General features: G+C 58.4%; 146 protein-coding genes, 51 pseudogenes and 2 riboswitches (1 of these 199 running past the window's edge). Of the genes and pseudogenes, 74 read left to right on the top strand and 123 right to left on the bottom strand.

Annotation, left to right across the window (positions count from 1 at the left end):
• Positions 1 to 190: 190 nt before the first annotated feature.
• From ACVIIV_RS16100 to ACVIIV_RS16085, 4 genes and pseudogenes are all read right to left on the bottom strand, one after another.
• On the bottom strand, positions 191 to 397 hold the full coding sequence (locus ACVIIV_RS16100; protein WP_456745026.1) for a cold-shock protein: 207 nt from the start codon (positions 395 to 397) through the stop codon (positions 191 to 193).
• A gap of 217 nt (positions 398 to 614) precedes the next feature.
• Positions 615 to 791 carry a hypothetical protein gene (locus ACVIIV_RS16095; RefSeq protein WP_456745025.1) on the bottom strand — a complete coding sequence of 59 codons (177 nt, stop codon included), beginning with the start codon at positions 789 to 791 and terminating at the stop codon, positions 615 to 617.
• 2138 nt (positions 792 to 2929) lie between these two features.
• Positions 2930 to 3169: pseudogene (locus ACVIIV_RS16090) on the bottom strand (PLP-dependent transferase); the annotation flags it as partial.
• Between the two features lie 97 nt (positions 3170 to 3266).
• Positions 3267 to 4142, bottom strand: a complete 876-nt coding sequence (locus ACVIIV_RS16085) for a LysR family transcriptional regulator (protein ID WP_456745024.1) — start codon at positions 4140 to 4142, stop codon at positions 3267 to 3269.
• A 1146-nt stretch (positions 4143 to 5288) separates the two neighbouring features.
• Here ACVIIV_RS16085 and ACVIIV_RS16080 point away from each other — a divergent pair.
• The 9 genes and pseudogenes from ACVIIV_RS16080 to ACVIIV_RS16040 form a co-directional block, all read left to right on the top strand.
• Positions 5289 to 6461: a cobalamin-independent methionine synthase II family protein gene (locus ACVIIV_RS16080; protein ID WP_456745023.1), complete on the top strand. Its 1173-nt coding sequence runs from the start codon at positions 5289 to 5291 to the stop codon at positions 6459 to 6461.
• Between the two features lie 28 nt (positions 6462 to 6489).
• The gene (locus tag ACVIIV_RS16075; protein ID WP_456745022.1) at positions 6490 to 7326 is read left to right on the top strand and encodes a phosphodiesterase; all 837 of its coding nucleotides are present in this window, start codon (positions 6490 to 6492) and stop codon (positions 7324 to 7326) included.
• Between the two features lie 126 nt (positions 7327 to 7452).
• Complete coding sequence (locus ACVIIV_RS16070; RefSeq protein WP_456745021.1) at positions 7453 to 8682, top strand: urea ABC transporter substrate-binding protein; 1230 nt, start codon at positions 7453 to 7455, stop codon at positions 8680 to 8682.
• 155 nt (positions 8683 to 8837) lie between these two features.
• A complete protein-coding gene (locus tag ACVIIV_RS16065; RefSeq protein ID WP_456745020.1) occupies positions 8838 to 10073 on the top strand; it encodes an ABC transporter substrate-binding protein in 1236 nt (411 codons plus the stop codon).
• Positions 10074 to 10156: 83 nt separating this feature from the next.
• Positions 10157 to 11020 (top strand): branched-chain amino acid ABC transporter permease, encoded by an 864-nt coding sequence (locus tag ACVIIV_RS16060; RefSeq protein WP_456745019.1) that lies wholly within the window; start codon positions 10157 to 10159, stop codon positions 11018 to 11020.
• Between the two features lie 4 nt (positions 11021 to 11024).
• Positions 11025 to 12041: a branched-chain amino acid ABC transporter permease gene (locus tag ACVIIV_RS16055; RefSeq protein WP_456745018.1), complete on the top strand. Its 1017-nt coding sequence runs from the start codon at positions 11025 to 11027 to the stop codon at positions 12039 to 12041.
• A complete protein-coding gene (locus ACVIIV_RS16050) occupies positions 12038 to 12784 on the top strand; it encodes an ATP-binding cassette domain-containing protein (protein ID WP_456745017.1) in 747 nt (248 codons plus the stop codon). The genes ACVIIV_RS16055 and ACVIIV_RS16050 overlap by 4 nt, the downstream gene beginning before the upstream one ends.
• Positions 12771 to 13457 carry an ABC transporter ATP-binding protein gene (locus ACVIIV_RS16045; RefSeq protein WP_456745016.1) on the top strand — a complete coding sequence of 229 codons (687 nt, stop codon included), beginning with the start codon at positions 12771 to 12773 and terminating at the stop codon, positions 13455 to 13457. Before ACVIIV_RS16050 ends, ACVIIV_RS16045 begins: the two co-directional genes overlap by 14 nt.
• 89 nt (positions 13458 to 13546) lie before the next feature.
• Positions 13547 to 13684: pseudogene (locus ACVIIV_RS16040) on the top strand (hypothetical protein); the annotation flags it as partial.
• Between the two features lie 216 nt (positions 13685 to 13900).
• Here ACVIIV_RS16040 and ACVIIV_RS16035 read toward each other — a convergent pair.
• From ACVIIV_RS16035 to ACVIIV_RS16015, 5 genes are all read right to left on the bottom strand, one after another.
• Positions 13901 to 15172 carry an MFS transporter gene (locus ACVIIV_RS16035; protein ID WP_456745015.1) on the bottom strand — a complete coding sequence of 424 codons (1272 nt, stop codon included), beginning with the start codon at positions 15170 to 15172 and terminating at the stop codon, positions 13901 to 13903.
• 31 nt (positions 15173 to 15203) lie between these two features.
• Positions 15204 to 15527: a 3-keto-5-aminohexanoate cleavage protein gene (locus ACVIIV_RS16030; RefSeq protein ID WP_456745014.1), complete on the bottom strand. Its 324-nt coding sequence runs from the start codon at positions 15525 to 15527 to the stop codon at positions 15204 to 15206.
• A gap of 80 nt (positions 15528 to 15607) precedes the next feature.
• Positions 15608 to 16528 carry a 3-hydroxyacyl-CoA dehydrogenase gene (locus tag ACVIIV_RS16025; protein ID WP_456745013.1) on the bottom strand — a complete coding sequence of 307 codons (921 nt, stop codon included), beginning with the start codon at positions 16526 to 16528 and terminating at the stop codon, positions 15608 to 15610.
• Between the two features lie 493 nt (positions 16529 to 17021).
• Positions 17022 to 18521, bottom strand: a complete 1500-nt coding sequence (locus ACVIIV_RS16020; protein WP_456745012.1) for an alkaline phosphatase family protein — start codon at positions 18519 to 18521, stop codon at positions 17022 to 17024.
• 253 nt (positions 18522 to 18774) lie between these two features.
• On the bottom strand, positions 18775 to 21177 hold the full coding sequence (locus ACVIIV_RS16015) for a CoA transferase (RefSeq protein WP_456745011.1): 2403 nt from the start codon (positions 21175 to 21177) through the stop codon (positions 18775 to 18777).
• Between the two features lie 954 nt (positions 21178 to 22131).
• On the opposite strand from ACVIIV_RS16015, the gene ACVIIV_RS16010 reads away from it, so the two are divergent.
• The 5 genes and pseudogenes from ACVIIV_RS16010 to ACVIIV_RS15990 all read left to right on the top strand — a co-directional run.
• Positions 22132 to 23220, top strand: coding sequence for a methyltransferase (locus tag ACVIIV_RS16010; protein ID WP_456745010.1), 1089 nt, complete (start codon positions 22132 to 22134; stop codon positions 23218 to 23220).
• A gap of 65 nt (positions 23221 to 23285) precedes the next feature.
• Positions 23286 to 24428, top strand: a complete 1143-nt coding sequence (gene aepY, locus ACVIIV_RS16005; RefSeq protein WP_456745009.1) for a phosphonopyruvate decarboxylase — start codon at positions 23286 to 23288, stop codon at positions 24426 to 24428.
• Between the two features lie 199 nt (positions 24429 to 24627).
• On the top strand, positions 24628 to 26070 hold the full coding sequence (phnY, locus tag ACVIIV_RS16000; RefSeq protein WP_456745008.1) for a phosphonoacetaldehyde dehydrogenase: 1443 nt from the start codon (positions 24628 to 24630) through the stop codon (positions 26068 to 26070).
• A 429-nt stretch (positions 26071 to 26499) separates the two neighbouring features.
• A complete protein-coding gene (locus ACVIIV_RS15995; RefSeq protein WP_456745007.1) occupies positions 26500 to 26820 on the top strand; it encodes a hypothetical protein in 321 nt (106 codons plus the stop codon).
• A pseudogene (locus ACVIIV_RS15990) lies at positions 26724 to 27107 on the top strand (RNA polymerase factor sigma-54); the annotation flags it as partial. The gene ACVIIV_RS15995 and the pseudogene ACVIIV_RS15990, both read left to right, overlap by 97 nt.
• Before the next feature lie 1191 nt (positions 27108 to 28298).
• On the opposite strand, the pseudogene ACVIIV_RS15985 reads toward ACVIIV_RS15990, so the two are convergent.
• Positions 28299 to 28497 (bottom strand): annotated as a pseudogene (locus ACVIIV_RS15985) (cold-shock protein).
• Between the two features lie 728 nt (positions 28498 to 29225).
• Positions 29226 to 29519 carry a helix-turn-helix domain-containing protein gene (locus ACVIIV_RS15980; RefSeq protein WP_456745006.1) on the bottom strand — a complete coding sequence of 98 codons (294 nt, stop codon included), beginning with the start codon at positions 29517 to 29519 and terminating at the stop codon, positions 29226 to 29228.
• A 449-nt stretch (positions 29520 to 29968) separates the two neighbouring features.
• Between ACVIIV_RS15980 and aepX the strand changes: the two genes are divergently transcribed.
• Both aepX and ACVIIV_RS15970 read left to right on the top strand, forming a co-directional pair.
• Positions 29969 to 30895, top strand: coding sequence for a phosphoenolpyruvate mutase (gene aepX / locus ACVIIV_RS15975; protein WP_456745005.1), 927 nt, complete (start codon positions 29969 to 29971; stop codon positions 30893 to 30895).
• Positions 30896 to 31191: 296 nt separating this feature from the next.
• Entirely contained in the window at positions 31192 to 31542 is a 351-nt protein-coding gene (locus tag ACVIIV_RS15970; RefSeq protein ID WP_456745004.1) for a hypothetical protein, read from the top strand.
• 829 nt (positions 31543 to 32371) lie between these two features.
• On the opposite strand, the gene ACVIIV_RS15965 is transcribed toward ACVIIV_RS15970, so the two are convergent.
• The 3 genes from ACVIIV_RS15965 to ACVIIV_RS15955 all read right to left on the bottom strand — a co-directional run bounded on the left by ACVIIV_RS15965 (position 32372) and on the right by ACVIIV_RS15955 (position 36593).
• A complete protein-coding gene (locus tag ACVIIV_RS15965) occupies positions 32372 to 33127 on the bottom strand; it encodes a hypothetical protein (RefSeq protein ID WP_456745003.1) in 756 nt (251 codons plus the stop codon).
• A 616-nt stretch (positions 33128 to 33743) separates the two neighbouring features.
• The gene (locus tag ACVIIV_RS15960; RefSeq protein ID WP_456745002.1) at positions 33744 to 35042 is read right to left on the bottom strand and encodes an aminotransferase class III-fold pyridoxal phosphate-dependent enzyme; all 1299 of its coding nucleotides are present in this window, start codon (positions 35040 to 35042) and stop codon (positions 33744 to 33746) included.
• 264 nt (positions 35043 to 35306) lie between these two features.
• Positions 35307 to 36593, bottom strand: coding sequence for a KamA family radical SAM protein (locus ACVIIV_RS15955; protein ID WP_456745001.1), 1287 nt, complete (start codon positions 36591 to 36593; stop codon positions 35307 to 35309).
• A gap of 1123 nt (positions 36594 to 37716) precedes the next feature.
• Between ACVIIV_RS15955 and ACVIIV_RS15950 the strand changes: the two genes are divergently transcribed.
• The 10 genes and pseudogenes from ACVIIV_RS15950 to ACVIIV_RS15905 all read left to right on the top strand — a co-directional run bounded on the left by ACVIIV_RS15950 (position 37717) and on the right by ACVIIV_RS15905 (position 47403).
• On the top strand, positions 37717 to 38748 hold the full coding sequence (locus ACVIIV_RS15950) for a GHMP family kinase ATP-binding protein (protein WP_456745000.1): 1032 nt from the start codon (positions 37717 to 37719) through the stop codon (positions 38746 to 38748).
• 9 nt (positions 38749 to 38757) lie between these two features.
• On the top strand, positions 38758 to 39810 hold the full coding sequence (locus tag ACVIIV_RS15945; RefSeq protein ID WP_456744999.1) for a pyridoxal-phosphate dependent enzyme: 1053 nt from the start codon (positions 38758 to 38760) through the stop codon (positions 39808 to 39810).
• A complete protein-coding gene (locus tag ACVIIV_RS15940; protein ID WP_456744998.1) occupies positions 39807 to 41018 on the top strand; it encodes an ATP-grasp domain-containing protein in 1212 nt (403 codons plus the stop codon). Before ACVIIV_RS15945 ends, ACVIIV_RS15940 begins: the two co-directional genes overlap by 4 nt.
• Before the next feature lie 10 nt (positions 41019 to 41028).
• Entirely contained in the window at positions 41029 to 42498 is a 1470-nt protein-coding gene (locus ACVIIV_RS15935; RefSeq protein ID WP_456744997.1) for a lyase family protein, read from the top strand.
• Between the two features lie 190 nt (positions 42499 to 42688).
• Positions 42689 to 43670 (top strand): annotated as a pseudogene (locus ACVIIV_RS15930) (IS3 family transposase).
• A 984-nt stretch (positions 43671 to 44654) separates the two neighbouring features.
• Positions 44655 to 45397, top strand: a pseudogene (locus ACVIIV_RS15925) (IS256 family transposase); the annotation flags it as partial.
• Between the two features lie 71 nt (positions 45398 to 45468).
• Positions 45469 to 46842: pseudogene (locus ACVIIV_RS15920) on the top strand (transposase).
• A gap of 44 nt (positions 46843 to 46886) precedes the next feature.
• Positions 46887 to 47006: pseudogene (locus ACVIIV_RS15915) on the top strand (IS256 family transposase); the annotation flags it as partial.
• Between the two features lie 8 nt (positions 47007 to 47014).
• Positions 47015 to 47275 (top strand): M24 family metallopeptidase, encoded by a 261-nt coding sequence (locus ACVIIV_RS15910; RefSeq protein WP_456744996.1) that lies wholly within the window; start codon positions 47015 to 47017, stop codon positions 47273 to 47275.
• Positions 47206 to 47403, top strand: a complete 198-nt coding sequence (locus ACVIIV_RS15905) for a hypothetical protein (protein WP_456748931.1) — start codon at positions 47206 to 47208, stop codon at positions 47401 to 47403. The genes ACVIIV_RS15910 and ACVIIV_RS15905 overlap by 70 nt, the downstream gene beginning before the upstream one ends.
• A 1115-nt stretch (positions 47404 to 48518) precedes the next feature.
• On the opposite strand, the pseudogene ACVIIV_RS15900 reads toward ACVIIV_RS15905, so the two are convergent.
• The 7 genes and pseudogenes from ACVIIV_RS15900 to ACVIIV_RS15870 all read right to left on the bottom strand — a co-directional run.
• Positions 48519 to 49178, bottom strand: a pseudogene (locus ACVIIV_RS15900) (enoyl-CoA hydratase-related protein); the annotation flags it as partial.
• A pseudogene (locus ACVIIV_RS15895) lies at positions 49171 to 51250 on the bottom strand (acetate--CoA ligase family protein). The pseudogenes ACVIIV_RS15895 and ACVIIV_RS15900, both read right to left, overlap by 8 nt.
• A complete protein-coding gene (locus ACVIIV_RS15890) occupies positions 51243 to 51899 on the bottom strand; it encodes a hypothetical protein (RefSeq protein ID WP_456744995.1) in 657 nt (218 codons plus the stop codon). Before ACVIIV_RS15890 ends, ACVIIV_RS15895 begins: the two are co-directional and overlap by 8 nt.
• A 259-nt stretch (positions 51900 to 52158) precedes the next feature.
• A pseudogene (locus ACVIIV_RS15885) lies at positions 52159 to 52245 on the bottom strand (hypothetical protein); the annotation flags it as partial.
• A 2060-nt stretch (positions 52246 to 54305) separates the two neighbouring features.
• A complete protein-coding gene (locus ACVIIV_RS15880) occupies positions 54306 to 54926 on the bottom strand; it encodes a hypothetical protein (protein WP_456744994.1) in 621 nt (206 codons plus the stop codon).
• 441 nt (positions 54927 to 55367) lie between these two features.
• Positions 55368 to 55760, bottom strand: coding sequence for a hypothetical protein (locus ACVIIV_RS15875; RefSeq protein WP_456744993.1), 393 nt, complete (start codon positions 55758 to 55760; stop codon positions 55368 to 55370).
• A 115-nt stretch (positions 55761 to 55875) separates the two neighbouring features.
• Positions 55876 to 56184, bottom strand: coding sequence for a hypothetical protein (locus ACVIIV_RS15870; RefSeq protein ID WP_456744992.1), 309 nt, complete (start codon positions 56182 to 56184; stop codon positions 55876 to 55878).
• Between the two features lie 370 nt (positions 56185 to 56554).
• On the opposite strand from ACVIIV_RS15870, the pseudogene ACVIIV_RS15865 reads away from it, so the two are divergent.
• Positions 56555 to 56944 (top strand): annotated as a pseudogene (locus tag ACVIIV_RS15865) (IS5/IS1182 family transposase); the annotation flags it as partial.
• A 48-nt stretch (positions 56945 to 56992) separates the two neighbouring features.
• On the opposite strand, the pseudogene ACVIIV_RS15860 reads toward ACVIIV_RS15865, so the two are convergent.
• Both ACVIIV_RS15860 and ACVIIV_RS15855 read right to left on the bottom strand, forming a co-directional pair.
• Positions 56993 to 57396 (bottom strand): annotated as a pseudogene (locus tag ACVIIV_RS15860) (DDE-type integrase/transposase/recombinase); the annotation flags it as partial.
• A gap of 272 nt (positions 57397 to 57668) precedes the next feature.
• The gene (locus tag ACVIIV_RS15855; protein WP_456744991.1) at positions 57669 to 59384 is read right to left on the bottom strand and encodes an AMP-binding protein; all 1716 of its coding nucleotides are present in this window, start codon (positions 59382 to 59384) and stop codon (positions 57669 to 57671) included.
• Positions 59385 to 61095: 1711 nt separating this feature from the next.
• Here ACVIIV_RS15855 and ACVIIV_RS15850 point away from each other — a divergent pair.
• The 5 genes and pseudogenes from ACVIIV_RS15850 to ACVIIV_RS15830 form a co-directional block, all read left to right on the top strand.
• On the top strand, positions 61096 to 61359 hold the full coding sequence (locus ACVIIV_RS15850) for a transposase (protein WP_456748740.1): 264 nt from the start codon (positions 61096 to 61098) through the stop codon (positions 61357 to 61359).
• Between the two features lie 22 nt (positions 61360 to 61381).
• Positions 61382 to 61492, top strand: a pseudogene (tnpB, locus tag ACVIIV_RS15845) (IS66 family insertion sequence element accessory protein TnpB); the annotation flags it as partial.
• Complete coding sequence (gene tnpB / locus ACVIIV_RS15840) at positions 61452 to 61736, top strand: IS66 family insertion sequence element accessory protein TnpB (protein ID WP_456748739.1); 285 nt, start codon at positions 61452 to 61454, stop codon at positions 61734 to 61736. The pseudogene tnpB (ACVIIV_RS15845) and the gene tnpB (ACVIIV_RS15840), both read left to right, overlap by 41 nt.
• Before the next feature lie 69 nt (positions 61737 to 61805).
• A pseudogene (tnpC, locus tag ACVIIV_RS15835) lies at positions 61806 to 63357 on the top strand (IS66 family transposase); the annotation flags it as partial.
• 848 nt (positions 63358 to 64205) lie between these two features.
• A pseudogene (locus tag ACVIIV_RS15830) lies at positions 64206 to 64747 on the top strand (transposase); the annotation flags it as partial.
• Between the two features lie 30 nt (positions 64748 to 64777).
• Here ACVIIV_RS15830 and ACVIIV_RS15825 read toward each other — a convergent pair.
• Positions 64778 to 65911: pseudogene (locus ACVIIV_RS15825) on the bottom strand (IS256 family transposase).
• 116 nt (positions 65912 to 66027) lie between these two features.
• On the opposite strand from ACVIIV_RS15825, the pseudogene ACVIIV_RS15820 reads away from it, so the two are divergent.
• From ACVIIV_RS15820 to ACVIIV_RS15810, 3 genes and pseudogenes are all read left to right on the top strand, one after another.
• Positions 66028 to 66527: pseudogene (locus ACVIIV_RS15820) on the top strand (transposase); the annotation flags it as partial.
• Positions 66528 to 66610: 83 nt separating this feature from the next.
• Complete coding sequence (locus ACVIIV_RS15815; protein WP_456744990.1) at positions 66611 to 66874, top strand: hypothetical protein; 264 nt, start codon at positions 66611 to 66613, stop codon at positions 66872 to 66874.
• 98 nt (positions 66875 to 66972) lie between these two features.
• Positions 66973 to 68019 carry an ATP-grasp domain-containing protein gene (locus tag ACVIIV_RS15810; protein ID WP_456744989.1) on the top strand — a complete coding sequence of 349 codons (1047 nt, stop codon included), beginning with the start codon at positions 66973 to 66975 and terminating at the stop codon, positions 68017 to 68019.
• A 462-nt stretch (positions 68020 to 68481) separates the two neighbouring features.
• Here the strand turns inward: ACVIIV_RS15810 and ACVIIV_RS15805 are convergent, their stop codons facing one another.
• Both ACVIIV_RS15805 and ACVIIV_RS15800 read right to left on the bottom strand, forming a co-directional pair.
• Positions 68482 to 69384, bottom strand: coding sequence for a TauD/TfdA dioxygenase family protein (locus ACVIIV_RS15805; protein WP_456744988.1), 903 nt, complete (start codon positions 69382 to 69384; stop codon positions 68482 to 68484).
• Positions 69385 to 69917: 533 nt separating this feature from the next.
• Positions 69918 to 71483, bottom strand: a complete 1566-nt coding sequence (locus ACVIIV_RS15800; protein WP_456744987.1) for a class I adenylate-forming enzyme family protein — start codon at positions 71481 to 71483, stop codon at positions 69918 to 69920.
• 845 nt (positions 71484 to 72328) lie between these two features.
• Between ACVIIV_RS15800 and ACVIIV_RS15795 the strand changes: the two are divergent.
• A pseudogene (locus ACVIIV_RS15795) lies at positions 72329 to 72520 on the top strand (IS630 family transposase); the annotation flags it as partial.
• A 126-nt stretch (positions 72521 to 72646) separates the two neighbouring features.
• Positions 72647 to 73326 (top strand): annotated as a pseudogene (locus ACVIIV_RS15790) (IS110 family transposase); the annotation flags it as partial.
• A gap of 706 nt (positions 73327 to 74032) precedes the next feature.
• Here the strand turns inward: ACVIIV_RS15790 and ACVIIV_RS15785 are convergent.
• Positions 74033 to 74641 (bottom strand): CoA transferase, encoded by a 609-nt coding sequence (locus ACVIIV_RS15785; RefSeq protein ID WP_456744986.1) that lies wholly within the window; start codon positions 74639 to 74641, stop codon positions 74033 to 74035.
• 716 nt (positions 74642 to 75357) lie between these two features.
• Between ACVIIV_RS15785 and ACVIIV_RS15780 the strand changes: the two genes are divergently transcribed.
• Complete coding sequence (locus tag ACVIIV_RS15780; protein ID WP_456744985.1) at positions 75358 to 76149, top strand: SDR family NAD(P)-dependent oxidoreductase; 792 nt, start codon at positions 75358 to 75360, stop codon at positions 76147 to 76149.
• Positions 76150 to 76506: 357 nt separating this feature from the next.
• On the opposite strand, the gene ACVIIV_RS15775 is transcribed toward ACVIIV_RS15780, so the two are convergent.
• From ACVIIV_RS15775 to ACVIIV_RS15765, 3 genes and pseudogenes are all read right to left on the bottom strand, one after another.
• Entirely contained in the window at positions 76507 to 76854 is a 348-nt protein-coding gene (locus ACVIIV_RS15775; RefSeq protein WP_456744984.1) for a transposase, read from the bottom strand.
• Between the two features lie 29 nt (positions 76855 to 76883).
• Positions 76884 to 77965, bottom strand: a pseudogene (locus tag ACVIIV_RS15770) (IS630 family transposase).
• Between the two features lie 871 nt (positions 77966 to 78836).
• Positions 78837 to 79349, bottom strand: a complete 513-nt coding sequence (locus tag ACVIIV_RS15765; RefSeq protein WP_456744983.1) for an SET domain-containing protein-lysine N-methyltransferase — start codon at positions 79347 to 79349, stop codon at positions 78837 to 78839.
• 526 nt (positions 79350 to 79875) lie between these two features.
• On the opposite strand from ACVIIV_RS15765, the pseudogene ACVIIV_RS15760 reads away from it, so the two are divergent.
• Both ACVIIV_RS15760 and ACVIIV_RS15755 read left to right on the top strand, forming a co-directional pair.
• Positions 79876 to 80310: pseudogene (locus ACVIIV_RS15760) on the top strand (IS110 family transposase); the annotation flags it as partial.
• A gap of 92 nt (positions 80311 to 80402) precedes the next feature.
• Positions 80403 to 80726 (top strand): annotated as a pseudogene (locus ACVIIV_RS15755) (IS110 family transposase); the annotation flags it as partial.
• Positions 80727 to 80941: 215 nt separating this feature from the next.
• Here the strand turns inward: ACVIIV_RS15755 and ACVIIV_RS15750 are convergent.
• Positions 80942 to 81599, bottom strand: a pseudogene (locus ACVIIV_RS15750) (ATP-binding protein); the annotation flags it as partial.
• 572 nt (positions 81600 to 82171) lie between these two features.
• Here ACVIIV_RS15750 and ACVIIV_RS15745 point away from each other — a divergent pair.
• Positions 82172 to 82294 carry a hypothetical protein gene (locus ACVIIV_RS15745; RefSeq protein WP_456744982.1) on the top strand — a complete coding sequence of 41 codons (123 nt, stop codon included), beginning with the start codon at positions 82172 to 82174 and terminating at the stop codon, positions 82292 to 82294.
• Between the two features lie 300 nt (positions 82295 to 82594).
• Here ACVIIV_RS15745 and ACVIIV_RS15740 read toward each other — a convergent pair whose 3' ends face one another.
• Positions 82595 to 82825, bottom strand: a complete 231-nt coding sequence (locus ACVIIV_RS15740) for a helix-turn-helix domain-containing protein (protein ID WP_456744981.1) — start codon at positions 82823 to 82825, stop codon at positions 82595 to 82597.
• Positions 82826 to 82983: 158 nt separating this feature from the next.
• Between ACVIIV_RS15740 and ACVIIV_RS15735 the strand changes: the two are divergent.
• Positions 82984 to 83091, top strand: a pseudogene (locus ACVIIV_RS15735) (IS110 family transposase); the annotation flags it as partial.
• 70 nt (positions 83092 to 83161) lie between these two features.
• Here ACVIIV_RS15735 and ACVIIV_RS15730 read toward each other — a convergent pair.
• A pseudogene (locus ACVIIV_RS15730) lies at positions 83162 to 83281 on the bottom strand (transposase); the annotation flags it as partial.
• 795 nt (positions 83282 to 84076) lie between these two features.
• Here ACVIIV_RS15730 and ACVIIV_RS15725 point away from each other — a divergent pair.
• Positions 84077 to 85218, top strand: a pseudogene (locus tag ACVIIV_RS15725) (IS256 family transposase).
• Between the two features lie 480 nt (positions 85219 to 85698).
• Here the strand turns inward: ACVIIV_RS15725 and ACVIIV_RS15720 are convergent.
• From ACVIIV_RS15720 to ACVIIV_RS15700, 5 genes and pseudogenes are all read right to left on the bottom strand, one after another.
• Complete coding sequence (locus ACVIIV_RS15720) at positions 85699 to 85905, bottom strand: hypothetical protein (RefSeq protein ID WP_456744980.1); 207 nt, start codon at positions 85903 to 85905, stop codon at positions 85699 to 85701.
• Positions 85906 to 86439: 534 nt separating this feature from the next.
• Entirely contained in the window at positions 86440 to 87105 is a 666-nt protein-coding gene (locus tag ACVIIV_RS15715; protein ID WP_456744979.1) for a 3-oxoacid CoA-transferase subunit B, read from the bottom strand.
• A gap of 68 nt (positions 87106 to 87173) precedes the next feature.
• Positions 87174 to 87881, bottom strand: coding sequence for a CoA transferase subunit A (locus tag ACVIIV_RS15710; RefSeq protein ID WP_456744978.1), 708 nt, complete (start codon positions 87879 to 87881; stop codon positions 87174 to 87176).
• A 25-nt stretch (positions 87882 to 87906) separates the two neighbouring features.
• A complete protein-coding gene (locus ACVIIV_RS15705) occupies positions 87907 to 88212 on the bottom strand; it encodes a hypothetical protein (protein ID WP_456744977.1) in 306 nt (101 codons plus the stop codon).
• Positions 88213 to 88658: 446 nt separating this feature from the next.
• Positions 88659 to 88827 (bottom strand): annotated as a pseudogene (locus ACVIIV_RS15700) (TauD/TfdA family dioxygenase); the annotation flags it as partial.
• Between the two features lie 541 nt (positions 88828 to 89368).
• Between ACVIIV_RS15700 and ACVIIV_RS15695 the strand changes: the two are divergent.
• Together ACVIIV_RS15695 and ACVIIV_RS15690 are read left to right on the top strand one after the other, a co-directional pair.
• Positions 89369 to 89665, top strand: a complete 297-nt coding sequence (locus ACVIIV_RS15695; protein WP_456744976.1) for a hypothetical protein — start codon at positions 89369 to 89371, stop codon at positions 89663 to 89665.
• Positions 89666 to 89684: 19 nt separating this feature from the next.
• A pseudogene (locus ACVIIV_RS15690) lies at positions 89685 to 90629 on the top strand (IS3 family transposase); the annotation flags it as partial.
• 230 nt (positions 90630 to 90859) lie between these two features.
• On the opposite strand, the gene ACVIIV_RS15685 reads toward ACVIIV_RS15690, so the two are convergent.
• Both ACVIIV_RS15685 and ACVIIV_RS15680 read right to left on the bottom strand, forming a co-directional pair.
• On the bottom strand, positions 90860 to 91939 hold the full coding sequence (locus tag ACVIIV_RS15685) for a zinc ribbon domain-containing protein (protein WP_456744975.1): 1080 nt from the start codon (positions 91937 to 91939) through the stop codon (positions 90860 to 90862).
• The gene (locus ACVIIV_RS15680; protein ID WP_456744974.1) at positions 91936 to 92499 is read right to left on the bottom strand and encodes a reverse transcriptase domain-containing protein; all 564 of its coding nucleotides are present in this window, start codon (positions 92497 to 92499) and stop codon (positions 91936 to 91938) included. Before ACVIIV_RS15680 ends, ACVIIV_RS15685 begins: the two co-directional genes overlap by 4 nt.
• A gap of 558 nt (positions 92500 to 93057) precedes the next feature.
• Here ACVIIV_RS15680 and ACVIIV_RS15675 point away from each other — a divergent pair.
• A pseudogene (locus ACVIIV_RS15675) lies at positions 93058 to 93315 on the top strand (IS5/IS1182 family transposase); the annotation flags it as partial.
• A gap of 20 nt (positions 93316 to 93335) precedes the next feature.
• On the opposite strand, the pseudogene tnpC (ACVIIV_RS15670) reads toward ACVIIV_RS15675, so the two are convergent.
• The 3 genes and pseudogenes from tnpC (ACVIIV_RS15670) to ACVIIV_RS15660 all read right to left on the bottom strand — a co-directional run bounded on the left by tnpC (ACVIIV_RS15670) (position 93336) and on the right by ACVIIV_RS15660 (position 95773).
• Positions 93336 to 94926, bottom strand: a pseudogene (gene tnpC, locus ACVIIV_RS15670) (IS66 family transposase).
• Positions 94927 to 94994: 68 nt separating this feature from the next.
• Positions 94995 to 95348, bottom strand: a complete 354-nt coding sequence (gene tnpB / locus ACVIIV_RS15665) for an IS66 family insertion sequence element accessory protein TnpB (RefSeq protein WP_128930932.1) — start codon at positions 95346 to 95348, stop codon at positions 94995 to 94997.
• Positions 95345 to 95773: a transposase gene (locus ACVIIV_RS15660; protein ID WP_128930931.1), complete on the bottom strand. Its 429-nt coding sequence runs from the start codon at positions 95771 to 95773 to the stop codon at positions 95345 to 95347. Before ACVIIV_RS15660 ends, tnpB (ACVIIV_RS15665) begins: the two co-directional genes overlap by 4 nt.
• 75 nt (positions 95774 to 95848) lie before the next feature.
• Between ACVIIV_RS15660 and ACVIIV_RS15655 the strand changes: the two are divergent.
• Positions 95849 to 96468, top strand: a pseudogene (locus tag ACVIIV_RS15655) (IS5/IS1182 family transposase); the annotation flags it as partial.
• A gap of 178 nt (positions 96469 to 96646) precedes the next feature.
• On the opposite strand, the gene ACVIIV_RS15650 reads toward ACVIIV_RS15655, so the two are convergent.
• From ACVIIV_RS15650 to ACVIIV_RS15620, 7 genes are all read right to left on the bottom strand, one after another.
• Positions 96647 to 96994, bottom strand: a complete 348-nt coding sequence (locus ACVIIV_RS15650) for a CocE/NonD family hydrolase (RefSeq protein WP_456748738.1) — start codon at positions 96992 to 96994, stop codon at positions 96647 to 96649.
• A gap of 972 nt (positions 96995 to 97966) precedes the next feature.
• A complete protein-coding gene (glyA, locus tag ACVIIV_RS15645; RefSeq protein WP_456744973.1) occupies positions 97967 to 99253 on the bottom strand; it encodes a serine hydroxymethyltransferase in 1287 nt (428 codons plus the stop codon).
• 10 nt (positions 99254 to 99263) lie between these two features.
• On the bottom strand, positions 99264 to 100637 hold the full coding sequence (locus ACVIIV_RS15640; RefSeq protein WP_456744972.1) for an L-serine ammonia-lyase: 1374 nt from the start codon (positions 100635 to 100637) through the stop codon (positions 99264 to 99266).
• Between the two features lie 27 nt (positions 100638 to 100664).
• Positions 100665 to 101237, bottom strand: a complete 573-nt coding sequence (locus ACVIIV_RS15635) for a sarcosine oxidase subunit gamma (protein ID WP_456744971.1) — start codon at positions 101235 to 101237, stop codon at positions 100665 to 100667.
• Positions 101230 to 104226 (bottom strand): sarcosine oxidase subunit alpha, encoded by a 2997-nt coding sequence (locus tag ACVIIV_RS15630; RefSeq protein WP_456744970.1) that lies wholly within the window; start codon positions 104224 to 104226, stop codon positions 101230 to 101232. Before ACVIIV_RS15630 ends, ACVIIV_RS15635 begins: the two co-directional genes overlap by 8 nt.
• The gene (locus tag ACVIIV_RS15625; protein WP_456744969.1) at positions 104223 to 104516 is read right to left on the bottom strand and encodes a sarcosine oxidase subunit delta; all 294 of its coding nucleotides are present in this window, start codon (positions 104514 to 104516) and stop codon (positions 104223 to 104225) included. The genes ACVIIV_RS15630 and ACVIIV_RS15625 overlap by 4 nt, the downstream gene beginning before the upstream one ends.
• A 17-nt stretch (positions 104517 to 104533) precedes the next feature.
• Positions 104534 to 105787, bottom strand: a complete 1254-nt coding sequence (locus tag ACVIIV_RS15620; protein ID WP_456744968.1) for a sarcosine oxidase subunit beta family protein — start codon at positions 105785 to 105787, stop codon at positions 104534 to 104536.
• Positions 105788 to 106131: 344 nt separating this feature from the next.
• Here ACVIIV_RS15620 and folB point away from each other — a divergent pair.
• Positions 106132 to 106480 (top strand): annotated as a pseudogene (folB, locus tag ACVIIV_RS15615) (dihydroneopterin aldolase).
• 40 nt (positions 106481 to 106520) lie between these two features.
• On the opposite strand, the gene ACVIIV_RS15610 reads toward folB, so the two are convergent.
• The 13 genes and pseudogenes from ACVIIV_RS15610 to ACVIIV_RS15550 all read right to left on the bottom strand — a co-directional run bounded on the left by ACVIIV_RS15610 (position 106521) and on the right by ACVIIV_RS15550 (position 128544).
• Complete coding sequence (locus ACVIIV_RS15610; RefSeq protein WP_456744967.1) at positions 106521 to 107741, bottom strand: GlxA family transcriptional regulator; 1221 nt, start codon at positions 107739 to 107741, stop codon at positions 106521 to 106523.
• Between the two features lie 1375 nt (positions 107742 to 109116).
• A pseudogene (locus tag ACVIIV_RS15605) lies at positions 109117 to 109540 on the bottom strand (electron transfer flavoprotein subunit beta/FixA family protein); the annotation flags it as partial.
• 57 nt (positions 109541 to 109597) lie between these two features.
• Entirely contained in the window at positions 109598 to 110428 is an 831-nt protein-coding gene (locus ACVIIV_RS15600) for an ABC transporter permease (protein ID WP_456744966.1), read from the bottom strand.
• A gap of 4 nt (positions 110429 to 110432) precedes the next feature.
• Complete coding sequence (locus ACVIIV_RS15595; protein WP_456744965.1) at positions 110433 to 111674, bottom strand: ABC transporter permease; 1242 nt, start codon at positions 111672 to 111674, stop codon at positions 110433 to 110435.
• 71 nt (positions 111675 to 111745) lie between these two features.
• Positions 111746 to 112810 (bottom strand): ABC transporter substrate-binding protein, encoded by a 1065-nt coding sequence (locus ACVIIV_RS15590; protein WP_456744964.1) that lies wholly within the window; start codon positions 112808 to 112810, stop codon positions 111746 to 111748.
• Between the two features lie 93 nt (positions 112811 to 112903).
• Positions 112904 to 113998, bottom strand: coding sequence for an ABC transporter ATP-binding protein (locus tag ACVIIV_RS15585; protein WP_456748737.1), 1095 nt, complete (start codon positions 113996 to 113998; stop codon positions 112904 to 112906).
• A 654-nt stretch (positions 113999 to 114652) separates the two neighbouring features.
• A complete protein-coding gene (locus tag ACVIIV_RS15580) occupies positions 114653 to 115720 on the bottom strand; it encodes a CobW family GTP-binding protein (protein ID WP_456744963.1) in 1068 nt (355 codons plus the stop codon).
• A complete protein-coding gene (locus ACVIIV_RS15575) occupies positions 115717 to 117363 on the bottom strand; it encodes an amidohydrolase (RefSeq protein ID WP_456744962.1) in 1647 nt (548 codons plus the stop codon). The genes ACVIIV_RS15580 and ACVIIV_RS15575 overlap by 4 nt, the downstream gene beginning before the upstream one ends.
• A 249-nt stretch (positions 117364 to 117612) precedes the next feature.
• The gene (locus tag ACVIIV_RS15570; protein ID WP_456744961.1) at positions 117613 to 119277 is read right to left on the bottom strand and encodes an amidohydrolase; all 1665 of its coding nucleotides are present in this window, start codon (positions 119275 to 119277) and stop codon (positions 117613 to 117615) included.
• 54 nt (positions 119278 to 119331) lie between these two features.
• Positions 119332 to 121752: a GcvT family protein gene (locus tag ACVIIV_RS15565; protein ID WP_456744960.1), complete on the bottom strand. Its 2421-nt coding sequence runs from the start codon at positions 121750 to 121752 to the stop codon at positions 119332 to 119334.
• Positions 121753 to 122075: 323 nt separating this feature from the next.
• Positions 122076 to 123701, bottom strand: coding sequence for an amidohydrolase (locus ACVIIV_RS15560; protein WP_456744959.1), 1626 nt, complete (start codon positions 123699 to 123701; stop codon positions 122076 to 122078).
• A 27-nt stretch (positions 123702 to 123728) separates the two neighbouring features.
• A complete protein-coding gene (locus ACVIIV_RS15555) occupies positions 123729 to 124718 on the bottom strand; it encodes a CobW family GTP-binding protein (protein WP_456744958.1) in 990 nt (329 codons plus the stop codon).
• 1147 nt (positions 124719 to 125865) lie between these two features.
• Positions 125866 to 128544 (bottom strand): GcvT family protein, encoded by a 2679-nt coding sequence (locus tag ACVIIV_RS15550; RefSeq protein WP_456744957.1) that lies wholly within the window; start codon positions 128542 to 128544, stop codon positions 125866 to 125868.
• A 37-nt stretch (positions 128545 to 128581) separates the two neighbouring features.
• Here ACVIIV_RS15550 and ACVIIV_RS15545 point away from each other — a divergent pair, with 37 nt between their 5' ends.
• The gene (locus ACVIIV_RS15545; RefSeq protein WP_456744956.1) at positions 128582 to 129142 is read left to right on the top strand and encodes a helix-turn-helix domain-containing protein; all 561 of its coding nucleotides are present in this window, start codon (positions 128582 to 128584) and stop codon (positions 129140 to 129142) included.
• 334 nt (positions 129143 to 129476) lie between these two features.
• Positions 129477 to 130585: pseudogene (locus ACVIIV_RS15540) on the top strand (IS110 family RNA-guided transposase).
• 282 nt (positions 130586 to 130867) lie between these two features.
• Here the strand turns inward: ACVIIV_RS15540 and tnpC (ACVIIV_RS15535) are convergent.
• The 15 genes and pseudogenes from tnpC (ACVIIV_RS15535) to ACVIIV_RS15465 all read right to left on the bottom strand — a co-directional run bounded on the left by tnpC (ACVIIV_RS15535) (position 130868) and on the right by ACVIIV_RS15465 (position 146645).
• Positions 130868 to 132346, bottom strand: a complete 1479-nt coding sequence (tnpC, locus tag ACVIIV_RS15535; protein ID WP_456748736.1) for an IS66 family transposase — start codon at positions 132344 to 132346, stop codon at positions 130868 to 130870.
• Between the two features lie 122 nt (positions 132347 to 132468).
• Positions 132469 to 132825, bottom strand: a complete 357-nt coding sequence (gene tnpB / locus ACVIIV_RS15530) for an IS66 family insertion sequence element accessory protein TnpB (protein WP_456744955.1) — start codon at positions 132823 to 132825, stop codon at positions 132469 to 132471.
• The gene (gene tnpA / locus ACVIIV_RS15525; protein ID WP_456744954.1) at positions 132822 to 133250 is read right to left on the bottom strand and encodes an IS66-like element accessory protein TnpA; all 429 of its coding nucleotides are present in this window, start codon (positions 133248 to 133250) and stop codon (positions 132822 to 132824) included. The genes tnpB (ACVIIV_RS15530) and tnpA (ACVIIV_RS15525) overlap by 4 nt, the downstream gene beginning before the upstream one ends.
• Before the next feature lie 353 nt (positions 133251 to 133603).
• Positions 133604 to 134712: pseudogene (locus tag ACVIIV_RS15520) on the bottom strand (IS110 family RNA-guided transposase).
• 377 nt (positions 134713 to 135089) lie between these two features.
• A protein-coding gene (gene tnpC / locus ACVIIV_RS15515; RefSeq protein ID WP_456744953.1) for an IS66 family transposase occupies positions 135090 to 136723 on the bottom strand; the annotation gives its coding sequence in 2 pieces (ribosomal slippage) (positions 135090 to 135307 and positions 135307 to 136723; 1635 coding nt in all).
• Positions 136724 to 136768: 45 nt separating this feature from the next.
• The gene (gene tnpB, locus ACVIIV_RS15510; protein ID WP_456744952.1) at positions 136769 to 137089 is read right to left on the bottom strand and encodes an IS66 family insertion sequence element accessory protein TnpB; all 321 of its coding nucleotides are present in this window, start codon (positions 137087 to 137089) and stop codon (positions 136769 to 136771) included.
• Positions 137090 to 137112: 23 nt separating this feature from the next.
• Complete coding sequence (gene tnpA, locus ACVIIV_RS15505; RefSeq protein ID WP_456744951.1) at positions 137113 to 137511, bottom strand: IS66-like element accessory protein TnpA; 399 nt, start codon at positions 137509 to 137511, stop codon at positions 137113 to 137115.
• A 353-nt stretch (positions 137512 to 137864) separates the two neighbouring features.
• Positions 137865 to 139106, bottom strand: coding sequence for a serine hydrolase domain-containing protein (locus tag ACVIIV_RS15500; protein ID WP_456744950.1), 1242 nt, complete (start codon positions 139104 to 139106; stop codon positions 137865 to 137867).
• Between the two features lie 515 nt (positions 139107 to 139621).
• Positions 139622 to 140383 carry an SDR family NAD(P)-dependent oxidoreductase gene (locus ACVIIV_RS15495; RefSeq protein WP_456744949.1) on the bottom strand — a complete coding sequence of 254 codons (762 nt, stop codon included), beginning with the start codon at positions 140381 to 140383 and terminating at the stop codon, positions 139622 to 139624.
• A 534-nt stretch (positions 140384 to 140917) separates the two neighbouring features.
• Positions 140918 to 142184, bottom strand: a pseudogene (locus ACVIIV_RS15490) (adenosylmethionine--8-amino-7-oxononanoate transaminase).
• Entirely contained in the window at positions 142181 to 142813 is a 633-nt protein-coding gene (bioD, locus tag ACVIIV_RS15485; RefSeq protein ID WP_456744948.1) for a dethiobiotin synthase, read from the bottom strand. Before bioD ends, ACVIIV_RS15490 begins: the two are co-directional and overlap by 4 nt.
• Positions 142810 to 143963 (bottom strand): annotated as a pseudogene (locus ACVIIV_RS15480) (8-amino-7-oxononanoate synthase). Before ACVIIV_RS15480 ends, bioD begins: the two are co-directional and overlap by 4 nt.
• A gap of 84 nt (positions 143964 to 144047) precedes the next feature.
• Entirely contained in the window at positions 144048 to 144401 is a 354-nt protein-coding gene (gene panD, locus ACVIIV_RS15475) for an aspartate 1-decarboxylase (RefSeq protein ID WP_456744947.1), read from the bottom strand.
• Between the two features lie 48 nt (positions 144402 to 144449).
• Positions 144450 to 145444: pseudogene (gene bioB / locus ACVIIV_RS15470) on the bottom strand (biotin synthase BioB).
• A 472-nt stretch (positions 145445 to 145916) separates the two neighbouring features.
• A complete protein-coding gene (locus tag ACVIIV_RS15465; protein WP_456744946.1) occupies positions 145917 to 146645 on the bottom strand; it encodes an ABC transporter permease in 729 nt (242 codons plus the stop codon).
• A gap of 124 nt (positions 146646 to 146769) precedes the next feature.
• On the opposite strand from ACVIIV_RS15465, the pseudogene ACVIIV_RS15460 reads away from it, so the two are divergent.
• Positions 146770 to 146931: pseudogene (locus tag ACVIIV_RS15460) on the top strand (IS30 family transposase); the annotation flags it as partial.
• A 907-nt stretch (positions 146932 to 147838) separates the two neighbouring features.
• Here ACVIIV_RS15460 and ACVIIV_RS15455 read toward each other — a convergent pair.
• The 4 genes from ACVIIV_RS15455 to ACVIIV_RS15440 form a co-directional block, all read right to left on the bottom strand.
• Positions 147839 to 149656, bottom strand: coding sequence for an ABC transporter ATP-binding protein (locus tag ACVIIV_RS15455; RefSeq protein WP_456744945.1), 1818 nt, complete (start codon positions 149654 to 149656; stop codon positions 147839 to 147841).
• Position 149657: 1 nt separating this feature from the next.
• The gene (locus ACVIIV_RS15450; protein ID WP_456744944.1) at positions 149658 to 150524 is read right to left on the bottom strand and encodes an ABC transporter permease; all 867 of its coding nucleotides are present in this window, start codon (positions 150522 to 150524) and stop codon (positions 149658 to 149660) included.
• Positions 150521 to 151477, bottom strand: coding sequence for an ABC transporter permease (locus tag ACVIIV_RS15445; RefSeq protein ID WP_456744943.1), 957 nt, complete (start codon positions 151475 to 151477; stop codon positions 150521 to 150523). The genes ACVIIV_RS15450 and ACVIIV_RS15445 overlap by 4 nt, the downstream gene beginning before the upstream one ends.
• A 65-nt stretch (positions 151478 to 151542) precedes the next feature.
• Positions 151543 to 153168, bottom strand: a complete 1626-nt coding sequence (locus ACVIIV_RS15440) for an ABC transporter substrate-binding protein (protein ID WP_456744942.1) — start codon at positions 153166 to 153168, stop codon at positions 151543 to 151545.
• 502 nt (positions 153169 to 153670) lie between these two features.
• On the opposite strand from ACVIIV_RS15440, the pseudogene ACVIIV_RS15435 reads away from it, so the two are divergent.
• Positions 153671 to 153870: pseudogene (locus ACVIIV_RS15435) on the top strand (Dabb family protein); the annotation flags it as partial.
• Positions 153871 to 154094: 224 nt separating this feature from the next.
• Entirely contained in the window at positions 154095 to 154436 is a 342-nt protein-coding gene (locus tag ACVIIV_RS15430) for a hypothetical protein (protein ID WP_456744941.1), read from the top strand.
• A gap of 557 nt (positions 154437 to 154993) precedes the next feature.
• Here ACVIIV_RS15430 and ACVIIV_RS15425 read toward each other — a convergent pair.
• On the bottom strand, positions 154994 to 156526 hold the full coding sequence (locus ACVIIV_RS15425; protein WP_456744940.1) for a porin: 1533 nt from the start codon (positions 156524 to 156526) through the stop codon (positions 154994 to 154996).
• Between the two features lie 453 nt (positions 156527 to 156979).
• On the opposite strand from ACVIIV_RS15425, the gene ACVIIV_RS15420 reads away from it, so the two are divergent.
• Positions 156980 to 157462, top strand: a complete 483-nt coding sequence (locus ACVIIV_RS15420) for a MarR family winged helix-turn-helix transcriptional regulator (protein ID WP_456744939.1) — start codon at positions 156980 to 156982, stop codon at positions 157460 to 157462.
• Positions 157463 to 157536: 74 nt separating this feature from the next.
• Here ACVIIV_RS15420 and ACVIIV_RS15415 read toward each other — a convergent pair.
• A pseudogene (locus ACVIIV_RS15415) lies at positions 157537 to 157805 on the bottom strand (integrase core domain-containing protein); the annotation flags it as partial.
• Positions 157806 to 158099: 294 nt separating this feature from the next.
• Here ACVIIV_RS15415 and ACVIIV_RS15410 point away from each other — a divergent pair.
• The gene (locus ACVIIV_RS15410) at positions 158100 to 158906 is read left to right on the top strand and encodes an IS110 family RNA-guided transposase (protein ID WP_456744938.1); all 807 of its coding nucleotides are present in this window, start codon (positions 158100 to 158102) and stop codon (positions 158904 to 158906) included.
• A 257-nt stretch (positions 158907 to 159163) separates the two neighbouring features.
• Here ACVIIV_RS15410 and ACVIIV_RS15405 read toward each other — a convergent pair.
• The 3 genes and pseudogenes from ACVIIV_RS15405 to ACVIIV_RS15395 form a co-directional block, all read right to left on the bottom strand.
• Positions 159164 to 160083 (bottom strand): annotated as a pseudogene (locus tag ACVIIV_RS15405) (IS3 family transposase); the annotation flags it as partial.
• A gap of 200 nt (positions 160084 to 160283) precedes the next feature.
• Positions 160284 to 161293, bottom strand: a pseudogene (locus ACVIIV_RS15400) (IS110 family RNA-guided transposase).
• A gap of 187 nt (positions 161294 to 161480) precedes the next feature.
• Positions 161481 to 162470 (bottom strand): alpha/beta hydrolase family protein, encoded by a 990-nt coding sequence (locus ACVIIV_RS15395; protein ID WP_456744937.1) that lies wholly within the window; start codon positions 162468 to 162470, stop codon positions 161481 to 161483.
• A 1108-nt stretch (positions 162471 to 163578) separates the two neighbouring features.
• Here ACVIIV_RS15395 and ACVIIV_RS15390 point away from each other — a divergent pair.
• The 6 genes and pseudogenes from ACVIIV_RS15390 to ACVIIV_RS15365 all read left to right on the top strand — a co-directional run bounded on the left by ACVIIV_RS15390 (position 163579) and on the right by ACVIIV_RS15365 (position 168769).
• Complete coding sequence (locus ACVIIV_RS15390; RefSeq protein WP_456744936.1) at positions 163579 to 164721, top strand: 3-hydroxyacyl-CoA dehydrogenase NAD-binding domain-containing protein; 1143 nt, start codon at positions 163579 to 163581, stop codon at positions 164719 to 164721.
• A complete protein-coding gene (locus ACVIIV_RS15385) occupies positions 164708 to 165160 on the top strand; it encodes an acyl-CoA thioesterase (protein ID WP_456744935.1) in 453 nt (150 codons plus the stop codon). The genes ACVIIV_RS15390 and ACVIIV_RS15385 overlap by 14 nt, the downstream gene beginning before the upstream one ends.
• Positions 165161 to 165706: 546 nt before the next feature.
• A pseudogene (locus tag ACVIIV_RS15380) lies at positions 165707 to 165857 on the top strand (IS256 family transposase); the annotation flags it as partial.
• 604 nt (positions 165858 to 166461) lie between these two features.
• The gene (locus tag ACVIIV_RS15375; protein ID WP_456744934.1) at positions 166462 to 167247 is read left to right on the top strand and encodes an SDR family oxidoreductase; all 786 of its coding nucleotides are present in this window, start codon (positions 166462 to 166464) and stop codon (positions 167245 to 167247) included.
• Positions 167205 to 167783 (top strand): thioesterase family protein, encoded by a 579-nt coding sequence (locus ACVIIV_RS15370; RefSeq protein ID WP_456744933.1) that lies wholly within the window; start codon positions 167205 to 167207, stop codon positions 167781 to 167783. The genes ACVIIV_RS15375 and ACVIIV_RS15370 overlap by 43 nt, the downstream gene beginning before the upstream one ends.
• Before the next feature lie 101 nt (positions 167784 to 167884).
• Positions 167885 to 168769, top strand: a complete 885-nt coding sequence (locus tag ACVIIV_RS15365; protein ID WP_456744932.1) for a 3-keto-5-aminohexanoate cleavage protein — start codon at positions 167885 to 167887, stop codon at positions 168767 to 168769.
• Positions 168770 to 169233: 464 nt separating this feature from the next.
• On the opposite strand, the gene ACVIIV_RS15360 is transcribed toward ACVIIV_RS15365, so the two are convergent.
• The 8 genes and pseudogenes from ACVIIV_RS15360 to ACVIIV_RS15325 form a co-directional block, all read right to left on the bottom strand.
• Complete coding sequence (locus ACVIIV_RS15360; protein WP_456744931.1) at positions 169234 to 170016, bottom strand: carnitinyl-CoA dehydratase; 783 nt, start codon at positions 170014 to 170016, stop codon at positions 169234 to 169236.
• A complete protein-coding gene (locus ACVIIV_RS15355; RefSeq protein WP_456744930.1) occupies positions 170009 to 172087 on the bottom strand; it encodes an acetate--CoA ligase family protein in 2079 nt (692 codons plus the stop codon). Before ACVIIV_RS15355 ends, ACVIIV_RS15360 begins: the two co-directional genes overlap by 8 nt.
• 128 nt (positions 172088 to 172215) lie before the next feature.
• On the bottom strand, positions 172216 to 173493 hold the full coding sequence (locus tag ACVIIV_RS15350; RefSeq protein WP_456744929.1) for an acyl-CoA dehydrogenase family protein: 1278 nt from the start codon (positions 173491 to 173493) through the stop codon (positions 172216 to 172218).
• A gap of 93 nt (positions 173494 to 173586) precedes the next feature.
• Positions 173587 to 174743: pseudogene (locus tag ACVIIV_RS15345) on the bottom strand (acyl-CoA dehydrogenase family protein).
• A gap of 332 nt (positions 174744 to 175075) precedes the next feature.
• Complete coding sequence (locus ACVIIV_RS15340; protein WP_456744928.1) at positions 175076 to 175363, bottom strand: hypothetical protein; 288 nt, start codon at positions 175361 to 175363, stop codon at positions 175076 to 175078.
• 358 nt (positions 175364 to 175721) lie between these two features.
• A pseudogene (locus tag ACVIIV_RS15335) lies at positions 175722 to 176750 on the bottom strand (acyl-CoA dehydrogenase family protein).
• Positions 176751 to 176804: 54 nt separating this feature from the next.
• On the bottom strand, positions 176805 to 177707 hold the full coding sequence (locus tag ACVIIV_RS15330) for a 3-hydroxyacyl-CoA dehydrogenase NAD-binding domain-containing protein (RefSeq protein ID WP_456744927.1): 903 nt from the start codon (positions 177705 to 177707) through the stop codon (positions 176805 to 176807).
• A gap of 216 nt (positions 177708 to 177923) precedes the next feature.
• Positions 177924 to 178136, bottom strand: a complete 213-nt coding sequence (locus tag ACVIIV_RS15325; RefSeq protein WP_456744926.1) for a hypothetical protein — start codon at positions 178134 to 178136, stop codon at positions 177924 to 177926.
• A gap of 546 nt (positions 178137 to 178682) precedes the next feature.
• On the opposite strand from ACVIIV_RS15325, the gene ACVIIV_RS15320 reads away from it, so the two are divergent.
• Complete coding sequence (locus ACVIIV_RS15320) at positions 178683 to 179630, top strand: aminotransferase class IV (RefSeq protein WP_456748735.1); 948 nt, start codon at positions 178683 to 178685, stop codon at positions 179628 to 179630.
• Positions 179631 to 179644: 14 nt separating this feature from the next.
• A complete protein-coding gene (locus tag ACVIIV_RS15315; RefSeq protein ID WP_456744925.1) occupies positions 179645 to 180832 on the top strand; it encodes a glycine C-acetyltransferase in 1188 nt (395 codons plus the stop codon).
• A 75-nt stretch (positions 180833 to 180907) separates the two neighbouring features.
• On the opposite strand, the gene ACVIIV_RS15310 is transcribed toward ACVIIV_RS15315, so the two are convergent.
• Positions 180908 to 182383: an IS4 family transposase gene (locus ACVIIV_RS15310; protein ID WP_456744924.1), complete on the bottom strand. Its 1476-nt coding sequence runs from the start codon at positions 182381 to 182383 to the stop codon at positions 180908 to 180910.
• Between the two features lie 170 nt (positions 182384 to 182553).
• On the opposite strand from ACVIIV_RS15310, the gene ACVIIV_RS15305 reads away from it, so the two are divergent.
• From ACVIIV_RS15305 to tnpC (ACVIIV_RS15290), 4 genes are all read left to right on the top strand, one after another.
• A complete protein-coding gene (locus ACVIIV_RS15305; protein ID WP_456744923.1) occupies positions 182554 to 182922 on the top strand; it encodes a transposase in 369 nt (122 codons plus the stop codon).
• A 37-nt stretch (positions 182923 to 182959) separates the two neighbouring features.
• Positions 182960 to 183139, top strand: coding sequence for an IS66 family insertion sequence element accessory protein TnpB (gene tnpB, locus ACVIIV_RS15300; RefSeq protein WP_456744922.1), 180 nt, complete (start codon positions 182960 to 182962; stop codon positions 183137 to 183139).
• Between the two features lie 10 nt (positions 183140 to 183149).
• A complete protein-coding gene (gene tnpB / locus ACVIIV_RS15295) occupies positions 183150 to 183308 on the top strand; it encodes an IS66 family insertion sequence element accessory protein TnpB (RefSeq protein ID WP_208068039.1) in 159 nt (52 codons plus the stop codon).
• Between the two features lie 73 nt (positions 183309 to 183381).
• A protein-coding gene (tnpC, locus tag ACVIIV_RS15290) for an IS66 family transposase (RefSeq protein ID WP_456748734.1) occupies positions 183382 to 184952 on the top strand; the annotation gives its coding sequence in 2 pieces (ribosomal slippage) (positions 183382 to 183640 and positions 183640 to 184952; 1572 coding nt in all).
• Between the two features lie 231 nt (positions 184953 to 185183).
• Here the strand turns inward: tnpC (ACVIIV_RS15290) and ACVIIV_RS15285 are convergent.
• From ACVIIV_RS15285 to ACVIIV_RS15260, 6 genes are all read right to left on the bottom strand, one after another.
• A complete protein-coding gene (locus tag ACVIIV_RS15285) occupies positions 185184 to 185504 on the bottom strand; it encodes an IS4 family transposase (protein ID WP_456744921.1) in 321 nt (106 codons plus the stop codon).
• Positions 185501 to 186043: a hypothetical protein gene (locus tag ACVIIV_RS15280; RefSeq protein WP_456748930.1), complete on the bottom strand. Its 543-nt coding sequence runs from the start codon at positions 186041 to 186043 to the stop codon at positions 185501 to 185503. Before ACVIIV_RS15280 ends, ACVIIV_RS15285 begins: the two co-directional genes overlap by 4 nt.
• The gene (locus tag ACVIIV_RS15275; protein ID WP_456744920.1) at positions 185979 to 186581 is read right to left on the bottom strand and encodes an IS4/Tn5 family transposase DNA-binding protein; all 603 of its coding nucleotides are present in this window, start codon (positions 186579 to 186581) and stop codon (positions 185979 to 185981) included. Before ACVIIV_RS15275 ends, ACVIIV_RS15280 begins: the two co-directional genes overlap by 65 nt.
• 148 nt (positions 186582 to 186729) lie before the next feature.
• Complete coding sequence (locus tag ACVIIV_RS15270) at positions 186730 to 187899, bottom strand: M20 aminoacylase family protein (protein ID WP_456744919.1); 1170 nt, start codon at positions 187897 to 187899, stop codon at positions 186730 to 186732.
• Positions 187900 to 188279: 380 nt separating this feature from the next.
• The gene (locus tag ACVIIV_RS15265; protein ID WP_456744918.1) at positions 188280 to 189503 is read right to left on the bottom strand and encodes a M24 family metallopeptidase; all 1224 of its coding nucleotides are present in this window, start codon (positions 189501 to 189503) and stop codon (positions 188280 to 188282) included.
• A gap of 85 nt (positions 189504 to 189588) precedes the next feature.
• Positions 189589 to 190527: a D-aminoacyl-tRNA deacylase gene (locus tag ACVIIV_RS15260; protein ID WP_456744917.1), complete on the bottom strand. Its 939-nt coding sequence runs from the start codon at positions 190525 to 190527 to the stop codon at positions 189589 to 189591.
• 759 nt (positions 190528 to 191286) lie between these two features.
• Positions 191287 to 191386: riboswitch (glycine riboswitch) on the top strand.
• Positions 191387 to 191389: 3 nt separating this feature from the next.
• Positions 191390 to 191477: riboswitch (glycine riboswitch) on the top strand.
• A 61-nt stretch (positions 191478 to 191538) separates the two neighbouring features.
• On the opposite strand from ACVIIV_RS15260, the gene ACVIIV_RS15255 reads away from it, so the two are divergent.
• The 4 genes from ACVIIV_RS15255 to ACVIIV_RS15240 all read left to right on the top strand — a co-directional run bounded on the left by ACVIIV_RS15255 (position 191539) and on the right by ACVIIV_RS15240 (position 197851).
• On the top strand, positions 191539 to 192786 hold the full coding sequence (locus tag ACVIIV_RS15255) for a D-amino acid dehydrogenase (protein WP_456744916.1): 1248 nt from the start codon (positions 191539 to 191541) through the stop codon (positions 192784 to 192786).
• 709 nt (positions 192787 to 193495) lie between these two features.
• Positions 193496 to 193972 carry an Lrp/AsnC family transcriptional regulator gene (locus ACVIIV_RS15250; RefSeq protein WP_456744915.1) on the top strand — a complete coding sequence of 159 codons (477 nt, stop codon included), beginning with the start codon at positions 193496 to 193498 and terminating at the stop codon, positions 193970 to 193972.
• Between the two features lie 796 nt (positions 193973 to 194768).
• The gene (locus ACVIIV_RS15245; RefSeq protein ID WP_456744914.1) at positions 194769 to 196448 is read left to right on the top strand and encodes an MFS transporter; all 1680 of its coding nucleotides are present in this window, start codon (positions 194769 to 194771) and stop codon (positions 196446 to 196448) included.
• Between the two features lie 173 nt (positions 196449 to 196621).
• Entirely contained in the window at positions 196622 to 197851 is a 1230-nt protein-coding gene (locus tag ACVIIV_RS15240) for a diaminopropionate ammonia-lyase (RefSeq protein WP_456748733.1), read from the top strand.
• Between the two features lie 473 nt (positions 197852 to 198324).
• Here the strand turns inward: ACVIIV_RS15240 and ACVIIV_RS15235 are convergent, their stop codons facing one another.
• Both ACVIIV_RS15235 and ACVIIV_RS15230 read right to left on the bottom strand, forming a co-directional pair.
• Positions 198325 to 199755, bottom strand: coding sequence for an MATE family efflux transporter (locus ACVIIV_RS15235; protein ID WP_456744913.1), 1431 nt, complete (start codon positions 199753 to 199755; stop codon positions 198325 to 198327).
• Between the two features lie 3 nt (positions 199756 to 199758).
• Positions 199759 to 206223 (bottom strand): amino acid adenylation domain-containing protein, encoded by a 6465-nt coding sequence (locus ACVIIV_RS15230; protein WP_456744912.1) that lies wholly within the window; start codon positions 206221 to 206223, stop codon positions 199759 to 199761.
• A gap of 4415 nt (positions 206224 to 210638) precedes the next feature.
• Between ACVIIV_RS15230 and ACVIIV_RS15225 the strand changes: the two genes are divergently transcribed.
• Positions 210639 to 210920, top strand: coding sequence for a helix-turn-helix domain-containing protein (locus ACVIIV_RS15225; protein ID WP_036012081.1), 282 nt, complete (start codon positions 210639 to 210641; stop codon positions 210918 to 210920).
• Positions 210921 to 211237: 317 nt separating this feature from the next.
• On the opposite strand, the gene ACVIIV_RS15220 is transcribed toward ACVIIV_RS15225, so the two are convergent.
• The 4 genes from ACVIIV_RS15220 to ACVIIV_RS15205 all read right to left on the bottom strand — a co-directional run bounded on the left by ACVIIV_RS15220 (position 211238) and on the right by ACVIIV_RS15205 (position 213420).
• Positions 211238 to 212152, bottom strand: coding sequence for a LysR family transcriptional regulator (locus ACVIIV_RS15220; RefSeq protein ID WP_456744911.1), 915 nt, complete (start codon positions 212150 to 212152; stop codon positions 211238 to 211240).
• Positions 212153 to 212219: 67 nt separating this feature from the next.
• Positions 212220 to 212744 (bottom strand): DUF2285 domain-containing protein, encoded by a 525-nt coding sequence (locus ACVIIV_RS15215; RefSeq protein ID WP_456744910.1) that lies wholly within the window; start codon positions 212742 to 212744, stop codon positions 212220 to 212222.
• A gap of 46 nt (positions 212745 to 212790) precedes the next feature.
• Entirely contained in the window at positions 212791 to 212985 is a 195-nt protein-coding gene (locus ACVIIV_RS15210) for a transcriptional regulator domain-containing protein (RefSeq protein ID WP_456744909.1), read from the bottom strand.
• Positions 212986 to 213147: 162 nt separating this feature from the next.
• Complete coding sequence (locus ACVIIV_RS15205) at positions 213148 to 213420, bottom strand: DNA -binding domain-containing protein (RefSeq protein ID WP_456744908.1); 273 nt, start codon at positions 213418 to 213420, stop codon at positions 213148 to 213150.
• A 590-nt stretch (positions 213421 to 214010) separates the two neighbouring features.
• Here ACVIIV_RS15205 and ACVIIV_RS15200 point away from each other — a divergent pair.
• A complete protein-coding gene (locus ACVIIV_RS15200) occupies positions 214011 to 214292 on the top strand; it encodes a helix-turn-helix transcriptional regulator (RefSeq protein WP_407193199.1) in 282 nt (93 codons plus the stop codon).
• 900 nt (positions 214293 to 215192) lie between these two features.
• On the opposite strand, the gene ACVIIV_RS15195 is transcribed toward ACVIIV_RS15200, so the two are convergent.
• From ACVIIV_RS15195 to ACVIIV_RS15180, 4 genes and pseudogenes are all read right to left on the bottom strand, one after another.
• Positions 215193 to 216068 carry a TauD/TfdA dioxygenase family protein gene (locus ACVIIV_RS15195; RefSeq protein WP_456744907.1) on the bottom strand — a complete coding sequence of 292 codons (876 nt, stop codon included), beginning with the start codon at positions 216066 to 216068 and terminating at the stop codon, positions 215193 to 215195.
• Between the two features lie 857 nt (positions 216069 to 216925).
• Positions 216926 to 217793, bottom strand: a pseudogene (gene aceE / locus ACVIIV_RS15190) (pyruvate dehydrogenase (acetyl-transferring), homodimeric type); the annotation flags it as partial.
• Positions 217794 to 218686: 893 nt separating this feature from the next.
• Positions 218687 to 219463 carry an acetoacetate decarboxylase gene (locus ACVIIV_RS15185; RefSeq protein WP_456744906.1) on the bottom strand — a complete coding sequence of 259 codons (777 nt, stop codon included), beginning with the start codon at positions 219461 to 219463 and terminating at the stop codon, positions 218687 to 218689.
• Positions 219464 to 219498: 35 nt separating this feature from the next.
• Complete coding sequence (locus tag ACVIIV_RS15180; RefSeq protein WP_456744905.1) at positions 219499 to 220278, bottom strand: patatin-like phospholipase family protein; 780 nt, start codon at positions 220276 to 220278, stop codon at positions 219499 to 219501.
• Between the two features lie 1041 nt (positions 220279 to 221319).
• Here ACVIIV_RS15180 and ACVIIV_RS15175 point away from each other — a divergent pair.
• Positions 221320 to 221436 (top strand): annotated as a pseudogene (locus tag ACVIIV_RS15175) (hypothetical protein); the annotation flags it as partial.
• Here ACVIIV_RS15175 and ACVIIV_RS15170 read toward each other — a convergent pair.
• From ACVIIV_RS15170 to ACVIIV_RS15120, 11 genes and pseudogenes are all read right to left on the bottom strand, one after another.
• Positions 221436 to 221702: pseudogene (locus ACVIIV_RS15170) on the bottom strand (biotin carboxylase N-terminal domain-containing protein); the annotation flags it as partial. The pseudogenes ACVIIV_RS15175 and ACVIIV_RS15170 overlap by 1 nt on opposite strands.
• A gap of 378 nt (positions 221703 to 222080) precedes the next feature.
• Complete coding sequence (locus tag ACVIIV_RS15165) at positions 222081 to 222263, bottom strand: hypothetical protein (RefSeq protein WP_456744904.1); 183 nt, start codon at positions 222261 to 222263, stop codon at positions 222081 to 222083.
• Positions 222264 to 222319: 56 nt separating this feature from the next.
• Positions 222320 to 223441 (bottom strand): WD40 repeat domain-containing protein, encoded by a 1122-nt coding sequence (locus ACVIIV_RS15160; protein ID WP_456744903.1) that lies wholly within the window; start codon positions 223439 to 223441, stop codon positions 222320 to 222322.
• A gap of 8 nt (positions 223442 to 223449) precedes the next feature.
• Positions 223450 to 223632 (bottom strand): hypothetical protein, encoded by a 183-nt coding sequence (locus tag ACVIIV_RS15155; protein WP_456744902.1) that lies wholly within the window; start codon positions 223630 to 223632, stop codon positions 223450 to 223452.
• Positions 223633 to 223754: 122 nt separating this feature from the next.
• Complete coding sequence (locus ACVIIV_RS15150) at positions 223755 to 224204, bottom strand: hypothetical protein (RefSeq protein WP_456744901.1); 450 nt, start codon at positions 224202 to 224204, stop codon at positions 223755 to 223757.
• 9 nt (positions 224205 to 224213) lie between these two features.
• The gene (locus ACVIIV_RS15145) at positions 224214 to 226262 is read right to left on the bottom strand and encodes a sigma-54-dependent Fis family transcriptional regulator (protein WP_456744900.1); all 2049 of its coding nucleotides are present in this window, start codon (positions 226260 to 226262) and stop codon (positions 224214 to 224216) included.
• A gap of 119 nt (positions 226263 to 226381) precedes the next feature.
• Positions 226382 to 226876, bottom strand: a complete 495-nt coding sequence (locus tag ACVIIV_RS15140; RefSeq protein WP_456744899.1) for a hypothetical protein — start codon at positions 226874 to 226876, stop codon at positions 226382 to 226384.
• A 132-nt stretch (positions 226877 to 227008) separates the two neighbouring features.
• Positions 227009 to 227689: an MIP family channel protein gene (locus ACVIIV_RS15135; protein ID WP_456744898.1), complete on the bottom strand. Its 681-nt coding sequence runs from the start codon at positions 227687 to 227689 to the stop codon at positions 227009 to 227011.
• Between the two features lie 143 nt (positions 227690 to 227832).
• On the bottom strand, positions 227833 to 229464 hold the full coding sequence (groEL, locus tag ACVIIV_RS15130) for a chaperonin GroEL (RefSeq protein WP_456744897.1): 1632 nt from the start codon (positions 229462 to 229464) through the stop codon (positions 227833 to 227835).
• Positions 229465 to 229560: 96 nt separating this feature from the next.
• On the bottom strand, positions 229561 to 230400 hold the full coding sequence (locus ACVIIV_RS15125) for an iron-sulfur cluster assembly protein (RefSeq protein ID WP_456744896.1): 840 nt from the start codon (positions 230398 to 230400) through the stop codon (positions 229561 to 229563).
• 5 nt (positions 230401 to 230405) lie between these two features.
• Positions 230406 to 230686 (bottom strand): annotated as a pseudogene (locus ACVIIV_RS15120) (amidohydrolase family protein); it runs 743 nt beyond the window's last position.

Here is a 230686-nt window from a genome sequence, read left to right as displayed (position 1 = left end):
GTAGAGCTGTGACTCTGGCTGCAGCGATTGGTCAATGGTCCCAGAAGATAGACGCTCTCAAGCGGTTTACGAGACAGCCCCATGCGTAGAAGAGACGGTCGAAAGGCCGAACGCCCGGCGCGCCGTGACAGGCATCGCCGGACAGGTGCGAGAACACGCTTTGTAGAGCAGTGTCCGGAGGCGGGTCAGATCAGCCAACCCGGAGATCCTCAGCTGAGGTCTTACCCGAACGCCCGGCCTTGAGCTCATAACTTACCCGGGCCCCCTCTTCGAGGGTGGTGTAACCGGCCTTTTCGACGGCACTGATGTGCACGAAGACATCGGGACTTCCGTCGTCAGGCCTTATGAATCCATAACCTTTGGTCGGGTTGAACCACTTCACAATACCCATTGCCACGGCGGCATCTCCATAGTGAACCATTGTGATCTAGCGAAGAGTCTCCCCGTCATCAAGACGGTCGGCAAGAGATGCCCAGAATCGCTCCGCTGATCACGTGCTTGTTTTCTGTATCGCGTGGTCTAGCTGCGGCCGCATCGTGCAAGCGACAAAAATCCTGACGTCGACGACAGTTTCGCCGCAAGGCTTCAGCCCAGATGACGTTTTGATATTCGCTTCACTCGTCGCGCAGCACCGGCTTACAGAACAGTTGCGTAGCATCGAACATGCCGCGCTCATCCAGAGCCGGCGGATGGTTTTCATCGACCTTGAACAACAGGGCGGTCGTGAACTTCTTTGCGTAGCCTGGAGCAGATTTTCGACCCGAGCATGCCTGCGTGAAGATGCCTGACATGTTTTCTCAAGCACGAAGACGCTCGCATGGCCGCGCTTTGGCTGTTCGTCTTCGGAGGTCGCCCGCACGTCGCGCCCTGACGAACGAACAGGGCGTGCCGAGACAATCCTCAAGGAATCGCATTTGGCAAGTTATCCGCTCGTCCTGTTGTATTTGGGAATCGGCAAACCCGCTCGACAACGCCGGAGCCTGTTCAAACCGGTAACTTGCGCATCTGACGAACTTCGTCGCGCCGCCGGTGGCTCATCAGCCTCTCGCCTGGGTCCGATGAATTCATCGGAGCAACGTGAAGGCGTTGAGATAACCGTCTCGATTTAATCTGCTTCGGTCAGCCCGTTGACGGAAGTTTACTCAGAACAAAGCCGCCTCCATGCATAGGTGTATTCAAGCGCCAGTTGACGCGCGTGTTCCGTGAGATTGGCCGCGGCACTGTGTCCCCGTCGATGTTCTCGTAATAGAGGTAAGGCTGGCCAGCGCGGCGAGCGAGACTGGAAGCTCGCAGCATACCTCGCGCATGTGGTGTTGCTCCGCGCCCATCCGCCAACCAACGCACCTCAATCACCAAAACGCCCAGCATATCGGGAGGCCGTCACTTCGCCCGACCGGACCGTAAAGCGATGCGTCTCAGCTTGTCGGTGGCGAAACCTGCCGCCGTAAATGTGCGTTCATCTTTCAACGGTCCCATAACCGACTGGAAAATGCCACGGGAGCCTCCTTGTGAATGGGATCATCGACGTTTCGCGATTCGGGCGATCGCGCTCTACGCATTGGACCGGTTGCCGCAGGGTCGCGGTGGCCTTCATCAATCGGTGGTGAGATTGCTCGAAGCTCAAGCCTCCGCTCCAACTCCTCCAATCCGGCCTTACATTCGGCGACAACTGATCGGGCACGAAGCAGCTTGACTTTGAGCTCGTCCATTTGCCTGACTATCTTCTCACGATCCCAATCGTCCTGCATCAGCTCACGACGCATCTGCAAACACCAATGCAAGGCCGGCGCTTGGCTCGTCTAAGGGCCGCCACCCGGCGTGTCATGCACGGGACCCTTCAGTAAGCGGGTTCACGACAATGCGGCGGCGCCCACAGCCAGAATGGCCAAACATCGTTATGTTGCTGCGTCTGACCAACGTTGATGCGATTGGCGCTACAGGCGGTCGGCGTGCTGCTGTCCGCTGGAAAAGCGCATACCTCAATAGGCCGCGAAAGTACCGTTAAAGAACAGGTCGCAGTGAGGGCACTAGTCGCGAGCGGGTGATCCGCAGCAGCGAGCTGCTCGAAAGAAATCTCATCTTTGATCTTGTTTGTGTAGTCCGGCTGTTACGGATTTTGTCGATGAGAGATGGCGGGCTCGCCATAAATGACCGGTGCACCGGCTCAGCGAGTATCCGAGCGTCGAGACCATCCCTATTGATCGCTTCGGTGATAGCCTCGGTGAACAGGTGGTCACGAGCACGGTCGTGACGAAAAGGCAACCGCGCGACCCAGCTCTCATCGAAAAGGCGGACAGCGCCGGCCTGACGGGCGCCCCCTCGCCACACACTAAGCGCAGCTTTTCAATGCGCCAATAGCATCTGCGTCGACGTCCCTAAGGCCGTCCTTGCAGAGCTCCAAATGTCTACCATGGAAGATACAGCGCGACGAACAGCAGCAAGACTAGAAGCCCGAAGGTCCAGACAATTGGCCTAATCAATGTCGACATTTCCAAAGCCCTTTCGATCTCCTCGGCCGCTCGCTGGCAATCTTCCGCAATGTTCATTAGCCCACTCTCTCATCCAAGTGGGCACGCTCCGCTTCAGACCGGCAAATCTGCTCGACCCGCCGCAACTCTCTGAGACTTCGTTTTCGTCGCTTGTGCACGCTCATCCGAACAGCCCAGTCTCAGCGCGATGCGGCAAGAATTTGGCGTAGCCAGCTCAAACGTGACTGCGGCCAAATCCGACAGTTGAGGCCTACGTCAGGTTTGTAATCCGACATGAGGCAGGCTTGTCCCACAAAGCTAATCGAATCGACTTCCCCCACGCCCAGTTGCGGTAAGGACTTCAAGCTCCTGCACTGGCCTCCTTGCGGGCCGACGACTTTCGCGCTTGCTGGATCGAAGGAAGGACGCGGCCATGCTAAGCGGTGAATCCAGCGGCAATGCTACCGCCTCCGAAAACGCGCATACAAAAGATCATCAAGAATGATCGCACAGAGAAGTAGGTCGGAGTGACCGCCTGCATATTTCGTCAACGCCTCCGCCGCGATATCCACGCTCAGGCTTAGAGTTCTACCCAGCAAACCAGTCGCCCATGTATTGTTGTATCCCGGAAGCACGCCAGATCTTCTGCATCTCGTTGCGATGGCCGGGATATGACAGATTTCCATTGTGGTTGAGCCCGTCGCCTCAACGCAATTAGCTTGATTGCGCCAGGTCGCACCGTGACCGACCTCGCCATAGAAGCCTGCTCATTTTGTCAGGGAAGATCAGATAGACGTCTTAGAGAAGCTGGACGGTATCAAAGAAGGACTTGACGGATCGTAGTCGCCTTTTGTCCGATGTCGTCACAATGTATGTTTTGAAAAGAATGCTGAGCTCGTCGACCGGTTTGTATACGAGTTCTTCTGTTGGAAACACACTATCTTCGAGAAGTATTCCCATCCCGATTCCGTGGAGAACGGCTTCCTTTAGAACCGCATAGGTGGTCATCTTGATAATGTTCGGCATGCTTATGCTGTTCTCAAGGCATGCTTTCTGTATTTCGCGCAGCGTAAGTGAACCATCCTCGGTCAAAATGACTCTTTCTTGAGCAAGTTCAGCCAGACTGAGTGTCTCTCTCCTGGCGAGTGGATGTTCACGGCGGATGAGTGCCATAAGCCGCGTCTTGCTTAGCTCCACGTGAAATAGACTGGCGATGTCATCAGGCTCAGTGATGATGGCAATATCTACGTCATGTTGCTCAAGTCGTTGCTTCGCAAGTTCCCAGGTCACTAGCGAGAAGGTGATCCTCACCGCGGGAAAGCGTCTGTTGAACTCAGAGATGATTGGCATCGCTGGACGAGGCGCATTTGCGATCACCGTTAGATGCCCAGCTGAAAGGTCGCTGTAGGCATCAACCGTCTCCGCGACGAGTTGCTCAAGAACCCGCACGCGATCAGTTAGCGCAAATAGCTCCTGAGCTGGCCTCGTCGGCTCAAGCCCATTGCGATGGCGGATGAAGAGTGTCGTCCCCATACGTTGCTCAAGCTTGGCAAGATGCTGGGTGACGGCCGACTGGGTAACGCCGAGGACAGCCGCAGCTTCCGAAACGCTTCTTCGCCGGAAAACCTCCGTGAAGGCTGCTATCTGGTGAGAACTGATCTTCATAGAGCTCATGGCCTTGTCGCGCGAGCCTTCTTCGCATTCGGAACCTGGGCTCTAGGCCTGCCTGACCCCATAGCGCTCTGCGATTCCAAAAGTCGGAGCCCTTTGGATTGGCGTGTGATCACCCTCGTGGGGCGCTAATGCGCTCCGGTCACCTGGCACCAGATCATCAGATACAAGAGCCTTCGGCCTCTGCTTCTTGAATCGTCCCCGACACGGAGGTGCTCCTTGATGAAGCTAGGCTTCCGCTCACCCATCGGGAGCACATGAATGGCGCTCTCTTGAAGTACCGGCAGCTTGCAGCGCTACTGGAGCGGGACTGACCTTTATGAAATGGAAGTTTCTTATACCGCTTTCGCTTGGTAGGACGAAGCGCTCCCCGATAGGCTCTCAGATCCATACAATGCCTGTCGCGGTCCTGTGAATGAAGATCACACGGTATCAGAATTGTCAAACATCTGCTGTCTCCGGCAAAATTCGGCGCTAGCCCTGCGTTTGCACCAGCAATGTTCGTCGCGCATACCTTAGGATAGGTTCAACTTTCGATTGTGTCAGCGGAAGCGTGATCTCTGTACAAAAGGAACGACCAGCTTGATCACTGAGCGCGCTGAAAGGCACCTCACGATCGGCGGCAATTTGGTGCGAGGCATATGACATCCACTATGAGCGGTACGCAACGGCATTAGCCCGTTCAGGCGGTCAACGCTACGCTGGGTCATCAATTTGCGGGCGAGGCTTTCGATGAGTGTGATGACGCCATCTCAGCCGTTTGCACGGAGAGATCGCGTACGCCTATGCGCAGGATAATCGGCCTCATACAACACATTGCTAATTCTTAGAGAGCGTTGTTTTGCACCATCTCGTCAGCGATGTGGCAACCACAATCCCGCGCTCGCCTTCGACGGATCAGAGCTGCGGCAGCCAATAGTTGGCCGTGAGATTATCGTGGCCTGTAGAACCAATGGCGCTGCTATTAGCTGCGCTAATATCAAGACATTTGTGCGTCAACAGCACTTGCTATGTCCCGAATGAAGGCGGGCGGCACTCCTCGCGCTAAGCTAACAGCGCAATGCTCACCCGCAAGGCATCAATTCAGGAGCCTCCCCCTCCGACGAAAAGGGGGCGGGCAACCATTTTCTGCAAGCAATAGGAGGCACAATGAAAATAAGCACCGATCGGATCCTCACGACTCATGTCGGTAGTCTACCGCGGCCACCCGCATTGGAGGAGAAGCTGCTGGCGAAAGAGAAGGGCAAATGGGACCCCGCCGCTGGCTTGTTACTAGCTGGTGATGTCAGCTCGGCGGTCGCGGACGTCGTGAAGAAGCAGGCCAGCATCGGCTTGACCATTGTCGACGATGGCGAGATGAGCAAATACGCCTATGCGACCTATGCGCGGGAGCGCATGACAGGCCTGACCGGAGTTGATCAACCACTCGCGCTATCCGAATTGGCAGAGTTTTCGAATTTCGCGAAGAGGGTCAATCTAGACATCAAGACACCAGCGTGCGTTGGGCCGCTTGAGTACCAGGGAAACGCGGCTGTTGCGACCGATATCGCCAACCTCAAGAAGGCGCTCGATATGGTTTCTGTCGAGGAGGCGTTCATGAACGCATCCTCTCCCGGAATCATGGCTCATTACATGCCGAACAATTTCTATCCATCCCAAGAAGCCTACCTCTATGCGCTGGCCGATGCGATGAAGCAGGAGTACGACGCCATCGCAGATTCAGGGCTTCTTCTGCAGATCGATTGTCCGGATCTCGCGCTCGGCCGCCATTTCCGAGCCAATCCGATGGATGTTGCGGAATTCCGCAAGGAAATCGCCCTTCACGTCGAAGTGCTCAATCATGCTCTGCGCGACATTCCCGCCGATCGGATGCGCCTGCATCTATGTTGGGGAAATTACGAGTCGCCGCATCATCACGACATCGATCTTCACGAGATCTTCGACATCGTCATCAAGGCGCGACCGATGGCGCTGTTGCTTGAGGCGGCAAATCCACGTCATTCGCATGAATGGAGCCTATTCAAGGAAACCCGACTGCCCGAAGACAAGGTCATCGTGCCCGGCGTAATCGATACCTGCACGAACTATATTGAGCACCCCGAAGTCGTGGCGCAGCGCATCGAACAATATGCCAATCTGGTCGGGCGAGAGCGCGTGATCGCTGGCACGGATTGCGGCTTCGCCAGCTTCGCAACGTTTCATACTGTCGATCCGGACATTGCCTGGCGCAAGCTCGAATCGCTAACACAAGGCGCTGAGATTGCATCTCGTCGGCTCTGGAACGCTAACTCCAGCCGATCTGATCAAGCCATCGCATCCTGAAGACGTGACACGCTCGCAAATATCACAAATGAAAATCATCCAAATCACCGACCTTCACCTGGTTCCAACAGGCGAGCATCTGTTCGATAGTGATCCAGGTGAACGCCTAAGTGCCTGTCTTGCTGATATCGCCAAGCATCATTCAGACGCTGCGCTTTGTGTCATTACAGGTGATCTTGCCCATCACGGCGAGAGGAGCGCCTATCTCCGCCTGCGCAAAGCACTCGAGGTCTTGCCGATGCCGGTGCGGCTTCTGATGGGCAACCACGATGATCGCGACAATTTTCGCAACGTATTTCCTGATGCTCCAATAGACGATGCCGGCTTCGTCCAGTCGGCGCTAGACACGGCGGCCGGGCGCTTTCTTTTTCTCGACACCAAGCGCTCCGACGGCCATGCGGGTCTTTATTGTGTGAAGCGCCAGGCCTGGCTTCGTGCGCGACTGGAAGAGGCGAAAGGCGAACCGGTCTATCTGTTCATGCATCACCCGCCGCTCTCGGTTCATTTTCGGCCTGCTGATGAGCTGATGCTCGGCGATGGCGAGGCCTTCGGAAGCATTCTTCAGGGGCATTCTATCCGCCATCTGTTCTTTGGACATGTGCATCGGCCGATCGCTGGAAGTTGGCAGCGGATTCCCTTCTCGACCCTGCGCGGGCTCAATCATCAAGTGTGGCTCGATTTTGAGCGTAGTCGAGGAATTCCCTGCAGCATGGAGCCGCCGGCCTATGCGATCGCATTTTTGAATGCGGATGCTGTGGTGATCCATACCCACGACTTTCTCGATGCAAGCGCGAAATATCTGTACGATCCCGACCTTCCCGTGGAGTGTCAAGTCGTTCCTATGGCGCGAGCGACCGAACCCTAATTCCACACGCGGCGAGATCCCGTTCCTCGCCGACCATCGTCAAGCCTGCCTCTCCGTCGTGTGGCCGCGGCGGCAGTCGTCGTTCGCGCCATTGAGTTCTTATTCGAGTCTCGAAGGAGCATTCTCATGAATTTGTCCCGTCGTACGTTTCTCCGCTCTTCTGCAGCAGTTTCCGCAGCATCCATGGCCGGCTCATTTTCCAGCCGCGCTTGGGCCGCATCGGACACGGTCGCTATCGCCTCGCTGCATGATTTGTCAGGGCCATTCGACATTTATGGCGCTCCATCGAATTTGTGCATGAAGGTCGCTGTAGAGGAGATCAATGCTGCCGGCGGTCTTCTTGGAAAAAAGATTGACCTCAAGATCTACGACGCCCAGTCCGACATCAACAAATACCCGCAATACGCACAAAGGGCTCTACTGAACGATCGGTGCGTTATGCTTCAGGGCGCTATGACCGGTGCGGCCCGAGAAGCAACGCGACCGATTATGCGCCGTTACAAGGTGCCGTTCTTTTACGGCTCGCTCTACGAAGGCGGCCTCTGCGAGAAAAATTCGTTCTGCGTCAATACGGGTGGTAACCAGCAGGTTGTCCCGCTGCTCGAATGGTCGTTCCAGAACATTGGCAAGAAGCTTTACTATATTGCATCAGATTATAACGCGCCGCGCAATTTCGGCATCTGGAACCATGTGGTGGCGAAGCGCGAAGGCGGCGAGGTGCTGGCGGACGACTACTATCCGTTAGACGTGACGGATTTCACGGCAGCCATCGCAAAGATCCAGGCAGCGAAGCCCGATATCGTGCATTCCTGCCTCGTCGGTGGCCCGGCCATGGCTTTCTATCGCCAGTGGGCAGCAGCTGGAATGCTCAAGAAAATTCCGATCATCTCGATCGTCTTCGGCGCGGGCAATGAGCACGAAGTTCTTGCACCAGAAGAAAGCGATGGTGTGATCGTCGCTTACAATTATTTCCAGGAACTCGACACGCCAAAAAACAAGGAATTCCTGGCGAGGCTCGACGCTTCCATCGGCAAGGCTCGTCCCTACATCAACGGCGATGCTTTCGGCGGCTATAGTGGCGTGATGCTCTGGGCGGAAGCAGTCAAGCGCGCCGGCAGTTTCGAGCGCGAGGCCGTCACTTCGGCATTCGAAAGCGGCATTCGGTGGGAGGGACCGGCGGGTGTCATGATCACCGACGGTCCCACCCATAACACCACGCAAGACGTTCACATCATCACCGTCAAGAACCGCGTCTGGAGTCTGATTCAGAAGAAGGAACAGATTCCGCCGGACACCTATGGCGGCAAATGCAATGTCTTCACCAATCCGAACCAGACGGATTTCCTGATGCCTTGATTTCGGCGGACGGGCTTACGGCGCCGTACCGCGCAAGGGAACGTCTAACTTGCTGGCCGAACGGCCGATAACGCGGCGCCGCGCCAAACGAAACACGCGCGTCCATGGGCGGCACCTGGTCTCGTCTTCTCTCCAAAACTCGAAGGAGCATTCATATGAAACTATCCCGTCGCACGTTTCTAGGCACTTCTGCAGCGATCTCGGGGGCATCCATCGCTGGCGCACTTTCGGGCCGCGCCTGGGCCGCATCCGACACCGTTGCTATCGCCTCGCTACACGACTTGTCGGGACCTCTCGATATTTATGGTGTGCCGTCGAATCTGTGCATGAAGGTCGCCGTCGAGGAGATCAATGCCGCCGGCGGCCTGCTCGGCAAAAAGGTCGAACTCAAGGTTTATGACGGCCAGTCCGACATTAACAAGTACCCACAATACGCTCAGAAGGCGGCGCTGAATGATCGGGTTGTCATGGTGCAAGGTGCGCTCAGCGGCGCTGCCCGCGAGGCGACGCGCCCCGTTCTGCGCAAGCACAAGATACCCTTTATCTATGGTTCTTTTTACGAAGGCGGGCTCTGTGAGAAGAATACCTTCTGCGTCAATACGGGCGGTAATCAGCAAGTCGTTCCGCTGCTCGAATGGTCGTTCAAGAATCTCGGCAAGAAGCTCTATTATATTGCGTCGGACTACAACGCCCCCCGCAATTTCGGCATTTGGAATCACGTGATGGCCAAGCGCGAAGGCGGCCAGGTGCTCGCCGATGACTACTACCCGCTGGATGTCACTGATTTCACCGCCGCCATTGCAAAAATCCAGGCCGCCAAACCGGATATCGTGCATTCCTGCCTCGTTGGCGGTCCGGCCATGTCATTCTATCGGCAATGGGCCTCGGCCGGCATGCTGAACAAGATTCCGATCATCTCGATCGTGTTCGCTGCGGGTAATGAGCACGAGGTACTTGCTCCGGAGGAAACCGATGGCGTGATCGTCGCCTACAACTACTTCCAGGAACTCGACACGCCCAGGAACAAGGAGTTTTTGGCCAAGGTCGAAGCCGTGGCCGGCAAGAACCATCCCTACATCAACGGTGAAGTGTTCGGCGGTTACAGCGGTGTCATGCTCTGGGCCGAAGCCGTCAAACGTGCGGGCAGCTTCGAACGGGAGGCGGTTTTGGCAGCTCTGGAAAGCGGCATCCGCTGGGAAGGTCCGGCCGGGGTCATGACCACGGATGGTCCCACTCACAACACGACGCAAGACGTTCACATCATCAAGGTCAAGAACCGCGTCTGGAACCTGATCGAGAAGAAGGAGCAGATTGCGCCGGACACCTATGGCGGAAAATGCAACGTCTTCACCAATCCGAATCAGACCGAGTTCCTGATGCCGCAGATCTAGGGGCCGGCGCTTGCGCGGCGCTGCATTCTGCGGCGCCGCAGCTCCATTCGCCTGTCTATTGTTTTCGCAAGCCGGGTTAGATCATGGACCAGTTCGTCATATTGTGTTTCGCGGTGGTCAATTCGATCGCGCTTCTTGCCCTGATCAGCCTAGGGCTTGCCGTCATTTTCGGAATGATGCGCGTCATCAACTTTGCCCATGGCGAATTCATCATGCTCGGCGGCTACGTCACCGTGATTGCCAATCATGCCGGGCTTAATCTTTGGCTTTCGATGCTGGTTGTCTCGCCCATTGTCGTCGGCCTGATCGGCGCTGTGGTCGAGCGCCTCATCATTCGGCGGCTCTACGGTCATCTGGTGACGACGATGCTGGCAACCTGGGGACTTAGCCTGTTTCTGATTGGCGCGGTGACGGCCATCTTCGGCAACACGACGTTGGGCGTGAGCGCACCGCTTGGCAATATTCCGATTGGTGCCTATTCCATCGCCGCTTACCAGCTGTTTCTGATCGCGATCACGGCTCTGCTCGTCGTGGGCTCCCTGTTGGCGCTGCACTGGACGAAATATGGGCTGATCGCTCGGGCTGCGATGCAGAATGCGGAAATGGCGGCGACCCTCGGGGTCGATTGCGATCGCGTCTATGCGACCACCTTCATCATCGGCGCGGCAACCAGTGGCCTCGCCGGCGCGCTGCTTGCGCCGATATCGGGCGTGCTTCCGCATATGGGGGCTGCCTATGTCGCCCGCGCCTTCGTGACTGTGATCAGCGGTGGCGGAGCTCTCATCACGGGCTTACTGTCAGCCGCAACGATCCTTGGGCCGGTGGAAGCGCTGCTGTCGTATTTCGCAACGCCTGTCGTCGGCCAAGCCTCGCTGTTACTTTTGGCCGTGATCATCCTGCGCCTTTTTCCGACGGGCGTCTCCAGCTTGTGGACCGGAGGGCGATAACATCATGCTGCGCCACATCAAACGCGCCCTGTTTCCATTCGCTCTTGTGCTCGTGGCTGTTACCGGGCCGTTCGTTCTGGAGCCGTTCGACCTCGTCAATTTGTCCGCCTTTTCGGCCATGGCGATTGCAGCGCTTGGACTCGCCTTCGTTTGGGGGACGCTCGGGATCCTCAACCTCGGACATTCCGTGTTTTTTGGTATCGGTGCGTATGCCTATGCCATCGCGGTCTCAAATTTCGGCGACAGCACGCTTGCCGTGCTGATCGGGACCATACTGCCGGTCGTATTCTCGCTCCTCCTTGGCTCCTGCCTGTTTTTCAGCCGGCTGGGTGATGTTTATCTTGGCGTCATAACGCTCTGCGTGACGTTGATCTTCTATTCTTTTATGACGTCGACTGCGGATCCCTGGTTTCACATCGGGCCGGTGCCGTTGGGGGGCTTCAACGGCATTTCAGCGATCCCATCGCTCAATATGCCGGGCGATCCGCAGGCCTCCTTATCTACGGAAGCGACCTTTTCAATCTGCCTGCTGGCGCTGGCGGGGGCTTATGTTCTGCTCTCGTTTGTGCGTTCGAGCGATGCCGGTCGGATCATGACAGCGATCCTCGAAAGCGAGTTGCGGAGCGAGCTTCTGGGCTACGACATCCGCTTCTACAAGCTCGTCGGTTTTGCCCTGAGTGCTGCCATTGCCGGGTTCGGCGGCACGCTTTACACATCGGTGATGGGGTTCATCAGCCCAAACGTCTTTGATCTTCCGCAAGCTTCGCAATTCGTTCTGTGGGTTATCGCTGGCGGCCTTGGTGCCTTTGTCGGACCCGTGGCTGCAAGCTTCGCCTTTCAGCTTCTAAGTAGCCAGCTTGGTGCCAATCAGGTCTTCAACACGGAGCTGATTTTCGGCGCGACGATCGTCCTATTCGTCCTGCTGGCGCCGCAGGGCCTTCAGCCGATGATTGTCCGTATAGCAAATCTAAAGCTCACCTACCGCTTTGGCATCTTCGGGCGGAAGGAGAAAACTGCATGAGCGGCTTTCCCATTCTCGCAACCCGCGGGCTCGTCAAACGGTTCGGCGGCGTTGCCGCGGTCGACGGCGTGGACCTGGTCGTAGATGTGGGTGAAATCCGCTGCTTGATTGGCCCGAATGGTGCTGGCAAGAGTACGTTGTTCAAATGCCTCACGCACCAACACCAGCCAACCAGCGGGCATGTTTTGTTCGAGGGCCGAGATCTTCAGGGCCTGCCGACCCACCGCATTGCCCGCCGGGGCATTGCGATCAAGAACCAGATTCCCAGCGTCTACGCCAATCTTGACGTCCGCGAGAATATACGGCTGGCCGCGCTTCGAAGGAAACTAACAAAGCGCGAGTTGGACAGCGTCGTTGATTTGGTCTTAGCCGAAATCGGCTTCGACGACCTTCTCGCCAAACGACCGGCTGCGACCCTTTCGCACGCGCATCGCCAATGGTGCGAGCTCGGCATGCTGCTCGCCAGCGATCCGCGTCTTGCTCTTCTGGACGAGCCAACCGCGGGCATGACACGCGAGGAGATGCTGAGGACGGTCGACATCATCAAGCGGCTCAACGCTCGTGCGACAGTGATCGTGGTCGAGCACGATCTTGAGTTCATTGCCCGCCTCGCCCAGAAGGTCACGGTCCTGCACAGGGGAAAGGTGCTAGTGGAAGACAGCATGGAGAGAATTGAGGCGAACGAAACCGTTCGGGACATCTACATCGGCCGCAAGAAGGACGCAGCCCATGTTGAAGGTTGAGCGCTTGAGCGCCGGCTATGGCAATACGCGGGTTTTGCGCGGTCTAAGTTTCGATCTCGGGGCTCAGGAAATCCTAGGCATCGTCGGCCTGAACGGGATGGGCAAAACGACCTTGCTCAAGACGATCATGGGTCTGCTTCCAGCGGAGGACGGCAAGATCCAGCTGGACGGTGTTGCGATCGAAGGTCTGCTCGCGCACCGGCGCAGCCGGATGGGCTTCGGCTACACCCCACAGGGTGGAGCGGGATTCCCCGGCCTGACGGTCAAGGAAAATCTCCTGCTCGCAGGCATGATGCCGGGCGCAGGCCATGCCAAGTCGCTCAACGAAATCATGTCACTCTTTCCGCGGCTCGAGAGGCTTCTTAACCGTCCCAGTGCTGCCTTGAGCGGCGGGGAACGGCAGCTGCTTGCGCTCGCGCGCACCATGGTCAGGTCTCCGCGCCTTCTTCTCCTTGACGAATTGACCGAGGGCATCCAACCGTCGGTGACCGACGAGATCGCCGAATGCCTCTTGTTGATCCACCGACGTGAAAGGTCCGCAATGGTCATCGCCGACCAGGACCTCAGTTTCCTCGCATCGCTGGTCGGCAGAGCTCTCCTGGTCCAGAAAGGAGAGGTCGTAGCGCAGCGGACCCCTGCCGACCTTCTAACCGACACCGTATTTGATACGTAAGTGACGATATAGTTGGCGCTTTGCAGCCGCGAGGCGGAGTGGATATCCAGGTCGGTGCGGGACGTCGCCGGCGATAGAGTGGCGAAGTCAAAGCGACGATCGTAGCGGCGTCGTATGCGCCGGGCGAAGTCGTGTCGGATGTGGCGCGGCGGCCCGGCATCGCGCCAGAGCCTCGGTTCGTGTGCGCAAGGCGGGGGCGTAAGCGGCGTGCTCAGCCTGCCCGGTGATGGTCCGCTCTTCGCTTCCGTAGTGAAGCAGCGATGGAGTTCCCCTCGCGCTGGCGTCGAGACCAAAGCGACGATAGCAGCCCAATAACGATCACAATCGAGATTGGCGGAGCGGCAGTGAGCGCGGTAGTCGGGGTCACCTAGTATGGCTACCGATGTACTCCGGCCGTGAGGGCGGCCGCATGATCGCGGTTTCGGCGAGCGTCAAGGTCATGGTCAAGCCACCTCTCTCATTTTGCCCGCAATAGTCGTCGCAACAATTAGGATCACGGCCATTCCAATCATGCCGGCGTTAAAGGATCCCGTTGCATCCTTAAGCGAGCCGACCATATAGGGCCCAACGAAAGCACCAAAGGCACCAACGGAATTGATGAAGGCGATACCCCCGGCAGCAGCCGCGCCAGTCAGGAAGGTCTGCGGCATCGTGTACAGGATTGTCCGCGCAGTGATCGTGCCCACAAGAGCAAGCGTTAAGCATGTGAGCGTGGTCAAGAGAGACGAGAGGACCGCCGAAAAGACGAGACCAATTGCGCCCAGCATCAACGCAGCCATCAGATTGTAGATCTTGTACCCTTTGCGATCGACAAGCTCGGCCCAGAACAGCATGCCTACGCTTACAAAGAGGTATGGCACGGCCGAGAGCCACCCAACCTGCATGTCGCTCAAGTTGTGAGTCTTTAAAATTAGAGGAAGCCAGATTCCAATTCCGAATGAGCCTATCGTGAAAGCGAGCACGATGCACGTCAACATCAAAACACGGACATCTTTGATTGCGGGCCAAAAGTCCTTTTTGACGTTCACGTGCTCTTCCCTGGCGAGTTCTTTGAGCAGCGCTTCCCGCTCTCCAGGCGTCAGCCACGACGCATCAGTTGGCTTGTCGGCAAGCAGAACGAAGCAGAGGAGTCCGAGAAGGCAGGCCGGAAGGCCCTCAAGCAGGAACATCCATTGCCAGCCGGCCAGTCCTCCTAGTCCATCCAGTTCGAGTAGGGAAGCAGAGAGAGGGTTGCCGATTAGCGAGGATAGCGGTGTTGCAGCCATGAACCAGGCGAGCGCCCTCGTCCGTGATCGCACCGGAAACCAGATCGAGAGGTACCAAATCACCCCAGGAAAGAAGCCTGATTCGAATGCTCCCAGAAGCAAACGGACGAGGTAGAAACTGTACGGTCCAACTACAAATGCCGTCGAGGCGGCCGCAAGACCCCAGGTGATCATGATGCGGGCGAACCAGCGGCGCGCTCCGAAGCGATACATGAACATGTTGCTGGGCACTTCCAGCACGCAATAACTGACAAAAAGAATTCCTGCGCCCCAGCCGAATTGGCTAGCACTCAAGCCGATGGCTTTGTTCATTTGCAGTGCAGCGATGCCGACGCTGCTGCGATCAATGTTATTGAAAAGATAACCTAGTATTAAAAGAGGTAACAGTCGCCGCGTGTTTTTGGCAACAGCGCTGGCGACCAAGGCGGGCCTCGCCTCGGCGTCCGCCATTTAGTTCTCCTTCCGCAGCTGACGACCTCTCTCATCCCCTAGCGGCATGGCTAATAGAATCGAAGGTGGAAAAACGTGAACCACAGGTATCGCTAGTCCAAGGCGCGATAGGGCGCGGCATCCAAGGCCAAGTTATCGTACTGCTCTCGACGGCAGCACTAGACGGCCGCTCAGAGTGACTTTGTCTCGCAAATCCAAGCATCGCGCGAGCTTCAGCTGTTGTGGCGGGCTCGTCACCAGGTTCTCGGATAACGCGCACTGTTTTCTCGACGAGCCCTCCATTGATGGCGAGTACTCCCTGTTCGAGGTACAAATTGTCTTCCAGGCCAACACGAACGTGACCGCCGGCGAGCACTGCGTCAGTCGTTGCGAATATTGATAAGCGCGATGCGGCGGCCTCCTTGGATCAGGTCGTAACGTTCGTCTAACGGGCTGTTAGATTTCGGCATATGCAATGCCGGTGAAGTTGCCCTGGGACCAGAGCACGTTGCGTTTGTTCTTACCGTCGAGATCAGCCGAATAGATTGATCCGGCGAGATCAGTGACGAACATCTCGTTACCTGGAACGTTGAGGGCTATGCCGATCCCCTCCATGAGGTGCGTGATCAGGATCTCTGGACCACCCTCGGTATCCGGTCTTGCCCGATTGACAGTGTTGCCGCGGGGAGGGTCGCCGCGGTCAGTCCAATAAAGGGCTCGGTTCGCCAGATCGAACTCTAAGTGAATCGGTTCGGGCAAACCGTCGTAGAGCAACTCGATATCCGAGCGATTCGCCGGGTCCTCGCCGTTTGGAATAACGGTGTTGGCCCGAAAGATACGGCCTAGCCCGGCATTTTCAGGACCTTTCTGCGTCCAATACATCTGCTGACGCTCTGTATCGATCGTGATGCCCACGCACCATCTAGTTGGATCCCGTCGATCGACCTCGCCGCGACCGGCCTCGATGAGCGTCTCGATCTGCGACCCATCGAGATTGCAGCGCATCACGCGCATTCCTTCGCGGTCGCACCAATAGAGCTTGTGGTTCTCTTTATCGAGTTGGACCTGCTTTGGCGTGAAGGTCGCACCGCGTGGGACAATCACTTTCCGAGCCCTTCCATCAATGTCAGCCCGCTCGATTGACCCGTCGTTGACATCGATAGCGGAACCCATATTGGTCCAATAGACATGACCGGCACGGACATCGACGGCGAGACCGTCCGGAAGTTGACAATCGGTGACAATAACCTTTCGATTGGAGCCGTCTGGATTCATGGCCTGAATGCGGTTGGTGCTGACCTCGAGAAAAAATAGTCGGCCACCCGCCGGCTTCGGGGCGATCGAGGGTTTCGAACTGGCGGTATCGGCACCAAGCATGCTCTTCGCCTCGTGACGGATGTGTAACGTACACTAGTCGCTGACGAGTTTGAGCTAGCGGCAATTGCCGAGCTCATCTCATCGCACCAGGCTCGGATGAAGGGCGCTTCGAATAATCTGAGCCTTAAGGCACCTAAGCATCTTGCATTGCCGCCCCTTACAAGCCTAGTAGGGTGGAACTACACAGTCCTGGGCAAGTAACGCAGCAAGAGTTGGGCCAACTCACCACGATCTGTGCCAGGTACTGCGCCGGACTATTCCAAAGCCCACGATAGCCCTGATTGTGCTGGCGTGCTTTTGAAAGAGAGCGGCACAGCTTTCTTGTTTCAAATGCGCCAGCATTGCTGCCCAGCGCGACCTTGGACAGCCAAAGCCGAGGCAATCTGAGTCGCCCGCCCTGCTTGACGCTTATAGTTGCGGTCATCAGACGGAAGACAGGCACAAGTAGATCAGCGGCGCCTTTTCACGGGTCGGGATCGACCTTCGCGTACGATCAACTGCGGTGATTGGATGAAGAAGCATCCGCCGAATCGACGTAGATTGTCGTGCCAACCTGCACGCGACGCAGGTTCTGCTGGTACCCACCGGCTCTCGCCTTATGAACCGTCTCGATGGTGGGAGGATCCTCTGCACCGAAGATAAGGACCTCCGCGAGGACGCGGCCGCTCATCGTGGACGGCCGCGAAATGCCAAGCAGGCTGAGCACGGTCGGCGCAAAATCGCAGATACCCGAAGGCACATGCGATTCCACGCCGCTTCTGATCAATGGGCCCGCTAGGATGCCGAGGGACGACATTTCCTTGGCGTGCAGCCCGCCGTGCACACCGAGCCCAACCGGCGAATTCGGGCTCCAGCAGCGGCCGGGAAAGCCAAAGGAATCGAGACCATCGTCTCCCCGAAACGAAAACAATATGTCAGCCGACCGGGGATGATCGGCGAAGACCAGATGACGGGCGAGGCTACCTGGGGCGATCCCATCCTCCCCGCTCTTAGCGGCCGTAAAAACTGGTCCGCACCAAGGCCGTTCCATCATTGCCGCAACCAAGCGGCGGATGGCGCGGTCGGATAGCTCCTTCAGGTAAATGGCGCCAACCTGACCAGATATGACCACCGCGTCGATCCCCGGTCCTGGCACTTGGCCACAACACATGCCAGTCGCCTTCACCGTGTCCAAGAGATCAGCCTGCGCGTGCACCGTGACATGGCCATGTTCGGATGCTACGATAAGATGCACGCCCTTGGGCGCGCCTTCAGATTCCCACCAATCCAGCACCCGGCCGAACTGGCGGTCGAGAAAGCGGATCGCCTCCAGCGTCGGCGTCGCGCCGATGCCGCAATGATGCGACGAGGTGTCCGGCTCGCCGAAGGAGAGAATTGCGACATCGGGCTGAATTTGAGGCCAGACCTCGTCAAGAAACGCCGAAGTTAGAAAGGCTTGAGCGGCAAGATCCGGCGTACCGAGAGGCGTCGGCGCGGGCGTCGGCCCAAGCCGCGCCTCCACCCTTTCGAGCATTGCGGCCGACGTCGCGACGCGAGCGAAATGACCCGAGAGCGTCACTTGGCTCAGCGATCGAGCCTTGTGATTCAGCATGCGAGTTGCTCCGGCCGAATTGGAGGCGAGAACCGCAAACGTCTTGCCGTTCGCCGCGAGAATCTCGCCCAGCGACGGCACGCCGACCAGATGGCCGCAACTCGCGGCATCGAGGTCCTCGACCAGTCGGTCGTCGCTCGTATCGATGAAGCGCGGCGCTGCGGCTACGCGATCGAGAAACCTGTTGCCGACAATGCCATGACGATCCGGCGTCGCGCCAGTGATGAGGCTCGTCAGTGAAACCCGGGTCTCGCTGGGATAAATGGTGCGCTGTCGCGCCAGCGTAGCACCGCGGCGCTTCAGTCTATCCAGGTTCGGCGTCAGCGATCGACTAATAAGATCGGGCCGAAGCCCGCCAAATAGCACGATGATAACGCGGTTTGGACCTGATCGATCTGACATAGTGGCATGCTCGCTTAGCTATATGTTTCAAGGGTCCCCACGGCTGCTCGCTTGAAGCGCCGCGACACGGTGAGAGATCGGCACAAGCTGGGTGAGAACATGTCACCGATACTTTTCGCGCCGTCCATGTGAACCTTTCCACGATCCCATCACGACTTTCGCTCAAGACGCGAGATCGTGCCGCGATCATCACACACGACAGCCGCTCCCGGACACACCTGGGCCGGTTATCCTGAAGACGCACTCTTTGCCTTTAACGTCCCTCACAGAGCATTGTCGTCCCGATGATGCCTTCACTCGCCAATTCTGCAACATCCCTATCGGAGAGCTTGAGAAGCCCAGTCAGGATCTCGCTATTGTGCTGCCCCAGCGTCGGCGCCGCCGCACGAATCGTATAAGGCCCGCCCCCATGTCGGATCGGCATTGATGGCTGTAGATGCGCACCTATGAAAGGGCGCTCGACTTGCTGCAGAAATGCGCGCGACCTTAGATGGGGATCCTGGAGCAGGTCGATTGGATGCCGAGCTACGCCGGACGCAACCCTTACCGACTGCAATTCGAACATCGCCTGATCTGCATCCCGGGTGCGCGTCCAGGCTTCGATAGCGTTCTCGATGTCGTTCTCAATGCTACGGCGGGCTTCCGCAGAATTAAGCGATGCGTCCATGGCCCAGTCTCGTCGATCAATAAGAATGGCCAGCCTCTGCCACATCTCATTGTCGGTGGCGGCTACTATAAGCCAGTTATCCTCGCCCGCGCATCGAAAGCAGCCGTGAGGCACGAACCGCGGATGTCGATTGCCGTACCTTTTCGGCGGCATACGGTCGATCGAGTGGACGGTGAGCCATGGCGCCGCAAATGGCAGCATGCATTCGATCTGGGCAAGGTCAATGAGCTGTCCTTGCCCGGTATCACGGGCACAAATCAGCGCGATCAGAATTGCGGCGCAGCCGTTCAAGCCGCCGATAGCATCTCCGAAGGCAACATGGCTCATCACGGGCGGCATGTCGGACTTTCCGACTACGCCCGGCAAGCCCGAGCCCTGTTCGAGAGTCGAGCCGTAGGCCCGACAATCGCGATACCTACTATCCGCGCCAAACGCGGACATCGACAGCTTAACCAGTCCAGGGTTGAGCGCTCGGAGCACATCAAAACCTAGTCCGAGCTTCGGAAGGACATCTACTGAATAATTATCGACAACAATATGAGCTTTCGCCAAAAGGCGCTTAACAAGAGCGAGACCTCGTGGCCGCGTAAGATCGAGTGTAATGCCGCGTTTGTTGCGGTTCATGATGCAGAAGCATGGCGCCCGCTCGTACATTTTGTCTTTGATGAAAGCTGGGCGTCGGTCAACGCCGCGCCACCAATCCGGATATTGGATGGCCTCGATTTTGATGACGTCCGCACCAAGATCCGCCAGGATGCGCGTGCACAAGGGTCCTGCCCACCCCATCGAGAAGTCTATCACGCGAACCCCATCCAACGGTGGCCGCCCGGCATCAACGCAGGCCGCTGAAGGTGAAGGCAAACGCCTCCGGACGTTCGAAATAGCTTGCTGTTCGCCCGGAACCGGAACCTTACCACCTCGGCGCGGCGGAGTTAACGTCAAGCGTTGCATCGAGCCAGCGGTCAGGCCCTCTTCTTCGTCAAGGAGAACAGGCACGATCGCGCCGCGCTCTTTCATCTCAGTGTCTTGGAGAAGATCAGACATTTGGGGTACTGGCACGATAGGAATCTTACGTTTACGCCCCTCGGTAAACCACTGTTGCGCTGTACGCGTTTTCAGTCTCGGTGCGAATTGTTGTTCGATCTGTTCAATGTCCCGCAGACGATCCTTGCCGAGGAGCAGATCCGGATTGTTTCCAAGTTCGGAAAGGCCGAGCATATCGCAAAACGCTCTCCACTGAGCGGGTGTGAAGGCTGTAACGCCAAGCCATCCCCTTTTTGTTTCGTAAATACCCGCCGGAAAGACCGGCCAGAAGCGATTGATGCCAAGACGACGTACGACGTCGCCATGCGCCGATGGCTCAAAGATGAGGTATTCGCTGAGAGCGAGGCTCGATTCGAAAATGCTGAGTGACCACCTCCGGCCCTGCTCGCCGCGCATTCGAGCAATCACCGAAGAAGCCGCGGCAATAAAACCCCAAAGGCCGGCAAGAATACCCGTCTGGAAATCTGGAGCGTGCGAAGGCGGCCCCTCTGCCGGCCCAACCAGCTTGATGAGGCCAGCAAGTGCACGGACGGTCGAATCTGTCGCTGCAAAGTCTGCATAGGGTCCTCCACGCCCGAACCAGCTCGCCTCAACGTGGATCAAGCCGGAGTGTCGGTCACGGATCGCAGCGACGTCAATGGGAGGGCAATTCGCGGAATCAACATCCCGGCCATCGATCAACACATCGCAATCCTCGATCAGTGCAGTTAGTCGGGCGATCGCGCCCGCCTCGGCAGGATCGAGGATAGTGCTCGATTTGTTGAAATTGAGAAACGCGAACCAAGCACTTTGGCCCTTGAGAGTGAGTGGCGCAGTACGACGAATTCGATCTCCCCCCGGCGGCTCGATCTTCTGAACGTCAGCCCCAAAATCTGCAAACAATCGAGCGCAATAGCTGCTTGCGTCCGAGCTGCCGATCTCTATCACCCTCAGATGTGACAACACCCCCGGAGACTGTTTCCTTTTGCTATCCATCCATGCCCCAAATATCACTTGCCGAATCCGCGTCTCGACGAGCGAGCGTGCCGCTGCTTAGCAGGCCATGGGTACCCCGGCCGTCGTGGTATAGCGATCAAGGGTCCGTTCTGTAGCCGGCACTCGGAATCGAGCCTGAGCACGGCGGAAATCACGTGGACCCGAGCGACAATGACTAGGACACTCAACATCCGGCTCGAAGAAGCAAAATGCCATTAAGTGGCCGGCGCTTGGCTGTCCACGGCGAGATGAATTGCCGAATTTGTGCAGAATGTAGGAACAGCTAGATGCAGACAAGGCCGTATGCGCTCTTTTCGCTCTCATAGAGGAAGTGAGGCCAACGCAGCAACAATCATACCAATCGCGTCCAGCCGAAATTCAGGAGCGAGACAAGGGCTAAATAGACTTTGCATCCCGTTCGACGCAATTGAGCGCATTGAAGCATCTATCACAAAATGTGCGGAATGAGACAAAGCGTCCGCTTGCGCTCGGCTATCTGCCAAACAGGATCCAATACCCGAATGTAGCGAACATCTTCGATGGAGACACGATCGCTGCTGTTTCGACATCTATCCGTCATTCGTAGTCAACTACCAAAGATAGCAATTGATCTAGTTGAACGACGTATGCCACTGCAGATTGGGCGAGCGCCAAGTGGCGCGTCGTCAGCGGTCGAATGCAACTAGGAGCTCTCTACCTCATGGAAGCGCTTGATGAGTTCGACGCGCATTCACCGAGGATACCGCCTTAGACGTCGCTGGAGATGTTTCTGGTCATCGGGCTGCCGATCGGCCCGCTCTAAACTCCCGCGTCTTTAGCGTCTTTCGATGGTGTCCCAGCTCCCTCAGAGCCGTGAGGTTTGCCAGCCTGATGAGCGATCTCATCTACTCCTGAACGACTTTGATCTAAGAGGGACATGCGACCATGCAATCGTCTGCACTATCATCTGGCGCCGCGTCGATTTCGCAAGCTTCGCCCGACTGCCCTATTTGCGCGCCCGAGTTAGCGCAGATAATCAGGTGGCGTGACAGCTCGTATGCCGCGGATCTCTATATTGCGGCTGTCTCATGGCTTGATCTCTTCACCTACCTTGATGGTCATCCGGTAACGGAGGAGCAGCTTCGGGTCCATTTCTCCCTTCGGGAGCGTCCGACGCGGACCATGCTTCGCCTCTTCGAATCGTGGGGCCTCATCGCCAACGAAGCGGGTCGGCTGCACGCAACCGCCGCGTCCGTTCGGTATCTGAGTGGAAACTCCCCGGATAGCGTCGCATCGTATATCGCAACAATGAAGTATAAGCCTTCTGTTCGGGAGCTTTACGAACTTTTGCGAGATGGCGGCGCCGACACCTGGCACGTTGAGCGCGGTGTGACAAAGAGTTGGGACGCCCTGATGCAGGCCGACGAGTTCGCCGACCTGAATACACGCGGGATGGAGGAGCGAGGGCGGATCTTCGCTCCACACCTCGCAACTCTTCTTGATTGCACGGATGACAGTTCCGTCCTCGATGTGGGCGGTGGATCGGGCGTGTATTCCGCTTATTTGCTAATGCGCTATCCCGCACTCACAGCAACGATATTGGAGCGGCCGCCCGTTGATCAGCTTGCGCGGAGATGCCTCACGGATCGGAAGCTTTACCCCGATCGCGCCCGAGTCATAGCTGGAGACATGTTCCTTGACCCGCTGCCAACGGACGCAAGCCTCCATCTTTATTCGCACGTTCTTCACAATTGGGGATCAGACAAGGTCCGCCTTCTCCTGAACAAGTCTTACAACGCTCTTGGTGCCGGCGGGCGCGTGGCGATTTTCAGCTGCCACCCGGACGACCGTGGAGGCCATCCGTCTCCGGCTGCTGAAGCAGAATATTCCGTGCTGCTCACCACAGGGTACGAGGGATGCTGTTACAGCTTCGAGGACACGCGCACGATGCTTGAGGACGCTGGCTTCCAGCAAATCGATTACCACAAATCTGTCTGCAACCGCAGCTTAATCGTCGCACGAAAGACCACCTAAAATTCAAGACGGGTTGAGAGGCAGTTGGTTCTGCCGCTGCTCTTCATCAATTTCGTGAGTGGGACATGCCGATTCAGACCAATGTTCTGTTGTCGAAGCTCCGGACGGCTGGGTACAGTCTCTTCTCCGGCGTCCCCTGTTCACACTTTGCGGACCTGTTCGACGAAGCCACTCGTGAGCCTGGATTGTTGGCGATCCCTGCAGCCAATGAAGGCAGTGCAGTTGCCCTGGCCGCCGGTGCGGTGCTGTCTGGTCACCGAGCAGTCGTGGCGCTTCAAAACTCCGGTTTCGGAAATATCATCAACCCGCTGACGTCTTTATTAATGGTCAGCGAAATACCGGTCCTGCTCCTCCTATCCGTCCGCGGTCACCCCGATGAGCCTGCGGACGAGCCACAACACACGACTATGGGGGCCAAGACAATGGCCCTCTTGGACTTGCTCTCTATTGAGTGGTGCGACTTCGATGGAACTGATTCCGGCGTGGATCGTGCGATCGCGCGTAGCGACGAACTATTTGGCAAAGGGGCACCGTTTGCGCTGCTCTTTCGGAGTGGCCAGCTATCCAGTTGCAACGCAATAAAGCGACCGCCTGGCACGATCGATTATGGCCTCAGTGTCGGGGAGGTCATCGAGACGATTTGCAAGCAGATCTACTCCGATACCCTCATTGTTTCTACGTCCGGATTTATCTCTCGTGAGCTGTTCCGGGTCTGGGATCGTCCGCTGAATTTCTATGTCCAAGGCTCGCTGGGACATTGCGGCGCGGTCGCAGCAGGACTCGCGCTTACGGCGCCTACCAGAACGGTCCTGGCATTGGATGGAGATGGCAGCGTACTGATGCACATGGGGGCTCTGTCGACCATTGGCTACGCAAGCCCAAACAATCTGATCCACGTGGTGCTAGACAACGAAGGCTACGTTTCAACAGGTGGTCAGCTCTCGACCTCACGAACATCATCCCTCGACGCCATCGCCTCAGCCTGCGGGTATCGCACCGCCGCCCTTTGTAAGCGGTCAGATCATCTCATAGCTGTCACGCAGCAATGCTTGAGGACGAGTGGCCCTCACTTCATAGTTTGCAAGGTCAATCGGCAGCATCCGTCGCGGCTTCCTCGCGTCACCTCCCGATATTCGCCTCTTCAGAACAAGACCACATTCCAGCGAGCGCTCCACAACCGCGGCAGCGAGCCAGCTACAGCATGGTAGAAGGAAATAGTGATGCACCGGAAGCCACCATCTTCGACTCTGGCCATCCTGCGCCTGGTCTACATTGGCAATCCTTTCCAAAGCGACCTGCCATCAAACAACCGCTCCGACGGCTCCGCTCGCCGCCAGTGCATCTATTCACGACGAAGACGCGACACATTCCAGAAATCTCACGGTCACATCCAGGTTGAGCTGTCGCATGCCTGATATCGATCAAGACTATCATCCGATGCTCATAGCAGGTTCGCCTTCCCATTCGGACCTGACGATCGAAATAAGAAATCCTTTCACGGGGATGCTTGTAGGCAAAGTGCCGCAGGCAAGACCTGACCATATACGGAAGGCGTTTCAGGCAGCGGCGCGAACTCGCCCTCGGCTGACGCGCCGCGAACGGACGGATATTCTCCTTGGAACCGCAAGCACGATTAGACGAGATCAAGATCAGCTTGCCCGGCTAATTACGTCGGAGACCGGTCTTTGCCTGAAAGACGCCCTGCATGAGACCAAACGCGCCTGCGACGTCTGGTCGTTTGCCGCCCACGCAATGATTCAGAGCGAGGGCGAGATTTATCCATGTGACATCGGCACAACTCCTCACGAACGACGCATCTTTGCCATGCGCAGGCCTCTTGTCGGTGTGATCTCCGCAATCACTCCATTCAATCATCCTCTCAATCTTGTCAGCCATAAACTCGCTCCCGCCATAGCGACAAACAACCGCGTCGTCCTAAAGCCCTCCGAGCGAGCTCCACTGACCGCCCTGGCACTTGGCAGAATACTGTTTGAGCAGGGATTGCCAGAGGAGATGCTTTCAATCCTAACGGGCACCCCGGACTCGTTGAAAGATGCTATGTTCACCGACCCGGATGCGGAGCTGGTGACATTTACAGGGTCCGTTTGCGTGGGGCGATACATCGCCGAGCGGGCCGGATACCGGAAGCTCATACTTGAGCTCGGAGGGAACGACCCAATTATCGTTCTTGAGGATGCTGATCCCGAACGTGCAGCGTATCTAGCCGTCCAAGGTGCAATCAAGAATTCGGGTCAACGATGCACAGCCGTCAAGCGAGCGTTGGTAGCCGAAACTATCGCGGACGATTTTGCAGATCGTGCGCTCCATTACATGCGGCAGCTCATGACCGGCGACCCCAGCGATCCATTGGTGGACGTCGGGACCGTGATCAGCCAAGAGGCCGCCCAACTTATCGCTCGACGTGTTGACGGCGCGATTGATGATGGTGCGATCCGGCTACTCGGCAGTCAGCCTCACGGCGCATTTTATCCACCTACGCTCCTGGATCATGTTCGAGCGACCTCCGAACTTGTTGTTGAAGAAACATTCGGGCCCGTGCTGCCGATCATCCGTTGCCCAAACGATATCGATCAAATCATATCAATTGCGAACGCTACCAAGTTTGGACTTTCCGCGGGGGTTTGCTCTAACCGGATTGATCATGTCACGAGACTGATCGATGGTCTCGACGTAGGATGCGTTAACGTATGGGAAGTCCCCGGCTATCGGACCGAAATGACGCCCTTCGGCGGGATCAAGCAATCTGGGCTTGGCTATAAGGAGGGTGTTCTCGAGGCGATGCGCGGGTTCACGCAGCTGAAGACGTACTCACTCCCGTGGCCGGTCTAGGCCTGCAACGGGCTACAGCAGCTCGAAAATTGATTCGTGGAAAAGGCAAGATCCTGTTTGCCGTCAGCACTCGTGGACGAGTTGAGGCCCCTCACAGAGCGAGGACTTCTGGTTCCTCATAGCCACCAAGAGCGAAGATGAAGCGGAAATCGGACCAGGTAAAGCGCCGGCAGAACAAGTGCTAAAACGCATTCAGCGTCAGACGCCCGGCAACGCTCGGAGAAGAGGATCAGCATCATACTGGAACGACGTAAGCATCCGGAGAGGCTTTCAATTACCCACAAATTCCTCCGGCATATCTGCCGTCCTTCCAGTCGTTCGCACCAGAACTCCCACGTCGACTCTGCTTTTGCGCGACATCAAAGCGCGTCGATCAGCTCCTGACTAGATGAAGGAACCTCAGCTAAGTTCAGTGTTGGTTCTTGCTCCATGGCGCTCACGCAGAGATTAGAGTTCCGGCAATCGCAGTCGCTGGTCATGACGCCGCAGCTGATGCAGGCGATCAAGCTGCTGCAATTGTCCAATCTCGATCTCACGACCTTCGTGGAGGAGGAGCTCGAGCGCAATCCGCTGCTGGAACGGGCCAGTGACGAGGCCCCCATGGGGGACGCTCCGGCCGAGGCCGGCAGTTACGGCGATTCCGAGGGTGGCCAAAGGCCGTCGCCGATGCCATTCAGATGCATGAATCCACGGTGTCGCGCGTCACCGCCAACAAATATATGGCGACCAACCGCGGCACGTTCGAGCTGAAATATTTCTTCACGGCCTCGATCGCCTCGGCCGACGGCGGCGAGGCCCATTCGGCGGAAGCCGTGCGTCACCACATCAAGCAGCTGATCGATTCGGAGCAGCCCTCCGCGATCCTGTCGGATGACACCATCGTGGAACGCTTGCGCGCCTCGGGCATTGATATTGCCCGCCGCACGGTCGCGAAGTACCGCGAAGCCATGCGCATTCCGTCCTCGCTCCAACGCTGCCGCGGAAATGAGTGGGTAACAATCAATAGCGGAGCATCGGCCGGAGCTCGCCGTCCGTGAAGAACTCCCAAGCCGTTGATTGGGAAGCTCGAAAGCGACATTTTGTCGTAACTGGATCTACCGAAAAAGCGGCCTTGGAGTTCGTAGGGCGTAATTCACTCGCCTCGGAGTGCGTTGGCGAGGAACAGGAAGCGACGACTGGAATGGTGCCAGATTAGAGAAGAGGACGTTCCCCGGCTCGGCTCGATCATATCATCGACATGAAGTTCCGTTGGTGGCACGGGGCAGAGGGGTGAATGGTGATTTCCTGGAGGCGCAACTCAACGAGGTTTACATGATGATCTCGGCCGGCCGCCCCTACCGACGCGCGGCTTCGGATTCGATCTGAATGACGTTGCTCGAGGCAACAGCGCCGATCGCGATGAAACGCGGCTTCTTCGCCTCGGGAACTCTGCGCTGCCGGTCGATGACGAGAAAACGCAGAACGCGTTGGCACCCTCCTCGTGCGTTTACCTTCTCCCCCGCCAGCAGGTTGGCAAAGCTACCGGTAGAGGTCTGAACACCTCGTTAGTATATCGTAGCCCCGCGACGGCAAGGCCGAATGCGGCGACTAAGGCGCCACCTTTTTGCAGCCAGCGGCGAAGCTCGTCAGCTTCTCGCAAGGTTTCCGGCGTAACGGTACCGTCCTTGTTTACGGAAGAAGTGGTGAGCCCGGGACAATCATACCCATCTAAGAGGGTGCTTTTGATGAAGGTCGAGCACTGCTTGGGATGATCGTGAGGCCGGCGACAAGTCGCAAGAGCCCCTTGATCAGCAATTACCGAATGCTCGCGAAACTCACGCGATGTCCCGTCTCAGGTGGTGCTTACCAAGAAATAGATTGACGGAGCATCTTCAGCAGGCAATCCAGCCAGAGAAAACGCGGCGGACCCACAGCCAGAGCACGGCCCGGAGCTATACTGACGCGCTCTTCTAACTCAAATCTAGTGGTGAAAACATCGCTGCGCCGGGAGCACGGTCACTACTGGCACACGCCGAGAGACCTTTTTGTCCCGCGATAAGCTGGTGGCTCCTGCGTCACCCGCGCTTCACCTCTATTACGATCGCATGCTCCGGCGGTGCAGCCGACTCTGTGTTCCTTACGCGGAAAGGAGTGGTCACGTCAGCGAGACGTCACCACCACTGCACAATTATCCTCACAAGTTCGAGACAAGCCGTGCTCTCGTTTAGGGCGCCATCGGCGTGCTCGTATCAGCCAACCCGGAGATCCTCAGCTGACATCTTGCCCGTACGGCCGGCCTTTAGCTCGTAATTTACGCGGGCTCCCTCTTCGAGGGTGGTGAAACCAGCCTTTTCAACGGCACTGAGGTGCACGAAGACATCGGCCTCCATCTTCGGGCCTGATGAACCCATAACCCTTGGTCGGATTGAACCACTTCACAATACCCATTGCCCCGGCGGCACCTCCATAGTGAACGCTTGTGATCTAGCGAAGAGTCTTCCAATCATCAAGAGCAGCGACAACGGCGGGCTCAATGCGAAGCGCTCGCCTCTTTTTCTGTCGGATGGCCTAGCTATGCTCAACACGCGAACGATAGAAACGTCCCTGGCGCGATAACACTTCAATTCCAGGGCTTAGCGTCCTGATGACTCTTTTGCCTCTGCTTCCGTTGCTGTGGCTAACGGTTCACAGGACAATTGCATTCATCGCACACGCCGCTCTAATCATAAAAAAAGGAGCTGGGGATTGGTGGCCCGCGAAGGTCGTTTACCAAGCCAGCAAAGCTCCGTGAGCATCACCCGATTTTGGTGAGGCGTGTAGACCCCGAGAGTTCGAGCAAGGTCTACCAGCAACAGGTTTTTGAAAATGCGTCGGCCGACTGTCACTGCCACCCCCAAAGTCCGGCCCACGCCGTCCAATCCGCCTTTGGATAGCCATAGCTTTAGCACGTCTGCCGCTATGATCACCGGGCCTTCAACCTGTGACCCGTATAAGCCCAGTAGGCTCGCAACAGGGAGACAGACGATTGGGGCCGGCTCACCGTCGAGCTTTCAAGAGCGTGACGCGCCAGCGACACTAGGTCGGATCGCTTCGTCCGCGTTGCGCCTCACCATTACGATGGGCGACGACATGGAAGTACGCCATGTCTATACTATCAGCGCCTCTTTCATCGCAGTTCAGTTGGCAGGACGCAATTTGCTTCGCATTTCGCCACAGCAGTCCACGGCCTTATGAGCCCACCGCGAACCGCGGGCTAAATAAGACGCAGACGTCGCGCTTTGACGACACACTGGGTTCGGGTGCTCGTTTCGAGCTTTCGCCATCGCATTCTTGATATGGAAGTTGACGGTGTTCTCGCTGACTTTCAGGATGACCCCGATCGACCACGATGACTTCCCCTTCTCGACCCATCGCAAACACTGTCTTTCCCGTTCCGACAGCACAACCTCTTTCTCATCGACATCCGCCATGACTTTCTCCTGGGCTTGAGAGAACAAGAACGGCATCAGCAAATGCCATACCATTCAGTCGCCCAGGCAAACTCTCGCCGAATCAGAGCAAGTTCTTCGAAGATAGCGGCTCCACTCTCGCGAGGCTGCCATCTCAAGCCGGCCATATCGAGGAGCTCTCGCCATACGTCGTAAACGCCACAACCGCATCACGACAATCGTAGCGGTCGATATCAAACTCTGTGTGAACCGGATATCACCACTTCACTAAGCGTTCCTCGCGCCAGAGAGCAGGATCAACGCCCATGAACCCATAACGACGACTTTGCGTTTCACGTCAATCCCTGGCAATCATGCAAGCCCTTTACGTCAAAATAAACTACCAAAGCTGGTCATTGATCGCCGTCGATCCAAAAGGATAAGAACAGCGACGTTTGCGTCAAACGAAGCTCGGCTTCTAGGATTTGTGCATGCAGTGTCAACCACAAGCCCTTCGGCCCACCGCAGGACATCAATACACGCGGCCATCGACTGTCGAAAGGCTTCGTGCCGAGGTCTGTTCAAATGGTGAGCTCTCGTTTCTGATGGAGGCGCATGATGGCCTTTCGGCCAGAATCGCCGAGCGCTCGGGATTCAAGGGGCTCTGGGCGTCTGGTTTGTCGATTGCCAGCTCGCTGGGCTTTCGCGATGCCAACGAAGCTTCATGGAGCCAGCTCGTCGAGAGCGTCGAACGCATCGTGGATTCGACTGAGCTACCGGTGCTCGTTGACGGGGATGGGGGCTTCGGCAATTTCAACAATGCCCGCCTCCTTGCACGCAAGCTTTGCCAGGCTGGCGCGGCGGGCGTCTCGCTTGAGGACAGCTGCTTCCCGAAGATGAACTCGCTCATCGGTGAGCGGCATCCCCTCGCTGATATTGATGAATTCTCCGGGCGTCTGAGGGCTGTGAAGGATACGGTCGCGGAACACCTTCTTCTCGTCGCCAGGATCGAAGCGCTGATCGTCGGGCACGGACTGAACGAAGCTATCGTTCGTGCTCACGCTTATGCCGACGCCGGAGCGGATGCTATCTTGATTCACTCGCGAAAGAGTACCGCGGACGAGATTCTTTCGTTCGTGACCGAGTGGAGGAATCGGCTTCCTGTCGTGATCGTTCCGACGACATATTACCAAACGCCAGTGTCCGCCTATCGTGATGCGCGCATCTCCACCGTCATTTGGGCCAATCACTCCATGCGAGCTGCGGCAGCTGCAATGCGGCGCGTCTGCGATAGTATCGCAGCTCAGGAGAGCGTTGCCAGCATTGAATCTCATATTGCGCCGCTCAGCGAGATTTTCGAACTCCTGAGGTATGACGAACTCGCCGCGTCCGAGAAGCGATATCTGCAGGACGGATAGCCCAGGACAACAGGGTTGACGCCTGACGTTTCCCTTCTTCAAAACCTGCCCGTGCGCCCTCACCTCTCGTCGGTCCCGCTCCAGTGTCACCTGACGGGCTGCGACGCAAACTCCGGAGACGCTCTGGACATCGCAAAACATCTCGCCCTACCGCTCAAGGAAGCACACACAACGACCGATGCCATTCTATGCGTCGACTACAAATCGTGCCTTTCGCTTTCAATCAGCGAGGTGGTCCTGACAGGTTCGCTGGAGGACCGAACGGAGGTGCCCACGCTTAAGGAGTGACACTCGGGATGAAGAAAGCGCTTGGAACACCTCTGAATGCTCGCAAGCGTGCTCTCATTCTTGCGGCTGGCGTGCGTTCACGTGTGCGGCAGCACAACGCGCTACATAACCTCGGGCGTGCCGGCTTGGAACAGGTGACGATTGTCGTCGGGTATCGCAAAGAGGCGATCCAAAATGCCTGCGGCAGCCACTTTGGCGGTGTTGCAATCAAGTACGTCGACTCCCCTGTTAGGATCGTACCGGGAGTGGCCTATTCGCTCTGGTTGGCGCGTGACACACTCCTTTCCGGTGACCTCTTCGTTCTTGAGGGCGACGTGTTCTTCGAGGAAAATGCTTTGCGGCAGTTGTTCATCCGTTGAGCGCCCGAGCGACTGCTGTCGCTCCCTTCCATGAGCTGATGCATGGATCAGTGGTCCTGCTGTCGGATCTTGGGTTCATTCAGAATTTCGTTTGAAGCAAACCGGGAGAAATCTCATTGCTGATGTCCCTCCTGTTTACAAGACGATGAGCCTGTTGCGGCTGTCCGCGTCTACTCTGCGAACGGAGGTCATTCCGGCCCTACGTGATATGATCAGGGCCGGAGCTACCCAGGCCTACACTGACGAGCTTCTTTCCTATCGCGCGGAACACAAGGCCTGCAGTTTGCTGCCGTGAGGTGCGATAATCTCAGGTGGTACCAAAGCTATGATGCGGAAGATCTTCGTACCGCCGAGCGCATCTTCGCGAAAGCCCATACGCGTGGTCCAACCGCCCGGGGCTGAGGTTCATGATGGTCACGGAAGTTTCCCAGGGGCTGCGTCTGTTGCCGGCGCGTAAAAACGCTTAAGACTCGCAAGCTTAGCGGCGGGGGCCGTAACCAACGCGGCCGGTTATTGTCTCAGCAGAACGCGACCGGCTCGTCCCGGCATGGAGTGTGAAACACACACCTCAAGCGATGGTGGCAAAGCAAACAGTTATTTGGCCGGCGGCCGCTTTGGCCGCAGGAATGGGACGATATCTACACTTTGAAGGAGGCAGATGACTTCGATTTGCTCGCTTGCGCTTTTCCGGATCGAGGCTCTGCTGCAAGCGACTGCTCCGCCGAAGAAATCTCTTTAAAGTCGAATCTGAACCTGATTCTTGGTGCGCAAAGCACACCTCGCTAAATTTATCGATCGGCATTCAATCACGCTTGCGGACACTACGGTTTCAACCGCCTGCTGTCTCGAACCACGAAACGTTTGATGGCGCGGCGAAAAGATCCTTATAGCAATGGTAAACTTCACTTTTTAGCTCGTCACCTGTTACCCATACTAGCCAATTATCCTCGGCAATATCCTCTTCAACAAGCCGCAAGATCGATCCGCCGGGTTCATGATGAGGGTAGTGCGGAAGTCCTTTATCCACTCGCCAGCGAGCCACAAGCGCGCATAAGAAATGGGGGGCCCAAATAGCATACGATAGCCGGTGTGTAACTCGGGCTATCATCCTCGCGACACCCTGCCCCCTGAAATCTCTGCGCGCCCAAAGATCCCCATTGTAGGCTATTCTTCCAGCCATCTCCTCTGCGGTGGGGGCGATGCAAGCGCAATAATCATTAATATGTGCCTGTGCGATCGGGTCACTGTAAAAAGCTTTCAGCGACCGAAGATGCTCCGCAAAGTTACTGTCAGAAAGGTCATACAGCCGTGTAGCATTTGTAAGTACGACGTCGTTGTTCTTGTCGAGGCCGACCACCCAATATCCCTCGCCTGGGCGAATAGTCGATCGGTCAGGCCGAAAGTTTGGAAATGTTCGCCCTTTCGTCGGAATTGCTTGGGTAATTGAGACATATTCATGAAAATCAAACCCCATGAACAGGTTGATATCTCTTTGGGCGGCCATGGTGTCGTATATCGGAATGGACCGTGAGACATGCACCGGCATGCGTGCGCACATTGCTGCCGCACGCTCGTCGACCGTCATGAGTTACCTCGCACGTTATAACGATCAAACATGATACGCTCTGGACAATGAATTTCGTACTACCTTTTCTCGTGGGCGCTCTACAGGCTAAGTGGGTGGGATGCCGCTCGTACGCATGTACGCGCGAGAAGAACGAGACTGGTGGCGTTCACATTGACCTGATCGAAATCAAAAACTCGCAAATCCTGTTGGACGGACCACCGGCAAGCCGAGCGCGAACTTCTTTTGCTTCAGCTTGCATCTTCCTCGACGAACACAGGACTCGTTCACCAGGCTTTACCTGAGCCGCGCCGCACGCAGCATAATCATTTAGTCGTCCTGCCCGTCTACATTGGCTGACGATACTTCGATGCTTTGACTTCCCATTGAGTTTGCATCCAGTAGCGGCTAGCGCGTCTCATGTCTTTTCTGCTAACCTGCTCTTCACTCGAAAGAGTTCTGCCCTTCTGTCACATGTGCGCAACCCTCGCTTGCTTGCGGACCCTTTCCAGCATCACCACTCTACTTCCGATGCCGCACATCTCACCGAAGGACATCGGCTGCGTAATCCGGACGTCCATTTCTCACCCCTACTTTGCGAGCAAATGACGACAATTCAGTGCCAGGTCAGGTCACATCATCTTTGTCTCTTATCCCATTGGGATTTAAGCCTCGAAGTCCCTCTTTGATCCAGGGCCTCTGCCAAGGCCTCTTCAAATATTTCAAGGCCCCTATTGAGAGTCTCGCTGTCAATCGTGAGTGCCGGCAAGAATTGTATGACCTCACCAACCGAAGCGCATCGTTCAATAAATAGACCTCTCGCGAAGGCGTTGCGTCTGGTCGCTTCCGCAATTTCCGATGTCTGGCAATCAAATCCCAACGCCAGCCCTCTCCCCCGAACAGAAAAGCTGCTCCCGTAGTAGCATGCAATGGCGTTAAGCCGGCAGCGCGCAAACTCTCCCAAGCGCTGCACCTCCTCCGAGAGGATGCAGTCGCGCCAATAGATATCTATGGCAGCGGCTGCAGCCACAAACGCAATGTCGGACTTTTCCGTACCCGCGTGCTGCACAGGCCAAGTATGGTCGACCTCATCTTTAATCAACAGCATTGACAACGGCAAACCACAGCCGCTCAGAGAACTCGACATCACAACGATGTCCGGCGATAAGCCTGCGAACTCGAAGCTAAAAAATTGGCCTGACCGGCCACAGCCCATTTCCGTATCGTCTAGTATCAGGACGGCGCCAGTCTCTTTCGCAATTGCCTGGATCGACCTTAACCACTCTTTGCCAGCTACGTTCATGCCACTGTTTCGCTGTACAGCTTCGACCAGAATGGCAGCTGGACGATCAATGCCGCTGTACTGGTCAAGCAACAACTTTCGCAAATGGTCGGTTGTGCTAACGACGGGCCCAACAACATAGCCGTCGAACGGGACAAGAGTTAGTCCGCGTGGAGACACGTCAACCCCAGTACGTCGAAGCCCGCCACCGCGCAAAGCAATGGATCCAGGACTCACGCCGCTCTGTCCACTGGTGAACAAGACGATATTCTGACGTCCCGTGACTTTGCGCGAGAGCTCTAGAGCTGCGTCGATAGCGATCGCGTCACTTGGTCCAGTGAATTTGAAATGATATGGCAGCAACCCCCGTTCGCGAAGCACGACAGATCTGAACGTATCCACAAACTTAAGTTCGGCAGAAGTAGCCATATTAAACCCGTTGACCACCGCATCTGACGTTAGATACTCGAGAATAGCCTCCCTGATCTGATGATTGTTGTGGCCATAGTTTAGCGACCCGGCTCCTGAGTAAAAGTCGATAATCCTCCGGCCATCCACCGTCAAAGCAATGGAACCGCGCGCTCGACTTAAAATGACCCGAGAGGTCTCCGTATCAAGGTGGCTGTTCAATTCTAGCGACTTCAAATCGTGCATTTTGTCCGGCTCGCTACCCAGCCTTCGTGCACTGCGATCCTCCAACACCGATCAGCTCGGCGCCTGCTCGGCACGACAGCATGTGTTCCCGAATTAGTTCACTCACTTACCGGAGCCCCTTGCGACCCGTTCCTGGACAATTGGGTAAATTGTCGCCGCGGAGTAGATGAGGCCGCAGCCTAGGATCCACCGCCCCTTGGCTTGATCCTCCTCTGCACTTTTCCGCCCAATACGGAGGTGCTTCACGTCGTCCCGCGGCGGCCTCTAGTTCTTCAATCGATCATCCTCCGCCAGATCGTCTAACCAGCAAGCGGTCTCGACGTATTGCCTTGAAAAGATCTTTCCAATTTTGTCTGGGATCCTGTTTTGATGATATCGCATATAGATACGTCCATCATCACCCAGATCAAGAATCTCGATCTTCCCGGTGTAATGCGACATGATATATTTGAAAGTCTTTTCGATGCCCGCCAGACGTTGATTGACGCCGTTCGCAATCTCTATTCCGCGACGAAGCGGCACCTGAAAATGGGACGCACCCTTTACGGGCCTTGCTTGAAAGAGATAATAAGGGCGGACGCCGATTTGGTGGCACTTAGAGAAAGTCGCTGTCAAAATCTCCGGATTGTCATTTACGTTTGCAAGCAGCACAGATTGATTGAGGAACTGCACTCCTTGTGCACGCAAGGATCGGATATTTCGCTCAGCATCGACCGAGATCTCACCGATGTGATCGAAGTGCGTGACAAGCACCGCAGTCTTGCCCGCATCACGTATTCGTTGGAAGAGAGCAGGTAGAGCCGGATCCTCGAAGCGTTTCGGCTCAAAGGCGAACAGTTTCGTGCCGATTCGAATCGAAGCTAGATGCGGAATCGAGAGCAGATGAGCAAGAATCTCGTCGAGCTTTGCCGTACTAAGAACAAAGGGGTCGCCTCCCGACAGCAGCACGTTTGTCATCTCAGGATGGCAGCTTATGTATTGACCAACTTTCGCCACATCCGGGACGATCTCATCTGATTCTCGGCCAACTAGTCGCTTGCGGAAGCAAAAACGACAATATGAGGCACAACGGTTAGTCACCAGCAGCAATCCGGTCTGTGCGTACTTGTGCTGAAGTCCACGCACCACGGTATTGTCCTGCTCACCACTCGTGTCCAAAACGCCCGGACTGTCGAGCTCCTTAACCGAGGGCTCCACAATACGTCTTAGCTGCTCGTAGTAACCGCTGTTCGCCATCTGCTCGCGGTAGAATCTTGTGACATGATGACGTGTGATGCTACGGGCTTGCAGCTCCGTTTCCTCAATCTTGCGATCGCCCTCTATAAATCTCATAACTACGGTGCGGGGAGATGCCTCTGATTGGGCGGATGACAACCGGGGCGAGAGACCTCCAGCAGCCGTCAACTCGCCTGCCGCACTGTCCGCGTCAGCTATTTGGGTCAACAGTGAGGGTTTCATTTGAACTCCTTCGGAACGGAGGGAGATCGTTCCGCAATGACGTGATTCGTCAGCCTCCAGCAATCCGCGTGCCAACAAGATCTGGCGCTCCATCAGCGCAACGCATCAGACTCGAAGCGACTTCCAGGCTGTCGAGTAAACAGTGGTCGTCCGTTTGTCGGGCTTCAAACAGGATGTCCTCAATTGGACATAGCTGCGATGAGACAAGAATGCTCATTGGCCTCGACCATCGGCCGCTTGACAAGTCAGGCTGGTCCCTCCGATCAGAGACCACGGCCCAAATGTTCGAGGATTACAAGAAGGAGGTCTTCCTCGCTACGACGGACTCTCAGAGCGTCAGGAGGGCCGTACTCGTCCCATGAGACCGGCGACCGAGAACGGATAGCTCTATCCGATCGAAATAGAAGCTGGCTAGGTCGTGCGCTTCTCCGCCGAGAACAAGCCGCCCAACTGTCCGCGATTTCTGAACTCAGGCAAAGGGAGGGATTCGAACAGGGGCAATCGGTCTGCAGACATTGGAGGCGAACCATGAGAGAACTATGCCCACCACATCTGAAGCAATATGAAAATGAATCCGGACTGTCTCCCCGGACCACCCTCTTTGAAGATGTGCGTAGTTTGCTCGCTGCCTCTACTGGATGGCTGCAGCCGACAGAATCAACGAGCTCCCACCCGCTACTGGCGAACTTCCAAGTCAAGTTCGCACGACCAATAACTGCAACGAAGATGTAATTGCAGCATTGGGCTTCGATCCAATCACGCGCTGTTCGACGTTCAATATTGTGACGTGAAAGCCAGGCAACGCCAGTGTTTACCGGACATGTTCGTATGTTCGCCGACGGCCGCTGAACGCGCTTTGACGCGCGAACTCCCTCTGTTGGTAGGTGCGCGCATCTGTACGCTTCGCTAAATGTGCGGCTTGCTAATCCAGTAAGTCAGTCCGGCATGCTACGACGCGAAGCATGCGGTCACCAAAGAGCCCGGCTCTGTCATGGCCACAATCGTCGATTCAAAGGCATGGTTTCACGGAGCGTGATGGATTGTGGTCTCTATCCACGTAAGTAATGAGGCGGCAGTGATGCAGATGAAGCTCTAGGTTGGTTTCTATGGCGCTCTTCGTAAACGGACATCACAGGATGAGAGACCGTTTCCATTGGATTCTATGTCAACGCAAGTCCCATGCTCTTCGGCCGCGCGGCCGCGGTAGAGGAATGATATGATGGAGATGCTGACGAGAACTCCAGGGGACGGCAAGATTGCTAGCTCCCACTCACTCGCGAAGCCATGCGGGGTGGCAACCTGCCACCCTCACTTCGGCGAGCTGCTCCAGGGAGCTTTCGCCCTTGAGAAAGGGGCGGGCCGCCGCACGGTGCGCGCGCTCGTTTCAGTTCACATGCCGCACGCCGATGGGTCGGAAGCCCGTGCGACGTTGGAGCCGAGCCGCATCGGGAAGTTTGTGCCGCAAGTCGGCCGCACCGGCATCCAAGTGACACCAAATCATTTCTACAAATGTGAGCTCGCCGCTCGACTTGCCCTCGATGCCTTTGGATTGAGGAATATGGCAGCCAGTCTTGAGGTCAGGACTTTTGTTCCGGAAGGCGCCGGCATGGGCTCGTCGACGAGCGGCGTAGTGGCCTCTATCCGTGCGATCGCTAAGTGCGTCGCAGCCTATCGGAGATCACGGGTGCTTCTGGCGCCCCATCTTCAGGCGGAACTTGCGGTGGCGGCTGAGCATGCGTGCGACTCGCTGATGTTCGACTGTGCAAGCAGCACCATTCTTTTCGCTCAACGAATGGGCAAGGTTGTCCAGGTGTTCAACGGCCCTCTCCCGCAAATGTACGTTTTGGGGTTCGACACCGGCGCAGCCAAGGGGGGCATTGGAACGGACCGCCTACCGCGAGCGCGCTACTCACGTGATCAGATCGCCGCCTTCGGCTGCGCATTGGCCGTCCTGGAGCGTGCGATCGCAGAGCAGAGCGTCGCACTCGCCGGCCGGGTGGCGACTTTCTCCGCGATACAGAGCGAGACCGCCTTGCAGAATCCGCTCAAGAAGCCGAAGTTTGACGAACTCCTCCGCATCAAGGAAGACACGGGATCGGCCGGTATTATTGTTGCCCATAGCGGTACGGTCGCCGGCCTGATCTTCGACCCGCATTTAGCCGACCTTCGGAAACGACTGAATGAGGCTAAATCCGCGATCGGTCGCCTTGGCTTCGATATCCTCTGCAGATTCTCGACTCCCTATTGAGGATCGACGATGGCGCACACGCTTTCCGACACCATCGACGCCCATGCGCCTCTCAAGATCGTTTCTCTGCGGCCCGAAAACCTGGCCGCCATCGATTTCAGGGTCATGAAGGTGTTTCCTGCCTTCAACATCATCGAAGCAGGCCTACGCGATGGCACAATCGGCCCCAACGCCACGATTGTCGAAACGTCGAGCGGAACGATGGCTCTCGGTCTCGCTATCGTTTGCATGCAGTTCTCACTCAAGCTACACATTTTCGGCGACCGCGCCATCGAGCCCCCCCTTAAACGCACCATCGAGGAGTTGGGCGCTGAGGTTCACCTCGTCGAGGCGACAGCGTCCGACGCGAACGTCCAGCAACTCCGCAAAAAGGAACTCCTCGACTTTATGGATCGGACCGGAGCTACCTGGTCACGACAGTACGACAACCTGGGCAACCATTTTTCGTATGCGCGCCCGGCTGAGCAAGCCATAAGGCACTTCGGCAAGATCGACGTTCTGGTCGCAACTGTGGGCTCCGGAGGTTCATCCTGTGGCCTTGCCCACTATTGTCGCGCGTTCTTTCCCGAAATGAAACTCATCGGGATCGACACCTTCGGTAGCGTCTTGTTCGGTCAACCGGCCGGCCCACGTGATTTGCGCGGTCTCGGCAATAGCATTCTACCAGGGAACTTGTTCCACGAAGCGTTTGATGAAATCCATTGGCTTGGCGCTAACGAAGCATATCAAGCTGCGCACCGACTCCACCGTGAGACTTCGTTAAGGCGTGGGCCTACGAGCGGGGCGGCCTATCTCGTCGCCAAGTGGTACGCCGAGCGCTTCACCAAAAGCAAGGTTCTCGCGGTCTTTCCCGACGACAGCAGCCGTTACGAGCATAACGTTTATGATCCCACGTGGATGCGCGCCAACGGCTATCAGGCCGCGCTCGCCGCGACAGAGCCTGTCCTTGTCCGTCACCCGCTTCATGCTGGTAGCGGCTGGTGCCGTTTCAACTGGAGCCGTCGCTCGTTGAGCGAGGCAATGGGTGATCACCCTTCCCCCAACCGAAGCGAACACAAGTGACCAACTCAGCTGCGATCTTCATCGAATCCAACACCACAGGCTCGGGCGCCGACTTTATCCTGCGCGCGCAAGGACTTGGGCTCGTTCCGATCTTTGTTACAGCCTCACCTGAGCGATATGGCTTTCTGAGTAGCATTTCGAACCTCGAGCTACGCAAATGCGACACGTCTTCAGAAAGCGATGTCAGAGCTGTAATCGATAGCATCGCGACGGACATGCGGATTGCGCTGCTAACGACTTCCAGCGATTTCTACCTTTACACAGCAGCGCTGGAAGCCCGGCGGCTAGGGCTTACCGGTCCGGATCCGAACGCAATTGCACTTTGTCAAGATAAGGATCGCCAGGCCGCCGCCCTGCGGATGGCAGGTATCGGCGTGCCGTACAGCGCGACAGTGCGTGCGGAGTGCGATATCAGCAACGCGATCAAGCAAATCGGCTTGCCTGCAGTAGCCAAGCCGATCAGCGGGACCGGCAGCATCGGCGTCACCTTCGTGGACACCGAAGCAGACGCAACTGCCGCTTCGCGTAAGCTACTCGGGACAACGAAGGACGTGCGTGGCCGCCCTATTCAGCCTGGTGCTCTTCTTATGTCGTATGTCGCCGGCGAGGAGTATTCCGTCGAGGTTCTCGATAGCAAGATCATCGGCGTAACGCGAAAACACCTTGGACCTTTGCCGCATTTCGTTGAAATCGGACATGATATACCAGCGTCGATTTCGTCCAGGTTGCGCGTGACAATCGAAAATGAGGCGCTTCGTGCCATCCAAGTTCTCGGGCACGTGAAAGGACCAGCTCATGTCGAACTCCGGGTCGGCGAGGATTGTGTCACGATAATCGAGGTCAATCCACGCCTTGCTGGCGGTTCGATCCCCACCCTTTTTCGTTACACAACTGGCTTTGACCCGGTGCTCGCGGTCCTCCGTAGCTTGCTCGGAATATCCTCGCCCCCTTTGACCGGAGACGCTCACGGCTCGATACGATTCATTGTTCCGGCGCATGAAGGCTTCTTCGCTCTTCCTCAGAACTGCGAGAATCTCGTAGACCGCTTCGGACTGACGGAATTCGCATTGTACCATACTCCGCCAATACAGTTCAGGCGCTGCAACGATTTCCGCGACCGGATCGGTCACGTCATAGCAGTTGGAGACGATCCTATCGCTGTTGCACGGCGCGCCGAAGCTGCCGTAGCTTTCATCCGTTGCGCATGAGGAGATATCCTTGCAAAACACAGGCCGCATCAAATCGACTCTTCATCCTGAAGCCAGCGCCATCGTCTTCGATAGTGATCTACAGCGTGCAGCGAAGGACGAGCTACCCTTCTACGCCGACATCGATCGTGCCCAGGCCATTATGCTTGAGCGAGTCGGATTAATCGACCGCGATCTCACCCGAAAAGTGCTGGCCGAGCTCGACAAAATGCAATCTGAAAACTTTCAGAGCGTTGCGGGTCGACCTGCCCCTCGGGGCTCGTATCTCGCGTATGAGGATTATCTCCGCTCGATAATCGGCAAGGAAGCTAGCAATCTACATCTGGGCCGGAGCCGCAACGATATCAACGCGACCCTCGTAAAGCTCAAGTTGAGAGGGCCCTATCAGGAATTGGCAGCCGAGCTCCTCAAGCTTTTGCAAGTGTTATGCGGTCTAGCTCGCGATCACCTTAAGACGGTCTTCCCGCTGCACACCCACCGTCAGCCGGCCTTGCCATCCACTTTCGCGCACCATCTGATGGCGTTCGCTGGGGCGCTCGCGCGCGATCTTGATGCGGTTCTCGCGCTACGTCAGTACCTCAATGTTTCCTGCCTCGGCGCTGGCGCGGGGGGGGGTACGACATTGCCCATCCTTCCGGAATTGACAGCAAGGCTGCTCGGATTCGCGACGGCCCCAAGTAACTCTATTGACAGCGTGGCGTCTCGCGATCTAATCCTTCGGCTGCTGGCCGGTTGCGCGATCCTCGGATCCACACTAAGCCGCATCGCCGAGACGTTACTGCTGTGGGTCGGCGAAGCGGGATTGGCTAGTTTACCGGACGAACTGGTAGGCTCTAGCTCCGCGATGCCTCAGAAGCGGAATCCGTTCCTTCTCGAGCAGGTCCAGGGAAAAGCGGGCGCGATAATCGGCTGTTTCGTCGCCGCAGTTACGGCCATGCATAGCACGCCCTTCACGAATTGTGTAGCTGTCGGAACGGAAGCTACTCGTCATATCTGGCCCGGCATCGACCATTCCATTGGAGCGGCGCGCCTCATCCGATTGTGCTTCTCGGGCTTGAGCATTGCCGAAGGCACAGCGTCCGCAATGCTCGAAAGGTCGTTCACGAATGCCATGGAAACGTCGACCCGCGTCGCGATCGAGCACGGTCTCGATTTTCGTTCCGCTCATAGTGAGGTCGGTCAGCTGGTTACGATTGCCATCGAGAGTGGCGCGGTAAGTCTCTCGGAGATCATGCAAGATGGCCGGAGACTCGGTTCACAAATCTCACCAGCGCCAGATGTCATTGCGGGAACAGCTCGAGCAGGGGGAGGACCCGCTCCAGAAGTAGTTGCGGCAGCCCTCGACGACCTTGAAAGACGCATCGAACGAACAGCCGCTCTTTTGCGGGACCTCGGCATAGGTTGGAGTCAGGCTCAAGAAGAACTTCGATCTGCAATCGCGAGGTTCGACGTGGGCCCAACAACAGTAGCACAAGACTGATGATTACAGAGCATTCGGTGCACTAGCTAATGCGGCGGTGGGCGCTTGGCAAAATCATCGTGGTCGATCCCTTGCATTAAGGCACCCTGAGTTCGATGGCGTCACCTACAGCTGCGGAAATGACGAGGGTGAGCTGCTGCCGGTTTGATGGACACCGAGATTAGGTGTTTCATGAAGCCGGAGGTGGGCGATAAAGAGACGGAAGTTCAGTCGCGAGTTCAAGATCGAGGTGATCAAGCTGGTTAGGGAGCGTGGGGTGTCGGTTGCGCAGGCCGGGCGCAACCTGGATGTCCATGAGAACGTTCTGCGCAAATGGGTGAAAGAGTTTCGGCTCCGATCTGGTGCAGGCCTTTCCCCGGCCACGGGCAGATGAAGCCGGAGCAGCAGGAGATCGAGCGGTTGCGCCGTGAGGTCGCTAAGTTAAAGGCCGAGCGGGTTATCCTAAAAAGGCCGCAGCCTTCTTCGCGAAGGAAGCGACAGGAAGTTCGTCTTCATCGCGAAGCACCGGGCGATCTGGCCGGTGGCATGCCTATGCGATGCGCTGGGGATGTCGGTCGGGCTTCCATGCCTGGCTGAATCGCTTGCCCAGCGCCAGATCCCGCAGCGACGAAGAGCTCGGCGGCAAGGTGAAGGCAAGCTTCATGGCGAGCGACCGCACCTATGGTGCGCGCCGGGTGTGGCGTGATCTGCTAGCCGATGGGGCGGATTGTGGCCTCCAGCAAATCGAGCGACTGATGCGCCTGCAAGGCTTGCGGGCGGCCGCGACGCCAGCGCTTGCCGAAGGACACAGCGTCGATCGACAGCTCGAGGCCGTACCGGCGAACCTCCTTGACCGGCAGTTCATTGGCGAGCGGCCGAACCAGAAGTGGATCGCCGACTTTACGTATCTCTGGACGGCCGAGGGCTGGCTCTACGTCGCAGCAGTGATCGACCTGTTCTCACGCCGGTTGGTGGGTTGGTCGATGAGCGCCGCCATGACAGCTCAGTTGGTGACCGATGCCCTGCTGATGGCCATCTGGCGACGCGACAAGCCGGACGCACTGTTGCACCACTCCGACCAGGGCAGTCAGTACACCAGCGAGATCGAACGATTTTACAGCACGATCCGCCGGCACTCGAACATCGGCTATCTGAGCCCAGTTGAGTTCGAGCGCGAGGTGGGATTAGCTTAACTCGGTGTCCATCAAACCGGCAGCAGCTCAGGGATGCAAGGTGGGGCGACCTCCGTCCATGCACTTTGAAAGCATGGAACGCATGAGGAAGTTTGCGCTAACGCGTCGTTTGACGTTGGCCGAAAGACACGTGGGTGTGGCGATGATCCTCGCCGGTCTTAGCGCAAGCACCGCTCTCACAATGCCGATGGGCTGTCGAACGAACTTGTCACAGCTCTCGTAATCCGCTTGGCTTATTTCTTGGAGAAAAGCTATGAACGCTCTTGGTTCTGATCCTATCAGAACGATTCCTTACGCTCCCTTCCCACCAGCCGAATACGAAGTTTGGGTCGCACAAGCCGGGTGTTTGATGAAAGAACATGCCCTCGACGCGCTTCTGGTGTCTTTCCGAACACAACTTGCGATATTTTGTTGGCGAGCCCAGTATGCCCCGCAGCAGACGACTCGACCTCGATTTCTTATCCTTTCGTCTGGGGACGCTATTGCAGTTGTTCCAGCGGGGATAGATCAATTTGTTATAGAGAAACTACCTGGGTGAAAACTTTCCGGAGGTGGCCTAGTCCGAATCCGAAGGACGAGGGTGTCTCCGCGCTTGCCGGAGCGTCGCGTGAGCTATTGCCAGAGTCCGCAAGGATCGGTGTAGAGCTTGGCGCGAGAGTAGGCTTGGCCTACCTGCGGGAGATTTCTTGCGTGTTGCGGAAGCGATCAAACCTCGCATCTTTGTCGATGCATCGGATCCGATTTTCACTCCCTTGCGAAGGATCAAGTCCCCGTTAGAGGTCGACCGAATTCCTACTGTATGCGGGCTCGTTTCGGAAGCGCATTTGGGTCGTGTCCCCAGTGATGGTGTAGCTCGGTAGAGCAAAGCCGGCCGCCGGCGCGCCCTCAGATAGCGCCGTAGCGGGCGAACGGCTTTGCGGTGGTCACCGGCAATTCGCCGGTAGGGTCGGGCTGCTGACACCAACCTGATTCGAGGAACCACCGATGACCGATGAGATGATGAACCTTCGCGCGCTCGTGGCGAAGGCCCCAGATGCGGATCTGCTTCGCGAGATGATTGGCTTTGCCGCCCAGCGATTGATGGAGCTGGAGGTCGCCGGGCTGACCGGGGCGGCCTACGGCGAGAAGAATGCCGAGCGCCTTGCCCAGCGTAACAACTACCGTGACCGGACCTGGGAGACGCGCGCCGGCGCGGTCGAGCTGCGCATTCCCAAGCTGCGCAAAGGAAGCTACTTCCCGGGCTTCCTGGAGCCGCGTCGGATGGCCGAAAAGGCGCTCACCGCAGTGGTACAGGAAGCCTATGTGCAGGGCGTCTCGCCCCGATCCGTCGATGATTTGGTCCAGGCCATGGGCATGACTGGCATCTCCAAGAGCCAGGTGAGCCGACTGTGTGCCGAGATCGACGACAAGGTGAAGGCCTTCCTCGCCCGCCCGATCGAGGGTGACTGGCTGTATCTGTGGATCGACGCCACCTACGTGAAGGTGCGCCAGAATGGCCGGATCGTCTTGGTCGCGGTGATCATCGCGGTCGGCGTCAATAGCAACGGCCGGCGTGAAGTTCTCGGCATGGACATCGGTCCCTCGGAGGCCGAGACGTTCTGGACCGCTTTCTTGCGCAAGCTCGCTCGGCGCGGGCTTTGGGGCGTCAAGCTCGTGATCTCCGATGCGCATGAGGACATTAAGGCCGCCGTAGGTGCTCAAACACCGCCTGGCAGCGCTGCCGCGTGGGGTCGTTGAAAAAGCTACAATTGGCTGATTCCGTTCTCGTCGGCGATTCGCGATCGGCGGAGCGAACGAGATGCTGGGGCGCAAGGAGCGGGATCAGTTGGAGCTCTTCATCACTGGCTCGCTCAGACAGCTCGTCCCAGATGAGCACGTGCTGGCGCGGGTCGATCGCGTGCTCGACCTATCTTGGCTAAGGGAAGAGGTCTCCGACTGCTATTGAGCGAACGCGGTCGGCCAGGCATCGATCCGGAGGCCGCGGTCCGCCTGATGCTCGCGGGCCTGCTCACCGGCATCGTACACGATCGCAAGCTGATCCGGGAGGCTCAGGTCAACATCGCCATTCGCTGGTTTGCTGGTTATGGCCTGCACGAGTCGCTACCGCACCATTCCAGCCTGACGCGCATACGCCGGCGCCGGGGCGAAGAGCGATTCCGTAGGATCTTTAAACGCACGGTCGAGGCCTGCCTGAAGGCCACGGTCGCAACAGCCGAAGTGGTTCACATCGATGCGTCGCTGATCCGCGCCAACGTGAGTTGGGACAGCCTCACCGAGCAGCATGTGGTGGATGTGCTGAGCGAAAATCAAAGCGAAGATGAAAGCGAGGATGAGAGAAAGGGCCGGCAAAGCGGGAAGTACAAAAAGGTCTGCACGACTGATCCCGATGCGACAATGGCTACGAATGCCCGAAACCGGCGACTGGAACCCACTTACAAGCAGCACAAGGTCGGTGTCATTCTGGATGTCGCGGTCACGACTGGACAAACGAACGAAGGAGAGATGATCGAGCCGCAAGTCGATGAGGTTGAATCGATTACGGGCATCGACATCAAGGTGGTCACCGCCGACGCGGGCTATGCCTACGCTAAAGTCTACGGCGCGCTCGAGCGGCGCGGCATTGATGCCCTCATCCCAGCTAAAGCCGAACCAATCAAGAGTCGCGTACCGCTCAGACGCTTCCGGTACGATACCAAGAACGACATCTTGACGTGCCCGCGAGGACGTATCTTGCGCCCGGCGCGGGCCCATCAAGCACGGCCGTTTCTTTTACTCAAAAGCGAAGGATTGCGTCCGGTGTCCGCTCAAGGGCGATTGCCTATCCAAAGGGCGGGTTAACAAAGCGGTCGTTGTCGGTGACCATTATCCAGCACTGCTGCGCGCCCGCCGCCGTCGCGAGCGATGGAGTAAGCAGGATCGACGTCTCTATCAACGCCATCGCTGGCGCTCAGAGGGCTTCCACGGCGAAGCCAAAACTTGGCATGGACTGGCGCGCGCCATACGGCGCAGTCTACCGAATATGAAGATCCAGGCCTACCTGACGGCCGCCGCCATTAACCTCAAGCGGCTGGCAACCGCTCTCCTTGCGCTTATTCTGTCTTGGATTGTCTCTCATAATGCGTTTGCGGCTTCAGATCGCGCCGTGGCGCGAGCTTTGACGCGAGGGCCATGATAGGGCCGGTCGCTGCATCGCGCGAAATCTATTGGCCACTTCTTCAACGACCCCGCGTCCACTTCATGCGCAACGTCCTGGCCCATGCTGGCAAGAGCGGAAGACGCGTCGTCTCCGCTTTCATCGCCACCGCCTTTGCCCAGGACGACGCCGAGCGACTTCGACCGACACCTTGCCTTCGGTTGATCCGCACACCCAAGATGCCTTTCAATCGGTTTGGGATGCGACTGAAGCGGGAATTGCCGCCGTGAAACCTGGCATTCCGATCTGCAATGTCTGGACTGCGATGTCAGCCGTACTAAATCGGTCAAACAGTCGTGGTAAAGCCACGAACATTGGGCGAATGGGACACTCCATGGGTTTATGGATGCCGGAGTTACCTTCGGTTCAACCCTCGGAGGAGAGATCCATGTCGGATTCACTAAGAAATTGAAGAAGGTCAAAATGGCGGCGACCGATGCGCTGCGCGTTGGCGGGCCGTTCCGGCACTGGGCGTCGCAGGGACGTGATGCACCCGTGCCTGCGGCCGGTATGTCGGTCGCCCCGCTGGCACGCTCGTGACGTTCGCCGAGACCGCGCATCCGGAAACCCCGCCGAGGCAGTAAGATCATGCTGGCGGCCAACGGGAGTTCGGCTACCGAGATGCTGGACCCACCGAAGGCGCGGAGCCAAATTGACTTTTCGCGCGGCAATGATGTCCGACAACGGGCTCATCGTGCTCGATGAGAGCCTGCCTCGTAGCTCGAACTCGCCGAGGAGATTGCACCGACCGAGGGCGCTGCGGTGTGGGCCATCAAGCGTGACATGCGCTTTCATGGATGGGCCCGCTGACCTGCGCCGACGTCATTTACGCTTTGCGGCCACAAGGATCCGGCGATCGGCTCGGCCATGCGTGCTCTCATCGCGCCCATGGAGGGGATCGTCGCAATCGGGGCCGCACGAGCGCGTATCAGACTCCGAACGCCGGACCTGCCGATCGTCTTCGGCATCTGGCCTGCGCGATCATTAAGGACGGCGTCACCGACCGAACGGCGAATGGCACCGGCCAGTACAGGTGCCAGGAGTTCCAGCCGGGCGTGCGCTCGCTCGCTCGCGGTGCGCAACACTGACTACTTCAAGCCCGGCAAGCCCTATCTGGATTAGGTCGAGCTTGTCGGCATCACGGTCGAGCAGGCGCACGTCAACGCGCTGCTCCCGGCTGATATGATTTCGTCGGCAAGTCAGCGCGCGGTTGGTGCGGTCCGCCGCCTCGACGTGGCACCCGGATCAATCCAGACTTCGTGCTGACGGTGACGCACATGTTCAATCGCGAGCACATTCGCCGGGCGATCTACCGGGGTTTCGCGGTGGTCGCTACCGGATCAGCCAATCGACCCTACCAATCGCTCTGCCCGTCGTGTCGCCCGCAGCGCCAAACTCTGACGAGGGGGAGCAGATCCTGCAGCTGCTCGGTCAGCAACTTAACCTACAATTGCTACTTTTCGTTGAACCGCAGCAACATCGTACCGAAAGCTCAAAAGATTGCTTAAATCAGCGCTCACCTTCTTCACGGCGGACATAACTGGATTAGCTGGGTTCATCGCCAACTTTTCTGGCGCAACTCCTAAGCCTGTCTAAGCGAACTACTTTGAAGATCTGCGGCTGAATCGTTCCTTGCATCGACTGGCGAGACCAACGTCCTGGAAGGTCAGCCTCTCGGCCACGCGCGCCGTCTCCTTGATGGCGGCAAAGACTAGAGGTGGGCCACTGGCGAGCAGGCGCGCAATCTCCCAGACTCGTTCTTCGAGCTTCTCCTTGGGCATCACTTCGTTAACCAGACCCCAGCGATGCGCTTCCGACACATCCATCCACCGCCCGGTGAGCAGAAGATCCATTGCAACGTAATAGGGAATGCGCTTCGGCAGCTTGATCGTTGCCGCGTCGGCCAGTGTTCCGGCGCGGATCTCTGGCAGCGCGAACGAGGAATGAGCGGAGGCGTAGATCAGGTCGCAGGAGAGCGCCAACTCGACGCCACGGCCGACGGCCATACCGTTGACGCAGGCGATCACCGGCTTGTTGAGGTCGCGCAGTTCCTGTAGCCCGCCGAAGCCACCCACTCCATAGTCGCTGTGGGGGGCGTCTCTGCTGGCGGCCGCTTTGAGATCCCAGCCGGCGCAGAAGAACTTGTCGCCGGCCGTCTTCACGATGGCGATGCGCAGATCAGGATCGTCTCGGAAGGCCTTGAAGGTCTCCCCCATCAGCCGCGACGTTTTCATATCGATGGCATTGGCCTTCGGTCGATCAAGCGTAACCTCAAGGATAGCGCCTTCGCGACGGGTGGTGATGACGTCAGCCATTCTTCTGTTCTCCAAGTACCAGCAGCGCGTCGGCAATCCAGGCCCCTTTGCCTTCGCTGCACACGATCAGCGGGTTGATGTCGAGTTCTTCAATCCCGCCGGCATTCTGCTGCACAAACGCGGCGATGCCTGAAATGGCATCGATGGCCGCTGCGACATCGGCCTTGCGCCGGCCGCGATACCCTTCCAGCAGGCGGATAGAGCTTCAGCCTGCGCAGTGCCGTCTCGATATCGTCACGCGTTGCCGGCAACAGCAGGGTCACGCTATCGCGCAACAGCTCAACCAGCACGCCACCAGTGCCCAGCGTCATGACCGCGCCGAACATGGGATCGCGCGTGAAGCCGACGATCAGTTCGGCGACGCCATCACGCACCATGCGTTCGACGTAGAGGCCGGCCCCGAGCCCGAGCAAATCATTCGCGGCGGCGCTGACGGAATCGGCGTCACCGAGGCTCAGCCGCACCGCACCGACTTCCGATTTGTGGGCCACACCCAACGCCTTCAGCGCCACTGGGAAGCCGAGCGCCGTGGACGAGATCACCGCCTCGATCGCATTGCCGGCGCGCTCGCCCTTTGGTACTGGCAGGCCGGCTTTGATCAGTCTCCTCTTGGCTTCGGCTTCGTCAGGCGTCACACGTTCGCCGCGGAACGCACCAGCCGCCACCGTGGCAATTGGGGGCGCTTGCGGCGCGCGCCATGCCGAGCCGATGAACGCCGCCGCATCGGCGGCCTCCATAGCTTCCGCAATACCGAATAGAGGAGTGATGCCCTTCGTTATGAGGTCGGCGGCGTACTCTTCAGGCATATTCTCTGGTAACGAGGAGACGATCGCGCCTTTCGCATTGGTGGCCTTCAGCGCCGCTTGGAAGGCTTGCCGCGGCAGCGATCGACCGCTATCAGTGCAGCGGTCGGGACGCGGGAAGTCGAGCACGAGCAGATTGAGATCGAAGCCAACCGACACCATCGCGGTGAACGTTTCAGTCATCGCTGGCACGTTGTTCCAGATGAACGTATGGTAGTCGAGCGGGTTGGCCACCGCCACCAATGGGCCGAGCGTCGATTTGACATGGGCGCGCTGCTGGTCAGTGAGGCGGGGGAAATGCACCAAGTGCCCGTCCGCGCTGTCGGCCATCACTGAAGCTTCGCCGCCCGAGCAGCTCATCGACGAGAGGCGGTAACCCAGTAGCGGACCGGTCACGTGTAAGAGCTTCAGCGTCTCGACGAATGTAGGAATCGATTCGACTCGAGCGACGCCGAGCCTCTTGAGGAAGGTGGCGGATGCGGCGTCCGAGCCAGCAAGCGAAGCGGTATGCGATACAGTCGCCTCCCGCGCCTGCTCGGAACGGCCGACCTTCATCGCGATGATCGGCTTTTTCAGCTCCCTCGCCCGTGCAGCCAGGCTTTCGAAGCTGGCTACGGAATCGAACGCCTCGATGTGCAGGCCGAGCGCAGTGACCCGCTCATTCTCGATCAAGCCAATCGCCATTTCGGAAAGGCCTGTCTGCGCCTGATTGCCCGCGGTCATTACGAAGGCGATTGGCAGGCCGCGCTTCTGCATAGTGATGTTGATGGCGATGCTGGACGACTGCGTGATGATGGCGACCCCGCGGCCGCTCTGGGGAAGCCTAGTGCCACCATGTTGGTCCGGCCACAAAAGCGCGCCATCGGCGAAGTTGATCAGACCGTAGGAGTTCGGACCAATGATCGGCATCTCGCCGGCCGCCGCGACAAGTTCGCCCTGTAGCCGTTCGCCACTATCGTCGTAGCCTTCCGTTTCGAGGAAACCGGAAGCATAGCAGACAGCGGCGCCGGCGCCGCGTTCGGACAAAGCCTTGACCACCTCTATAGTGAGGTGGCGGTTGACGCCAACCCAAGCGGCGTCAGGCGCATCGGGCAAGTCGGCCACGGACCGATAGGCCTTGCGGCCTGAAACCTCGTCCTTAGTGGGATGTACCGGCCAGATCTCGCCGGCAAAGCCCATCTTGATCGATTGCGCGACGACAGCTGCCGCCTGTCGGCCTCCAAACACGGCGATTGACTTCGGACGCAGAAGCCGTTCCAGTCTATGCATTGATCAGACTCCAAGCGGGCGCAGCAGCGCCCCGAATAATGATCGCGTAAAGGTCGACCTGCGTGACTGCAAGCCCGCTGGGATGCGCACCAAATATCGAGAAGGAATAACTGCCCCGATCGATCCCCAGAGTATCATCAGCAGGACTTGAATTTGCTGATCGTATGGCAGCGGTGCTGTCGCAGATTGAAGCGCCGATCTCGGCTGCATTGGATCTCGATGACGATTTCTCGGCCGAGACCTTCCGGATAGCCTTGGAAGGAGGCTCGGTTTTCAGAGGCACATAAGCGATTCCTTCAAGAGGTTCGACATCCGGAAGGCGAGGAACATCGTGCTTTAAGGCGCTGAGTAGGAGACTGCGATCGGAAGCCGTTTCATACAAATGGGTCAGTGCATCATGTCCCTTGACACAGAGACCTGACGGCTCATCGAACGGTGGACATTCAGCATAGTCGTAACGAAACGGCAGATGCTGGAGTCCAGACAGTGCCGACAGTGAAGTCCGGGCCCGCGCTGCCTGAGCGGCTTTCGCCTTCTGGTAGACCACGGCAGCAATACCGAGAACCGCGGCGAAGTCGCCCATCACCTCGAGCGTCCGAACGTGCGCGTATTTTTCGAGCGTTTCCGCGGAACGGCTGGATCTCAGCATGATGCCACTCGTCGCCTGCACGTGATTCTCGTAGCCGAGATAGTCGCTGCGTGGGCCGCGACGGACACCCCAAAGCGATCGAGTCGGTAGAAGATCGCATCCTTGTTGAGCGCTTTTTGCCCCTCCAAATCGACTCGCATACGCTGGACCTGCCGGTCAGGTGCATTCCAGACGACAATATCGATGGACGTCACCAGAAGGACTTGTCGGCCGACGGATGAGCCCATATCCGGAATGGAGTGCTTACCGCACATATTGGTCATGCCAAAATCACCTCAGCTCCGAATCGGGCGAGATAGCCGGTCGAATGCCAGCTCGCGATTACTTTGCAGAGGTCGAGAACCCGTACACCGTGGAGCCACCCTCCCGACGCTTCGACCCCACGGCTGGCCGGGAGCTTGGTAGGTTCGTTACTGGCCGAAGTCCACGACTGTGACGCCGAACAAACGAAGGTCTGAACGTGGCATGGCTATTCCTTCGTCGGTTTGTTCGGGAGCGTTGTTGGGGGCGCCACGCAAGTTGAAGGGGCGAGCTTTTCGCTTAGCCTGTCGCATGAGTATGATCACGTCCCAACGCTCGATTTTGCGCAACTACATTTGCGACGCTCCTTGCGGCCCGCCTTATCTCAACTTTGTAGGATCGTGGAAACCGGCGTCGCGGATTTCCCAGAACTCGGCCTGCTCGACCAGGATGCGCGAGACGGAGGCACCACAGTTGTTTAGTCGCGCCGCGATCGCGGGGACCTCGAACTCGGCAGCGAGTAGCTGAGTCGCATGAATGTCGAACGGCGCAAGAGCAGGACGATGCGACGTACGCCTCGTGGCTTGGTGTGGCCCCTGCGATCGAGATATCGTTTTGAGACCTGTACTTGAGGGAAACGCGAGACGTACAACGATCAACTATGCTTGTCATTGTTGCACCTTTCCCTATTGTGATGAGCTGTGTCACCGCTAGTTAACATCAATGACAAGGGTCAGGGCACTACCTAATCTGGTGAGGACTTGTAAGATATTTGAAAGAAGCGGTATTGTCAGCTATCAGCATCCAAAGAGCGCCTCATGGGGGCACTGCTTGTGGACGGTCTTAAAAATCGCCTCGAAGGCCTCTACCGCGACGAAAATGCATTGAGGTGAACAAGAGTACCAAGCACTTCTATCCACGCGGTTGCCGTGAAGTGCCCCACCTTGCAGCGGCTTTAGCACCAGGGGTGGCGGGGCATGATTCCACCAGGAGCGACGAGCACCGGGTGATCTGAAAATACAACTGAGATGTCGTAAAGTTTGGCGACGACGGCAAAGCGCCCGTCTCTCTCGAGCAGTCAGTGCACTTCGACGAGAGGCGACGATGGGCCACAGAGGGCCGCGCAGCTCTTCGTCTGGGGCCGTTGAAATAGTAGATTTCGTCAGCCACAACGTTCTATCGTCGGCGCGGACATGCAGCACAGCATGCATCCTTGTGACGAACGACCGGCTCGCTCGCCCAGCCGCATGGGTCCTGACAGGGGATGGACGATGCCCCTTGAGGCCTGCCCCTAGACCGACCCGCCCGGGCGGACGACCATGATCTGGTCGTATTTTCCGACCGCGACTTCGCCTTGGAGGCCGTATTGATGCCCATCGATATTGCAGAGCCGATGATGCTCGCGCAGAGGCTACAGCCCGTACATAGACCAACGCCCAGAACATCCTCGAAGTCTCGGGTGGGTTTGGCGATCGTCGCGTTCCGCCGGCGAGTTCGCGAGTAGCCTGATGCCTGCGCCGGCGCGCTTTAGGCGAGGCAGCTCTGCGTGCAGCCACGCCAGATTCGGCAAGTGCTCGTTCGCGTTACCGTGCACGGCTTCGTCGCGTCCGCTGCCGGCCTTTTCAGAATTTGCTCGTGTCCGTCCCTTGTCACCCTCACGCGTGTTCTCGTGAAAGAGAAGAAGGCGCTTGTCATTGGCGCCGCGCGCGTGCCCATCTTAGGAGGTACATGCGGTAAGTCTGGATTGGCCCCAAGATGCGGCGACGCAATCCTAACGAGTATCGACTGCGTCATCGACCTCCTGCACTGTAGCCACGTCGTCGTGCGCCGGCCACAGCGCCTCGCGCCACACTGGTTCTTGCAGCCGGTTCGCAAGAATCCGTCCACCTGTTTGCGTACTAGGGGCGGGCGCATCTCGAACGTGTTGTACATCCCTGCCACTCGCTGCAGGAACTCAGGTACAGTACGCGGTCCTGCTCCGGCGTCACCGACGCATACGGGCTGCGCTCCACCTTCAACCCAGCCCAGTTACCGCGCAGGTGATGAACACTTCGGAGACCATTGTCATCTTTTTCCTCCTGACAATTCGGCCCGACGCAAGTTGCACCAATGGGTCGTCGAGTTGTATCTCGCGATTGTTCACTGCTTTTGGATTTCCGACGAGGATCAATCAAGCGAACTCTTGACGATAAGCCCACTTGCGAGCGCCTCGACTGTGGTAGTCTCGCTTAGCAATTGGAGTGCCATTGCGGGATCCCATGCGCGGCTTGTCTGACGAGAGAACGAACACATCGCAAGAAGATGCTCTGGGACTGAGGCTGCGAGCTGTCGCAGTTCCGACATCGCCGTAATCAAGCGGACATGGCCGGCATGACAAAACGATCCCTTGGCAGAGGCTTTCTCCAGGACTTGGACTTCACGATAGACGCACAGCGCTTCCGCTATCTTCTGTGCGAACTCGGCGTCGCGATTTTCAAGGTAGCAGCTCACCTTGTGCGGCTTGATCTCTTGACCAAGGATCTTGCACACTTCCCTGGAGCAAAGCGTCGTCCACAACTCAGGCCGACAACCATTGTCTTTGGCCTTGTCACACGCCAGCGACACCAGCCAGGCTTTGGCCTCAGACGTGATCGTTGGCTGCTTGCCCGGTCGTTGACGATCATCGTAGGCGGCCAGCGCGCCATCGGCCAATGCTCGCTCGACACAGCGCTGCACCGTCTGATGATGGACCCCAAGTCTTTGGCTCACCGCGCAGAACGAGGGATTTTCTCGATACGCCAGCAGCATCTGGGCTCGCGATACCGGCTCGCCAGTTCAGTTCTCGACCACGAAAGAGCCGCCAAAGTCGACAGCGCTTTCACTCACAATTCGACCGCTCGCCGCCATCTTACCATAGTACAGCTCCTCGTTTCGCCGACCGCAAACGTCGCATCCGCCAGCAACCCGTCCGTTCCATCAATTCATCCCGCTCCACAACGCAGGCTTCATGAAATCGGTCGTCTAGTGCTAAACCGTCGCGAGCATGAGCTGAGTGGGCCAGCGCCTATCTCCGTCGCATATAGACGAGCTCCGTCTTAATGATACGCTTCCATCCCTAGTGCTCCGCATGATCTACAGCAAGTATGTTCTACCGGGGAGTTTCCTATATTCGTCCGCAGAATTCTCACCTCACCTGAGAGGATAGGGCTTTCCCGTTATTTCGGCTACTTTTTGCAAGATGCATTCGCATCACCGTTCTATGTCGCGGGCATCATGCTCCGCTGTAATGCACACCCGAATTCCCGCCTTTTCCGACCCGACTGTTGGGAAGAACGTCACCAGAGTATGGTAACCGACATCGAGAAGCGCTTTGGCGACTGCAATCGCCTTGGCCTCCGATCGGAAGGCGATCATTCTGATCGGAAGTGAATCACCTTGCCCGGCGGTTGCGAGACGACGATCAAAGAGATCAATGCGACGCGCCGGTTGCTCTTGTCGCCGGCCGAGTTCTGCGGAGCGGTGAATTTCGCACCACCCAAGCGCCGCACCAACCGCCGGTAGATTTGGCGTCATCGAATATGCATCGGGAACAGAGTAGCGGCGAAACAGCGCCTCATGATCGGCGGTTCCGAGCATCAACATTCCGCCCGATGCTCCGAATCCCATTGCCAGCGAGGCTGCTATAATCGTTTGCTCAGCGAGCCCCTCGGAAACTGAGAGCGAGCATCCTTCGCCTTGGCGTCCGAATATCGATATGTCATGAGTATCGTCGATATAGAGAAATGGCCCGTACCGTTCCTGGAGCTGACGATTCCTTGATGGGCGAATAACCTCCTAGAGAGCAAACGCCGTCGCATACATAGGCGACCACTGGATTTGCGCGGCACAAGTCTTCGAGAGCGTTGATGTCGTTGTGGACGATCGTTTTCACCAGCATTTCATCAGCAAACGGCTTGTAACGGGCAAGCGAGATTTGTGCAAAACCATCGAACACCATGACGGGCTTCCTTCCACCCGTTAGTTGACCCGAAGCAAGGATGGGTATCGCGCCCAGGTTGGCGAGCATGACACTGGAAAGCATCCAAGGAAGACATTCGCTGTCGCATTTCATCTCCATTCTGATCTAGCGACAGTAACGCAGCCGGCCGCTCCGCTGTGCCGCTCGACGCGCTTAGCGACCCTCGGCCGAACTGCCTATTCTGTACAAGTTTTATTCGCAGCTCGATCAACGCATTAGTAAACCACAGACTACTCGCTTGGGCAGCTACTAAGTCAAGCGGGGCCAGCTAGAGCTAAGAGAGGTGGTGCAGCAGCGGTGGCATCATGTACATAGGGCTCCAGTCGTGCCGATCGGCACATTTGTGGTGTACTAGGGTCTGTATTTAACTAGCGAACTCTCATTCCCTCGCCGAGTTGATTCGGCGTGGGGGACTTCGATGCGCAAAGGACTCTTCTGGATTAACGACAAGCAGTGGGCTCAGATACAGCCGCCTCTGCCGACGAACCAGACCAGCCCGGCGCGGTGACGATCCACGCTGTAGCGCCACCGCCCACCCCACGGTCCTTACACGCCGATCTATAATCGTTTTAATCGTTGGGCCAAGCGCGAACATTGGCCGGCAATCTTTGAAGCGCTCGCCCGCTGCGGACAAGGAGGGCGTGACTTTGCCCATCGATTGCAGGTTGATCAAAGCGCATCGCTTGGCCATCGGCGGAAAAGGGAAGCACAGGTGATCGGCCGCTCGCGCGGTGGCCGGACCACAAGAATCCACGCGCTGAGCGACCCTGATTGCAGACGTTCCGCATTTCATCTCACTCCAAGCGAACCACATTACCGCCAGGCTAATCCTTTAGAAACTCGCGCCACCCAAGTCCGTGAACTGGCTGCGCTGGTCGGTCTTGAAGATCTCCAGTCGCCCAAAACGGGCAAAGGCTTCCTGCAGCGCATCCACGCAGAAGGACACGGCCATCGTGTTCGATAGCCGCGCCAGCACCAACCGGCTCGCCCAGTCCATGATCGCCACGAGATTAAGGAAGCCGTAGGCGAATCGGAATGTAGGTAATGTCGGCGCACCAGACCTGGGTGGGGGCGCTCGATCGCGAGGCCCCGCAGCAGATAGGGGAAGATCTTGTGCCCGGCGCGGGCTTGCTCGTGCGGGGCTTCGACCCGAGCGCCTCGCCCCCCATCTTGCGCATCAGCCGCTGCACGCGCTTGCGATTTGGCGGCATGGCCCTCGGCGCGCAGCATCGCGGTCAGCCGCCGCAAGCCAACTCCAGGCGCAAATCTGGTTCGGGTGCACCTGATAGCCTGCGCCAGATCGGCCACCGCCGCTTGCTCCCGCGGCGCTTCCAGTGCGCTCTTCGTCTTCAGCGCCGCGTCAACTTCCCCCTCGTTCTCTGCGTCATTCTCCGCTCCATCGGTGCCACCGAACGGCCCAAACTCCATTTAGTCAACCGATTCGAATTTCGGAGTCCACTTCAGTCGAGTAGTCGTCGTGGCCCTTTGCGTCGCGTATGTATTGAATCGCAACTATGTGCGCGGGGTGAAAGTTAGCGCCAGCGTTTCTCCTCAGTGTCATAGGCGCCAGCAGTCGGATCGCTCACGGCCATCAGGTCGCGTTTGAGCACCTTGTTGCTGGAGGCGGTTCTAGGAAGCGCCGAAGTGAAGCTGATGTATCGCGGCACCTTAAATACGGCAAGGTGCGCACGAGCATGCTCGAGAATGCGTTCGACCGCCAGATTGTCCGGCGTGATGCCTTCCCGCAGTTCGACACAAATCTTGACCTCCTCGCCTCGCTTTACATCGCGAACGGGCACGGCGGCCACATCAGCAACATCAGGAATCTCGCGAATGACTGACTCGACCTCGCGTGCGGCGATGTTCTCACTGGAGCGGCGGATCATGTCCTTCGTGCGTCCCACCAGCCAATGAAAACCGAATTGATCGCGACGCATCAGATCACCGGTCTTGAACCATCCGCCTTCAAATAAGGCGGCATTTGCGTCCGGCTTCCTCCAATAGCCCTTGAAAACTCCGCGCCCGCTGACCCACAGCTCGCCCACCTCGCCAACCGGCGTGGGGCTGCCATCCTCGCTCATCAGCCGCAGCGCTCGAAACGGTGCGCGAATCCCGACCGAACCCGAGTCGGCCAGCTCATCGAACTCGTTCGCCATTCGTGTGCCGAAGCCGATTTCCGTCATCCCGTACGCTTCCTGGGTGCAAACTCGAAACCGCTTCCGGAATTGACGTACAGTGTCAGCCCCCCAGCCCCAATTCAAGATCTGCTTCAGGCAGGTCGCCCCATCTTCGTCGGCGGCCTCGGCCTGGCGCGCTATCAGCTCGGGAAACTGGCACCACTCGATTCGGTGCTGCTTGAGCCAACCAATGAAGCGAGTCGAGCTGAGTTGCGGAGCTAGGTAGTGCGTGCCACCCTGTCGATATGATTGCAGAAGATGCCATGGCCCATCGACATAGAAGAAAGGTTGCGCAGAAAGATACCTCTTGTAGGGCCGCCCGTCCCAGTTGGCGGCCTGGTACGAAAACACGCCCCAGTAGTCGTGCGTCAACATGCAGCCCTTTGGAAAGCCCGTTGTCCCGGAGGTATACTGAATGTTCAACAGGTCGTCGGGGCAGATATCCTCGTCCAGCGGAGAGCCGTCAAACCCCTTAGACAATTCATCAAGGGTAATAACTTTCCCTTCCGAAGGCTCTCCAACGACAATTGCTTGCTCCCTGGGGAGGTCTTGCGGCCAAGGCTCCATCGCCGAAAACACTAACCATGCGGATTCGTCGACGACGGCAAACTTGGCCTGTGCATCAGTGAGAACGTACTCGATCTCCCTCGGCGTGTAGCGCATGTTGATCGGGATGATCACCGCGCCAAGCTTCGCAATTGCGAACCATAGGATCGGGAATTCGATGCGATTTGGCAGCATTACTCCAATGTGATCGCCCTTGCGTACGCCGAATGCACGCAATGCCTGCGCATATTTGTTGGACAATCTGTCCACCTCGGAGTAAGTCGCCCGCTCGCCGCGATCGAAGACGTCGATTGCGGTCGTTGCCCCGTGTGTTCTCGCCTGAATTGAAACCAGCTGGCCGACTGTGATCGTCTCATATGCGGATTCCAGGGCCTCTATTTTGCGCATCACATTTACAACGCGCTCTTGAAGTTGGGTGCTTGTCAATTTTAGAGGAGGTATCACTGGAATCCAGGGGTTCACGAGGACGGAAGACAACTCTACCAACAGGCGCAACCTTTCCATGAGACAGCTCGCTGAGACTTCTGATCACCACAACCAGTGCCCGGCGGTGCCGATTTTCCGCACCTCGGCCTACTCATCCAGCATGCGCGTGACGAAGACGACCGTTGATCAGGCGCGCCTGGGAGGTCGAACGTGCTAACGTGCAGTTCCTCACGCGTATTGATGTCGAACGGCGGGCGCGAACTCAGGGCTACGCGCTGCACACCTTGTGACTTGCCCAGGCCCGCACGATCGAGACATTTTACGAGCTGACTGGTATTTTTTTGGTTGCGGCGCTCGTCATGTACTTGAAGGACATTTGATACGAGCGACGGATTAATTGCGCTTGCCATTGCTGCACCTTGTCCTCGTGCTAAGATATGTCAAGCCTGCATGGCGGCTCAGTAATTGATGTACCTAATTAACGAGGCTCGACACACTACCAACTCTGGTGAGGACTATGATCCTTGAACAGGGCACTCACGCCGCGCTAGCGGCACGGCCGGGTGGTGTCCATCGAGGGCTGCTCGAACGGCAGGCCACCGAGTTTGATCGGCTCTTCGGGGCAGGACCTTTATCGCAGGGGGGATGGCCGCGAGAGCCGGTTTTGCTTCATGGGGCACGTGCAAATGGAGGACCGCAACGGCCTTACGGCCGATGCGACGCTGACGCACGCAACCGATACCGCGGAACGGGAGGTGGGGCTGACCACGGGCGATTGAGCGAATGAGAAAGCGAACGCACCGCCGCGTCACACTAGCGCTGACAAGGCCTATCACGAGACCGCATTCGTTGAACAGCTGCGTGAGAGCGAAGTGACGCGGCATATCGCCATCAAATCAGCAAGCATGGCGTGGTCCGCACCCGGCAGTCGATCTGGCCCAAGCGGATCGAGGAGGTGTTCGGCAGAATCAAGCATAGGCCAAGCTCGACCAGGTCAAGGTGAGAGGATTGCCAGGGCCGAAGCGGAATTCAAATTCACCGTCGCCGCCTACAATCTGATTCGCATCACAACTGACGCGAGCCGCCGCCTGACAACAACGGCGGCCCGCCAGCTCCTTTGCCTGACTCTAATCTCAACGTGGATAGCGCCAGACAGCATGAGACTGTCCAATCGTCTGTGAAGAATTTGGGCGGGAGTCAATTGTTCGGTCCAGGCGGCGTTTGAGATTGCAAGTTTTCGGGATCTGACGGCTCAGAAACTTGCAATTTTGCTTTTGAGTATTGAACGAAGCCACTGGCGCGTCATTTGAGAGAGGTGGTAACGGCCGACCTGGACTGAACGTTCGAGGCCTATCCGCTAACCCGCACAGTGCCGTTCCCAATTTCGTCCTCGCCAAGTCGGTTATGCGTTGTCGGTTTGTGGGGTCCAGAGCCTCCTCCCAATATTTCTAGTCAACGGTTCTCTACTCGTGGCGCTTCCCCTCCCCGGCAAGCTCGGTTCTCCGGCTTAGTCGGTAATTTGAAGGCGCTACGACTTCCCCGTCCGTGCAAAACCCGTCCCTTTTTTGACGCCTCCACCTCTCCTCGTAAGCGCTTAGCCGTAACCCTTGCTTCGGGATCTGGATAGCTATGCGAAGAAGCCTCCAGCTTTGGACGGAGGTTTTGGATGGGATTGGACAGCAAAAAGGACGTCCATTTGGACGACCCATCGGCGGGGTCGGTTAAACGGCTGGAAGTTCTTGAAGGACCGTCGGGGCGCCGCGTGCGTTCGGAAGCTGAGTGAGCTCGGATTGTCGCCGAGAGTCTGTTGCCCGGTGCCCAGGTGTCCGAGGTCGCGCGCAAGCACGGAGCGACGCGCTGGCAGATCTACGATTGGCGACGGCGGTTTCGCCAGCGAGGCATGTTGCCGCCGTGCGAGGCATCCCCGCCGACATTCGCTCCGCTGGTCGTGGAACGTGCTTTGGAGGAGCTTCCTGCTCCGGCGATCAAGCTTGAGATCTTGTCGTGCTGCGGACGGATACGGCCATTGATGGTGAGCAGCTGTCCCGGGTGATCCGTGCGGTGCGAGCGTCACGATGATCGCGGCCGGTGCTGATCTGAAGATTTACATCGCGACGCGGCCGATCGACTTCCGCTGTGGCCACGATGGGCTTGCGGCGAAGGTGCAGGAGCTGCTTCGTCTCGAGCCCGTTCAGCGGCGCAGCCTTCGTGTTCCGATCGAAACGAGCGGACCGGATCAAGATTTTGGTCTGGGATCGAACGGGCCCGGTGTTGGTGCCCAAGCGTCTCGAAGGTTGCAAGTTCGTTTGGCCAACAATCGCAGACGGCGTGATGCGGATATCGCCGGCGATGTTCGCGGCCCTGTTCGAGGGGCTGGATTGGAGGTTGGTCCGCCCGGAAGAAGCGCGGCGTCCTCAGGCGGCCGGATAACTGCGGCAGAATGACTCGGAAGCTATTTTGAACGTGGCACGCGCAGCGGCGATGTGCTCGAAATAGCGCATGAGCATCGCGGCGCTGCGCGACGAAAATGAACAACTGAAAGCGCTTTTGGCGCAAACGCAGGCGGCCTTGAGCGAGCATCAGGGGGCGCTTTCGGCGTCGGAGGAAGCGCGGCGTCGGCTGGAGGTCATCCTCGGCGAATTGCGGCGCGACAGGTTCGGCGCGAAGTCCGAGAAGCTGCGGCCAGATCAGTATCACTTACCGTTGGAACACGTGGAGATCGCGCAAGGCATCCTGGACGCGGCGCAGGAGAGAGCCGAGGCTGTGAGCAAGGGCCGATCGCGCAGCGTGCCGGATCAAGGTTCTTATCGCAATCGCGGCTGCTTGCCTGCCCATTTGCCGCGCTTGGAACGGATCATCGAGCCTGCAAGCACGCTCTGTCCGTGCGGTTGCGGCGCCATGACGAAGATCGGCGAGGACGTCAGCAAGCGCCTCGACGTGATCCCGGCGCAATGGCGCGTGCTGGTCACGCGCCGGCCGAAATACATCTGTCGTCGCTGTTCGGGGCCCGTCGTGCAGGCGCACGCACCGGAGCACGTCGTGCCCGGCGGACTGCCGACCGAAGCGGCCATCGCGCACGTGATCGTCTCCAAATTTGGCGACCATACGCCATTTTACCGTCAGGCCGAGATCTATGCGCGCCAGGGGATCCGGCTTGATCGGGCGACGCTGGGCAACTGGTCTGGCCGCGCCTGCTTCCACCTTTAGCCCATCGCGGACCACATGCGCCACCACCTGGCCATGGCGGATCGGTTGTTTATGGATGAGACCAAGGCGCCGGTACTCGATCCGCGGCGCGGCCAAATGAAGAAAGGCTACTTCTGGGCGGTCGCCTCAGACGACCGCGGCCACAGCGGCCCAAGTCCACCGATCGTGTTGTTCAGGTATGACCCCGGTGTCAGCGGTGCCTTCGCGCAGCAGTTCCTGGACGGCTTTGGCGGACGCTACCTGCAATGCGACGCCTATGACGGCTATGACCGGTTGAACGAAGTCGTTCGACCACAAGGGCCTTGGACGCTCGTGCATTGTTGGAGCCATTTGCGCCGGTGCTTCGTCAAATTGGTGCGCAACAGCAAGTCACCGATCGCCGAGGCCGCTGTTCGGCACATCGCGCAGCTTTACGCCACCGAAGACATGGTGCGCGGCTCATCGCCGGACATCCGGCTGGCCGCGCGCAAGGAGCAATCGCTGCCCATGGTAGCCGCGTTGAAGTCGTGGTTCGAGAAACAGTTGTCGATGATCTCCAGCGGATCGACGCTCGCCGAGGATATCCGCTATGCGCTCAATCATTGGGAGGGGCTGACGCGCTTCCTCGAAGACGGACGTCTCGAGCTCGACACCAACCCGGTCGAGATCGCCATCCGGCCAATCTGCTTGACCAGGAAAAACGCTCTCTTCGCCGGACATGAAATGGGGGGAAAACTGGGCCTTGCTGGCATCGATCGTCGCCACCTGCAAACTCAACGACGTCAATCCGGCCAGCTACATCGCCGAAACACTCGAGGCGATCATCGACGGCCATCCCCATAGCAGAATCGAAGACCTCATGCCTTGCGATTCCGCAAGGCGTCAAGCCAGTCTCAACAGGGCCCCGGCTGAGCGCTTACCTCTCCTCCTCTGTTCGTGTTCCCGAGGCGCTCCTGATCGGCGCAGAGCGGCTCATCAGGCCTGGAGCCTTGGTCAGCCCGGCGCTCCCTTTCCGGCATGTGATCTCACAGGTTTCGATCCGTCCCATACCTTTGGGCTGCTCCAAGACTCCGGGACGAGCCGAGGACCTCGCCCCTAACGGTCCTGCCGACGCCGTCTCCGGCCAACCCGAACAGAAGGCCTCAGCGGGTACATGATCTCGCGGCTGACACAGGGCTTCAGCATCCGCTGTCCGCGTTCAAGAACGGCGTCGCCGCCATCCTTGCAAGACGCTTCCCACTGACGGGCTGCACTTCTACCGGGAGGGCTCGAATCGTCTGGATCGCGTTGAAAGGTTGCAGGTTACATTCCATTCTCATTCCAGGACTTCGCCTGCCGCAAGAGTCGTCTTTGCCTAATCGGCGCGATCCTCTTGAGCAGAACAATGTAGGGCCCGTCCAGCGCGCCCGCTACATGCCCCTGGAGATCATAACGTCGTCGAGCGATGATCCCACCCGTCAGCTTTCCCGGTGATCGCCAGGTGACCTGTCCAACTCTCACCCGTATCCCACCGCCATTTGCACCACGCAGGGACACGATCGTTTAAGACAAGGAGAGCATCGCTCGTCTGTGTGTTGTTGCTGTGAGCAGCAACCGCCGCACCAATGGCACCCAGGAGCTATTGCTGAAAGTTGGTGACAGCGGGAATCGGGAAGGCGGCATATCGTGGGGGTGCTTGACGCCTCCACTTCTCCGCCGAAGGAGCGATATGCCGTGTCCAAAGATAACATCATCAAGCTGATTCAGCCAGGAAACGTCGAGGATCAACTCACCGAAATCTTGCGCAATGGGGCGCGTGCTCTGTTGGCCGAGGCGGTCGAGACCGAGGTCGCGGACCTTCTCGGCGAACATGCCGATTTGAAGACCGCGGACGGCCACCAGCGTGTCGTGCGCCCCGATCAACTGCCGGAACGCGAGGTGATGACCGGTATCGGTCCGGTCGCTGTCCGCCAGCCGCGTGTACGCGATCGCGAGCCGGACGCTACCGACCCGGCCCGCATCCGGTTCTCGCCGTCGATCCTGCCGCCCTTCATGCGCCGGTCGAAGTCGATCGAGACGCTGCTGCCGATCCTTTACCTGAGGGTGATCTCCACCGGCGACTTCTCCGAGGCTCTGGCGGCGCTGCTCGGCAAGGATGCTGCCGGGTTGTCGGCATCCGCCATCGGCCGCTGAACGACGGTTGGCTTGACGAACACACCGCGTGGCAGAGGCGCGATCTGTCGGCGAAGCGCTACGTCTACATCTGGGGTGATGGGAGCTATGCGGGATTTTGGGTGACGAGGTGATCAGGCGGCGTGGTTGGCCGGCACTTGGATGACCTCGATGCTGTCGTTGAATCTGACACCCGCGATGACCTTCGGCAACTGATTTGTGCCTTTGAGCCGCCGGCCAGGTCTTCGATGCGGCGATGACGAGCTTGAACACCATCAGCTTGGCGGTTCTCGGCGACAACGAACCCTTTGGTGCGCACCGTCCGGCGCCGCACGGTGGCGAACACGCTCTCGATGGGATTGCTGGTACGCAGGTGATCCCAATGCTCGGCAGGAAAGTCGTAGAAGGCTAGCAGCGCGTCGCGATCCTTCAGACATTCGACCGCGCGCCCGTATTTGGCGCGGCATTTCTCGGCAAAGACGTCGATCGCCGCTTCGGCGGACGCCCGGTTCGGCGCCCAATAGACCTCGCGCAGATCCTTCTTCATGGTGGCTTGCTCCGCGAGCGGGACCTTGTCCAGGACATTCACGGTCTTGTGCACCCAGCATCACTGTTGCCGTGTGCCGGGAAAGACCTCGTCGAGCGCCTTCCAGAAGCCGAGCGCGCCGTCGCCAATGGCAATTTCGGGCGCGATCTGCAATCCGCTCTGTTTGACGTCGATCAGCAGCTCACGCCAGCTCTGCGCGCTCTCCCGCACGCCGACCTGGAAACCGATCAGCTCCTTCTTGCCCTCCGGCGTCGCGCCGATCAGCACCAGCATGCACTCGCCGTGGTCTTCCATGCGGGCCTGCAGGAAGACGCCATCGGCCCCAGCAAGGCTGGTCAGCGCCTCCTGGAAATCGCCGGTCGAAATGCCGCGCAAGTAGAGCGCCGGCAACAGCGCATCCAGACTTCTGGTCCGCGGTGCCCACAGCGGCAGGATCGCCGAACTGAACCGGATCCGCTCGCCATTGCTGGACGCCCCGCGGTCGCGAGTCTTCGCCCGCGCCACCTCGACCGGGCCGACTCCGGTCTGGATCGTTCGCGCCGGGCCGTACCCATGCCGCACGACACTGGGCGCGTCCGTCGGGAAGCTTCAAATCCTTCACCGTGGCAAGAAAGGTCTCGACTTCCGCCTCGACAGCCTGTGCCAGAAGCTGCCGCGCACCGGCGCGCAGCACATTGGTCAGTGGATCATCGATCTCGTCGGGCTGACGAAGCGGGACAATGTTGCTAGTCTCGTCTGGCGTATCGCTCTCCTTGAGAGGTTCTGGCAGGCTCGACACCCGCCTCGATACGCCGCCTATCTCAGCCGTCATCACCCACTTTCCCGCATGGCTCAGGTGATGGCATCCATCTCCAAGCATGCCTCGAAGACGAAAAGCAGTGCATCCTGGTGCTGATCGGCGCGACGCCGGAAGGCCGCAAGGAACTGGTCGGTTTCACCGATGGCGCCCGCGAGAGCGCGCAGGACCGGCGCGATCTGTCAGGAAGGGCGCTGGTGAGGTCTGGCCGAAAATGCGGGAGCAGCGCTGCTGGGTGCACAAGACCGCGAACGTACTCGCCAAGTTGCCAAAGAGCCAGCAGCCGAAGGCCAAACGCGCGTTGCAGGAGATTCGAAACCACGGCCGCCGCCGAGCTGGCGTTCGACGCCTTCATCGAGAGCTACACGCCCAAACGGCGCCCGTGATGGTCTTCAAACTGCTTGAGGCCGCGCAGAAAAGCTGGCGTCGTCTCGATGGCCACAACCAGTTGCCAAAACTCGTTCCTCAGTGTGACATTCAACGAGGGATCGAGGTCATCGCCAAATCGACTGACCGTCAGCCCATAACCGCCGCCGCCTGACCGGCCAGGCCCGTCACCAAAATTTACCGATAGCTCGACACCCAGTCAAAGCGCGGAACCAGTTGGCAATTGCAATTCGTCCAATGAGCGCGTCGAAAGCGCTTTGCGGCAAGCGGCTCTGCCGGTTCGAGGCTAGCGATTGTCTGGCTTCCGACGACGGCACAAACATTGTCAGGTTTGAAACAGTGACGTTCTTCGCCGGAATGCTCCCTTTGCAATGGGCGATCAATAGCTTAGACAACGAGAGCAGCGCTGGCACGGCGACTGCTTTTTGGGATGCAATAACGCTGAGTGCATGCGCAGCTGTTGTCACAGCAACAAAGCAGATCGTCGCGAATAACGTCTGATTCTATTTCGAGGTGCTGTCCGCCCTCTTTCTTACGATGGCGGCTCGCCATCTCGAACTCTGGATTGTGCACGCGCTTAACGTTGCCAAGGGAACGTCATGAGATTGCTCTTACTCACAAGCCGCGCGGATTGCTTAGGTGAAAATGATGTACTTATCAGTAACGCGTTCCGTCGTTTCGGCTGGGAGGTAATTCTCGGCGAGATTAATGCTATTGCGGCGGATGACTACCGTTATTTCACACAAGGAGTGATGGTACATGGAAGCGGTGAGCCGTCCCAAGTCGGCTCTGCCGCACTGGGGACTTACAGCGCATATTTTCTAGACGAATGCCAGCTGATCTGGGCCAACAGTGAGCCCCACCCTAGCGTGGCTCGTGATGTCTGGCAAATGCTGTGGCTCGCTTCCCAACATACCGCCTTCGTCAACAGCATTGAAGGCCTGATGCTTCTAAACACAAAACATGCATTGGGCTACCTCGTGCCAAAAGGCAATAGAGCTTACTCATATGCGTCGAATGATTTCTCGCTACTTTGTGACCGCTATCAACAGAGCCCAGATCAGTGGTGGGTGGCCAAGCCGCCGAACGCCTATTGCGGGGAAAACGTCTTCTTGCTTCCTCCCAACGGACCAAATGTTCGGACGATCCTCCAATGTCTGACCGGAAATACTGACGCACAGAGTGCATTCCGACCTCTCGCCGAAAAGGAAGTCCGCACCATCATACAACACCAATCCCGCTATGGGTTAAGCGGCTTTAAAGCTGAGTACGCCATTCTTCAGCACTTTATCCCCGAAGTAGCGCAAGGCGAAAAGCGCGTTATTATTGTTTGTGGACAGGCGGCTGCCTGGCATGGTCGGAAACCGCGTCCAGACGATCACAGGTCAAATATTGCGCAAGGAGGAAAGCCGATTCCAGTCGATTTGCATCCCGATGAAATCGAGCTTACCGAGTCGATCGGCCAAAAGCTGATGGCACACGGGATCAATTTCGTCGGGATAGATCTGGCTTATCCTTATATAATAGAGGTTAACATTGCTGACGCGGGCGGACTGTACGATGCGCAGTTAGCTTCTGGGATAGACCGCTCGGATAGGGTTGCGGAGCTAATCATTGCTCACTTTAAGAAGACTTGTTCTTCATGATTGGGCGCTGTCCTTATACTGTCCGTCGGACAGTTCTCGCCACAGGTAAATAACTTGGCCTTCAGCGGACGCGCCGAAACCGGACGCGCCAGCTGGAAACCAAGCGCGATAATGCCCGTATCGTGCAGCCTAAGAAAGAAACCTTCAGTGGCGCGCCGTCACGATCACGTGTCGATTGGAAATCGCCAGGCAGAATTGTCCGCTCCGCTGCCGCGATCATTAGAGAAGAAGCGGTAGGCTGCCTTGGGTGTTCGCTCAATCCTGGCGACGGGCAGAATGCTTTGTCCCGTGGGGCTTCCAATCTGCGAGAGCGGTTTTGCGGAATCTGTCGCCAAGCCGCGCCTCCCTAAACTCACATCCACTATTCTCTCGATAAACCCAAGTTTCACCTTCCAAGCACGCAAACAGCCTTTGGCCGATCGATCCCTTGATGTCAGCCCTATAGAGCAACCAACTCGCGCATCAGGTGCTCAAAGTTCTGAATAGTTGAAAGCTGCGCCGGCCGTCGACACTGACGGGTACCTCGCCATCTATGGCCGCGCGACGAACGACTCGACCCTGGTCGCCGTAATCCCTGACCGCATAATGCATCGTGGCGCGGTTGTCCCAGATAGCGATGTCGCCTTGCTTCCAGTTCCAGCGCACCGTGTTATCCGGCGCGGTGAGATGAGACTCGAATAGATTGTACAACCTCTGGCCATCAGATTTCGGGATGTCAACAAAACGTTTCACATAAGAGCCAAGCACCAGCGCGCGCTCGCCGGTTTCGGGGTGGATACGTACTACGGGGTGCTGGCTTTCGATCCTCGTTCTGGCAACAAATTCGTCATAAAGTTTCCGATCGGCTTCGCTGGGGCGGACGATTGCGGAGAAGTCGAACTCGCTGGTGTGAACAGCCCAGAGGTCATCCGCAAGCCGTTGCAGCGGCGGCGGCAGGTCGAGGTAGGCGGCCGCGGTGTTTGACCACACCGTGTCGCCACCGACTAGTGGGATTACAACGCCTCGCAACACCAAAATTTTGGGATAGGCATCCACGAAGGAGAGATCGATGTGCCAAAGGTCAGCCCGGACTCCGCGTGCGGAATCAAGCTCGAGGAGCGTCGTTCCCTCGACAGCACCTCCTAGCGGCGGCACAAGCTTCCCCAAACGAAGAGCAAAGTGCTCCTGCTCGGCGTCGTCGAGATGGCCTTGGTCGCGGAAGAAGATGACCTTGTGCTCAAGCAGTAGGCCACGGATCGCAGCGATGGTCTGGTCCGGCAAATCACCCGACAATTTGATGTTCCTGATTTCGGCGCCGATGCGCCCCGCGCGCTTGAAGACCTGGGCACGCGGAATGACATTATCGGTAAAACCGGTTTCACTCATGCTATATCCTCCAACGTTGCAGTTCTTCACCAGCAGAGCCCTTCAGCCGTGACACGAATTGGTTGATCGCTGGATTAGACAGGGTACCAGACCTGCTGTAATCCGCCCGTTAGTGCGATCCCACACGAAATCGACCACACACCCGCGGCTAATTGGAACCACTCCCCACTTCGCTGAGCTCCTCGCGACCGCGGATGACGGCGCACCCCGCCGCCTTTTTCCTCAGCGCTCGCCATCACGTCCCTTCAACGCAGCAGCCTGGGTGATTTGAAGCCGCCCCTGCAGGTCGGCTCCGGACGCCCGCTTCCATCTTCAACACGGTTGCGCCGGCAAAAGCGCACCAGCGATGAGGCACACGGTAACAGGAGTTCTCCACCCTGCGAGCTTCCGAGGCGTCAAACCTCTGCAACCCGAACCAAGGCTTCGATCGGACAATCGACCTCCACTCGATGGCTTGGAAGATTGTTCGCGGCCGAGTCGCCAAGAGTACCGAACTACTTGCACGCGTGCGGAACCTGATCTGAAAGATGGCTTCAGCGCCAGCGCCTCTCCTCACCGTCGTAGGTGTCCGACAACGGATCGCTGATAGCCATCAGCTCACGTTTGAGCACCTTGTTGCTGCTGACGGTTCTCGGAAGCTTCGGCGTGAAGGCGATGTATCGGGGCACTTTGAACACGGCAAGGCGCGCACGAGCATGCTCGAGAATGCGCTCTACATGCAGGTGGGCTGGCGTGAGCCCATCTCTCAGTTCCAGATAGATCTTGACCTCCTCGCCCCGTCTATCATCGCGAACAGGCACCGCGGCCACATCCGCGATCTCGGGAATCTCGCGGATGATGGCCTCGACCTCGCGTGCAGAGATATTGTCACCAAAGCGACGGATTATGTCCTTCTTGCGTCCTACGAACCAATAAAACCCGAGTTCGTTGCGGCGCATTAGATCACCCGTCTTGAACCATTCGCCATCGAAGCAATCTGCATTCGCCTCCGGCCTGTTCCAGTAGCCCTTGAAGATCCCACGCCCCTTCACCCACAGCTCGCCGACTTCGCCGACCGCGGTAGCGCTGCCGTTATCGTTAACCAAGCGCAGTTCCCGAAACGGGGCACGAATCCCGAGCGAACCAGCGTCATTCATCTCTTCGACGCCGGGAGGCATTTGCGTGCCGTTTCCGATTTCCGTCATGCCCCAGGTGAAGATGCCGCGCACGCCAAGCTGCTCGCGAAATCGGCGTACCGTCTCAGCATTCCAGCCGTCGTACTGCCACACGTGCTTCAAGCATTCCGGTACGTCGTAGTCACCTTCCGCTATCAGCCTCGGCAACGCACACCATTCGATGCGGTAGTTCCTGACCCAATCCATGAGTCGCGACGGCTCAAGTTGCTGAGCGACGTACACCGTGCCGCCCTGGCCATATGAGTTCAGAAGAATACTCGGCCAGAACATGTACGCGGAGGACGCCCAACTCAGATATCTCCGGTAGGGGACCAAGTAGGCACACACATACGACAACACCCCCCAATAGTCGTGCGTCAACATGCACCCCTTCGGAAGGCCCGTCGTGCCCGAGGTATATTGTATCGTCAACAGGTCCTCGGGGCGAACTTCCTCGTCCACCGGCGATTCATCGATACCCTTAGACAGTTGATGAAGATTGACAACTGCCCCGTCGGAACACTGCCCGACGAGAATTACTCTCTCTCTGGCAAGTTCTTGCGGCCAGCGGTCCATCGCGCGGAACACTGGCCATGCAGATTCATCGACGATGGCGAATTTGGCCTGGGCATCGCTCATGATGTATTCGACTTCCCTCGCCGTGTAGTCCATGTCGATAGGGACCATCACCGCACCGAGCTTTGCGACCGCGAACCACAGTGTCGGCATTTCTATGCGGTTGGGCAGCATCACCCCGACGCGATCGCCTTTGCGCACTCCGAACGTGCGCAACGCCTGCGCATAGCTGTTGGACCTACGATCCATCTCGGAGTAGGTCGCGCGCTCGCCTCGCTCAAAGATGTCGACTGCGGTTGTGGAGCTATGCGTTCGCGCCCGAATCGATACAAGCTGCCCGACCGTTGTGGATTCATATGCGGCCTCCAAGGCCCTGTCCCTGCGCAATGCGCTCTCTACCTGGTGGTGCAGTTGGTTTGATGCAGAATTTGTAGCGCGCATTAGAACAACCTCAGGTTCATGGGACAACGAAGAAGTCGGCCAGCGGAAGCAAGCTTTCCACTTTGACAGCTTTCTTGGGCTGCCTTCGGCCAGAGACAGCGTATGGCCCCGGGCGTCTGGCACGCTCGTGAAATCGACACGCTCAGCTCTCCACTCGGATTGAGCTTGAACGCTCTAATGATGAGCTGCATCGTCGGCTATGCTGCGAGGTCGGCTATGCTGCGAGCTGTTATTTGATCGTGCATCAATAACAACGATCGGAAAACTACCTATTCTGGTGGAGGAATGCGCTAGTGCAAACGTCGCGGCACTAAGTAATGTCCCGAGTCACAAGTTCGCACCGAAGGCTCGTGTCGCTGTACGAGGGATGCAGGCAAAGGCGACGGAGTCTCCAATGGTGGTCCGCGACTTGCTTCGCTGACATAAAGTGAGATTTTCGTGCGAACTAAAGTCGCTGACGATCCGGTGAAAGACGGCACAGGCGCTACCACGGAGAGCCCGGATGGGAATATGGTCAGAAAAAGGAAGTATTGGCCATGCTGGTCCAGGACGGGCCAGCCGGCAGGCGAGTCGCAGCGTCTTTTTGTGAAGCAGCGTTTTGCCGGGCTGCACGACGAGCCTCGCTCCGACGGCGCGTATGATTGACCATGCCCGTTCGAAGCCGTGATCGTGAGAATGTTGGAGCTTGTCCCGAGAACGCCGCTCATTTGTGCTCCCGCGGCATGAGGAAGACCAGCGGCCTATCGCATCAACGGTACAACGCATTCTGGCGGCTCTTCGGCCTCCAGCCGCACCGGACGAACACGTTCAAGCTCTCGACCAATCCGAACTTCGTGGCCAAAGTACGCGATGTCCTCGGCCTTTGCGCGTCGCCACCGGAGCACGCCAATCCTATGCGTGAATGAAAAGTTCAAAATCCAGGCCGGGACCGCAGTCAGCCGATGCTGTCTATGCGGCTCGGCCACCCGGCCGTCGATTCATGATGGGGTGGACGCCGCGCCGACGGCCATCGATGGGCCAAAGTGGAGGTGTTGAGCACCACTTAAGGGAGGCGTCCCAGGTTAATTTTTGTGGATATCGCTTAGCATGCTTTCCACGCTCATGGAGCGGACGGGAAAGGGCAAGCTATATTCAGCAAACGGATCAGCCGGGGAAAGCTGCTGGATTTCTTCGCTGCCCAGCCGAGTTGCACGGTAGCTTTAGAGGCGTGCCCGGGGCATCATTGGGCCCGCCAACTCGGGCAGCTTTGCCATGAGGTTCGGCTGATCCCGCCCGCCTACGTAAAGCCGTTTGTAGAGCGGCAAACGAACGACGCAATCGATGCCGAGGCGATCTGCGAACCTGCGCAGCGGCCGAGCATGCGGTTCATTGCCGTGAAGAGCGAACAGCAACAGGCTGCGGGTCTGGTGCTTCGGACCCGAGACCTGTTGGTGCGGCAACGAACCCAGCTCATCAACGCGATCCGCCGCGACTTCGCTGCCTGGCTCGGTCTCACCCGCCTTCAAAGATCGACAGGCGGCAAGCAGAAGATCGGCGCGACATCCAAGATGGGCGAGCGCACGTTCAGGCGTCTCCTCATCATCGGCAGCAGCGCCGTCGTGCAACAGGCGAGCAATCGCGGCGCGCCCAGGGGATCGTGGCTCGAACAGATGATGGCTCGCAAACCGCGCATGCTGGTTACGGTGGCGCTCGCCAACAAGATGGCCGGATCGTCTGGGCACTACTTGTAAAGCAGGAAAACTATAGAGCTCCAACCGCCGCCAAGGTGTAAGGCCTGGCGGGCCTGAAGTCGTCGGAGGTGTAGTCGGTCAAAGGAGAGTATTGCGCAACAGTCGGCGAGAACGGGGCCGGAAGAACCAGATGTACTCATCTTGCCCTTGAGCCGCATTTATCATTTGGTTCCGGTCCGCGAACTCCAATACGGGCCCGCAGCTCCATCGCTGCATCAGAGGCCGGACGGATGGAGCATCCGACTCGTGCCGATCTTCTTCAAAAAACGCTTGCATCACACGGGGCGTCCACAGCTGACTACACGAGGCACGACACACATCGCTGTTCGCCGCCCACGACATCGCGACGGAGGGGCATCCGTCCACGACTGAGTTTCGCAAATCGCTGCGTCGAACCACGCTGAAGCCCTGTTCGTTCCTAAGTAGGATAGGCACGATCGCGCAGCGAGCGTCTTTCTCGGTATCGAGGAGCAGATCGGATATCTCCGGTACTGGGACAACCGGGATATTCCGTTTCGACCCCTCTGGAAGCCACTCCTGCGCTGTACGTGCTTCGGCTTCGTCACAAACGTAGTTCTTCTCTTCCATGTCTGTCAGGCGATCTTCGGGGATTGTCACGTAATTCTGACAGGCCGAGCATCTCACAGAATGCGCGCCATTGTGCTAACGCAGGCCTCTTAACACCGAGCCAGCCATTCTTTATTTTCGTAAATGCAGGTCGGGCCAGCCGGCCAGAACCGCGGCGCATTATCGCGAACGCCTCGAAACATGTGACACTCTCTGGGAGAGAGTGGATTCAAAACTACTGAGGACCATGACACCCCTCCACAAGCGCAGAAGCGGCCGTGGCGGTGAAACCCCACAGGCCGGCGATGAGTCAGGCGCGCGCAACGGCGTCTCACCAACCGGTCCAACTAACTTGATGAGGCCGGCGAGCGCACGGACGGTCGAGTCGGTGGCCGCGACTCCTGCATAGGGGTCTTCGCGACCGAACCAGCTCACATAGAGTAAATCAGCTTGGGGAGCCGCTTGCCGATCGCGGTGACACTCAATTGATGGACAATCTGAAGATTCGACATCGCGGCCATCGACCAGAATGTCGCAATCCTCGATCAGTCTCGTCAGCAGCCTGATAGAGTCAGGGTCTTTACGTCGATGATAAATGCTTGATTTGTAAAAGAATGCTAAGCACGCGCTTTGGCTGCCACGCGTAAGTGACACGATACGCCGAACCGGATCTCCTGGCGGCTCGACCTTTTGAACATCGGCACCTAAATCTGCAAACAATCGGGCACAGTAGCTAGTTGCGGCCGAGCTCCCGATCGTGACGATCCGCACGTGAGACAATACTCCCATCCAAGCTTCATCTTATATGGTGACATTCTTCGGTATTCCATCTTTGTGCAATGCGAGCCCATAATCAGCGCGTTTGTCGCGTGTTACTAAAGAGGCGCCATCATCAAAACGACAGCCGTCCACCAGAAGAGGATCTACTGAGATAAGGCAGAGTTCGCCGAGTACCTACACAAGGCGACTATAGACGGTGCGCAAAAGGGCCGCTTCGACGTCCGCCACCGCGCCAGACGGCTCTGGCTGAACTGAAGATGAATCCGCTTGCGGTTGGATGGCCTATGGTTTCAACTGCGGTCAGGCTCGTCGCCCATTCCCGCAAACATAACGTCGACCACTTAGGGCTCGTTTGTGATCGCTATTGAGTTCTTCAACAAGGTGCCAGCGGGATGCAAAACATATGCGCCCTGGGTCAACTACCAGCGTTAGGGATTGATCCACACGGGGAACATCTATTGATTAGCACATCTGCGAGGAGTTCGGCATGCAGCGCCAGCCAAAATCTGTCTAGCCAACGGCCGTGACGTAGTGGCGACTTACCGCCTAAAGAAACGTCATGCTCACAGTGAGTGGGAGCGGCGCGATCGCCCAGCTTACACGATTTAAAAGGACTCTGGGCGTCGGCTCTTTCGCGTCAAGGCCGAACAGAGGCTTCTTTATTCGGCATCAGTCTCGGTGCCGCCGGGCGGGTGAATTTGTCTGCATTTCAAGGAGAAGAGAGCATGGTTAAGGTGGCAATAGTGACCGGATCGGCGACGGGGGTTGGTGCGGCCTGTGCGGTCAATCTGGCGAGCCACGGCTGGAACGTCGCGCTCAACTACACTAAGAGCAAGAAAGAGGCCGACGAGACCTTCGCCAAAGTTGAGGCCGGGGGCGCCGAAGCCATCCTGGTACAGGCCGACATGGGACAGGACGCCGACTGTCGGAAGCTAGCCGCCGACACCCTGAAGAAGTGGGGGCGCATAGACGGCCTGATCAACAATGCCGGTACCACGAAGTTCCAAAAACAAGGCGACCTCGAGGGCGTCACGGCCGAAGATTTCGACCGTATTCTGCGGGTCAATGTCACCGGCCCCTACATGATGAGCCGCGCTGTGTGGCCGACCATGAAGAAGCAGTGGGAGCAGAGCAACGAACGCAGTTCAATCGTTAACGTCTCTTCGAATGCCGGCGCAACGGGCTTGGGTAGCTCCATTCCCTACGTCGCCTCTAAGGGAGCGCTAAACACGCTCACGCTGACGTTGGCTCGTTGGTTCGGTCCGGCGGTCAGGGTCAACACAATATGCCCTGGCTTCATTCAGACGCGCTGGCTTCTGGAGGGGCTGGGCGAGCCCGAGTACGAGAAGGTGAAGGAGAGGGAGGAACAGACTACGCCCTTGCGCCAGACTGGCACGCCCGAGCAGATGGCCGAAGCCGCGCTGTTCTTTCTCATGGGCGCCTCCAACATCACCGGCGAGTTCTTGCTCGTCGATGCCGGAAGTCATCTCGGAACTCTGCCGATGAAAGGACGCTAGCGTCCCGAGGCAGGTTTGTAATCACAGAGTCGCAGTAGATTCGCGTCGCTGTGCCAAGAATGGAGGGTTATGTGATCATGAAAGCCGCGCCAGCCGCGTCCCTCGAAGTGGCCGAACCCGACCTCCTGCTCGAGTTCCTGATAATCGCGTTCGATGCGCCGGCGCGATTTAGCTGTTTCAACGAGGGTCCAGCATGTCGCATCCTCCAGCAGAGAGCCTTATTTGGTAGTCTGTTCTTCGCCTTTAGGCGATTTGATCAGCAACATTCCTCCAATCGCCGGTTGATTTGCGAATTATCAAGCGATAGGCAGGCTGACTTGGTGGTTGGCAATCGACAGTGACACCACCAGCTGGCAATTATGCTGCTTGCCGAGTTGCCGCAATATTTCCGTGCAACTCCAACCGAATGTCGCCCCTGTTTGGAAATCCGGTGTCGTTGATAATCCGGCTTCGATGGGAACCTTGGCGTTTAATCGCCGGCAGGACCATCTCGGGTATTTTGCCTAGCACCTTCTCATCCGACCACGCGCCATCGCCGACGAAATGCGGCACCGATTGATGCTGGGCGGCCGTCCGTGCCGGAGCTGTCACCGCCATCGGCTCCACCCTCTTGCGACCACCACAGGCCATCAGGATGATGCTGGCAGGCCCGTTCAAATACGCCTTAAATCGCATCTCGCTGGTGCTGGTGCCACGCACACTCATGTCGGCCTCATCGGCTGGTGTTCGATGCTTCAACCATCGCTGATTCTGGCCCCGCGGTTTTGTAACTCAGTCAGACTAGTGTGTTTTGTCCCGGAAATTCGCCGCCGAAGTCGCGCGAGCTTCTGCATAGAAACCGCAGTGGCCGTCCACATGAAGGGGTTTGTGAGTGCGAATGAAAGCGGTCGATTTTTTTACGGGTCGGCGGCGGAATCGAGCGATCCTCGCCGGATGGCGCGTTGTGTGATGCGCGCGAAGAAGCGTTCGACTGGGTGAGCCATGAGGAGTATGATGGCGTGGAGTGAATGTGCCAAAGCGGCCGGCGGACGAGCCAGGCCTTGACCTTGGGATGCTTGTGGGTGGCGGAGTTGCCGGCGACGTGATGACCCTCTAGTTGGGCCGGCACATTAGCTTCGACGTGACGCGAAGGCGAGGAACTCCTGGTGACTACCGCGGGGTTTGCATTGAGTAATGATCACGCCGTCGAGCAAGTTGAGGGCGGCAAAGAGGGTGGTCCTGCCATGTCGCTGGTAGTCGTGGATGACGCCCTCAATGTAGCCGATCCCAAAGGAAGCTGCGCTGGGTTCGTTCGAGCGCCTAAGACGCAAAGCACCACGGCCTTGTCAGGATATAGAGCCCAATTATGTCGCGCACCTTCTCGACAAAGAAGGATCGGTCGAGAGTTTGAAGCTGCGGGTACGGTGAGGCTGCAGACCGAAGGGTTGGAACAGGCGATGAATCGTGCTTTTGGCAGTTGCCGTCGCTTAGGCGATTGCGCGCACGCCCCGATGGGTTGCCGCTTTGGGCTTGCGAACGAGTGTCTTGGTGACCAGTCTCGGCAATAGCCTCATCGTGAACCGTGCGGGGCCTGCCGGTCCGCACCTCGTCGTAGGGACCCTCAAGGCGATTTGCGATGAAGGGATTGCGCCATTCGTTGACCGTATGGGGCCGACACCAAACAGCGCCGTCCGGTGCTCGGCTCACCTTCGCAGGAAGCCCGATTTCGGCTCGCACCTCAGCGCTGCAGGAAGCGAGCGCGATGGCGTTATGGCCATGAGCTGCGCGCGTTCGTCGCTGGAATTGTGAGCATCGCCTTCGGGCGTCCAGTGCGCATCGGGATCTCCTTAGAGCAGGATACCCGAAACACCCACGCAATAATGCTACGAGCTTGATGGACAGAACACTCATAGGCTCCGCTCTCGGGAGAGCCGCTCGCAAACGTAGCGTTTAGGTATTATCAAGTTGTCGGAAGACCGCCCTTTTTCACAATTCCTGGTGGATGAGGCGTGAGCTTCGCCTCGCGACAGCCCGGTTCGATTGACGAACGTTGCTTCGCAATCTCATCCGAAAGTGCGTAAAGAGCATATTCATAGCCGCACTTGAACGCCCGCTCTGCTTTTTCATAGTACTCCACAAACATCGTAGGGTTGAGCCGCTCGCCTATGGCGAACCCACGAGCTTCTCGGCTATGTCGACTGCAACTACCCTGTCGGCCGGGTTTCCAAGCGCTGGAGAACAAGTTTGACCGCGAGGGTCGGATCAGGAACAGCCAGTCGCCTGATGAGATTTCTTTTGAGGTTCGAACTTCCTGCCGTTCAATGTTACTGAACTCTGGACCTTGCAGTACTGTAGTCAATCGAATACGACCGACTTACTTTTTGAAAAGTCAAGCGGCTCAAGCATGATCTCTTCTGGACGCTCTCCTACCGGAGGAAAAAACGGTAGTTCGCTGTCCGATTTGGTTGATATCAAACCGGGCGATCTCCTGTGATTTCTATATCGGCCCAAGAGAAGATGTTGGTAAAGCTCATTTCGCAACATCTGGGCGAACTTCCGCCAAGCGAAGACAGGTTTCCTATCGCTATCGACTGCATCGCGCTTAGATACTTCTTGTAGCACTCCGCCTTCGCGCGATTTACGAGCATCCGGGTTGCACTGCATTTCTCGCCATTACCAAAGAGCCTTGAATTCGCTTGAGGCCATCTTTAATGGGATTGCGGGTTGGGCAACGTCCTGTTAACCTCCCCTCGTTCGAGGAGATGCGACAGCGCAAATCCGTTTATGCGACGCAAGTAGTCATATTCATTCGCCTCCATCAAATACCTGTATCCGGCAATATAGTTTGGTTTCCGACAGCATCGGCACATGAAGCTCTCGGCGAGAGAGTACTCCGAGCAGTTGTAGTCGATCGTTATTTCATCCGTCTCACTACCAATCTCCGTGAGAGCGTTTAGAACGATACTATCGGATACGACTCGGACATAAGCGCTGGGACGACAATTATGATTAACGAAGTCGATAGCATCACTACAAAGGTGCCGATGACGATCTATCTGTATGGTTCTCTTGTTCGCCGTCCCTAGAATAGCCCCACCGAGTCTTCCTACGACAGCGCCGCTCGATATTGCTTTTCGCGAAAACAGACCAAATCCGTTGATCTCGGAAGGGCCAACAAAGAGCCAATCACTTGTTTCATAATCGTAGATATCCGGAGCCATATCGCGAAGTCTCCCGCCTCCTGCTAGACGGAGCGATGGTTACCGCCGTCCCAGCGTTTGTCGCCCCACTGCTGGCCGCATCATCGCCCGCAGCGATGAGCCGATCTAAACCTCGCCGCCCCTGTCCTGGCAACCTATCATCTCTGATAGCCAGATGGCGCACATGCGATGGCGACAACCAATTCCACAGCGATGTTTACGGTGGCTCGGATCTGCGCTTCCAACGTCCCAGTCTTCCTGCTCGCCACCGTTCGCCGTCTTTCTGACGCACGCTTCCTTGCTGCTCAAAGAAGCGACGCATAGTGACTCACGCTCGCAATGTGGTCGCCCCCCCGCGGCGCGCCTTGAAATGGTCGACGCATTCTTTGAGAGAAGCGGCACTCGCTGCATAGTAACGGATCAGCCCGCCCTTTCCGCATTTCGCGTAGCACCTTCCTGTAGAATTTCTGTGAGAGGCTCCGCCATGGGCGCGAACCCGTGCAGATAGCTCCTTAAGATCTCTAGGAACGAGAGATCGTAAGACCGTATGTCCGCGCCTTCCGGTGAGATGGCTCGCCCTACACTGCGCGTCCGAGGGTTACTGGGCGTACCAAGCCGATTCTCATCACAGGAGGACGAGCCGAGGCAGATTATAGGGAAGTATTTGTTGGAATTGACGTCGCAAAGCTGAAAAACGCCAATGCGATCGCGGAAACGGGCCAGGAAGTAGAGGCTCGCTTCTTCGGTGAGGTCCAGGGTCGGCGACCGGCATGCGCGGGGTCGTTGAACAGATCGCCAGCCGGTTGGATGCTGTGCATTTTTGTTATGAGGCCGATCCAACTGGCTATGGCCTTTTCGCTTGATCCGGTCGCTCGGCCATAAATCCACTGTGGTTGCGGCATCGCCGATCCCGAGGAAGTCGGGTAATCGCGTGAAGACGAACCGACGGGACGCTGCTTCTCTCGCCTGGCTGCTGCGCGCCGGGCGAGCTGACGGCGGTGATGGGGTGGACGGCCCGTACGGCATCGGTGTGCCAGAATGCGGTTGTCACACAATCATCCACAGGAGCCGTCCGTGAGCCAGATTATCCGCATTGGGATGGATACGTCGAAGTATATTTTCCAGCTACATGGGTTACTGCGTCGGAGCAGGTCGTGCTGCGCAAACGGCCCGGCCGAAGGCGGTGCCGGAGTTTTTTTGCCAAGCTGCCGCTGACGGTGGTCGTGATCGAGGCTTGCGGGGCCCACTCACCCTTGGCGCGCGAGCTCGGCGCGCTGGGACACACGATCAAGCTGATTGCGCCGCAATCGGCGAAGCCCTACGTGCCGCGCAAAGAACGCCGGGCGCGATGCGAAAGGGCTATGCGAGACGGCAAGCCGGCCGCGGATGCGGTATGTGCGGACCCGACGAAGTCGCCCAGGTGTACCGATATGAAGTCGCTCGGGGATTCCGAGACGATGTCGCCCACGTCTCCGATTTGATCTCGCCCGGGGCAAGGCGTTCTTTTCTGCTGCGGTTGCTGTGGGCATGTGTGCAACGCGGCGGCGTTGTCCAAGCGCAGCGGCATGTACACAGCGCCACCGGCTCAGGCCTTTTTTTACGGAATGGCGGGTTCGGCGCAGGCTCTCGCCGGTGAGGTCGAACCGATGGGCGTTGTGGGCGAGGCGATCGAGGATGGCGTCGGCGTAGGTGGGGTCGCCGGTCAGCGCGTGCCCACTGGTCGATCGGGAGCTGACTGGTCACAAAGTGGAGCGGTGGCCCTAGCGGTCTTCCAGGATCTCCAGGAGGTCGTGGCGGGCACCGGCATCGAGCGGGGCCAGACCCCAGTCATCGTGGATGGGCAGATCGATGCGGCCGAGCGCTCGCAGCAGGCGCGGGTGGCTCGCCGCGGGCAAGCGCCAAGTCGTCGAACAGGCGCGGGACGCGCTGGTAAGGGACGGAGCGATTGTCGCGGCAGGCCTTGTGGCCGAGCGCCGAGGCGAGCCAGCTCTTGCCGACGCCGCCTGGGCCACAGATCAGCACATTGGCGTGCTCGTCGATCCAGCGGCCCTCAACGAGGCGGGTGAACAGCGCGCGGTCGAGACCGCGCAGGGTGCGGTAGTCGACGTCCTCAACGCACGCCTGCTGACGCAGCTTGGCCTGGCGCAGGCGCGCGGCCAGCCGCTTGGCGTGACGCAGCGAGGCTTCGCTTTCGAGCAGCAGCGCGCCGTTCGGCGTGACCGAGGCTTGCGGCCTCGCCACGGCTTCGATGTCGACGAAGGCCTTGGTTATGTCGTGGAGGCCAAGCGCGTTGAGGCGGTCGAGGGTCGGATGGGTTAGCGAGGGATGGTCTCCTAATTGTAATAGCGCGGTCCGCGGATGTTAGCATGCAGGATCGGCGCGTCGTCCGCGGAGCGCTGGGGAGCGGGACGCCACCTCGACCTCGGCACGCGGAAGCGATGCGGGACGCAATAGTAATTCTTCTCCACTTCGACCTGGTAGTCGAGGCTGATGCGACGGATACGCCACTCGGCGAGCACGTAGGGGCTTGCCGGAACGGCTTGAGCGCCGGCCGATCGACCTCTTCGAGCAGCCGGCGGCGCGTCACGCCGAGCCGCCGGATCGGCCGTTCCTCGTTGAGCCCTCGTGAGCAACTCGCCGATCGCCGCGTTGGACCTCGGCGAAGCTGTAGAAGGTGCGACGCCGTAGGCGGCCGAGCAGCCAGCGCTCGAGATGAGGACGGCTTGCTCGACTTGGCCTTGTCGCGCGACTTGCGTGGTCGCGCCGGCAAAACGGCCGTGCTGTAATGCGCGGCTATCTTCGCATAGGTGCGATTGATCTGCGGGTCGTAGAGGCTCGCCTTGATGACCGCGAGCTTGGTATTGTCGAGCACCAGCAGCGCCGGCACGCCGCCGATCGCCGCCAAGGTGCCGACATGGGCGCTGATCCAGTCGGCGAGACCCTGCGTCCATGTCGCTTGCGCGTAGGTGCAGCTCAACCGAGCACGGCGACACAGATCTGCGCTGTTCTGCGCCCACCGGTGAGGCGATCGACCACCACCGGTAGGCCGTCGCCGGCGTAGTCGACAGTTGTCGCCGGCTACATGGGGCCTGGCGCATGGTTACAGACAGGCGCCCCTCCCAGGCCCGGTAGAGCTCGCAGAAGCGCGAGTACCGGTGTGCGTCGACGGCAATGTACTCCTCCCACAGGATCGACAGGATCACGTGCTTGCGCTTGAGCTCGCGGTGCACAGCCACCCAGTCGGGCTCGGCTATGCGGCGGTGACCCTAGGGGCTGCCGTTGCCGATCTTGGCGGACAGGCGGGCCTCCAGGGCCGCGTCCGTGAGTTCGTCGGGCAACCGCCAACTCAGGCCCACGGCCTCGAACCGCCGGATGGTCAACCGCACTGTCGAGGGCGCCGCGCCCATCTGCCGCGCAATCTCGCGGCTCGGCAACCCAGCCGCCTTCATCCTGATCACATCGCGCACACAGCGCATCGCAAGCCTCTCCGTCGACATCCAGGGTCCCCCTTCGCAAAGCCGAAGGACGGGCCCTATGGGAGCCAGAAAAGATCTCGTCACCCGGGCGACATCATCCCGGAACGGTGGGCGACTTCAGATCGGAATGGTGGGCGAGATCATCTCGGAATGCCGGGCGACATCGAGCGGAATCCGCACGGTATGTCCCGAACAGGGCCGATCAGCAGGCCGCACTGATGCTGCTGGGCGTGCGCAAGCAATTGGTCGCGCGTCGCACGCAACTCTTCAACACGATCCGCGGGTATATCGCACCATCTCCTCTGCTCCTGCAGCTCCGGTTCGGGCGGCGGACTAAGTCGCCGGCCGGCCGAAATCTTTGGTTTTGGCCATCTTCACGACCGAGGTCGCCCCTACTACCAGCAGCTGACGTAGCCTCTCATCACCTGCCCGGGTTATCTTGCCGAGACTGGTCTTTCCCGCGGTGGAATTGTCCTTGCGGGCCTCTGCAGCAGAGTCCCCGGTCGCTAGCATGACACGCAGGCGCCCTGTGAGGGGTCAAAGAGCAGCCGATGCACTGTCTAGTTATGCCGTCAGCAGGGCGCGTCAACGAAGCAAGTAAAGCAAAACCATGTTTCTCCTGAACCACGACACCGATTACCGTACTCCCCTCAATGCTAGATGCGGTACGCTGAGTGTCGCGACCGCCCGTCAGGTCGAGTGCAGTTATCGCGATGGGCACAAAGATACTCCTCTTATTTCTGCCGGGCCTCCGCTCGTGACGTTCGAGTTGGTTCGATCCATTTTATGGACGACGGGTATCGTCTAAGCGTAGGCATTTTCAAAGCCTTGGGCGGTTCTTATGCTGTCATCAGCTTAGTGCTCGGACGCAAGTCGGCAGCTCGGCCGCGACCTTGACGTCTCCAAGTTGCGTACACCTCGAGTTAAAGCCGTTACTCATGACGATCTCTTACACCACGGACGGCAATCATGGCCGATTCAGTTGTTTACCGTGCCCAGCTCGTCGGTGCAGAATGCGCTATCTTTGTTCATTCAGGTGTGAGTAAGGAACGCATCGCGGTCGTGTCCCCAGTGATGGTGTAACTCGGTAGAGCAAAGCCGGCCGCCCGCGCGCCCTCAGATAGCGCCGTAGCGGGCGAACGGCTTTGCGGTGGTCACCGGCAATTCGCCGGTAGGGTCGGGCTGCTGACACCAACCTGATTCGAGGAACCACCGATGACCGACGAGATGATGAACCTTCGCGCGCTCGTGGCGTAGGCCCCAGATGCGGATCTGCTTCGCGAGATGATGGCTTTGCCGCCCAGCGATTGATGGAGCTGGAGGTCGCCGGGCTGACCGGAGCGGCCTACGGCGAGAAGAATGCCGAGCGCCTTGCCCAGCGTAACAACTACCGTGACCGGACCTGGGAGACGCGCGCCGGCGCGGTCGAGCTGCGCATTCCCAAGCTGCGCAAAGGAAGCTACTTCCCGGGCTTCCTGGAGCCGCGTCGGATGGCCGAAAAGGCGCTCACCGCAGTGGTACAGGAAGCCTATGTGCAGGGCGTCTCGCCCCGATCCGTCGATGATTTGGTCCAGGCCATGGGCATGACTGGCATCTCCAAGAGCCAGGTGAGCCGACTGTGTGCCGAGATCGACGACAAGGTGAAGGCCTTTCTCGCTCGCCCGATCGAGGGCGACTGGCTGTATCTGTGGATCGACGCCACCTACGTGAAGGTACGCCAGAATGGCCGGATCGTCTCCGTCGCGGTGATCGTCGCGGTCGGCGTCAATAGCGACGGCCGGCGTGAAGTTCTCGGCATGGACATCGGCCCTTCTGCGGCCGAGACGTTCTGGACGGCGTTCTTGCGCACGCTCGCTCGGCGCGGGCTTCGTGGCGTCAAGCTCGTGATCTCCGATGCGCATGAAGGCATCAAGGCCCCCGTCAGCAAGGTGCTCAATACCGCCTGGCAGCGCTGCCGCGTCCACTTCATGCGCAACGTCCTGGCCCATGCCGACAAGAGCGGAAGACGCGTCGTCTCCGCCTTCATCGCCACCGCCTTTGCCCAGGACGATGCCGAAGCGGCCAGGGCTCAGTGGCGCAATGTCGCCGACCAGCTCCGTCCCAAACTGCCAAAGCTGGCCGCCTTCATGGATGAGGCCGAGCCCGACGTGCTCGCCTATATGAGCTTCCCGCCTCAGCACCGTGCCAAGCTGCATTCGACCAATCCGATCGAGCGCCTCAACGGCGAGATCAAGCGGCGGACCGAGGTGGTTGGCATCTTCCCAAATGAAGACGCCATCGTTCGCCTAGTCGGCGCGATCCTGCTCGAGCAAAACGACGAGTGGGCGGTTCAGCGGGCCCGCTACATGACGCTGGAAACCATCGCGCCCTTGAGCGATGATCCCATTGTCGGCTTGCCTGCCGTGGCAGGCTGATGCCTTCCGACCCGCCGGAAAATCGGCGGTGACCTGCCGTCAGCTACACCACGCCAGGGGACACGATCACGCATCGCTGCCATTGCTGGCTTTGACGCGCAGATGATCCGTGTCGAGGCTAACTATGGCGACTCGGTCGCCGAGGCATCCCGAGTTGCGGCTGAAAAGGGCTGGATAGTATCTGATACCTCTTTGCCTGGCTACGAGCGAAGCCTGGGTCTCGTCATGCAAGGGTACATCGCCCTCCTAAGGGAGGCTCTGCGTCAACTGCATGAGCCTCCGTCCAATGTCTCTATTGTGTCAGATGTCAGTGGACTCGCCCCTGCCGTCGCCGGACACTTTCGGTGCTGTTGGATGACGACCGTCCGTTTTTTCACTGTTGTCGATCTCTCGTGCGCAGTGAGCCGCTAAGCGCGCGAGTCGTTCATCCTGTGAAGGTCGTTCATGAGTTGTCGACCACCGCATTGCAATGCTCGAACGCTACGAGCCTTCACTCATCGCCTGGCGAATTCTATCACGGGCAGAGGACGCTTCCAGGACTATCGACGATGACGTGACGATCCGGCTGTTGTCGCGAGCGAAAGTGACCATATTGGTGTTCCACCATTGCTGGCCGCCGCTTCCGATCCAGCCTTGCATAGCAAAGCTTGGTTTTAGATCAAATGCACGGGATTTCTTGATCAACACCGAGGGCGCGACTGTCCTCCTTTACGAAGATCTGGTCGGTGCGACGCCAGGGCACGTGGCAGCGGATATTTTTAAGCTGCCGAAGAACAGGTCGACGAATGGGGACGGCGGCCCGAGAGTTGAGCATGCATGATGCCTGATCGGGACGCTTGGGTCGTCGTCGGAGAAATAAAGTTCGCCAACCAGCGTGCAAGGCTGGACCGACGTCAGCATGGAGCGGAGAGGTTTTATGATTCAGATCGTTTCGGCAGTCCGCACGAGCGGCCAAGCCGGCGCTTTACCGTAGCTCGATCTTTAGTTGGGTAGGCGCGCCAGAATCCGTTGCTGGGCGATTTGTCGGATCAGATCGGTCGCGCATTCAAGCGATGCCGTTGCTGGCGCCGCAAGAGCTTCTCGGCACTGGGTGCGACCGTCACTCGGAGTGCTCGGTCATCAGAGTGCGACATCGAACCACCGATCCGCCCTGGCCGAGAACCGCTTATCGAGGACAGGATGGATTTGGCAATCGGCGTTGTCAAGTCGCAGACGATAACGTCATACGCGCCCCAATTGCGGATTCTTCAGCGCAACACGAAACTCGGCTTCCGACTTTTGCGTAAGCTCATCCAGCGTGACGCCGTCGGCGAGCTCGATCAGCGCCATGCCGCCGTCGCCGTGCTTGTCGATGGTGAAGACGGCGAGATCGGTGACGACCATGTCGACCACGCGCACGCCCGTGAGCGGCAGGTTGCACTGCTTCAGCAGCTTCGGGCCGTCCTTGGCAGAATGCTCCATCACCACGACGACGCGCTTGACGCCGGCGACGAGATCCATCGCGCCGCCCATGCCCTTGACCATCTTGCCCGGGATCATCCAGTTGGCGAGGTCGCCATTCTGGGCCACCTGCATGGCGCCGAGGATCGAAAGATCCATGTGGCCGCCGCGGATCATGCCGAAGGAATCCGCGCTCGAGAAATACGAGGTCGAGGGCAGCTCGCTCACGGTCTGCTTGCCGGCGTTGATCAGGTCCGCGTCCACCTCGTCTTCATAGGGGAACGGGCCCATGCCGAGCATGCCGTTCTCGCTCTGCAGGCTGACGTCCATGCCATCAGGGATGTAATTCGAGACCAGCGTCGGGATGCCGATGCCGAGATTGACGTAATAGCCGTCACGCAGCTCCTTCGCGGCGCGCGCGGCCATCTGTTCACGGGTCCAGGCCATCGTTGTGCTCCTGTCGATTCTTTAGTGGCGCATGATCTGATCGGAAAACCGGCTTCCACGTGTCCGGATCATGCGCTGGTGCGCGGGCGGGTGTTGCGGAATTCGATGCGCTTCTTGGCCGTACCGACCTCGACGATGCGCTTCACGAAGATGCCGGGCGTATGAATGTGGTCGGGGTTGAGTTCGCCGGCCGGAACCAGATGCTCGACCTCGGCCACCGTGATCTTGGCCGCGGTCGCCATCATCGGGTTAAAGTTGCGGGCGGTCTTGCGATAGATCAGGTTGCCGGCGGTGTCGCCCTTCCATGCATGGACGATGGCGAGGTCGGCGAACAGGCCACGCTCCATCAGATACTTCTCGCCGTCGAACTCCTTCACTTCCTTGCCTTCGGCGATCAACGTGCCGAGGCCGGTCTTGGTGTAGAAGGCCGGGATGCCGGCGCCGCCCGCGCGAATGCGCTCGGCCAGCGTGCCCTGCGGGTTGAATTCGAGTTCCAGCTCGCCGGCGAGAAATTGCTGGGCGAACAGCTTGTTCTCGCCGACATAGGACGAGATCATCTTCTTGATCTGGCGGGTTTCGAGCAGGCGGCTGAGCCCGATGCCGTCGACGCCGGCATTGTTGGAGACTACCGTCAGGCCCTTGACGCCGGACTCGCGGATCGCGTCCGACAGCTCCTCGGCGATGCCGCAGAGGCCGAAGCCGCCTGACATGATCATCATGTTGTCTTTGAGAATGCCATCGAGAGCCGACTTGGCGTCGGGATAGACCTTGTTCATACATTAGCGTCCTATGGAGTGGCGCTTAGCCGGGAAAGAGAGCTGGTCCTGGTTCGATGAGCGGTTCACGCATGTCCGCAGGACGGCAGCGCATTGATATCGTCGCGCACCGCGATTGGCCGCTTTGTCCGAAGGCAACTCCGATCAGGATATAGAGGCCGATGTTGTGGAAACTCTTGGCGCCTTTAGCCCTGTTGTGCTGCAGTACGCCGCAGATTCGCTCCTGTCTTGCATTCCGGGTTGGAGGACTCAGGCTTCCGCTGGAGCCTTGATGAGGCTCGTTCATCACCTCGCCTCGGATCGAGAAGAAGCTCTCCTTCTGCGTGCCCATTCAACTTGAATCCTACGTCAGCGTCGCTCCACGTATGAGTTTACGTTATGTTGAGTAAGAAAGTCGGACAATCTTCGCAATAGCGTGCATGTTTTCAGCAAATTTCCTTCTTTTGTACAGGACTTCATCGAACTGGGTCGGCGCCAACGATTGCGACGCTGTAGGGGATATTGGGCTACCGGCAAGCAGCGCGATGTGGTCGGACCTGCGCAGGTTTGCTCAGACCTTTTCAGCGAGCGCACCGATTTAAGCCAGCTGGCATCTACCGTTCCATTGAGATTAGGGACGATTCGCCGTTGTCCGGCGAACAACTTGCCAAATTGTGATTAGGTTGCGCTCCTGTCCCGGTCTCGCAGCCGCAAGCAACTGGCTTCAGAAGAACGCCCAATATCACGACCGCGAGCCACGATCTGCTATTCAACGGAAGCCTTTAGGATCTGGAATCAGATCGCAAAGCGCTCGTGCTCGGCATCATCATGTCGCTGGTCACGGAAGAAGATGGCCTTATTCTCGATCAGCAAACGATTGAATGGCGCTGATGACCTCGTCAGACAAATCGCCCGATAGCCTGACGTTTCTGATCTCGGCACCAAGCCTGACCCCGTGCTTGACGATGTCCGCCCGCGGATGAGATCGTCAAATACTGACGTATTGCTCATCGTCACTTTCATCGCGGCGATCTCCTGAACGAAGCTCCGCCTGCGCTGGTCGCGGGAACGACGGCGGAGGTGGTCCCTGATCATCTCGAGTGCAAGGCACTACTCGGCCGCATGATGAATGACCTCGCTTTTGCGCTGAAAATCGTAAAAGAGTTCGATGTACAGTCAATGAAACGAACCAGCTTTATTTTTGACGGCGTGCAATGATCACTTCGCAGTCGACACAAGCGACGATATATGTACGGCGATTCGTTTTGCCGAACACGTCGTCCGCTCCGCGTCAGGCACGACGGATTCACGAAACCTGCGTCGTGGAGCGGGATGAATTGGGGGAACGGACGGGTTGCTGGCGGATTCGACGGTTGCGGTCGGCGAAACGAGGAGCTGTACTATGGTAAGATGGCGGCGAGCGGTCGAATGTGAGTGAAAGCGCTGTCGACTTTGGCGGCTCTTTCGTGGTCGAGAACTGAACTGGCGAGCCGGTATCGCGAGCCCAGATGCTGCTGGCGTATCGAGAAGATCCCTCGTTCTGCGCGATGAGCCAAAGACTTGGGGTCCATCAACAGACGGTGCCGCGCTGTGTCGAGCGAGCATTGGCCGATTGCACGCTGGCCGCCTACGATGATCGTCAACGACCGGGCAAGGAGCCAACGATCACGCCTCAGGCCAAAGCCTGGTTGGTATCGCTGGCGTGTGACAAGGCCAAAGACTATGGTTGTCCGCCTGAGTTGTGGACGACGCTTTGCTCCAGGGAGGTGTGCAAGATCCTTGGTCAAGAGAAATCAAGCCGTTGAGGAGCGACGGACGATGTAGGCCTCGAAGTTTTCGGACGCCCAGAAGGCGTTCATCCTGAAGCAGGGCAGTGACGGGGTTGCTGTGGCGGAGATCTGCCGCAAGGCCGGGATCGGCCAGGCGACCTATTTCAATTGGAAGAAGAAGTATAACGGGCTGCTGCCGACGGAGATGCGGCGACTGAAGCAGCTCGAGGAGGAGAACGGCAAGCTGAAGAAGCTGGTCGCAGATCTGTCGCTCGACGAGGAGATGCTACAGGACGTGAGCCGCCGAAAGCCATGAAGCCTGGTCGGAAGCGCAAGCTGGTCGACGAGGTCGGCAGCGAATGGCAGGTATCGATTCGCACGGCCTGCGTCGCTCTCGAATTTGACCGCTCGACCTACCACTACAACTCCCGTCTCTCCGGCCAGGCTCCCTCGAGATCTGCCACGTTCGTATTCGCTACAGTTATCGTCGTGTTCACGTCTTGCTCCGCCGTGAAGGCTGGCGCCATGGCTAGAACAAGACACAGCGCATTTATCGCGAATTGGGCCTGCAATTGCGCAACGAAATGCCCAAGCGCCGGGTCAAGGCCGAGCTGCGCGACGACCGCGGGCCGGCCACACGATCGAACAAGACCTGGGCGATGGATTTTGTCAACGATCAGTCGGCGACGGGCCACTGCGCGTGCTCACGATCGTCGATATTTTGGCTTCTCGCCGGTGCTACAGCCACGGTTCACCTTCCGCGGCAGCGACATCGTGGCGATACTGGAAAGGGCCTGCAAGGAAGTGGGACTCCCCGCAACGATCCGGGTCGATCAAGGCAGCCGAGTTCGTCGCGCGATCCTGACTTGTGGGCCCATCAGCGCGGCGTCACGCTGGACTTCTCACGGCCCGGCAAGCCGAACGCTTCATCGAGGCTTTCAACGCCCGCTTCCGGGCCGAATGCCTCAACGCCCAATGGTTCCTGTCCCTTGCCAATGCCTAAGAAAAAGTGGAGACTTGGCGCAGACATTACAACTCGCATCAGAACACCCATCTGGCTATGTGATTGAAGAGAAGAGATTTTGTTGAGCGGGATGCGATCCCGCGGGGTGTTTTGGGTTCTGTCGCGCTCGTTCGGCGATAGATTGAGCAGCAGTTGTTATCAGCGAGGTGCGGGCGAAGATCCAAGGACCATCCGGCAGAGGATGGATGGATTCGATCTCGCCGACTTCAGCGGCCAGCCGGAGCGTCTTGGGCGCGATTTTCAAGAGCTTTGCGGCCTTGCCAGGTGGCTCGATCCCGTCCTCCGCGGGCTTGAACACCGGGATGGTAGTTCGAGCGCATTGATGTGACGCGCTCGCGGGTCCAGCCGTTGCCGGTCTTGAAGCCGTTGCGGTTGGGGAGGCCGGCAATCAGATCGTCGCTGGCGAACACCACCAGTTGACGTACGGCCTCGATGATGCCGGCAGAGGTGCTGTTGCGCTGTCCGCGCCGGCACTTCGGCAAGCGCAACTCGCTGTGGGCGCCACCCACCCAATGAACGATGAGAACGATCTCCGAGGCCACGTCGTCGATATCGGCCACGACCTCATGAATGAGGGTGCGCACAATGTGCTTTTTAAGACGAGCATCCGTCGTCGGCGCATCCCAGACCGTTTTGAGATTCGAGGCTAGGACGCCGAACGAAGCTGGATCAGCAATGGGTGCGGGCGTCGCCACATCATGCATCGCGATCTTGCCCTCGATCTCGGCCGCGTGAGCGAGCGCCCTGTTCCAGCGCGCTTCCCAGCTCACTGGCGACCAGCCGATTCGCGGGATCAGCGGCATCATATTGCCGGAAAGCCCTGTCGGCATAGCGCGACGCTTCGAGGTCGCGACTGAGAGCATCGCGTACCTGATCGCGCCGCTCCCTGGCTCCCTTGGCGGCAGTGGTTGCGGCGGCGACCGCGCCCGGACCGACGACGCCAAGCAGTGCTTCCTCGATGGCACCATCGACGCGCAGTCCGCCGAAGGCGATGCAGTGGGGCCGCCATTGTCCATCCAGGCGCGGCTGCAGCTGTAGCGCGGGATATGGCTTTCCATGCCGGAGTACCGGACTGTGAGCTTGCGACCGCAGCGCTTGCAGCGGATCAGACCGGCCAGCAGCGCATCCCCATGCTTGGGTGCGCCGTGATGCCGACCGGTGGGAACATTGCTGCTGACCATGGCGCGAATCGCCTCGAACTTCTCCCAGCTCACATACCCTTCGTGAGTGTTGCGCTTCAGCGTCAGCAATGCGTTCCGCGCCTTGCGGCGGATCTTCACGCTCACGTTCTCTCCACTAGGATTCCCTCTTCTTTCTCCACGGGAGCTTGCAGCCACCGCTTTACGTAGAGACGAATCCAGCTCAGTTCCGTGTGGTGGGCGACGGCCTTTTCGATCAGGTGCCAAGGAATCGAGTCGAAGAACGACTTGATATCAAGGTCGATAACCCAGTCGAATTTCCAACAACGCTTTCGCGCTGTCCCCACTGCGTCAAGCGCCGAACGGCCGGGCCGATAGCCGTAGGAGTCGGGATGGAATATTCGTTCCATCGTCGGCTCCATAACCATCTTTGCAACCGTCTGAGCCACGCGGTCAGCTATAGAGGGTATTCCTAACGGACGCTTCCCTCCATTAGCCTTGGGAATTTCCACGAGACGGACGGGAGGCGGAAAGTATGTCCCCGACGACATTCGATTCCAGATCTTGTAGAGGTTTCTCTTCAAGTCCTTTTCGAATTCCTCGATGGAGACCCCGTCCACACCCGCTGACCCGCGGTTCGCTTTCACCTGTTTCCAAGCTTCCCAAACGAGATGTTTGGGGATCTGATACGACTTTGCCTCAGTCATCGGCTCCTCCCGTTTCCGGTTGGCCTGTGACTTTGGCTGGAAGATCGGGTCCCTTCGCTCCGCCCCTATTACCGGGCCTCATCACTATTACGAACCCGTCCGCCCCTGCGTCGCGCATTGGTACTCTGCCCTCGGCGGGTCCGCCGCCTTTGGGGTCTCCCTTGGCATCGCGACGCAGGTTCCCATGTTCCACGCAAGAGCCTGCCATCGGGATCACGCCGCCTCTACACCGGTTGCCGCCCGGCCAATAGACAGGCTCTCGCCGCGCTTGATCCCAGGAGGTGGTATCGCCCCTGGTTTCGACAACACCTGAACTGTACTTTCGATGCATCATCGGCGGTTTACTTGCGTTCGTCTTCCCGTGGCTCACCTGACAGGCTGATTGCCTGCCTTTTCCAGCAACGCTCACCACCTCAGCCATTGAGCTAAAGCAGCTTGTGGCGGTTTGGACTCTGATCCTGCAATCCGAGTCCGAGGGGCCTGCCCTCATCTCTTGCGCAGCAAGGCTGCTCGGAAGATGGTCTACATGCTCAACCTCCTCCTTCGCGCCGTCATGGCGCACATACCACCGTGCAGCCGAAGGCGATCACCTACCCGACGGATGCCAAGGTACTGCACACGGCGATCAAGGGGTTCAATCGCCTGGCGAGGAAGCATCGGGTCAAGTTGCGGCAGTCCTATCTTCGCATTGCCAAGACCGCGGCGATGATGGCGGGGCGCTACGCCCATGCCAAGCAATTCAAGCAGCATCAGCGGCAGTTGCGCATCCTGCGCAGCCGGCTGGGCAGGATCATCCGCGATACCCGCCGCAAGATCGTAAGCGCTTAGCCGCCACCCTATTGATGCTGGCTTGACGTTTTGCGGAATCGCCATGGCATTAAGTCGTCGATTTCGCTTTGGGGATGGCCGGCGATGATCGCCGTGAGCGTTTCGGCGATGTAGGCGACCGGGTTGACGTCGTTGAGCTTACAGGTCGCCACGATGGATGCGAGCAAGGCCCAGTTTTCGGCTCCGACCTCATGACCAGCGAAGAGTGCGTTTTTTCTGGTCAAGCAGATCGGCCGGATCGCGTTTTCAACCGGATTGGTGTCGAGCTCGAGCCGCCCGTCATCGAGGAAGCGCGTCAGCCCCTGCCAATGATTGAGCGCGTAGCGGATGTCATCGGCGAGCGTCGAGCCGCTGGAGATCATCGACAGCTGTTTCTCGAACCACGGCTTCAACGCCTCGACGAGGGGCAGCGAGTGTTCCTTGCGCGCGGCCAGCCTGATGTCCGGCGATGAACCGCGTGCCATGGCTTCGATGCCGTAGAGCTGTGCGATCTGCCGGACGGCGGCCTCGGCGATCGGCGATTTACTGTTGCGGGCCAATTTGACGAAGCGCCGGCGCAAATGGCTCCAGCAGTGTACGAGCGTCCAGGGTCCTTGCGGTCGAGCGACTTCGATCAGCCGATCATAGCCGTCGTAGGCATCGCATTGCAGGAAGCGTCCGGTGAAGCCGTCCAGGAACTGCTCAGCAAAGGCGCCGCTGCGACCGGGGGCATATCGGAACAGCACGATCGGCGGACTTGGGCCGCTATGGCCGCGGTCGTCGGAGACGATCGCCCAGAAGTAACCCTTCTTCGTTTGACCACGCCCCGGGATCGAGCACCGGCGCCGTGGTTTCATCCATGAACAGGCGATCCGCCGCTGCCAGATGGCAGCGCATGCGGTCGGCAACGGGCTGCAGATGGAAGCAGGCGCGACCGGACCAGTTGCCCAGTGTCGCCCGATCAAGTCGAATCCCCTGGCGCGCATAGATCTCGGCCTGACGGTAAAACGGCGTATGGTCGCCAAACTTGGAGACGATCACCTGCGCAATCGCCGCTTCGGTCGGTAGTCCACCAGGCACGACATGCTCTGGTGCGTGCGCCTGCACGACAGGGCCGGAGCAGCGGCGGCAGATGTATTTCGGGCGACGCGTGACCAGCACGCGCCATTGTGCCGGGATCACGTCAAGGCGTTTGCTGACGTCCTCGCCGATCTTCGTCATCGCGCCGCAACCGCACGCACAGAACGTGCTCGCAGGCTCGAGGATCCGCTCCACCTGCGGCAAATGGGCGGGCAAGCAGCCCCGATTGCGATGACGGTCCTGATCCGATCCAGCATGCGATCGGCCCCTGATGACCGCCGCAGCCTTCTCTTGTGCCGCGTCCAGGACGCCTTGCGCGATCTCCACGTCTTCGAGCGGCAAATGATATTGATCTGGCCGCAGCTTCTCGGACTTCGCTCCGAACTTCTCTCGGCGTAGTTCCCCGAGAATGACCTCCAACCGGCGCCGCGCTTCTTCCGACGTTGCCAGCGCCGCTTGATGTTCGCTCAATGCTGCCTGCGTTTGCGCTAAAAGTGCCTTCAGGCGTTCATTCTCGTCGCGAAGCGTCGCGGTGCTCATGCGCCATGTCGAGCACATCTGCGCCGACGGCGCCATGCCCAACTCGGCACAGAGTCATTCTGCCGCACTTATCCAGCGATCTGTGGACGCCGCGCTTCCTCCGGGCGGACCAACCGCCAATCCAGGCCCTCAAACAGCGCGGCGAACATCGCCGGCGATATCCGCATCACGCCGTCCGCAATCTTTGGCCACACGAACTTGCAACCCTCGAGGCGTTTATGCACCAGCACCAGGCCCGTTCGATCCCACACCAGAATCTTGATCCGGTCCGCCCGTTTCGACCGGAACACGAAGGCTGCACCGCTGAACGGATCGAGACCAAGCATCTCCTGCACCTTCGCAGCAAGCCCATCGTGCCCACAGCGGAAGTCGACGGGCCGCGTCGCGATGTAAATCTTCAGTTCGGAGCCGGGGACAATCATCGTGACGCCCGCACCGCGCGGATCAATCGAGACAGCTGCTCCCCATCTATCGCCGCGTCCGTCCGCACGACGACGTCGCCAATCGCAATCTCGAGCTTGACTGCCGGAACGTGACGCTCCTCTAACGGCCCGTCCACGACCAGCGGCGCGAACGGCGGCTGCGGAGCCTCGCACGACGGTAATTCGCCGCGCTGTCGGAAGCGTCGTCGCCAATCGTAAATTTGCCAGCGCGTCGCTCCGTGCTTGCGCGCTACCTCCGCCACCTGAGCGCCGGGCAGCAGACTTTCGCCGACGATCCGAGCCCACTCGGCATCTGAACGCACACGACGCCCGGACGGCCCCTCAAGCACTTCAAGCCGGCTGACTGCTCCAGACCCAACTGTTGAGCTGTCCAAATGGGCGTCTTTTTTGCCGTCCAATCCCATCCCAAACCTCCGTTCAAGCCGGAGGCTTCTTCGCACATCTAATCCAATCCCGGAGCCAGGGTATTGGCTGAGCGCTTACGCAAGATCGAAGGTCAGGCCGTGCTCGAGAACGCCTTCGCCCTCCCGCTCAGCCGGGCCTCGCAGATCCGCTCGCAGCAGCAGCGCCAGCGCGGCTGGAAGCTCTATTCCTTTCACGCCCCGGAGGTGGAGTGCATCGGCAAGGGTAAAGCAGCCGCGCCTTACGGGTTCGGTGTCAAAGCCTCCATCGTCACCAACAACCGCCGTGCTCCCGGTGGCCTGTTCGTGCCGCACGCCAGGGCGCTACCCGATAACCCGTACGACGGTCACACCTTGCGGGACGTCATCGACCATACCGAGACACTCACCGGCTGCGCGATCGAGCGGGCCTATGTCGACAAAGGATACCGCGGCCACGACGCACAAAATCCCCGCCGAATCTTCATCGCTGGGCAGAAGCACGGCGTCTTCGGTGTCATCAAGCGCGAGCTTCGGCGCCGCTCCGCCATCGAACCCGTCATCGGACACTGAAGGCCGATGGTCACCTTGGCCGCTGCGTCATCCTCTCCGCCGTCGGCCACAACTTCCGCCGCATCCTCGCCTGGCTCAGGAAGCTCTTGCGCTTTATCCCGATCGTCCTGTTCGCAAACCCAATCGTGCTCAACCCCGCTTGTTAACGGACGACTACCGACCGGGAGCGGTATCAGTCAGCGCTTCCGCTCTGCGTCGGCGTTAGACCAAGCGCGCGCGCGGGTTGTAGGCGGCGACCTGCAGCGTGCGGGCAATCGGCCATAAGAGCTTCCTGGGGCCCCGACGTCCCGATATAGCTCCACCGTCGCTTGAGTAAAGGTCCCGTCAGCCGCCGATGGCGAATGTCGGGGCCTTGACTTGCTCCGTCGGGATCGATCTCCCTTCCTTTTCATATCGGCGTTCTCTGAAGCGCTTGTCGAAATTCCGTATGCCCTCGCGCTCGTGCCGCTCGCGCCAAATGCGCATCCACCGTCCCTTGTGGTGCTGACAAGTCGGTGGCACAAGGTCAAATGCCAGCATCATCGCCAGCCAGCTGCCGTTGATGCAGATCTTGCATCCGCCCGGTGCAAAGTCCTCGCAGCGGCCGGATACGCCGCGCATCGGAGCGATCGCCTGCAGGTGGGGCGGCTGTTGTGCTCCGACGGCTAGCGAAAGGGCAGCGACGTAGGAAATACCTGCGCGAGTGGTCGAATGGGCGGCGGGCAGGACTGGTGCGACCGGGCCGTCGGAGTATGGGCCCTCTCTGCTCGTCGACTTTACGGGGAAGTGGCGGCTCCGACGAGTGACCGACTTCTACTACGAGGGGCGAGATGCGTATCCCCGGTAGGTGAAGTAACTGCTCTCGTGCGCATGCGACCTGCGATCATCCTTTTCGGTACGGATAGAAACTTGCGACAGTGGAATACTTTCCCGCAGCGGCCGGTAGACAGAAACTGGCCGCGAGCGGACGTCATCCTTGAGCCGATCAGGATGTTGTGCACCCGGCGAACTCTCGTCTAATTTCATCCTCGTAGCATGGCGCATCATCCACCTGCTCCTGCTGCGCTTTGGGTCGGAATTTAGCCGGTTTGGCAAGCTTGGAATTTCCACTGAACGAATGACGGGAAAATTGTGAGCTCGGCAGAGCTACTCTCTACAAGAAATGATGTTTCGGGCAGGAAGCCCGCGTGTTGTTGTAGCGGGAGTGCACATCTGGTGATCCGTCGGCCGCGCGTTGACGCAGTAGGAAGAAACTGGTTCGCAAGCGACCAGCCGCTGTAGCAGATCCGCCGGCGGCCATGAGGAGTACATCACATCTCGCCGCGACGTTCGCGCAGGGCAGCGCATCGGGCCGCGGCTATTTCGAGCTCTTCAGTTGCTTAACTTGTGAATACAAGATCGATTGTTCCTCCCGCCTCTCGCATCGTGGGCTTGTTCGCGCTCGGCACACTCTGAGGTTTCTGCCTGTCTTTTGACCGCGACCTCAGGTCGACCGAAGGCTCTCCCCTCCGGAAAACGTTTCGGTCTGCAAAGAGCTCGTCCGTCATGAGACGCCTTTTCAAAACGGCAGAACCTCGCGAGCGCGCGTGCCGTTAACAAATGCGAACCTAGACTCGAGACTTTCAAACGCTATTCCGGCTTGAGAGGAAAGCGCGAAACCGCTTCCTATCTATAGATCGGAAATCTTTCCGTCAGCTCAGCTACCTGTGATCGTATCTTTTCTTCCATCGCCGGCGCTTCGCCCGTATTCGAGACCGAAATGGCATCGAGCACGTCAGCAATGAGCTTGCCGATGGTGCTGAACTCAAACACACCAAAGCCGCGCGAAGTTGCCGCTGCAGTACCGAGCCGAATTCCTGAAGTGACGGTCGGTTTCTCTTGGTCGAACGGGATTCCGTTCTTGTTGCAAGTAATCCTAGCGCGCCCGAGTGCGATTTCTGCCGCCTTCCCCGTCAATCCCCTGGAACGCAGGTCGACCAACATCAGGTGATTTTCTGTTCCCCCCGAAACGATCGCATAGCCTCTCGCCTGGAGTTCGTTCGAAAGCGTTACAGCGTTAGCAACTACACTGCATGCGTAGTCGCGAAATTCCGGCAAAAGCGCTTCCCCAAACGCCACCGCCTTGGCCGCAATCACATGCATCAACGGGCCTCCCTGCAGACCAGGGAAAATCGCCGAGTTGATCTTCTTGTCTAAGTCCTCGTCATTGGTAAGAACAATCCCTCCCCTCGGGCCTCGCAGTGTCTTGTGCGTCGTCGACGTGACGACATGTGCATATGGGAATGGCGACGGATGGATGCCAGCTGCAACGAGGCCGGCGAAATGTGCCATGTCGACCAAGAGATAAGCGCCGACGGAATCCGCGATCTTACGAAAGGCGGCAAAATTCCAGAAGCGCGAATAGGCCGACCCGCCGGCGATGATCAACTTCGGCTTGCACTCCCGTGCAGTACGTTCAAGTGCCTCCATGTCGATCAAATGATCGTCTGGCCGCACACCGTAGGATACGACGTTGAACCATTTGCCGGACATGTTAGGCCTTGCGCCGTGCGTCAGATGACCGCCGGCTGCAAGGTCCAACCCCATGAAGGTGTCGCCAGGTTTCATCAGCGCCATGAACACGGCCTGATTGGCCTGGCTTCCCGAATTAGGCTGAACATTTGCAAATTGGCAACCAAATAACTGCTTGGCACGGTCGCAGGCGACAGTCTCGACTATGTCAACGAATTCGCAACCGCCATAATAGCGCCGACCGGGGTAACCTTCGGCATACTTATTGGTCAGAACCGATCCTTGAGCCTGAAGCACAGCGTTCGAGACGATATTCTCCGACGCGATAAGTTCGATCTCGCGCCGTTGGCGATCGAGCTCGTCTCTGATGACTGCAGCAATGAGCGGGTCGCTCTGGGCGATGTCAGCGGAGAAGAACCCGCCAAGCTTAATCTGATTCATAGGTTACTCCTTAACATTCGGCGAGATTTGCCGCGAGCCCCCCGAGCGAGGTCTCCTTGTACTTCGACTGCATGTCACGGCCGGTTTCTCGCATTGTTGCGATGACCTTATCTAGAGACACTACATGGGATCCATCGCCTTGCAGTGCGAGCGAAGCGGCGCTGATCGCCTTGATCGCGCCAAATGCATTTCGCTCGATGCAGGGCACTTGAACAAGCCCGCCGATAGGATCACAGGTCATCCCAAGATGATGCTCCATGCCGATTTCCGCAGCGTTCTCGATTTGCGCATTGCTGCCGCCAAGGACCGCCGCAAGACCGGCCGCTGCCATGGAACAGGCAACACCAACTTCGCCCTGGCAACCGACCTCGGCACCGGAGATCGACGCGTTCATCTTGAACAAAGCGCCGATCGCGGACGCTGTTAGCAAAAATTGCCGCACACCTGCAGCGTTGGCACCACGACAATGATCACGATAGTATCGCAAGGTCGCCGGCACGATCCCGGCGGCTCCATTGGTCGGCGCAGTCACCACCCTGCTTCCAGACGCGTTTTCCTCATTGACGGCAATGGCATACAAGCTAACCCAGTCGAGAATTTCGTGTTGCGCCCGATCGTTTGCCCCCGCCGACGCGGCAAGCTTATGGTACAAAGTGGGTGCCCGGCGACGGACGCCCAAGCCTCCGGGGAGCTCACCATGGGTAACCATTCCGCGCTCGATGCAGGCCATCATCACTTCCACAATCCGATCGAGCTGATGCTCGATATCCTGTGGTGCACGTGAAGCTGCTTCGTTTGCGAAGACTAGTTCGGCAATCGAGAGGCGCGACGCCGCCCCCATTTCCAGTAGGTCCTTTGCCGACCGGAAGGGATGCGGAATGGGAGTGGCAACAGTTGCAGGTGCTCGTCTGAGGTCGGATTCACGAACGACGAACCCGCCCCCCAGGGAGCACCATCGCTCCTCCTGGATCATCTCACCCTCGCGATCAAGAGCGATGAACGCCAGCGTATTTGGGTGTTGGAGCGGTGCGGCCAGGCGATCGAACGTGATAGCGGTGTCCGGGTCGAACGCGATTGAAAGTTGACCTACAAAATTCAACAGCCGGTCACGGCGCACCGACGCGACAAGGGTCTCTGCGAGATCTGGATCAATCGTCTCGGGTGAATGGCCGGCAAGCCCGAGAATGACCGCCTTGTCAGTTCCATGTCCCTTTCCGGTCCATGCGAGAGAGCCGAACAGGTTGACGCGAACCGCGTCAAGGCGCGGCAAGAGACCCGCGGCGATTATGGCTCCACTGAAGCCCGCAGCAGCCTTCATCGGGCCAACCGTGTGCGACGAAGACGGGCCAATCCCAATCTTGAACAGCTCGAAAACCGAGATCACGTTAAACCACCCCAATCGTTGATCATACTATGGCGCGAGCTCACTCCGGGCCTCGTTCAGCAATTGCCATAGATAAGGAGCAAACGAACGCCAGACATCAACATGAAAAGTGGAGGCATCCGACCGCGAGAGCACGACGGGCGCCTTGCCGATCACGGTCCGTGTACACATACCGACGGGAAATTGCACGATCGATAAATCGAGCGGACAGCCGTGATTGAGAACATATTCGGTCTTCGATCCCGAAATCGAAAAGGCTACCGAACGATGGCTGATGTCGACGAGTGAGTAGGGACAACCCGCCAGCGCGCTCTCGATGTGTGCAAACAATTCAGCTGGCGCGTCGCTGACGGCCTGCAACAGCCATTCATCCGGCCCAAGCCAGAGGGCGGACCTTGCTCCCTTGGTTGTAAAGCGGCACGCCACTTGAGGCAGCTCGACGCCAAAAGCATCGCACGCTGCTGCCACTGCCGAAGAACGTCCGCGGAAGGAGAACTTCGCGACGTCGGGAAGCACCGCGAGCATGGCATCAGGAATGACGCGCGTCTTCAATGCAAGCGGCGTCAGAACGTTTGATTGCGGCATCCGTGAATCAAGCATCGAGCCTCAAACCTTTTGGATCGTAGAAGACGGGTTGGACGACGTCGACGTCAACGGCTCCAGCGTGGGTTGGAACCGATAACCGCGTGCCGATGCGCCCCCTTCCACCGCGAATCAAGGCAAGCGCAATCGGCCTGCCAATCGCCTCGCTCTGGTAGGACGATGTCACGTGCCCGAGCATGGTCATGGGAATACGTTCATTCGGATCGGCGACCAGTTGTGCGCCTTCTTCAAGGACGGTTCTGGCATCGACGGTCAGAAGTCCAACAAGTTGCTTGCGATCGTCTCGCGTCATTGCCGCCCTTACGAGCGAGCGCTTGCCGACGAAGTCCTTCTTGGTCTTACCGACCGCCCAACTCAACCCGACATCGTCAGGCGTTACCGTGCCGTCGGTCTCCTGCCCGACGATGATGTAGCCTTTCTCGGCGCGAAGAACATGCATCGTCTCGGTCCCGTAAGGCGTGATGCCATAATTCTGTCCCTCCGCCATGATCGACTCCCACACCGCCAAGGCGTATCCGCTGGGCACATTGACTTCGAAACCCAGTTCGCCCGTAAACGAGACCCGGAACAGCCGGGCCGGGACACCGCAGATCCAGCCTTCGCGTACGCTCATATGAGGCATCGCTTCGGCGGAGAGATCGATTCCCTTGACGAGCGGCGCCAGCACCTTGCGCGCATTGGGCCCCTGGACCGCGGTCACCGCCCATTGCTCGGTCGTCGAGGTCAGCCAGACCTCGAGATCAGGCCATTCGGTTTGCAGGTAGTCTTCCATAATGTTCAGAACACGAGCCGCCCCGCCGGTGGTCGTTGTCACATGGAAGCGATCCGGCGCAAGACGACCAATGACGCCGTCATCAAAGATGAAGCCGTCCTCGCGTAGCATGACGCCATAACGGAGCCGGCCGGGCTCAAGCTTGTCCCACCCGTTGGCGTACATGCGGTTCATGAATGTGGCAGCGTCCTTGCCGACGATCTCGATCTTGCCAAGCGTTGAGGCATCAAAGATGCCGACCGACTGCCGCGTCACCCGACATTCGCGCGCAACAGCAGCATGCATCGTTTCACCGGGCTTCGGGAAGTAATGAGCGCGCTTCCACAGGCCGACGTCTTCGAAGACGGCACCGCTTTGTTCAGCCCAGGAGTGAATCGGCGCCTTTCGCTCCGGCTCAAACAATGCGCCGCGAGACTGGCCGGCAAAGACACCAAACGTAATTGGCGTGTAAGGAGGCCGGAAGGTCGTGTGCCCAACCTGCGGAGGCGATACGTTCCGCAGTCCGGCCACGATATCTAACGCGTTCATGTTCGAGATCTTGCCCTGATCGGTTGCCATCCCCGTCGTCGTATACCGCTTGACGTGCTCGATCCCTCTGAACCCTTCCCGTACCGCCAGCGCAATGTCCTTCGTCGTGACGTCGTTCTGGAAATCGACCCACGCGCGCACCATCTGCTTTCGGCCGTTCGTCGGTGATCCGATCAAACGGCCCGATGCCACGCTGCGCGCTTCGACCGAAAACTCGTGTGAGATCGAAACGTTGCCGGCACCGGCCCGGGACGCAGCGGCCAGACCGCCTGAAAAGCCGTCATCCAGCACCGTCGCAAGATCGTAGACACCGCGGCAAGCGCCAACCGACCTTTCCCGCTCGACGGACACGTCAGGAAGGTAGGCCTGCAAACCACTGTCGTACTTGAGCTGGCCGCGCGACTGCGAGAACAGATGCACGCTCGGCGTAAACCCGCCCGACATCAGGACCAGATCGCAGTCAATCCTTCGTCGCTCAGGCTTTCCTGCATCGGTCGACACGAGTGTTGCCGAAGACACGCGCAGACGGCCGCTCGTGCTGGCGAGCGAAGTCTGTGGCAGAACGTCGATACCCTTCTCCCTAGCGAGCTCCACCCAGTATCCACTCGGGCTGCTGCGAAGATCGGCAATTGCCGCAATTACGATTCCCGCAACTTGAAGATCGAGCGCGGCGCGGTAGGCGCTGTCGCAAGCTGTAACCACAACGGCGCGGGTTCCCGTTAGCACGCCGAAGCGATTGACGTAAGTGCGAGCGGCCTCCGCCATCATGACGCCTGGCCGATCGTTGTCCGGAAACACGATCGGTCGCTCGATTGCGCCTGTCGCAAGCACGACCTCTTGCGCCCTCACTTGCCACAACCGCTCGCGAGGCAACTTGCCTCCCGCAACCAAATGATCGGAAACACGCTCATTGAGCCCGATGAGATTGTGTGGATACCAGCCAAATGCCGTCGTGCGCGCCATCAGGGTGACGTTCGGCAATGAGGCCAGTTCGGCCAGCATGGCTCTGCACCAATCGGCCGCGGGTCGCCCGTCGATTTTTGCGACGGTTTCAGCCAGAAGGGAGCCACCCATCTCCGCTTGCTCGTCACAGAGCAACACCCTTACGCCGGTTCGCGCCGCAGCGATGGCTGCCACAATCCCGGCCGGTCCGGCGCCTATGACCAGCACATCGCAATGGGCATAGATCTGTGTATAGCGATCGGAGTCGGCCTTGGTCGGAGCCCGGCCCAGACCCGCGGCCCGGCGGATCAAAGGCTCGTAGATATGCTTCCAGGCCGCCTTGGGCCACATGAATGTCTTGTAATAGAAGCCGGCCGGAAGAAATGCCGACAGGACCTCGTTCACCGCGCCGATGTCGAAAGCCAAAGCCGGCCAGCGGTTCTGACTTGCCGCGACCATACCTTCGTAGATTTCGACCTGCGTCGCCCTCAAGTTCGGGGTGTAGTGAGCCTCATCGCGTCCCACCCCCACCAGTGCGTTCGGCTCCTCGGGGCCGGCCGTCATGATGCCCCGCGGACGATGGTACTTGAACGACCGGCCTATGAGATGGACGCCGTTGGCAATCAACGCAGACGCCAGCGTGTCTCCGACAAATCCCTGATAGGACTTTCCGTCGAAAGTGAAACGGACAGGCCTGCTGCGGTCGATGCGCCCTCCTGTCGCCACACGGAATTGGGTGCTCATGACGCCGCTCCACCCTCATTGAGCGGAGAGTTCGATCCGATCACGTAGGTGTCGGCGATCTTGTCGTTGACAGTACTCCTGCGCGCATTGAAGTACCGGCCGCAGGCATGGATATGACGCCAGCGTTCGGCGTGCATTCCTCTGGGATTGCTTCGCAGATAGAGATACGCGCTCCACGCCTCATCATCGAGGCTCATTGGATCCGCGGGTCGGCTGATATGTGCTTCGCCACCATAGATGAATTCGAGCTCCGGCCTCGGACCGCAATATGGGCAATTGATCAGAAGCATGATCGCTGGATCTCTCGCTAATGAGCCACGGCAGCCGCGGCCGCCTCGTCGATCAGGAATCCGTCCCGGAATCGCTCGATCGTGAATGGGGCATTGATTGGATGCGGCTCGTCCTTTGCGATGGTCCACGCGAACAGATCGCCCGACCCCGGTGTCGCCTTGAAACCGCCAGTTCCCCACCCGCAATTGATAAAGAGACCCGGTATTGGCGTCTTGGCAATGATCGGCGATCGATCAGGCGTGACGTCGACGATACCGCCCCAGTTTCGGAGCATGCGCAGCCTGCGGAACATCGGCACCAATTCGCAGACGGCATCCAGCGTGTGATTGGCGATGTGAAGACCGCCTCGCTGCGTGTACGAGATGTACGCGTCAGTACCGGCACCAATGACGAGCTCGCCCTTATCAGATTGCGAGAGGTAGGCATGAATCGTGTTCGACATCACGACGCACGGGAACACGGGCTTGACCGGCTCAGACACCAGCGCTTGCAACGGAAAACTTTCGAGCGGCAGGCGTAAGCCCGCCATACGGGCGACGACACTGCTGTTGCCTGCGGCTACGATGGCGACCTTCTTCGCTCGAATCGAACCGCACGTCGTCTCGACGCCCTCGGCGCCGCCAGACGGTCCACGGCGAATGCCCGTGACTTCGCAGTTCTCAATGAGATCGACCCCTAGGGCGTCAGCCGCTCGCGCGTACCCCCAAGCCACCGCATCGTGTCGCGCGGTCCCGCCCTTGCGCTGCAGTGCACCGCCCAGGATCGGGTAGCGCATGGAGCCGCCTACGTTGAGCGGTGGACAGAACGCCTTGCATTGCTCCGGCGAGAGCCATTCGTTCTCGACACCGTTCAGCCGATTGGAATGGACATGACGCTTGAAGACCTGGACATCGTGAATGTTGTGCGCGAGCATCAATACGCCGCGCGGAGAAAACATCACGTTGTAATTCAGCTCTGCCGATAGGCCATCCCACAGATTTAGCGCGTGGTCATAGAGCCTCGCACTCTCGTCGAACAGATAGTTCGATCGGATGATCGTGGTATTTCGTGCGGTGTTGCCGCCTCCAAGCCATCCCTTCTCGACGACCGCGACATTGGTTATCCGGTGTTTCTTGGCAAGATAAAACGCCGTGGCGAGCCCATGGCCGCCTCCTCCGATGATGACAACATCATATGCAGGCTTGGGATCGGGCGAACGCCATTGGGCCTGCCAGTGGAGTTGGCCCGTAGATCCTCCGCGCAAGAGAGAGAATATTGAGAATCGTTGCATCTGGCGTGTTCCTCGCAGCAAAGCTACCGTGTGCCTCTCCGGCATACAGGCATAAGAGCGCCAACAAACTTGGATATTGGCGACACAGCAACAGGACGCCGATTCCGCCTTTGCGGAGCGATTTGATGAGATACAACACCAAGTCCTTCTGCCGCGCCGTGGGTAAATGCCGCACAAATCCAAGAGTATTGGCACGCTCATGCTGGTCAGCATGGCCAGAGCACCTTTATCCTCGAAGGAGGTTATCCTGAGGAATTGTCTATCCGATCAACAGGCGCACTGCTGAGGAGCGCATTGATAGCCATGTTCGGCCATCGCTTTGACAACACTATTTTCATAAAGGATTGGTCGTACACGCCCGGCATGGGCTTCTTCCTCACGAAACGCAGTTCGGCCAGAGGTTTGCCATCGACGTCGATCTACACGCCGACCAGCTTGATGCGGTCCGCTCTGACAATATCAATGATACATAGACTACTCAGAGGTTGTGACCCTAGTGACAAAGTCATTTGCCGGTTCGAGACGTTCCTTGCTCGAGCCACTGGCTGCGGCGATCGCGGAGGAATTACTTCAAGCGTATGCTAGATTGGATGCCGTAACGGTAACGGTGCATAACCCTCACGCGCCCATTGCCGCGAAGACTTTGATGATGTTGGCGTTTGGACAACGCGCAGACGGCAGCCGTCGACATGAAGCCCATGACGGGCTGACACTTCTTGATTCGGGCCGGCAATTAGAAGTACGGCCGGCGCTCGCGTTGCAAGAAGCCCCCTGGATCGCTCTTAATCTCTCGAATCATCTCACCTCCATTGTTCCCGTCAGACGATGTAATCAACGGCTGCTGGATGAGCCTCCAATCTGACGCTGATAATCCAATGGAGCCAAACCGCGCGGCGGGACTTCCTGCCTGCTTGTCCTGCCAACCGTGAATAAGGGCCTTCATGGAAGCGATGCCGTTACGGCGGGCAATCGAAGGCGCGCAGCCAAACGCCCCTCGAAAGATTCGATTGAAGTGGGAAATATCTGAAAAGCCGCTCTCAGTCGCAATCGATGTGATGGATTTATCCGACTCTGCAAGAAGCCAGAGGCCGTAAAAAATGCGCAGATCGCGTGAGAATCCTTGGATGCTCCTTCCCGTGGCATTTCGAAAGAGCCGCTCGAGCTGTCGTTTCGACAGACCAACCTTGGTGGCTATCTCACGCGTCTTGGGCGGCGTACTCAGGTTTTGCTCAATGACCAGCATGGCGCGTCGAACCCGAGTGTCGTCGACTGTCGCCATGCTTGGTGGTTGAGGCTGCGCGTGGGCCGCAAGGCGGGCCTTGTCGGTGATCATGATATGCAGGCTCTTTTGGGCGCGACCCGGCCCCAAGTGCCGTTCGACCATCCAAGCCGCAAGATCGAGCGCTGCAAGTCCGCCAGCACAGGTGATGAACTTGCCGTCTTGGATAAATAGTTGGTCCCCAACAGGAGTGATATCGGCGTAACGCTCAACAAAATCTGGAAAATGATACCAGCTCACGCAGCACTTGCGCCCCCGCAAAAGCTGCGCCTCGGCTAATGCAAAGCTTCCAGTGCACACGCCCGCAATCGATACGCCACGAGCGGCTGCCTGGCGAAGGAACTGCAACGTCTTGGAATGATAGATGAGGCCGCGATCCAGCAATCCGCCGACGACCACGATGTAGTCGAACCGTTCTGGCCGGTCGAACGTCTCCCAAGGCGCCACATGCAAGCCACAACTTGCCGATATCGGCTTAAGATCCGGCGCGAGAATGCTCCAGGAGCAGCGTTCGGGACGACTTCGGTCCCCCTCATCTGCGGCCAACCGCAACAGATCGATGATCGAGGAGAAGGCGATCAAAGTAAAGCTCGGCAATAAGACAAACCCGACTGCGAGCTTGCGGCACGGAAGCTTGCCGGAGGCTGAACCCGTCTTGATCTTGGCGTCAGCCATACAATTCCACGGTCTGTTTGGGCGATCACCGGATCGGACGCAAGTGTGCACCATTACCTTGAGCGAAGTCTTTGTCTAGTCCAGTGAATACCACCGAAGCGTATAACGCCGAAGTTCTCCTTCACAAAAGGCGGGGGCAATGTGAGCTAGGGTTCATATTAGGCGCGAAGCTTGGCTTTACGATGAATGCGACGGCATCAAACTGAGCAGCGCAACGCCAGCTGCGGCCACTCTACCTGAGACAAGTATAATTTCGCATGAAACCCTCTCGATTGCACCCAACGCAGAACAGCAGCCGCTGTGTTGCGCCAATACATCATTACTTGAATCCGATGCCTTTTTCCTGCTCTTGCTTGGAAACAGCGCACGTTTTCAGCATGTTCCCCACATAATTCGTTGGCTTGCCGCGCAGACAGAGAAATGCGTCTTCACTAGCGCAGTCCAGCCCACTTCGAGAATCTGTGTTGCCTACGACCACATTTAGCCGCCGAACGCGGTATCCACGAAATACCGTTTTCAAGCGGCGCTGACGGTTTTTGAGGGAACCGTTGTGATGGCCTGCGTGAGGAGGCCCCCGCTCTGGCCGCCCTCCGACCATCAACGACGATCAGGTCGCTGCTGTGAGCGAGTGGACTTTGCGCGCGACGCCGGCCGATGCGACGCACTGGTCGATCCGCTCGATGGCCGCGGATCGAGTCCGCCCAATTTTGGATGGCGCTCGATCTGCCGCCACACCGCAGAGAGATACAATCTTTTCGAGTGATCCGCCGTTCATCGGTAAGGCGCGATATGGTCGACCTTTACATGTAGCCGCCAGCCTAGACCCTGTCCTCAGCACGAAAGAGAAAGTCAGATCCGAGCACTTGATCGCCAGCAGCCAGTCTTGTCGATGATGAGTACGGGGAGGTCGCACGCACGGAGATGTGCGGCATGACACACCAAGCTTCTTGGGGCACTCGATATTGCGTCAGGGCCACCTGGCGATCGGGTTCTTGAAATTCCTCAAACATATCGATGGTCAGGTCCCCAAAGGCTCGACGTTCATATCGCCACGGACAACTGCGCCATTCACAAGACACTGAAGGATCCAGGCGTGGTTCACCCGACGGCTGCATTATCATTTCCACTTTACGCCGACTTCGGCGTCATGATTAATCAGGCCGACGCTGATTTGTCGAACTCACCAGAAAGCGGATCGGTACGACTTTGCCGGACCGAGCACTTTCTCAGCGATTGCCCCCTTAAACGTTACTCCTGGGCTGACGGCGAATGCAGGAAATCATAATCTCGCGCAGCTAACGCTTGATGTGGAATTTGCTCGAGTCAGCGCGACGATCAACACTGCTGACAAGCGCATGACGGGGAACGCGGCAGACTCGGAGGCAAACGTCGCCTGTGACCATCCAAGCAGAGCGGCCAGCGTCTGTCCGGTCTGGCGGCTGTCATCGTCGATCGCTTGGGTACCGAGAATGATCAGGATTGGCTGCTCTTCTTGCAATCTTCTTCGGGATCTTGGCGACCGCCTCCGGTTCGACATTGCCGTCGGTTATCGGAAGGATGCCGGAACCAGCGCCCATGGCGAGACCGGTGCGGATTGTCTCCAACGCCTGCGTCGGACCAATGAAGACCACAGGACCTCGGTGGTCTTGCCAGCCTTCTTCAGGCGCAGCGCTTCCTCGATCGCGATTTCATTGAATGGTTCATTGACACCTTGTGTTGGCGAGTTCAACGCCTGATCCATTGCCCTTGACCTGGACGCTGTAATCGACCACCCGCTTTGTCGGCACTAAGACCTTCAGCGAGGTAGGAAATCCTTTGTCCATTTCACACGTGGTGCCAACATGCGACACGAACCGTCAGGTGTTACGGATGCCGCGCAACCGCTCTGAACGCCGCCGCAGCAGTTCGACCGTGGTCAGTATGGCGACAGCGAACAGAATCAGCACAGTCGAAGCGGCAACAATGGTCGGACTCATCTGTTCGCGAATGCCGGAAAACAGGGCCTTCGGCAAGGTACGCTGTTCCGGGCTGGCGACGAAAAGAGCGATCACCAACTCGTCGAAGGAGGTGAGAAAGGCGAACAGCGAACCGGAGATTATGCCTGGAAGTATGAGCGGCAGGATGACTTTGAAGAAGATCGTGATCGGCAACGCGCCCAGTCCGGCGGCTGCGCGGGTCAGCGAGCGGTCGAAACCCGTCAAGCTTGCGGTAACGGTAACGACCACGAACGGAGTGGCCAGCGTGGTGTGCGCCAGGATCAGCCCGGCATAGGTATTGAGCAGCCCGACCTCGGCATAGAAGAAATACACGGCCACGGCTGTGATTACAACTGGGACGATAATGGGAGAGATCAGCAGGCTCATCACCGCCGTGCGCCAAGGGAAGTTCGGGCGGCTGAGCCCGAGCGCGGCAAGCGTGCCCAGAACGGTTGACAGCAGCGTGACCGATAGGGCGACGAAGATCGAGTTGTGCAACGCGCCTTGCCACCGGCTGGTCAAAAAGAACTCCTCATACCAGCGCAGCGACAGCCCGGACATCGGATAGGTGAAGAAGGGCACCGAATTGAATGAGAGTGGGATAATCGCGAGGATCGGCGCGATCAGAAACAGCAGCACTGCCCCGCAGATCAGCCGGTGCAGATAGTACCAGCACTTCTCCGTCAGAGAGGCATAGGCGGAAGCGGCCATCTTTCTAGCCCATCTTGATCTGGTCGACGCCGACCAGCTTGTTGTAGACATAGTAGAGCAACAGGGTCACGATGAGCAGGATGGCACCAAGGGCCGAGGCCATGCCCCAGTTGAATTCTTCGTTCGTGTAGAGGGCGACAAAGTAGCTGACCATCTGGTCGCTCGGCCCCCCGACGAGCGCGGGCGTGACGTAGTAGCCTAGGCACAGAATGAAGGTCAGCAGGCAGCCGGCGCCGATCCCCGGCAGTGTCTGGGGGAAGTAGACTTTCCAGAAGGCGTAGAATGGGCTGGCGCCGAGCGAGCGGGCGGCGCGGACATGGCTGGACGAGATCGTCTTCATTACGCTGTAGATCGGTAACAGCGTGAAGGGCAGCTGGATATGGGTCATCGCCACCACCGTGCCCACACGGTTGAAGATGAGTTCCGCGGGTTGCGATAAGATATGTAGCGCCATCAACATCTCGTTTATGACGCCATGCTCCTGCAGGAGCACAACCCAAGCGGTAGTACGCACCAGCACCGAGGTCCAGAATGGCAGCACGACCATGATCAACAGCAAGTTGCTGGTCCTGACCGGCAATGTCGCCAAAAGATAGGCGAGCGGAAAGCCCAGCAGCAGAGTCGCGGCGGTCACGCCGATGCTGATGCCAAGCGTGCGCAGGAATGTGTCGCGGAAGATCGCGTTCTCCGGCGGTGATGCGACGATCTGGCTGTCGGGGCCATACTGGTAATCGACTGAACGCAGTAGGTAATAGGCCGTATAGGCAGAGCTTCCGCGCTTCAGCAGGCTCCAGACGGCGTGCTGGCCCCAGAGTGGATTGATCTCGATCAGTGCCGCCTTGTAGGGACCGGCGGGAAGCTCGCTCACCTTTCGGGCGCTCGACATCACCTGGCTGGCAGCGCCAGGCAGTTCGTAGTTCATCCGATGGCCGATCACGCCCGCGGTCTTCTGCGCCCAGGCCTGCTTGAGGTCTCCGGCGAGAGCGGCATAGGCGCGCTCGTCGGGTAGGTCCTTGCCATCCCAAGCCCTTAGCGCTGACATGGTTTGCGGCATCAGCGCCAGCAGCGTATTGTCATGGATCGCACTGAACATCATCCGGCCGATCGGCAAGACAAAGGCGATCAGGATGAACAGCAGGAGCGGCAGGACGAGGGTGAAAGCTCTTAGCTTGCCGCGGCGCTCGACGCGCTGTAGCCTGATTCGCAGCGGCATTCCGTCAAGACGGTCTGCGATTTGGACGGCCATCGACTCCTCTCTCAGATCCTCACTGCGTGGCAAGGAGAACGGAAGCCCTCCCTGCCGTTCTTTTCCGTCGTCTACTTCGCGAGCCATGCGTTAAAGCGCTGGCGGAGCTCACTGCCTTTCTCAGCCCAGAAGGCCACGTCGACTGGCTGCGCGATGGCTATATGATCGGGCGCAGTCGGAATGTTGGGCAGGATCGCCGGATCGATAAGCGCGATCGCATCCTTGTTGGCGGGAGCGTAAGCGATGTAGCGCGTCAGGCTGGCCTGTACCTGGGGCGAACTGGCGAACGCAAGGAACTTGTAGGCGTCATCCAGCCGCGGATTGCCCTTAGGAATGACCCAGATATCCCAACCCATCTGCGCGCCGTCCCACATGATCTCGAAATGCTTGCCGGAGTTCTTGATGGCATCGTAGATTCGGCCGTTGTAAGCCGAGGACATGATGACCTGGCCGTCGGCCAGTAGCTGCGGCGGCTGCGCGCCGGCCGCCCACCAGATCACATCCTTCTTGATCGTGTCGAGCTTCTTGAAGGCGCGGTCGATTCCCTCGGGCGTATTGAGGACCTTGTAGAGGTCCTTCATGTCCACGCCGTCGGCGATCAGCGCCCACTCGAGATTGCCTGAAGGATCTTTATATAGTCCGCGCTTGCCAGGGAATTTATTTACGTCGAACAGGTCGGCGATGGTCTTCGGGCCGTTCGGCAGCCGATCCTTGTCATACGCGACGACAGTGGCAGCAGCTGACGTCGGCACTCCGCAGTCAAGCTTGTCAGGCCCCAAGAACTTGGCTCGGTCGAGGCCCAGCTTGTTCCAGTCGATCGGCTCGATGATGCCCTCGGCACACATCTGCATGGCCCGTCCGGGGGAGACGTCGACGACGTCCCAGCTCACCGTCTTAGACTTGACCATGGCGTGTATCTTGCCGATGTCGCCAGTGTACTCGTCTTCGATGATCTTGATCCCGGTGGCCTTCGAGAAGGGCTCGAAATAGGCCTTGCGCTGGCTCATCTGGTACGCCCCACCCCAAGAGGTGATCGTCAGCTGATCGCCCGCGAAGGCAGGCTTCACTGGCATCAGTACGGTCTCCACCAGGCCTGTTATGGCCAAGGCGCTGGCGATCATCAAAAATGACCTCATCGTCTTACTCTCCCCTGCTATATCGCCCCAAGATTGGAGCGGCGCTGTCAAATACCCGGCGCTGAGCCCTGTGAACCGCGCATCGGGTCATCGTCATGACGCGTCGAGCGCCCGACAATCCTCCGTTTTCCAGCCAACGGTGATCGCAGCACCGGGCTCGACCTGCACCACGCCTTCCGAATTCGGCAGCTTGATCACAAAGTCATCATGGCCACAGACTGAGACGCGGGCACGCACGTGGTCGCCCAGATAGATCACCTCCGCAACCCGCGCACTGAAGACATTGGGCAGCGAGCCCGGTGTCGGGTTCAGCTTCACTCGCTCCGGACGCAACGACAACAGGGTCGATCGACCGACCGCCTCGACATTGATCGCCAGCGCTTGCACATTGCCCGCGCCCGGAATCTCCACCTTGCAGGTCGCGTCATTCATCGCAACGACCTTGCCGTGCAGTCGGTTGTTCTCGCCTACAAATTGTGCGACGAAGGCGTTCTGCGGCCTCTCGTACAGTTCGGCGGGCGCGGCGAGTTGCTGGATGAGCCCATCGTTGAACACCGCTATGCGGTCCGACATGGTCAATGCCTCGCCCTGGTCATGCGTCACATAGACCACGGTGATGCCGAGATTCTCGTGGATATGCTTGATCTCGAGCTGCATCTGCTCACGCAGCTGCTTGTCCAGCGCGCCGAGTGGCTCGTCCATCAGAACGAGCTTGGGATCGAAGACGAGGGCTCGGGCAAGCGCGACGCGTTGCTGCTGGCCGCCGGACAGTTGACCGGGCCGACGCTTGCCGTGGGCGCCGAGCCGGACCATGTCCAGCGCGCGCTTGATCCTGGCCTCGATCTCGCTTTTGCAGAGCTTCCGCACTTTGAGCGGAAAGGCGAGGTTCTCCTCCACGGTCATATGCGGAAAGAGCGCGTAATTCTGAAACACCATGCCGATGTCGCGCTTATGCGGGGGCATGTTGTGGATGGAGCGCCCCTGCAGAAGAATCCAGCCTTGGGTGGGCACCTCGAAGCCGGCGAGCATCATGAGCGTCGTCGTCTTGCCGGAGCCGGACGGCCCCAGCATGGTCAAGAACTCGCCCCGCCTGATTTCCAAATTGAGATTCTTGACGACTAACGTTTCGCCGTCGTAGGTCTTCTGAATGTCAGAAAACTTCACGAAGGCATCGTTCGTGTCTGGCATCGGCTTTGTTACCTCCTCCGCGCGTCCTAGCGTCCCAGCTATCGCGGCGCCACCGACTACCAGACCACGACCTTCGTTCTTGATGGATTGCAGCTTCTCGAGCTTACCGTCGAGACCATACGGATGGTCGTAGATGAGGCGTCTGCGGTTGACCAGCCGAAGCATTCCGTCCCTACTTGTGTTTGACTCCGCGACCTCGAGGTCGACGGAAGGTTCGTTCTTTCATCAGGATAGTATCAGTGTGCTAAAGCTGAAATTCATCGATGTATCCCCTCGCATTGCTGCAATTCTGCGTTAAGCGGCCAGAGTCGGAGGGTTTATGTCGCGCGCAACCACGGGAGGCGATGTGAGCTTTGGAATGTGAGGCCGGCGACCCATAGCCGATTTGCTCGTGCCGTGGCTGAAGGTGCACCTATCGACCTTTTCCGCGAATTCGGCCGCGAACACACCGTATGATTGGCAGCCACGCAGGCCGCCATTTCCGAGCGTCGCCTGAAGAGCGCCTTCGATGATCGTGCAAATTGCGCCTGTGAAACGAGGAGTAGAGAGCCGAGTTTCGCGATCACTTGTCCAAGGCTGCTGAGGCAGCCGACGTCAACCGCGGCCAATTCTTGGTGAATCTGCCAAGCCCGAGCAAGCGCAAGAGCTCGGTCATCATTGGTCCTTCAGCATGGTTTTCGCCGGACGGGTGGCCACCGCAGCAAAATGCCGCTCGATCTCGCGTGCGCTCCACCCCGATGATGGACCTATAATAACGAGGCTAGAGGTTCGACAGGATCGAACTGCTGTCTCTTGATCAAAGCTCTCCCGCCTTCCAACGCGCTGATAAACAGAGCGATGCACCGGGTCATCTTCAAGGGTGAAAACCCCCTTCGCCCTGATGACGTTGGCCGGGAGCTGGCGCAGCCCAGCCAAAAGCAATTCTCGATCGAGCGGAACGTCCCAAGAGCCTGTCCAGCTTGCGAAGGACGACGCGTGCGCTTCCGTCGTGCACCGGACTCCCGAAGTGCGCTCCGTGTTGATCCCGAGCACGACATCGACGGGAATATCGGCCTGCACGACTTCAACGATGGTCCGTGGTGCCGCGATTTGCTCAATGCGAGTACGAACGAAGTCGGTCCGGCCATTCAGCAGATCGACCTTGTTGAGAACGATCAGATCCGCGGCCGTAAGTTGGGACGAGACAAGCCACGCAGTTTCAGGGTCTTGAACGCGGTCTAGGAATGTTTCCGCATCCACCAAAGTCAGGATACCGTTTAGCCGGATTGCAGGGTTGGCCAGCGCGACCTGTGCGATGCCGTGTGGATCGGCGACCCCGCTGGCTTCGAGGACAACTGCATCGGGCGGGTCGGACCGCTGAAGCAGCCGCAGCAACGCCTTGGTGAGATCTCCCGAGATCGAACAGCAGGCGCATCCGTTCGTCAGGCCGATGGCTTCGTCGCTACGAGAGCGTATCAAGTCCTGGTCGATGTTGATCGCACCAAAATCGTTGACGAGGACGGCAATCCGCCGCCCATGACGTTCGGAGAGCAGTCGATTTATCAGAGTCGTCTTTCCAGCGCCGAGGAAGCCGCTGATAAGGGTCAACGGCAGCGTCGGGCCCGTTTGAACGCCTGGTGGGATCAGCCGAGCAGCTTCGAATATTCCCATCAGCATCGTCATGGCCTCGCGACGGCGCGAAGCTGGTGCGCCATCTGGCGGCTTCTGCGGTTCGCGAGTCATGCCGGCTGCAGCTTTCCGCCGAGAACTGTGCCCCAGATCTTGATGTCCTTCAGTGCAATTGGATCGACTTCAAACGGATCGCTCTCCAGGATCGCGAAGTCAGCAAACTTACCAGGCTCCAGGCTGCCCAGCTTCTGCTCAGCGCCGAGGACGTACGCAGCGTCGATGGTGATTGCTCGCAACGCGCGTTCGACACCAATCCTCTCGCCCGGGGCAAGAACCGTTTTACCATCGCGAGCAATCCGATTTACGGCAACCCATGCGGCCGTGAGCGGATGCAGAGGCACAAGAACAAGTGAATAATCGGAATGCAACGCGAAGATCACGCCCTCACGTTCCAGAGAACCAAGCCGTGCCACTGCTTCTGAGCGGTCCGGACCAAACCCGTGTTCACTGTGCACGTGGCTACGATAGTGCACAAAGTAGTTGTTCACGCTAGCGATCCCACCAAGCGCCTTGAGGCGGCGCGCCTGGTCCGGCCTGCTGATGCAGTAGTGCTCCAGCGTGAAGCGATGATCGAATTTTGGTACGATGTTTTGCAGCCTGGCAAGCGCATCGAGCGAAGCATCAATCGCCTCATCCCCATTAGCGTGACAATGGATTTGAATTCCGGCCTTCCAGAACGGAAGCATTCGTTCGTGAAGCTCATTCCAGGGAATGTCGTTTCTTAGGCCGTTACTTCCATCGAGATAACCGGGGAAATTCAGGCGCAGTGACATCGCAGGGAATGAGCCATCTGACAGGAATTTAATGCCACGGATAAACAACTTATCGGTGCTCCGCCTCATTGCATCCAACAGGAAATCCGCGGCCTTGCCGCCGTGATCCGCGTAGAGACCCATTTCCAATGGCACGAGCCCCATGCGGACTGGATAGTTTGGGTCGGACACCACTGTCGAATGCAACTGCCATTCGCTTTCGTTGTTGCCCATTTCGGCGGTCGTGGTCACGCCCGCCTTGCGCGCGATATCGCCCATCCTGCGCAGGCCCTCTGCGCCCCCTCGCTCGGCCAGCACATCCCGCATTGCGCCGAGCGCAAGGCGGCCAGCCTCAAGCTCGACGAACTGACCATTCAATCGCCCGTCGGGATATCGCATCACCCCGTGGACCTTCGAATCTGTTGGAATTTTGGCACATGCAATCGCAACGCTATTCAGATAAGTGAAGTGCGGCGCGTAGGAAATGACCCAGATGGGTCGTGTGGTGGAGACCTCGTCCAGTTCGTCGCGGTGGAGATGACCTCCCTGCGACGCTGGATCTAACCCCCAAGCAATCAACGGTGCAGTGGGATCGGAAGCGGAACTGTCAGCCTCTCGCAGTTTGGCAATGACCTCGGGCCGCGTCGGCAGGCCGCGATTGATCCCCTGCGGCCCGGGCGAATCAATCGGCCCAATGTAGTGCGTAGCCAGGTAGCCAGCCGAGAGAGCGAAATGCGTATGCGGATCGATCAGCCCTGGCATGATGATCTTATCCGCGAATGTGTCGTCGATCTTGTAGGAATGACGGCTGAGCCATGGCCGCATGGAATCGATTGTTCCGGTCGACAGGACACGGCCGTCCATGACGGCGACACAATGAGCAAAAGGCCGACCGACATCCATTGTGATGACTCTGCGTGCCCGGTATACCGTGATCTCGCTCATTTTGACCTGCACTGTTTGCCGATTTGAGTGCGAATGATAGTTAGGCAACCGAGGAGCAAAGACTTGCTGCTCAGGCGGCGATAAAGCGGATGAGAGGGTGCCTTGCCCGACCTTCTCGAAGTCTCCGAAAATGTTTTCGCCGGCAAAATAACGGCATCGTGTTTTCGTGCCATGACGATACTCCGTAGCGGTATCTTTATCCGCGGTCTCATGCGTCGGCTTGGTGCCGCGAAATTGCAGCCGACCGCGTCAATGAGCTGAATCTTGGGAAGAGCCCAATGCTGTGCGTAATGCCTCATCAGTGTCGATCCCGCCGACGATTGTCCCGAGAACCGGGATTTGAAGAATTCGGCCCGGTTCGCATGCGACTGGGTCCTGTCCGAGAACAACGAAATCGGCGTATTTGCCAAGCTCGATGCTTCCGACTCTGTCATCCATCTGCAAGTGATATGCCGCGTCGATCGTAATCGCCTTTAGCGCCTCCTCCATTGAAACGCGCTGCTCAGGACCAAGCACTGCGCCCTTCAGCGTGCTTCGGTTGACCGCGACGTTCAGACACACCAGCGCATCTGGCCATGTCATTGGAGAATCACAGTGATAGGAAACTCGCATGCCCTTTTTCGAGGCGGAGCCTGACGGCATGTGACGAGCCGCGCGCTCTTCGCCAAGCAGGTAATCACGGATCGCCTCGCCCCAATGATGGATGTAAGGCAGAAAGTAGGAGCAGACGACGCCCAGTCGAATGGCGCGGTCGATCTGATCCTCGCGCATCATCCCGCAATGCTCGATGCGAAGCGGACCTGATACTTTGTCAGGCCCGACCTTATCGATCACCTTCTCGTAGACATTCAGGACCATGTCGATCGTCCGATCGCCCTGGGCATGAACGGCTATCTGCCATCCCTCACCTACGTATTTGAGAACCATCGCGTGCAACTTGTCTTCTGAATAGCTCGGATGTCCAGTGCTGTTCTCGGGCAATCCCATTCCCTTAAGAGTCATGTTATTGTTGAGGTAAGGATGGGTGCTCCACACGTTTCCCAACAGGATGGAGCCGTCCGCGATTATCTTGACGCCAATCATGCGGAAATCGTCGTCGCCAAAATTCAGAGGAACCGATACCTCAGCGCTCGAACTGGATTCGTATCCAACAATACGAAGTGGGTTTGGCCGCGATTTTACGACGGCCTGAAGCAGCCGTGCATTGCCGGAACTGATCCCGATTTCCGACGTCGTGGTATAGCCTGCCGTTACGAACTTCTGCACCCACTCCTCGAAGCTGCGCTTCTTCCGCTCGTCGCCGCAAATTTCGAAAAATCGATCCATCACTAGCCAGGCTGCCGTTTCCTCAAACTTCCAAGGAAGACCATCTGCGGCCTTGAAGACTTTTCCATCGGAGGGTGGGACGTAATCAGCAGCGATACCAAAAGCGGCAAGCGCTTTCGTGTTTATGTACATTCCATGGGTATTGGAGGTTCCGACAAGGATGGCATTGTCCGGAGCGATGTCGTCGAGCAGTTCGCGGGATGGCTCTTCCATTCCCTCGTGCAATTGCGGATCAAGTCCGAGGAAGAAGATGATCTCCTCGGGCTTGGCTTTCGCTACACGACGGCGCATCTTCGCGATCACCGCCGAGAAGCTCGGTTCGTGAACCGCTCGAATATCCACCACTGGATCGCCCCACAGGAGCCCACTCACCATGGGGTGACTATGCGCCTCAACGAATCCGGGGAGCATCGCGTTGCCCCTCAGATCTGTTCTCTCAGTGCCCGCACCGCACAGCAGATCGACATCCTTCTTGGAACCTACCGCCAGGATCCTGCCTTCTCGAACTGCAACAGCCTCAACGATTGGATTCGCCGGATCCATGGTTCGGATTGGGCCACCAAAAAACATGCGGTCGGCTGACTTCATCTAGGTACCCTTCGACGTACTCTTGCTGCAGACAAGGCTCGGATAATGCTGACTCTACGCCAGTATCTTTGAATTGGATGGATCATACTGTGCAGCAAATTGGGCTACGGCTTTGTGGCGCCATCCTGCCACCTCGATCTCGAATTGTGACGCGGAAAGGAACGAAGCATCGACTCCGTCGTCGTTCTCGACGTAGCCCATGCCGAGGGAGGCTCGGACACGATGTCCATAGGCGCCAGAGGTGACAGATCCGACGAGGCGACCATTGGCCCATATGGGTTCTTGGTGATATACAAGAGGGGCATCTGGTTCGACCATGCGGAATTGCACCAGCCGGCGGCGGAGGGGTCCTTGTTCCTTCTGTCGCAGCAACGCCTCGCGGCCAATGAACCCTTCCGGTTTTTCCAATTTCACTGCAAAGCCGAGGCCAGCCTGGTAGGGTGTATCTTCGGGCCCGATGTCATGGCCCCAGTGGCGATAGCCCTTCTCCATGCGCATAGAGCCAAGGGCGAAGTAGCCAGCCTGTGACAAGCCGTAATCAGCGCCCACCTCAACGATCCTGTCAAAAACATGCGCAGCGAACTCGGCCGGCACGTACAGCTCCCACCCGAGCTCGCCCACATACGTGACGCGACTTGCGCGTAGCTTCGCATAGCCGATCTCAATTTCCTGGCTGGATGCGAACGGAAAGGCCGAATTCGAGAGGTCGCAACCTGACAACCGCTCAAGCAACGGCCTCGCACTAGGCCCCATAAGACCGAGCATCGGCAATCCCGACGTCACATCCCGGATAAAAACGTGGGCCTTATCTGGAGTGTTGCGTCGCAACCAAACTAAGTCGCGTGTTTGCGACGTCGCCGCCGTCACGACCAGGTAAGAATCTTCCGCAAGCCGAGTGACTGTAATGTCCGCCTCTATTCCACCCCGCTCGTTTAGGCACTGTGTGTAAACAAGCTTGCCAACGGGCACGTCCACATTGTTGGCACAGATCCGGCTGAGGACCGCACAGGCGTCCCGCCCGTCGACCATATACTTGACGAAGCAACTCTGATCGAAGAGTGCGACTTTCCCGGCTGCATTCCGGCACTCCTGACCGACGATATCGAACCAGTTTTGTCGGCCGTATGAATATTCGATTTCCTTCGCCTTTCCGTCGAGGGAGAAGTACCCAGGCCTTTCCCATCCAGCAGCCTCCGTCATCACTGCACCGAGCGCCTTCAACCGATCATGGAAGACGCCTTGACGAACATTACGCGCGGTCGTGTATTGACGGTACGGCCAATGCATATCGAACAGAAGGCCAAGAACCTCTTTAGTCCGATCGTAAAGATACGTCTTGTTCGATTGGAACGGTTGCATGCGGAGAACATCGACATCGGCGAGATCGACCGGTGCGTGCCCTTCCTTGATCCAAAAGGCGAGCGCCTTTCCGATGCCCCCGGAAGACAAAATGCCGACCGAATTGAAGCCGCAGGCCGTAAAGAGTCCCGACACCTCGGAGGTCTCGCCAAGCAGATATCGATTGTCAGGCGTGAAACTTTCGGGGCCGTTGAAAAACAGCTGTATGCCAGTGTTGGCAAGCGCCGGAACCCGCTTGACGGCCATATCGAGAATTCGTTCGAAATGGTCGAAATCCTCAGGCAGCGAGTCGAAACAGAATTCCGGTGGTATGCCGTCGCGCGCCCATGGCTTGGCATGCTTTTCGAAGCATCCCACAAGCAGCTTCCCGGCGTCTTCCTTGTAGTAAGCCTCTTCGTCGGTCACGAATAGGACCGGTAACTGTCGAGGCAAATCCGGAATAGGCTCAGTAACGACGTAGAAGTGCTCCGCTGCGTGGAGCGGCAGAGAAACGCCTTGCTTCGCCGCGAACTCGCGTGACCACATCCCGCCGCAAATGACCACCTTCTTGGAACGAATGTCACCTTCAATCGTCGAGACGCCGGCAGCACGCCCGTGCTCAACCAGAATCCGGTCGACCTGCAAGTTCTCCACGATTTTCGCGCCGCTCATACGCGCGCCCTTTGCAAAGGCTTGCGTGACATCGGCCGGATTTACTTGGCCGTCTTTTGGAGCCCAAATGCCTCCGACAACGCCCTCAAGATTGAGCGGTGGCCAACGCTCCTTGATCTCGGCAGGCGAGACAGCATGCACCTCAAGGCCGAAGTTGCGCCCCATCGAAGAGCCGCGTAGCAGTTCCTCGAGACGACCAGGGCTTTTGGCGAGGCGGAGAGCTCCATTCTGTTTGAAACCCGTTTCCTGCCCTGTCTCCGAGCCGAGACTGTGAAATAGCTCCCCGGTGTATTTAGCAAGCTCGGTCATGTTTCGGGTGGCTCGCAATTGCGTCACCAGACCGGCAGCGTGCCACGTCGTTCCGCACGTCAGCTGCTTGCGCTCGAGCAAGACGATATCGCTGATGCCCAGCTTAGTGAGATGATAAGCGACCGAACAGCCCGCTATGCCGCCGCCGACGATCACGACTTCGGCCCTCTGGGGAACTATTCTTGGCATTATTGGAATCGTCCTATCAAGCAGACTTCTAAGCGAATTCGACGACACGACAGTTGAAAGCACATCGTGAAGGTGATCCGAAGCGGCGGGTACCAACGCTGCGCAATGCCTGCACGACAGCCGTCATTGCCATTGTTCTTTTTGCTCGCGGAAAGCTAGTAGTTGCCGCCGCGCCACCCGAGTGCCGTGATCGGCCACGTCCCCTGCCCCACGGGGTTGTCCTCGGTCTCGCGGCTCCGCTCTGCGCAACCAACGAAGGAGCGGCGCGTTCATCAGATGCCCTTCGATACTCAAATATCACCAGTGTCGATTCCGCCGACGACTGTCCCGAGAATTTGAATTTGAAGAATTCGGCCCGATTCGCATGCGACTGGGTCCTGTCCGAGAAAAACGAAATCCGCGTATTTTCCGACGGCAATGCTCCCGATCTTGTCGTCCATCCGCAAATGGTATGCCGCGTCGATCGTGATCGCCTTTAGCGCGTCCTCCATGGAGACCCGCTGCTCAGGGCCAAGTATCGCGCCTTTCATCGTGCTTCGGTTAACGGCGACGTTCAGACAGACAAGGGCATCTGGCCATGTCATTGGGGAATCGCAGTGATAGGAAACTCGCATGCCCTTTCTTGAGGCGGAGCCTGAGGGGACGAAGCGAGCCGCACGCTCTTCGCCAAGCAGGTAATCACGGATCGCCTCGCCCCAATGATGGATGTAAGGCAGAAAGTATGAGCAGACGACGTCCAGTCGGATGGCGCGGTCGATCTGATCCTCGCGCATCATCCCGCAATGCTCGATGCGAAGCGGACCCGATACTTTGTCAGGTCCGACCTTATCGATCACCTTTTCGTAGACATTCAAGACCATGTCGATCGTCCGATCGCCGTGCGCATGGACTGCCATCTGCCAGCCCTCGCTCGCATATTTGAGGACCAATTCGTGCAGCTTGTCTTCTGAATAGTTCGCATGCCCCGTGCTGTTCTCGGGCAATCCCATCCCCTTAAGAGTCATTTTGTTGTTGAGGTACGGATTGGTGGTCCACACATTTCCCAACAGGACGGAGCCGTCCGCGATAAGCTTGACGCCAATCATGCGGAAATTGTCATCGCCAAAATTCAGAGGAACTGTTACCTCACCGTTCGGGTTAGATTCGTATCCAACAATACGAAGTGGGTTTGGCCGCGATTTTACTACAGTCTGGAGCATTCGGGCGTTACCAGGGCTGATCCCGATTTCTGACGTTGTGGTATACCCTGCCCTCACGAACTTCTGCACCCACTCCTCGAAGCTACGCTTCTTCCGCTCCTCGCCGCAAATTTCGAAAAATAGATCCATCACTCGCCAGGCTGCCGTTTCCTCAAACTTCCAAGGAAGACCATCTGCGGCCTTGAAGACTTTTCCATCGGGTGGAGGGGCGTAATCAGCATCGACACCAAAAGCGGCAAGTGCTTTCGTGTTTATGTACATTCCGTGAATGTTGGAGGTTCCGACAAGGATGGCATTGTTTGGAGCGATGTCGTCGAGGAGTTCGCGGGATGGCTCTTCCATTCCCTCGTGCAATTGGGGATCAAGTCCGAGGAACCAGATGATCTCATCGGGCTTGGCTTTCGCTACACGACGGCGCATCTTCGCAATCACCGCGGAGAAGCTCGGTTCGTGAACAGCTCGAATATCTACGACTGGATCGCCCCATAGGAGCCCACTCACCATGGGATGACTATGCGCCTCAACGAATCCGGGGAGCATGGCGTTGCCCCTCAGATCTGTTCTCTCGGTGCCCGCGCCAGAGAGCATTTCCATATCCCTCTTGGAACCAACCGCGAGAATCCTTCCTCCTCGGACCGCAACAGCCTCAACGATCGGATTCGCCGGATCCATGGTCCGGATTGGGCCGCCAAAAAAAATGCGGTCGGCTGACTTCATTTCGGGTTCCTTAGAATTGATGTATCTCTATTGGCAAATCATGGGGCGCTTCGGACCCGGCGGTCGCGCGATCGGCAGCAAACTGCGTGCCCCCGGACAGAGCTTGAGGGCCGCAGCAATCGCACTTCTGTCGAGTTCTCCGCGGCGCGCGATCAAGACGATCCTACTGATCTCGGGACCGTCTGCTCTCTCCACTTCGACGGAAGATCGCCTTCCCACAAGTTGAAAGATTGCTCGTAACGGACGCTCTCCGTCGTTGACCATCAGACTTAGAACGCCCTTGCCGCGAAGTATTTGGGAAGGAAGCTCGTCACAGAACCGTTTGAACGCTTCTGCGTTGACGGGAGACTCCCAGACGAACGAGGCGCTCTCATAGAGATCGGAGTGGTTACCCTCCGCGGTTGCTCGTTGTCGACTGCGCTTTGTTTGCTCTGCCGGGCCAAAGAGAATGGCAGTCGGAATTTCGGCCCGCACAACCTCCAACAGCTTCATGCTCCGTTGAGCCGCCTGAAGGGTCTGCCGCACCTCGACGCGTACCGCCTCTGAGACCAAATCGGTCTTGTTCAGCAAAACCAGATCGGACATGGCGGCTTGATCGATTGCAAGCTCCGTGCTTCGAAAGTCGAGGTCGAGCAGGTTGGACGTATCGATTAAACAGAACAGCCCGTCGACATAAAATAACTCCCTTACCGGATCGCTATCGAAGACCTTCAATATGCCTGCAGGATGCGATACGCCGCTGCACTCGAGTGCCACGCGCGTGAACTTGTTCGGAAGGCGACTGAGCGAGACCAAGCCAGCCGCCAGATCGTCCTGGATCGAGCAGCAAACGCAACCGTTGCTGAGTTCGATCCGATTTTGCGTCTCGATCTTGATCAGGTCCTGATCGATATTGATAGCGCCGAAGTCGTTCACCAAAACAGCGAGGCGATCATCTCCCGGGTTGTGCAGGAGATGATTTATGAGGGTTGTTTTCCCCGCACCGAGAAATCCGGAGATGATTGTCGCTGGAAGCATCGCAGCACGCGCCCTATCCAATGAAAGACAAGACTGGGCCGGTCCTGAGCGCGCAGCCTGACGTTGAGATCCAGCTTTCACGCGCGGCCACGCAACATGCCCACGCTCCCCAGGAAGATGCAACAAACTGACCCAACGAAACGGAGTGCTCTATTGCGAGCTGCTGTCCGATTTGGGCTCGCTTGGAGTAGACCTCGAAAGCAGCACTGGCGCTCGCGATCAGGGTGACCCTGAATTTTTTAGCGACAGCTGCGGACGTCCCGGGAAAGGGGCAACCATTCGTGGCCACAGGTGATCGTGCCCCCCTCTTCACGCAACTGTCTCTGCAATCGGCTGCCAAAAATATTCCCCCCATTTTTTTATGCTAGAGACGATAAACATGAGTAGTTTTTTGTCAACATGAATTTTTTAAGACTTTTTTCACGAACACCTGTTTGCGACCAACCGCTTCCGAGCGCGGGCCACTTCGATCATGCTACCACCGGAGCGATTGGGTAGATTTCCGTCGGCGATGGCCGGCACTTGAGTTGATGACGGCAATTTAAACTCGGCAGCTTATTTCGAGCAGCATCCCAATTGTGCAAAGACACCGCGATTTCTGGTTTTCATATCGTCATCGGTGCGATCGGGATCAAATGGCTTCTTCGGCTCTGCGCTTATTCTGAATCGCCGACTGAAGATACCAGCCCGCGATACTACCTCAGCTCGCTGTAAAGCGTCTTTCTATGGCACTCGGGAATGAACACCGCAGTTTGCGATCTCACGGCAGCGACTAGGATCTCGCAATTGCCCCGGTGAAACTTTTCCTCGTGCGGCGTGGTGCAGGGCGAGCCGGCTGACAGCAAATTTCTGCTGCCGACAGCAGCGCCGATGAATACCCTTCGCCAGGTTAGCCTATTGGTGCGTACTGGCGAAGCGACGCCCGAAGGGGGGGCATCCATCTGGGAGCAACCGATCGCTATCGGCCCCACTTAGGATCGTGGTGAGCGCGCCGGCTAGGCAGTGCGGCCCTTAAAATTCACATCACCAACCAATAGCTCATTCTCAGCCGACTCGAGGTGTTCTTCTTGCATCGGTTCGATGTCTGCGGTGATTGGCAAATGATGAATGGAACGACACCGGTTCAAATCATGACGATTGAATTCTGTCAGAAGGCCGGAGCCGATACGAGGGGGCCTTCCCCGGCCGCTTTCACCCGGCTGTTGCCGGGATCATAGAAGGAACGGAAAGATGCACGCGCAGGCAGGCGCACACCCGCAACTTCAACTTCGAATTTCACGGCTTCAAGGAAGGACTCATCAATACCGCCGGTCGGGGTCTCAATGTAACCCAATCCGAGGCACGTTCCTATCGTGTGCCCGAACATGCCCGACGTGATGCGGCCGACAAGTTTTCCATCGCACCAAATCGGCTCATTGTGATAAAGCAATGCTGAGGGATCTTTGAGTGCGACGTGAATCATTTTTTTCTTTGGCCCTGCTTCTCTCTGGCGCTGCAGGGCCTCGCGCCCGATGAATCCTTGTGCCTTCGACCAAGCCACAGCAAAGCCGAGCCCCGCTTCCAATGGAGTATCTTCGTCTGTGATGTCATGCCCCCAGTGGCGATAACCTTTTTCCATTCGGAGGGAGTTCATCGCATGATAGCCGGCTAGGCGCATGTCAAACGCACTTCCCGCTTCCCAGAGACAATCGTAGACCCCCTGAACGAACTCAGTAGGAATGTACAGTTCCCACCCTAGCTCGCCGACATAGGTAATACGGCTTGCCCTGACTTTGGCGTAGCCCAGATCAATGATCCGCGACGTTGCGAATGGAAATGCTGAGTTCGAGAGGTCGGCATCCGTGAGCTTGGCCAAGAGATTTCTCGACTTCGGACCCATGACACCCAGCACGCTATAGGCAGAGCTTACGTCTATGGCGAACGCCCGAGCGCCCTCGGGAATATGGCGCGTCAGCCAGGCGAAGTCTTTGACTTGCGTGGCCGCTGCGGTCACGATGAGGAACTTATTCATACCCTCACGAGTGATTGTTAGATCCGCCTCGATGCCGCCTCGGTCGTTGAGCCATTGGGTGTAGACTATACGACCGACCGGGACCGAAATGTTGTTGGCGCATATTCGGTTGAGAACACATTCGGCGTCATCCCCCTCAAGGATGAATTTCGCGAACGACGATTGGTCAAACAAGCCAACGCTTTCTCGCACCGCGCGATGTTCTGCGGCCGAAAATTCAAACCAGTTCTGACGACCGTAGCTATATTCGTACTTTGCCTCCTGCGTCGTCGGTGCGAACCAGTTCGGTCGCTCCCAACCAGCGGCCTCTCCAAAACAAGCTCCCCGCGCAAGCAGACGATCGTGCAGAGCTGAGCGGCGAACGCCCCTCGCTGTATCAGGCTGACGAAAGGGCCAGTGCATCGCGTACAGCAAGCCGAGGGTTTCGACCGTCCGATCCTTTAGGTATCGTCGATTTGATTGGAACGGCATGACTCGCCGCACGTCGACGTCCCAAAGGTCCATCGGCGGATGGCCGTCAACAATCCAGTCAGCCAGGACCTTTCCTGCCCCACCTGCGGACCTGATACCGATAGAGTTGAATCCCGCAGCAACGAACAGATTTCGAACTTCAGGCATTTCTCCCAGCATGTACCGGTCGTCTGGCGTGAAGCTTTCAGGGCCATTGAAAAACAACTGAATGCCCGCTTTTGCCAGTATCGGCACCCGGCGAATTGCCCGCTCAAGTAACGGCTCAATGTGCTCGAGGTCGTCTGGTAGCGCGTCGAATTCGAAATTCTCGGGGATTCCCTTCATGCCCCACGGCTTTGCGACCGGCTCGAACCAGCCAACCAACAGCTTGCCGGCGTCTTCTTTGAAGTACGTGCAGGCGTCGGCGTCACGCAGCACAGGCAGGTGCTTTTGGATGTCGGGGGCCGGCTCCGTAACGATGTAAAAATGCTCGGCGGCATGAAGCGGCACGGTCGCGCCGACCTTGGCACCAAGTTCCCGCGCCCACATGCCCGCACAATTTACGACGAATTCCGCGGTGATCTCACCGTCTTTCGTTCGCACGCCCATCGCACGGCCGCTCCGGATGAGAATGTCGGTAACGGCTGTATTTTCAAGAATCTTCGCACCACGAATTCTCGCCCCTTTGGCAAGCGCTTGCGTCGTATCCACCGGGTTAGTCTGCCCATCCTTCGGCAGATGCACCGCACCAACGAGATCCTCGGTCGCCATTAAAGGCCAAAGATCACCTGCTTGCTTTGCAGATAGGATGTTGACTTCCAATCCAAAGCATCGGGCCATCGAAGCGCCACGCCGGAGTTCTTCAAAGCGCTCTTGGTTATTCGCGATTGCGAGCGATCCAATCTGTCGATAGCCGGTGTTTTGGCCGGTTTCGCGTTCGAGCTCCGCGTAAAGCTCTGTTGTATATTGGGCCAATCGCGTCAGATTGTGAGTTGCACCGAGTTGGCCAACAAGGCCGGCCGCGTGCCATGTAGTTCCGGACGTAAGCCGCTTTCGTTCCAGCACGACAACGTCTGTCCAACCGCGAAGGGTCAGATGGTAGGCTAGACTGCAGCCCATGATGCCGCCGCCGATGATGACGACTTGAGCCGACATTGGAAGTTCTGCCACTACGCGATCTCCGATTGCCCGTGAAATTTTGGCAGATTTTTTCACCATTGTGAATATATTTTTTGATTTATAGAAGCTTTTCTTTGAAGTTGTGCCATCTATAGAGGACGGCGCGGTCTGTGCGGTGTGCGTGAATTTTTCATCCGGGGTGGCAAAAGAGTCGAATACGTTGATGGCTATAAGATCGATACGCACGGCAGATGAATGGGCGGCGTCGCAGCCAGGATCTAATATGGATCCGGAGGCCGCCGTGGGCGGGCAGATCCGGGAACTTCGTAAAATAAAGAAATTGACCCTAACGCAACTTGCGCAAGCCGCAGGAATCTCGGTCGGCTATCTGAGCCAGATCGAAAGAAACCAGTCGAAGCTGCCTATCGGGATTTTGAAGAAGCTCAGCGATGTTCTCGGCGTGCACATAAACTGGTTCTTCAACGGAAACATGCAAGCTACCTCCGATGAACGGGATATCATCGTTCGTAAGGCGCACCGGCGACGCCTGACATTCACTGGACTGGGCATCGTTGAAGAGCTTTTATCTCCAAATCTCGCCGGACCTCTCGAGTTGCTTTTGAGCACCATCGAACCCGGCGCCGATAGCGGCGCTTACAGCCATGACGGCAATGAAGCGGGCATTCTGATCGCAGGCCAATTGGACATATGGGTCGACGGAAAGCGTTTCCGACTTGAGGAGGGTGATAGCTTTTCTTTCAATAGTACCTCGCAACATCGTTGCGCCAACCCTGGACAGATCCCCGCAAAAGTCGTTTGGGTGATTACTCCGCCGCACTATTAACTGCATGAGTGTGGCCCACTAGCTATCAATCCATCTCAATGTAGATCTTCGCCGTCTTGACCGAATGGTGCCGGCGAGGCGCTTGAGATACTACATGGTCGGCTCAGCTCTCACTTCTGCATTACACCTGACTCTTCCGGAAACATCACAGCCTTACGCAGCGTTATCTTGCCGCGCAGTGGATTGTCTGGCCATTCCCATTTCTCCGCGAGCCCGCCACGAACGAGGGTAAGGCCGTATGTCCGTGTCTGCCGATGAGGTGGCTCGCCCTACACTGCGCGTCCGAGGGTTGCTCGGGCGGACCGAGCCGATCCTCATCACAGGAGGACGAGCCGTGGCAGATTATAGGGAAGCATTCGTCGGAATCGATGTGGCCAAGCTGAGAAATGCCGTCGCGATTGCGGACGCAGGCCGGGAGGGGGAAGTTCGGTTCTTCGGTGAGGTTGATGCTTCGGCCACCAACATGCGCCGCGTCTTAGAACGGATCGCCAACCGGTTTGACCGCGTCCACTTCTGTTACGAAGCCGGCCCGACTGGCTATGGTCTTTATCGCCTGATCCGGTCGCTCGGCCACGAGTGCACGGTGGTGGCGCCATCGCTGATCCCAAGGAAGGCGGGCGATCGGGTGAAGACGAATCGCCGGGACGCCGTTTCTCTCGCGCGTCTGCTACGCGCTGGCGAGCTGACTGCGGTATGGGTTCCCGATGAAGGCCACGAGGCGATGCGGGATCTCGTTCGCGCGCGAGCGGCAGCGGTTGAAGCGCTGAGGGTTCACCGGCAACAGGTGAGCGCCTTCATGCTCAAGCACGGCCGTACCTACCCTCGCAAGAAAGGTTGGACGATGCGCTATCTGCGCTGGCTTCAGGAGCAGCAGTTCGATCACCCCGCACATCAGATCGCGCTCCAGGAGATGGTCGAAGCAGTTCGCGTCGCCAGGGAGCGGGTCGAACGTCTGGAGCGCACGATCGAAGAGTTCGTCTCGGTATGGTCTCTGGAGCCACTCGTATGGCGCTTCAGACATTGCGAGGCATCGATCTGATCGTCGCGGTGACATTCGCGATCGAAGTCGGTGACGTGAGCCGGTTTGAGAGCCCTCGTCAACTCATGGGTTATCTCGGCCTGGTGCCGGGCGAGCGATCGTCTGGGGAGACCGTCAGGCGGGGCGGCATCACCAAGGCCTGCAACGGCCGGGTTCGCCACATGTTGGTCGAGAGCGCCTGGACATATCGACACCCGCCGAAGATCGGCAAGACAAAGCTATACCGGCTCGAGCAAACGTCGCCAGCAGTGCGAGAGATTGCTTGGAAGGCGCAGAGCCGCTTGACGGCCCGCTACCGGAAGTTGGCTGCGCGCGGCAAGCGAACGACGGTGGTCTGCACCGCTATCGCCCGTGAATTGGTCGGGTTCATGTGGGCCGTTGCCAGGCAAGTGCAGCCGGCCTGATTAGGCGCACTTCTCATCATCATGCATGGGCGGAGGCGGGACCACGGCAGAGGGAATGCCCGTCAGACGCTTTGTGGCCGGCAAGCGCCGACGCCCGCAGTAAGATAGGAGCAGACCTCGGACGCACAATCGGGAATGCGGTAGCCAATCCGCGCATCAGAGCTTGATCACCGACGTCCTTCGGTTCCGCCTCCACCTATGCACGACCATCTCTATGAACAGCCGATCGACGATCGGACGATGCTCTACGTCCCAATCCTTGACAACGGACATCAGTCGTTATCAGGCCACGGCTTTGAGATCGTGACGGCGATAGGTCCACGGAAGCAGCTGATCGATGTCGCTGTTTGGATGGCCGTTGACGATCCTGGTGAGGGCATCGGTCAAATAGGCAAGCGGATCGACGTCATTCAGCTTACAGGTTTCAACTAGGGAGGCGATGATGGCCCAGTGCTCGGCGCCGCCGTCAGAGCCTGCAAACAGCGCATTTTTCCGGTTGAGCGCGATCGGACGGATCGAGCGCTCGACGGCGTTGTTGTCGAGCTCGATACGGCCATCATTGATGAAGCGCGTCAGGCCCTCCCAGCGTGAGAGCGCATAGCGGATGGCGTCGGCCAGCTTGCCCTTTTGGCTGATCAACGCGAGCTTTGCGCGGAGCCACCGCTCGAAGGCTTCTGCCAGGGGCCGGCTCTTCTGCTGCCGGACGATGCGGCGCTCCTCGGCGCTGCGGCCACGGATGTCCTTCTCGATCGCGTAAAACTCGGCGATGTGCTTGAGCGCCTCGCTCGCGATGGGCGCCGGGCCAGGGGTTGCGAGCTCATAGAAGTTGCGGCGCATGTGCCCCCAGCAGAACGCAAGCTCAACGTCGCCCCGCTCGGCGAGTTTGGCGTAGCCGGCATAGCCGTCGACCTGCAGAATCCCCTTGAACCGGCCGAGATGAACGATCGGTCGGTCGGCTTTGCGATCGGGCGCATAGACATAGGCGACGCCCGGCGGATCGGCGCCGCCCCACGGCCGGTCGTCCGCAGCATAGGCCCAGAGCTGACCGGTCTTGGTGCGCCCGCGGCCGGGATCGAGCACCGGCATGGTCGTCTCGTCGGCGAACAGCTTTGACCGTTGCTTAAGCTTGCCGAGGAGGCGCTCATGCAACGGACGCAGGTGGAAGGCTGCCTGTCCCACCCAGTCCGCCAACGTCGAACGATCGAGCTCGATGCCCTGGCGGGCGTAAATTTGCGCCTGCCGGTAGAGCGGTAGGTGATCGGCATATTTGGAGACCAGGACCTGGGCGACCGTGGCGTCGGTCGGCAATCCGCCCTCGATCAGCCTGGCCGGGGCCGGCGCCTGTATAACCCCATCCTCGCAAGCCCGGCAGGCGTATTTGGGACGCCGGGTCACGAGGATCCGGAACTGCGCTGGGACCAGGTCCAGCCGCTCGCTTCTATCCTCGCCGATCCGGTGCAACTCGCCTTGGCAGCAGGGACAGGTCTTGTCCTCGATGTCGACCACGACCTCGATCCGTGGCAGGTGCGCCGGTAAGGCGCCACCGTTGCCGCGGCGCTTGCGAGCCCGCGCCTCACGGCCTTCAGATGTGCTTACGTCCTGCGCCGTCTCGACGTACGCTGCGACCTGCTCGACGTCTTCCAGACCCAGCAGCATCTGATCTTCGGGCAGCGTCTCCGCCCGCCGGCCAAACCGGTGTCGCTGCAATTCCTTGATGATCTGACGCAGCCGTTCGCTCTCGCACCGCTCGGCAAGCAGCATCGCTTTCAGCGTCTCGGGATCGTCAGGCAGGGCCTCGCTCACACCCAATTCAGAGCATATTCGTCGCCATCTGGCGACGCGTCCGACGCTCCTGATTCACTTCGCCGCAGTGCCGCCAACAACTATCCTGCTTGCGTTGGCGCCGGCGTCTCCCGCGCTTCATGCACAAGCCGCCAGTCGAGCCCCTCCAGCAGCGCCGACAATTGCGCCGCCGACAGACGCATCACCCCGTCTTCGATCTTCGGCCAGCGGAAGATTCCATCCTCGAGCCTCTTGGCGAACAGACACAAACCCGTTCCGTCCCAGAACACCAGCTTGATCCGGTCCGCCCCCTTGGCCCGGAACACATAGACAGCTCCCGAGAATGGGTCAGCCCCCATGCTCTCGCGTACCAGGGTCGCAAGCCCCTCCATTCCTTTGCGGAAGTCTACGGGTTTGGTCGCCACCATCACCCGGACCGCACCCGACGGACCAATCACCGGCTCGCCTTGGGCGCCTGGACGATCGACGCAATCATCGTTGGGTCAGCTCCACGACCGGCCCGGATCGTGATGCCGTCGACTTCGATCTCGATGATCCCGCTATCTGCCTTGCGCACCGCTCTGCGCTCCTGGTGAGCGGTCGCCACCGGCACCACGGCGTCCACCACCGCCGGCACAAACTGCACTTCGTCCGCTTCGGAATGACCGCCTACGGCTTCTCGCAACTGACGCCGCCAGCCAAACAGCTGCTGCGGCGACAATCCATGCCGTCGAGCCACGGAACACACCGAGTCGCCACTCGCAACGATCTCCGCGACGATCCGCGCCTTGTCCTCGTCGCTCCACTTCCGCCGACGGCCGGCTCCGGTGAAGACCTCAAGCCGTCGCACCGGCTCCGTGATAGCAGTATGCACTGTGTCCATTCTAAGCCTAACGGTCGAACCGAACCGCAGACTCGCAGATCACTCCGTCATCCGGTAGGTGGCCGCTGAACAGCGCTCTGATGTCCGTTGTCAAGGATTGGGACGTAGAGCATCGTCCGATCGTCGATCGGCTGTTCATAGAGATGGTCGTGCATAGGTGGAGGCGGAACCGAAGGACGTCGGTGATCAAGCTCTGATGCGCGGATTGGCTACCGCATTCCCGATTGTGCGTCCGAGGTCTGCTCCTATCTTACTGCGGGCGTCGGCGCTTGCCGGCCACAAAGCGTCTGACGGGCATTCCCTCTGCCGTGGTCCCGCCTCCGCCCATGCATGATGATGAGAAGTGCGCCTAATCAGGCCGGCTGCACTTGCCTGGCAACGGCCCACATGAACCCGACCAATTCACGGGCGATAGCGGTGCAGACCACCGTCGTTCGCTTGCCGCGCGCAGCCAACTTCCGGTAGCGGGCCGTCAAGCGGCTCTGCGCCTTCCAAGCAATCTCTCGCACTGCTGGCGACGTTTGCTCGAGCCGGTATAGCTTTGTCTTGCCGATCTTCGGCGGGTGTCGATATGTCCAGGCGCTCTCGACCAACATGTGGCGAACCCGGCCGTTGCAGGCCTTGGTGATGCCGCCCCGCCTGACGGTCTCCCCAGACGATCGCTCGCCCGGCACCAGGCCGAGATAACCCATGAGTTGACGAGGGCTCTCAAACCGGCTCACGTCACCGACTTCGATCGCGAATGTCACCGCGACGATCAGATCGATGCCTCGCAATGTCTGAAGCGCCATACGAGTGGCTCCAGAGACCATACCGAGACGAACTCTTCGATCGTGCGCTCCAGACGTTCGACCCGCTCCCTGGCGACGCGAACTGCTTCGACCATCTCCTGGAGCGCGATCTGATGTGCGGGGTGATCGAACTGCTGCTCCTGAAGCCAGCGCAGATAGCGCATCGTCCAACCTTTCTTGCGAGGGTAGGTACGGCCGTGCTTGAGCATGAAGGCGCTCACCTGTTGCCGGTGAACCCTCAGCGCTTCAACCGCTGCCGCTCGCGCGCGAACGAGATCCCGCATCGCCTCGTGGCCTTCATCGGGAACCCATACCGCAGTCAGCTCGCCAGCGCGTAGCAGACGCGCGAGAGAAACGGCGTCCCGGCGATTCGTCTTCACCCGATCGCCCGCCTTCCTTGGGATCAGCGATGGCGCCACCACCGTGCACTCGTGGCCGAGCGACCGGATCAGGCGATAAAGACCATAGCCAGTCGGGCCGGCTTCGTAACAGAAGTGGACGCGGTCAAACCGGTTGGCGATCCGTTCTAAGACGCGGCGCATGTTGGTGGCCGAAGCATCAACCTCACCGAAGAACCGAACTTCCCCCTCCCGGCCTGCGTCCGCAATCGCGACGGCATTTCTCAGCTTGGCCACATCGATTCCGACGAATGCTTCCCTATAATCTGCCACGGCTCGTCCTCCTGTGATGAGGATCGGCTCGGTCCGCCCGAGCAACCCTCGGACGCGCAGTGTAGGGCGAGCCACCTCATCGGCAGACACGGACATACGGCCTTACGAACGAGGTGCGAGGGTTACTTCAGATATGAAACCATTCTCGCCGCGTGACTTTGGCCCTTGAGAGGTCGCCGCAAACACGCTCATACGCCGCGCCGGCGCTGTGATCGTGCTCCCAGCGCCAGTTGTAGTGTCAAACGACAGCGCCGAGATTTTGAGGCAGACGGTGGTGATCTCCAAGGTGCCGCAGTTTCGTACGCCTACGACGAAGGCCGCCTGATTGACGCGTGCGCGCGGAGTTCGGCGAGCTATATGATGGCGATGCGTGAAGGTCAGGCGGCTTGCTGATCGGTGGGCTTGCCGGCTTGGCGCAGGAGCTTCCATTCCCAGGGCAGCAACTCGTGCAGACGCAATGTGGGATGATCGGCGATACGGGCCAGGACGTCGGCGAGCCAGGCCTTAGGATCGACGTCGTTGAGACGACAGGTCGTGATCATCGTCAGCATGATGGCGGCACGATCGGCGCCACGTTGGCTGCCAGCGAAGGTCAGTTGCGCCGCCCCAAGGCGATGCCTCTCAATGCGCGTTCAGCGCAATTGTTGGTCAAGCAGATCCTGCCGTCGTCGAGGAAGCGGGCAAAGTCGTCCCAGCGCCTGAGCATGTAATTCATGGGCTTCAGGACCTCGGAGGAGCTCAACAGGGTCTCTCGCTCGCGGAGCAGCCAGTCGTGCATGTCGTCGAGAAGCGGCTTGCTCTGTTCTTGGCGCACGGCGCGTCGGTCGTCGGCACTGCGGCCATTGATGGCGCGCTCGATCTCGAACAGAGCGTCAAGACGCCTGACCGCCTCCAGCGCGATCGGGGAGATCGGTTTGCCTTTCTGTCCGTCCCGGGCGGTTTTCTCGATGTCAGCCAGCTCGAAGAAGCCCCGCCGCGCATGCGCCAGGCAAAATGCGGGCGTGATCGGCACCGCTTTCCGTTGCGGGTCGAACAACGGCTCGAAGCCGCTATAGCAATCCGCCTGCAGGATACCGGTGAAGGTGGCCAGATGCTTCTGGGGGTGCGCGCCGCGACGGTCACCCGAAGCGTAATAAACCGCCGCCGGCGGCGCAGGCCCGGCGAACGGCTGATCATCCCGCACATACGTCCAGATCCGCCCAGTCGTGCATTTGCCCTTCGCCAGGATGCGGATGGTGGTGTCGTCGCCATGCAGGCGCTCGGCCGTGAGCACATGGTGCTCGATCGGCCGGAACAGCGGCATGACGGCGAAGGTCCCGTGGCCGACCTGGTCGGCCAGCGTCGACAACGGCAAATCGATCCTCTCGGCCCTGAAGCGCACGCTCTGGCGGTTGAGCGGGATATGCATGCCGAACTTGTCGAACAGGATCGTCGCCAGCAATTGTGGGCCGATGAAGCCGCGCGGCGTGGCATGGAACGGCGCGGGCGGCTGACTGATCTTCTCGCAATCGCGGCAGGTGAACTTCTCGCGTACCGTCTCGATGACCTTGAAGCGGCGGGGAATCTCCTCCAGGGTCTTGGTCACATCCTCGCCGACCTTCGCCAGCCGCGATCCACCGCAGCAGGCGCAGGTCGTTGGAGCTTCAACGACGACGCGCTCGTGTTCGATATCGTCCGGCCAAGGCTTGCGAACCGGCCGCTTACGCGTGAAGGGACGGACGTTCTGCGTCTTCGCTGCCGCCACCTGCGCGGCGAGCTCATCCTCTCTCGCCGTAGTGACGAGTTCCTCGAGCTCCAACTCCAACTGCTCGAGCAGCCGTGCCGAGCGCTCGGATCGCTGCCCGTGCAGTTCGCGTTTGAGTTTCTCGATCCGCAGCTCAAGATGTGCGATCAGCGCTTCGTTGTCCGACGCGGCGACATCGGGCTCGACCTGCAAGGCCTCACGCTCGGCCAGCAGCGCAAGGTAGGCGCTCGCAAGGTCCGATGGAAGATCGTCCGGCTTCGATGTCATGAAGCCATTGAATCAGATCAAGCCGCAAACTCAAACCCAAAACACCTATCCGACCCGCGTCGGACGCTGGGTTTCTTGAGGGTTACGCCAATCGATCCTGGACAGAAGATAGCTCAACTGCGCCGGCGAGATCGTTACCGATTCACCGGCAACCGATGGCCAGATGAACTTTCCTCTCTCGAGTCTTTTTGTGAACAAGCAGGCTCCCTGGCCATCGTGCCAGATCGCCTTCACAAGATCACTACGGCGACCGCGGAAGACGAACAGATGACCGCTGAGCGGGTCTTTGTGCAGCACCTCCTGCACTTGGAGTGCCAGCGACGGAAAGCCTCTGCGCATATCCGTGTAGCCCGTCGCGAGCCACACTCGTACATTCCCCGGTATCGCAATCATCGGCGTCCAAGCACATCGAGGACCCGCGCCAGCGCCTCCGGATCGACGTGCGCATCCACCCGGATGCACCGTCGGTTGCCGAGATCTATCTCTATCAATCCAGTACGCGCGGCTGCCACGGAGCGAGCTCGGCCATCAACCGTAGGCAAAAGCTTCGGAGTGTCCTCAGCCGAGGCCGCTACGGCGGCGATCTGCACCGGCGTAAAAGATGGTACAACTTGTTCCGATGTCCGTGCATGTCGACGCCAGGTAAACACCAGGCTGGCCGCTATTCCGTTGCGACGCGCAACCTCAGTCACCTTCGCGCCCGGCGCCAACGTCTCCTCGACAATCCGTGGCTTGTCGTCCTGCGACCAGCGCCGCCGCTCCAGCCCGCCCAAAACCTCGACCCGCATCGCCTGATGACCTTAAAGCTAGACTTAAGGCGCACGCTTCGCGAATTACCACCCGTCACGCAAGACGGCCCTCGTCGGAGGGCGTACGCAGTTTCTTGGACGTGTTCAACTCGGTCTGGGCCGATGGCGGAGCCTGCGGCACGAAGCTAAGCGCGCTGGCAACGGTGAGACTGAACAGCGGCTTGATGGGCGTAGTTTCCTCGTTGAAGGCGTCTTTTCACCGCTCAACGACGCCGATGCGGTCATCGACGTTTAGGTCCGCGGGTCGTCAATTGCGTCGAGGACCATCCTAGCCGGGCGCGTCATGCGCGGGGCGGTGCAGGCAGGCACGATTCTGCGCGACGTGCCAGCAGCTATCTACGAAGCATCCGCCCCAACGCCATCAACTGTGGCATGGTGATCGGGTCGTTGCCGGCGGACGACCCCATTGGGTGCGACGCGAAACGCGCGATCACCATCTCTGCCTTCGGCGCGACGTACAGGCGTTGTCCATGCATGCCGCGGGCTTCGAAAGCACCCAGCTCATTGTGAGTCACCCACCACTGGCTGCGATACGAGCAGTTCAACCCCATATAGGGAAACTTGATCGGGTGATCGTTATTTTGCACGTCGTGTACGACGGACGCGGGAATGAGCTGCGTTCCGCCCCAGTCACCTTCGCGGCGCATCAACTCGCCAAATCGTGCCAGGTCGCGCAATGAGGCGTACAGGCCACCACCGGCTGTCGGCATACCGACGGAATCGACCCTGATGTAGGCATCCTCCTCGCAGCCGAGCGGCGCCCAGAGGCGTTCCTCTAGCAGCTGCGCGAACGAGCTGCCTGTGACGCGCGCCATTACCCACGCCATTACCTCCGTGTTGATGGTCTTGTAGGCAAAGACTTCACCGTGCGCGCCTTCCTTTCGCACTGTGCGCAAGTAGTCACACAACGTCTGCGGCCCGTCGTAGCCGGCTGGCCGCCAGGAAGTAGCGCGCGCGTACGCATGAACCCCGGAGTTCACGTCGATATAGTCTTCCGTATGCGCCAGACCGACTTGCATATCCATCACCTGACGCAGCGTGGCATCCTCCCAGGCGGTGCCGCGCAGTTCGGGCAGGTAGTAGGGGATGGCCTTTTTGTCATCTAGCACGCCCTCTTCCACGAAGGCTGCGGTCAATGTGCCCGCGTAGGACTTCGTGACTGAGAAGCACGCATGCGGAAGGTGCGGCTCGAGCGCGCCGAAGTAGCGCTCGTACACGATGCGGCCGCGATGCAGCACCACAATGCCGTCAGCGTAGGTGTCGTAGAGCGCCTCTTCGAAGCAACGGGTGAGACCATTCATGTCGGTGAAGGTGAGCGCGTCGATTTCCGCGGCTCTCTCGCTACGTTCCAGCGACGACGGGGCGCCCCGACCGCGCCACACGTTGGTGGTTGCCGCAAGCTCGCGCATGTGCGACAGGGACCAGCGGATTTGCGGGAAGTCGAGGTAACGGCCGCTCTCGAAAGTGATGCGCTTGTCGTCGGTCGGCGGCGCGCCGCGCATCCAGCCCAATTCGCGCGGATCGGACGCGCGGGCGTCAAGGTAACGCTGTCCCTCAAATTCTAGCATGCCCATCGGCTCACCCCAATTGTCTCTCTGGCGCGCGAAAATGCATCGCGACCATATAGAGGTTGCTTGCAGGTTTACGGCAATCCCCCCGGCTCAAGTGGAGACTTTCGAAGTTTTCGCAGAAACTCCGCCGAATCTTTGCACCCCGGTGACTTGAGCGGTAGCGGCCGGTGGGGAACGATAATCGGGCGGCGATGCGAGAGGGACGTCGCGCAGCACGCTAGAGGCACTAACTCCGAAGGCCGCAGTCATCGCAAGCTGCGAACGGGGAGGGACGCTTTCAAGCGGCGATGTGAGAGGGACGTCACCGAATGGATATTCCGGGACCAGCATATTCATCCCTCACAGCCTTCTAGACGAAAACCCCCATCATAAGGCTAGCGATCACTTAACTGCGACGGCAGTGCGTGAGGCAACTACGTCGGAGAACGATCCGACAATGATTCTCGTCATCTGAGAAAACACTTCAGCTTGGTGCGACGACCATGTTCAGAATTGACGGTCGAATTCCGAGGCCTGACTCACGAAGCAATTGTTAGACCTCCGTCCACGGGAACGGTTACGCCTGTTACCATGTTGGCACCGAAACCGAGATAGACAATGAGATCGGCGATATCTTCTGGTTCGGCAATGCGTTTCAGCAGAGGCTTTTCAACTCCCGCACGCAGTGTCTCTTCCGGCCAAGGCATCCAGGGGCTGTTAATGAACCCAGGCGCGACTGCATTGACACGTACCTCAGGCGAAAGTGCCCGGGCGAGATTTTTGGTGAGGCTTACTACTCCTGCCTTTGCAGCAGCATAGCCCATGCTGCTGCCCCGCAGATCAAAAGCAGCAACTGTTGCAACATTTACGATCGCCCCCTTTGACGCTTTCAATGCTGAAGCTGCGGTCTTTGAGCATCGAAATACGCTTAGTAGGTTCACCTCAAGAAGAAGCTTCCAAAGCTCTTCCGTCATGAGGTCTAGACGTGCAGGCGGAATAGATTCTCGTACTCCTGGAGTGCCCGCATTGTTAACGAGCAAGTCCATCCCCCCTAGTGCAGTCAAAGCGTTGGAGATCATCCGTTCGGTGGATGCCGGATCGCCGACGTCCCCAGGAGCCGCGATCACTTTACCCACCTCCCGCAGTTCAGCAACGGCTTGTGGGCCCCGGGCATCGTCGGGGAGAAAGTTCAGGGCGACGACTGCACCGCTCTCGAGAAGCATCCTCGCAGTAGCAAATCCAACTCCACTTGCCGCGCCTGTCACAAGCGCTGCCTTTCCCCTCAAGTCATAGGAAATCATCGACTTCTCCCTCGCCAAGCGACCGCGAGGCTATCTTGGCTTCGCGTGGAATCGCCGCGAAAGTGTGCTCTGCACAGCAGAAATTCGGCGAAAAGCCGAGGGATGTGGGGATTTCAATCGTCGCTCATGTCCACACCGTTTCGCGCCCGGCTTGGCGGCGTTCACCCGCGACCGCTGACGAGAGGTATTCGCGGCCAGAGTTAGACGCTTATGGGCACCAAGCGGGGAAGCAGCCGAAGTCATTGCCGGTCAAAGGCCTAAACGCGCTCCCGCGAGTTCGTAGGCGCACTGGAGTGACTCTCGAGGTCTCCCTCAAATCAGGTGCTCCGGTTCTCATCTGCGAGCACGCGCATGACCGTCGCAACAATTGCCGAAAGAGCTGCACAGCAAGATACGCTTGAGGCCGCGTTTCGTCTGGGAGATGCTCGAGTTGCATTGTCGATTTGGAGAATGGGTCGGAAGCGTAAAGCGGGAAATTTCTCAGGACATCCTGCCCAATCAGGAGTTTGCTGGCAAGACGGCCAGCGCGCGACCTCAGGTCAGCGCATCGGCAGCATCTCGTATGCTGGCGTAAACCTCATCCAGGTCTTCCGCAGTGACGCAATAAGGCGGCAGGACGTAGATAGTATTGCCAAGTGGCCGCAGTAGTATATTGCGGTCGACAAAGAATGCCTGAAGCATCGGACCGATGTTTGCGAAATAACCCGGATTCTTCGTTCTCAGATCGAGTGCCGTGATGGTCCCGGTCCGGCGAACATCTGTAAAACGTGGATCAGCACGGAATGACTCGATTGCCTGTTCTTGGATCGCAGCGATCGAGGCCACCCTCTGGCGAGTTTTCGGAACTTGCCAGAGATCCAGATTGGCCTTCGCCGCAGCGCAGGCCACTGGATTAGCCGTATATGAACTCGAGTGAAAGAACGTGTGCGTACGATCTATAGAATAATGCGCGTCGAAAATATCCGCACGACAGAGTGTCACCGCGAGCGGAAGCGCGCCTCCCGTGAGGCCCTTCGAATAGCAGGCAATGTCCGGCGTGACCTCCGCCTGTTCGCAAGCGAACAATGTTCCGGTACGGCCCCAGCCAGTCATCACCTCGTCAGCAATAAACAGAACATCTGACACCTCGCAGATGCGCTTCATTTCCCTCAAAATCCAGGGCGGATACATCAGCATCCCGCCCGCCCCCAGCACCAGAGGCTCCACGATGGAAGGCGGCCGGAGCTTCGTTTCGGCATACAGACACGAGCGCATCGAGCGTCTCCCGTTCTCGACCTTTCGCGGGGAACGGGATGCAGGTGACGTCGAACAGTAGTGGACCATAGTTCGCATTGAACACGCCTCGGGCGCCGACCGACATCGCGCCGACCGTATCGCCGTGATAGGAATGTTGCATTACCACAATGCGTGATCGCGGCTTGCCGATGTTGTTCCAGTAGCTGAGCGCCATCTTTAGCGCTACTTCAACGCTGGTCGAACCGCTATCGGAAAAGAACACGTGATCGAGCCCAGGGGGTGTAAATTTCAAAAGCAGTGCGGCGACATCTTCAGCCGGTTCGTGGGTATATCCGGCAAATATAATCTGGCTGAGCTTGCCTACTTGTTCCCGAATCGCACTAACAATGGGTGGATGGCAATGACCATGGGTCACGATCCACCATGATGAGATTGCATCGATGATACGGCGACCACACGCGGTGTGGAGATAAGCACCTTCACCTCGCACAATCTTTGTCATCTCGTTCTGAAGCGCGTGCTGGGTGAACGGATGCCAGATCGTTGATTTCATTTTTGGTATCATAGCTTGAAATCAACCCCGACGAATGCGGTTTTGAAAATAGCTTGAAGCTTTTCTGCCGTCAGAGGAAAAATCCAGGGCAGACACCCTAACCAACGTACCCGCCCGATGTCGCAGATTGCGCTCTCAGTCTCGGCATTTCGCTCGCCAACGAACGCAAGGCCAAGGATGGTGATATGGCGCTTTCGCAGAGCCTCTATGGACAGCAGCGAATGGTTGATTGTGCCCAGCGCTGTGCTCGCACATAGCACTACCGGAAGCTGCCATCGCTCGATGACATCAATATAGAGCGTGCTACGACTCAGCGGCACCATTAGTCCGCCAGCTCCCTCAATCACAAGGGGCCGCCCGCCTGTATCTGGTATATCAAGCGAATTAATGTCTATACGGACCCCATCAAGCTCCGCGGAATAATGGGGCGAAGCGGACGTCTGAAGACGATAGCGCTCCGGCACGATGCGTTCGGGCGAGAGGCTGCCCAACCGCGCGACAAGCTGGCTATCTGTCTCTGCCTCGAGGCCAGCCTGAATGGGTTTCCAATAGCTTGCGCCGATCAGATCTGCCAGCCCCGCGGAAAACACCGTCTTTCCAATTCCGGTATCCGTGCCGGTCACCACGATCCGTTGGCTCATCGAGACCAGCCTTTCGTCTCCTCAGCGAGTGCATGGAGCATAGACTGCACGTCTCCCTCCCCGACATTTAGTGTCAATGAAATTCGAAGACGAGCCGTGCCTGCCGGAACGGTTGGCGGCCGGATTCCGCGAATATCGAAGCCGCGCGCCTGCATTGCAGAGGCGAGCCGCATCGTATGCGCGTTATCGCCCACGATATAGGGTATAATCTGAGAGTCCGACGCACGTGAAAGACCGCACAGCGCCATCTCGCGATCGGTGAATGCGACCAGTTTTGCCAGACACTTCTGACGCTCAGGCTCCTGCTGCAAGATCAACAGCGCCTCCCGGACGGCTACAGCTATCAGCGGTGAGGGAGCGGTAGTGAAGATGAACGGGCGGCAACGGTTGATCATGAAATCGCGCACTGCGGTGGAGGCAGTCACGAGCGCCCCCTCGACGCCCAGCGCTTTGCCGCAGGTATGCACGACGATCAGATTTTCGTATGCGTCGTAGGGCGCGGTGAGCCCTCGTCCCTGCTCGCCGTAGACACCCGTGGCGTGGGCCTCATCCACCATCAGGAACGCGTCGTGCCGGCTCGCGATCGTCACCAGGTCCTCAAGCGGGGCGAAATCGCCATCCATACTGTAGATACTTTCGACCACGATCCAGACGCGGCCCACGCCGCCCTGGGCTCGCCAGTCACGGATTGTGTTTTCGACTGACTGCGGGTCGTTATGGGCGCTTATCCGAAAGTCGGCCCGGCCAGCCCGCGCGCCTTCATGGATGCTCGCGTGCACGAGAGAATCTAGCACAAGTAAGTCGCCCCGCTGGGGCAGCGTGGTCAGGACAGCAAAATTGGCGACATATCCGCCGCCAAAAAAAGCGCCGTTTCCGCTCCGAAGAACTTGGCAGCCTCAGCTTCGAGGCACTCATGCTCCTCGCAGTTACCGCGTAGAAGCCGCGAGCCGCCGGCCCCGATTGGTGTGCCAGCATCGATCGCAGCGCAGAGCGCCTTCTTAATGCGCGGCGCAGTCGCGAGCGCCAGGTAATCGTTCGATGAAAAATCGGTCCCCGCGCGCGGCTTAAGGCCACGCAGCCGGCTATCTTTCTTCAGTGCATGCAGAGCCGCTGCATAGGTCGAATTTTTGGGAGCAAGGATTCTGCTCATTCTTCACTCGCAAGATCGCCACCAATCGCGCAAAGTATGCTATTGGTTGGCAAGGCAAATGCGTTCGCGTCCACTTCCAGGCATTCAACCAAACACGATGCGATTGTCTCGGTCGACCCGCACGACGCGCGGCTTGAACGTTGCCGCTTCCTCTCCACCAAATGAGGCATATGCAACTACAATGACCTTATCTCCGGGCATCGCGAGGCGCGCGGCCGCTCCATTGAGGCTTATTGTGCCAGACCCCAGGGGCGCCTCGATGACATAGGTGGCAAAGCGCGCTCCGGTCTCAACATTGTAAACTTCGACGCGCTCGTTGACCAAAAATCCCGCCGCGTTCATTAGCGCACGGTCAATCGAAATCGAACCTTCGTAGTGCAGATCGGCTTCAGTCACAGAGGCGCGGTGGATTTTGCCTTTCATCAAGGTAAGTTGCATTGATCACCTAAGCTGGAGCTTGTGTAGGGTGCTCGCTGAGCCGTTCACTCAGGCAAGCGCAGATCGGATGCCGAGCCGACCGAGCAGATTCGCATCACGGTCGCGTTGCGGGTTTTTGGTAGTCAACAGTACATCGCCGATGAAAACTGAATTCGCCCCGGCCAAGAAGCACAGCGCCTGCAGTTCGTCTGACATGTACTGCCGCCCGGCGGACAACCGCACCACGCTCTTTGGCATCATGATGCGAGCCGTCGCGACCAGCCGCACTAGCGCGATCGGATCGGGACGCTCTGCGGTTTCGTTGACCAGCACACCCTTGACCTCGTTCCAAGGTTGATCGGCACGCTTTCCGGGTGACTGGGTAGATTGGCGAGCAACACGAGCATGCCGATCCGGTCCTCAAGGCGCTCACCCATGCCGATAATGCCGCCACAGCAGATCTTGATGCCGGCATCGCGCACATGTGCGAGCGTGCTAATGCGATCCTGCAAGGTGCGGGTGGTGATGATCTTGCCGTAAAACTCCGGCGAGGTGTCGACGTTGTGATTGTAGAAGTCGAGCCCAGCGTCCGCGAGCCGGACAGCCTGCGTCGGCGTCAGCATGCCGAGCGTGGCGCAGGTTTCCATGCCGAGTCGCTTAACCGCGCTGATCATGTCGCAGACCTGGTCGAGATAGCTATCTTTTGGGCTGCGCCAGGCGGCGGCCATGCAGAAGCGGGTGGCGCCCGCAGCCTTCGCTCGCCGCGCGGTGGTCACTACATCAGCGCAATCCATCAGGCGGGACGCTTTGAGGCCGGTGTCATAGTGCGCGCTTTGCGAGCAGTAGCCACAGTCTTCCGGGCAGCCGCCGGTCTTGATGCTGAGGAGGCTTGCGGTTTCAACGTAATTTGGATCGAAATTACCGCGATGAACAGCCTGCGCCTGAAACATCAGGTCAGCAAGTGGCAGGTGATAGAGAGCGTCGGCCTCGGCGCGCTGCCAGTTATGGCGGACCGGCGGGTTGTTGCTGCTGTCGTTCCCTACGATTCCCACAGCGGCAACCAATACCAGCTTTCCACCACACAAAGAATGCCGGGCGTAGCCCGCAAGTGGAAACTTACTCCCTCATGAACGAGAGAAACGATCGAGTTCTGCCTTTGAAGCGCATGGATCAATCTAATTTTCCTCCTTTGCCGCAGAAATTCGTCGTGCATCGGCACGCCATGTCGCCGCCCACGCCTATCTCTCGGCCACATCCCCGCCACGAGGCCACGACAGCCATTGTGTGTGCCTGGTTCGAAATCGCTACGGTTAAGCACCCGCAGCGGGCATAACTGGACCCGACGCTTCCCGTGGATCGTCGACGGCGCGCTCCAGAGCAGACAAAACCAATTCCTTAATCGATGGTGAGGGGGCCGCGCCGAACGTGGGCGGCGTCCTCAATTCGAATGCGCTTCATATAGGCAAGCACAATGCACAATGTGAGGTACAGCTCTATCGAAGCAAACACCTGCAACGAGGCCTGAAGGACGCTGGATCAATTTGCGGGGTCCGGGAGCGCGCGCTGAGCCAAAGCTCTCGAGCGCCACCAGGTGACATAGATCGCGACCAGCCAAAGCACGGGCAGAAGCATCAGCAGCGACGCTACGGCGGCGATGGTGGGGTCGATTTCGTGCCGGATATTCTCCCACATCTTCAGCGGCAGGGTCCGGATTGACAGGCCACTTACAAGTGAGGGGATGACGACCTCATCGAAGGGGTGAATGAACGCGAACACGGCGCCGCCGATCACGCCGGGCACGATAATCGGAAGTGTCACTCTCCTGAAGGTCAGCAATGGCCCGGCTCTCATGCTCTGCGCTGCATGCTCTAGCCGCCGGTCGAAGTTCGCCAGAGTCGCCGAGACAATGACGACGACAAACGAGACGGCGCCGACACTATGCGCCAGGACGATGCCGGTAATCGAGCCGACCAGTCCGAGATTGACCATTCCGAAATATGCCGCGATGCCGACGACGATGACCGGAAAGGTGACCGGCGTCAAAATCAACATGGTCAGGGAGCCGCGCAGCCGCGGAGAGGTGCGGCTGATGCCGAAGGCCGCGAGGGTTCCGACGATGGTCGATAGGATCGCAACCGCAACGCCGATTTGGATGCTGGTCCAAGCCGCGCCCGTCCAGGACGGATCGCCGAAGAAAGATCGGTACCACTTCAGAGAAAAGTTCGAGGGCGGGAACTGCAAGAACGTCCCGGCGCTGAAGGACATAACGATCACGACAAGGCCAGGAAACAGCAGGTCCTGAGTTCACAAACGAAGTGCAACACTTCCTTGAGGAGGTGTTGCCATGGGGCGGAGTTACGAGCAGCTATCCCTTGACGATCGATGCGAGATTGCCCGCAAGACCGATCTCGACGCCCTGCCAACCCGCCGCTTCCACCGGCTCGTTGCCGCCTACAACAACACCCCGCGCAAATGCCTTGACTTCAGAACCCCCGCGGAGGCCTTCTCCCAAGTGTTGCACTTCGAGTGTGAATCCACCGGTAGGCCATGACAAGACGATAAAGGCCGTACCCACGACCTTCGACCAACGGCTTTGGCGCCTGGCCTGATAAAGTTGGGTCGTCCAGCGCTTCCCGCGATAGGGAGTTACGGTCTCATTGAAATAGCGTGTGAAGGATGGGAGCGAGAGCAGCCGGCTCAGCCAGGACTTCCGCCCTGGTTGCCCCGCGCGGCCCTGCGTACCGGAAAAATCGAGCCCGACTAGGGGGAGCATGACCGCGGCGATGCCGAGAAGGACGAAGGCCGATGCGGCGGTGCGCGCCATGTTGAAGGAGTTCGCGACCTGTGCCGCGATGAAGGTTGACAGCATCGCGTCGCGCAGGCCGTCGAGAGCTTCCGGCGTGATATAGAATCCAAGGCAGAGTTCTAAAGACCGGCAGCGAGCCGCTACGCACGCCCGGCATGCTGAGCGGGAGGAACACGCGCCAGAACGCCATAAAAGGCCGCGCACCCATGCTTCGGGCTAAGGACTTGTCAATGCCCAACAAGACGCTAACCAGGGGCAGGGTCATGAGTGGCAGCATAATGTGCACCATCCCGATATAGACGGCCATGCGGTTGTAGATGAGCGGTTGCGGACTGGAGATCACCCCTAATTCGAGCAGCAGATTGTTGATGAGACCACGGTCGCCGAGGATCACGATCCAAGCGTCAGCCGAAAAAACAACCAGCGCATCTAAACTAGCGTAGGCGGGGTACGCCACGGCAACTAGGCAACCCCGCCGCAACGGGCGAGTAGCTCGCCGGGAACGGCCAAATATTGCCCGGCTCAAGCTGCTGAGCCGCTGGTTGGCCCTGTGTGCCCGGCGGGCTCCCATTCGAATTCCGCTGGGTCAATAATCCGTAGGAACCCTTGCTGCGGCGTTCCTGAACTCAACATTGGTGCAGCGACGGCGCGCTTACCGCGCAGTCAGATTGACGAGTTCCTCTTCCGTGCGCTGGCAGCGAATGTCAGCACCCTTCGATAGGTGGCGCAGGGGGGTCGGCTCGACGTCGCAGCGACCGGGAATGCGCACCGAGCAGCGCTCGAAGAAGCTGCAGGTCTCTCCTCGCGCGGAACGCGCAACGCCGGCGGCGGCTTCCTTGAGATATTTGTCTCCAATGCGGTCAAGCCACCCTTGCCGCAGCTCGGGCACGGACGAAATGAGGAGATCGGAATAGGGATGGAGCGGCCGCTGGTGCAGCGATCCGCGACTACCATACTCCATCATCTGACCGGCGTAGAGGATCATCACCTCGTCGCACACGGCTTTGACCGTGGACAGGTCATGGCTGATGAACAGGTAAGCGACGCCGAGTTCACGCTGCAGCTCAGCAAGAAGATCGAGGATCGCGGCGCCGACCACCGTGTCGAGCGCGGACGTCACCTCGTCGCACAGGATCAGCGAGGGCTCGGCGGCGAGCGCCCTTGCGAGATTGACGCGCTGCTTCTGACCGCCCGATATCTCGCTCGGGTAGCGCTCGGCTATGGTCGCAGGTAGGCGCACCATATCGAGGAGTTCAGCGACCCGCCGCCGTCGCTTGTCGCCAAAAAGGCCATGATAGAACTCGAGCGGGCGGCCGAGGATACGGCCGATCGGGCGCGCCGGGTTGAGCGCGCTATCCGCCATCTGGAAGACGATCTGGATGCGCCGCAGCTGCTCGCGCGTGCGCTCGGCTGCGCTGCGCGGCAGCTGCATGCCAAGCAGCTCCACCTCGCCCCGCGCGGCCGGCAAAAGGCCGGCAATGACACGGGCGAGCGTACTCTTGCCGCAGCCGGATTCGCCGATGACGCCGAGCGTGCTGCCAGCTTTGATCGCGAGGCTGACGTCCCGCAGCACCGGCGCCGCGGGGATGCCATCCCTGTCGGCTGTTCCATAGCCGGCGATGACGCTCCTCACCTTGAGGACCAGCGGAGCCGCCTGCTGCGTGACGGTTACCGCGGCCCGCACCTGAGGTTCGGCAGCGGCGAGGAGGCTCTTGGTGTAATCGTTCTTGGGAGACGAGAGGATGAGCCCCGTCGCATCGACCTCGCGGATAGTGCCCTCGCGCAGCACGATAATGCGATCGGCCATTTGCGCAACCACTGCGAGGTCGTGAGAGACGTAGACCGCGGTCGTGCCGCGCTCCTTGATCGCCTTCTTGAAGACGCGCAGCACCTCGATCTGCGTCGTCACGTCGAGCGCCGTGGTCGGCTCGTCGAATATGATGAGCTTCGGCTCGGTGACGAGCGCCATGGCGGCGAGCAGGCGCTGTTGCTGCCCGCCGGAGACCTGATGCGGATAGCGCTCGCCGACCTTCTCCGGATTGGGCAGGACAAGCTCGCGGAACAACGCGACCGCCTTCGCCTCGGCAGCGGCCACCGGCATCACGCGGTGGATCTGCGAGCTCTCGATCACCTGCTTGAGGAGCGGGCGCGCCGGATTGAAGGAGGCCGCCGCGCTCTGTGGCACATAGGCGATGTCGCGGCCGCGCAGGGACGCCAGCTCGCGCTGGCTCATGGCAAGCACTTCGCGCCCGTCGAAAGTGATGTTCCCGCCAACGATGAGCGAGCCCGCGCGGGTATAGCCCATCAGCGAGAGTGCGATGGTGGTCTTGCCTGAGCCGGATTCGCCGATGAGGGCGACGACCTCGCCCGGCTCGACCGTGAAGCTGACATCCTTGACGATAGCGAGATTGCGCCCGCAGTTGTCGCGCGCTGTTACGCGCAGGTTCTCGACTTTTACCAGCGGGGCCATCTCAGTGCTCACCGCTCGAGGACCAGCGGCCCGGCAAATTATCGATCAGCAGATTGACGCCGATCGTCAAGGTCGCAATGGCAACCGCCGGCATGACCACCGAGAGCGCACCATCGGCCAGTCCGGTGATGTTCTCGCGTACGAGCGAGCCCCAGTCGGCATCCGGCGGTTGCACGCCGAGACCGAGGAAGGAAAGACTGGACAGAATGAGCACCGCGAACACGAACCTCAGGCCAAAATCGGTCAGTACCGGACCGGCGATGTTCGGCAGTATCTCCTGGCGGATGAGGTAGCCCGTCCCCTCTCCGCGGGCGCGCGCCACCTCGACGAAATCGAGCGTGCTCACGTTGATGGCGAGCGCGCGCCAGATGCGAAAGGCGCCGGGCGTATAGATCATGGCGGCTGTCCCGATTAGTACCGGGATCGAGGAGCCGAGTGCCGCGATGATCACGAGGGCTGCCATCTTGCTCGGGATCGAAATGAGCGCATCGAAGAAGCGGCTGAGCGCCATATCGACCGCCCCGCGCGAAACTGCGGCCAGCATGCCGAGCGTGCCGCCTATCAGGACGGCGAGAAAGGTCGCCGCCGCGGCGACACCGACCGTGTAGCGCGCGCCAACCAGGATGCGGCTCATCACGTCCCGCCCGAGAAAGTCGCTGCCGAGCGGAACGGCCCAGCGCATGTGACCGAACACGTCGTCGTCGACCAACGCGCCGACGTCATGAGGCGCGACGTAAGGTCCGATGACAGCTATTACCACCCAGAAGGCGACGATGCTACCGCCAATGATGCCGGCGAGTGGCAGGCGGGGACGGCGTCGCTGCTGGGCTGGCGATTCGACGGCTATGATGGTTTGATTAGCGCTCATCGATAACGAAGCCTCGGGTTGGACAGGATACCGGCGATATCGGCGAGCATCACCAGGAAGAGATAGGCCGAGCAAAATATCATCACGCAGGCCTGGACGAGCGGCATGTCCCGAGTCGAGACGGCATCGATGAGGAGGCGCGCGAGACCCGGATAATTAAAGATTATCTCGACGATGATGGTGCCGCCGAGAAGATATGAAAGGCTAAGCGCGACAGCATTAGCAATGGGACCAATCGTGTTCGGGAGAGCGTGCGTCAGCACGACCCGCATCGGCCGCGCCCCCTTGAGCACCGCCATCTCGATATAGGGCGAGCGCAGGGTGTCGACAACGGCCGCGCGCGTCAGGCGCATCATCTGCGCAATCATCGCGCAGCTCAGCGTGAACACCGGTAGCGCAAACAGGCGGAAGAACTGGCCGAAGGTCACGATCCCGTCCACATAGGACAACGCCGGAAACCAGCGCAGGTGCACGGCGAAGACGATTACGCACAGTGTTGCTACTAGGAATTCCGGTACCGCAACGACCGACATTGTGAGCAAGTTCGCGACACGGTCCAAGAGGCTGCCGCGACAGATTGCCGAGGTGAAGCCGAGGGCGAGCGCGATCGGCACGGACACAGCCGCCGTCACTCCGGCGAGCATCAGCGAGTTCGGCAGACGGCTCGCGATCAGCCCGGCCACCGGCAGGTTGTTGACCAGCGATCGGCCGGGGTCGCCCGAGAGCAGCCCGCCAAGCCACGAAAAGTAGCGGATATAGGCGGGCTGATCGAGGTGTAGGGCGTAGCGCAGGCCCGCCACAGCTTCGGGTGTTGCATTTTGGCCGAGCACCGCCTCCGCGACGTCGCCTGGCAGGATCTCCGTACCGACGAACACCGCAACGGAGACGAAACCGAGCGTCAGGATCGCGATCGCGATCCTGCTTGCCAGGAGGCCAACCAATGTTGTCTTCATATTTGCCGTCCCGGTGCCGCGCTCCGACTTGCTCGGCGCCCGCTCAAAAGATGCCGTAAGGACGGTCATTGGTCGAGCCAAATATTTTCGGCGAAATTATATCCCATCATGCCTCCGGTCGGGATTGGCCGCAGACCCTTCAGGTTGCTGACATGGGCGTCGAGATAGCTCGCAAACACCGGAATGCAAACCCCGGAGCCTTCGTGCACGAGACGCTGCATCTCGCTATACCTCTCGCGACGCCTCTCGTTGTCGGTCTCCGCACGAGCCTCGAGCAGAAGGGTGTCGAAGCGCTCGTTGCGCCAAGCGCTTTCGTTAAACGGCCCTTGCGAATAGAAGAACTGGGTGAATGTAAGATCCACGCTCGCTTTCGGCGGGATGCTACTGAAGAAGATCGGGTGCTTCGCCCAGTGGTTCGACCAATACCCGTCGGCCGGCACGCGCTGCAATTGTAAGTTAAGTCCAATCTGCTGGCCAACCTGCTGCAAGACCTGCCCCAGCTCCTCTGAGTTTGGCGCCGCGGGTGACACGACCATTGGGAAGGCTTGGTTGGCAAGGCCAGAGCGCTGCAGATGGAAACGCGCCTTGTCGAGGTCGAAGGCGCGCTGCGGCAGCCTAGCGTCGTAGAAGCGGTTGGTCGGGTCGATCGGCTGGTCGTTGGCGATCACCGCGTAGCCCCGGTAGACCGTCCGGCGGATTTGCTCGCGGTTGAACATGTGCTTCAACGCCAGCACGAAGTCAGGATTTGATCCGGGCGCCCCATCAAGGCGGAGGACGAGATCGTGGTATGCGCCGCCCTTGGTCTCGAAGAGTGCAAGGTTCGAGGCTGAGATGATGCGCGGCACCAGGCGCGGGCTTATTGTGCCGATGAACTGCATGTCTCCCGCGAGCAGCGCGTTAACACGCGCCTGGTCGTCCGTAAGGCCGAACAGCTCGATCTCGTCGAGATAGGGTTTGCCGGGCTTGAAGTACTCGGCGTTCCGCACCGCGAGCGAGCGGACGCCTGGCTGAAATTCCTGGCACTTGTACGGGCCGGTGCCATTCGCCCTGCGGAAATCAGTGGCACCATCCTTGACGATCACGCATTGCCAGTTGCCGAAGATGGTCGGCAAGTCGGCGTTCGGACCGCTCAGGCGGATACGCACCTCGTTCGGCCCGGTCGCCGCGATCTCCTCCATAGGCGCGACGAGGGTGCGCATGGCGGAGCCCACTGCTGGATCCTTGTGGCGTTGCAAAGAATAGACCACGTCGGCGGAGGTCAGCGGGGTCCCATCGTGGAAGCGCACATCGCGACGCAGCTTGATATTCCACACGGTGGCTCGTTCGCTGGGTGCGATCTCCTCGGCGAGGTCGAGTTGCGGGGTCAGGCTCTCATCGAGCGTGGTGAGCCCGTTGTAGAACATGAATCCGCGCGAAAAGTCGGTCTGGGTTAACGCCTTGGCCGGGTCCAGCGTCTCGGTGGCCGAACTCCCATTGGTCCCGACCTTGATCCTACCTCCACGGCGCGGGATTTCCGCGTGCGCCGTCTCTGCGAACATCGCGAACGTGCCAGCGGCGGCGACCGACATACCGGCCGCAACGAGGAGGTTCATCACGTCTCGCCGGGACGCTCCGTGCCGAAACGCCTCGCGAACGCCCAGCACATCGGCCGGGACCATTCCCTCTTTCTTCAGTTCTTGTGAATCCGACATCGATCACTCCTCCTGGCCGAAGGCAGGCTCGTTCAGCCCGCCGCGTTCTGGGTTGCGGCCTATTTTTGACTCCGCGACCTAGGGTCGACAGAAGGCTCTTCATTATCAGCCCGGAGAGCTGGATTTCATCAATGGAGCACGGCAGAGCGCCGAAATAATGCGCCAAGTCGGCAAAACCTTTAGTTTCGACGCTCCCTCCCCCGCAGGATAGTCGAATGCCTCGGATGGAATAAAGGAGCGCAGCGCCCCGATCGCGGTGCTGACGGTGCTAGCATGTTCTCACGCTGCGAGTAGGGCAATCAGCTCCGACTACCGAGGCCAGGTTCAGACCCGGAGGCGCGCGTCGAACCGCCGCGCGGATCGGGCACCGATCGGCAACTCACGAGAGCACGGGCAGAACAGAGGCGCGATATGGAGCGAATCCACTGGCAAGCAGTTGCAGCCGTTGCCCTGCGCTTCATGCCAAGATAGTTAATTGACCTGCTCCCGAAATCAGATCCGGCTGTCCATGATCCGTCACCGGCTCGAGGTTGCTCGTAACCGCAAGACTTATTCGGCAACGACATCGACGTAATCGTTTACGGTGAGTTCAAGGGCGAGACGGAACTCGCAGCTTACAAAGCGCATGGACTATACCAGGAATCGATCAGGCGAGTACGCCCACTCGTGAGCTGCGGTTTTGCCGCCGACTACGAGTACTGACCGGTGCGCAGCCCGTCTTGTCGGCAAAATACGCGAATCAATTGACCCTCCTGCTCATTGGTGCTGTTGACTTGACATCTCAAAGCTTACGGGTACCCGACTGGAATCGTTATCGTCGGAAAAGACCAAACCGGAACGTGTCTCGTACTATCCCGGTCATTGATGACTGATAGCTCGATGTACATTCGCGAGCTGCAGTGGATTGAGCCCGTCAAAGCGATGCCTTGCCTTGCGCATCGATCACAGCTTACGTTCTGGACAGCGCAGCAAGACATGAGCTGCTTGGGCGATATTCATATCTGACCTGTGATCCGTTCGGTACCTACATAGTCTCGGATGGGCAGCCGAGCTACAACGGAAAGGCCCTCGATGGCGATCCTTGGGAGGCTCTTCGCACCCTGCTCGCCAACTATCCACAAGAACGTCGTCCAGATCTCCCGCCGTTCCAGGCAGGCGCGGCTGGCTTTCTCGCTTACGATATGAACAGGACAGTGGAGCAGTTGCCGCGGCCTGTTGTGTTGGTCAGCCCTTGCCGCAGTCCATCCTGCATTTCTATGACGCGGTAGTCAGCTTCGACCACCGTGACCGCAGGAGCCGGATCATTTCTACTGGTTGGCCGGAGCAGGGTCCGCCACGTCGTAGTGAGCGAGCACGACTTCGAGCCGACGAGTTGGCAGCCCTTCTTACTGGCCCCAAGTCGCTACGGAATCACTGTCAGGGCGCAGTGGGCGCGTGGCATTCCAACTTCAGCCGTGAGGAATCGATACTCACTCAGCAAGGGCACGCGCTGCTTAGGATTCGTGCGGCTCGCACAGACTTTCAGAGAAACGCGGACTGCGCCGCATCCCGTAGGGCGGCGTCGGTAAAGTTTTAAGTTGCTTTGCGTTGGATAGGACCGAAAATGCATCACGTCGCACGGAAATCGCGTCTTTGGATTACGCAAAATGGCATCGACCTTCGAAGCGCCTAAGCGCCAACAAACCAACATATCGGACTGAAAGGTTTCAACGCGGATCTTAGTGCGCTCCGAGCGTCTCAATGACCAGCGCCCCCCACCGGGTCGAAGTAAAGAAGGCCTCCGGCGGGTGCCGGAGGCCTTTGCTGGTCTAACCTAGAAGGGTGTTCACCAGACGCGCTGTGCGCGGAGGCGAAGCGTTAGGCTGCCCTGGTCCTTCAGCTCGTACAAGCCTGCCGGCTTCGCAATTCCTGCCTGCACCGGCAGCGTCACTGTGCTCCCGCTCGCATACTTTTGGTCGAGCATTGTGTAAGCGAGGTCGGCCGTGAAGCTCAGGTTCTTTACAGGGGTCCAGAACGTGGCGACGCCAACAACCGCGTAGTTGAGGTCGGGGTTGCAGCCGACGGCGCCGCTCGATAGCGCAAGAGTGGCGACGAACGCGCCGCAGATGTAGCCCTTGGCTGTGCTATTATACCGGACAGCAGCCCACGCGCCATAGAGACTGGTGGCCCAGCGGGGATCCCAGTTGTGGGTGTAGGCACCATTGAAGCCATAGGTCGTGGTCAGCTCCTGGCCGGCACCTGCCACGAACACGGAGTCAGATATACCGCCCAGGCCGAGGCTCTGGTAAGCACCCACTACGCTCGCGCCACCGTACATCGCGTAGGTGGTCGACGTGTAGTTCTGGAAATTGTAACGGGTTGCACCCTTCGTGTACACGCCTTGGACGTTAATCGTGTCACCCGCGCCCGTCGGGATGTTCTTGATCGACAATCCGAGCTGGCCAGCCCAACCCAACTTGTCAGCCGCATGTCCGGTCGTTTCATCGACGCCATAGTAGCCAGTATGGTTGTTATGCGCGGCAATCGATGCCTGGAAGAGGCCCCAAGCCTGGTCAACACGAAGCATGCCGACGAGGTCTGGAACTCGCGAGCCACCGAAGTCGTTGACACCGTATGCGCCAGTCGCGAGACCTGCGGCGGTCGCGCCGCTCACGTTCCAGATATTGGCTGTAAGGTTGACCGGATCTTGAGCTGAGAACGATGCCGTGATGCCCTGACCGAAGTCGGCGGTATAAGTGATCTGGTTCACAGAGTCGTAACCGCCACCGCCCGGCAGACCATCGAAAGTGTTGCCCGGATAGTTCGTCCAAGGCGTGGAGAACTGCGAGGCAGCTTTACCGAACGTGAAGCCAGCGAATTGGATGAAGGCGAAATAAAGACCGAGAGCGCCACCACCGACCGAACCGGTACCGCTCGCTCCAACCGCGTTTCCGCTGTAGGCCGTCGAGCCATTCACGGCATTTGTGCCGGCTCCTGTATAACCACCCGTCGTCCACGTAAACGCGGCGTCGAGGTAGGTTCGAACCACGCCGTACTCGGTCGCAGTACGGGTATCCCAAGTCAGATCTCCACGGGATCTACTCGTGTAATAGTTGCTGAGGCGGTTATGCGCACCACCCAGACCGCTGTTGGCAGCATCATAGATGCCGTTGGTGGCCAAAACGAACTCGTTCCGCATATAGCCGCCGAACTTGATACAAGTGTCGGTACCGGGGATGTAGTAGAAGCCGGCGCCATACAGCGAACAGATCTTTACGTATTCGACCGCTTTCGCCTTTACAGGCAGATCGGCCGCCTGCGCGCCAGCGCCCGCCAAAAAAGCCGCAGAACCGAGCATGAGACTCTTTGTCAGCTTCATCTATGAACCTCCAAGTTGAAGAACCGTTTCCGTCTAGATCCGCCGCGACGAGCCTCACCCCCAGTGGGCGGGTTTGACGGAACGACTTCGAGGTGCCCCCTCTCCGTCCACCGACGTATAGTTAGTCACATCAATTGCTTCAATTAATTAATTGTATGGACCATGCTTTGGCTGGAATCCGTTGCAATTTGGCAACGCCCCATGAGCTAAGCCAAACAGGCCAAAAAAAGAACCTCCAGGGGGCATCCCAGAGGTTCCATTTGGAGATCTAACACGACCGTCGACCGAAGAGCCTCGGGTCTGACAACCCAATAGCTGAAATCGATTATTTTTGTCAATTATTTTTTTGCATGACCGATATGCTCCTCGATTCCCCCCGAGACGTGCACGCGCGGTACGGCTAATGATCAGCTAAGTGCCTGTGGGCGAGACCTAAGATGGGAAAAGAGCGAGATGAGCGAAAACGATCAACTCGGTAAAGCCGCTAGGGACTTCATCTGGAACATCGTGGAGATCCACTCTCAACTTGAGGAAATTCACAAGGGTTGGGCTGAGCTATTAGAAATAACCGAACCACAGTGGCTGATTCTAATGGCCATTGACGAACTTGATGAAGGCCGCGGTGTCTCAGGAATAGCGGTTGCAAATAAGCTGCGAACCCATGCAGCCTTCGTTACCAATCAAACTAAGAAATTGGAATCAATCGGATTTTTAGCCCGCGAACCATCACCTGATGATGCAAGGTTCGTCCAGATGTCGTTGACTCAAAAGGCCCGTGAGGAGATTTCGAAATTGGCAGTCAAGAAAGAATCCATCAACGTGACGATGTTCGACGGGCTGGATGAGGCGTCGCTCGAATACCTCAATAAACGGTTAGCCTCGATTGCAAGGAATAGCCGGCTGGCATCCCAAAAGCTGAGTATAGGCGTGTTGTAGGTACAATGCCGATATTGATGCTGGGAAAGCACCTATATTTCCCGATCCTCACCGAGTGACCTTGCCCCGAAGTTTTATCCAGGTCTGAGTTCGTTCGGGCGGTTGGATATGCCCATCAGGCGGTGGTAGCGGCGGGAGCTGGCGCGGAGCTCTCGGCATAGCGCAGCGCCAGATCCCGACGCGGATTGCAGGTGGTGGCAAACTCGGATGGTGTCTTCCATCCGAGCTGGGAGTGCGGCCGAGCGTCGTTATAGTCGGCCTGCCAACGTCGGAGCACGACGCGGGCCTGAGCGAGCGAGGTGAACAGGGTCTCGTCCAGCAATTCATCCCGCAGACGGCCGTTGATGGGGAAGACGGCCCCGCTCCGTCGGCGCCGGCGATATACTGGCGATGGACGAACCCGCTAACAGGAGCAATTCACCAATGGAAGTCGCGACAATTGGGTTGGACATTTCGAAGCACGTATTTCACATCCATGCAGTTGATGGCCAAGGCCAAGTGGCCGGTCGCCAACGTCTCCGGCGAGGCGAGATCGTGTCGTTCTTCTCCTCGCTCGCACCTTGCTTGGTTGGCATGATGCCACGCAACTGCTCACCACTGGGCGCGGGAGATTCGGCAGTTTGGACACGATGTGAGATTGATCCCGCCAGCCTATGTTAAACCCTACGTGCGAAGAGGAGCCAAGAATGACGCCGCTGACGCGGCCGCGATCTGCGAAGCGGTCGCCCCTCCCAATATGCGGTTCGTTCCCAATCAAGAGCGTCGAGAATCAGAGCTTCTTGATGCTTCATCGTGCAAGAGGCTTGGGGTCCGCCAACGAACCATGACAGCCTGCGCGATTCGGGCTCACTTTGCTGAGTTCGGAATCATTGTCGGGCAAGGCCGGCAACGGGTGGATGGTCTGGTGGACTTGTTGGATGACGAGGAACTGACGCTACCGGCCCACGCCCGCATCGCACTAGCCGTCCTTGTGAACCAACTGAAGGAATTGGACCGGCAGGTCGAGGCCATCGGGCGCGAGCTAGCTCAGATCCTGCGAGTAAATCCGATGGCGAAGTTGCTGTCCTCAATTCCCGGTATCGGTCCCATAACGGCCACGGCTCTCGCCGCGACTGTACCGGACGCAACAATGTTCTGCTCCGGGCGGGAGTTCGCGGCCTGGCTTGGCCTGACGCCTAAGCAGAATTCCACCGGCGGGAAGGATCGGCTCGGCCGGATTACGAAACAGGGCGATTCCTATCTCAGGCACTTGCTTGTCATCGGAGCACGCAATGTCGTTCGGTACCCAAAGGCACGCTCCCGGGTTGGAGGCGGCTGGATCGAAGCCCTGCTTGAACGGCGTCGGCCCATGGTCGTCGCCATCGCCGTTGCCAACAAGTTGGCCCGGATCGTCTGGGCGATGATGACGACCGGGGAATTCTATCGGCCTAAGCTCGCGACCTGAATGTCGCGCATGTTGGCCACCTTATGGTGTGAAGGCAAATGACAGCATGATGGACATCGGCGGAGCTGGGGATCGAGCAAGCCCGAAGAGCTTTAAGCGCAACAAGCGCGACCCGTTGATGAGGCCTCGATCCGCGATCTCCATCAGGGCCAGCGGCCATGGCATCGGTCGCACAAACAGGCAGTATACATGAACGCACCCGACCGGTATCCAAAGTGCTGCTGAAATCCCTTGCATCCGCGGGGCCGTCTATACATGAAGCTCTCGATGAAGGCGTTCTGCATGGGCTTCCCCGGTGCGATGTAGTGCCAGGCGATGCGGCTCTGATCGGCCCATGTCAGGATGGCATTGCTGGTGAGATCGCTGCCGTTGTCACTCACCACCACCCGGGCTTGCCGCGATCGGCAACCAGCCGATCCAGCTCCGGAGCGACCCGGGCACCCGATAGTGAGGTGTCGGCCACCAGCGCCAGGCACTCGCGGGTGCAGTCATCGACCACGGTCAGGATGCGGAAGCGCCGGCCATCGGTCATCTGATCCGACACAAAATCGAGCGACCAGCGATCATTCGCGAGCAGCGGCACCGTCATCGGCGCTCGTGTGCCGAGGGCCCGCTTGCGGCCACCTCTGCGGCGCACCGTGAGCCGTTCCTCCCGGTTCAGCCGGAACAGCTTCTTGTGATTGACCAGGTAGCCCTCTCGCTTGAGCAGGACGTGCAGGCGACGATAGCCGAAGCGGCGGCGCTCATGGGCGATCGCCCTCATGCGCTGCCGCAGTCCGGCATAATCGGCGCGGCTCGTCTGGTAATCTGACCGTCATGCGGCAACAGCCGATGGCTTTACACGCCCGCCGTTCGCTCATCCCGTGAACGCCCACGAGATGCGCGACAGCTTTCCGCTTGGCCGCGGGCGTCACCACTTCTTTCCCAGGAGATCCTTCAGGGCGGCATTGTCCAGCATGGCGTCCGCCAGCAGCCGCTTGAGCCGCGTGTTCTCGTCCTCCAGCGTCTTCAGCCGCTTGGCCTCCAAGACGTCCATTCCACCGAACTTGGCCTTCCACTTGTAAATGCTGGCGTCGCTCACGCCATGCTTGCGGCACAAATCGGCGACCGGAACACCAGCCTCGTGCTCCTTCAAAATCCCGATGATCTGCTTCTGTATTCGGTCTGCTTCTGTCAATCCCTTAAGAGCGCGTGCCGCGGGTACCTTGCTTCTGTTCGTGTCGGCAAAGCCGCCACACGATGGGATTCGGTTGAATGGTCGGTTCAAGCTCTTCGGCGTAGTCAGCCGCCTGGAGGGCGGACGCCACGACAGATCATACGAACTCGACCATCCCCACGCCCCGCGACGGGCGTCTCTTGGGATGGGCGATGGCGTCCTTACGCCACCGCCGTCCGTCGGAATTCGGTTCCATCAACCCACATTCGGTGAAGGACGACAGCCATCTTTCTGGCCAGCGCGACCTTCGCACGCTTGCTTCCTTGCCGGTGGGCAACACGCACCGCCCAAGCCTTCATCGGAGACCATCGGGTTGATGGCCTGAGAACAACGTTGGCAGCTTCGAACAGGGCTGTGCGCGTCTCTCCATCTCCGATTTTTGTGATCCGTCCCACCCGATCAATCTCGCCAGATTGGTATCGCCGGGGCGTTAACCCGAGATAGGCGCCGACGGATTGAGAATGCAGGAATCGCCTAGGATCGTCCACAGTGGAGCGGAAGGTCAACGCAGAGACCGGGCCGATCCTCGGCATTGCCATCAAGAGCCGACAAGCCGGGTCACTGCGCACGGCCTTCAGAACCATCGGCCGTACTCCCGCATCAGCGCTTCGCGTCCGGCAAGCAGCGGGTTTATGATCGCCTCCAGCAAGGCGTCATCGCCAACCAACTCACGAACTCGCGTCGCGAACAGAGTCCGCGAGACGACTCCGACTTTGAGACCGAGCGGACGCAGAAGTCCGCGGATGACTTGCTCTGCGGCAGCGATGGAGCGGATGATATGCTTGCGAGCCGCGGCCAGCGTCCGCGCCCTTTGGCTGCCGATGCTCTTGACGTGAACAGGCTTGAACCATCCCGTTCTCACCACCTGCGCGATCCCACGGGCGTCATTCCGATCGGTCTTCACCGGCATGGCCGAAAGTGCCGCCTTAACCTGGCGGGCTTCCAAACTGACGGCCGGCAGCCCCAGTTCGATTAGATTTGCGGTCAGCCATTCTGACGTCGGTCCTGCCTCAAGGCCCACCCGTTCAACTTGACCAGCCCATGGTTCGAGGTACTGCACAATCGATGGCGCGTCCGCCAAGGTGGTTCCCTCCCGGATAAGCTTTCCGGTCTCGTCCACCGCACATACCGCAACGGAATTCAGCGAAACATCGAGGCCGACGTAGATCATGACTTTTCTCCTTCGGATGGAGTTGGTCCATGATCGTCAGCCAAAACGTGCCGCGCGGCAAATAGGTCAGACGATCGGGACCGAATACCCCATCTCTTCCGTAAAGCGGCTGCGCTTCATGCTCTGGTCCTCGAGCCAGAACGAACTTCAAAACTGGATTAAGCCCGAGGGGCAAGGTCACGAGCAATTACGATGAAGACGTGCGTGCGAGCTTCTGCTCCAACCACTCAAAGATGCAGTTGTCGGACATTACGAAATTTTCGACCTCCTCCTCAAGAATGCGGATCATGCGCGGCATGACCAGTTGCAGATCAATGCCCGCCGCCATGCAATCAACTTGCAGTTTTATTGCTTCCGATACACTGACGACGCCGCGCCCACCGGCGACGACGAGAACTGGGCATCGCAACCGTCTCGCCAATTGCGAGCGACGCATCGAAACTACCTCTTCCTCCATTGCATCTGCAGCCGTCGTCATCCACGCAACAGATGCCAAAGTTCGCGTCCAACTCCACAGGCCGCCGTCGCAAACCGCCGCAGCAACGCGAGGATCAGACGCGGCGAAATGAGTAGCTAGAGTAGCCGACAATCCATCTCCGTAAACGCCAATCCGAGTTGGGTCGACGCCGGCTTGAACTGCCAGGAAGTCCAAACAACAGGACAATAAGATTTCCGATTGGCCGCGCGAGCGACTTGAGACATCTTCGTGAGAGATAGCAAGTACGGACATGCCCCGCCCAATCAGCACGGGCAAGAGCCTCCCGAGCAGCATGGCTCCGGTCTCTTGTTGGTGACTAATGCAAATTACTGCCGGGCAACATGAATCATCCCTTCTAGCGGGAAAGTAGTGGCCTAGAAATTCGGTCTTGTCGCAGCGCGCAATTTTTATGCGCTCCACCTTCTGATCTAGAAGCAATGTGAATCTCTGAATACTGGCTTCGACTCTGGCTGCCCCCTCTCCACCTTGTGCATCGTTCTCATCAGTCAACCGTCTGGCAACTTCAAAGGCTGTTAGTGCGCAAAGCCAGGCCTCGATCGCGTCGTCAAAGGCTCCCTTCTTAATATTCTGGTCAGCAACAAGACAGTGATCATCCCCGGCCTTTGTCCATCTTACGATCGCGTTTTTTCGGCCTATCGACCCGTGAATGTTCTTGACACTCAGATTGTCCAGAAACACCGCGGCGTCTCGCCGTGTGGACGCAAGGTCGCCTCTTCCGTGAGGCGCAGCATGGAACTCCATCCGATTTGCCCCCCAATGCAGATCCTCACCCGCCGCTCGGGATCCGTCAGACAATCTGCTGGTGTGGAGGTCGGCCACTAAGACTCTATCGCGAATGGGCTCTCAATTTGAGGCTTAACTCCATCTCAAGCATAAAGATTAGCGGGCCTCAAAAGCCTAAGTTCGTCGTTGTGGCCCCTCATGCCCACGAAAATCTTCTTCTGATCCTACTTAAGCGACGTTTTTCTGCGGACGCGCTCGACATTAGCCTATATGCGCGAGAAGTGATCTCAGGATCGAAATGATCACTCTGGTACTATCGATCCATCGAATAACAATCGATAGCCAGCGCCTTTAGGCCGGCGTTCAAGCCGGGCAGGAGAACTCACAAAGGCTCCTCTCACGACCATTCAGGTTTGCTCATCGACGATCACACGCTCGTGTATCTGGCTTAGCGGTGCCGAATATCTATCGGGAGATTGATTCCGGGCGCGCTGTATGGAGGCTCCATGGCATGTTCACGGCCTCATAGAACTCGTCGACGTAGTCGGTGAGGTGAGGCGTAATCATGAGTTAGTTGAATTCGGCACAAACAATTCGCTCGCGTTCGAGAGAATGGTAACAAGCTTGGCCTAGCCAAGTACGGCCGATTTCCACTGACCCGTGAAGCGGCTCACCATGCACGTCGCCCAATCGGATTACGACGTTGATGCCGGCTGGAAATCTCGTAACGCAGATTGCCTTCTGAATCTGATTTGCTTCATCGAAGTTAAGACTTTTGATATGAAAGCCTTCGCATTCTTCGGACCGCGAGCAGAATTTCCACTACATTAGCTCTCCGATTAGAGGAAATGAGCGTCAGTCCGAGCTATGCTTTCTGTCAACGAACGTTATAGACTCTCTTGGAGTTCTCAACTTCGAACGGGACTGGCGCCTGCTATGCTCGATTCTCCCATCCGTTTGATTTCGGCTTCCGACCATCTCGGAAATGGTCGGAGCACCAGCAGATGGTGACATGCGCTGGTTTCCAGCGCCTGAGATGCCCAGTGTCGGAGCCGTTCGGCGCTTGGGCAAGAACATCCTGATCAAGCAGCGTCAACTGGTAAGTCCATGTTCATTTCTGTTGAGACCGGCCCCGGAATTTTGGTGGGGCTCAGGATTCGGTCAACTGGCGGCTAGCAACTTTCCGCCGACTTGGAACTGTATGAAACCGGAGCAACGAATGTCGGAATCTAAAGGACCGGGCGTACGCGAGATTGCCAAGGTCACCTGCGTCGGCGGCGGCGTGATCGGAGCCGGTTGGGCCGCGCACTTCATGCGAGCTGGGCTTGATGTCGTGGTGTATGACCAGGCGGCCGAGCGCGAGAGCTATCTCCGAGAAAGCCTTGCGAAGGCAATGCCAGCCCTCACCGAACTCGGAATGGCGGCTGGCGCGACACCCTCGCGCGTGTTCTTCACCACCGACCTTGAAGAAGCACTTAAGGGTACCGATTTTATCCAGGAAAGTGGGCCGGAAAATATCGATACCAAGATTTCCCTGCTTTCGGAAATTGATGCGCATGCGCCGCCTGATGTTGTCATCGCCTCGAGTTCTTCTGGCTTTCTCTCCTCTAAGTTGAGAAGTGGAGCGAAGCATCCCGAACGCATTCTCGTCGGCCATCCCTTTAATCCGCCTTTTCTTATTCCACTTGTTGAGATCGCCGGAGGCGCCGCCGCCCGAGAGGCAGCGGACAATGCTGCGGCATTCTACCGGTGGACGGGTTGCGAGGTGGTCGAGCTAGACCGCGAGATCGAAGGCTACATCGGCAACCGTATTCAGTACGCCGTTCTCAGGGAGGTTCTCTATCTCATGTCGGAAGGTGTGGCCGATCTGGAATCGATCGACAAGGCGATCGCTGCAGGCCCAGCTATCCGTTGGGCAGTTATGGGTCTGTCCTCGGCACTATTCCTCGGTAAGAGCGACCCTTCTCTGTGGGGTAAATTCGTGGAAAGTCTGGGTCGGGAGATGGACAGCGGCTATATAGCTCCGAGCAGTTTCCAGCCTGATCGGGCTCTGATGCAGATCTATGCCGAAAAGGTCGCCAACGGAATCGGGGCAAATGGACAAGGAGGGCTGATGGCGTTGCGCAATGCCGGCGTGGTGGGTATCCGCTCCGCATTGGAGCGAGTCAGGACAGGCCTGGCGAGGGTAAACAGTGACCTGGATTGATACCTGGGAAGGTGTAGTCGAGAAGGATTGGTTGGACAAGCTTGATCACGTCAATTTCCTGACTTACCAGCGCATCGCCGACCTTGCCAGTCTCGAGATCTGGCGCCGGGCGAAGGGTGTCGGATCCGAGTCGGAAATTCAGTTCGTTATGACCGAGACGTATGTTCGCTATATTCGCGAACTGCGCCTGGGCGACCTGGTTAAAATCCGTACCTCGCTGATTGCCTGGGACGCGAAGCGGTTCAATCTCCTTCATCGCCTCGAAAGCGCCGGCAATCTCGTCTGCACGGTCGAGACGATGAACCTATGCTTTGATCCAGCGAGCCGCAGAGTGACATCGTTCACTGACACTATCAGCGGCAATTTTGCGTCTTGGGGAAACCCACCGGATGACGCTCAGCCGCTGCTGTCAATAAGCCGAAGGCCCTCGCGGAGCTGATCCAACGTACTTATCCATCTTGCGAGTGCGTCCTCCAAGAACGGCCGCGGCGGACGCCCTCGCCCCAGTACAGCAGGGCGATTGGTGTGATATCTGAGTATGCAGCGACAAGCCGCGCGGCGCAGGTGATGGCATGAGTCTGAATTCTATCGCGTCAACCGGCGGACACGTCATTTTCCTTCTCCCCATAAGTTGTCGCGATGCCGTCGGCCACCAGCCATGACCATGATGAAGATCAGGACAGAGTGTATCTGCCGTCAAGCAGCTTTTAGTCGTCAGACAAGGCGTTCCTCAAAGCTACTAGGTCAGGCCCTTATCCAGGAGACGCTTGAGGCGGAGATGACGGATGCTGGGAGAAGGGGAGACGCAGCGAGGGACGGCTTCGCTATTGCTCCGGCTCGCTGATCACCGGGTCAGCAAGATCAAGCCTAAGGTGCCGCATGACCGGCAGGCGCGTGTCGACCGAATTGTGAGGAACTGAAGGCCGGCGGTCGGCAGAGGCGTCGAGTTCGTCGTCTCTCGATCGCCGAAGTCCCTTTGCGACGGCAGCGCCGGTACGTGCACTTCTTGCGTAATGCGCTTGAGTATGTGCCGCCCGACGTCGACGCCGACCGCCTGCTCGAGCTCGGCTGCATGTACTACCGGCGGGTTCTCGTCGAGGTGCGGCGCGATCTGGCGGCCAGGCGCAGAAAATGGACGGCATCTATGCCAAGTTCACCGGCTTGGACGAGGAGAAGTCGAGGAGACCTTGACCTTTCCGTTTGGCCGCTGCCGCGCTGCAAGCACATGAAGTCGACCACGTGCTGCAGGAGGCGTTACGTCAATTGGCCTGACGATGCTTAGGCGCGTCAGAGGGGATGGGCCACCGCTCTGCGCCGCCATCGCCCGCCAGCGGTGGGCTTTGGGTAAGCGAGCGACAGCGCGTCCAAGGGCATGGCTTGGCCGAGCCCCTGATCGGTTTTTGCTGAAGCTGACGCACAGAACTCCCGCCGCGTCCGCCTCCTAGATTTACCTGGTCCGCGCCGAAGACTTGGTGGAAAGCTGCGAAATATTTCGAGAATAGCCGCGATTCCGCTCATTCGGGATTGATCGAGCCGCAAACTTTCCTTTTATCGATCTAATGTGTGCTGGTTTCGAATGCGGAGATGAAGGCGAACCTCCTGCGAAGATCGAGTAGGCACGGTAGAGGCTAGCGGCTGCCAAACTCGGGCTCGCGGCATTAATAAGCGTGGATGACCGCGCTGTCTGTACGAAAGTGCAAACCTGATTCCCAAACACCACGAGCGCCAAGAGAGAAGCGAATGACCAAGTCTGATTCCAAGCACCACGAACAACAGTCTCTTGCCTATGGATCGTCGCTTGAGGGGCGAGTAGCCCTTGTGACTGGAGCGGCCGGAGGGCTTGGGCAAGCCATCGTGGCCGAATTGCGTGATCGCGGGGCGAACGTGTACGGTGTGGACGTCGTTGGTAAAGATGTCTTCCACGCGGATCTCTCCACGGCGAGCGGGAATCGAGACATGGTCGCCCATGTAGTTGCGACCGCTGGGCGTCTCGACATTCTGGTACTGAATGCTGGTTGCCAGTTCGTCGCACCGCTAGATCAGTTCCCGGACGCCGAATGGGAGCGTCTTCGTGCTGTGATGCTGGACGGACCATTCGCCGCACTGAAGGCGGCTTGGCCAGCCTTGATCAAATCCCGCGGTGGCCGTGTTGTGGTGACGGCATCTAGTGCGAGCCTTGGGGGTGCGTCCAAAAAGGCGGCATACACCGCGGCAAAGCATGGAGTTCTCGGTCTGGTTCGCGTTGCGGCGCTGGAGGGGGCGGCGCATGGTCTTACCGTCAACGCGATCGCGCCGGGCTGGATGGATACCGGCATGATGCGTGGTCAGCTAGAGGCTCAGGCGGCAAGTCGAGGCATTAGCGTGGACGAAGTCATCGCCCTCTTCCGCGCGTCGCAACCAGGCAATCGCTTCGTCGAAGTTCGTGAGGTCGCGGCAACCATTGGCTTTCTTGTGAGCCCTGCGGCTTCCGGAGTTAGCGGCGTGTGCCTTCCAATCGATCTTGGCGCAAATGCTGGTGCCCGGTGATCAATAACCAGCACATTACGGACTTTAGTGGCCTCAGCAGCCAAGCGAAGTGCTTCAAAACGTCCTTGCCCGTTTTCCGCTGCTCAGTTCGGACATCTTGGCTCGATATGAACGGGCATATGAATGTCAGGCCGTATTTCGAGGTATTTACTGAGGCCGGCGATCTCGCCTGCCGCGACTTGGGCTTGGGCAATTCCTATCTCGATCGAGGCCATACGATATTTGCAGGCGATTTCCACATCACCTACGTCCGCGAAATTCTTGCCGGTGGCACCCTGACAATCACCACGCGCATTCTCGAGCTCGACACTAAGCGCTTCGTTATGCACCATGAAATGTTCGACGATCGAGACGGCGCGCTCGCGGCGACGGCAGAGCAGTTGCTGCTCAATGTTGGCGTGGCGAGCCGGAAAGTTGAGCCTTTCCGCCCCGAGGTCTTAGAGCGGCTCCGGGAAGCACAGCGCGGTCAAAGTGGGAGCCCACCACGGAACGTCGGCCGTGCAGCGTCGCTCATCGCAGGCGCGCCGGCTCGATGAGGTGGCTACTGCCTTCTTTTCCACACTTCGATGAAACACCATGTCTTCAACACCATCCGGGTCGATCCCACGGTAATAAGGTAACTAGGTAGGAGCTCTAGATGTCTCGAAAAGTCATCGTCACGTGCGCAATCACCGGCGGCAATTCTGCCGTTCTTGCGAAGCATCCAAACATTCCCAAGACGCCGTCACAAATAGTAGAGGCAGCACTGGATGCTGCGAAAGCGGGGGCTGCGGTCGTTCACATTCACGTCCGCGAACCAGATACCGGCGCCCCTTCGAACCGATTTGAGCTCTATGAACAAGTCGTAAAGAAACTTCGGGACGCGGCCACCGATGTAATCATCAACCTGACGTGCGGCATGGACGGGACCATAGCAATTGATTCCGTTGACCCAATCAAGATTGGAAAAGCTAGCACCCTTAAAGATTCCAAGGCACGCTGTCTTCACGCAATCAAACTGCAGCCCGAACTTGCCACCTTGGATTGCGGTACGATAGTATTCGGAGAGCAGATTTTTGTTGCGCGCATGTCGGATCTGCGGGAGATGGCGACACTTATGCGAGAAGCAGGCGTCAAGCCCGAACTCGAATGCTTCGATCTAGGCCACATCGAAACTGCGAAGAAGCTCGTGTTGGAAGGCACCATCGATGGTCCTGCCCTCTTTCAATTCTGTCTTAGCACGGGGAATGGGGCTCCGGCTAGTCCGACCGTTCTGCAGGCGATGCGCGAGCTTTTGCCTTCTGGGGCCATTTGGGGTGGATTTGGGTGTGGCTCCGACGAAATGCCCGTGGTCGCACAGATAGTGCCAATGGGCGGGCATGTACGGGTAGGATTGGAAGATAACATTTATCTTCGACGAGGTGTGCTTGCATCCAACGCTGGCCTTGTTGAGAACGCCGTCGGAATTATTGAGCGCATGGGAGCTAGTGTGGCGACACCGGCAGAGGCCCGATCAATTCTTGGCGTTTCAAAACGCGGATAACGGCACTTGGGTCCAGCGTGGAAGTACGCCATGCTGGACTCCGGGCCTTCGAGACCTAACTTGGGAGTCTCGCGGGACAGGCAGATCAGCGAAATATCGGATTTGACGCACGATGAAGTGGCTATTGAAACGCTGCTTTGTGGAGCGCTAATGCACGTGCCTAAGCTGGCCGGACCGGTGTTTAACCTCGAACCGCAATCCACGTCAAGTTGGTTGGATAAGCTGACGATCCGATTAATATAGACAAATCGGAGCCGCCGCGAGTGCCTCCTACACGTTGAACAGATGCTGCTCTCGCGAACAGGCGGATGAGTGGTAGGAGCCGCCGGAGGTGCCGATCTGCATTCTCCGATCGCCTGGCACGGGGGTTGAACAGAGAGGCTCAATCCCAAGCGTCCGCCGGCAGCGCTCTGCCGGTGTCTCGGATTTATTAGACGCTCCGAGTTTGCCGACCTACAATATCACTACCTACCTCTCCAAACCGGATCGCGCTTTTCGGCGAATGCTCGGCGTCCCTCGAGAGTGTCCTCTGAGCCGTAAAGCCTATCTACGGTCTCGATCTGGCGGCGCGTCACCCGGTTCATTGCGTCCTGGAAACTCCGCGCCTCGGCCACGCGCACTGTCTCCTTGATCGCGGAGAAAACCAGTGGCGGGCCACTGGCGAGCAGCCGCGCAATCTCCCAGACTCGTTCTTCGAGCTTCTCCTTGGGCAGCACTTCGTTGACCAGACCCCAGCGATGCGCTTCCGACACATCCATCCACCGCCCGGTGAGCAGAAGATCCATTGCAACGTGATAGGGAATGCGCTTCGGCAGCTTGATCGTTGCCGCGTCGGCCAGTGTCCCGGCGCGGATCTCTGGCAGCGCGAACGAGGAATGATCGGAGGCGTAGATCAGATCGCAAGAGAGCGCCAACTCGAAGCCACCGCCAACGGCCATACCGTTGACGCAGGCGATCACCGGCTTGTTGAGGTCGCGCAGTTCCTGTAGCCCGCCGAAGCCACCCACTCCATAGTCGCTGTGGAGGGCATCTCCGCTGGCGGCCGCTTTGAGATCCCAGCCGGCGCAGAAGAACTTGTCGCCGGCCGTCTTCACGATTGCGATGCGCAGGTCAGTATCGTCTCGAAAGGCCTTGAAGGTCTCCCCCATCAGCCGCGACGTTTTCACATCGATGGCATTGGCCTTCGGCCGATCAAGCGTAACCTCAAGGATAGCGCCTTCGCGACGGGTGGTGATGACGTCAGCCATTCTTTTTTTCTCCAAATACGAGCAGCGCGTCGGCAATCCAGGCCCCTTCGCCTTCGCTGCACACGATCAGCGGGTTGATGTCGAGTTCTTCAATCTCGCCGGCATTCTGCTGCACAAAGGTGGCGATCCCTGAAATGGCATCGATGGCCGATGCAACATCGGCCTTGCGCCGGCCGCGATAGCCTTCCAGCAGCGGATAACGTTTCAGCCCGCGCAGTGCCGTCTCGATATCGTCACGCGTTGCCGGCAACAGCAGGGTCACGCTATCGCGCAACAGCTCAACCAGCACGCCACCAGTGCCCAGCGTCATGACCGCGCCGAACATGGGATCGCGCGTGAAGCCGACGATCAGTTCGGCGACGCCGTCACGCACCATGTGTTCGACGTAGAGGCCGGCCCCGAGCCCGAGCAAATCATTCGCGGCGGCGCTGACGGAATCGGCGTCACCGAGGCTCAGCCGCACCGCACCGACTTCCGATTTGTGGGCCACACCCAACGCCTTCAGCGCCACTTGGAAGCCGAGCGCCGTGGACGAGATCACCGCCTCGATCGCATTGCCGGCGCGCTCGCCCTTTGGTACTGGCAGGCCGGCTTTGATCAGTCTCCTCTTGGCTTCGGCTTCGTCAGGCGTCACACGTTCGCCGCGGAACGCACCAGCCGCCACCGTGGCAATTGGGGGCGCTTGCGGCGCGCGCCATGCCGAGCCGATGAACGCCGCCGCATCGGCGGCCTCCATAGCTTCCGCAATACCGAATAGAGGAGTGATGCCCTTCGTTATGAGGTCGGCGGCGTACTCTTCAGGCATATTCTCTGGTAACGAGGAGACGATCGCGCCTTTCGCATTGGTGGCCTTCAGCGCCGCTTGGAAGGCTTGCCGCGGCAGCGATCGACCGCTATCAGTGCAGCGGTCGGGACGCGGGAAGTCGAGCACGAGCAGATTGAGATCGAAGCCAACCGACACCATCGCGGTGAACGTTTCAGTCATCGCTGGCACGTTGTTCCAGATGAACGTATGGTAGTCGAGCGGGTTGGCCACCGCCACCAATGGGCCGAGCGTCGATTTGACATGGGCGCGCTGCTGGTCAGTGAGGCGGGGGAAATGCACCAAGTGCCCGTCCGCGCTGTCGGCCATCACTGAAGCTTCGCCGCCCGAGCAGCTCATCGACGAGAGGCGGTAACCCAGTAGCGGACCGGTCACGTGTAAGAGCTTCAGCGTCTCGACGAATGTAGGAATCGATTCGACTCGAGCGACGCCGAGCCTCTTGAGGAAGGTGGCGGATGCGGCGTCCGAGCCAGCAAGCGAAGCGGTATGCGATACAGTCGCCTCCCGCGCCTGCTCGGAACGGCCGACCTTCATCGCGATGATCGGCTTTTTCAGCTCCCTCGCCCGTGCAGCCAGGCTTTCGAAGCTGGCTACGGAATCGAACGCCTCGATGTGCAGGCCGAGCGCAGTGACCCGCTCATTCTCGATCAAGCCAATCGCCATTTCGGAAAGGCCTGTCTGCGCCTGATTGCCCGCGGTCATTACGAAGGCGATTGGCAGGCCGCGCTTCTGCATAGTGATGTTGATGGCGATGCTGGACGACTGCGTGATGATGGCGACCCCGCGGCCGCTCTGGGGAAGCCTAGTGCCACCATGTTGGTCCGGCCACAAAAGCGCGCCATCGGCGAAGTTGATCAGACCGTAGGAGTTCGGACCAATGATCGGCATCTCGCCGGCCGCCGCGACAAGTTCGCCCTGTAGCCGTTCGCCACTATCGTCGTAGCCTTCCGTTTCGAGGAAACCGGAAGCATAGCAGACAGCGGCGCCGGCGCCGCGTTCGGACAAAGCCTTGACCACCTCTATAGTGAGGTGGCGGTTGACGCCAACCCAAGCGGCGTCAGGCGCATCGGGCAGGTCGGCCACGAACCGGTAGGCCTTGCGGCCGGCAACCTCGTCCTTAGTGGGATGTACCGGCCAGATCTCACCGGCAAAGCCCATCTTGATCGATTGCGCGACGACAGTTGCCTCCTGTCGGCCTCCAAAAACGGCGATCGTTTTCGGGCGCAGAACTCGTTCGAGTCTATGCATTGAATCAGGCTCCAAGCGGAGCGCAACACCGCCCCGAATAATGTGTCACGCCCGATTTTCCGAGGCGCTTTCCCGAATCTGCTCGAGGTGGACATTGCGCCAAACGCGCTCCTGCAGCAGGTTGTCCATTAGTTCCATCGCGCTATGGACAAGGATCCAAGGGAGAAGTGGCCCATCCGGCACGATATTACCGACATCTCTGCGGTCAGATTGATCATCGAACCCAATTTCGACTGCACCACTCCTGACCAGCCCAGTCGCACGTTAGGCTCTTTAGTTCGCTTGCTCGGTAGCGAGTCCCCCAGACTTGCGAGCCGCCGCAGGTGATGATCGGCGTCACCGAACAGTGTGTAGTGACCGATGCTGTACTCCATCGTCATTCCGATGCCACCGTGGAGCTGGATCGACTGATGCCCGATCGCCTTCGCCGATCGGCCGATCTGGATCTTTGTCGCCGAGATAGCGCGCTCGCGCTCGATCGTGTCCGCTCCGCCTGCTATCATTGCGGCATAGATGGCCATCGAGCGGGACTGCTCCAATTCGACAAACATGTCGACCGCTCGATGCTGAAGCACCTGGAAGGTGCCAATTTTCCTACCAAACTGCTCCCGCGTCTTGAAATAGCCGAGAGTGATGGCCTGCATTCTGGCAAAGGAGCCGACGGCTTCAGCGCAGAGCGCTGCTACCGCCTCGTCCGCCACTCGCGAAATCACTGGGAATGTCGTTGCCGGGTCACCAATGACATTGGCGGGCTCAACGTGCACGTTCTCGAGGGTGATCTCGGCCGCGCGCAGACCATCCTGTGTTGGATAACCGCGGCGTGTAAGGCCCGGCGCATCTGCGTTGACGAGGAAGAGGCCGATCCCACCTTTCTCCCGCGTGCCTCCGGCCGTTCGCGCCGATACGATAGTCTTGTCGACTGAGTCGCCGTGGAGGACGAGACTCTTGGCGCCGTTGAGCATCCATCCATCGCCGCGCGCCTTTGCCTGCGTCTCAACGTCGAAAAGGTCGTAGCGCGACTGCGGCTCGGCATAGGCGAAGGCAACTTTTACCAGCCCTTCCGCGATCGCAGGGATTATCTCCGCCTTCTGCGCCTCGCTCGCCCCGTGGCGGGGGATGCCGCCCGCAAGTACCACCGTCGCGAAATAAGGATCGAGGATCAGCGCCCCGCCGAACGTCTCCATAACGATCACGGTTTCGACCGCACTGCCGCCGAAACCGCCATATTCCTGATCGAAGGGCAGCCCAAGAAGCCCTAGCTCAGCATAGCGTGACCACATTGCCTCGCTATATGCCCGCTCCTCCGTCTGATACGTGCGGCGGTCGTCGAAGCCGTATCTGTCGAGCACCAGCCGCTCGACGCTATCGTTGAGGAGCCGCTGCTCCTCGGAGAGATCAAAGCCCAACGTGATATTCTCCTGAGCTGGGGCCGCGCCAATGGCCCTCAAAAGATTGTCGACGAGCCCCGCCGCACCTTACGGAATCGACCAGAGAAGCGGTCAGAGACCGAGGATCGCCTTGGCGATTATGTTCTTCTGAATTTCGTTGGAACCCCCGTAGATTGAGACCTTGCGAACGTTGAAGTAGGCGGGCGCAATTGTCGCGGCCCAGATCGTATCCGATCGGCACCGCGTTATGACTCTCGGGATCGCCCGTGTATAAAGCGGGCAACCCGTAAGGACCGACCGTGTCGAGCAGAAGCTCCGCGGTGGCCTGCTGGATTTCTGAGCCCTTGATTTTGAGGATGGCGCTCGCTGGATCTTGGGTGCCCTTCTTTCGCTTCGATCGACTGGCGACGACAGGAAGCTGTGTGATCTCCAATGCCTTCAGTTGGATTTCAACTGCAGCGATCTTCTGGTTGAAGGCAGCCTGATCGATCAGCCGCCCATCGCCAATCTGAATTCGCGGCGGCAAGGTCCTTGATACGCCGGATGCGCTGCTTTGAAGCGCCAACGCCCACGATATTGACTCGCTCGTTACCGAGGAGGAACTTTGCGTAATCCCACCCCTTGTTCTCTTCACCGACGAGATTCTCAACCGGAACACGGACCCTGTCAAAATAGACTTCGTTGACCTCGTGACCGCCATCGATCAACTGTATTGGACGCACACTCACGCCGGGCGTCTTCATGTTAATCAAGAAGAAGGAGATACCCTGCTGTTTCTTCACATCGGGATTTGTCCTGACTAGGCAGAATATCCAATCGGCGTATTGCGCCAGCGTAGTCCAGGTCTTCTCGCCTTTCACGATGTAGTGGTCGACGCGCCGTACGCGCGTTTTGAGTGAGGCAAGATCAGAGCCCGCGCCGAGCTCAGAAACGCCTTGGCACCACCAGTCATCGGCGTTGGCGATACGCGGCAGATAGTATTTTTTCTGCGCCTCATTACCGATAGTGTAGATCACCGGACCAACCAAGGATGTACCGAAGTCGGGTAACCCCCGCGCCGGATACATCTGGATTACTTCGTTGAAGATGTAATGCTGCACAGGAGTCCATCCTGTTCCACCATATTCCTCTGGCCAATCGGGAACGCTCCAACCCTTCTTATTTGGGATACGCACGCAGGCGACCATCTCGCTCCTGGATAAATCTCGATTCTCGATCAGCTTGCGAGGCATCTCCGGCGGCACGTGATCGTGTAAGAACTGACGCACCGCTTGGCGAAATGCCTGTTCTTCGTCAGTAAACGAGAGTTCCTTTGGTTTCCTGGCAGCGACTTGAGTCGCACATGACGCAGAACTAGGTTGTTGCGCGTATTCGCTACGTTTCATCGTATGGCAGAAGCCGGCACAAGAAATGGCGAAAATCGTTTTAGACTCGAAGAAATACTGCAGAATGAGAGCGCTTCCTACCAATTGAGCGCGAGCCGTCCGTCGGCTCACCTGTGTCCACTAACGGGCCATTGTTCGGAGGAGGCGTCGCATGGCAGCGCACCGCTGTTTGCCGCTAACGCGCCAGCTTCAGCCTCGGCGCAACGCCCAGACGTTTAGAAAATGCCAGGCTGCCTGGATTCATCCGTCACTGCCTTGGCAGGTGAAGCGGTGATAATGAGAGCATGGCCAAACCGCGACGCATAGGGCGCGAACACTCCGATCCGAATGATCTTTGTCCTCCAAACTGGTGTATTGGTGGGCAATGCCGTAAGAGCTTTGTCCTGTCTCAAAATGCCGATTTCTCCGATGACCAGAATCGAGCCCTTCTCGCCATGCATTTTAAGCGCGTACTCACGGACGATGTTGCGCGTCGCGTCGGCGACCGGCGGAAACTGGTGCACTCGTCTACGGCTTGGGAATCGTGGGATGTCCCGGAGCAGGTGCTCTCATATCTCCACGATGTACGGCTTGCATTTGATCCTCATTTCCAGTCACACGTCATCTAGAGCGATCGGCGCCGGGAAATACACTCGCCACGCAGCTGAGTGTGGCGCACCTTGCGGACTTCGTCGCGCAAGGCTGGTTGACGAACGCCATCGTGCTTATGTAGGGCTAGCCCGCTCGGCCAAATGCGCCAGCAGCCCTTAACAGTCAGGGCGCGGCGAGGGGTTATTGGGCGGCAAGCCGATCACGGCGTCGCTCAACCGCAATCGGCAAACTTTTTTGATGGAAGGCGCGGTGTCAGCGGGCTCTAAAGCATCAAAGGCCGAGGACCGTCTTGGCGATGATGTTCTTCTGAATTTCGTTGGAGCCCGAATAGATCGATGCCGCTCGGCTACCGAAATAGGCGGGCGTGACACGTGGGGCCCAGTCAGCGCCAATCGGAGGCTCGTTGCCACTCTCGAGCTTCTCTTCCGTCAGATAGGGAAGCGCATGGGGTCCCGGCCACATCCATTAGCAGTTCTGCCGTCGCCTACTCGATTTCCGAGCCTCTGAGCTTAAGGATAGAGCTTGCAGGGTCCTGCGTAACCTTCTTCTTCGATGCGTTGGCGACTACGCGAAGCTGCGTCAGTTCGAACGCCTTTAGTTGGACTTCGACTGCGGCGACCTTCTCGCGGAACGTCTCCTGGTCGATTAGTCTCTCATCACCAACCCAAGACTGCGCGGCAAGTCTCTTGGCGAGCCGAATACGCTCCTCGGAAATGGCCACGCCGGCGTCGGCGAAGCGTTCATTGCCGAGAAGATACCCTGCTGTTTCTGACACCGGGATTCGTCCTGACCAAGCAAAAGATCCAGTCTGCATCTTGCGCCCACGTGATCCAGATCTTCTGGCCATTGACAACATAGTGGTCGCCATTACGCGCGGCTCGCGTTCTGAGTGAAGCGAGATCGGAGCCCGCACCTGGCTCAGAGAATCCCTGGCACCACCAATCCTCAGCGTTGGCGATACGCGGCAAATACTATTTCTTTGCCTTATCGCCAAAGGTATAGATGACTGGGCCGACCAGAGACTCGCCGTATCCGCACTTGAACCGTGCGGGAAGCGCTCGTACCTCTTCCGCGAAAATGTACTGTTGCAGCGAGGTCCACCGCGCCCCTCCATATTCCTTGGGCCATGTTGGGACGCCATTCTTATTGGGAATACGCGCTCCCGCAGCCTTCTCGTCCTTTGAGAGTTGTCTGCCTTTCGGCCAATTTGCGCGGTATCTCCGGCAACATGTTATCACGCAAAAACAGCCGCATTTCTTCGCGAAAGCGTCGCTCTTCTTCTGTGAATGCGAGATCCATTGGATTATCCCGTCGCTAATTCAGCTTTGGATAGTTGCGGCTATCGTTAGTGAGTTAGGAAGCACGGTCGAGAAGAGAGCGTTCCCACAGCGCGACTGTCTCACCCGCGCCGTAACGCTGCAAGCGCAGCCCTCCCAGAACGGCTACTAGACAGTCGTCGCGCTTCGCTTCAAGCTCTGACGTCGTGAGATTATCTGCTTTCACTTGCGCGTCCGATTGCTCGGCAAGCCTGTCCAGAAAGGTGTTAGTGAGCTCGGGTACGTTGGTGAACTTCGTCAGCGGCCACTTTAGCTGGGGCCTCCATTGCTCCATAAATCGACGCATACCAGCCGCTCCGCCGCCGCCCATCCTGAAGGCTCCGATGACCGCCCGGCGCAACCCAAAGGAATAACGAACAGCGTCATCGATTTCCTGCAAGCTGGCGACGTCGTCGTGCACCAGCCACAATGCCTCTCGCCACATGGCCTGCTGCAGCCGATTTGCAATGAACCCGTCCACCTCTTTGCGTACCACGAGTGGGTGCATACCCACGGCACGGTAGATGTCCGCCACCCGCGCCAACGCCTCGGGCACCGCACGCTGTCCGGCGCACAGTTCAACCAACGGCAGCAGGTAAACCGGGTCGAACGGGTGCGCGACGAGCAGGCGCTCAGGCTGGTCCATATCGGCCTGCAGCAAAGAGGGTCGAAATCCAGAGGTCGAGGAGCAGACCAGGGTATTAGGGGCAGTTGCTCGGCTAGCCGCTGCGAGCAGTTGCTGCTTCAATTCCAGACGCTCCGGCGCGGACTCTTGCACGAGATCTACGTCAGCCACCGCTTCCGCAATTGACTCCACCACCGTCAGCGCCCCTTCAGTAGGGAGCGGGACCTGCGTCAGCTGCTGATATAACCGCCGCGCGTTGACCAGAATCGCCTGCACTCGATCGACCGCACGAGGTGCCGGATCATACAGCTGCACATCAACTCCATTCAGGACAAATCGTGCGGCCCAGCCGCCCCGATCGTCCCGCCTCCCAATAACGCGACCCGCCGCGGTAGATACTCGGGCAGGAACTTCGGATGATCTGGCATCGACATTGTACTCCGTACTCCCAGGCATGATGCTTATCGCAAAGCTCATCAGGAGTCCGGACTGGGACCGCGATCCTGGCGAGAGTTCCAACTGCACCTTTAATCAGTTCATCGTCGGTTGCTGCTTGGGAACCTTGTCGAAATGGTCGGCGGCGCTGCGCCTATAGTCACACAGGCAATGAACACGGAAAGCGATTCTCACCTTTGCCGGCACGTCGGCGCTACGTTTGATCTCGAAAGTAATACCGGGTCTGCGGAGGTTGAATTGACCAATATGGACGCTTGCAAGCAGCAATCCTGCGCCGCGTCGCCACAAGTCAAAGCATCTCCTCGCATTCGGAGATGAGGTGAGCCCCGCAAAACTGGCGCTTAGGATGGGGCCCCAAAACGGCCATTGGAATCGCGAACGCGATCCCGGTAGTTTGGATCACAACGCGGCCTCGGCGCCACAGATCGAGTTGGTCGACCCGCGAGTGCTTATCCTCCGGTTCGCAACGGGGCTACCGCTGCCCCGAATGCGTCCATCATCGATACGCACAGACCCTGGACCCACGAATTCCTGTGATCTTGATCATGCGTTAGCGAGATGATCATCGCGTCGGTAGTGCAGTTCGTCCCTCTATCTGGCGTTCTGCTGTGTGAAAGCTTCACCTATTCAGCGGAGATGCAGAATTTCGTCTATACGAGGCATCACATCGGGGGAATGCGGCTCACCGGGCTGTTAACATCTCAGGTGACTACGGTTCAGTGGACCGGCTGCGCTGATCCTCATTTGATGGAGCATCATGTCCCAAATCCTCCTTTTGGCGATGCAGCAATTCGTTGGTCGCCTCAACCTCTCATACTGCGAATGACTTCTCCGATGACAGACCTCTCACCTGCGATTCCAACAATAGAGCAGCATCACATCGACGGCCGGCGCTATCCGCACGGGGTTGCTTTCATGGACGGGCAATACCTTCCGATGTCCGAAGCCAAGATCTCCGTGCTCGATTGGGGTTTCCTGCACTCCGACGCCACCTACGACACAGTGCACGTCTGGGATGGTCGGTTTTTTCGGTTGAATTTGCACCTCGACCGCTTTTTGGCAGGCGTTGAACGCCTTCGAATGAAGCTGCCTTACGACCGCGAGAAACTCACGTCGATCCTCAAGCAGTGTGTCGCCTTGTCGGGCCATAAATCGGCTTACGTCGAGATGGTCTGCACCCGCGGCTCATCGCCGACATTTAGCCGCGATCCCCGCCAAGCAGAGAACCGCTTCATCGCGTTTGCTGTGCCTTATGGTTCCGTTGCCAACAAGGAACAATTGGAAAGAGGCTTGCACATCGCGATCAGCCAGACCGTCCGTATCCCGCCTAACTCAGTCGACCCTATGATCAAGAACTATCATTGGCTCGATCTCGTGATGGGCCTTTTCGACGCCTACGATAAAGGCGCAGAGACGGCACTGATCCTGGATACGAACGGACATATCGCAGAAGGACCAGGCTTTAATGTGTTCCTTGTAAAGGATGGATCGTTGAGGACGCCGGCTTTTGGGGTGTTGCCGGGCATCACACGTCGGACCGTGTTCGATCTCTGTGCTGAGATTGGGCTCGCCGCCACCGCTACCGACATCAGCCGTGACGACATCAAGAAGGCTGACGAGGTGTTCATCACCTCAACTGCCGGCGGCATTATGCCCGTGACGCGCATCGACGATACCACGATCTCTAAAGGCCAGGTCGGCTCCATCACCCGCCGGCTCATGGATCTCTACTGGCAAAAGCACGCTGATCACGCGTGGTCGACTGCCATCATTTATCCTTGATTTGGAAATGGACCATGCGTTCGCAACTTGGCCAGCGACTTCGTGACAATCTCAATGAGCTATCATCACGAAAACTCCTGAAAGTCGAGCAAGAGATCACCTCGCCCCAGTCGACGCATATACATTTGCGTGCACTTGGCGAGCGCGAACTCCTGAACATGTGCGCCAACAATTATCTCGGTCTGGCCAATCATCCAGCCTTAGTGCGAGCCGCGCATGAAGGTCTTGAACGGCATGGTTTTGGAATGTCGTCCGTGCGATTCATTTGTGGGACGCACTCAGTTCATCGAGCGCTTGAAAACCGGCTTTCCAGCTACCTTCGGACGGAAGACACGATCCTATTCGGCTCGTGCTTCGACGCGAACGCCGGACTATTTGAGGCCCTGCTCGACGTTGACGATGCGATAATCAGCGACAGCCTGAATCATGCAAGCATCATAGATGGCATTCGGCTCTGCAAAGCAAAGCGCTTTCGCTATACCAACAATGATATGAGCGAACTAGAGCGGGCTCTACGCGACGCAAGTCACTGCCGAGCAGTGCTCGTCGTGACCGATGGCGTGTTTTCCATGGATGGCACCCCCGCGAATCTTCCTGGGATCTGCGAGCTAGCGAAACGTTACGGCGCCTTGGTCATGGTCGATGACTCTCACGCCGTGGGATTTATCGGCCCACAAGGGCGTGGAACACCAGCGCGGTACGGGCTGGAAGATCAGATTGATATTCTTACCGGCACGCTCGGCAAAGCACTTGGCGGCGCATCTGGAGGGTACGTCTCAGGCCGTGGTGAACTCATTTCCTGGTTGCGACAGCGCGCACGCCCATACCTCTTTTCGAACTCACTAATGCCGGCCATCTGTGAGGCCTCATTGGCTGCGATCGATTTGGCGGAACAAGCAGACGACCTCAGGCAAAATCTCTCAGCTCGTACCGGTCAGCTACGTCAAGGATTGAGCGATCTTGGATTTCCGATTTTTGGCAACGACCACCCAATTGTGCCCGTGATGACCGGAGATGCAGCTGTCGCGGTTCAGATTGCTGAGTTTTTGCGCGCGCACGACATTCTCGTGGTTCCGTTCTCATATCCTGTGGTACCGGAAGGTACTGCGCGGATTCGCATGCAGGTAAGTGCCTCTCACAGCGCGAACGACATTGAGAGAGTGATTTCTGCGTTCCGTTCAGCAAAGTCGGAGGTCAACTAACTATCTGCACGCTCCTTGCGAAGATCTCAAAGGATCAGTGTTCGTGAGATCAACCGTATCCGTCCGGTGAAGCTTTCAATTCCCCACATTTCCAGCCGTTGCGATTTCGGCGCCAAGTTCGATATCTGTGAGTCTTGAGAGGCCGCGCCAGATGACAACATTTCCAGGCGGCGGATCGCTTGCCCTGGCCAGGTAGCCACCCAATCGTGCAAGCTTGGTGAGATAAAATGCAAGGGTTCCATGGCGACATCGTCGATGGCTGGCGCCGCTGATGAGTCGATCGAGCAATGCGATCTCGGTATTCGTCAATGCGAGTTTCGGCGGCGCGTCCGGGGCGATGCGATTGAGAATGGTAAGCCAGAGGACGCGCCAGCTGAGAATGCAGAAGACCGCCATTAGATTGGCAAGTCGCTCCGCGGTCCGGAGTTTTGAGTCTTCCGCCTTGCAGCCCGATTTCAGGATCTTGTGGAATACCTCGATCTTCCACCGCATGGCGTACCAGTTGATCTTCTCGATTGCTTCGGAGCGACTGCGGACGGCTAGGTCCGTGATGAGCTTCCACTCAATTGGTTTACGGCCCTTTGGCGTACCGCGCTCGGTGGCATGGATTATCGTCAGGTCGAGGGCCGGATAGCGTTTCTGCTTCCCGATGGGAGGTAAGACCACGATCCGCTTGAACTTGATTTCCAGCGCGGCCTTCGTCGCCTCTCCCTTGTCGTTGCGCACGTCGATGTAATGCAAGCCTTTGACGCTGGTCTCTTCCATCTCGGTTGCGATCGTATGACCGCCATCGCCTGCCAGCCGATCGACACAGGCGCGGACAAGGAAGTGGGCGCCAAGTTCTTGCGTCAGGCAATATAATTCGTAGATGTCGCTTTCGCGGTCGCCGATATGAATGCAACGCGCCGGCTGTCCGAGCCGCTCGATCGACTGCCTGAGATTGTCGAGCCAGCGAACGCTTTCCTTCTTCTCAATCGGAACGCGGGTCGGGTTGATCTTCTTCTTGAGCTGCGCCGTGCCTTTGAACTTCTTCCGTGTCCAGAACTTCACCGCCGCCAATCCCAGCGGTAGGCCCTCGACAGTCACGGCGAGACTGGAATGGATCAGCATTCCGCAGACCGTGTGATGGCGCCAACGGCCGTCCTTGTCCCGCCCGCTGTTGACGCTCTTTGTCAGGCCAATAGCGCTCGTGTTCGCGCGCTGGTAGGAGAATTCCGTAGTGTCCTGAATAAGGAGGATCGGGCCTCTACAATCATCGTAACGCGCGCGCGTGGCGGCGAAGTGACCGCTGAGGATGTCGGCTTCCTCCACGCGATCGTTGGCGAAGAAGCGGTAGGCCGCTTTCGTGTTCGCCCAGTCCTGGCACGCGAACGGTATGCTCCCGCCCATGCCGTCACCAATTTGCTTCAACAGCTCGCTAAATCGTTGACCGAGACGGGCATCCTTAAACGCTGTCTTGTCGATCTCGCGCTCCGTCCAATGTTCGACGGCACTTTCATCACCATCATCCGGGCCGGCCGACCAACGACACGTCGTTCCGCTTGAACACATCAAGGCACCTCGCCGTCGCGATTCAGGTGCCCGACAATGAATCACAAGCGATTCATCCGATTCAAGATTTTTCGATTAGGACTATCCCAATCGAATCAAGCAATTGTGGGTAATTGAAAGCCGGTGAAGGACGCCTTGCCGAATGAGGCGTTTTGTTGAGAACTGTCCTTATGGACAGTGATAGGCGCAGTGCCCAAGTCGAACGGCTTGAGGTGGTTGACACAGGCCGGCGGCGGCGTTGGTCCGAGGACGAGAAGCTCAAGATCGTCCTGGAGAGCTTACAGGCGCCGCGCCAAGTCGCAGCAACGGCGCGGCGGTATGGCGTTTCGCGGTCACTGCTGCTGCGATGGCGACGCTCGTTTCGGCCGGAGCCGAAGGATGCCGCCATCAGCCTGGCTTCGTACCGGCGGTGGTGGTCGCGGAATCGGGGGCGACGCCTTGTCCAGCCGCGCCGGCCAGCAGCGGCGGGGCGATCGAGATTGAGTTTGCGACCGGAGCTCGGATGCGGATCAGGGGTGCGGTCGACGCGGCGACGATAAAGGTCACCGTGGCGGCGCTGGCAGATGGACGCCTCCGGTGATCCCCATTGCGTCGGGCGTGCGGGTGTGGATTGCGACCGGCCACACCGATATGCGTCGCGGCATGAACTCGCTGGGCTTGCTGGTGCAGGAAGCCTTCAAGCGAGACCCGCACGGTGGCGACCTCTATGTGTTCCGTGGCAAAAGCGGCAACCTCATCAAGATCCCTTTGGCATGATGGGCTGGGCATGTCGCTCTATGCCAAGCGGCTGGAGCGCGGCCGCTTTCTCTGGCCGTCGTCAGCTGATGGCGTGGTGACGATCACCCCAGCCCAGCTTGGCTACCTGCTTGAGGGCATCGACTGGCGTATGCCGCAACATACTTGGCGACCGCAGGCGGCTGGCTGATCGCTGGGATTTGAATTGGCGTCAGGATCAGCGGTTCGGACAGAGATCGCGTCTTGTGATTCTCTGGTCGGCGATGCGCGCTGATGATTCTCTTCCCGACGATGTGACCACGCTGCAGGCGATGCTGCGCGCTGAGCGAGCGGCCCGGTTGGCCGCGGAGGCGGAAGCCCAGGCGAGGACATTGCTGATCGAGAAGCTCAAGCTCACGATCAAGAAGCTCCGGCACGAGCAGTTCGGACAGTCCTCCGAGCGAGGCGCATTGCTGGACCAGCTCGAACTACAGCTCGCCGACCTGGAGGAGAACGCGGCGCAAGCTGAGACGGCGGCGCAGTGGCAGCCGAGAAGATTGCGGTGCCATCGTTCGAGCGCCGCAATCCAGCCCGCCGGCCGCTGCCGGAGCATTTGCCGCGGGAGCGCATTGTCTATCCGGTGCCGGCCACCTGCCCATGCTGCGGCGACAGCCGATTGCGCAAGATTGGCGAGGACGTGACCGAGACGCTGGAGCTCGTTCCGCGCCAGTGGAAGGTGATCCAGCACGTGCGCGAGAAGCTCGTCTGCCGGGCCTGCGAAGCAATCACCCAGCCGCCGGCTCCCTCGCATCCGATTGCGCGCGGGCGCGCAGGGCCCAAGCTGCTGGCCCATGTCCTGTTCGCCAAGTACGGCCTGCACCTCCCGCTTCATCGTCAGAGCGACGTCTACCAGCGTGAAGGCACCGACCTCGACGTATCGACGCTCGCGGACTGGGTAGGTGCCGCCGCGGCAACCCTGGTGCCTCTGGTCGATGCGATCCGGAGCCACGTCTTCGCAGCCGAGCGCATCCACGCGGATGACACCACAGTGCTGGTCCTGGCCAAGGGCAAGACCCGGACCGGCCGGCTCTGGACTTACGTGCGCGACGACCGTCCGTTTGCTGGCCCAGATCCGCCGGCGGCCGTGTTCTTCTACTCGCCCGATCGTGGCGGTGCGCATCCGGAGCAGCATCTGGCGGGCTATGCCGGACTGATGCAGGCCGACGCCTACGCCGGCTTTGGCAGGCTCTACGAGGCCAATCGCAAGGGTGGCCCGATCATCGAGGCCGCGTGCTGGGCGCACGGCAGACGCAAGTTCTTTGATCTCGCGCGGCTCAGCAAGGCGCCGATCGCGGCCGAGGCGGTCAAGCGCATCGATGTTCTGTTCGCCATCGAGCGCGAGATCAACGGCTTTACTGCGCAGGAGCGTTTGCGTGTGCGCCAGGAGCGTAACCGCCCCCTGATCGTCGAGCTGGAGGCGTGGTTGCGCGCGCAGCGCGCCAAACTCTCCAGGAACAACGACACGACCAAAGCGATCAATTACTGCCTCAGCCGCTGGGACGCATTTACCCGCTTCCTTGATGACGGACGGCTTTGCATGTCGAACAATGCCGCAGAGCGCGAGCTTCGGGCTGTCGACGTGGGGCGAAGAAATTGGACCTTCGCCGGCTCCGACGAGGGCGGCCGGCGTGCGGCTGCCATCTACAGCCTCATCGCCACCGCCAAACTCAATGACATCGATCCGCAGGCTTGGCTTGCCGACGTGTTGGCGCGCCTACCGGATCACCCTGCCAAGCGCATTGACGAACTGCTGCCTTGGAATTGGCAGCCCCAACGCGTCGCTCACGCCGCTTAAGTGCGATCAGTCCACCAAAACGGCCCAGCCGGGGCCTTCGCCGGATGCGTACGATCAACCCGACGCCCTAGACTTAGATCACTCCGCTGACACGGCCCAAAATACGTCAAGGCGGAGCCGCATCTCAGCTATTCAGAAGTCGGCCCCTGTTACCTGTTTACGTGGTAGCGGTGTGTTCCTGAAAGCGTCGCTTGGGTGATCGGTAAGCGTCTGCCTCCGCTTCACCGGCTTTCAATTACCCACAAATTCTACTCCGGCCATAGCGCCGAGCGCGATGTCAGTGAGGCGTGACAGCCCGCGCCACATGACGGTATTGCCAGGCCGCGGATCGCTGGCGCGGGCGAGATAACCGCCGAGCCGGGCGATCTTGATCAGATAGTGCGAGAGCGTTTTTCTTGCTTTTGATTTGTCGTTGACGAGGCAATCGAGCACGCCGATTTCAGGCGCAGTCAACGCGAGGGTTGGCGGCGCGTCTGGGGCGGAACGGTTGAGCATCGTCATCCAGAAGACCCGCCAACTCAGGATGCAAAAGAGCGAGATCAGATTGGTCAAACGCTGGGCGGTCGTGCGCTTCGACTCGTCAGCTTTGCTGCCGATTCGAGGATCTTGTGGAACACCTCGATTTTCGATCTCAAAGCATACCATTCCAGCTTCTCAATGGCGTCGGTGCGGGAACCAACAGGCAGGTCGGTGATCAGCTTCCAATCGATCTTCTTTCTGTTTTTCGGCGTCCCGCGCTCTTCGTTATGGATCACCGTCAGGGTCAGAGCGGGATAGCGCTTCTGCTTTCCGATCGGCGGCAGGACGCGACTCTTGCGATACCTGAGTTCAAGAACGGCCTGGTCGGGATCGCCGTTACTATCTCTGACTTCGATGCGATGGAGCCCTTTGACGGCGACCTCGTCCATTTTGTCGGCGATCGTGTGATGCCCATCTCCAGCCAAGCGATCAACGCAAGTCCTGATCAGGAAATGAGTTCCGATCTCCTGTGCTGCGCAGAAAAGCTCGTAGATGTCATTCTCGCGATCACCAATATGGATGCATCGTCCCGGATGACCCAAGAGTTGCGTAGACTGCTTGAGATTTTCCAACCACCGGATGCCTTCCTTTTTTCGATGCGGGTCGGATTGATCTTCTTTTTAAGCGCTGCGGCCCCTTGAATTTCTTCCGGGTCCAGAACTTAACGGCCGCCAACCCCAGCGGCACCCCCTCGATTGTAACCGCGAGGCTCGAATGCATCAGGATGCCGCAAACCGTGTGCGATCTGAGGCGACCTGCCTTATCCCGTCCACTGTTTATGCTCTTGGTGATGCCGATCGCTTCTGACTTCTCGCGTTGATAGCTGAACTCGGCTGTATCGTGCAGCACAAGAACGAGACCTTCAGTGGCGGTGGCACAATCACGTGTCGATTGGAAATGGCCGGCCAGAATGTCCGCCTCGCTGACCCGGTCGTTAGAGAAGAAGCGGTAGGATGCCTTGGTACTCGCCCAATCCTGGCAGACGAGCGGAATGCTTTGTCCCATGGCGCTTCCAATCTGCGTGAGCAGTTTGCGGAATCTGCCGCCGAGCCGCGCGTCCCTAAACTCGCATCCACTACTCTCTCGATCAATCCAACATTCACCCTCCAACGTCCGAGTGGTCAAAGTTATGGGTAATTGAAAGCTTCACCGGACGAATACGTTCATCGAGCCGGTGCAACCGCATTTTTGGCAGTCGTGAACCTGACGTTCGCCTGGCGTGCAGCTGGCGACAAGCATTGAGTTCAAACCGAGCGATTTAGATAGCCAACGACGCCTCAACCAAGTTAACCCAATAGCCGATGCCATAAGGTAACGCTTCATCGTTGAAATCGTATGCCGGGTTATGCACACCGGCGGTCGGCCCGTTTCCAATGAAAATCATAGCTCCCGGCCGCGCCTCCAGCATGTAGGCAAAGTCCTCGGCCCCCATACGCGGTTTGATGTTCTCGTCCACAGAAGCGGCCCCGACTAGACTGCGTGCCGCCCTGATCGCCAGATTGGTCTCCTCGGTGTGGTTGAAGGTCACCGGAACCGATCGACGGTATTTGAACTCGATATCCGCGCCAAATCCGCGCGCGATGCCCTGGGCTGCCGTCATGATCTGGCGTTCGGCAAAGTCTCGCAGCTCCGGAACATGAGTTCTGACGGTGCCGGCCATTTCGACGTGATCGGCAATGACGTTGTAGGCGTTGGCGGCATTCAACTTGGTCACTGAGATGACGAGCGAGTTGATCGGATTCGTGTTGCGCGAGACCAGAGTTTGCAAGCCGACGATGATCTGTGCCGCAATCACGACTGGATCGATAGTTTCATGTGGCTTGGCCGCATGGCCACCTCTCCCCTTAACGACAATGTCGAAATCGTCCTGCGAGGCCATGATCGGTCCATCGCAAATGCTGAACTTGCCTATCTCGGTGCCCGGAGCGTTGTGCATCCCAAAGACTTTGGAGATGCTGAAACGGTCCATGATTCCTTCCTGGACCATTTTTAGGCCGCCGGAGGGAAGCTCCACTTCTTCTGCCGGCTGAAAAATCAACGCGACGCAGCCTTTGAAATTGCGCGTTTTGGCAAGATATTTCGCAGCGCCCAACAACATGGCCGTATGACCATCATGCCCGCATGCGTGCATTTTGCCCGGCACTTTCGAGGACCACGGCCTGTTTGAGGCCTCAAGGATCGGCAGCGCATCCATGTCGGCCCTCAACCCAATGGTGGGACCGTCTCCACCCTTCCCTTGAATCAATGCGACGATGCCAGTTTCAGCTATCCCCGTTTCGATGTGATTGATACCGAACGAGGCGAGCTTCTCGGCGACGAACCTCGCCGTATTGTGTACCTGAAAGTCGAGCTCGGGATTTTCGTGAAGATAGCGACGCCACGCGGTTACCTCTCCCTGCAAATCACGAAACTGATCAACACTATGCATGTCAGACCTTAAAATCCGAATCAATTACGATACAGCACCGCTCGAGCGTGCGGCGGAGTCTCGGTGCGCACGCGTGAAGCGGCCCCGCGCAATTTTTACTGCAGTCGCTCGCATTCTGACTTTTTTTGCAATGGAGTACGCTATAAGCAAAATGTAGAGACGTCATGGCAGGACGTCGCATCTATTGGGCGCACACCGTGTTGGCCTCTGCACTCTGCTCTCCAATTTGCCATAGCCTCTTATACCGGATTGCTGATATCCCACACTATCGTGCGGCCATTGAGACACAGGCATGAAACGCCAATGAGACGTCATGGCCGCTTCCGGCTTACGGCGAGAGCTCGGCATGCTTTTCCTTTCTGCAACGTTCCGTCTTTTTATTATATGGCCACCACCGGCATTTTTCGCGGAGCACGAGAAGTGAGCAACTGCGAGCCAGTTTCGGTCACTACAACCACCTCTTCATGCAGCATCAGCTTGGGTGATCCGTCGAAATATGAGGGATAGGAGGTGCTCGGTTCAATATTAATGATCATGCCTGGCTTTAGTATTGTCTTGTCGTCCGGTTGGACCGACGGTAACTCCGGCATCCATAAGCCCATGGAGTGTCCCATTCGGCCGATGTTGGTGGCTTTACCGCGATTGTTTGAGCCATTTAGTACGGCTGACATTGCGCTCCAGACATCACAGATTGGAATGCCAGGTTTAGCGGCGGCAATTCCCGCTTCTGTGGCATCCCAAACGACCTGATAGGCATCCCGGGTGTGCGGATCAGGTGCACCGAAAGCAAAGTGTCGATCGAAATCGCTCCAATAAAAGTCGAACAGGCAGCCGGCATCAATAAACAGCACGTCTCCATCCGACAGAAATTTGTCGGTCGGAACACCGTAAGGACGCGTATATCCCCCGCGCCCAGAAACACCCACTATCTTGCTTGTCTTCTCGACACCGCGACTGAAACATTCGAATTCGAACTGGCGACAGGCCTCGCGTTCCGTCATACCCAGACGCAGTTTTGATGCTAAATTTTCGAATGATTCCGAAACAAGCCTGCATACAGTTCGAATTCTGTCGATCTCTAGCGGAGACTTGACCATTCGCAGGGGCGTGAAAATCGGATCCGATGCGTCGACGAACGTTCGAGGCTTGATCGCGTCGGCTACACGCAAGAAATCTCCCGCGGGGAAGCCAAGCCTACTCTCCGCGCCAAGCTCTACGCCGATCCTAGCGTGCTCCGGCAGTAATTCACGCACCGCTCGTGCAAGGGCGGACACACCCTCATCTTTCGGATTTGGGCTAGGCCAGCTCCGGCAATCTTTTACCCAGGTCGTTTCTTTATAAAACTGGTCGATTCCCTCTGGGACGACGGCAACGGGGTCAGCTGACGAAAGAATGAGAAGAAATCGCGGCCGGGTCGTCTGCTGCGGGGTCGTGCTAGGCTCACCAATGAAATACCGCAAATTGTGTTCGGACGTCGCCAGAAGCGCGTCAATGGCATGCTCTTTCATCAAACGCCGCGCGCGCTCGACGCGGCCCTCGTATTCGATCCGGGGAAACGGATCGTACTGAATGGTCCTAATCGAGCCCATCCCCAAGCCGTTCATCGCTCTTCTCCAGAGAAACACGTCAATTGCAGGACGACCGACAATTTAGATGCCAGTTCGACAGCAGATGGCCGCCTTCGCGCGCTCATTCGACAATATCCTTCGGAAGAGCCGCGCGCATTTTTTTATGCGAAAGCATCGGAACACCGAGCTCCTCTGCGAGGAGGCGAGCAACCCCCTTGAAAGGCGCTTTTAGCTTATCGTGGTACACGATGCTTTGAATCCCGCCTACAATCGACTCCACGCAAGCTCTCAGGTCGACCAAACGCCTTTCCTGGTCATAGCCATCCGACACGAGCCAATGGTTTGGTAGGACGTGACTTGCTGCGATCGGGGGTCGATCGCGCGACTGCAATACCGGGTTCGTAAAGCTCGGCTCGAAGTGAACGCCTCCGATGCAGAGCACGGAGTGTACCGGTTCCTCAATGCGATCGAAAATTCGCAGCAGCGATCGCGCCAGCACTCGGGCCGCAAGAGGGTTTGCCCAATCTTCGGGCGAGCTTCCGATCTCGACATCGACAGCCGACGGCCGCAGGTCAGCGAGACGGGTACCAGCATCACCGGCCTTGACGCCCGACCAATGAGTCGCTTCCAGGTAAGTACGAAAGGAGTCAAGACCGGAAGTGACCCGCTCGGCTTCGATGGCCAGAAGAAGCCCCCGCGTAATCCGAGGGTCGACCGTGCTGAAGGTCCCCGTGGCCAGATCGCCGGTCGTTTGAACCGAGAAGATTGCGTTTGGCGCATTGGCGCCCTCGTGCCAATTCACGATGCCAATAACGTCAGCGTCACCGAAGCGTTCATTCAAGATTGGCGCGTAGCGCGCATAGTCGTTACTTACGACCTCGTTCGTGGCCACGATCGAAATTCTGGCGTCATGCAAGCCAGCGACTTCGAGGACGGAGTGCCCATCGACTTCGAAACTCGTTGCAACAAGAGCGCATTCCGCCTTGAGAGCATCCAGAACGCGCCCCGCGACCGGGTCCTTTTCTCGATCGACGCAGAAGACAAAAACGGCATTTCTCATCGCGATCCTCCGCCAAGTCCAAGGCAGATCGAGAGCGTAGTACGCCTATCCTGAACTTGGCGCCGTCGTCTTTTCGACTTTCTCGGAAACCACCATGCTCTGTGAACGGAAATCCGATCTTGCAGCGCGAGAGCGTGCGCGTGGGAGGCGATTAACCCAAGCCCGAATAGCGTCACAATGGCGCCACTCGCGAACTGAGTCCCATTATCGGCTATCCTGCTTGGCGGAGTAGCGACCGGAAATCGCGCGAATTGGAAATCGAGGCAGCGGATCGCCGAACCAGCAGCGAACTTCACCCGGTTGCGTGTCGAGCAAGAGCGAATCCTGCCGTCATATGCCAGAGACGTCGACGCGAGAGCCGCGAAGAGCCCCTCATCGAGCGGAGCGACCGACTCAGGCGTGCAGGCCTCCATTTCGGCTCGACTTTGAAAGAGATGCATGCCAGGCACAGCTTTGTAGGGTCCTACACCACCGCAGACTTATTAGAGCGTCGCCACGCAAACATTGCGCGTTCTTTTGAGAATCACGCAGTATTTCTGCGGTAGCCGCCGATAGCTCGCTGGAAACCACTGGAACATCCAGCGGATGCAATTATCAAAAGGCGAGATCAGCATAGTACTAGGCAACAAACCACCTGCTAATTTGGGTGGGGAGGCTAGGCAAACATCGAGTTGTCGCTTACGCCGCCGATTTTGGGATCCGACGATTCATCACGGCTTGACAGGTAGTGAGTACGTCTGAGAGTGTTATCGTGTCTGATGATGGTGTGCGGGAGAGCGCGATAAGCCTGCAAAGGCGTATCACCGCCGACGGAGCAACTCCCCAAGGAAACTCTCAGGCCCAGGACCGCACACCGAGGACGATCTGGAGAGAGGTGCCGGTCAGCACCCACCGAAGGGGACCGTGATCCACGAGGATTGCGGACAAAGCTCTCAGGTGCACGGACAGATTTGGGGACGGAGACATGGCGACGCCATTCACCGTTCGTTCAATCTTGTCCTGGAGCATACGATGAGCACGATCATCATAATCGGGTCCGGCGTCACCGGAGTTACAACTGCCTATGCCCTGGCCCGCCGCGGCTATTCGGTTACAGTCTTTGATCGCCAGCGCTATCCGGCGATGGACACTTCGTTTGCGAACGGCGGCCAATTATCGGCAAGTAATGCCGAGGTTTGGAATAATGTCGCAACGATCGTAAAAGGCTTGAGGTGGATGCTGCGCAAAGACGCACCATTGTTGCTGAACCCAAGCCCCAGTTTTCACAAATATACTTGGCTGGCAGAGTTCGTAAGCCAGATTCGAAACTACCGCCACAACACGATCGAAACGACGAAGCTAGCGATAGCCGCTCGCAAGCATCTTTTTGAGCTAGCCGATCGGGAGAGCATCGATTTCGACTTGGAACGGCGAGGAATCTTGCACGTTTATTCGAGCAAACCCGATTTCGATGCGGCCTCTCGCGTGAATCAGTTGCTGCTCAAGGGCGGATTGGATCGCCGTCCTGTGACGCCTTCTGAGATGCTTACAATAGAGCCAGCTCTGCGCGATCAGTATTATGGTGGCTTCTTTACCCCGTCTGACTCAACCGGCGACATTCACAAGTTCACGCGCGGCCTCGCTGCGGCTTGCGAGCGAGGGGGCGTACGCTTCGTCTTTGATGCAGAGATCTGCGGCATGCGGTCCGACCGAGACGGTGTGGTCGTACACTGGAAACGAGGTTCGCTGAAGGAAGAACTCAATGCCGAACGCGCAGTGGTTTGCGCGGGGGTCGGCAGCCGCCGCATTGCTTCAATGCTGGGGGACAACATCAACATTTATCCCGTCAAGGGCTACTCCATCACGGTAGAGCTGGGAGACGAAACGAGCCAAAAGGCTGCGCCTCGTGTCAGCCTGCTGGACGAGGCCACCAAGATCGTGACCAGCCGGTTAGGAGAAGATCGCTTCCGGGTCGCGGGGACCGCCGAGTTTAATGGCGAAAACCGCGACATCCGCTGGGACCGAATTAAGCCCTTGGTGCGCTGGGTAGAGCGATCGTTTCCGGATGTGTCGACCGCGCAGGTGGTGCCATGGGCGGGCTTGCGTCCTATGACACCTAGCATGATGCCAACGGTTGGCCGCGGCAAACGCCCGAATGTTTTCTACAACACAGGCCATGGTCATCTCGGCTGGACATTATCCGCTGTCACAGCTGAAATGATCGCTGATGTCATTACGACAGACGGCAGCAACACTCGGCTGAGCGCATCCGTGTCCTGATCCTGTTGAATGGGTCCTGGTCCATGCTCCCGCCGATATCGCGGCGGGAGCATGTCGATTGACAGTACCGAAGCGGATTTTGAAGTCGCTCTCGAAGGGTGATGCGAGCCTCACGGTCGGGCGACTTGCTTCCCGCAATTCATTATTCAGGTAAGCGCCCCTGTGAACCACTTGGCACCGTTGCCTCCGAAAGCCTTGGTATGACTGAGTTGTTGCAACGAGTTGACGCCGACCAAGTGGGGCTGCATGAGCGTTGTCGTTTCTTTGCAAGGCGCACGCCGCACACATAGTGAAGTGCCGTCGCATTTAAGGGCAGGTCGCCAGCTTTGCGGCGGCCCCGAATCAGGCCCACCAAAGCCGTTCCGCGCCGCTCACCCGAGCGTAAAACCACCCGATCGAACGACTCTTCGTCTCAGACACAGAGATGCATCGCCAAGCTCAACATCTTGTCGACTCGCAACCGCTGCGGAGCGACGCCAATTGCTGTTCGCCCAGCTGACGCTCACCTTCGTAACGCCTGTGCCACGGGACGAAGGGCGTTTCGAAGGGCATTTTGCAAGCCATGCAGTATATTTCTTGTAATTGCCGCTGAATCGACGATACTGATGTCACAAAAGGTGTTTTTCGACGAGATTTGCCTGATCTGAGATGTTTTTCTGCGAAAGTACGCAAACTCTTGCAGAATTTCCTCTTTAGCCTGGAGCCTGTTATGAGGTACGACCGAATCGACGCTCACATCCTGGAGATCGTGCAAAAGAATAACCGTCTCACATCCGAGACGATTGGCGAACTGGCCGGGCTTTCCGCTACCGCCTGTCAACGCAGGCTAAAGAGGCTTCGCTCGGACGGCATTATCGAGTCGGACGTTTCGATCGTTTCGGCCAAGGCGGTCGGAAGGCCTATTCAGATGCTTGTGCTGGTGACATTGGAGCGGGAGCGCTCGGACATAATCGACAGATTCAAAAAGGCGATCAAATCATCCGTTGAAGTCGTCAATGGGTTTTACGTTACAGGCGATGCTGACTTTGTCCTATACATAACCGCACGCACCATGGACGACTATGAGCAGTTCACGCGGCGATTTTTCCGTGAGAACCCCGATATCAAGGGCTTCAAGACCATGGTGGTCATGGACCGGGTAAAAGCCGGATTCGCTATTCCAATTGAGCCTCCATCCGAGGATTGAAGAGAGTGTCTCACCACCAGACCCGGCCTACCTGCTCCATCACTAAGTTGGGCAAGGTGTAGCGATACCGGTTACGAAACGAGCGCAGGTCTTCGCATTGGCGCGCGCAACTTTCGACTGAGTGGCGTCACCTCCAGGCTACCAACACCAACCGCTCATCGTGGGCGCTTCGCGGCGCGAGCGAGCTGGATGACTCGGTCCGATGAACTTGCAAACGCTCACCAACGAGAGATGTCGGCTTGGCCAGCACGCGTCGCTAGCGCCCTTTTTCGTCGCGCAGTGCGAGTAAAACGCTGCAAGTTTCCTTCGATTTTGTGCTCTAAGCGGCTACGCGCGATTAAATATTCAGACCGCTTCAGAGTATGGCCTCACCTATATGCGTTCACATCGCGGCTGACCTTTGGGCAGATCTAAGAAGATCGGCTGCGATTCAGTTGCGCGCCAAGGCGCCGCGGATGCTGGGCGGCGTCTGTCACGAGGAAATCAACTTTTGGAATCAATACAAGGCGCCGAAAGGATAAGGCTTCTGGCTGAGTTGAGTGGCATCTGGCCTTTGCCGGCGGCATCTCGCAGGGAGTGACTACGGAATGACCTGTGTCGAGAAAGCGCGCACTTGCGGGTAAGAGCAAGGTTTACTAGTCAGGATCGGGATAGTGCGAGGCGGAACCCTTGGCGTGAAGCCGACTATTTTGAGGTTTCTCTTACATCTAAGCAGCGCAAGTCGAATGACGCCGGACCTCCCGTTTGCCACCAGCGCCTCTTCATCCTCATTATTCGGGGTAAGGCAGCAAGCTAGATGACTCCTCTCAAGCCTCGAACAATTAACACTGAAGGTATCACAGCGCCCTTCCGCCACCTCACCTTTCGGCGCATCTGGCTCGCCAGTCTGCTTACCAACCTGGGCGCCCTGATCCGGAGCGTCGGCGCAGCGTGGGCAATGACACAGATGACAACGTCGGCGGATAAAGTTGCGCTCGTTCAGACTGCGCTTTTGCTACCGGTTATGCTGATTTCGATGCCCGCAGGCGCAATTGCGGATATGTATGACCGGCGGATCGTGATGCTTGTCGCGCTCGGCATGTCGCTAGCTGGTGCGACCGCGCTGACGGCACTTACCTGGTTAGGGATGGTCACGCCAGACTCGTTGCTGATCCTGTGTTTTGTAATCGGGAGCGGTGTGGCTCTGATGGATCCTGCCTGGCAATCCTCAGTTAGCGAGCAAGTGCCGGCGGAAGCACTTCCAGCTGCAGTCGCGCTGAACAGTATCAGCTACAACATCGCGCGCAGCGTGGGACCGGCGATCGGCGGCATGGTAGTTGCGGCAGCCGGCGCAGTCGCTTCGTTTGCCCTAAATGCATTGCTATATCTGCCATTGCTTGTTGCACTGTTCTTGTGGAAGCGAATTTCCGAACCGTCATATCTTCCGCCCGAAAAACTAAACCGCGCCATCGTTTCGGGGCTCCGCTACATCGCTAACTCACCCCCGATCAAAATCGTGCTGATTCGTTCCATGATCACCGGCGTGATCGGAGGCGCCATCATCGCGCTAATGCCGCTTGTCGCCCGTGATCTCCTTGGAGGCGGTGCTCGGATCTATGGGATAGCTCTCAGCGCGTTCGGACTTGGCGCGGTAATTGGAGCGCTATATGTACCCGAAGTACGAAAACGCCTGAGCGGTGAAGCCGCAATTCGCGCCTGCGCACTGTCAATGAGTGGGGCGCTTCTGACAGTGGCGTTGAGCCACGAGCTGGTTCTAACATCGGCCGCTCTTGTCCTTGCCGGGGCCGTCTGGATGATCTCCTGGGCCCTCTTCAACATTGGCGTGCAGCTGTCGGCCCCGCGCTGGGTCGCAGGACGCTCGCTCGCAGCCTACCAAGCAGCAAGCTCGGGAGGCATTGCTGTCGGTAGCTGGGGCTGGGGTCATTTGACCGATGCCGCCGGTGTCGACACAGCGCTTTTGATATCAGCAGTGCTGATGTTAATTTCTCCACTATTGGGGCTTTGGCTCCGTATGCCTCGCATAAACCCGCGAAGCGAGGATGCTGAAGCGCTCGCGCATCCTGAGGTGCGGCTAGCGCTAACCCATCGCAGTGGACCGGTTGTGATTGAAATCGAATACCGCGTGGCACAAGAGAATGCGCGGGCCTTTCATAACGTCATGCAAGATGTGCAGCTGTTCCGAAAGCGGAATGGTGCGTATGGCTGGTCGATTGCTCGCGATATCGCTGATCCTGAACTTTGGACAGAACGCTACCATTGCCCCACGTGGCTTGATTATCTGCGTCAACGCAATCGCTCGACGCATTCAGAACGCGCGCTAGATCGTCAAGCTGCGTCCTTTCACGTGGGTCCGGAGCCCGTGCGTATCCGGCGCATGCTAGAGCGTCCTTTTGGCTCAGTTCGGTGGAAGGACGATGTACCCGACCATACCGCCAACGAGGCCTTGCTCGGTGACTATAACCGGAATCGAACGTAGTAACTGTCAGGAATAGCCCAGCTTGATGTCGCGGATGGAGCATCGCGCAGGCTCTCCGACAGCAGAAACCGGAGCGATCCACTCTTGCATAAGTGGCCGCAGAATGCATGGATGTTGTTGTCGTAAATGAGGCTTCTGATAAAGCGTCAGTAGAGACGCAAGAGAGTCGAACCATGTTGCTTCTCAACCGGCACACCGATTACCGCGCGCCACTGGAAGCTTCGGATGCCAAGATGCTCAGTGTCGAAGGAGCGCGCGGAGTAGAGCGCTTCCTTGCGCATCGAGACGATTACAAGGCAACGCCGCTCGTATCGCTGCCGGGCCTTGCTCGTGAGATCGGCGTTGCCTCGATCCACCTGAAGGACGAAGGCCATCGGCTCGGGCTTGGTAGCTTCAAAGGTTTGGGTGGTTCCTATGCCGTGATCCGCCTTGTGCTGGAGGAAGCAGGTCGGAGGCTCGGCCGGGTCCTTGACGCGTCCGAGCTCCAATTGCCCGAAGTAATTGCCGTAGCGCGGGGGATGACGGTATCGTGCGCCACCGATGGCAATCACGGCAGATCAGTCGCGCATGGTGCCCAGCTGGTTGGGGCGAAGTGCGTCATATTCGTTCACTCGGGCGTCAGCGACGAGCGGATCGCGGCTATCGCTCGCTTTGGCGCGCGGACGATCCGCGTCAGCGGCAACTATGATGACTCCGTCGCCGAAGCGTCCCGAGTTGCCGCAGATAAGGGGTGGATCACAGTATCTGACACGTCCTGGCCGGGCTACGAGCGTATCCCGGGCATAGTTATGCAGGGATACACCGCTCTCGTGAGCGAAGCGCTGCGTCAGTTATCCGAGCCTCCGACCCACGTGTTCGTTCAAGCCGGCGTGGGTGGGGTCGCTGCTGCAATTGCAGGACATTTCTGGGTTCTGGCTGGTGACAACAGGCCATTCTTCACCGTTGTCGAGCCTTCGCGCGCGGCGTGCCTGTTTGAAAGCGCTCGAGCTGGCCATCCCGTCAAGGTGGAGCATGGGGCGCCAACAGTGATGGCGATGCTTGAATGCTACGATCCGTCCCTCGTCGCATGGCGAATCCTTTCGCGCGCTGCCGATGCCTTCATGACGGTCGACGACGAGGACGCCATCAGCGTCATGAAGCTCTTGGCAAACCCTGTGGATGGCGATCCCGCTGTCGTTGCTGGGGAAAGTGGCGGCGCAGGTCTGGCAGGACTGCTGAAAGTTGCCTCCAACCAGACATCGCGGTCCATGACCGGAACTGGACAGAATGCACGGGTCTTCGTGATCAACACCGAAGGCGCGACTGATCCTCGTCTCTATGAAGAGCTTGTTGGTGTAACGCCGGCGCAAGTGACTGGGAGAAATATTGTACCGACTTGGGACGAGAAGACGTCGGAGTCGTGAGCCTCCGGGGCGCCTCCAGGCCCGGACCGGTTTTGCCGCGATAAACGTGGCCTGCTCTTTCGTCTCGAATTGGCAGCCCGCAGCCTGCTCATTTGGACCTGTTCAACGTCTTCCGAAGATGTCGGCCAGGAGAAGACTATCCTACCCGACCACGATGCAGCGCATTCATTCCCGCAAGAGGGGCGTGTTCCTCGGACCACCGTGCCCAGCCTCTTGGAAACGGGCGCTCGGCGCTCTGATTGTGCAGGTAGGCGAGGCCGTGCCTGGACAGTGATAGGCACAGTGCCCAAGTTGAATTCTTATACTGAACAATGTTTCGACGATCCGGCGCACTCAACGTGAACTCTATACTTAATCATCCCGCGGAACTAGCCAACCTCGTTCCCGCTTACGAGGGCAACGACTTCGGCAACCAGCTCGGAACGGATGACGGCTGGCTGCCCGCGAGGAATGCTTTGTCCGGAGACGCCTAATCAAGTCAGGGAGCCCTCTCGATTCCTGGCTGAATGTGCCGGTCCACCTCGCCTGAGCTCGGCGAACTGGCGCAAGATGACGAACAGCGCGATCATTCCAGCGCCCAGCTCAGCGATGGCTTGGCTGGCCAAAACCCCACTGAAGCCTGATATGACAGGAAATAGAAGTACCGCCGGTATGAAGAGATACCCCTGCCTGGCGAAGGAGACCACCGCGCTAAGGCGTGCTCTCCCCAGCGACTGAAGCATCGTCGTCACGAAACTCTCAATACCGTAGAATCCAAAAAACAGGTGAAAGACGATGCAGCTCAAGACGGCAATTTCTGTGACATCATCGCTATCGCTGAACAACCTAACCAACGGCCGGGCGAAAACGATAACGGCTGCGGAATAGGCAACGGAAAGCGCAACGGTGATAGAGATCATAAACTTCGCAACCTTCATTACACGAGCAAAGTCGCGCGCCCCCCAACCGAACCCCAGGACAGCTTGAGAGCCGATACAGAATCCGGTGATAGGCAGCGCGCCGATTGTCAAGATTCTTACAGCTATTCCCACCGCCGCGATGAAATCGTCACCGAACCGCGCAGCAGCTCCGTACAAGAACATACCGGCAAGAGCGGCTAAGATACTCGTCGTCGTTGCCGGCGCCCCAATGAGCGCTAGCTGCCTGATGCGATCTACTCGTAACGAGACCTGAGATATGCTGACAAGCACAGTGCCGAGCCGCTTGGTAAAATACGCGATGTAGAGGCTTATAGCGGCGATCTGTGATATCAGCGTCGCTAGGGCTGCACCTCGCACACCCAGGCCAAGTAAGAATATAAAAATGGGGTCAAGCAGGGCGTTCAATATGAAAGCGGTCAGCATCGTCCACATACTGAATCGTGTGTTGCCTTCAGCTCTTGCGATGAAGCCGCTGACGATATTTAGAAGCATCAAAGTAGAGCCCGGCAAGAGGATCGCGGCGTAGTCGAGCGCGATGGGCAGGATGGTTGGACTTGCCCCAAGCGCGACGAAGATGCCCCGTAGGGTTACAAGCTGGGCGATGGTCATGATCACACCGATGGGAGCGGCGAGCGCGAGCGCCGTACTCGCACCCCGGCCAGCCTCCAACGCATTACCAGCACCAAGATGACGAGATATGAAGGAGGCAGTACCCACACCGATCCCCTCTCCCACGGCCGCGAGCACGACAATGAGCGGCATCGTCATGCTGACAGCTGCAATCGCCTGCGCGCCGAGTGAGCCAACAAAGATCGCGTTAAGGAGCTGCTGTAATGCGTTGATCGACAACCCGATAACAGATGGAATGGCGAGCCGCAGGAGAAGGCTCGTGAGATTTTGGTCCGATAGATCGATGTGCCGGTTTTTCTTCAGCATCGCATCGCGATTGCTTTTGACGACGAGCTTCGGACTGCGCTTATCCATGATTCACGCCGTCTTCAGCTCTGCGAATTCATTGATCGTCTGCATCAGCTCTTGTTGCAAGACCGTGCAAAGGTGGCGGGTCGCCTCATAATCGACCATGCTCGGATCATACGTGGTGTCGATCTGTAGACGACCCGATTGATATCCGACCTCGAACCAGAAGAGGTGGATCGCCGCTGCTTGATGCATGTGTTCGCCGATCCAAAGCGGACAAGGGCCTGTGTCTAGAAAACGGCGTGCGAAATGTCGCTGCAAACCGGCGCGATAATTCACCCCAATTCTGGGAAATGGCAGGCGATCGAGCCGACACCGCAAGGCTGGATCTCGGTTTAGGAATTTCAGGGCCCGAAAGCCTATTCCCCCACGCGGCAGCGCATTGCGCTGCCGGTATATTTGACGAGCGCGGTCGGACCGCGACTCTCTTCCGGTGACCTTCAATGGAAGCGGAACGAGCTCGCTGATAAGGCCAATGATCTGAGATGGATCGAAATCGTCAAACAGCCGACCTCGTGTCGAGGTCAGGCTATCAACCCAGAGCGAATAGTTGCCGAACAGGGCTCCACACGCACCGGACATGGCAGCGAGGAACACATCAAAGTCCTGACAATGCGCTGATCTGGCTCCAATACTAAGGAGAGCCGCTGTCGCTTCCCGGTCGATCTCAAGATGATACTTGGCCCGATCTACCCGCGAACGGCCGTTCGCATCCTCCCGACGACCTCCGAGACTTGCATCGTGAAGCTGTCTCGCGCTTCCTTCGGCAACACTCGTGCCGCGCGATGACGCGTCGCTGACACGCAGATTGAATTGATCGTAGTCAATATCCTCCCAGTACTTGAGTTCGTCTGGTGCTTCGCTGTCCGCGTAATGCTCGAGGCGCTTCAACCAGGAAGAGAGCCTTTTTACGGTATCAGGGCCAATCACATCATGGCCTGCAGCAAGAGCGTTGTATGCGCCCTCCAATGCTTCCAGGAATAGCCGGTAGGCCATCCCATCGGCTACGAAATGATGCATCAGCACCAGGAGATAGTAATCGCCGCTTTCCGAAGTACGGAAGGCCGCGACCTGAACAAGAGGCGTGTGACCGTCAAACCTGAACATGTGTTGACGTTTTGCCGAGACGGTCTCGATCGTCCTGCGCTGGTCTAGGCGGGTCATCCGGACGAGATCGATCTCCTCCACGATTCGCTCAGTCGGACAAGGCCCAATCCCCAGCCGTAGTCCATCTTGGGTTCGGGCAACGCGCAGCCTGAGGCCTTCGTGCTTCTCGATGACATGGGCAAGAGCACGGTCCAGGATCTTGATGTTCAGGATGCCGCCGCGCAAGAAGAACAGATCGCCGATGTTAAAATGCTCGTCAAAACCGAGATGAGAATTCCAAAACGATATGACGGGGGGCACAGGCAGTAAGCCGTCCGCGGAAGCGACGTTGTGGGGGGCCGCCTCCGCGTCCCCTGCCGCCAAGTCCCTGATGGTCGGCGTTCGATAAAGTTGGTTGACGGTGAGATTCAGCCCGGCTTTGCGTGCCAGCGTGACGCAACGCACGCTCAGAAGAGAGTCGCCCCCGATATCAAAGAAACTACTGTCGATTCCCACCCCCTTGGCGCCTAATAGATCCTCCCAGATCCGAGCAAGAACTCGCTCGTTCCTGGTGCGGGGCTCAGCAGATGGACTGGTTTCTATCTCGCGGTAAGGAACGGAGGATAGGCGAGCACGGTCTATCTTTCCGCTCGTCGTCAGGGGAACACTGTCAACCAACCTGAAGGCTGCGGGAACCATGGCAGATGGCAACCTGTTGCGCAGGTGCGCAAGGATCTCTCCAGAGCTTAGATTCTCGCGAGCGGGCACCACGCTCGCCGTCAAGCGGCGATCGTCATCAATGCCTTCTGCGAAGACCGCGGCCTTTGCGATTGCCGGATGGGACTCAAGGGCAACTTCGACCTCCTCCGGCTCGATGCGGAAGCCCCTCACCTTGATCTGGTTGTCCGATCGGCCACAAATCTCAAGAAGGCCGCTGGTTGAGATGCGTGCGATGTCCCCACTTCGATAAAGCACGTCGTATTGTCCGCCATCATACGGATTCGGCACGAAACAGCGGTCAGTCCGATCTTGATCCTGCCAGTACCCAGCGCTCAGACAGCGGCCCGCGATGCACAGTTCGCCGGGGGCTCCAACAGGCACTCTCTTCAATCGTGAATCGAGCACGTAGAGTTTTACGTTGTCGATTGGCCGCCCCACTGGGACAAGCGCCGAATTATCATCCGCATCCGATGTTTCGTGCACGGCTGCATTGGACGCACATTCCGTCGCACCATAGAAGTTCCACAACGGCACGCCCGGAAACGACTCACGCCAGCGAGCGGGCAGCGAGGACGGCATCGGTTCGGCGCTGCTTGTGACCAATCTCAAAGCGGTCCTTTGCGGTTGCCGTTCCTGGGACCCGATGAGACCGGACAGAAGTGGCGGAGAGGCAAAAAAGCGTGTCACGCGATGTTTTGCCAAACTGCACAACAACAGATCTGGATCTAGCACCTGCTCTTGGGTGAGGATCAGCGTGGGCACACCTCTCAGAAGCCCACCAAAATACTCCCAAGCGGACGCAACAAGACAGGCGGACTTCTGGACAACCATGACGTCGGTGCCATCGAACGGAAAGCACCGCCACATCCAGTTCAGCCGATTGAGAATGGCCGCTTCCGGTATAAGAACCCCCTTCGCCCGACCTGTGGAGGAGGACGTGTATATGAGGTTCGCAATTCGCTGATCTAACGGTCTGTCGCTAGGCGCGACACTATTCGCAGTCCTGCTGCACCTTTCTAAGGTGGATAGACAAATCGACGGTATGTCAAGATCAGGCTCCGTCGCCATCGCGTGAACCAAGAGCTTTGCCTGACTATCTCGCAGGATATGTTGGATCCTATCACGCGGATAATCCGGCGCTATCGGCACAACAACAGCATCCAAGCCTCGCGCCGCAAGCATGACAGCGGCAACGTCCGGCGACCGGTCAACAAGCATGGCGACCAGATCGCCGGCCTCCACCTTCATATCCCGCAGTAACGAGCTGATAGCTGACACGCGCTCACGAAGCTGGCCAAACGTGACCTCCCCGAACTCGCCAAAATATGCTACTTTGCCGTGATTAGAGACGCTGATCTGCTCGAAGGCTTCAACAAGCGGACATTCAGATTCATATCGTTGGATCGACCCATCCAGCGAATCCAGTATAGTGAGGTCTGAGGCGCTGAGGCAGCTTAGTTCCTCAATGGGCACAAGCGGTTTATCAACGCAGGCGGTAATCAGACAGCGCAGATTGTTGGCCATGCGAACAGCCAGATCACTCGAGATTATGTCTTCCGCATACGCCAGCTGGAGCGCAATTTCATCGCCCTGATCTTGCGCGTACAGTGTTAGATCGAATTTGACATAGCCGGTGTCATACTCGCGGAATGTCAGAGCCAACTCGTCCCGACCAACTGGTTCGGCGGCTTCGGAGTACATGTTGAACATGACCTGGAAGATCGGTGATCGACCCGGTTCGCGACATAACCTCGTATCCCTGACCATCCATCCGAATGGATAGGCCGAATTTACGATGGCATCGCTGACCAGGCCCTGGATTCGCCTGGCATGAGCAACAAAGGACTGACCGGCATCGATCACGGCACGGATCGGCAGCATATTCAGGAAAAAGCCAATGATATCGGCGCTGCCAGGTTGATCCCGTACAGCGTGTGGCATGCCGACGACAATATCGTCCTGACCGCTATACATTCGTAGCAGCAGCTGGAAGCACGCCAGTAGTGTTGTCGACGTGGTGCAGCTATTTTGGCGGGCGAATTCTCTTACCCGACTGGAGAGATCGCCGCCAAGCAGCACTGGATGCGAGGCGCCGCGGTATGAATTAGTCTGCGGGCGCGCTCGTCCCGTTCCAAGCGAAAGCACCAGCGGATCATCACCAATCTGACGACGCCAATAGTGACGTTGGTCCTCCAGCGCCTCTGGAGAAATGTGTTGTTCTTCCCACGCCGCGTAGCCCGAGAGTGACGCACGGTTCTCTGGCCAAGGCGCCACGGCATCTAAATATCTCTGCCGAAGATCTCTGAGCAGAACAGAAATCGACCAGGCATCGAGGATGATTTCGTGAGCGGTGATCAATATGAGATGATTGTCAGGCCCAAACCGGACCATGCGCGCGCGAAACAAGTGGCCCTGCCCGAGATCGAAATTGTCTTTCAGCGCCGTTCGCCGAAACTGTGCGATGAGCTCCTCAGCCTCGGAGGAGGTGAGATGAGATACATCGATCAATTCAAGATTGGTGCATGGCGGAGCATCAAAGCATTGAACCGGACCGTCTTCGTCAATAAAGCGCGCCGAAAGTGCCTGGTGGGAATGAATGACCTCGGTCCAGGCGCGATTGAATCGAGCTAAATCGATGTTTCCCTTAATCCGCAGCCCGCCTTGAAGGATGTAGTTCCGGGCAGATGGATCGAGCTGCGCCAGAAACCAAAGGTGCTCCTGGAGTCGCGTCAGAGGTGATCGGTTAAGCTTCCGGTATGTCAAGGCTGTGCATGGATTGGGCTCAGCGCGAGCCTCGATCGAAGCGGCAAGAGATCGAATAGTCCCATTCAGGACCAGTCTGAAATCCACTCTCACTCCGAGCAAGGTCTGCAACTGTCCCAATATAAGCATTGCGCGGAGCGAGTCTCCGCCGAGGCTTATGAATTGGTCATTCACACCTATGTTTTCGATACGCAAGATGCCGGACCAGATTTGACGTAACCGGACTTCGAGGTCTGATTGCGGCTCCTCGAATGGCGTTGACAGTACCGGCCGAACGCTCCCCGGGTCAGGCAATGCTGAAAAGTCGACCTTTCCGTTCCTGGTCAGTGGAATACCGCTGACGTGGATGATTCTTTCCGGGAGCATGTAGCTGGGGAGGGCCTCAGCAAGAAACTTCTGAACGTCGCTTTCCGCCAGTTCAGCTGGAGCCGACACATACGCAACCAGCCGCCGCGATTCGGCTTGCGCCTCCGCCCCAGCTATATCTCGCGCCGTAAGCTTTACACCTGCGCAGACAGAAGCGACTGCGACGGCACCATGCACCAAGGGATGAGCGGACAAACGAGCTTCGATTTCTCCCAGCTCGATTCTGTGCCCGCGAATTTTGACCTGACGATCCTGTCGACCGAGACATTCCAAAAGGCCGTCGGAACGGAGGCGCCCAAGATCACCTGTCCGATATAGGCGCCGTAAGGACAGGTCGTTTGAGAATGGGTTTGGCCCAAACGCATCCTTGGTGCGGACATGGTCATTGACGTAACCGGCAGCGACACCGACGCCGCTAACACAGATTTCGCCGACTTCTCCTACATTGCAGAGCCGTGGTCCGTCCGCGACATAAACCTCAACGTTTTGAATTGGCCTGCCGATCGGCACATAAGGCTCAGCCAGCGCAGGCGGCACGGAAACCAGATGATGCGTCACGCCGTCGGCGCACTCGGTCGGCCCGTAATGATTGAGAATGGAAACGCGGGGATACAAGGCAAGCCACGCACGCGCCAATCCGGGCGTTAGAGGTTCTCCGACTGTAGAAATAATCCGCAAGCCGTCCATGGCTCGCTCTGCAGCGGCAAGCGATTGCAGATATTCAACAAACACTGCCAGCATCGACGGAACGAGTTGGACGACCGTAGCGCCGGATCGTTGAATTGCTTGAAGGAGCGATGACGGCGATCTCAGTGTCGCATCATCAATGATTGATGTAGAGGCTCCGACGCAAAGCGCAGAAAGAAGCTGCCAAAGCGAGATGTCAAAGCAGTGCGATGCCGTTTGCGCGACGCAATCCGTCCGAGTGAGACTTAGAGCATCGATCTTTGCCACCAAATGATTGTTTAGGCCGGCGCGCTCGATCATTGCGCCCTTAGGCTGGCCCGTCGAACCAGACGTAAACAGAATATAGGCAAGTCCATTCACGTTCGGCGATGGCACAACAGACGAGGTCTGCACCCGGCCCAGTCCCGCCTCAATAGCTACGAATTGAGGAGCTGCTTTGCTGCTCTCCCGGAATAGGCTGAGCGAATCCGGCCGGTCTCGGCCCATCAGCAAAGCGCAGCGGCTCTGCTCGATCATGAATGATGTACGGGAAGCCGGCAGCGATGGATCGAGCGGTAGGTACGTTGATCCAGCCTTCAAAATTGCGATGACCGCCGTCGCCCAGTCGAGGTCCCGCCCTCCCCAATAGCCGACAACCGCGCCGCGAGCACCCTGCTCTCGTAAGGTCCTTGCAAGGGCATCCGATCTTGCTCGTAGCGCCTCATATGTGAGTTCGTCTGCGCCGTGCTTCAGCGCAACTCTCTCCGGATCCGAACCGGCAAGCCGATTGATCGCCGTGATCGCGTCAACCGGTTGACGTTCCATAGACTGCTTCTTGGCTGATTGATTTTCCGTAAGCACGCGCCCCGCCATTCGTCGCCTTCTTCGGCGCCCAAATTCGGAACGCCGGAGCTCGTCATCGAGGTGTGTATGCGCAGCCACCCTGATTTCGCACGTCGTAAGGTTTGTCCGTACGACCTTCCTCAGTGTTCGCTTCTGGCTCGATGATCGGCATAGGAACAGGAGGACGCTAGGACCCCGCGTCCACTTTGGCACCTACCTACTCTTGTAGAGGATTTGCCATCGTCTGCATGGCACCCGCAATCAACGCGCCCACAGGCTCGTTACGGCTTGCGATCAGCGTAATTGTCCGATTTCCCGGCACTTGAGCCGGCATCACCAACCGACCGAGAGCGTGTTGGCCAGCCCGGCGGTACAGCTTGTACGGACGAAAGGCTTCTTACCGTAACCACCGCCAGACCGATGGTGTTCAAGCCGGTGATCGCCGCATCAAGGACCCGGCCGCGCCTCAACATTACAACGAGTTGTCGAAGCTCGCAGCAGCAGTCGCAAGCACGGCCTTGAGGTCATCCAACTGCCGGCACCTTCAAACAAGGCGCCCCATCACCTCGTCACCTACATCCGAATAGCTCAGCTTATTTGGCCCTTATTCAATGGAGACTTATTATGGCAAAGGATAACGAGAGCTGGAAACTGAGGCGTCATGTCATCCCGTAGCGCACGGAGGTGAGCACAAACCGCTGTGGACAGGCGCGGAGGGCATATTTCCCAGGCGGTGCACGGTTGAACGGCTGGCCGTCTGCAGGGATGAATGGAGCACCGGGATTCCGGTCGAGAGACGCAGCCTGCCCAGGGCCCTCTGCGTGAGGATTAATCCCTCCAATGCGCTCGCCAGCCTTGCTTGATGAGCTACTCGACCACTTCCCACGGCCTTTGCGGTCTCGGGCGCGGCATATTCCGTTCCGCTTAAGACCATCTGGTGAAATGCGAGCGTCGCGTCCTTGCCCGATCGGCAGACTCTTCAAATCAAGCGATCCGATTTTGGCGCTCTCCGCTCAGCTATTCGGGCCAGCTCATTCAACGATGCTGGACTGCATGAGCAGCATCATCCACGGCACCAACCTCTAGCCTGCTGATGCTGCGAACGGCGAGCATTAGTTCGGCTTCTGCGGCCTGCTCACGTATTTCCGGGCGCCATTGTGTGCCCCCCCGCAGTCCGCCGGTACAAGATGTGGTTGCGACCTTAATGGGCTGCGGGGGACTTGAGACGTTTGGCGTTAGGCTGAATTGTCCGCCAGCCAACGCGCAACCTGGTGGCAGGTTTGGTGCGGCAGTGCCAGCGCCCGCATGAAAAGGTGGCCGATGTCGCGAGGCCTAAATGCCGCAGCGGAATCTCTCCTAGGCGATCGTGACCGCTGCAAGGGCCAACATCACGTCGCGGTTGATGCCGAAATGGAGGCGATAGAGCCACCAGATTGCGCAGCACCGGTCGAAATCGGAGAGTGCCCGAGCGCGCTTTGTTGCTGCTGCGACCCGCGCTATTGGCTTCATGACACGTCTCATCTGGAAACCTGAACGTCTCGGGACCAGTGCTCAAAATTCGGTGAGTTTATGGTCGGTGGAGGTCCGCTGTCGCGCGCATGCGACGGCAAAGGATTGGGAGCTGAGGTTCATGTTTGCCATGGCATGCGCGTCTCGAAGCTTGATGGGAACACACATATGTGCATCCGACCTTTCCGTAACTTACGATACAAGTACTGCTTCCCCAAACACCCAGATCTGGTAGTGACAATTGACAGCACTCTTATGCGATAGTTACGCGGTGGCGCGCGTTAGTTCGCAGACCCGGTGCTGGCGCATCAAACCGACCGGAGTCGATGGCGTTGGCTGCACCTTGGAAAACGGCGTAGGCTCTGGCGGCGCGGGCTAGGTGCCATGTGAAATCGCCTCGACTCATCGATGGCCCGTTGACGATCCCGCGCTTTATTCGCGCCTGATGAACCCGCTCGTCGCGACTGGCCGTTATTTGGAGACGGTGATCAACTGCGACTTCCTGCCGCTGTGGGGATGCGGTCAACGAATGTGTATTCGTCATTTGAACAACTCGCCGGCCGACCACCTAAACCGATTGGACACGCGATATAGCCAGAGTTTACGGCAAAGCTGCCCGCCCACAACACTCGTCCGGTTACGGTCGACACCACGTTTCGCAGCCTGATGCGGCCTTCACGAATATTGAGGCCAAGCGAATACGAATTTGGCGCGCACCACCCACTCTCTGAGGACGACCCTTCAATTGAACAGACTACCAATGCATTGTCAGGCTGTGCGCGCACGCATGCTCTAAGACCAATTTTCTGGTCGCGATGACCGGGTTCGTTGAAGTCTACTTGCCCCGCCTATACCGCAGAGAAAATACTTGGTGCCAGGCTTGGGAGCGATCGGTTTCATTTTTGGCTGCGCGCGCTGATGGGGCGGTCAGCGGCCGTCAATGAGCATGGTCTGCAATCGGCTACAACAGCTGCTGTTCGTTTGTGAATTGCCGCGCAGGTTTCGTCAGCTTTTAGAAAGCTAGCGTGAGTACAGAGCCGCCAGAGGGTTAGCGAGGCGTGGTAGAGACAGCTCTTACCAGAATGGGACAGCGCCGAGTCACGTTCCTGCTAACCTCAATCTGCAGCGCAGGCGCGGCAGGGATAGCGCCGATCCAGTCCCAAACCGACCGGCGCCGAGTCGCGCCCGCGCTGCTTCCGGTGTCGGAGAAACGACCCTGGTAGCCGCACTGTCATGCTTTTTCAGGCACGGACACCCGGCCCGCTTGTGCCGAGACAGATTGGCGACGTTAAATTTTGCGGCGCGTGTAGCTTTCAAGCGATCGCTTCCATGCCTCCCGTCTTACTCCGCCAACATTCTTGGGCTCTGTCATGAGCGGCAGCGTGTAGGCCTTTTTCATGCAGCGGAGCGGCCTAATATGCTGGGCATCTGCACTTGCTCTGCGAGTTAGCGGACCAGCGTAGAAAGTAGCGGGCGATCCAACCAATTCAGGTAGGTGATTGGCAGTCGTACTAAGCCTACAACTTGGCGGCACCCTAGAGGGCCGAAGTGTCAGCGTTCATACCAACTGGGGCAAGGCTGGTGCCAAGGTTAGCGGCGCGTGGCAGGGACAGCGCTTTTCCAGGGATTGAGCGCCGAGTCACGTCGCCGTTAAAGCCTTAACGTCGCTGGCGCGGCAGGGACAGCGTCTTTGAAGGCTTGCCTACTCGTATAGGTAGGTGCCCTTGCGGTACCTCTTGGCAATACCACTTGGTAGCACCGCGAGGGACTTGCCCCTCACGGGAGCAAAGGTGGCCAGCGACACAGAGGCTTGCGGCATCGGCCAGGAACAGCGCCTTCAGGGTTTCACTACCCGATCGCTGAGCCACCCGCTAGTTTCGCTAGCATGGCGGCTAGCAGGAGCAGCATCGAATTCTTTCCATGGCGCCAGTCGCGTCTGCGCTGCTCTCCGTGTTCTGCAACAACTCTTTCCTGACACCCTCGTCGCTTCTTGGCACCGCTGGGCAACCTCGAAGTCTCTCAGCTGAGTGACCTTGGGGTATGCCGGCCCGCGGCGTTCGAATGGTCCAGACAACGCCCAAGCCGAAACCTCTCAGCTTGCCTCAACAGCGCGCCGAATCCCAATTCGTTCGGGCTCATACATCATAGGTAACGACACGCGTGGCATCTGTTCGACTTCATTGGCGGATCCAATTCGCGACGTCTCGCCGCTTGCCCTCGCGCTATCGCCTGCGCGTTCCAAGTCGACACTGCGAGACTTTGCTCTCTGGACGCCACTCTTGTGCAGTCGGTGGCTGCTGCCAGAATAGGTTACGACTTGCCGTACCGCGTTTGATTCGAACTGCTCGTTAGACTTGATAACCCGACCGGCGCGCGTTCCTTGAGCCTCAGTTGCCTCTTGAGCGGACGGGAGAGCCTAAAATTCCGTCTCATCGCTGATGGCGGCGTGCGTAACGTCCACAAAGATGTTGTACCGGTAGACGAAATTCTCTGAGTCCAGAGAATGAACGAGATTAGGGTCCCTGAACCGCGCCGTCTGCGCTGATCCAAGGATAAAGATCACTATAAAAGATGGCTGAACGGCTGTCGCTGCGATCGCGATAGTCAGCGCTGGCTCATTTCATCGGAGCTGCAACTCCATTTCGATGAATGGAGGGGCATCGCCTCGCTCAGTCAGCATCTTTGCTTGCCTCGAGGCCGTTCGTGCGAGTTGGGCAGCGGAATCGAACCGCTGCCGAGGCAGCAGTTCGGGTGAGCTTCGGCCAGCGCCCAGAAAACTTGCGCCGCCGCGAATTGAAGGACGGTCGACCTACCGGCGCATGTGCGGGCCGCTCCCGTAGCGTCCGGGATAGGCGATACGGTGGCTCGCATACCTGATGTTTTTAGGTAGGTTATAGCCAGTGGTTTGATGACCGTCGAAATGGCTGCTTTCGCGCATGAGAGCTCGTGCGCTTGTGGCTTACAATGTGCGCCGGATCCGCGTCCAGCGCGGTATTCCGCAGGAGCAATTGGCTTACGATGCGGGCGTTGATCGCTCCTACATGAGCGGACTCGAACGCCAACAAGCGAACCCGACAGTCGACCTTCTTGATCGCCTTGCCGAGACGCTCGGCGTAGCTGTCTCCGAACTGTTTGTTCGGCCATCCAAGGGCGCCCCGCCACCCGCAACCTTACCTAAAGGCCGCAAGCCGAAGCCCGCACGCGGCAAAAGGACTTAAGCCTGACAAACACCATGAGACTCTGATGTCGTGCGCTCCCGGCGCAGGTATCACGCTCACAAGAAGATTTTATGCATGGCAGGGCAGGATGACAAGTAGTGGGTTGCGGCGCGATAGATGGCCACCTTCCGTTCTGCCAGCCAATTCTGCTGCTGCCTGGCACGATGGTGGATAGGATAAAGTCTTTGCCCTCCGAGATCTCATTGTTGCCGTCTTGATTGCTGCAACAGAGGGGCACTATCTCCGAGGGCTTTGCGGATTATGCTTGCATAGTTTTCTTAAACTGAGCGCTCCCCCTGCAGCGGATTGAGGCGCCGCTAGACCTCAGGTAACTGCGCAAACGCGACCTTCTTGCAAAGACGAGCCAGCCATCGGCAAAAAGAACGTGCTATCTCGGGGTGCGCGCTGCGATCTACGGCATAGGCGCGATATTGCATACCACTTGGGGTGCGGGTGCCAGGGATGATTTGCAAAGCGCCCCCTCTGACTAGATCACCAACGATGATCTCCGGCGCGACAAGAAGGCATTTTCCGGTCATAACGGCCGGCAGAGCAAGATAGTTGTGGTCATACCGGGCGCCAACTCGTATGTCGCTCGAAGACAGATTCATGGCTCTCAGCCATGTCGGCAGGATGTCGGGGCGGGATGTGATGTTCAGTATCGGGGTTGAGCGAACAATCGAGAGCTCTCTGCCCCCGACCAGATTTGGCGGGCCGACACACACCAGCTCCTCTTTATGAATCTCCCAACTGTCGGCGGGTTCGATGACCGAAAGATCCCGTGTAATCAAAATATCGAAATCATCCGAAGATGTCGGGTGCGCTAGCGAGCTGATGATATCCACGATAACGCCACCCGCTTCAGAAGAGAAAGCCTGCAGATTTGGAATGAGGATAGAGAAAGCAAAGGTCGATAGTGACGTGCGGACCACGATCCGATTCGTTCCTGCGCCTGCACGGCGTCGCATTCTCTTCGCAGTGAAACTGACGGTTTCGAGCGGTTCAGACACTGCGTTTGCGAATAGCCTTCCGAACTCGGTCAAATCGCTGCGCCGTCCACGCCGCTCGATGAGGTCAGCCCCCAGATAATCCCGCAGTACAGCCAAATAACGGCTGACCGAACTCTGCGTTGTTCCCAGAGTGGTGGCCGCGCGTGTGACGCTGCCTTCCCGCGCAACCGTCACAAACGCGCGGATGGCATTTAGAGGAACTTCATCGTCTCGAGCCGCCATTGTCTGCTCCGGCGCCAGAATCAAAGACCATCACAATATTCGATGCCTATGGCCGGATCGCTGCGTATCAGCGTCCGCGTTTGTCAAGCAATGCACGCCAGCGTAGGCGCAGGAGACGCTGCCCCAGCTTAACAAGTCGAATGGTTCGGCTGCGCAAATCGTCTGTTTTCCAGGCGCGCTCGGCAATACGATTACTTCCAAACAGGCCTTGCGCGATTTGGCGATAGCTATTTCCTTGCTGCCATCCATCCATTGCGCGCAACGCCAGGATCAGCCGACGTCGCCTCAAAGCAGGCAAAGCAAGTGGCGGCTCTCCGAGCGCCCGACGCTGAAGGGCTTTCCAAAATTGACGTGCGGCCCCCAGGCGAATCTCGAAATCGCCATCAAGCGGCAGATCAACGACGACAGCATATCCGCTCGCCGGAAACTCTCTTAACCAAAGGCGATGCTTCGTGCCCCCGAGCGGTACGATCGCATGCCATCCATCGGGCGCACGGCGAAGCTCGCCGCCCGGCAGATTGTCGAAATCGAGCTGATAGGGTTTCGGCGCAATGCAGCTCGTCGCCCGCACAGCCAGGACGGTCGGCAGCACCTCAGGTGCCCAAAAGACTGCTTGCTTGTCGAAAGTCTGTTGCGGATCAGCAGGAAAACGAAAGCCCCCACTTGCGTCGGAATTCGCCCGCCGCCGCGCTTGAACGTTCGCGGCGAGATAGCCGCTTATAGTCCTCTTGGTAGCCGTGATCCCGGCGCAGCCACTCCCAGGCCAGGTCGGCAGCATCTGCCGTCTTCAGGCCGCTGTACGCTTCCTCAGATCTCCAGTCAGTATCCGCCATCGCACCTTTCCCGCACAATCTTCAGACCCGGCGAAATGCAGCCGATGATTGTGGCACTTTCCAGCTGCTTGCTTACCGTGTGCGCGTCTTCCGCGCAACTAATCGATGGAACAATCAACTTTTGCGATTGCGACGATGCGATGACATCGACATCCGCGCCGATCATTGTTTAGGCCAACCGCTACGTAGCAGATCACGATAGCCCTTGCCCGCTAGCCACTTGGCTCGCGTCAGATGACTTTCGAACGTGCGCCGCGCTCGATCCGGTTCAGCGGTCGGGTCAAGCCCAAGCACGATGCGCGCAATTTCACGCCAATCTGCCTTGTCAGCGTCGGCATCAAGAAGTCGCATGTAGGCAACGGCGTGCTCCTTGTCATAGGACGTGAGCTCGTCGACGCTGGGCGCCAATTCTGCGATCTTCGGCTCTGCTGGCACTGCTTGAGACTCCTACCCAGCTGAAAAATTTACCGAAATCAGAGCAACGATAACTAATTTCAGGTCGCTTTGGTACCTACCCAATGGTCGCACGCCAATCTCCTTTTCGCGCCGAGATGGCAATCGCATATCGGCTCACATTGACCTGGTGGCTCCATCCTGCGCTTTCTCTTTTTCATCGCAGTCCATACTGCAAGCGATTGCAGATGTGCCCTGTAACTGGGTTGTCCTTGCTGTTCCTGGCGGAGGCGTGGTGGTCCGTGGTGAAGGGCTCCGGTCGCACTCGTGAAGGCAATAGCCAGAACCTGCCAGCTGGAGAATATTCGTTTCCGTTTCGACCCACACTTGAACATTCATCCTATATCGTCCCGGTCTCGGGAAAACGCGCAGGTCTGAGCGCTATTTCTTCTCTGCCGCTAATGGCAAGCTATTGCCCCACGAGAACGGTTGCGATGGTCAACGAGAAGACGGGCATTAGCTGCGCCCGCATCTCGCCGATTGGGGAGGACAGCTAAAGCTGGCGCGAGCTTATCGTAATACTCTGCCTATAACCAGTGGTTTCATAATCGTCGGAATGGCTGCCTCTGCGCATGAACGCTCGTGCGCTTGTGGCCTGGAATGTGCGCCGGATCCGCGTTGAGCGCGGCATTCCGCAAGACCAATTGGCCTATGATGCCGGGATCGACCGCTCATACATGGGGCGCATTGAGCAGAAGAAGGAGAACCCGACTATTGATCTCCTGGAACGCATCGCCAAGACTTTGGGTGTTCACTTGTTCGAATTATTCACACCGCCCGCTAAAGGTGCAATGCCCCCCAAGCCGATGTCCAGAGGGCGGAAGCCGGCACGGCTTGGCCGAAACAAGACGTAATTATTGAGCGAGCCATGTTTCGGCTAAGGCTTGGGCGGAATCGAGCCGGAGCGGCCTACGTGCTTCATCGATCTACAGCCGACGATTCCGCTCACCCGCTCCAGCCGATGTCGTCCCAGCCGCGTTCCGCCTCGCGAACGGCGGCCTGGCGTAAGGCCGAGCATCATCAAAATGAGCTCTTGCGCCGCTGGCCGTAACCGTACCGACGGTCGGCCGAGGTTTTCCAAGAGTCTGCTTGGAGCTGAGATCGGTTAGGCGGGTGACGTTCGGGTGATCGCAACGCCTCACCTACGAGACTTCCGCAAGGGCATGGAGGACTTGCTACCCTCGCGCCCAAGAGAGCAGATCCGTCATCCAGAGCTGCCGGACGGAGGATCAAGCTGGTGTGTGGCTTGAATGGGACCTTTCCGCTGGACGAAGATCGGGAAGGTGTGGTGCTCATGCAAGGTCGCAATTTAGGCGCTCGTGGAAAGGCTCGACTGACGGTTTATTTGTGGGACACGTAGGACGTGGGCCTGATCGCGACCGGGATAGTTTCAGCCGACGGCGGCGCTGCGAATCAAGGCCATCCGACATCTCGCGAGATGGTGGCGAATATGCTCTCAATTGGGTGTGAGCTACGCCGGGACTCACTATACCGATACGATGAAGGGGATACTGCTCGCCGAGCGAGAGCCAACGATGGATCAGATCATCAAAAATGCAGCGTCATCGGTTTGACCGGCGAGGAGAGACGAAGCCTGGATTGATACTGTTGGGCCTGGAAGAAGCCCAGCAGGTGGCAGCTGCTCCCGTTAGCCGGTCCTCACGCATAAGACCGGCCGCACCGCTCGACATTGCAGGGCCGCAATTTAGTCTTGGGTCTCCGCGCGTTGACCTGATCCGGAAGGTGCCGAGAAGTCAGGCAGCCTTTGCCGCCCTTGATCTTGGCCTTTTCTCGTGCGGTACGCGGGCGTCAATCGCAAGCTGGTCCATCATCCAGTGAGGGCTGCTGGATTTGCTGACGGGGTACGGCTCAGTCGCGCGATTGTCCCAGATTACGACGTCGCCTGATTTCCAGTTCCAGCACAGAGTGTTCCGGGGCGCAATGAGATAGGATTGCAGCCGTTCAAACAGTCTTTGGCTGGGATAGCGTTGCAGTCCGACGAAGTTGTTCACGGTACTACCGAGCAATAGCATGCGTTCGCCGGTCTCGGGATGAACGCGAACAATCGGATGTGTCGTTTCGTAGATCGTCCCAGTGGATACGCCCCACCAAGGCCGCTTGTTAGCATCGGTGCCCCTCTCTGTCGCGGTGAGATCAGATGCAACGAAGCTCACGGCCCACAGGTTGTCTGCGAGCATCCGCAGGGGATCGGGAAGATCAAGATAAGCGCCCGCCCTGCTCGACCAACCAATGTCGCCGCCAAAAGGCGGGGCCGCTGCGAGCCGCAGCACCGAAATGGCTGTGCGGACCCGCCCCTCGTTCATCTGGTTGAGATGACTGCAGGCGGGATCAGACAGCTCCTGCCGGATCGTTAAACCGCCCATTGTGTCCGCCATTGTGGGATTCGGTATCAGCGAGCCAAGCCGGAGCACAAAACGTTGCTGCTGTGCATCGTCGAGATGTCCCTGGTCACGGAAGAAGATGACCTTGTGCTCTAGCAGAAGCCGCTTGAACGCTACGATGACATCGTCGGGCAAATCGTCCGACAACGCAATGTTCTTGATTTCGGCACCAAGCCGCTCCGCGCGCTTCACGATGTCTGCTCGCGGAATGACATCTTCAACAACCATTGTTCCACTCATCACGCGCCTTTCTGTGGATGTCTAAAACAGCCTCGGTGGTGGTCGCGTCTGGCGACAAACCCGGCAAAACCATCTTGATCCTACACACCCGAATTGTCTGAGCGTGGCTCAGCGCGCCACTCAACTAAGCAACTGAATTCTGATACACACCACCAGCACCCTAGGATCCGACTCCCTATGCGTGTCGACGGCTATTGGCGTTCTAATTGAAGGACACTCGCATATGAGGCCGCCAGATCGATTTGCAGCCTGATCAACAGTGCAGATCATAGACGCAATCCATGTCCAGTCCATGAAACGAAACCAGCTTTCTTTTAGAGCTCGCGTAACGTCCTCCTCGTCTCAGAACTCAGGCTTGGAAAATCCTCGAACAACGACTGCGTCGTACCTCATTCATCCCGCACGGCGTCATGCGCACGATGAAGATTGGAACTAGTTCGCGGCATGCACTTGCGAAGCGGATAGGACCTGCTGCTCAAAAATAACTCTACCTCAAGACGTATATCACATAAACAACTACTTCAACGTGTTTGCAATCATATTTTTGCGACTTGGAGTTGTTCAATGGGCGACTTGTTTCATCAGCTGATCACTTGCTGTCAGTCTTTGACTAGCGGTGAAAGCGCAAAACGAGAACACTGCAACTTCCGATGCAGCTTAACAACGGACTTAATCCCTCGATTTTCGAAATCTGCACTTGGCACGAATGCAGGTGTCCCGGGTAACCTGCCTCTGCACGGAGACCTAGACTTTCCTTACGAAGTGCATGCCATTTGGCTTTGTGGCAGTTGAGTACACATATGATACAGCGCGCCGCCCCCTCAGGAATATCGCTCCTCTGAGACTATGACGTTCCACCCCGCCCCGCGGAAGACCCTCTCGAGCTCCTGCACGATCTTGCCGTTGCCGCGGACGGGGCCATCGAGCCGCTGAAGATTGCAGTTGATGACGAAGATCAAATTGTCGAGCTTCTCGCCGCCGGCGAGCGAGATCGCGCCGAGCGATTCCGGCTCGTCGGTTTCGCCCGTCACCCATGAAGACCCAGACTTTGCGGCTTCCCGTTTCGGCCAGGTTGCGGTTCTGGAGATATTTCAGGAAGCGAACCTGATAGATCGCCAGCAGCGGGGCGAGGCCCATCGACACGGTTGGAAATTGCCAGAATTCCGGCATCAGCCAGGGATGCGGATAGCTCGACAGGGCTTTGCCGGCGGTCTCCTGGCGAAAGCTGAGAAGCTGGTCCTCGCTGAGCCGGCCCTCGAGAAACGCGCGCGCGTAGACGCCGGGCGAACTGTGGCCCTGGAGCAGGATCAACTCGCCGCCATGGTTCTACGTCGGCGCATGCCAGAAATGGCCGAAGCCGATATCATAGGGCGTTGCGGCCGACTGGAAGCTCGCAATGTGACCGCAGAGCTCGGAGCTCTCCTTGTTGGCGCGCAGCACGATCGCGAGCGCGTTCCAGCGGATGATCGAGCGCAGCTTGTGTTCGATGGCGCGGTCGCCCGGCTAGGGCGGCTGTTGGCTCAGCGGAATCGTGTTGCAATAGGGCGTCCGCGTCTGTTCAATTGCGAGCCCGCCTTTGCGGGCGGTGTCGACTATCGTGTTGACGACGAACTCGGCCCGCTCATTGCCGCGATGCCCCTTGATGGCTGACAGCGTATCCAGCCACTCCTGGGGTTCCTGCGGGTCCAGGTCGTACGCGCCTGCAACTGTCATCACCCTCTCTCTTTGCTAGCCAAGCCGATTCGAGCGTCAGTGCTCATTGCGCTCCGCAACAGCGAAGAGGCGCGATGCCGTTCAGGCGACATCGCCTGTGCTGTTACGTGAAGCATCGGATGCTGGCTGGCATCAGAGCGTCCCCTCGCATTGCTTGTTCTGGAACCGATGCTCCTTTTGTCGATGCTTAAAGCGGCATCCGTGCCAGGCCACATGTAGGGCGGTAATCGTGCATCTCCTTCGTTTTGCCGGGAAATGCTCTCAGCGCACGGTAGATCCGGGACCTCTGGAGCCACGATCCCTCCCAAGCGCGGGAAGGCCGGCCGGCGGAGCGATCCGGAATATCGGACGGTCGCGGCGATGCGTCGCCGCCGGCGAGGCGGAGGCGGCCGGGGATGAATTGGAGTTGATGATGCTGCTCTGACCGGTCGAATGTCTGCGTGCAACATCCCGCTTCTGTCACGAGGCGACGACGATTCTCCACTAGGGCGCTGCTTTCAGCTGCACCCGTAGCCCTAGCACATGGCGTTTCCCGCATGCATGCCGCTTCGCTCGGCAGCTATGAACCCTCGCGTTGCTCTTTCCTCCAATCGGCGCGGTGGTAAACGCCAAGTCGTCCGAGGGAGAGCATAAGAGCCAGAGAAAGGCCGTCATCACCGGCTCAGTTGATTTCGTTGTCGGTCCGCGGATTGCGCCTCTACTCCCTTCTCACTTCATGAAAGATTGTCTTGTATCCTGCCCTGCGAACCCGGAACGGCAACGAGCCAATAATTTTCCTCGTGACAAATTCGCATTCAGGCCGAGTTCTCGTCAGGTGACAAGCGCTTGCGCAATCGAAGACAGAGGAGGACGAAGCAGAATTGGAATCGTTCGGCACATTGTCCTTGTAGGGATTATCGCAGGCCTGCTGTGAAGCTCCGATTCGCCTGCTGGAGATAATCATGGACAACTCGCCCGAGGCCAAGTGTAAGGTCGGCGCGGATGTGGATAGAGCCTACGATCTCGAGAACCGGTAATTCAGCTACCGGAGCCAATGCGTGAGGCGTCAAGGACAAGGCCGCCGGCCCGGTCCAGGCTCCCTTTAGAGCTATTTCCTCAAGCCTGTATTCTACCAGTTCGCATATGCGCGGACTGCCATCGACATGTGGGATGATTTTGAGCAGAAAATTCGGCTCCTCGAGCGCGGCTTTGACTTGCGCCAAGTCGGCCTCACGGTGTTTGTAGCCCATCGTACCTATTGCAACTCGCAGCGGCCCGTAGTCCAGCATACCGATAATCGTCTCAACTTCAGTTCGCAACGTGGGTTGGGCGAGCTTTTTTGGAAAGCCCCACAGTTCTCGTCCACCTGCAATGGCCGCCTCGCCGTTAAGAAACATGCAGTGCGTGTAGCTACCGCTACGTCCACGAAAGGATACAGGGATCACTTGGCTGCTTTCTGCGTAGTCGCCAAAACTGTTTGAATCCGGCATGCGAATGAATTCATATCTCACAAGCGCTTGCCGCTCATCGAACTCCAGCGGCTCAGGTAACACTGCTCGCAGCTTTGCTGGGTCGGTGCGGTATGTAATTATAAGGTATTCACGATCGACAAACCGATACGGCCCTCGTGAATACGCTGGATTGGTGAGCGGCATCGCGAACGCCCGTTCGAGCACTTCGTTCTCGCGCATTCAGTTCTCCTGACGTTGGGAATTACCAGCTCGCTTTACTCGCGGCGATCCTGGTCAAGATCGAACGTAAAGACGCCGTCAGGACTTGTAGGGCGACCGAACACCTCGCGATGGCGCAGCACGCGTAGCGCATCCTTATAACCTGCGCGCCAACGCTCTTGCATGGAAACGCGAGAGAACTCGTAATCTTTTGAGTGTTCCTCGTGGTTCCGCGCGCGGTAAGTCGACTGGACGATGTTATAGACGTTATGACAGATAGAAGAAGTTTTCAGAAGCTTCACATCCTCATCTTCGCTCAGATCTTCGGGGAGCGGATCCAACAGAGCAGCGAGTGCACGCCGTAGGTGCTGGACGCGCCTAAGCTGGCGGAGGCTTGGTCGCGTACGGCTCGAATAAATCTCCTTTTGGCGCGTGGCGACTTCCGCCATGTTGCGCGGTATCTGTCCCCGAGGGCTCCACACGTCGACCTGAAACGCGAGCTTGTCCTGGGGAGCGCCAGACTCAAGCAGCCCTTCCAATGGTGTATTGGATACGAGACCACCGTCCCAGTAGTGCTCATCATCGATCTCTATCGCCGGAAAACCTGGGGGCAGCGCTGCGCTCGCAATGATGTGCTCCGGCATGATCGTGTGAGTGCTGTTGTCGAAATAGACGACATTGCCTGTTCGTACGTTGACCGCACCTGCACTGAATCGGATCATTCCGGCGTTAAGGCGATCAAAATCGACGAGGCGCTCCAGCGTCGTCTTTAAGCTGCTAGTATCATAAAAGCTGGTGGCCTCGCTCGTTCCGTCGCGTTGCGACCAGGGCGGCATGGTCCGCGTAGAGAAAAATCCCGTTGCACCGCATACCATCGCTTGCGCTCACCTGGTTGAAGACATTGCGCGCACCGGCGGTGCGGGCTAAGTCGATAAAGGAATTGCTGGTGCAATACCAAGGTCCGGCAGATGTCACTTGGGTCCAAAATTCACGTGCGCGATCAAGACGCGCGTCGCACGGGTTGCCCGCGATGATGGCAGCGTTGATCGCTCCGTGGAGATACCGGCCCCAATCAGGATGGATGTTGGCCTTCGCTTACCTCGAATTGCTTCACCAAAGGGGCTAGGCAAACTCCATGCCAGCACGGACTGAGTTGGGACATTCCGCGCCGGCGACGCAGGCGCATCGTGGGCAATCTCGCGAGGAGCCCGTTCGGTGCCGCCCGTCGCCCTGGCCTTCATATCTTTGCGCAGGACATTGCAGCCCCAATTAGACGTGATCGGCCACCGCCTGGGTGCGGGCTCATTTGTGTGAAATGCGCCGGTTCTCTATGCGACACACGTCGATTTCCCGACGCATCCTTGGAGCGATTGCGGCGACTTGCCAGTCCGTCCTTGCGATATTTGAATGAGCCTGAACCGCGCACGGGCATACATGGTTCCAAAACGCGCTCGATCATCGCTCGCCATTTTCTCCGCAACTGCGGCGCGCCACTCTCAATGAAAAAGGAAGATTTGTTCGCGGCTGTGACGCTGCAGCCTGCCGCCCGGCTTGGACGCGTTCTGCGATGGTCTGCGTTTCATCCTCTGACCTTTGCGACGGACATCCCCTCATTGTTAAAGCTCTCGGCGCAATCCGTAGCATGGAGCGTTGTTGCGCGGATTGCGGTACAAGCGGCGTATTTCGCGCGCCTAGGTCGCCTTGGAATCCATCGCGTTTGCTCGTGAAGACTACGTCGCCAGGATGCCCGATGCTGCAATAGAATGATAATAACTTAAGGTCGTCGCGAAGGTCTTATCCTCGGCAATGAACCTTGCCGCCAGCATCAGCGCCCCCGCAGCACCAACGCTCTTCGTGAACTCGTTCTCAATGCGCAGCGATCCCTGGGCTCTGAGAATCGTTGGAACGAGGTGGCGGAGGCCTATCGAACGGCGAACGATCTTTTCGGCGACATCATCAAGGTCACTCCATCCTCGAAGGTCGTCGGCGACATGTTCTCGGAAAGAAAACCGTAGCCGGGATGTATGGCGTCGACTTTGGCGTCCTTGGCGACGCGTATTACCTCCTCGATCGAAAGATAAGCCTCTAGCGGTGCCTTTTCCTTCCCTGCCTGGTAGGCCTCATCCGCTTTGAAGCGGTGCAACGAAAGCTTATCCTGTTCGGCATAGAGCGCGACCGTCTGGATTCCAAGTTCGGTCGCAGCTCGGAAGACGCGGATGGCGATTTCCGAGCGTTGGGAACGAGGAGCTTTTCTATCCAATTCTTCATGGTACCGCTCGTAAAGACCCAGTTTGCGAACGAACGCTCTTGAACAGCGTGGTTTGGCCGCAAACTCGGACTCACGACCATTAAAGGCGGAGGTTATGGACGGTTGTACCAAGCACCCCACTAGCTCGATCTGCGAGGCGACACTGATCGGCTCTAAGAATGAGGCGGGTCCGGTGCACATGACATCTACCGAAAAGACACGTGCCATATTTGTCTCGGTCTGCTGACAGCGCTGGGTTTTCAGGATGTGGACGCAATCCGGGGCAGACCTTGGCCGTCCGCGGATAAACGCTATTCCGAACAATTCTCTTCAACATGCTATGTCCCCCGCAAATTCAATTGCGAAATTTACTTTGAAGAAAAACACCGCCTACTGTGTCATCGCGCTTCGCTGAAAGGGCTTGTTCTCGGCGATAAATCTTGCGGCCAGCACCAGGGCCCCCATCGAAAAGTCCTTCCCATGCGCGGCTATCATGCGTTCGGAGAGTTCGGCCAACTCTCTAAAGAAGAGATCCTTACTTTCGGCTTCGCTAAGAGTGCGATTAGTCGTCATAATTACTTCTCCTCACGGTTTCGTTGCCGCGCCCGCATTTTTGCTGGAGCGCAAAGCTATTTGAAGACATGCGGCGGAAACGTCACGATCGCCGCCTCGCCCTCACTTGTTCCTACGGCAAGATGCTGGCCGGCGCTGGACCACTGAAGGGCGTGAATGGCACCTCCGCCTGGCGGCCTGACGACCATTTCGTCGGAGTGTCCGATCTTCGCAACCGCGACCATTCCGTCGGCGTAGCCCGCCGCAACCAATTGGCGCTCCGGATGGATATCCACCGTGTCAGCGAGGACGAACCGGGCGCGCCCGGTAGCGAGATTCGTCGGCTTCTCGCTGTCGTCAGCAAGGCTGGAGACGTCCCAGGCGATTATCCGATAGGCTCCGCTCGTAACCAGGGCTCGGGAGTCGGCGCTCCATGAAAGAGAGGCGACGTTGGCGGGATAGGTGGGAATTCGGACGATCCATGCATCGGCAAGACGGACCAAAACAACGCCCCCATTCTCGACCGATGCAGCTAACCAGCTTCCATCGGGGCTCCACGACAACGTCGAGACCAAGCCGACATCGAATGAAGCAGCGGGCTCCGGTCTGGCTCCAAAGGCTCGTATAAGCAGACAACCGTCCGCTCCTATTGCGAAATTCCGGCCATCAGGAGATACGGCCATCGCGGATGAATTTCCTCCCCCGCGCTCCTGGACCCATCCGATCTCACCATTAGGCTGGTAGTGTATGAGTGATCCGCCAGAAGAAACGAGTACACCCCCCGCACATACCGGGACAACCAGATCAATCGCGGCCCGCAGTCTCGAAATTTGCCGGGTGACACCGGCGGTCGAAACGTGAAGCAACTCGCCGCCGTCACTTGCGATGAAACCCGACGGCTTGACCGAAGCAAGATGAAGCCGATCATCGCTGATCACGACTTTCGTCAGCGGAGGCACCGGATTTCGTCGCGGTGAGATCGTGGCCCGTCCCTCGTCCAAGGCGATACGACAGCGATCTATCGGCGGTTCACTGTCCGCCACCGGCGCAATGGCCAGAGAGCCGTCGGCAAGTGCGAACGCGACTGCCTGTCCAGCAGCGTCGAACACCACGTTCGTGACCGGGGCGCCTACTTTCCAGTGCCGCCCCAACAAATCATAAAGTGTTGCGCTCCCTGCTTCTGCTTCCATCGTGTCCATCGGTTGTCTCACTTATCCGGCGCAATCCGCCCATCAACGTCTTCAAGGCCAACCTCGAGCGCAACGCACTGAGCCTCGCACGTGGCTACGGCAGCGTTTGCTTTCTCGAAGCGCTCACGCGCCTCATCGAACGCCTTGCTAAGCGCCAGCGAGCCGCCAATCGCTGCCATCTCGCTTTCGATTCTCTGCATCTCGAATTCCGCTCCACCACTTAGCTGACGGTTCAGAAGGCTGCGCTATTGAGCGGCCGACATCTCCTGAACGATGCACAACCGCTCATTCAGCATGTCGCGAAGCAGCGGCCTATCGCCGGTCATGCGCTTGACTCAATTGCAGTCAGGATCCGCTGCAAGCCTCCTGTTCCGGCAAGGAAGTGTTCCTGCGCGTCATTGATATGAGATTGCAGCGAGTCCCAGAGATCTACCCTCAGCAACCGCGCCGGATCGCCGGCCATCCTCTCCAAGGCCTGCAGACCGAACTGATGCCGCAATCCGATGCCCTGCAAAACGAAATCCGTCAGCTCGCGTGCATGCGTCTCGATGAAGGCACGCAAGAGCGGGTGCGCGCCATAGCTCGTAGCGCGCTCTGCGAGTTCGCTCTCGATGAACGCGACGAAATGACGAACGAGCAGATCTTGGCTTTCGCCAACTAGATGCACCATGAAGGTTACGTCGCGGTCGGCGCGTGCGAGAATCTGTGAGGCGAGCATAGTCGCGGCGACCGGCTCTCCTTCGCGCTTCTTTCCATTCCAGACCGTCGCCATATCCAATCCTTATCCCGAGGTTTGCGAGCGGTATTGGTGCAACTTCCGATATAGCGTGGCGCGCGAAAGCCCCAACTTTTCGGCGGCGGCCGCGATATTGCCGCCGGCGTTTGCGACGGCCCTTTCGATGGCACGACGTTCCATCTCGTCGAAGCGCGCGATCTCCTCGCGTTCCGGGGTTTGACCACGATCACCTGATAATGTCGGCGTAGTCGGCTGAGATGCCGCTTCCAGGAAATCCTCCGGCAAGTCCCTGGGCGTGACCACACCGGTAAGCGTCATCAGCACGAGGTTTTCGATCAGATTGCGCAGTTCGCGGACGTTCCCCGGCCAGCTGTAGCGCCGCAGTAATTCCATCGTGGCCGCCTCGAAACGCAGCGGTTGGGTATTATAAGTGGCTGCGAATTGCCTGTTAAAATGATCGATCAGGATTTCGACATCGCCCAGGCGTTCGCGCAAAGGCGGGATGGTGAATTTGACAACACCGATCCGGAAATACAGGTCTCTTCTGAAACGCCCCTCCGCCACTTCCTGCTTCAAATTCCGATTGGTCGATGCAACAAGTCGCACATCGACCGGACGCGGCTTACTGTCACCGAGCCGATAGACCGCCCGCTCCTCGAGCACGCGCAGCAGATAGGGCTGGAGGTCAAGCGGCATTTCGCCAATTTCATCGAGACTGAGCACCCCGCCATTAGCGAACTCAAAGCGTCCGGCCTTTCCCTCGCGGGTCGCGCCGGTAAAGGCGCCCGGAGCATGGCCGAACAACTCGCCGCCAAGAAGCTCTTTGGAGACCGCACCGCAATTGAAGGCGACAAAGGGCTCCTTGCCTGTCTTCTGACTAGCGGCGTGAATCAGACGGGCAAAGAGTTCCTTGCCAACACCGGTCTCGCCTTCAAGCAGGATTGCCGTGCGGCCGAGTGCCGCCCGCTCAACCTTCTCCACCACATCCAGCAGTGCTTCGCTGCATCCGATGATGGCCTCTTTTGCCGAGATAAGGGCGCTTTGCGCAGTCGGCGACATCTGAGCCGCCCCCGCGTTCATCCGCGGTTTCGACGCAAGCACGAGCATTGCACCCTTGACGACGCCGTCCACAACCAAGGGTTCGATCTGCTGCTCGCGCAGCTCCTCGGGCAACCCACTAGTTAGGTCCTTGCCTAATAGCCCTTCGCTGCTGGGGAGGATCTGAGTTCCGATGCTTAGGTCGGGAGTATGCGCGATCCGCCGCCAGCGCCCCGGAGCCATGTCGTTGTGATGGACGACCCGGCCGAACCGATCGAGAATGACGACGCCGTCGGACCTGTTCATCCCCGGCATCCGCGAAATGCTCGCCTCAAGCAGCCGCATTCTCTCGATGCGAATTTTCTCTGAAAGTGCAAGTTCGATGTGATTGGCCGCCACGACCGCGAGGGCCACGTTGTGCCGGTGAAAGATCGCCTGGGGCCCGGAAAAATCGACGATGCCGATGATGCTGCCGTCGATCGGACTCCGAATCGGACTGCCCACGCAGGTCCATGCCTTGATGCCTTCAGAGAAATGCTCGGCCGCATGGACATGAACCGGCTTACCCGTGACGAGCGCTGTCCCGATGCCGTTGGTACCGGTGACCGTCTCGCCCCAAGCGGCGCCGACTTCAAGACGAATGTCATGTCCCGCATCGATCGTCCGCTGGTCGCCCGCCACATCCAGCACGACGCCATTTCTGTCGGTGATCATGAGCATTGTGGCCGCGTCGCCAAGCACCTCCGCGACGCGGCGAAAGGTCTGGGCGCTTGCAGCCATCAGATCTTCATTCTTCAGACGCAGCTCGTAGAGGTCGTCCGGCGAGGCGACGAGACTGCTGCCTTTCCCGCGGGCATCGACGCCCGATTTGAGACTGCGTTGCCATGAGCTCTCGATGACGCCTCGCACCGGCGCGTTCTCGCGCCTAAGGTCGCCGAAGATCAGAAAGTTTTCCCAGGCCCTATTGGTCTCTCGTTCATCATATCGCCGCCCTTGCTCTGCGTCCGTGGTGCCCGGATCATTGTAGCCTTCCAGGAAAAATGGCGGCTTAGCCATGAGCGTTTCCGTCAGCATTGGAGCACCATACTTTCGTTGGCAGGCAGCAACCCGATCAACAGAAACGATCGAACCAGGCTTGACCGGGATGTGTCATCCCAGCAGGCCCGGCGCACTGATCATTCGGCGGCCTTGCCCTTCGCGTCCAACCCGAGGCGTGCTGCGATAAACCCTTCCAAGCGCTGTTCGGATGGCTCGTCGGGGACGAGCATCCCCTCAAGATCGGCAAGGACCTTGTAGATGCCCTCATCCAGCGGGTCGAAGAGCCCATTCTCGCGTGTCGCCAGCGCCAGGTGTCGAGATTGGCCTCGACCTCGCAGTTCGCCAACAAAATGAAGCTGTCGCCCTGACGCGAGATCGGCAACCACGACACGGCCGTTGAGACTGACCCGTACATAGGGCTCTGTCTCCGGCAGGCGCCCCCGCGGGGTGTACCATAGCTTACCCGATGGCTGGGGCTCCGGAGGAGGTGTGCGGTTGCGCAGCTCCTGCCAGCGCCCACCCGTCAGATGATTGGCAAGCGCATCGATCTTGGTCCGGTTCTTATCAATGAAGTCCTTCGCCGCCACGTCCTCACGGCGCGGACCATCCTGCTTGGAGATGATGTAGACCATGTGCCTTCCTCCTCCGGTTCGGCCCGATGGTCGTGGAAGCTTATAGCGCCTCCTTCGGCCCCGGCCGGAGCTTTTCAAGATTGTAGCTTGTTCTGGCTCGTTGTCACGGGCCGATCATTTAAGTTGCACAGCTCACGCCGTCGCCACCGTCGGCCGCGTCACTCCGGCCTTAAAGACGTAACCGGACAGTGCGGCACCAAGGCACGGCGCCACAAAGTAGAGCCACACCTGCGACAGCGCATCTGGTCCTGCAAACAACGCGGGGCCCAGCGAACGGGCTGGATTGACCGACGACCCCGACACGGCGATGCCCGCGAGATGGATCGCCACCAGGGTGAGGCCGATCACCAGGCCTGCGTAAGCAGAGGTCGCTCCGTTTTGCGTTGCACCAAGAATGACCGTCAGGAACAGAAAAGTTGCCGCCGCCTCGAATACGAATGCGGAAAGCACGCCATATTGACCCCAGCCATTCTGGGCAAAGCCATTTGCCGCGACGTCGTAGCCCCCTACTTTGCCTTCGGCGATCAGATACAGCACTGCTGCGGCCGCAATTGCCCCAATGAACTGCGCAATGATATAGCCGGTGAAATCTCGCGGCGACATCCGACCAGCGACGAGCATGCCGAGACTGACGGCCGGGTTGAGGTGAGCCCCGGAAATATGACCAATCGAATAGGCCATCGCGACGACTGACAGACCGAATGCGAACGCCACGCCTAACAGGCCGACCTCGGCCCGCATGAAGATCACAGTCGCGCAGCCAAAAAATACCAATGCGAACGTGCCGATGGATTCCGCAACATACTTATGCATGACTTCCCCTCCCTTGTGATGATTTCGAGTTTGAAGCGACCGATCCGCCAGTCTTGACGCATCGGCGATAGAGCCGAGTACCCGGCCACGATACCGTCGACATCGGAGACGCCGCGGCGGAACGCGAACCGCGTACACATGCCTCATGCGCGGCCAAGTTTCTCTGCTCCGCCCCCGAGTGCAGGTCCCTGTGTTGGATCGATGTACTCCGGCACGTCGGCAACCAGCGTGTTGGTCGTCAGCACCAGCGTGGCGACGGACGCCGCGTTGCGGAGAGCGGTATAGGTCACGCGGACGGGGTCGACGATGCCGGCTGAGACCATATCGATGAACTTGCCTTCAGCCGCGTCGAATCCGACGCCCACCGGAGCGTTCTGTAGCTCGGCTATGATCTTCTGTGAATCATGGCCTGCATTCCGGGCAATGAAGGCGGCGGGACGGGATAGTGTCTCGCGCACCAGCTTGATGCCCTCGCCCAGGTCGCCGTTGATGTTCCCGAGCTTGCGCTCCACCACGGGTGCGCATTGGGCTAATGCGGTGCCGCCGCCGGGCACGATGCCCTCCTCGGCTGCGGCACGCGCTGCACTGAGTGCATCGTCGATCAGCTGGATCGTACGCTTCTGCTCCACGGGCGTGACCCCACCCGCAAAGATTACCGCAGTGCCGCCTGAGAGCTTTGCGAGGCGCTCCTTGAGCTTGTCCTGTTCGACGTTTGGTGGTGCCAAGTCGTGCTGCTTGGCCACCTGCTGGCGCCGCGCGGCGATCGCCGCATTGGCGCCACCGCCCCGAATGATCACCGTTTCACGCGCACTGGCACGAACCTGCCGCGCAGTGCCAAGATCAGCAAGATTGGTCTCTTCCAGCCTGCCGCCAAGCTCGCGGGCGATCACCCGTCCCCCAGTTATGATGGCGAGATCGTCCATCATCGCCTTGCGCCAGTGGCCATAGTCCGGTGGATTGACGACCAGGACCTTGCCGCGATTGCTATCACCAAGCAGTGTCGGGACGACCTCCGGCGCAATCTCTTCAGCGACGATGACAAGCGGTCGCCCGGTCGAGGCTACCGCCGCACGCACTGCCGACAGCTCGCCCGGCGTCTTGATCTTCAGGTCGGTCAGAAGAATGTAGGGTTGATCCAGCACTACCTCCATCTTCTCGACATCCGTTACCATGTGATGGGATATGTAGCCGCGATCGAACGACATGCCCTCAACGACCTCAAGTGTCGTGTCGGTCGTCAGCCCGTAGTCCGAGCTTATGATGCCGTCCTTGCCGACGCGCTCCACCGCCTCTGCGATCAGACCGCCCAGGTGGGAATCGGTCGATGCAATCGTCGCAACCGCCCGCAACGTCTTGCGGTCCGATATGGCCATTGCCGAGCTCTTCAGGGTCTCGACAACGACATCGACGGCCCTTTCAATACCCTTGCAGAGATCCACCGCTTTGGCTCCGCGCTCTAGGGCCGCAACGCCGCCCTGAATGAGCCCATTTGCGAGCACCATCGCCGTGGTTGTACCGTCGCCGGCGACTTCGTTGGTCTGCATTGAAACCTCGCGCACCACTTGCGCCCCCATGTTCTCGAAGCGATCCGGCAATTCGATTTCGCAAGCTATCGTGACACCATCGCGTGACACGATAGGCGTACCGATCGGCCTATCGACCATCGCGTTCATACCCTTGGGCCCAAGGGTCGATTCGACGGCGGCTGCAAGCTTTTGGACTCCGCGTGCAAGTGCGCGACGGGCCTCTATGTCATGAAGCAGAACTTTCGGCATTGCGTTTCACTCCCCACGTGGTGGTCACTTGTGTCTGGACGGGCGGCTTCCTGACCGCTCTGTTATTGGCGCTCGCAGGTCTTGGATACGAGCGCCTCATGCTCGAGCCACGGACGGTTTCTCCGTCCTCACACTTAGCCCGGTGGACCTCTCGGCGCAGCTACTGCCGCAGCCTCCGCACGGTGCAGACTCTCGTTCGGCGTGCCCGCCATCCAGTTCGCGATTGCGGACGGCAAGAAGGCCTCGGCACAATGAGCTGTTAAACTCCATATTGATGCGCACTCCTCGCAACCGCTGTAGATAGGAAGCCAGTTCGTGGCGCCTGAGAGAGCGCCCCTCGCAGGTGACAAACGCGCGATCGTCGGGCAGCCGAGCGAGGCCGCGCTCGACCAGAAGCTCGCGATAACGCGCCTTCTGCCGTGTAACTTCCTCGGACCCGAAGTTGACCTCGTCAAAGGTGCCAAGATTCATCCGACAGATCGCTGGATCCTCATAGCCCACGCCGCGCAAGGCGAGTATTATGACCTCTTGTCGCCGCTCGAATGCCTTGCGGCGGAACTTCTCCCGCAAGTCATCAAGTGACCCTCCAGGTGCAAACTCCTTGAGTGCCTCGGCGAATGATTTGCCCTCCCTGACGCCTCGATTTATCTCCTCGGCGACCATATGATCGCGAAGCTGCGGTCGCGCCTCGCGAACCCACGGCAGCGTCGAGACCGCCCGACGCATGTCATCGGCCATGAGGAATGCGAAGTTCGCCGAGCACCAGTAGGTTGGCAAACGAAAGGCGATATCGACACCGTCATCATTATCGATGCTCACCCGCTCGACAAACCCGAGCTCGGTCACGGACTCATCGAGCTCGGGATCCGTGACCAGCGAAAGGCGTTGCCACACTTCGCTGGTCTTGTCGTCACGATGTGGAAGGACTTCGTCCATCCCCGTCACTCCGCTGCGGTCGCAAGGGCGCTTTTCGCAAGCTTCGCCTTCTGCGCGTCGATATCGACGCCATAGAGGCGCGCGGCATTGAGACCCAGGATCTTCCTCTTCGCCTGAGGCGTAAGGTCGACGCCGTGCTCTTGCTTCAAATCTTCCGGGAGCTCGAAATTCCAGAACTTCTCGACCAACCAGCGCGGCGTCCAGATCGCGTAGTCGCTGCCGAAGAGAAGCTTGTCTTCACCGACCCAGAACAGCAGCTCGCTGATCACTTCAGCGAAATAGCGCG

The organism is Bradyrhizobium sp. USDA 4354, from assembly GCF_054060315.1.
The sequence above is the reverse complement of the archived record's forward strand: the minus strand, read 5'-3'. Positions and strand labels throughout refer to the sequence as shown.

Coding starts and splice junctions, on each gene's coding strand:
- ACVIIV_RS16095 (WP_456745025.1), bottom strand. CDS start 791: ATGTCAGGCATCTTCACGCAGGCATGCTCGGGTCGAAAATCTGCTCCA.
- ACVIIV_RS16085 (WP_456745024.1), bottom strand. CDS start 4,142: ATGAGCTCTATGAAGATCAGTTCTCACCAGATAGCAGCCTTCACGGAG.
- ACVIIV_RS16080 (WP_456745023.1), top strand. CDS start 5,289: ATGAAAATAAGCACCGATCGGATCCTCACGACTCATGTCGGTAGTCTA.
- ACVIIV_RS16075 (WP_456745022.1), top strand. CDS start 6,490: ATGAAAATCATCCAAATCACCGACCTTCACCTGGTTCCAACAGGCGAG.
- ACVIIV_RS16070 (WP_456745021.1), top strand. CDS start 7,453: ATGAATTTGTCCCGTCGTACGTTTCTCCGCTCTTCTGCAGCAGTTTCC.
- ACVIIV_RS16065 (WP_456745020.1), top strand. CDS start 8,838: ATGAAACTATCCCGTCGCACGTTTCTAGGCACTTCTGCAGCGATCTCG.
- ACVIIV_RS16060 (WP_456745019.1), top strand. CDS start 10,157: ATGGACCAGTTCGTCATATTGTGTTTCGCGGTGGTCAATTCGATCGCG.
- ACVIIV_RS16055 (WP_456745018.1), top strand. CDS start 11,025: ATGCTGCGCCACATCAAACGCGCCCTGTTTCCATTCGCTCTTGTGCTC.
- ACVIIV_RS16050 (WP_456745017.1), top strand. CDS start 12,038: ATGAGCGGCTTTCCCATTCTCGCAACCCGCGGGCTCGTCAAACGGTTC.
- ACVIIV_RS16045 (WP_456745016.1), top strand. CDS start 12,771: ATGTTGAAGGTTGAGCGCTTGAGCGCCGGCTATGGCAATACGCGGGTT.
- ACVIIV_RS16035 (WP_456745015.1), bottom strand. CDS start 15,172: ATGGCGGACGCCGAGGCGAGGCCCGCCTTGGTCGCCAGCGCTGTTGCC.
- ACVIIV_RS16025 (WP_456745013.1), bottom strand. CDS start 16,528: ATGCTTGGTGCCGATACCGCCAGTTCGAAACCCTCGATCGCCCCGAAG.
- ACVIIV_RS16020 (WP_456745012.1), bottom strand. CDS start 18,521: ATGTCAGATCGATCAGGTCCAAACCGCGTTATCATCGTGCTATTTGGC.
- ACVIIV_RS16010 (WP_456745010.1), top strand. CDS start 22,132: ATGCAATCGTCTGCACTATCATCTGGCGCCGCGTCGATTTCGCAAGCT.
- aepY (WP_456745009.1), top strand. CDS start 23,286: ATGCCGATTCAGACCAATGTTCTGTTGTCGAAGCTCCGGACGGCTGGG.
- phnY (WP_456745008.1), top strand. CDS start 24,628: ATGCCTGATATCGATCAAGACTATCATCCGATGCTCATAGCAGGTTCG.
- ACVIIV_RS15995 (WP_456745007.1), top strand. CDS start 26,500: ATGGCGCTCACGCAGAGATTAGAGTTCCGGCAATCGCAGTCGCTGGTC.
- ACVIIV_RS15980 (WP_456745006.1), bottom strand. CDS start 29,519: ATGGCGGATGTCGATGAGAAAGAGGTTGTGCTGTCGGAACGGGAAAGA.
- aepX (WP_456745005.1), top strand. CDS start 29,969: ATGCAGTGTCAACCACAAGCCCTTCGGCCCACCGCAGGACATCAATAC.
- ACVIIV_RS15970 (WP_456745004.1), top strand. CDS start 31,192: ATGAAGAAAGCGCTTGGAACACCTCTGAATGCTCGCAAGCGTGCTCTC.
- ACVIIV_RS15965 (WP_456745003.1), bottom strand. CDS start 33,127: ATGACGGTCGACGAGCGTGCGGCAGCAATGTGCGCACGCATGCCGGTG.
- ACVIIV_RS15960 (WP_456745002.1), bottom strand. CDS start 35,042: ATGCACGATTTGAAGTCGCTAGAATTGAACAGCCACCTTGATACGGAG.
- ACVIIV_RS15955 (WP_456745001.1), bottom strand. CDS start 36,593: ATGGAGCGCCAGATCTTGTTGGCACGCGGATTGCTGGAGGCTGACGAA.
- ACVIIV_RS15950 (WP_456745000.1), top strand. CDS start 37,717: ATGATGGAGATGCTGACGAGAACTCCAGGGGACGGCAAGATTGCTAGC.
- ACVIIV_RS15945 (WP_456744999.1), top strand. CDS start 38,758: ATGGCGCACACGCTTTCCGACACCATCGACGCCCATGCGCCTCTCAAG.
- ACVIIV_RS15905 (WP_456748931.1), top strand. CDS start 47,206: ATGGATGCCGGAGTTACCTTCGGTTCAACCCTCGGAGGAGAGATCCAT.
- ACVIIV_RS15890 (WP_456744995.1), bottom strand. CDS start 51,899: ATGCTGAGATCCAGCCGTTCCGCGGAAACGCTCGAAAAATACGCGCAC.
- ACVIIV_RS15880 (WP_456744994.1), bottom strand. CDS start 54,926: ATGCTGCTGGCGTATCGAGAAAATCCCTCGTTCTGCGCGGTGAGCCAA.
- ACVIIV_RS15875 (WP_456744993.1), bottom strand. CDS start 55,760: ATGTTGATGCTCGGAACCGCCGATCATGAGGCGCTGTTTCGCCGCTAC.
- ACVIIV_RS15870 (WP_456744992.1), bottom strand. CDS start 56,184: ATGCTCGCCAACCTGGGCGCGATACCCATCCTTGCTTCGGGTCAACTA.
- ACVIIV_RS15855 (WP_456744991.1), bottom strand. CDS start 59,384: ATGGAAAGGTTGCGCCTGTTGGTAGAGTTGTCTTCCGTCCTCGTGAAC.
- tnpB (WP_456748739.1), top strand. CDS start 61,452: ATGGGCTTGCGGCGAAGGTGCAGGAGCTGCTTCGTCTCGAGCCCGTTC.
- ACVIIV_RS15815 (WP_456744990.1), top strand. CDS start 66,611: ATGAGCGCGTCGAAAGCGCTTTGCGGCAAGCGGCTCTGCCGGTTCGAG.
- ACVIIV_RS15810 (WP_456744989.1), top strand. CDS start 66,973: ATGAGATTGCTCTTACTCACAAGCCGCGCGGATTGCTTAGGTGAAAAT.
- ACVIIV_RS15805 (WP_456744988.1), bottom strand. CDS start 69,384: ATGAGTGAAACCGGTTTTACCGATAATGTCATTCCGCGTGCCCAGGTC.
- ACVIIV_RS15785 (WP_456744986.1), bottom strand. CDS start 74,641: ATGGGAGTATTGTCTCACGTGCGGATCGTCACGATCGGGAGCTCGGCC.
- ACVIIV_RS15780 (WP_456744985.1), top strand. CDS start 75,358: ATGGTTAAGGTGGCAATAGTGACCGGATCGGCGACGGGGGTTGGTGCG.
- ACVIIV_RS15775 (WP_456744984.1), bottom strand. CDS start 76,854: ATGAGTGTGCGTGGCACCAGCACCAGCGAGATGCGATTTAAGGCGTAT.
- ACVIIV_RS15765 (WP_456744983.1), bottom strand. CDS start 79,349: ATGGCTCCGGATATCTACGATTATGAAACAAGTGATTGGCTCTTTGTT.
- ACVIIV_RS15745 (WP_456744982.1), top strand. CDS start 82,172: ATGACCGCGAGCTTGGTATTGTCGAGCACCAGCAGCGCCGGCACGCCG.
- ACVIIV_RS15740 (WP_456744981.1), bottom strand. CDS start 82,825: ATGTCGACGGAGAGGCTTGCGATGCGCTGTGTGCGCGATGTGATCAGG.
- ACVIIV_RS15715 (WP_456744979.1), bottom strand. CDS start 87,105: ATGGCCTGGACCCGTGAACAGATGGCCGCGCGCGCCGCGAAGGAGCTG.
- ACVIIV_RS15710 (WP_456744978.1), bottom strand. CDS start 87,881: ATGAACAAGGTCTATCCCGACGCCAAGTCGGCTCTCGATGGCATTCTC.
- ACVIIV_RS15705 (WP_456744977.1), bottom strand. CDS start 88,212: ATGGGCACGCAGAAGGAGAGCTTCTTCTCGATCCGAGGCGAGGTGATG.
- ACVIIV_RS15695 (WP_456744976.1), top strand. CDS start 89,369: ATGCTGCTGGCGTATCGAGAAGATCCCTCGTTCTGCGCGATGAGCCAA.
- ACVIIV_RS15680 (WP_456744974.1), bottom strand. CDS start 92,499: ATGACTGAGGCAAAGTCGTATCAGATCCCCAAACATCTCGTTTGGGAA.
- tnpB (WP_128930932.1), bottom strand. CDS start 95,348: ATGATTGTCCCCGGCTCCGAACTGAAGATTTACATCGCGACGCGGCCC.
- ACVIIV_RS15660 (WP_128930931.1), bottom strand. CDS start 95,773: ATGGGATTGGACGGCAAAAAAGACGCCCATTTGGACAGCTCAACAGTT.
- glyA (WP_456744973.1), bottom strand. CDS start 99,253: ATGAATCAGATTAAGCTTGGCGGGTTCTTCTCCGCTGACATCGCCCAG.
- ACVIIV_RS15635 (WP_456744971.1), bottom strand. CDS start 101,237: ATGCTTGATTCACGGATGCCGCAATCAAACGTTCTGACGCCGCTTGCA.
- ACVIIV_RS15630 (WP_456744970.1), bottom strand. CDS start 104,226: ATGAGCACCCAATTCCGTGTGGCGACAGGAGGGCGCATCGACCGCAGC.
- ACVIIV_RS15625 (WP_456744969.1), bottom strand. CDS start 104,516: ATGCTTCTGATCAATTGCCCATATTGCGGTCCGAGGCCGGAGCTCGAA.
- ACVIIV_RS15620 (WP_456744968.1), bottom strand. CDS start 105,787: ATGCAACGATTCTCAATATTCTCTCTCTTGCGCGGAGGATCTACGGGC.
- ACVIIV_RS15610 (WP_456744967.1), bottom strand. CDS start 107,741: ATGGCTGACGCCAAGATCAAGACGGGTTCAGCCTCCGGCAAGCTTCCG.
- ACVIIV_RS15600 (WP_456744966.1), bottom strand. CDS start 110,428: ATGGCCGCTTCCGCCTATGCCTCTCTGACGGAGAAGTGCTGGTACTAT.
- ACVIIV_RS15595 (WP_456744965.1), bottom strand. CDS start 111,674: ATGGCCGTCCAAATCGCAGACCGTCTTGACGGAATGCCGCTGCGAATC.
- ACVIIV_RS15590 (WP_456744964.1), bottom strand. CDS start 112,810: ATGAGGTCATTTTTGATGATCGCCAGCGCCTTGGCCATAACAGGCCTG.
- ACVIIV_RS15585 (WP_456748737.1), bottom strand. CDS start 113,998: ATGCCAGACACGAACGATGCCTTCGTGAAGTTTTCTGACATTCAGAAG.
- ACVIIV_RS15580 (WP_456744963.1), bottom strand. CDS start 115,720: ATGACTCGCGAACCGCAGAAGCCGCCAGATGGCGCACCAGCTTCGCGC.
- ACVIIV_RS15575 (WP_456744962.1), bottom strand. CDS start 117,363: ATGAGCGAGATCACGGTATACCGGGCACGCAGAGTCATCACAATGGAT.
- ACVIIV_RS15570 (WP_456744961.1), bottom strand. CDS start 119,277: ATGAAGTCAGCCGACCGCATGTTTTTTGGTGGCCCAATCCGAACCATG.
- ACVIIV_RS15560 (WP_456744959.1), bottom strand. CDS start 123,701: ATGAAGTCAGCCGACCGCATTTTTTTTGGCGGCCCAATCCGGACCATG.
- ACVIIV_RS15555 (WP_456744958.1), bottom strand. CDS start 124,718: ATGCTTCCAGCGACAATCATCTCCGGATTTCTCGGTGCGGGGAAAACA.
- ACVIIV_RS15545 (WP_456744956.1), top strand. CDS start 128,582: ATGGATCCGGAGGCCGCCGTGGGCGGGCAGATCCGGGAACTTCGTAAA.
- tnpC (WP_456748736.1), bottom strand. CDS start 132,346: ATGCTGCTTGCCGAGCGGTGCGAGAGCGAACGGCTGCGTCAGATCATC.
- tnpA (WP_456744954.1), bottom strand. CDS start 133,250: ATGGACACAGTGCATACTGCTATCACGGAGCCGGTGCGACGGCTTGAG.
- tnpA (WP_456744951.1), bottom strand. CDS start 137,511: ATGCGGGTCGAGGTTTTGGGCGGGCTGGAGCGGCGGCGCTGGTCGCAG.
- ACVIIV_RS15500 (WP_456744950.1), bottom strand. CDS start 139,106: ATGGGCATGCTAGAATTTGAGGGACAGCGTTACCTTGACGCCCGCGCG.
- ACVIIV_RS15495 (WP_456744949.1), bottom strand. CDS start 140,383: ATGATTTCCTATGACTTGAGGGGAAAGGCAGCGCTTGTGACAGGCGCG.
- bioD (WP_456744948.1), bottom strand. CDS start 142,813: ATGAGCCAACGGATCGTGGTGACCGGCACGGATACCGGAATTGGAAAG.
- panD (WP_456744947.1), bottom strand. CDS start 144,401: ATGCAACTTACCTTGATGAAAGGCAAAATCCACCGCGCCTCTGTGACT.
- ACVIIV_RS15465 (WP_456744946.1), bottom strand. CDS start 146,645: ATGTCCTTCAGCGCCGGGACGTTCTTGCAGTTCCCGCCCTCGAACTTT.
- ACVIIV_RS15455 (WP_456744945.1), bottom strand. CDS start 149,656: ATGGCCCCGCTGGTAAAAGTCGAGAACCTGCGCGTAACAGCGCGCGAC.
- ACVIIV_RS15450 (WP_456744944.1), bottom strand. CDS start 150,524: ATGAGCGCTAATCAAACCATCATAGCCGTCGAATCGCCAGCCCAGCAG.
- ACVIIV_RS15445 (WP_456744943.1), bottom strand. CDS start 151,477: ATGAAGACAACATTGGTTGGCCTCCTGGCAAGCAGGATCGCGATCGCG.
- ACVIIV_RS15440 (WP_456744942.1), bottom strand. CDS start 153,168: ATGTCGGATTCACAAGAACTGAAGAAAGAGGGAATGGTCCCGGCCGAT.
- ACVIIV_RS15425 (WP_456744940.1), bottom strand. CDS start 156,526: ATGAAGCTGACAAAGAGTCTCATGCTCGGTTCTGCGGCTTTTTTGGCG.
- ACVIIV_RS15420 (WP_456744939.1), top strand. CDS start 156,980: ATGAGCGAAAACGATCAACTCGGTAAAGCCGCTAGGGACTTCATCTGG.
- ACVIIV_RS15375 (WP_456744934.1), top strand. CDS start 166,462: ATGACCAAGTCTGATTCCAAGCACCACGAACAACAGTCTCTTGCCTAT.
- ACVIIV_RS15365 (WP_456744932.1), top strand. CDS start 167,885: ATGTCTCGAAAAGTCATCGTCACGTGCGCAATCACCGGCGGCAATTCT.
- ACVIIV_RS15360 (WP_456744931.1), bottom strand. CDS start 170,016: ATGGCTGACGTCATCACCACCCGTCGCGAAGGCGCTATCCTTGAGGTT.
- ACVIIV_RS15355 (WP_456744930.1), bottom strand. CDS start 172,087: ATGCATAGACTCGAACGAGTTCTGCGCCCGAAAACGATCGCCGTTTTT.
- ACVIIV_RS15320 (WP_456748735.1), top strand. CDS start 178,683: ATGACAGACCTCTCACCTGCGATTCCAACAATAGAGCAGCATCACATC.
- ACVIIV_RS15315 (WP_456744925.1), top strand. CDS start 179,645: ATGCGTTCGCAACTTGGCCAGCGACTTCGTGACAATCTCAATGAGCTA.
- ACVIIV_RS15310 (WP_456744924.1), bottom strand. CDS start 182,383: ATGTGTTCAAGCGGAACGACGTGTCGTTGGTCGGCCGGCCCGGATGAT.
- ACVIIV_RS15305 (WP_456744923.1), top strand. CDS start 182,554: ATGGACAGTGATAGGCGCAGTGCCCAAGTCGAACGGCTTGAGGTGGTT.
- tnpB (WP_208068039.1), top strand. CDS start 183,150: ATGTCGCTCTATGCCAAGCGGCTGGAGCGCGGCCGCTTTCTCTGGCCG.
- ACVIIV_RS15270 (WP_456744919.1), bottom strand. CDS start 187,899: ATGCATAGTGTTGATCAGTTTCGTGATTTGCAGGGAGAGGTAACCGCG.
- ACVIIV_RS15265 (WP_456744918.1), bottom strand. CDS start 189,503: ATGAACGGCTTGGGGATGGGCTCGATTAGGACCATTCAGTACGATCCG.
- ACVIIV_RS15260 (WP_456744917.1), bottom strand. CDS start 190,527: ATGAGAAATGCCGTTTTTGTCTTCTGCGTCGATCGAGAAAAGGACCCG.
- ACVIIV_RS15255 (WP_456744916.1), top strand. CDS start 191,539: ATGAGCACGATCATCATAATCGGGTCCGGCGTCACCGGAGTTACAACT.
- ACVIIV_RS15250 (WP_456744915.1), top strand. CDS start 193,496: ATGAGGTACGACCGAATCGACGCTCACATCCTGGAGATCGTGCAAAAG.
- ACVIIV_RS15245 (WP_456744914.1), top strand. CDS start 194,769: ATGACTCCTCTCAAGCCTCGAACAATTAACACTGAAGGTATCACAGCG.
- ACVIIV_RS15240 (WP_456748733.1), top strand. CDS start 196,622: ATGTTGCTTCTCAACCGGCACACCGATTACCGCGCGCCACTGGAAGCT.
- ACVIIV_RS15235 (WP_456744913.1), bottom strand. CDS start 199,755: ATGGATAAGCGCAGTCCGAAGCTCGTCGTCAAAAGCAATCGCGATGCG.
- ACVIIV_RS15230 (WP_456744912.1), bottom strand. CDS start 206,223: ATGGCGGGGCGCGTGCTTACGGAAAATCAATCAGCCAAGAAGCAGTCT.
- ACVIIV_RS15225 (WP_036012081.1), top strand. CDS start 210,639: ATGAGAGCTCGTGCGCTTGTGGCTTACAATGTGCGCCGGATCCGCGTC.
- ACVIIV_RS15220 (WP_456744911.1), bottom strand. CDS start 212,152: ATGGCGGCTCGAGACGATGAAGTTCCTCTAAATGCCATCCGCGCGTTT.
- ACVIIV_RS15210 (WP_456744909.1), bottom strand. CDS start 212,985: ATGGCGGATACTGACTGGAGATCTGAGGAAGCGTACAGCGGCCTGAAG.
- ACVIIV_RS15200 (WP_407193199.1), top strand. CDS start 214,011: ATGAACGCTCGTGCGCTTGTGGCCTGGAATGTGCGCCGGATCCGCGTT.
- ACVIIV_RS15195 (WP_456744907.1), bottom strand. CDS start 216,068: ATGGTTGTTGAAGATGTCATTCCGCGAGCAGACATCGTGAAGCGCGCG.
- ACVIIV_RS15185 (WP_456744906.1), bottom strand. CDS start 219,463: ATGCGCGAGAACGAAGTGCTCGAACGGGCGTTCGCGATGCCGCTCACC.
- ACVIIV_RS15180 (WP_456744905.1), bottom strand. CDS start 220,278: ATGCCGCCCTGGTCGCAACGCGACGGAACGAGCGAGGCCACCAGCTTT.
- ACVIIV_RS15165 (WP_456744904.1), bottom strand. CDS start 222,263: ATGACGACTAATCGCACTCTTAGCGAAGCCGAAAGTAAGGATCTCTTC.
- ACVIIV_RS15160 (WP_456744903.1), bottom strand. CDS start 223,441: ATGGACACGATGGAAGCAGAAGCAGGGAGCGCAACACTTTATGATTTG.
- ACVIIV_RS15155 (WP_456744902.1), bottom strand. CDS start 223,632: ATGCAGAGAATCGAAAGCGAGATGGCAGCGATTGGCGGCTCGCTGGCG.
- ACVIIV_RS15150 (WP_456744901.1), bottom strand. CDS start 224,204: ATGGCGACGGTCTGGAATGGAAAGAAGCGCGAAGGAGAGCCGGTCGCC.
- ACVIIV_RS15145 (WP_456744900.1), bottom strand. CDS start 226,262: ATGGCTAAGCCGCCATTTTTCCTGGAAGGCTACAATGATCCGGGCACC.
- ACVIIV_RS15140 (WP_456744899.1), bottom strand. CDS start 226,876: ATGGTCTACATCATCTCCAAGCAGGATGGTCCGCGCCGTGAGGACGTG.
- ACVIIV_RS15135 (WP_456744898.1), bottom strand. CDS start 227,689: ATGCATAAGTATGTTGCGGAATCCATCGGCACGTTCGCATTGGTATTT.
- groEL (WP_456744897.1), bottom strand. CDS start 229,464: ATGCCGAAAGTTCTGCTTCATGACATAGAGGCCCGTCGCGCACTTGCA.
- ACVIIV_RS15125 (WP_456744896.1), bottom strand. CDS start 230,400: ATGGACGAAGTCCTTCCACATCGTGACGACAAGACCAGCGAAGTGTGG.